General features: G+C 74.3%; 213 protein-coding genes, 1 tRNA gene and 2 riboswitches (1 of these 216 running past the window's edge). Of the genes, 109 read left to right on the top strand and 105 right to left on the bottom strand.

The window, feature by feature from the left end; all coding sequences use genetic code 11:
• Nucleotides 1-312: 312 nt before the first annotated feature.
• Nucleotides 313-942: an alpha-ketoglutarate-dependent dioxygenase AlkB gene (locus O2W18_RS18785; protein WP_269188959.1), complete on the bottom strand. Its 630-nt coding sequence runs from the start codon at nt 940-942 to the stop codon at nt 313-315.
• 101 nt (nt 943-1043) lie between these two features.
• Nucleotides 1044-3284, bottom strand: a complete 2241-nt coding sequence (locus O2W18_RS18780; protein WP_269188958.1) for a RecQ family ATP-dependent DNA helicase — start codon at nt 3282-3284, stop codon at nt 1044-1046.
• Nucleotides 3285-3364: 80 nt separating this feature from the next.
• On the opposite strand from O2W18_RS18780, the gene O2W18_RS18775 reads away from it, so the two are divergent.
• The 4 genes from O2W18_RS18775 (at nt 3365) to O2W18_RS18760 (ending at nt 6647) form a co-directional block, all read left to right on the top strand.
• On the top strand, nt 3365-4192 hold the full coding sequence (locus O2W18_RS18775; RefSeq protein WP_269188957.1) for a PHP domain-containing protein: 828 nt from the start codon (nt 3365-3367) through the stop codon (nt 4190-4192).
• A gap of 72 nt (nt 4193-4264) precedes the next feature.
• On the top strand, nt 4265-4513 hold the full coding sequence (locus O2W18_RS18770; RefSeq protein WP_269188956.1) for a hypothetical protein: 249 nt from the start codon (nt 4265-4267) through the stop codon (nt 4511-4513).
• Nucleotides 4514-4563: 50 nt separating this feature from the next.
• Entirely contained in the window at nt 4564-5532 is a 969-nt protein-coding gene (locus O2W18_RS18765) for a carbamate kinase (protein ID WP_269188955.1), read from the top strand.
• Nucleotides 5533-5543: 11 nt separating this feature from the next.
• Nucleotides 5544-6647: a ring-opening amidohydrolase gene (locus O2W18_RS18760; RefSeq protein WP_269188954.1), complete on the top strand. Its 1104-nt coding sequence runs from the start codon at nt 5544-5546 to the stop codon at nt 6645-6647.
• A gap of 62 nt (nt 6648-6709) precedes the next feature.
• Here O2W18_RS18760 and O2W18_RS18755 read toward each other — a convergent pair whose 3' ends face one another.
• On the bottom strand, nt 6710-7132 hold the full coding sequence (locus tag O2W18_RS18755) for an organic hydroperoxide resistance protein (RefSeq protein WP_269188953.1): 423 nt from the start codon (nt 7130-7132) through the stop codon (nt 6710-6712).
• A gap of 182 nt (nt 7133-7314) precedes the next feature.
• Here O2W18_RS18755 and O2W18_RS18750 point away from each other — a divergent pair, with 182 nt between their 5' ends.
• Nucleotides 7315-8406, top strand: a complete 1092-nt coding sequence (locus O2W18_RS18750; RefSeq protein ID WP_269188952.1) for a PP2C family protein-serine/threonine phosphatase — start codon at nt 7315-7317, stop codon at nt 8404-8406.
• Nucleotides 8407-8423: 17 nt separating this feature from the next.
• Here the strand turns inward: O2W18_RS18750 and O2W18_RS18745 are convergent, their stop codons facing one another.
• The 4 genes from O2W18_RS18745 to O2W18_RS18730 all read right to left on the bottom strand — a co-directional run bounded on the left by O2W18_RS18745 (nt 8424) and on the right by O2W18_RS18730 (nt 12349).
• Complete coding sequence (locus O2W18_RS18745; RefSeq protein ID WP_269188951.1) at nt 8424-9119, bottom strand: lysophospholipid acyltransferase family protein; 696 nt, start codon at nt 9117-9119, stop codon at nt 8424-8426.
• A complete protein-coding gene (locus O2W18_RS18740; protein ID WP_269188950.1) occupies nt 9116-9379 on the bottom strand; it encodes a hypothetical protein in 264 nt (87 codons plus the stop codon). The genes O2W18_RS18745 and O2W18_RS18740 overlap by 4 nt, the downstream gene beginning before the upstream one ends.
• Nucleotides 9380-9471: 92 nt before the next feature.
• On the bottom strand, nt 9472-10887 hold the full coding sequence (locus O2W18_RS18735) for a DUF1116 domain-containing protein (RefSeq protein WP_269188949.1): 1416 nt from the start codon (nt 10885-10887) through the stop codon (nt 9472-9474).
• Nucleotides 10880-12349 (bottom strand): FdrA family protein, encoded by a 1470-nt coding sequence (locus tag O2W18_RS18730; RefSeq protein WP_269188948.1) that lies wholly within the window; start codon nt 12347-12349, stop codon nt 10880-10882. The genes O2W18_RS18735 and O2W18_RS18730 overlap by 8 nt, the downstream gene beginning before the upstream one ends.
• A 155-nt stretch (nt 12350-12504) precedes the next feature.
• Between O2W18_RS18730 and O2W18_RS18725 the strand changes: the two genes are divergently transcribed.
• From O2W18_RS18725 to O2W18_RS18710, 4 genes are read left to right on the top strand one after another with little or no spacing between them, the layout of a single operon-like run.
• Nucleotides 12505-13380: an FAD binding domain-containing protein gene (locus O2W18_RS18725; protein WP_269188947.1), complete on the top strand. Its 876-nt coding sequence runs from the start codon at nt 12505-12507 to the stop codon at nt 13378-13380.
• Nucleotides 13377-13898 (top strand): (2Fe-2S)-binding protein, encoded by a 522-nt coding sequence (locus tag O2W18_RS18720; RefSeq protein ID WP_269188946.1) that lies wholly within the window; start codon nt 13377-13379, stop codon nt 13896-13898. The genes O2W18_RS18725 and O2W18_RS18720 overlap by 4 nt, the downstream gene beginning before the upstream one ends.
• 43 nt (nt 13899-13941) lie before the next feature.
• Nucleotides 13942-16359 (top strand): aerobic carbon-monoxide dehydrogenase large subunit, encoded by a 2418-nt coding sequence (gene cutA, locus O2W18_RS18715; protein WP_269188945.1) that lies wholly within the window; start codon nt 13942-13944, stop codon nt 16357-16359.
• The gene (locus O2W18_RS18710; protein ID WP_269188944.1) at nt 16356-17009 is read left to right on the top strand and encodes an SRPBCC family protein; all 654 of its coding nucleotides are present in this window, start codon (nt 16356-16358) and stop codon (nt 17007-17009) included. The genes cutA and O2W18_RS18710 overlap by 4 nt, the downstream gene beginning before the upstream one ends.
• On the opposite strand, the gene pdxR is transcribed toward O2W18_RS18710, so the two are convergent.
• A complete protein-coding gene (pdxR, locus tag O2W18_RS18705; RefSeq protein ID WP_269188943.1) occupies nt 16985-18412 on the bottom strand; it encodes a MocR-like pyridoxine biosynthesis transcription factor PdxR in 1428 nt (475 codons plus the stop codon). The two genes, O2W18_RS18710 and pdxR, sit on opposite strands and share 25 nt — an antisense overlap.
• Before the next feature lie 66 nt (nt 18413-18478).
• On the opposite strand from pdxR, the gene O2W18_RS18700 reads away from it, so the two are divergent.
• A complete protein-coding gene (locus tag O2W18_RS18700) occupies nt 18479-19372 on the top strand; it encodes a DMT family transporter (RefSeq protein WP_269188942.1) in 894 nt (297 codons plus the stop codon).
• Between the two features lie 122 nt (nt 19373-19494).
• Entirely contained in the window at nt 19495-20097 is a 603-nt protein-coding gene (locus O2W18_RS18695) for a hypothetical protein (RefSeq protein WP_269188941.1), read from the top strand.
• A gap of 143 nt (nt 20098-20240) precedes the next feature.
• Here O2W18_RS18695 and O2W18_RS18690 read toward each other — a convergent pair whose 3' ends face one another.
• Nucleotides 20241-21122, bottom strand: coding sequence for an alpha/beta fold hydrolase (locus O2W18_RS18690; protein WP_269188940.1), 882 nt, complete (start codon nt 21120-21122; stop codon nt 20241-20243).
• Between the two features lie 85 nt (nt 21123-21207).
• Here O2W18_RS18690 and O2W18_RS18685 point away from each other — a divergent pair, with 85 nt between their 5' ends.
• Nucleotides 21208-21747, top strand: a complete 540-nt coding sequence (locus O2W18_RS18685) for a CGNR zinc finger domain-containing protein (protein ID WP_269188939.1) — start codon at nt 21208-21210, stop codon at nt 21745-21747.
• 12 nt (nt 21748-21759) lie between these two features.
• Here the strand turns inward: O2W18_RS18685 and O2W18_RS18680 are convergent, their stop codons facing one another.
• A complete protein-coding gene (locus tag O2W18_RS18680) occupies nt 21760-22311 on the bottom strand; it encodes a TetR/AcrR family transcriptional regulator (RefSeq protein ID WP_269188938.1) in 552 nt (183 codons plus the stop codon).
• 85 nt (nt 22312-22396) lie between these two features.
• Here O2W18_RS18680 and O2W18_RS18675 point away from each other — a divergent pair, with 85 nt between their 5' ends.
• Nucleotides 22397-23428: an aldo/keto reductase gene (locus tag O2W18_RS18675; RefSeq protein WP_269188937.1), complete on the top strand. Its 1032-nt coding sequence runs from the start codon at nt 22397-22399 to the stop codon at nt 23426-23428.
• 46 nt (nt 23429-23474) lie between these two features.
• Here the strand turns inward: O2W18_RS18675 and O2W18_RS18670 are convergent, their stop codons facing one another.
• Nucleotides 23475-23882, bottom strand: coding sequence for a RidA family protein (locus O2W18_RS18670; RefSeq protein ID WP_269188936.1), 408 nt, complete (start codon nt 23880-23882; stop codon nt 23475-23477).
• A gap of 80 nt (nt 23883-23962) precedes the next feature.
• Here O2W18_RS18670 and O2W18_RS18665 point away from each other — a divergent pair, with 80 nt between their 5' ends.
• Nucleotides 23963-24601 (top strand): TetR/AcrR family transcriptional regulator, encoded by a 639-nt coding sequence (locus O2W18_RS18665; RefSeq protein ID WP_269188935.1) that lies wholly within the window; start codon nt 23963-23965, stop codon nt 24599-24601.
• 17 nt (nt 24602-24618) lie between these two features.
• On the opposite strand, the gene O2W18_RS18660 is transcribed toward O2W18_RS18665, so the two are convergent.
• From O2W18_RS18660 to O2W18_RS18650, 3 genes are all read right to left on the bottom strand, one after another.
• Nucleotides 24619-25083: a hypothetical protein gene (locus tag O2W18_RS18660; protein WP_269188934.1), complete on the bottom strand. Its 465-nt coding sequence runs from the start codon at nt 25081-25083 to the stop codon at nt 24619-24621.
• A gap of 156 nt (nt 25084-25239) precedes the next feature.
• Nucleotides 25240-26013: a hypothetical protein gene (locus O2W18_RS18655; protein ID WP_269188933.1), complete on the bottom strand. Its 774-nt coding sequence runs from the start codon at nt 26011-26013 to the stop codon at nt 25240-25242.
• 11 nt (nt 26014-26024) lie between these two features.
• Complete coding sequence (locus tag O2W18_RS18650; RefSeq protein WP_269188932.1) at nt 26025-26927, bottom strand: ABC transporter ATP-binding protein; 903 nt, start codon at nt 26925-26927, stop codon at nt 26025-26027.
• Between the two features lie 179 nt (nt 26928-27106).
• Between O2W18_RS18650 and O2W18_RS18645 the strand changes: the two genes are divergently transcribed.
• The 3 genes from O2W18_RS18645 to O2W18_RS18635 all read left to right on the top strand — a co-directional run bounded on the left by O2W18_RS18645 (nt 27107) and on the right by O2W18_RS18635 (nt 29331).
• Nucleotides 27107-28246: a sensor histidine kinase gene (locus O2W18_RS18645; RefSeq protein WP_269188931.1), complete on the top strand. Its 1140-nt coding sequence runs from the start codon at nt 27107-27109 to the stop codon at nt 28244-28246.
• Nucleotides 28243-28905, top strand: coding sequence for a response regulator transcription factor (locus tag O2W18_RS18640; RefSeq protein WP_269188930.1), 663 nt, complete (start codon nt 28243-28245; stop codon nt 28903-28905). The genes O2W18_RS18645 and O2W18_RS18640 overlap by 4 nt, the downstream gene beginning before the upstream one ends.
• 75 nt (nt 28906-28980) lie before the next feature.
• Nucleotides 28981-29331: a hypothetical protein gene (locus tag O2W18_RS18635; RefSeq protein ID WP_269188929.1), complete on the top strand. Its 351-nt coding sequence runs from the start codon at nt 28981-28983 to the stop codon at nt 29329-29331.
• Between the two features lie 51 nt (nt 29332-29382).
• Here O2W18_RS18635 and O2W18_RS18630 read toward each other — a convergent pair whose 3' ends face one another.
• The 19 genes from O2W18_RS18630 to O2W18_RS18540 all read right to left on the bottom strand — a co-directional run bounded on the left by O2W18_RS18630 (nt 29383) and on the right by O2W18_RS18540 (nt 49749).
• Nucleotides 29383-30150, bottom strand: coding sequence for a hypothetical protein (locus O2W18_RS18630; RefSeq protein ID WP_269188928.1), 768 nt, complete (start codon nt 30148-30150; stop codon nt 29383-29385).
• Between the two features lie 49 nt (nt 30151-30199).
• Nucleotides 30200-31318 (bottom strand): aminotransferase class V-fold PLP-dependent enzyme, encoded by a 1119-nt coding sequence (locus O2W18_RS18625; RefSeq protein WP_269188927.1) that lies wholly within the window; start codon nt 31316-31318, stop codon nt 30200-30202.
• A complete protein-coding gene (locus O2W18_RS18620; RefSeq protein WP_269169732.1) occupies nt 31315-32112 on the bottom strand; it encodes an amino acid ABC transporter ATP-binding protein in 798 nt (265 codons plus the stop codon). The genes O2W18_RS18625 and O2W18_RS18620 overlap by 4 nt, the downstream gene beginning before the upstream one ends.
• Nucleotides 32109-33065, bottom strand: coding sequence for an amino acid ABC transporter permease (locus O2W18_RS18615; protein ID WP_269188926.1), 957 nt, complete (start codon nt 33063-33065; stop codon nt 32109-32111). The genes O2W18_RS18620 and O2W18_RS18615 overlap by 4 nt, the downstream gene beginning before the upstream one ends.
• Entirely contained in the window at nt 33058-34008 is a 951-nt protein-coding gene (locus O2W18_RS18610; RefSeq protein ID WP_269188925.1) for an ABC transporter substrate-binding protein, read from the bottom strand. The genes O2W18_RS18615 and O2W18_RS18610 overlap by 8 nt, the downstream gene beginning before the upstream one ends.
• Nucleotides 34009-34037: 29 nt before the next feature.
• On the bottom strand, nt 34038-35117 hold the full coding sequence (locus tag O2W18_RS18605) for a LacI family DNA-binding transcriptional regulator (protein ID WP_269188924.1): 1080 nt from the start codon (nt 35115-35117) through the stop codon (nt 34038-34040).
• A gap of 199 nt (nt 35118-35316) precedes the next feature.
• Nucleotides 35317-35940, bottom strand: a complete 624-nt coding sequence (locus tag O2W18_RS18600; RefSeq protein WP_269188923.1) for a maleylpyruvate isomerase family mycothiol-dependent enzyme — start codon at nt 35938-35940, stop codon at nt 35317-35319.
• A 108-nt stretch (nt 35941-36048) separates the two neighbouring features.
• Entirely contained in the window at nt 36049-37131 is a 1083-nt protein-coding gene (locus O2W18_RS18595) for an alkene reductase (RefSeq protein WP_269188922.1), read from the bottom strand.
• A gap of 165 nt (nt 37132-37296) precedes the next feature.
• Nucleotides 37297-38487, bottom strand: coding sequence for an MFS transporter (locus tag O2W18_RS18590; protein ID WP_269188921.1), 1191 nt, complete (start codon nt 38485-38487; stop codon nt 37297-37299).
• A 136-nt stretch (nt 38488-38623) separates the two neighbouring features.
• Entirely contained in the window at nt 38624-39733 is a 1110-nt protein-coding gene (locus O2W18_RS18585; RefSeq protein WP_269188920.1) for an ABC transporter ATP-binding protein, read from the bottom strand.
• Nucleotides 39734-39834: 101 nt separating this feature from the next.
• The gene (locus O2W18_RS18580; RefSeq protein ID WP_269188919.1) at nt 39835-40926 is read right to left on the bottom strand and encodes a mandelate racemase/muconate lactonizing enzyme family protein; all 1092 of its coding nucleotides are present in this window, start codon (nt 40924-40926) and stop codon (nt 39835-39837) included.
• The gene (locus O2W18_RS18575) at nt 40923-41807 is read right to left on the bottom strand and encodes an NAD-dependent epimerase/dehydratase family protein (protein WP_269188918.1); all 885 of its coding nucleotides are present in this window, start codon (nt 41805-41807) and stop codon (nt 40923-40925) included. Before O2W18_RS18575 ends, O2W18_RS18580 begins: the two co-directional genes overlap by 4 nt.
• Nucleotides 41804-42655 carry a sugar phosphate isomerase/epimerase family protein gene (locus tag O2W18_RS18570; RefSeq protein WP_269188917.1) on the bottom strand — a complete coding sequence of 284 codons (852 nt, stop codon included), beginning with the start codon at nt 42653-42655 and terminating at the stop codon, nt 41804-41806. The genes O2W18_RS18575 and O2W18_RS18570 overlap by 4 nt, the downstream gene beginning before the upstream one ends.
• Nucleotides 42652-43812 (bottom strand): dihydrodipicolinate synthase family protein, encoded by a 1161-nt coding sequence (locus O2W18_RS18565; RefSeq protein ID WP_269188916.1) that lies wholly within the window; start codon nt 43810-43812, stop codon nt 42652-42654. The genes O2W18_RS18570 and O2W18_RS18565 overlap by 4 nt, the downstream gene beginning before the upstream one ends.
• A complete protein-coding gene (locus O2W18_RS18560; protein WP_269188915.1) occupies nt 43809-44990 on the bottom strand; it encodes a Gfo/Idh/MocA family protein in 1182 nt (393 codons plus the stop codon). Before O2W18_RS18560 ends, O2W18_RS18565 begins: the two co-directional genes overlap by 4 nt.
• Complete coding sequence (locus tag O2W18_RS18555) at nt 44987-46405, bottom strand: Gfo/Idh/MocA family oxidoreductase (RefSeq protein ID WP_269188914.1); 1419 nt, start codon at nt 46403-46405, stop codon at nt 44987-44989. The genes O2W18_RS18560 and O2W18_RS18555 overlap by 4 nt, the downstream gene beginning before the upstream one ends.
• Nucleotides 46406-46488: 83 nt before the next feature.
• The gene (locus tag O2W18_RS18550; protein ID WP_269188913.1) at nt 46489-47847 is read right to left on the bottom strand and encodes an ABC transporter substrate-binding protein; all 1359 of its coding nucleotides are present in this window, start codon (nt 47845-47847) and stop codon (nt 46489-46491) included.
• A gap of 56 nt (nt 47848-47903) precedes the next feature.
• Nucleotides 47904-48764 carry a carbohydrate ABC transporter permease gene (locus tag O2W18_RS18545; protein ID WP_269188912.1) on the bottom strand — a complete coding sequence of 287 codons (861 nt, stop codon included), beginning with the start codon at nt 48762-48764 and terminating at the stop codon, nt 47904-47906.
• A gap of 19 nt (nt 48765-48783) precedes the next feature.
• Complete coding sequence (locus O2W18_RS18540) at nt 48784-49749, bottom strand: carbohydrate ABC transporter permease (protein WP_269188911.1); 966 nt, start codon at nt 49747-49749, stop codon at nt 48784-48786.
• A 414-nt stretch (nt 49750-50163) separates the two neighbouring features.
• Here O2W18_RS18540 and O2W18_RS18535 point away from each other — a divergent pair, with 414 nt between their 5' ends.
• From O2W18_RS18535 to O2W18_RS18520, 4 genes are read left to right on the top strand one after another with little or no spacing between them, the layout of a single operon-like run.
• Nucleotides 50164-51345 (top strand): Gfo/Idh/MocA family protein, encoded by a 1182-nt coding sequence (locus O2W18_RS18535; protein WP_269188910.1) that lies wholly within the window; start codon nt 50164-50166, stop codon nt 51343-51345.
• A gap of 2 nt (nt 51346-51347) precedes the next feature.
• A complete protein-coding gene (locus O2W18_RS18530; protein WP_269188909.1) occupies nt 51348-52265 on the top strand; it encodes a PmoA family protein in 918 nt (305 codons plus the stop codon).
• Nucleotides 52262-53359 carry a LacI family DNA-binding transcriptional regulator gene (locus tag O2W18_RS18525; RefSeq protein ID WP_269188908.1) on the top strand — a complete coding sequence of 366 codons (1098 nt, stop codon included), beginning with the start codon at nt 52262-52264 and terminating at the stop codon, nt 53357-53359. Before O2W18_RS18530 ends, O2W18_RS18525 begins: the two co-directional genes overlap by 4 nt.
• Before the next feature lie 19 nt (nt 53360-53378).
• A complete protein-coding gene (locus tag O2W18_RS18520; protein WP_269188907.1) occupies nt 53379-54467 on the top strand; it encodes a M24 family metallopeptidase in 1089 nt (362 codons plus the stop codon).
• Nucleotides 54468-54509: 42 nt separating this feature from the next.
• On the opposite strand, the gene O2W18_RS18515 is transcribed toward O2W18_RS18520, so the two are convergent.
• Together O2W18_RS18515 and O2W18_RS18510 are read right to left on the bottom strand one after the other, a co-directional pair.
• Nucleotides 54510-55850: a pectate lyase family protein gene (locus O2W18_RS18515; protein WP_269188906.1), complete on the bottom strand. Its 1341-nt coding sequence runs from the start codon at nt 55848-55850 to the stop codon at nt 54510-54512.
• Between the two features lie 142 nt (nt 55851-55992).
• On the bottom strand, nt 55993-57303 hold the full coding sequence (locus tag O2W18_RS18510; RefSeq protein WP_269188905.1) for a methyl-accepting chemotaxis protein: 1311 nt from the start codon (nt 57301-57303) through the stop codon (nt 55993-55995).
• Nucleotides 57304-57383: 80 nt separating this feature from the next.
• On the opposite strand from O2W18_RS18510, the gene O2W18_RS18505 reads away from it, so the two are divergent.
• A complete protein-coding gene (locus O2W18_RS18505; RefSeq protein ID WP_269188904.1) occupies nt 57384-57836 on the top strand; it encodes a hypothetical protein in 453 nt (150 codons plus the stop codon).
• On the opposite strand, the gene O2W18_RS18500 is transcribed toward O2W18_RS18505, so the two are convergent.
• Nucleotides 57837-59243, bottom strand: coding sequence for a metallophosphoesterase (locus O2W18_RS18500; RefSeq protein WP_269188903.1), 1407 nt, complete (start codon nt 59241-59243; stop codon nt 57837-57839).
• A gap of 29 nt (nt 59244-59272) precedes the next feature.
• Complete coding sequence (locus tag O2W18_RS18495; protein ID WP_269188902.1) at nt 59273-61120, bottom strand: ABC transporter ATP-binding protein; 1848 nt, start codon at nt 61118-61120, stop codon at nt 59273-59275.
• 67 nt (nt 61121-61187) lie between these two features.
• Between O2W18_RS18495 and O2W18_RS18490 the strand changes: the two genes are divergently transcribed.
• Nucleotides 61188-61604, top strand: coding sequence for a MarR family winged helix-turn-helix transcriptional regulator (locus O2W18_RS18490; protein WP_269188901.1), 417 nt, complete (start codon nt 61188-61190; stop codon nt 61602-61604).
• A gap of 39 nt (nt 61605-61643) precedes the next feature.
• On the opposite strand, the gene O2W18_RS18485 is transcribed toward O2W18_RS18490, so the two are convergent.
• Entirely contained in the window at nt 61644-62516 is an 873-nt protein-coding gene (locus tag O2W18_RS18485; protein ID WP_269188900.1) for a metallophosphoesterase, read from the bottom strand.
• Complete coding sequence (locus O2W18_RS18480; protein ID WP_269188899.1) at nt 62516-64000, bottom strand: phosphatase PAP2 family protein; 1485 nt, start codon at nt 63998-64000, stop codon at nt 62516-62518. Before O2W18_RS18480 ends, O2W18_RS18485 begins: the two co-directional genes overlap by 1 nt.
• A 134-nt stretch (nt 64001-64134) precedes the next feature.
• On the opposite strand from O2W18_RS18480, the gene O2W18_RS18475 reads away from it, so the two are divergent.
• The 3 genes from O2W18_RS18475 to O2W18_RS18465 all read left to right on the top strand — a co-directional run bounded on the left by O2W18_RS18475 (nt 64135) and on the right by O2W18_RS18465 (nt 66675).
• On the top strand, nt 64135-64785 hold the full coding sequence (locus O2W18_RS18475; RefSeq protein ID WP_269188898.1) for a copper chaperone PCu(A)C: 651 nt from the start codon (nt 64135-64137) through the stop codon (nt 64783-64785).
• Nucleotides 64786-64892: 107 nt separating this feature from the next.
• The gene (locus O2W18_RS18470) at nt 64893-65504 is read left to right on the top strand and encodes a hypothetical protein (protein WP_269188897.1); all 612 of its coding nucleotides are present in this window, start codon (nt 64893-64895) and stop codon (nt 65502-65504) included.
• A gap of 160 nt (nt 65505-65664) precedes the next feature.
• Complete coding sequence (locus O2W18_RS18465) at nt 65665-66675, top strand: alpha/beta fold hydrolase (RefSeq protein WP_269188896.1); 1011 nt, start codon at nt 65665-65667, stop codon at nt 66673-66675.
• Between the two features lie 42 nt (nt 66676-66717).
• Here O2W18_RS18465 and O2W18_RS18460 read toward each other — a convergent pair whose 3' ends face one another.
• Nucleotides 66718-68292: a molybdopterin-dependent oxidoreductase gene (locus O2W18_RS18460; RefSeq protein WP_269188895.1), complete on the bottom strand. Its 1575-nt coding sequence runs from the start codon at nt 68290-68292 to the stop codon at nt 66718-66720.
• Between the two features lie 141 nt (nt 68293-68433).
• Here O2W18_RS18460 and O2W18_RS18455 point away from each other — a divergent pair, with 141 nt between their 5' ends.
• Nucleotides 68434-69270, top strand: a complete 837-nt coding sequence (locus tag O2W18_RS18455; protein WP_269188894.1) for a dienelactone hydrolase family protein — start codon at nt 68434-68436, stop codon at nt 69268-69270.
• Nucleotides 69271-69288: 18 nt separating this feature from the next.
• Here O2W18_RS18455 and O2W18_RS18450 read toward each other — a convergent pair whose 3' ends face one another.
• Both O2W18_RS18450 and O2W18_RS18445 read right to left on the bottom strand, forming a co-directional pair.
• Nucleotides 69289-69663 carry a VOC family protein gene (locus O2W18_RS18450; RefSeq protein ID WP_269188893.1) on the bottom strand — a complete coding sequence of 125 codons (375 nt, stop codon included), beginning with the start codon at nt 69661-69663 and terminating at the stop codon, nt 69289-69291.
• 105 nt (nt 69664-69768) lie between these two features.
• On the bottom strand, nt 69769-71046 hold the full coding sequence (locus O2W18_RS18445) for a right-handed parallel beta-helix repeat-containing protein (protein WP_269188892.1): 1278 nt from the start codon (nt 71044-71046) through the stop codon (nt 69769-69771).
• 334 nt (nt 71047-71380) lie between these two features.
• Here O2W18_RS18445 and O2W18_RS18440 point away from each other — a divergent pair, with 334 nt between their 5' ends.
• Both O2W18_RS18440 and O2W18_RS18435 read left to right on the top strand, forming a co-directional pair.
• Nucleotides 71381-72394 carry an ABC transporter ATP-binding protein gene (locus O2W18_RS18440; protein WP_269188891.1) on the top strand — a complete coding sequence of 338 codons (1014 nt, stop codon included), beginning with the start codon at nt 71381-71383 and terminating at the stop codon, nt 72392-72394.
• On the top strand, nt 72391-73347 hold the full coding sequence (locus O2W18_RS18435; RefSeq protein WP_269188890.1) for an ABC transporter permease subunit: 957 nt from the start codon (nt 72391-72393) through the stop codon (nt 73345-73347). Before O2W18_RS18440 ends, O2W18_RS18435 begins: the two co-directional genes overlap by 4 nt.
• Nucleotides 73348-73422: 75 nt before the next feature.
• Here the strand turns inward: O2W18_RS18435 and O2W18_RS18430 are convergent, their stop codons facing one another.
• The gene (locus tag O2W18_RS18430) at nt 73423-74064 is read right to left on the bottom strand and encodes a response regulator transcription factor (protein ID WP_269188889.1); all 642 of its coding nucleotides are present in this window, start codon (nt 74062-74064) and stop codon (nt 73423-73425) included.
• Nucleotides 74065-74372: 308 nt separating this feature from the next.
• Complete coding sequence (locus tag O2W18_RS18425) at nt 74373-75083, bottom strand: LuxR C-terminal-related transcriptional regulator (protein ID WP_269188888.1); 711 nt, start codon at nt 75081-75083, stop codon at nt 74373-74375.
• 377 nt (nt 75084-75460) lie between these two features.
• Between O2W18_RS18425 and O2W18_RS18420 the strand changes: the two genes are divergently transcribed.
• From O2W18_RS18420 to O2W18_RS18370, 11 genes are all read left to right on the top strand, one after another.
• Nucleotides 75461-75787 carry a TcmI family type II polyketide cyclase gene (locus O2W18_RS18420; RefSeq protein WP_269188887.1) on the top strand — a complete coding sequence of 109 codons (327 nt, stop codon included), beginning with the start codon at nt 75461-75463 and terminating at the stop codon, nt 75785-75787.
• Nucleotides 75788-75834: 47 nt separating this feature from the next.
• Nucleotides 75835-77550, top strand: coding sequence for an acetyl-CoA carboxylase carboxyltransferase subunit alpha/beta (accA, locus tag O2W18_RS18415; RefSeq protein WP_269188886.1), 1716 nt, complete (start codon nt 75835-75837; stop codon nt 77548-77550).
• Nucleotides 77547-78077 carry an acetyl-CoA carboxylase biotin carboxyl carrier protein gene (locus O2W18_RS18410; protein ID WP_269188885.1) on the top strand — a complete coding sequence of 177 codons (531 nt, stop codon included), beginning with the start codon at nt 77547-77549 and terminating at the stop codon, nt 78075-78077. Before accA ends, O2W18_RS18410 begins: the two co-directional genes overlap by 4 nt.
• Complete coding sequence (locus tag O2W18_RS18405) at nt 78074-79564, top strand: acetyl-CoA carboxylase biotin carboxylase subunit (RefSeq protein WP_269188884.1); 1491 nt, start codon at nt 78074-78076, stop codon at nt 79562-79564. The genes O2W18_RS18410 and O2W18_RS18405 overlap by 4 nt, the downstream gene beginning before the upstream one ends.
• Nucleotides 79561-79815, top strand: coding sequence for an acyl carrier protein (locus O2W18_RS18400; RefSeq protein ID WP_269188883.1), 255 nt, complete (start codon nt 79561-79563; stop codon nt 79813-79815). The genes O2W18_RS18405 and O2W18_RS18400 overlap by 4 nt, the downstream gene beginning before the upstream one ends.
• A 98-nt stretch (nt 79816-79913) precedes the next feature.
• Nucleotides 79914-80399 (top strand): SRPBCC family protein, encoded by a 486-nt coding sequence (locus O2W18_RS18395; protein WP_269188882.1) that lies wholly within the window; start codon nt 79914-79916, stop codon nt 80397-80399.
• Nucleotides 80396-81370, top strand: a complete 975-nt coding sequence (locus tag O2W18_RS18390) for an ACP S-malonyltransferase (protein ID WP_269188881.1) — start codon at nt 80396-80398, stop codon at nt 81368-81370. Before O2W18_RS18395 ends, O2W18_RS18390 begins: the two co-directional genes overlap by 4 nt.
• On the top strand, nt 81367-81798 hold the full coding sequence (locus O2W18_RS18385; protein ID WP_269188880.1) for a cupin domain-containing protein: 432 nt from the start codon (nt 81367-81369) through the stop codon (nt 81796-81798). Before O2W18_RS18390 ends, O2W18_RS18385 begins: the two co-directional genes overlap by 4 nt.
• Nucleotides 81798-83087 carry a beta-ketoacyl-[acyl-carrier-protein] synthase family protein gene (locus O2W18_RS18380; protein WP_269188879.1) on the top strand — a complete coding sequence of 430 codons (1290 nt, stop codon included), beginning with the start codon at nt 81798-81800 and terminating at the stop codon, nt 83085-83087. Before O2W18_RS18385 ends, O2W18_RS18380 begins: the two co-directional genes overlap by 1 nt.
• Nucleotides 83084-84325, top strand: a complete 1242-nt coding sequence (locus tag O2W18_RS18375; RefSeq protein WP_269188878.1) for a beta-ketoacyl synthase N-terminal-like domain-containing protein — start codon at nt 83084-83086, stop codon at nt 84323-84325. Before O2W18_RS18380 ends, O2W18_RS18375 begins: the two co-directional genes overlap by 4 nt.
• On the top strand, nt 84322-86754 hold the full coding sequence (locus O2W18_RS18370) for an FAD-dependent oxidoreductase (protein WP_269188877.1): 2433 nt from the start codon (nt 84322-84324) through the stop codon (nt 86752-86754). Before O2W18_RS18375 ends, O2W18_RS18370 begins: the two co-directional genes overlap by 4 nt.
• A 54-nt stretch (nt 86755-86808) precedes the next feature.
• Here O2W18_RS18370 and O2W18_RS18365 read toward each other — a convergent pair whose 3' ends face one another.
• A complete protein-coding gene (locus O2W18_RS18365) occupies nt 86809-87318 on the bottom strand; it encodes a hemerythrin domain-containing protein (RefSeq protein WP_269188876.1) in 510 nt (169 codons plus the stop codon).
• A gap of 123 nt (nt 87319-87441) precedes the next feature.
• Between O2W18_RS18365 and O2W18_RS18360 the strand changes: the two genes are divergently transcribed.
• The 4 genes from O2W18_RS18360 to O2W18_RS18345 all read left to right on the top strand — a co-directional run bounded on the left by O2W18_RS18360 (nt 87442) and on the right by O2W18_RS18345 (nt 92960).
• Complete coding sequence (locus O2W18_RS18360; RefSeq protein ID WP_269188875.1) at nt 87442-89505, top strand: hydantoinase/oxoprolinase family protein; 2064 nt, start codon at nt 87442-87444, stop codon at nt 89503-89505.
• Entirely contained in the window at nt 89502-91391 is a 1890-nt protein-coding gene (locus O2W18_RS18355; RefSeq protein ID WP_269188874.1) for a hydantoinase B/oxoprolinase family protein, read from the top strand. Before O2W18_RS18360 ends, O2W18_RS18355 begins: the two co-directional genes overlap by 4 nt.
• A 191-nt stretch (nt 91392-91582) precedes the next feature.
• Nucleotides 91583-92149 carry a hypothetical protein gene (locus O2W18_RS18350; RefSeq protein WP_269188873.1) on the top strand — a complete coding sequence of 189 codons (567 nt, stop codon included), beginning with the start codon at nt 91583-91585 and terminating at the stop codon, nt 92147-92149.
• 238 nt (nt 92150-92387) lie between these two features.
• Nucleotides 92388-92960: a hypothetical protein gene (locus O2W18_RS18345; protein WP_269188872.1), complete on the top strand. Its 573-nt coding sequence runs from the start codon at nt 92388-92390 to the stop codon at nt 92958-92960.
• Between the two features lie 43 nt (nt 92961-93003).
• Here the strand turns inward: O2W18_RS18345 and O2W18_RS18340 are convergent, their stop codons facing one another.
• Nucleotides 93004-93489 (bottom strand): J-domain-containing protein, encoded by a 486-nt coding sequence (locus O2W18_RS18340; protein WP_269188871.1) that lies wholly within the window; start codon nt 93487-93489, stop codon nt 93004-93006.
• Nucleotides 93490-93528: 39 nt separating this feature from the next.
• Between O2W18_RS18340 and O2W18_RS18335 the strand changes: the two genes are divergently transcribed.
• The 3 genes from O2W18_RS18335 (at nt 93529) to O2W18_RS18325 (ending at nt 94806) form a co-directional block, all read left to right on the top strand.
• Nucleotides 93529-94110: an NUDIX domain-containing protein gene (locus O2W18_RS18335; protein WP_269188870.1), complete on the top strand. Its 582-nt coding sequence runs from the start codon at nt 93529-93531 to the stop codon at nt 94108-94110.
• A 29-nt stretch (nt 94111-94139) separates the two neighbouring features.
• Entirely contained in the window at nt 94140-94535 is a 396-nt protein-coding gene (locus O2W18_RS18330; protein ID WP_269169792.1) for an STAS domain-containing protein, read from the top strand.
• 73 nt (nt 94536-94608) lie between these two features.
• The gene (locus O2W18_RS18325; protein WP_269188869.1) at nt 94609-94806 is read left to right on the top strand and encodes a hypothetical protein; all 198 of its coding nucleotides are present in this window, start codon (nt 94609-94611) and stop codon (nt 94804-94806) included.
• A 15-nt stretch (nt 94807-94821) separates the two neighbouring features.
• Here the strand turns inward: O2W18_RS18325 and O2W18_RS18320 are convergent, their stop codons facing one another.
• The 4 genes from O2W18_RS18320 to O2W18_RS18305 form a co-directional block, all read right to left on the bottom strand.
• Nucleotides 94822-95388 (bottom strand): MarR family winged helix-turn-helix transcriptional regulator, encoded by a 567-nt coding sequence (locus O2W18_RS18320; protein WP_269188868.1) that lies wholly within the window; start codon nt 95386-95388, stop codon nt 94822-94824.
• Nucleotides 95385-96233, bottom strand: coding sequence for an SDR family oxidoreductase (locus O2W18_RS18315; protein WP_269188867.1), 849 nt, complete (start codon nt 96231-96233; stop codon nt 95385-95387). Before O2W18_RS18315 ends, O2W18_RS18320 begins: the two co-directional genes overlap by 4 nt.
• A gap of 110 nt (nt 96234-96343) precedes the next feature.
• Nucleotides 96344-97354, bottom strand: a complete 1011-nt coding sequence (locus tag O2W18_RS18310) for a sensor histidine kinase (protein WP_269188866.1) — start codon at nt 97352-97354, stop codon at nt 96344-96346.
• A 173-nt stretch (nt 97355-97527) separates the two neighbouring features.
• Entirely contained in the window at nt 97528-98730 is a 1203-nt protein-coding gene (locus O2W18_RS18305; RefSeq protein WP_269188865.1) for a DUF6986 family protein, read from the bottom strand.
• Nucleotides 98731-98750: 20 nt separating this feature from the next.
• Between O2W18_RS18305 and uraD the strand changes: the two genes are divergently transcribed.
• The 4 genes from uraD to O2W18_RS18285 all read left to right on the top strand — a co-directional run bounded on the left by uraD (nt 98751) and on the right by O2W18_RS18285 (nt 101456).
• Nucleotides 98751-99254 (top strand): 2-oxo-4-hydroxy-4-carboxy-5-ureidoimidazoline decarboxylase, encoded by a 504-nt coding sequence (uraD, locus tag O2W18_RS18300; RefSeq protein ID WP_269188864.1) that lies wholly within the window; start codon nt 98751-98753, stop codon nt 99252-99254.
• Between the two features lie 73 nt (nt 99255-99327).
• Nucleotides 99328-99645, top strand: a complete 318-nt coding sequence (uraH, locus tag O2W18_RS18295) for a hydroxyisourate hydrolase (protein ID WP_269188863.1) — start codon at nt 99328-99330, stop codon at nt 99643-99645.
• A gap of 54 nt (nt 99646-99699) precedes the next feature.
• Complete coding sequence (gene pucL, locus O2W18_RS18290) at nt 99700-100605, top strand: factor-independent urate hydroxylase (RefSeq protein WP_269188862.1); 906 nt, start codon at nt 99700-99702, stop codon at nt 100603-100605.
• Nucleotides 100606-100721: 116 nt separating this feature from the next.
• Nucleotides 100722-101456: an ANTAR domain-containing protein gene (locus tag O2W18_RS18285; RefSeq protein ID WP_269188861.1), complete on the top strand. Its 735-nt coding sequence runs from the start codon at nt 100722-100724 to the stop codon at nt 101454-101456.
• 34 nt (nt 101457-101490) lie between these two features.
• Here O2W18_RS18285 and O2W18_RS18280 read toward each other — a convergent pair whose 3' ends face one another.
• Nucleotides 101491-103101, bottom strand: a complete 1611-nt coding sequence (locus O2W18_RS18280) for a methyl-accepting chemotaxis protein (protein WP_269188860.1) — start codon at nt 103099-103101, stop codon at nt 101491-101493.
• Nucleotides 103102-103292: 191 nt separating this feature from the next.
• Between O2W18_RS18280 and O2W18_RS18275 the strand changes: the two genes are divergently transcribed.
• Nucleotides 103293-103784 (top strand): phosphoribosyltransferase, encoded by a 492-nt coding sequence (locus tag O2W18_RS18275; RefSeq protein ID WP_269188859.1) that lies wholly within the window; start codon nt 103293-103295, stop codon nt 103782-103784.
• 13 nt (nt 103785-103797) lie between these two features.
• Here O2W18_RS18275 and O2W18_RS18270 read toward each other — a convergent pair whose 3' ends face one another.
• Nucleotides 103798-104919 carry a class I SAM-dependent methyltransferase gene (locus O2W18_RS18270; RefSeq protein WP_269188858.1) on the bottom strand — a complete coding sequence of 374 codons (1122 nt, stop codon included), beginning with the start codon at nt 104917-104919 and terminating at the stop codon, nt 103798-103800.
• 561 nt (nt 104920-105480) lie between these two features.
• Between O2W18_RS18270 and O2W18_RS21790 the strand changes: the two genes are divergently transcribed.
• A complete protein-coding gene (locus O2W18_RS21790) occupies nt 105481-105774 on the top strand; it encodes a hypothetical protein (RefSeq protein WP_442929150.1) in 294 nt (97 codons plus the stop codon).
• Nucleotides 105775-106030: 256 nt separating this feature from the next.
• On the opposite strand, the gene O2W18_RS18260 is transcribed toward O2W18_RS21790, so the two are convergent.
• The 4 genes from O2W18_RS18260 to msrA form a co-directional block, all read right to left on the bottom strand.
• Nucleotides 106031-106813, bottom strand: a complete 783-nt coding sequence (locus tag O2W18_RS18260) for a hypothetical protein (protein ID WP_269188856.1) — start codon at nt 106811-106813, stop codon at nt 106031-106033.
• Nucleotides 106810-107121: a PadR family transcriptional regulator gene (locus O2W18_RS18255; RefSeq protein WP_269188855.1), complete on the bottom strand. Its 312-nt coding sequence runs from the start codon at nt 107119-107121 to the stop codon at nt 106810-106812. Before O2W18_RS18255 ends, O2W18_RS18260 begins: the two co-directional genes overlap by 4 nt.
• 741 nt (nt 107122-107862) lie before the next feature.
• Entirely contained in the window at nt 107863-108777 is a 915-nt protein-coding gene (locus O2W18_RS18250; RefSeq protein ID WP_269188854.1) for a haloalkane dehalogenase, read from the bottom strand.
• Nucleotides 108778-108833: 56 nt separating this feature from the next.
• The gene (msrA, locus tag O2W18_RS18245) at nt 108834-109487 is read right to left on the bottom strand and encodes a peptide-methionine (S)-S-oxide reductase MsrA (RefSeq protein ID WP_269188853.1); all 654 of its coding nucleotides are present in this window, start codon (nt 109485-109487) and stop codon (nt 108834-108836) included.
• Between the two features lie 55 nt (nt 109488-109542).
• Between msrA and O2W18_RS18240 the strand changes: the two genes are divergently transcribed.
• The 6 genes from O2W18_RS18240 to O2W18_RS18215 all read left to right on the top strand — a co-directional run bounded on the left by O2W18_RS18240 (nt 109543) and on the right by O2W18_RS18215 (nt 113372).
• Nucleotides 109543-110325 (top strand): SDR family NAD(P)-dependent oxidoreductase, encoded by a 783-nt coding sequence (locus O2W18_RS18240; RefSeq protein WP_269188852.1) that lies wholly within the window; start codon nt 109543-109545, stop codon nt 110323-110325.
• Complete coding sequence (locus tag O2W18_RS18235; protein WP_269188851.1) at nt 110322-111344, top strand: NADP-dependent oxidoreductase; 1023 nt, start codon at nt 110322-110324, stop codon at nt 111342-111344. The genes O2W18_RS18240 and O2W18_RS18235 overlap by 4 nt, the downstream gene beginning before the upstream one ends.
• Nucleotides 111345-111475: 131 nt before the next feature.
• Entirely contained in the window at nt 111476-111676 is a 201-nt protein-coding gene (locus O2W18_RS18230) for a hypothetical protein (protein WP_269188850.1), read from the top strand.
• A gap of 25 nt (nt 111677-111701) precedes the next feature.
• Nucleotides 111702-112430 (top strand): alpha/beta hydrolase, encoded by a 729-nt coding sequence (locus O2W18_RS18225; RefSeq protein WP_269188849.1) that lies wholly within the window; start codon nt 111702-111704, stop codon nt 112428-112430.
• 114 nt (nt 112431-112544) lie between these two features.
• Nucleotides 112545-112922: a hypothetical protein gene (locus O2W18_RS18220; protein ID WP_269188848.1), complete on the top strand. Its 378-nt coding sequence runs from the start codon at nt 112545-112547 to the stop codon at nt 112920-112922.
• 159 nt (nt 112923-113081) lie between these two features.
• Nucleotides 113082-113372 (top strand): hypothetical protein, encoded by a 291-nt coding sequence (locus O2W18_RS18215; RefSeq protein WP_269188847.1) that lies wholly within the window; start codon nt 113082-113084, stop codon nt 113370-113372.
• 524 nt (nt 113373-113896) lie between these two features.
• On the opposite strand, the gene O2W18_RS18210 is transcribed toward O2W18_RS18215, so the two are convergent.
• The 3 genes from O2W18_RS18210 to O2W18_RS18200 form a co-directional block, all read right to left on the bottom strand.
• A complete protein-coding gene (locus O2W18_RS18210) occupies nt 113897-114289 on the bottom strand; it encodes a VOC family protein (RefSeq protein ID WP_269188846.1) in 393 nt (130 codons plus the stop codon).
• Nucleotides 114286-114582, bottom strand: coding sequence for an ArsR/SmtB family transcription factor (locus O2W18_RS18205; protein ID WP_269188845.1), 297 nt, complete (start codon nt 114580-114582; stop codon nt 114286-114288). Before O2W18_RS18205 ends, O2W18_RS18210 begins: the two co-directional genes overlap by 4 nt.
• A gap of 111 nt (nt 114583-114693) precedes the next feature.
• Entirely contained in the window at nt 114694-115452 is a 759-nt protein-coding gene (locus tag O2W18_RS18200) for a MerR family transcriptional regulator (RefSeq protein ID WP_269188963.1), read from the bottom strand.
• Between the two features lie 94 nt (nt 115453-115546).
• Between O2W18_RS18200 and O2W18_RS18195 the strand changes: the two genes are divergently transcribed.
• Nucleotides 115547-116020 carry a DUF6194 family protein gene (locus O2W18_RS18195; RefSeq protein ID WP_269188844.1) on the top strand — a complete coding sequence of 158 codons (474 nt, stop codon included), beginning with the start codon at nt 115547-115549 and terminating at the stop codon, nt 116018-116020.
• A gap of 11 nt (nt 116021-116031) precedes the next feature.
• Nucleotides 116032-116568, top strand: coding sequence for a putative immunity protein (locus O2W18_RS18190; RefSeq protein WP_269188843.1), 537 nt, complete (start codon nt 116032-116034; stop codon nt 116566-116568).
• A 3-nt stretch (nt 116569-116571) separates the two neighbouring features.
• Here the strand turns inward: O2W18_RS18190 and O2W18_RS18185 are convergent, their stop codons facing one another.
• The 4 genes from O2W18_RS18185 to O2W18_RS18170 all read right to left on the bottom strand — a co-directional run bounded on the left by O2W18_RS18185 (nt 116572) and on the right by O2W18_RS18170 (nt 118964).
• The gene (locus O2W18_RS18185; RefSeq protein ID WP_269188842.1) at nt 116572-116952 is read right to left on the bottom strand and encodes a PIN domain-containing protein; all 381 of its coding nucleotides are present in this window, start codon (nt 116950-116952) and stop codon (nt 116572-116574) included.
• Entirely contained in the window at nt 116949-117197 is a 249-nt protein-coding gene (locus O2W18_RS18180) for a type II toxin-antitoxin system Phd/YefM family antitoxin (protein WP_269188841.1), read from the bottom strand. The genes O2W18_RS18185 and O2W18_RS18180 overlap by 4 nt, the downstream gene beginning before the upstream one ends.
• Nucleotides 117198-117294: 97 nt before the next feature.
• A complete protein-coding gene (locus tag O2W18_RS18175; RefSeq protein ID WP_269188840.1) occupies nt 117295-118143 on the bottom strand; it encodes a hypothetical protein in 849 nt (282 codons plus the stop codon).
• Nucleotides 118144-118421: 278 nt separating this feature from the next.
• The gene (locus tag O2W18_RS18170; protein ID WP_269188839.1) at nt 118422-118964 is read right to left on the bottom strand and encodes an RNA polymerase sigma factor; all 543 of its coding nucleotides are present in this window, start codon (nt 118962-118964) and stop codon (nt 118422-118424) included.
• A 280-nt stretch (nt 118965-119244) separates the two neighbouring features.
• Here O2W18_RS18170 and O2W18_RS18165 point away from each other — a divergent pair, with 280 nt between their 5' ends.
• Nucleotides 119245-119667: a hypothetical protein gene (locus O2W18_RS18165; protein WP_269188838.1), complete on the top strand. Its 423-nt coding sequence runs from the start codon at nt 119245-119247 to the stop codon at nt 119665-119667.
• Nucleotides 119668-119686: 19 nt separating this feature from the next.
• Here the strand turns inward: O2W18_RS18165 and O2W18_RS18160 are convergent, their stop codons facing one another.
• Both O2W18_RS18160 and O2W18_RS18155 read right to left on the bottom strand, forming a co-directional pair.
• Entirely contained in the window at nt 119687-120709 is a 1023-nt protein-coding gene (locus tag O2W18_RS18160) for a 1-aminocyclopropane-1-carboxylate deaminase (protein ID WP_269188837.1), read from the bottom strand.
• Nucleotides 120693-121352, bottom strand: coding sequence for a GntR family transcriptional regulator (locus O2W18_RS18155; RefSeq protein ID WP_442929149.1), 660 nt, complete (start codon nt 121350-121352; stop codon nt 120693-120695). Before O2W18_RS18155 ends, O2W18_RS18160 begins: the two co-directional genes overlap by 17 nt.
• A 109-nt stretch (nt 121353-121461) precedes the next feature.
• Here O2W18_RS18155 and O2W18_RS18150 point away from each other — a divergent pair, with 109 nt between their 5' ends.
• The gene (locus tag O2W18_RS18150; protein WP_269188835.1) at nt 121462-121902 is read left to right on the top strand and encodes a rhodanese-like domain-containing protein; all 441 of its coding nucleotides are present in this window, start codon (nt 121462-121464) and stop codon (nt 121900-121902) included.
• A 3-nt stretch (nt 121903-121905) separates the two neighbouring features.
• Here the strand turns inward: O2W18_RS18150 and O2W18_RS18145 are convergent, their stop codons facing one another.
• A complete protein-coding gene (locus O2W18_RS18145) occupies nt 121906-122259 on the bottom strand; it encodes a winged helix-turn-helix transcriptional regulator (RefSeq protein ID WP_269188834.1) in 354 nt (117 codons plus the stop codon).
• A gap of 105 nt (nt 122260-122364) precedes the next feature.
• On the opposite strand from O2W18_RS18145, the gene O2W18_RS18140 reads away from it, so the two are divergent.
• Nucleotides 122365-123018: an FMN-dependent NADH-azoreductase gene (locus O2W18_RS18140; RefSeq protein ID WP_269188833.1), complete on the top strand. Its 654-nt coding sequence runs from the start codon at nt 122365-122367 to the stop codon at nt 123016-123018.
• Nucleotides 123019-123107: 89 nt separating this feature from the next.
• On the opposite strand, the gene O2W18_RS18135 is transcribed toward O2W18_RS18140, so the two are convergent.
• Genes O2W18_RS18135 through O2W18_RS18125 form a run of 3 tightly spaced genes read right to left on the bottom strand, consistent with a single transcriptional unit; the run spans nt 123108 to nt 125820 of the window.
• Nucleotides 123108-123833: a GntR family transcriptional regulator gene (locus O2W18_RS18135; RefSeq protein WP_269188832.1), complete on the bottom strand. Its 726-nt coding sequence runs from the start codon at nt 123831-123833 to the stop codon at nt 123108-123110.
• Complete coding sequence (gene nagB / locus O2W18_RS18130) at nt 123830-124627, bottom strand: glucosamine-6-phosphate deaminase (RefSeq protein ID WP_269188831.1); 798 nt, start codon at nt 124625-124627, stop codon at nt 123830-123832. The genes O2W18_RS18135 and nagB overlap by 4 nt, the downstream gene beginning before the upstream one ends.
• A 2-nt stretch (nt 124628-124629) precedes the next feature.
• The gene (locus O2W18_RS18125) at nt 124630-125820 is read right to left on the bottom strand and encodes an N-acetylglucosamine-6-phosphate deacetylase (protein WP_269188830.1); all 1191 of its coding nucleotides are present in this window, start codon (nt 125818-125820) and stop codon (nt 124630-124632) included.
• 144 nt (nt 125821-125964) lie between these two features.
• Between O2W18_RS18125 and O2W18_RS18120 the strand changes: the two genes are divergently transcribed.
• On the top strand, nt 125965-126474 hold the full coding sequence (locus tag O2W18_RS18120) for a PaaI family thioesterase (RefSeq protein WP_269188829.1): 510 nt from the start codon (nt 125965-125967) through the stop codon (nt 126472-126474).
• A 100-nt stretch (nt 126475-126574) separates the two neighbouring features.
• Here O2W18_RS18120 and O2W18_RS18115 read toward each other — a convergent pair whose 3' ends face one another.
• Nucleotides 126575-127087, bottom strand: a complete 513-nt coding sequence (locus tag O2W18_RS18115) for a VOC family protein (RefSeq protein WP_269188828.1) — start codon at nt 127085-127087, stop codon at nt 126575-126577.
• Nucleotides 127088-127199: 112 nt separating this feature from the next.
• Between O2W18_RS18115 and O2W18_RS18110 the strand changes: the two genes are divergently transcribed.
• Entirely contained in the window at nt 127200-127970 is a 771-nt protein-coding gene (locus O2W18_RS18110) for a Mut7-C RNAse domain-containing protein (RefSeq protein ID WP_269188827.1), read from the top strand.
• Here O2W18_RS18110 and O2W18_RS18105 read toward each other — a convergent pair.
• Nucleotides 127927-128526 (bottom strand): ATP-dependent Clp protease proteolytic subunit, encoded by a 600-nt coding sequence (locus tag O2W18_RS18105; protein WP_269188826.1) that lies wholly within the window; start codon nt 128524-128526, stop codon nt 127927-127929. The two genes, O2W18_RS18110 and O2W18_RS18105, sit on opposite strands and share 44 nt — an antisense overlap.
• Nucleotides 128527-128700: 174 nt before the next feature.
• Between O2W18_RS18105 and O2W18_RS18100 the strand changes: the two genes are divergently transcribed.
• From O2W18_RS18100 to O2W18_RS18085, 4 genes are all read left to right on the top strand, one after another.
• Nucleotides 128701-129309, top strand: coding sequence for a GNAT family N-acetyltransferase (locus O2W18_RS18100; RefSeq protein WP_269188825.1), 609 nt, complete (start codon nt 128701-128703; stop codon nt 129307-129309).
• 115 nt (nt 129310-129424) lie between these two features.
• Complete coding sequence (locus O2W18_RS18095) at nt 129425-130723, top strand: Nramp family divalent metal transporter (protein ID WP_269188824.1); 1299 nt, start codon at nt 129425-129427, stop codon at nt 130721-130723.
• Between the two features lie 62 nt (nt 130724-130785).
• Nucleotides 130786-131484, top strand: a complete 699-nt coding sequence (locus O2W18_RS18090) for a hypothetical protein (protein ID WP_269188823.1) — start codon at nt 130786-130788, stop codon at nt 131482-131484.
• Between the two features lie 81 nt (nt 131485-131565).
• Nucleotides 131566-132123 carry a dihydrofolate reductase family protein gene (locus O2W18_RS18085; RefSeq protein WP_269188822.1) on the top strand — a complete coding sequence of 186 codons (558 nt, stop codon included), beginning with the start codon at nt 131566-131568 and terminating at the stop codon, nt 132121-132123.
• A gap of 87 nt (nt 132124-132210) precedes the next feature.
• Here O2W18_RS18085 and O2W18_RS18080 read toward each other — a convergent pair whose 3' ends face one another.
• Complete coding sequence (locus O2W18_RS18080) at nt 132211-132687, bottom strand: hypothetical protein (protein ID WP_269188821.1); 477 nt, start codon at nt 132685-132687, stop codon at nt 132211-132213.
• Nucleotides 132688-132713: 26 nt separating this feature from the next.
• On the opposite strand from O2W18_RS18080, the gene O2W18_RS18075 reads away from it, so the two are divergent.
• Nucleotides 132714-133508, top strand: a complete 795-nt coding sequence (locus tag O2W18_RS18075; RefSeq protein WP_269188820.1) for an SDR family NAD(P)-dependent oxidoreductase — start codon at nt 132714-132716, stop codon at nt 133506-133508.
• A gap of 95 nt (nt 133509-133603) precedes the next feature.
• On the opposite strand, the gene fabG is transcribed toward O2W18_RS18075, so the two are convergent.
• Entirely contained in the window at nt 133604-134359 is a 756-nt protein-coding gene (gene fabG / locus O2W18_RS18070) for a 3-oxoacyl-ACP reductase FabG (RefSeq protein WP_269188819.1), read from the bottom strand.
• A gap of 108 nt (nt 134360-134467) precedes the next feature.
• A riboswitch (TPP riboswitch) is annotated at nt 134468-134570 on the top strand.
• Here fabG and O2W18_RS18065 point away from each other — a divergent pair.
• The 3 genes from O2W18_RS18065 (at nt 134569) to O2W18_RS18055 (ending at nt 137401) form a co-directional block, all read left to right on the top strand.
• Nucleotides 134569-135183 (top strand): ECF transporter S component, encoded by a 615-nt coding sequence (locus O2W18_RS18065; RefSeq protein ID WP_269188818.1) that lies wholly within the window; start codon nt 134569-134571, stop codon nt 135181-135183. (Overlaps the previous riboswitch by 2 nt.)
• Nucleotides 135183-136637: an ABC transporter ATP-binding protein gene (locus O2W18_RS18060; protein WP_269188817.1), complete on the top strand. Its 1455-nt coding sequence runs from the start codon at nt 135183-135185 to the stop codon at nt 136635-136637. The genes O2W18_RS18065 and O2W18_RS18060 overlap by 1 nt, the downstream gene beginning before the upstream one ends.
• The gene (locus O2W18_RS18055) at nt 136634-137401 is read left to right on the top strand and encodes an energy-coupling factor transporter transmembrane component T family protein (RefSeq protein ID WP_269188816.1); all 768 of its coding nucleotides are present in this window, start codon (nt 136634-136636) and stop codon (nt 137399-137401) included. The genes O2W18_RS18060 and O2W18_RS18055 overlap by 4 nt, the downstream gene beginning before the upstream one ends.
• Nucleotides 137402-137404: 3 nt before the next feature.
• Here O2W18_RS18055 and O2W18_RS18050 read toward each other — a convergent pair whose 3' ends face one another.
• Genes O2W18_RS18050 through O2W18_RS18035 form a run of 4 tightly spaced genes read right to left on the bottom strand, consistent with a single transcriptional unit; the run spans nt 137405 to nt 140885 of the window.
• Nucleotides 137405-138985: a DUF6297 family protein gene (locus O2W18_RS18050; RefSeq protein ID WP_269188815.1), complete on the bottom strand. Its 1581-nt coding sequence runs from the start codon at nt 138983-138985 to the stop codon at nt 137405-137407.
• Complete coding sequence (locus tag O2W18_RS18045; protein WP_269188814.1) at nt 138986-139663, bottom strand: ABC transporter ATP-binding protein; 678 nt, start codon at nt 139661-139663, stop codon at nt 138986-138988.
• Complete coding sequence (locus O2W18_RS18040) at nt 139663-140292, bottom strand: TenA family protein (protein ID WP_269188813.1); 630 nt, start codon at nt 140290-140292, stop codon at nt 139663-139665. The genes O2W18_RS18045 and O2W18_RS18040 overlap by 1 nt, the downstream gene beginning before the upstream one ends.
• Complete coding sequence (locus O2W18_RS18035; RefSeq protein ID WP_269188812.1) at nt 140289-140885, bottom strand: TenA family transcriptional regulator; 597 nt, start codon at nt 140883-140885, stop codon at nt 140289-140291. Before O2W18_RS18035 ends, O2W18_RS18040 begins: the two co-directional genes overlap by 4 nt.
• A 45-nt stretch (nt 140886-140930) precedes the next feature.
• Nucleotides 140931-141041, top strand: a riboswitch (TPP riboswitch).
• Here O2W18_RS18035 and O2W18_RS18030 point away from each other — a divergent pair.
• From O2W18_RS18030 to O2W18_RS18000, 7 genes are all read left to right on the top strand, one after another.
• On the top strand, nt 141032-142375 hold the full coding sequence (locus O2W18_RS18030) for a purine-cytosine permease family protein (RefSeq protein WP_269188811.1): 1344 nt from the start codon (nt 141032-141034) through the stop codon (nt 142373-142375). It overlaps the preceding riboswitch by 10 nt.
• A complete protein-coding gene (gene thiE / locus O2W18_RS18025; protein WP_269188810.1) occupies nt 142372-142998 on the top strand; it encodes a thiamine phosphate synthase in 627 nt (208 codons plus the stop codon). Before O2W18_RS18030 ends, thiE begins: the two co-directional genes overlap by 4 nt.
• Nucleotides 142995-144107: a glycine oxidase ThiO gene (gene thiO / locus O2W18_RS18020; RefSeq protein WP_269188809.1), complete on the top strand. Its 1113-nt coding sequence runs from the start codon at nt 142995-142997 to the stop codon at nt 144105-144107. The genes thiE and thiO overlap by 4 nt, the downstream gene beginning before the upstream one ends.
• Nucleotides 144104-144310, top strand: coding sequence for a sulfur carrier protein ThiS (gene thiS, locus O2W18_RS18015; RefSeq protein ID WP_269188808.1), 207 nt, complete (start codon nt 144104-144106; stop codon nt 144308-144310). Before thiO ends, thiS begins: the two co-directional genes overlap by 4 nt.
• 1 nt (nt 144311) lies before the next feature.
• Entirely contained in the window at nt 144312-145139 is an 828-nt protein-coding gene (locus tag O2W18_RS18010; protein WP_269188807.1) for a thiazole synthase, read from the top strand.
• The gene (locus O2W18_RS18005) at nt 145136-145714 is read left to right on the top strand and encodes a thiamine phosphate synthase (protein WP_269188806.1); all 579 of its coding nucleotides are present in this window, start codon (nt 145136-145138) and stop codon (nt 145712-145714) included. The genes O2W18_RS18010 and O2W18_RS18005 overlap by 4 nt, the downstream gene beginning before the upstream one ends.
• Before the next feature lie 142 nt (nt 145715-145856).
• A complete protein-coding gene (locus O2W18_RS18000) occupies nt 145857-146297 on the top strand; it encodes an ATP-binding protein (RefSeq protein ID WP_269188805.1) in 441 nt (146 codons plus the stop codon).
• 6 nt (nt 146298-146303) lie between these two features.
• On the opposite strand, the gene O2W18_RS17995 is transcribed toward O2W18_RS18000, so the two are convergent.
• A complete protein-coding gene (locus O2W18_RS17995) occupies nt 146304-148778 on the bottom strand; it encodes a SpoIIE family protein phosphatase (protein ID WP_269188804.1) in 2475 nt (824 codons plus the stop codon).
• A 173-nt stretch (nt 148779-148951) separates the two neighbouring features.
• Between O2W18_RS17995 and O2W18_RS17990 the strand changes: the two genes are divergently transcribed.
• Complete coding sequence (locus O2W18_RS17990; RefSeq protein ID WP_269188803.1) at nt 148952-150091, top strand: hypothetical protein; 1140 nt, start codon at nt 148952-148954, stop codon at nt 150089-150091.
• Nucleotides 150092-150115: 24 nt separating this feature from the next.
• Here O2W18_RS17990 and O2W18_RS17985 read toward each other — a convergent pair whose 3' ends face one another.
• Nucleotides 150116-151936: a gamma-glutamyltransferase family protein gene (locus O2W18_RS17985; protein ID WP_269188802.1), complete on the bottom strand. Its 1821-nt coding sequence runs from the start codon at nt 151934-151936 to the stop codon at nt 150116-150118.
• 1159 nt (nt 151937-153095) lie between these two features.
• Here O2W18_RS17985 and O2W18_RS17980 point away from each other — a divergent pair.
• A complete protein-coding gene (locus O2W18_RS17980; RefSeq protein WP_269188801.1) occupies nt 153096-154040 on the top strand; it encodes a nucleoside hydrolase in 945 nt (314 codons plus the stop codon).
• On the opposite strand, the gene O2W18_RS17975 is transcribed toward O2W18_RS17980, so the two are convergent.
• From O2W18_RS17975 to O2W18_RS17960, 4 genes are read right to left on the bottom strand one after another with little or no spacing between them, the layout of a single operon-like run.
• Nucleotides 154041-155021, bottom strand: a complete 981-nt coding sequence (locus tag O2W18_RS17975; RefSeq protein ID WP_269188800.1) for a glycine betaine ABC transporter substrate-binding protein — start codon at nt 155019-155021, stop codon at nt 154041-154043.
• Entirely contained in the window at nt 155021-155848 is an 828-nt protein-coding gene (locus tag O2W18_RS17970) for an ABC transporter permease (RefSeq protein ID WP_269188799.1), read from the bottom strand. The genes O2W18_RS17975 and O2W18_RS17970 overlap by 1 nt, the downstream gene beginning before the upstream one ends.
• Nucleotides 155845-157038, bottom strand: coding sequence for an ABC transporter ATP-binding protein (locus O2W18_RS17965; protein ID WP_269188798.1), 1194 nt, complete (start codon nt 157036-157038; stop codon nt 155845-155847). Before O2W18_RS17965 ends, O2W18_RS17970 begins: the two co-directional genes overlap by 4 nt.
• Complete coding sequence (locus O2W18_RS17960) at nt 157031-157672, bottom strand: ABC transporter permease (RefSeq protein WP_269157628.1); 642 nt, start codon at nt 157670-157672, stop codon at nt 157031-157033. Before O2W18_RS17960 ends, O2W18_RS17965 begins: the two co-directional genes overlap by 8 nt.
• A 433-nt stretch (nt 157673-158105) precedes the next feature.
• Here O2W18_RS17960 and O2W18_RS17955 point away from each other — a divergent pair, with 433 nt between their 5' ends.
• Both O2W18_RS17955 and O2W18_RS17950 read left to right on the top strand, forming a co-directional pair.
• Nucleotides 158106-158462, top strand: coding sequence for an STAS domain-containing protein (locus tag O2W18_RS17955; RefSeq protein ID WP_269188797.1), 357 nt, complete (start codon nt 158106-158108; stop codon nt 158460-158462).
• Between the two features lie 99 nt (nt 158463-158561).
• Nucleotides 158562-159044: an ATP-binding protein gene (locus O2W18_RS17950; protein ID WP_269188796.1), complete on the top strand. Its 483-nt coding sequence runs from the start codon at nt 158562-158564 to the stop codon at nt 159042-159044.
• 56 nt (nt 159045-159100) lie between these two features.
• On the opposite strand, the gene O2W18_RS17945 is transcribed toward O2W18_RS17950, so the two are convergent.
• Nucleotides 159101-159607 carry an ATP-binding protein gene (locus tag O2W18_RS17945; RefSeq protein WP_269188795.1) on the bottom strand — a complete coding sequence of 169 codons (507 nt, stop codon included), beginning with the start codon at nt 159605-159607 and terminating at the stop codon, nt 159101-159103.
• Nucleotides 159608-159643: 36 nt separating this feature from the next.
• Between O2W18_RS17945 and O2W18_RS17940 the strand changes: the two genes are divergently transcribed.
• Nucleotides 159644-159991: a PRC-barrel domain-containing protein gene (locus O2W18_RS17940; protein ID WP_269188794.1), complete on the top strand. Its 348-nt coding sequence runs from the start codon at nt 159644-159646 to the stop codon at nt 159989-159991.
• Nucleotides 159992-160023: 32 nt separating this feature from the next.
• On the opposite strand, the gene O2W18_RS17935 is transcribed toward O2W18_RS17940, so the two are convergent.
• Both O2W18_RS17935 and O2W18_RS17930 read right to left on the bottom strand, forming a co-directional pair.
• Nucleotides 160024-160722, bottom strand: coding sequence for an NYN domain-containing protein (locus tag O2W18_RS17935; protein WP_269169859.1), 699 nt, complete (start codon nt 160720-160722; stop codon nt 160024-160026).
• A gap of 178 nt (nt 160723-160900) precedes the next feature.
• Complete coding sequence (locus O2W18_RS17930; RefSeq protein WP_269188793.1) at nt 160901-161296, bottom strand: SRPBCC family protein; 396 nt, start codon at nt 161294-161296, stop codon at nt 160901-160903.
• Nucleotides 161297-161486: 190 nt separating this feature from the next.
• Here O2W18_RS17930 and O2W18_RS17925 point away from each other — a divergent pair, with 190 nt between their 5' ends.
• Nucleotides 161487-162026, top strand: a complete 540-nt coding sequence (locus tag O2W18_RS17925; protein ID WP_269188792.1) for a GNAT family N-acetyltransferase — start codon at nt 161487-161489, stop codon at nt 162024-162026.
• 7 nt (nt 162027-162033) lie between these two features.
• Here O2W18_RS17925 and O2W18_RS17920 read toward each other — a convergent pair whose 3' ends face one another.
• Nucleotides 162034-163317: a competence/damage-inducible protein A gene (locus tag O2W18_RS17920; protein WP_269188791.1), complete on the bottom strand. Its 1284-nt coding sequence runs from the start codon at nt 163315-163317 to the stop codon at nt 162034-162036.
• A gap of 148 nt (nt 163318-163465) precedes the next feature.
• Between O2W18_RS17920 and O2W18_RS17915 the strand changes: the two genes are divergently transcribed.
• Both O2W18_RS17915 and O2W18_RS17910 read left to right on the top strand, forming a co-directional pair.
• Nucleotides 163466-164305, top strand: a complete 840-nt coding sequence (locus tag O2W18_RS17915) for a hypothetical protein (RefSeq protein ID WP_269188790.1) — start codon at nt 163466-163468, stop codon at nt 164303-164305.
• Nucleotides 164302-164628: a hypothetical protein gene (locus tag O2W18_RS17910; protein ID WP_269188789.1), complete on the top strand. Its 327-nt coding sequence runs from the start codon at nt 164302-164304 to the stop codon at nt 164626-164628. The genes O2W18_RS17915 and O2W18_RS17910 overlap by 4 nt, the downstream gene beginning before the upstream one ends.
• Nucleotides 164629-164637: 9 nt before the next feature.
• On the opposite strand, the gene O2W18_RS17905 is transcribed toward O2W18_RS17910, so the two are convergent.
• The 3 genes from O2W18_RS17905 to O2W18_RS17895 form a co-directional block, all read right to left on the bottom strand.
• Nucleotides 164638-166518, bottom strand: a complete 1881-nt coding sequence (locus O2W18_RS17905; protein WP_331254086.1) for a SpoIIE family protein phosphatase — start codon at nt 166516-166518, stop codon at nt 164638-164640.
• A 91-nt stretch (nt 166519-166609) separates the two neighbouring features.
• Complete coding sequence (locus O2W18_RS17900) at nt 166610-168322, bottom strand: protein kinase domain-containing protein (protein WP_269188787.1); 1713 nt, start codon at nt 168320-168322, stop codon at nt 166610-166612.
• 148 nt (nt 168323-168470) lie between these two features.
• Complete coding sequence (locus O2W18_RS17895) at nt 168471-169574, bottom strand: glycerate kinase (protein WP_269188786.1); 1104 nt, start codon at nt 169572-169574, stop codon at nt 168471-168473.
• Between the two features lie 184 nt (nt 169575-169758).
• Between O2W18_RS17895 and O2W18_RS17890 the strand changes: the two genes are divergently transcribed.
• Nucleotides 169759-170172 carry a hypothetical protein gene (locus O2W18_RS17890; RefSeq protein WP_269188785.1) on the top strand — a complete coding sequence of 138 codons (414 nt, stop codon included), beginning with the start codon at nt 169759-169761 and terminating at the stop codon, nt 170170-170172.
• 420 nt (nt 170173-170592) lie between these two features.
• Nucleotides 170593-170991: a hypothetical protein gene (locus O2W18_RS17885; RefSeq protein ID WP_269188784.1), complete on the top strand. Its 399-nt coding sequence runs from the start codon at nt 170593-170595 to the stop codon at nt 170989-170991.
• Here the strand turns inward: O2W18_RS17885 and O2W18_RS17880 are convergent.
• The 3 genes from O2W18_RS17880 to O2W18_RS17870 all read right to left on the bottom strand — a co-directional run bounded on the left by O2W18_RS17880 (nt 170971) and on the right by O2W18_RS17870 (nt 175843).
• Nucleotides 170971-172518 carry a dynamin family protein gene (locus O2W18_RS17880; protein ID WP_269188783.1) on the bottom strand — a complete coding sequence of 516 codons (1548 nt, stop codon included), beginning with the start codon at nt 172516-172518 and terminating at the stop codon, nt 170971-170973. The genes O2W18_RS17885 and O2W18_RS17880 overlap by 21 nt on opposite strands.
• On the bottom strand, nt 172515-174350 hold the full coding sequence (locus tag O2W18_RS17875; protein ID WP_269188782.1) for a dynamin family protein: 1836 nt from the start codon (nt 174348-174350) through the stop codon (nt 172515-172517). Before O2W18_RS17875 ends, O2W18_RS17880 begins: the two co-directional genes overlap by 4 nt.
• A gap of 158 nt (nt 174351-174508) precedes the next feature.
• Complete coding sequence (locus tag O2W18_RS17870; protein ID WP_269188781.1) at nt 174509-175843, bottom strand: IniB N-terminal domain-containing protein; 1335 nt, start codon at nt 175841-175843, stop codon at nt 174509-174511.
• Between the two features lie 271 nt (nt 175844-176114).
• Between O2W18_RS17870 and O2W18_RS17865 the strand changes: the two genes are divergently transcribed.
• The 4 genes from O2W18_RS17865 to O2W18_RS17850 all read left to right on the top strand — a co-directional run bounded on the left by O2W18_RS17865 (nt 176115) and on the right by O2W18_RS17850 (nt 182513).
• On the top strand, nt 176115-178136 hold the full coding sequence (locus O2W18_RS17865; RefSeq protein ID WP_269188780.1) for an Hsp70 family protein: 2022 nt from the start codon (nt 176115-176117) through the stop codon (nt 178134-178136).
• Nucleotides 178137-178165: 29 nt separating this feature from the next.
• A complete protein-coding gene (locus O2W18_RS17860) occupies nt 178166-180742 on the top strand; it encodes a helix-turn-helix transcriptional regulator (protein WP_269188779.1) in 2577 nt (858 codons plus the stop codon).
• A 99-nt stretch (nt 180743-180841) separates the two neighbouring features.
• Nucleotides 180842-181702, top strand: a complete 861-nt coding sequence (locus O2W18_RS17855) for a 3-hydroxyacyl-CoA dehydrogenase family protein (protein ID WP_269188778.1) — start codon at nt 180842-180844, stop codon at nt 181700-181702.
• 10 nt (nt 181703-181712) lie between these two features.
• Nucleotides 181713-182513, top strand: a complete 801-nt coding sequence (locus O2W18_RS17850) for an enoyl-CoA hydratase-related protein (protein WP_269188777.1) — start codon at nt 181713-181715, stop codon at nt 182511-182513.
• 21 nt (nt 182514-182534) lie between these two features.
• Here the strand turns inward: O2W18_RS17850 and O2W18_RS17845 are convergent, their stop codons facing one another.
• Nucleotides 182535-182747, bottom strand: a complete 213-nt coding sequence (locus tag O2W18_RS17845) for a hypothetical protein (protein ID WP_269188776.1) — start codon at nt 182745-182747, stop codon at nt 182535-182537.
• 64 nt (nt 182748-182811) lie between these two features.
• On the opposite strand from O2W18_RS17845, the gene O2W18_RS17840 reads away from it, so the two are divergent.
• Entirely contained in the window at nt 182812-183231 is a 420-nt protein-coding gene (locus O2W18_RS17840) for a hypothetical protein (RefSeq protein ID WP_269188775.1), read from the top strand.
• A gap of 39 nt (nt 183232-183270) precedes the next feature.
• On the opposite strand, the gene O2W18_RS17835 is transcribed toward O2W18_RS17840, so the two are convergent.
• A complete protein-coding gene (locus O2W18_RS17835) occupies nt 183271-185064 on the bottom strand; it encodes an EAL domain-containing protein (protein WP_269188774.1) in 1794 nt (597 codons plus the stop codon).
• Nucleotides 185065-185157: 93 nt separating this feature from the next.
• On the opposite strand from O2W18_RS17835, the gene O2W18_RS17830 reads away from it, so the two are divergent.
• Nucleotides 185158-186276: a GAF domain-containing protein gene (locus O2W18_RS17830; RefSeq protein ID WP_269188773.1), complete on the top strand. Its 1119-nt coding sequence runs from the start codon at nt 185158-185160 to the stop codon at nt 186274-186276.
• Between the two features lie 17 nt (nt 186277-186293).
• Here O2W18_RS17830 and O2W18_RS17825 read toward each other — a convergent pair whose 3' ends face one another.
• Entirely contained in the window at nt 186294-187034 is a 741-nt protein-coding gene (locus O2W18_RS17825) for a GntR family transcriptional regulator (protein WP_269188772.1), read from the bottom strand.
• Between the two features lie 85 nt (nt 187035-187119).
• Here O2W18_RS17825 and O2W18_RS17820 point away from each other — a divergent pair, with 85 nt between their 5' ends.
• On the top strand, nt 187120-188148 hold the full coding sequence (locus O2W18_RS17820) for an ATP-dependent 6-phosphofructokinase (RefSeq protein ID WP_269157651.1): 1029 nt from the start codon (nt 187120-187122) through the stop codon (nt 188146-188148).
• On the opposite strand, the gene O2W18_RS17815 is transcribed toward O2W18_RS17820, so the two are convergent.
• Together O2W18_RS17815 and O2W18_RS17810 are read right to left on the bottom strand one after the other, a co-directional pair.
• Entirely contained in the window at nt 188145-189479 is a 1335-nt protein-coding gene (locus tag O2W18_RS17815) for a metallophosphoesterase (RefSeq protein WP_269188771.1), read from the bottom strand. The genes O2W18_RS17820 and O2W18_RS17815 overlap by 4 nt on opposite strands.
• Before the next feature lie 37 nt (nt 189480-189516).
• A complete protein-coding gene (locus O2W18_RS17810; RefSeq protein WP_269188770.1) occupies nt 189517-191088 on the bottom strand; it encodes a CYTH and CHAD domain-containing protein in 1572 nt (523 codons plus the stop codon).
• A 130-nt stretch (nt 191089-191218) separates the two neighbouring features.
• Here O2W18_RS17810 and O2W18_RS17805 point away from each other — a divergent pair, with 130 nt between their 5' ends.
• A complete protein-coding gene (locus O2W18_RS17805; RefSeq protein ID WP_269188769.1) occupies nt 191219-192193 on the top strand; it encodes an endonuclease/exonuclease/phosphatase family protein in 975 nt (324 codons plus the stop codon).
• Between the two features lie 167 nt (nt 192194-192360).
• On the opposite strand, the gene O2W18_RS17800 is transcribed toward O2W18_RS17805, so the two are convergent.
• From O2W18_RS17800 to O2W18_RS17790, 3 genes are read right to left on the bottom strand one after another with little or no spacing between them, the layout of a single operon-like run.
• On the bottom strand, nt 192361-192576 hold the full coding sequence (locus O2W18_RS17800) for an RNA-binding S4 domain-containing protein (protein ID WP_269157655.1): 216 nt from the start codon (nt 192574-192576) through the stop codon (nt 192361-192363).
• Nucleotides 192577-192595: 19 nt separating this feature from the next.
• Entirely contained in the window at nt 192596-193324 is a 729-nt protein-coding gene (locus O2W18_RS17795; RefSeq protein ID WP_269188768.1) for an MOSC domain-containing protein, read from the bottom strand.
• Nucleotides 193321-194256: an aldose epimerase family protein gene (locus O2W18_RS17790; RefSeq protein WP_269188767.1), complete on the bottom strand. Its 936-nt coding sequence runs from the start codon at nt 194254-194256 to the stop codon at nt 193321-193323. Before O2W18_RS17790 ends, O2W18_RS17795 begins: the two co-directional genes overlap by 4 nt.
• 162 nt (nt 194257-194418) lie before the next feature.
• On the opposite strand from O2W18_RS17790, the gene O2W18_RS17785 reads away from it, so the two are divergent.
• The gene (locus O2W18_RS17785; protein ID WP_269188766.1) at nt 194419-194934 is read left to right on the top strand and encodes a DUF1707 SHOCT-like domain-containing protein; all 516 of its coding nucleotides are present in this window, start codon (nt 194419-194421) and stop codon (nt 194932-194934) included.
• A gap of 430 nt (nt 194935-195364) precedes the next feature.
• Here O2W18_RS17785 and O2W18_RS17780 read toward each other — a convergent pair whose 3' ends face one another.
• From O2W18_RS17780 to O2W18_RS17770, 3 genes are read right to left on the bottom strand one after another with little or no spacing between them, the layout of a single operon-like run.
• On the bottom strand, nt 195365-196483 hold the full coding sequence (locus O2W18_RS17780; protein WP_269188765.1) for a copper resistance D family protein: 1119 nt from the start codon (nt 196481-196483) through the stop codon (nt 195365-195367).
• Nucleotides 196476-197174 carry a copper resistance CopC family protein gene (locus O2W18_RS17775; RefSeq protein ID WP_269188764.1) on the bottom strand — a complete coding sequence of 233 codons (699 nt, stop codon included), beginning with the start codon at nt 197172-197174 and terminating at the stop codon, nt 196476-196478. Before O2W18_RS17775 ends, O2W18_RS17780 begins: the two co-directional genes overlap by 8 nt.
• Nucleotides 197175-197220: 46 nt before the next feature.
• Nucleotides 197221-197616 carry an ArsR/SmtB family transcription factor gene (locus tag O2W18_RS17770; RefSeq protein ID WP_269188763.1) on the bottom strand — a complete coding sequence of 132 codons (396 nt, stop codon included), beginning with the start codon at nt 197614-197616 and terminating at the stop codon, nt 197221-197223.
• 95 nt (nt 197617-197711) lie between these two features.
• On the opposite strand from O2W18_RS17770, the gene O2W18_RS17765 reads away from it, so the two are divergent.
• On the top strand, nt 197712-198356 hold the full coding sequence (locus O2W18_RS17765) for a DsbA family protein (protein WP_269188762.1): 645 nt from the start codon (nt 197712-197714) through the stop codon (nt 198354-198356).
• Nucleotides 198349-198990, top strand: coding sequence for a vitamin K epoxide reductase family protein (locus O2W18_RS17760; protein ID WP_269188761.1), 642 nt, complete (start codon nt 198349-198351; stop codon nt 198988-198990). Before O2W18_RS17765 ends, O2W18_RS17760 begins: the two co-directional genes overlap by 8 nt.
• A gap of 157 nt (nt 198991-199147) precedes the next feature.
• On the opposite strand, the gene O2W18_RS17755 is transcribed toward O2W18_RS17760, so the two are convergent.
• Nucleotides 199148-199233 (bottom strand) — tRNA-Leu (locus tag O2W18_RS17755).
• A gap of 223 nt (nt 199234-199456) precedes the next feature.
• On the opposite strand from O2W18_RS17755, the gene O2W18_RS17750 reads away from it, so the two are divergent.
• From O2W18_RS17750 to pknB, 7 genes are all read left to right on the top strand, one after another.
• On the top strand, nt 199457-200254 hold the full coding sequence (locus O2W18_RS17750; RefSeq protein ID WP_269188760.1) for an FhaA domain-containing protein: 798 nt from the start codon (nt 199457-199459) through the stop codon (nt 200252-200254).
• Between the two features lie 34 nt (nt 200255-200288).
• Nucleotides 200289-200750 carry an FHA domain-containing protein FhaB/FipA gene (locus tag O2W18_RS17745; RefSeq protein ID WP_269157662.1) on the top strand — a complete coding sequence of 154 codons (462 nt, stop codon included), beginning with the start codon at nt 200289-200291 and terminating at the stop codon, nt 200748-200750.
• Nucleotides 200747-202162 (top strand): PP2C family protein-serine/threonine phosphatase, encoded by a 1416-nt coding sequence (locus O2W18_RS17740; protein WP_269188759.1) that lies wholly within the window; start codon nt 200747-200749, stop codon nt 202160-202162. The genes O2W18_RS17745 and O2W18_RS17740 overlap by 4 nt, the downstream gene beginning before the upstream one ends.
• The gene (locus O2W18_RS17735) at nt 202162-203589 is read left to right on the top strand and encodes an FtsW/RodA/SpoVE family cell cycle protein (protein ID WP_269188758.1); all 1428 of its coding nucleotides are present in this window, start codon (nt 202162-202164) and stop codon (nt 203587-203589) included. Before O2W18_RS17740 ends, O2W18_RS17735 begins: the two co-directional genes overlap by 1 nt.
• On the top strand, nt 203586-205031 hold the full coding sequence (locus O2W18_RS17730; protein ID WP_269188757.1) for a peptidoglycan D,D-transpeptidase FtsI family protein: 1446 nt from the start codon (nt 203586-203588) through the stop codon (nt 205029-205031). Before O2W18_RS17735 ends, O2W18_RS17730 begins: the two co-directional genes overlap by 4 nt.
• Nucleotides 205031-206743, top strand: a complete 1713-nt coding sequence (locus O2W18_RS17725; RefSeq protein ID WP_269188756.1) for a serine/threonine-protein kinase — start codon at nt 205031-205033, stop codon at nt 206741-206743. Before O2W18_RS17730 ends, O2W18_RS17725 begins: the two co-directional genes overlap by 1 nt.
• A gap of 136 nt (nt 206744-206879) precedes the next feature.
• Nucleotides 206880-208219: the 5' portion of a Stk1 family PASTA domain-containing Ser/Thr kinase gene (pknB, locus tag O2W18_RS17720; protein WP_269188755.1), read on the top strand. Its footprint extends 445 nt past the window's final position; 1340 of the gene's 1785 nt are visible here — the first part of the coding sequence; it begins with the start codon at nt 206880-206882; its stop codon lies off the right edge, out of view.

Here is a 208219-nt window from a genome sequence, read left to right as displayed (position 1 = left end):
CCGAAGACGCCGAAGGGGGATTTGTTACTTGGCACTGACTTTCGGCACGCTGTTGAGTTCTCAAGGAGCGGACGCGCACGTTCCCCGACCAATCTCTTGGCCGTTCTTCGTGGCGGTGATTTCCACTTTACACCAAGTTCCGCAGCGGGTGAACCTCGGGGGTTCTTCCGGCGGTTTCCCAGGCCCTGCGGCCCGGTCCGTTCTCGCTTGGTGCATGGAGAACGATACACGCCCTCAGAGGGGCTCTGCAGGGGGGTCCCCGGAGGGGTCCTGGAATGGCTCGGACGCGCTGCTGAGCAGGGAGAACGCGGCTCAGGCCACCCCGCGGGGGCGGAACTGGACGCTCACCCGGGGACCGACGGCCTTGGTCGTCTTCGGGATGCAGTGCTCCCAGGTGCGCTGACACGAACCGCCCATCACCACCAGGTCGCCGTGCCCGAGGGTGAAGCGCCGGCTCTCGCCGCCACCCACCGGCCTCAGCAGCAGGGGGCGGGGAGAACCGAACGAGACGATGGCGACCATCGTGTCCTCGGTGCGGCTGCGCCCGACGCGGTCGCCGTGCCAGGCGACGCTGTCGCGCCCGTCGCGGTACAGGCACATGCCTGCCGTCACGAACGGCTCGCCCAGCTCCGGCCGGTAGTACGCGTCGAGGGCGGCGCGGGCCTCCGTGAGCACAACGTGCGGCAGCGCCTCCCCCGCTCCGTACCAACGCAGCAGCCGGGGGACAGCCACCTCGCGGTCGTACATCTGCCGGCGGTCCTCCCGCCAGCCGATGTCGCCCAGCAGGACGTCGAGCACGCCGCCGGAGCCCTCGACCCAGCCGGGGAGGTGGTCGACCCAGGCGCCCCGGGTCAGCAGGTGCCGATCGATCCGCCCTGCGAGCGGGGTGAGTTCGGCCTCCTCGGCCACGTCCCAGATGGACGGCTGGTGCGCGAGCGACATGCAGAGAGGCTACCCCCGGTTTCGCACAGGTGTTCGAAAACCTGTGGACAACCTCGTCTCCTCCCCGACCTCGGTACAGGACAGAGGTCGGGGTCGCTCCCTCAGGCGCTCAGTGCCAGCACGAACGGCAGGACGGAACCGGCCCCCGCAAGCCGCAGCTCACGGCCGGCGACGGTCATGGTCCAGCGCGAGTCCGCCAGGTCGTCGACGAGGAGGATCGGGGCGTCGCCGAGCTCTGCCAGCCGGGCCCGGAGCTCCGGCCCGACCACGATGCGCTGCCAGACCCCGGCCAGCCGGAAGGCGCTGTTGCCGCCCGGCCCACCGGTGGGACCGCCGTGCGCCAGCTCGAGCGCCCCCAGGTAGGGCAGCCGCCCCAGCTGCGCCAGCCCCTGGGCCACTCCCGTGACCAGGGCTGGCCGCCGGCGGGACGGCATGGCGACCACGCCGGCGGGGCGCCGCGCCCAGTCCCAGGCGCCGAGGACCCGGGCACAGGCCTTCAGCAGTTCTGCGTCCGGCGGTGCGTCGTTGGGGAGGCCCGGGCGCATGACCCGGTGGCTCACCTCGTAGGCGGCGTCCGGGTCCTCCTCGATCGAGGGCGCCTCGAGGTCCTCGGCCAGCGTGGCCACGCCACCGACCCCGTCGTCCCCCAGGAGGGTGCGCAGGCGCTGACCCCACCCCAGGTCGGTCAGCCGGGCCACGGCCCGCCCGGTGGCGATCTGCTCACCGGGCGCGATCTTGCCCTTGACCTCGACCCCGAGCCGGTCGGCGCCGGTGGGCCACTGCGCCCGCGGCGGGAGCTCCACGCCGGGCCGGTCCAGCCGGGCGGAGGCCGCCTCGGCTGCGCCGGCCGGCACGTCGGTGGGGTACCAGGGGCCGGCACAGACGTCACAGCGCCCGCAGGGGCTGGCGGTCGGGTCGTCGAGGGCGGTCTGCAGGAAGGCCATCCGGCACTCGGCGGTGTCGACGGGCCGTGCGTAGGTGAGCATCGACCGCTGCTCGGCCTCCCGGGTCGCGGTGACCCGGGAGTACCGCTCGGCGTCGTAGACCCACGGGACGCCGGTGGAACGCCAGCCGCCCTGGACCCGCTCCACCGCACCGTCGACGGCGAGCACCTTGAGCAGCAGCTCGAGCCGGGAGCGGCGCACGTCGGCCACCGTCTCCAGCCTCGCCACCGACCAGGCCTTGCCGTCGGCCATCGCGGTGAGGACGGCGGCGGCATGGTCCTCCCGGGGCATGGAGGAGGTGGCGAACCACTGCCAGATCGCGATGTCCTCCGGTCCCGGGAGCAGCAGCACGTCGGCGTTGGCGACGGCGCGGCCGGCGCGACCCACCTGCTGGTAGTAGCTCACCGGCGACGACGGCGCGCCCAGGTGGACGACGAAGCCCAGGTCGGGCTTGTCGAACCCCATCCCCAGCGCCGAGGTGGCGACCAGGGCCTTCACCCGGTTCTCCCGCAGCGCCTCCTCGGCGTCCTTGCGGTCGGCGTCGTCCAGCCGCCCGGTGTAGGCGCGGACCTCGTGGCCGGCGTCGCGGAGCAGCGCCGCCGTCTCCTCGGCCGCGGCCACGGTGAGCGTGTAGACGATGCCGCTGCCCGGCAGGTCGCCGATGTGCGCCGACAGCCAGGCCAGCCGTGCGCGGTCGGTGTCCAGCCGCAGCACGCCCAGCCGCAGGGAGTCCCGGGCCAGCGGGCCGCGGACCGTGGTCACCTCGACGCCACCGGCGCCGAGCTGCTCGGCGACGTCGGCGACCACCCGCTCGTTGGCCGTGGCGGTCGTCGCGAGCACGGGGGTGCCGGCGGGGAGCTGACCGAGCAGGTCGCGGATGCGGCGGTAGTCGGGCCGGAAGTCGTGCCCCCAGTCGGAGACGCAGTGCGCTTCGTCCACCACCAGCAGGCCGCAGCGCTCGACCAGGCTGGGCAGCTGCTCGTCGCGGAAGCGCGGGTTGGTCAGCCGCTCCGGGGAAACCAGCAGGACGTCGACGTCGTCGGCGGCGAGCCGGGCGTTGATGTCGTCCCACTCGGTCACGTTGGAGCTGGAGATCTCCACGGCCTTGATGCCCGCGCGGGCGGCTGCGGCCACCTGGTCGCGCATCAGCGCGAGCAACGGGCTGACCAGCAGCGTGGGGCCGGCACCGCGGCGGCGCAGCAGGGCGGTGGAGACGAAGTACACCGCGGACTTCCCCCAGCCGGTGCGCTGCACGACCAGGGCACGCTGGTGCCGCTCGACGAGCGCGGTGACGGCGGCGTCCTGACCCTCGCGGAAGACCGCGTCGGCGCGGCCGGTGAGCTCGCGCAGGACGCCGAGCGCCTCATCGGCCAGATCGGTCTCGACAGCGGTGCTCATGCCCCGACCGTAGGCCGCGGCACCGACATCTCCGGACCTGGGAGTGCGGTGGCTGTGGACGGACGGTTGGATGGGCATCGATGCTGCCCCCGGACAACCACGTGCACTCCGAGTTCTCCTGGGACACCGGCCCACGAGCGTCGTTGCTGCGCGCCTGCGAGCGGGCCGTGGAGATCGGCCTCCCGGCCATCGCCTTCACCGAGCACCTGGACTTCACCGTCTGGGACGCCGCCGACCGGGCCACCGCACAGGGGCTCACCGACCGGCACCCGGCCAACCAGCTGCCGATCGACGTCGACCTCTACGCCGAGACGATCTGGGAGGCCCGGCAGCGCTTCCCGACGCTGCGGGTGTGGTCCGGCGTCGAGGCCGGCGAGCCGCACCTGTTCGGGGCCAGCGTGGCTGCGCACCTGGGTGCCTCCCCGGTCGACCGGGTCCTCGGTTCCCTGCACTCGCTGCCGGTCGACGGCCGGCTGATGGGCGTCAACCGGCTGCTGCACGCCCCGGGCATCGACGTCATCGCCACGATGCGCCGGTACCTCACCGAGATGGTGACGATGATCGAGAGCAGCGACGTCTTCCAGGTGCTGGCCCACTGCGACTACCCGCGGCGCTACTGGCCCGGCGGCCGGGAGCAGTACCCGCAGGCGGTGTTCGAGGAGGAGTACCGGGCGGTGTTCCGGGCGCTGGCGGCCGGTGGTCGGGCCCTCGAGGTGAACACCACCAGCCCGCTGTGGTCGGTGGAGCTGCTCCGCTGGTACCGCGAGGAGGGCGGTGACGCGGTCAGCTTCGGCAGCGACGGCCATCAACCGCACCTGGTCGGCCAGCGGTTCGACCTGGCGGTCGACGTCGTCGAGCAGGCCGGTTTCCGCCCCGGCCGGGACCGCTTCGACTTCTGGCGCCGCTGACTCCGTCAGCTCGACGACGGGATCCGAGAAAGGTGGGTCTCGATCCGGTGGTGGACTGCCGATGAGGGGGGCGTGACCGCTCCGGCAGCCCTCGAGGCCCCGACCGACGGGGACGACGCCGTCCTCTTCGGCCCGCAGACCGTCGTCCAGGAGGCGACTGCCGCCGGCCTGGCCGCCATCGCCCGGCTGCACGACGAGGCCATGGCGGCGATCGCCGCGCTGGCCGAGACCTGGGACCAGCCGGCCGACCCGGTCCGGGTGCTCCGCACCGCCGAGCGCCCGGCGGTCGTCCTCCGGCCCGGGAGCGCAGCCGCCGCCTGATCTGGGGGAAGTACTTCACCGCTAAGGCAGTTCCCCGCTAGGGTCACGCAATGGCCCTCCCCCGTCGTGTCGTCATCGCCCTGGGCGGCAACGCGATGACCGGCGCCGACGGCTCCGCCACTCCCCGCGCCCAGCGCGAGGCCATCGCCGCGGCCGCCCAGCACATCGCCGCCGTCGTCGCCACCGGGGCCGAGGTGGTCCTCACCCACGGCAACGGCCCCCAGGTCGGCAACCTGCTGGTCAAGAACGAGCTGGCGGCGCACGTGGTCCCACCGGTCCCGCTGGACTGGAACGTCGCTCAGACCCAGGCCACCATCGGGTTCACCCTCGCCGACGAGCTGGACGCCGCACTGGCCGCCCTCGGCTCGCCCCAGCGCACCGCGGCGCTGGTCACCCGCACCCTGGTCGACCCCGCTGACCCGGGCTTCGCGATCCCGTCCAAGCCGGTCGGCCGACACCTGCCCCGCGACGAGGCCCAGCGCTTCATCGACCTCGGGCAGAACTGGGAGGACCGCGGTGAGCGCGGCTGGCGGCGGGTGGTCGCCTCGCCCGAGCCGCTGTCGGTGGTCGACGTCCCGGCCATCTCGGCGCTCAGCGGGGCCGGGTTCGTGGTCGTCTGCGCCGGCGGGGGCGGCGTGCCCGTGGTGCCAGGCCCCGCGGACGGCGATGCCCTGATCGGCGTCGAGGCCGTCATCGACAAGGACCTCACCGCCGCACTGCTCGCCCGGGAGCTGCGCGCGGACACCCTGGTCATCGCCACCGACGTCCCGCACGTGATGGTCGACTTCGGCACCCCGTCGGCCCGCCCGCTGGCCCGGGTCACCGTCGCCGAGATGCGTGCCCACGCCGAGGCCGGCCAGTTCGCCCGCGGCAGCATGGGCCCCAAGGTCGAGGCCGCCCTCCGGTTCGTGACCGACTCCGGGGACGGCCGTCAGGGCGCTCGCGCCGTCATCACCGCACTGCCCCACATCTCCGACGCCGTCGCCCGTGACGACGTCGGCACCGTCGTCACCGCATAGAAGGAGAAGACATGCCCGCACCGATCGAGGTCCGCAAGGTCCCGCTGCACAACGTCAGCGACGCCTCCGAGCTCGCCAAGCTCATCGACGACGGCGTCATGGAGGCCGACCGGGTCATCGCCGTCATCGGCAAGACCGAGGGCAACGGCGGCGTGAACGACTACACCCGGATCATCGCCGACCGTGCGTTCCGCGAGGTGCTGATGGAGAAGGGCTCGCGGAGCAAGGAGGAGATCGGGGACATCCCGATCGTGTGGTCCGGCGGCACGGACGGCGTCATCAGCCCGCACGCCACGATCTTCGCCACGCTGCCCGAGGACTCGGTGGAGAAGACCGACGAGCCGCGGCTGACCGTGGGGTTCGCCATGAGCGAGGTGCTGCTGCCCGAGGACATCGGCCGGCTGACCATGGTGGAGAAGGTCGCCGAGGGCGTGCGCCGGGCGATGGCCGAGGCCGGCATCACCGACCCGGCCGACGTCCACTACGTGCAGACCAAGACGCCGCTGCTGACCATCGAGACGATCCGCGAGGCCAAGTCCCGCGGGCAGGAGACGTACTACGACGAGCCGCACGGCTCGATGGACCTCTCCAACGGCACGACGGCGCTGGGCATCGCGCTGGCGCTCGGCGAGATCGAGATGCCGGAGCAGAAGCAGGTCATGCGCGACTTCGACCTGTTCAGCGCGGTCGCGTCCTGCTCTTCGGGCGTCGAGCTGGACCGGGCGCAGATCATCGTCGTCGGGAACGCCCGCGGCCACGGCGGCGACTACCGGATCGGTCACTCGGTGATGACCGACGCCCTGGACCAGGACGGCATCTGGAACGCCATCCGGGACGCCGGCCTGGACCTGCCCGAGCGGCCGCACACCTCCGACCTGGACGGCAACCTGGTCAACGTCTTCCTCAAGTGCGAGGCCGACCCGACCGGTTACGTGCGGGGCCGGCGCAACGCGATGCTCGACGACTCCGACGTCTTCTGGCACCGGCAGATCAAGGCCACCGTCGGCGGTGTCGCCGCGTCGGTGACCGGCGACCCGGCGGTGTTCGTGTCGGTGGCCGCGGTGCACCAGGGCCCCTCCGGCGGCGGCCCGGTCGCCGCCATCGTCAAGGCCTGAGCCGACGGCGCCGGCCGGGTCGGGCCCCGGCCGGCGCCCTCAGCCGCGATCCTGGTGCCCCGTCAGGCGACCGTGGTCTCCAGCGTGACGGGGACGTTGCCGCGGGTGGCGTTGGAGTAGGGGCAGACCTCGTGCGCGGCCGCCACGAGCTGGTCCGCGGTGGCCTGGTCGACGCCGCCCAGCTCGACGTGCAGGGCGACCTCCAGCCCGAAGCCGCCGGCGTCGTTCGGCCCGATGCCGACCTCCGCGGTGACCCCGGCGTCACTGATCGGCGCCTTCTGCTTGCGGGCGACCATCTTCAGCGCGGACAGGAAGCACGCGGCGTAACCGGCGGCGAACAGCTGCTCGGGGTTGGTGGCGCCGCCCTCGCCACCCATCTCCTTCGGCGTGGCCAGGTCCAGGTCGATCAGACCGTCGGAGGAGCGGGTGTGGCCGTTGCGGCCGTCACCGGTGGCGGTGGCGACAGCGGTGTAGACGCTGGGCATGAGCGGTCCTCCAGGTAGTTGGGTGCACCATCCACTGTGCACCCGGCGGACCGGTGGTGCGCCTGCCCCGGGGCCGATCTCGCTCACACTCCTCGGGTGCACGAGCCTGACCAGTCGGTTCGCTACCTTGGTCGCTGCGCCGGGCCCGCGGGGGGAGACCGGATGAACGAGGAGCTGCCGCGGTGACCAGGTCCCAACGCCTGCAGCGGGCACTGCCCGCAGGGGTGCTGGCCGTCGTGACCGTCACCGACGTCGTCAGTGGGCCCGATCAGGTGATCCTCGGCCTGGTCGTCATGGCCCCGCTGCTGGCGGCGACGACGCTCAGCCGGCGGGGGACGGTCGGCTACGCCGTCCTGGCCCTCGTCCTGGCGGCGCTGCTGGGCGTCTACGACCAGCAGTACACCGCGAACACGATGCTCCCCCAGGTCGTCCGGCTGCTCGCGGTGGCGGGCGGCGGCGTCCTGGCGGTGGGCGCCTGCAGTCTCCGGCTGCGACGCGAGGCCCAGCTGGCCCGGCTGAGCGCGCAGGCCGCGACCACCGAAGCGGCGCTCCAGACGGCTGAGGCGCTGCAGCTCAACCTGCTCGGCCCGCCGCCGCGGGTGGCGGGCCTGGAGTCGGCCGTGCGCTACCTGCCGGCCAGCCGGCACACCCAGGTGGGGGGCGACTGGTACGACGCCTTCTCCCTCCCCGACGGGAGCACCATGCTGGTCATCGGGGACGTCGCCGGGCACGACGCCCCGGCGGCCGCCACCATGGCCCAGGTCCGGGCGATGCTGCAGGCGATCGCCCAACGCTCCCCGGGATCCCCGGCCGCGGTGCTGAGTGCGCTGGACGAGGTGCTCGCCGGGTTGGGGCTGACCACCCTGGTCACCGTGACCGCCGCCCGGATCGACGCGCGGGCGCAGGACGCGGTGGACGGGACGCGACTGCTCCGGTGGTCCAACGCCGGCCATCCACCACTGCTGCTGGCACGGGCCGACGGCGGGGTCGTGCTGCTCGACCGCACGCCGGAGAGCCTGCTGGGCATCGCCCCCGGCGCCCCACGGACCGACCACACGGTGCGGCTGTGCCCCGGCGACACGCTGCTCTTCTACACCGACGGGCTCATCGAGCGACGCGGTGCACCGCTCGACGACGGGTTGGCCTGGCTGGTCGGCGAGCTGAGCAGGACAGGTCGGGAGCCCCTCGACCGACTCTGCGACGACCTGCTGGGCCAGCTCGGTGGGCGGGTCGACGACGATGTCGCGCTGCTCGCCGTCCGCGTCCCCGGCTGAGCACGGGCATCGGCGGGTCAGGCCGCGCGGCCGCGCCCCTCGGCCTTGACGTCGGCGGCGTACCGGTCGACGTACTCGGCGCCGGAGAGCCGCTGCAGCTCGGCCATGACCCGGTCGGTGACCTCCCGCAGCGCCGCCCCGTCGTCGGCCGGCCCGGGGTGGTCGGAGAAGTCCAGCGGTTCGCCGATCCGGACCACCACCCGCCCGGGCCGGGGCAGCCGGGCACCCGGGGGCATGAGCGCCCGGCTGCCGATCACGGCGATGGGCACGACCGGGGCCCCGGTGGACAACGCCAGCCGGGCCACCCCCGTCTTGCCGCGGTGCAGCCGGCCGTCGGGTGACCGGGTGCCCTCCGGGTAGATGCCGAGCACCCCGCCGCCGGCGAGCACCTCCCGGCCGCGCCGCAGCGCCGCCTCGGCGGCCGTGGCCCCGCCGCGGTCCAGCGGGACCATGCCGATGCTCTCGAGCAGCAGGCGCATCGCCCGCCCGAGCAGCCCGGGGCGGGTGAAGTACTCGCTCTTGGCCAGGTAGGTCACCCGGCGGTGACTGAGCACCGGGGGGAAGAACTGGTCCAGCGTGGAGGGGTGGTTGCCGGCCAGGATGACCGGCCCGGTGGCCGGGAGGTGGTCGGCCCCCTCGACCTGCGGCCGGAACAGGCCCAGGACCAGCGGCCGGACGAGGAAGCGGACGACCGGGTAGGCGTCGACGCTCACCGCTCGTCCGGTGCCCGGCCGGCGTGGTCGACCAACTGCGCGGCGCTGTCCTGCCCGTGCATCCGGGCGCAGGAGGCGCAGCAGAAGAAGACGCCGTCGGCCTCGACCCCGTGGCCCACGACCTTCACGCCGCAGTGCTCGCACACCGGGGCCAGGGCGTGGATGGCGCACTCGAAGCTGTCGAAGGTGTGCACCGCCCCCGCGGCGTGCACCTCGAAGCTGAGCCGGTAGTCGTTCCCGCAGACCTCGCAGCTGGCCATGGCCCCACCCTCCGTCGGCGTCGCGGCCGGTACCGACCGCCGTCGGCGACTACCCGCTGACCCGGGGAGGTAACGAGCACCGCCCAGGCCCGTCAGGACGCTGCCCGGGACTCCTCGGCCAGCGCCGCCAGGGCCTGCTCGAAGCAGGCCTGGGGCGGCTGCACCAGCCCGGCGCCGACCTGGCCGGTTCCGGCGACCCGCCCGGCCATGCCGGTGTTGATCTGCGGCAGCCAGCCGGTGCGGGCGACCTGGAGGACGTCGATGCCGGTCGGGGAGCCGCGGAACCCCATGATCGGGATCTGCATCGCCGGGTTCTCGGCCAGCGTCAGCTGGTACATCCGCTCGGTGGTCGCCAGCGCGTCGGGGACGGTGCCACCGACGAACCGGACGATCGCCGGGGCCGCGGCCATGGAGAACCCGCCGACGCCGTAGGCCTCCATGATCGCGGAGTCGCCGATGTCGGGGTTGGCGTCCTCGGGGCCGTAGTCGCCGAGGTAGAGCCCGACGGGGGTGTTGGCCGGTGCGGTGAACCAGCGGTCACCGGTGCCGGCGGTCTGGATGCCGAAGTCGGTGCCGTTGCGGGACAGCACGGTGACCATCGTCGAGCCGGGGACGTCGCGGGCGGCGTCCATCGCCAGCTTCGCCGTCGGCATGCCGAGGTTCAGGTAGAAGTGCTCGTTGCCGCCGATGAAGCGCAGCACCTCGGCGATGTCCTGGGCCGGTGCGTCGACGCCGACGATGGACGGCGACAGCTCGCGCAGCGCCATCAGCGAGCCGGCGCGGTTGCGGTTGTGCCCCTCGTCGCCCATCTGCAGCATCTGGGCGAGGATCGCCTTGACGTCCAGCGGCTCCGGCCTGCTGCGGACGGCGCGCTGGAGCACCGGGCCGAGCACGTCGCGCATCCAGGCCAGCCGGGTGAGCACCTCGTCGTTGTAGGCGCCCATCCGCAGCACCTTGCCCAGGCCCTCGTTGAGGTTGCACCAGGCCTGCCCGCCGTTGGCCGGGTCCTCCAGGCACCACATCCACATCGACGGGCTGGTCACCCCGGCCATCGGCCCGACCGTGCGGTGGTGGTGGCAGGGGTCGAGGGTGATCTCCCCGGCGGCCAGGATGCGTTCGGCGTCGGCGACGTCGGCGGCCCAGCCCTCGAAGACACAGGCGCCGATGAGCGCGCCGCGCATCGGGCCGGAGGCGGTCTCCCAGGTCAGCGGCGGGCCGGAGTGCAGCAGCATCCGGTCGGGCAGGTCGAGCACCTCGCGGGCCGGCCGGACGTCGACCAGCAGCGAGCCCGCGGCGAGCACCCGCTCGACGGCGACCCGGTTGGCGGCCGCACGGCGCGGGTCCAGCGCGAGCTGGGTGAGGTCGTCGGGGCTGCCGAAGCCCGGCGGGCGCCAGTCGACGTCGGTGACGCTCGCGCCCTGCTGCCGGAGCGCGGTCGAGAAGACCTCGACGCCGGCGGCGACGATGGACGGCGGGGCGGACAGCAGTCCGCCGAGGGGCTCACTCATGGCCGTCTCCGATCAGGCTGAGGGCGTAGCGGGTGGCGGCGGCGTTGGAGGCGAAGACCGCGGCGCCGGCCTCGGCGAGGGCGTCGGCCTGCCGCGACCAGCACTGGGGGTCCGCCTCGGTACCGACGAGCGCCACCACCGTGGGGAGGCCGGCCGACTGCAGCGCGGGCACCAGGGTCGCGGCCGGGTCGGGGTCGGCGCCGTGGCCGAGGACGACGTCGAGCAGCAGGACGGCGGGCTCACCGCCGGCGGCGAGGCCGGCGATCGCCTCCAGCCGCAGCGTCGGGTCGATCATCGGGTGCGCGCGGCCCACGGTGAGCGCGTCGTCGCCGAAGTCGACGACCACGTGCCCGCGGGCGGCCAGGTCGGTGCCGAGATCGAGCTCCGGGCGCAGCGGCGTGTTGGAGCGGATGTCGCCCAGGGCCGGGGCGGCGATCAACATCGTCTCGTCGGCGAGGGTGCCCCCGGAGTAGAAGCCCTTGAGCACCGCGCCGGCGGGCACGGCATCTGCGGTGCCGGGCCGCGAGGGCCACTCGGGGACGGCGACGCCCAGGTCCCCGAGCAGCGCCTCCACCGCGGCGGTGAGGTCGGGCTGCTCCGGGCTGAGCGCGGCGGAACGGACCGGGACGTCCAGCTCCTGGGCCACCTCGGCCACCCGGGCGGCGACCGACGGGGCCGGGGGTTTGGAGACCAGCAGCACCCGCTCGGTGGCCGGGTCCGCGTCCAGCGCGGCCAGGGCATCGAGGGTGGCCAGCCCACCGACGGCCTCGGAGAGGTCGCGGCCGCCGACGCCCAGCACGTGGGAGACACCGACGCCGGCCGCGTCGAGCAGGCAGCTGACCTGCTGGGCGCCGGTGCCCGACGCCGCGACCAGGCCCACCGGGCCACGCCGGACGACGTTGGCGAAGCCGAGGGCGAGGCCGGAGACGATCGCCGTCCCGCAGTCCGGGCCCATCACGAGCACGCCGGCATCGTGGGCGGCCCGCTTGAGCGCGACCTCGTGCTCGACCGGCACCCCGTCGCTGAAGATCAGCACCGACCGGCCGGCGGCGATGGCGTCGGTGGCCTCGGCGACCGCGTACGGCCCGGGCACGCTGATGATCGCCAGCGCCGGGTCGTCCGCACCGTCCAGGCCGGCGCCGATCGTCCGGGCCGGGATGGTCTGCGCCTCGCCCCGGTCGGCGCGGGCGGTGAGCGCGGCGTCGACGGCGGCGACCGCGGCGGCCAGCTCGGCGTCGTCCGTGGCGGTCAGCGCGATCAGCAGCTGGTCGGGCTTCGCCCCGCCCTCGGGCGCCAGGCCCATGCCGGCGGCGAGCTCGAGGTTCAGCGGCGTGGCCATCGCGACGACGACGGTGTGCACGCCGGGGCGGTCACCGATCTCGCGGCTGACCTGCATGAGCCGGACCGAGTCGGCGTAGACGCCGCTGCGGAGGGAGACGTGCCGAACTGGACTGTCGCTCACCTGGCGGGACGCTACCGGAGAAAGTGTCTCAGCGGTGAGGTAGTTCTGCGGCCGAGTTCGGCCGGAAGTTTTAGCGCTGAGGTACTTCCGTCTCCCGGGACGGCGGTGACAGAGTGACGCCTTCCACACCCACGCCTGGAGGTGACCCGCAGCCGGTGAAACCCGCTCCGTTCGGCTATGCCGACCCGACCTCGGTCGACGAGGCGCTCGACGTCCTGACCGCGGAGGGCGAGGGTGCGAAGGTGCTCGCCGGCGGCCAGTCCCTGCTCCCACTGCTCTCGATGCGCCTGGCTGCGCCCACCACCCTGGTGGACATCAACCGGGTGCCCGGGCTCGCTCAGATCTCCGCCGGCCCCGATGGCGTGCGCGTGGGTGCGCTGGTCCGGCATGCCCAGCTGCTGGCCTCGGCCGAGGCGGCCGGTGTCCAGCCGCTGCTCGGCCGGGCGACCGCGAACGTCGCGCACCCGGCCATCCGCAACCGCGGGACGACGGTGGGCTCGATCGCGCACGCCGACCCCTCGGGCGAGATGACCGCGGTGCTGGCGCTGACGGACGGTTCCGTCACGGTCGCGACGCCGGAGGGGCGCGAGACGATCGGCTGGGGCGACTTCTTCCTCGGGCCGCTGGAGACCTCGGTGCACGGGCCGGCCGTCGTCCTGGACGCCTTCTTCCCGGCGCTGCCGGAGCGGTCGGGCACGGCGTTCGCCGAGATCGCGCGGCGGAAGGGCGACTACGCGGTCTGCGGGGCGGGCGTCCTCGTCACGCTGGACGCCGACCGGCGGGTCAGCTCGGCCCGGGCCGCCTACCTGTCGGTGGGTCTGGTGCCCGAGGTGCACGACCTGACCGACGCCGTCGTCGGCCAGCCGGTCGACTCCGCGGACTGGGCGGCCGCCGGCGAGCTGGCCCGTGGGCTGGTCGACCCGGACGGCGACCTGCACGCCAGCGCCGACTACCGGCGACTGCTGGTCGCCACCCTCACCGCCCGGACGCTGGCCGACGCCGGTGCCGAAGCAGCCAGGAGGACCGCGTGACCGAGGTGCAGACGGAACGGGCGATCTCCGTGGTCGTCAACGGTGTTCCACGTGAAGCGACGGTGCCGGTGCGCTGGCTGCTGTCGGATGCGCTGCGGCACGGGTTCGGGTTGACCGGCACGCACGTGGGCTGCGAGCACGGCGTCTGCGGAGCGTGCACGGTGCTCGTCGACGGGCAGCCGACCCGCTCCTGCCTGGTGCTCGCCGTCCAGGTCGACGGCCGCGAGGTGACCACCGTGGAGGGCCTGTCCCGGTCGGACCACCAGGGCGGGCAGGTGCTGCACCCGATCCAGGAGGCGTTCCGGGAGTGCCACGCGCTGCAGTGCGGGTTCTGCACGCCGGGCTTCCTGACCACGATCGCGGCCGGCCTGGACGCCCGGGACCCGTCGGTGGAGATCACCGAGGAGGAGGTCGACGAGATGGTCGGCGGCAACCTGTGCCGCTGCACCGGCTACGCCAACATCAAGAAGGCCTGCCGGCACGCCGCAGCGACCATGCGCGACGAGGCCGCCCGGTGACCACCAAGATGGCCATTTCGGTGGTCTGGGGGAGGACGGTCCGGTGACGACGAAGTTCTTCGGGGAGCCGGTGCGCCGGCGCGAGGACGCTCGGCTGATCATCGGCCAGGGCCGCTACCTCGACGACATCGGCTCCGGCGCCTACGAGGCGGCGTTCGTCCGCAGCCCGTACGCACACGCCCGGGTGCTGGACATCGACGTCAGCGCAGCCATGGAGGTCGAGGGCTTGCTGGCGATCTACACCTACGAGGACCTCACCGGCCCGCTGGCCGAGCCACTGCCGGTGCTGATCCCGCACCCGCAGCTCACCGCGCCGCGCACCGGGTACCCGCTGGTGAAGGACATCGCCCAGCACGTGGGCGAGCCGATCGTGATGGTCGTGGCCACCGACCGGTACATCGCCGAGGACGCCGCCGGGCTGATCGAGATCAGCTACGAGGAGCTGCCCGTGGTGGTCGGCGTCGACGCGGCCGAGGCCGCCGAGCACACCGTGCACGACGACGTCCCGGACAACGTCGCTGCCCGGCACCACCAGGAGACCGGCGACGTCGAGGCGGCGCTGGCCGCCTCCACGCACACGCTCTCCTTCACCCAGTACTTCGAGCGCAGCGCCTCCATGCCGATGGAGGGCAAGGGCGTGCACGCCCGCTGGGACGACGCCGACTCCTCGCTGCGGGTCTACTCCTCCACCCAGGCCTCGACCTCGGTGCGCGCGGCGATCGCGGCCAAGCTCGAGCTGTCGATGGAGAAGGTCGAGGTCATCGCACCCGACGTGGGCGGCGGCTTCGGTGTGAAGATCGTGCACCCGTGGCCGGAGGAGCTGCTCGTGCCGATGGCCGCGCGGCTGCTGGGCCACGAGGTGAAGTGGACCGAGGACCGGCGCGAGCACTTCATCTCCAGCGCGCACGAGCGGCAGCAGCGCCAGGAGATCCGCGTCGGGTACGACGACGACGGGCGGATCACGGCCCTCGACGTCCTCGTCTGGCACGACAACGGCGCGTACACGCCCTACGGGATCATCGTGCCGATCAACACGGCCACCCAGTTGTGCGGCCCGTACGACATCCCCGTCTACCGGGCCCGGGTGAACAGCGTCTACACGAACACGGTCATCGTCACGCCGTACCGCGGGGCCGGCCGGCCGCAGGGCACGTTCGCGATGGAACGCACGATGGACCGGATCGCCCAGGAGCGCGGCATCGACCGCGCGTTGGTGCGGGAGCGGAACCTGATCCAGCCCGACCAGTTCCCCTACGACTGGGGCCTGACGTTCCAGGACGGCCGGCCGCTGATCTACGACTCCGGCGACTACCCGGCGATGATGGCCAAGCTCAAGGTGCTGGTCGACTGGGACGGCTTCGCCGAGCGGCGGGCCGCGGCCGAGGCGCGCGGGAAGCTGCTGGGCATCGGGATGGCGCCCTACGTCGAGGGCACCGGGCCGGGGCCGTACGAGGGCGCGCACGTCCAGGTCCTGGGCAGCGGCAAGGTGCTGGTCTCGACCGGGCTGACCTCGCAGGGCCAGGGGCACGAGACGGTCTTCGCCCAGCTGGCAGCCGCGGAGCTCGGCGTCCCGCTGGAGGACGTCGAGGTCACCACCGGCGACACCCGGCGCTTCGGGTACGCCGTCGGCACGTTCGCCTCCCGCGCCGCGGTGGTCAGCGGCAACGCCGTCGCGCTGGCGGCCCGCGGGGTGAAGGAGAAGGCGCTGCGGATCGCCGCCGAGGTGCTGGAGGCCGACCCGGCCGACCTGGAGATCGACGAGGGCCTGGTCCAGGTGAAGGGGACGCCGGGCGCCTCCATCCCGCTGCGCACGGTCGCCGTCCTGTCCAACCCGCTGCGGTACGCGTTCGACGAGGCGGCGCGGCAGGCGACCCAGTTCGCCGGGCCGGGCGACGATTCCAAGCCGCCGGTGGCGGTCGGGGACGCACCGGGGCTGGAGCACACCGACTACTACTCCCCGCTGCGGTCGACCTTCGCCTCCGGCGCGCACGCCGTGGTCGTCGAGATCGACCCGGAGACGTGGGAGATCGCCATCGAGCAGTACGCGGTGGTGCACGACTGCGGCACGATCATCAACCCGATGATCGTCGAGGGGCAGGTGCACGGCGGTGTCGCGCAGGGCGTGGGCGGGGCGCTGTACGAGCGGATGGCCTACGACCGCGACGGTCAGCTGACCAACGCCTCGTTCATGGACTTCCTGATGCCGTACGCCTCCGAGGTGCCCGACGTGGACATCGACCACCAGTCGACGCCGTCGCCGCTGAACGAGCTGGGGATCAAGGGCGCCGGCGAGGCCGGTGTCATCCCCGGTTCGGCGGCGATCGCCTCGGCGATCGAGGACGCGGTGGGACGGCGGATCGCGGCGATGCCGATCTCCCCCACCGAGCTGTACGACCTGGTGCGCTCGGACGCCGAGCGCGTGACCAACTCTTCCCCCCACGACTCTGGAGCGATGGCGTGAACCTCGACGGCAGTGCGGTCCTCTCGGCGGCACCGGAGCAGGTCTGGGCGGTGATCACCGACCCGGCGGTGCTGGCGCGGACGATCCCGGGCTGCGAGTCGCTGAAGCAGGTCGGCGAGGACAGCTACACGATGATCGTCTCGGCGGGCGTGGGCGCGATCCGCGGGAAGTACGCGGGCGAGGTACGACTGTCGGACCTGACCTTCCCGTCCTCCTACGTCATGCACGCATCCGGCTCTGGTGGGCCGGGTTCCGTGCGGGCCACCGTGCAGATCAAGCTCGTTCCCTCCGGTGACGGCACGGAGCTGACCTACTCGGCGGACGCCGTGGTCGGTGGCGCGGTCGCGGGTGTGGGGCAGCGGATGATCACCGGCGTGGCGAAGAAGATGGCCGGGCAGTTCTTCGCCGCGATCGACAAGGAGCTGGTGGAGCCGAACGTGGTGGCCGAGGTCATCCCGATCGCCGCGGACGTTCCCGCGGGAACGCCTGCCGACGCCGCTCCGGCTCCGGTCGGCTACGCCACGGCCCCGGCTGCTGCGGGGGGCTGGGTGCCGGCCGAGGCGAAGCCCCTGCTGGTCGGCGCCGCCGGCGGCGGGCTGCTCACCCTGCTCGGGATCTGGATCGGCTACCTCCTCGGCCGCCGCGGCTGAGCGTCGGCCAGCCGCTCGATCGCGGTGCGGAGGCGGTCGGGGGCGTTGGCGGCGTAGCCGAGGACGAGGCCCGGGTCGCCGGGGGTCGTGCGGTGCCAGGACAGCGGGTGGACGACGACCCCGGCGTCCCGGGCGGAAGCGGCCAGCTCGACGTCGTCGGCGTCCGAGCCGGGGAACGTGATCAGCACGTGCAGCCCGGCCGCCACCCCGGAGACGACCGCTCCCGGCAGGTGCTGGGCCAACGCGGTCACCAGCGCGTCCCGCCGCGCCCGCTGCCGCCCGCGCACCAGCCGCAGGTGCCGGTCGTGCTCCCCTGACCGCAGCAGCTCCGCGAGCACCAGCTGCGGCAGCGCCGGGCTGCCCAGGTCGCTGGCGTGCTTGGCCGCCACCAGGTCGGCGTCCAGGGACGACGGCGCGACCAGCCAGCCCAGCCGCATCCCCGGCGCCAGCGTCTTCGAGGTGCTGCCGGTGTGCGCCACGTGCTCCGGCGCCGACGGCTGCAGCGCCGGCACCGGCGCCCGGTCGTACCGGTGCTCGGCGTCGTAGTCGTCCTCGATCACCAGGCCGCCGCCGTCCCGTGCCCAGCCGAGCAGCTCGCGGCGCCGCGCCGGGGACAGCACCACCCCGGTCGGGAACTGGTGCGCCGGCGTGACCATCACCGCCGCCACGTCCGGCATCCCCGCGACCACCAGCCCGGCGGCGTCCACCGGCACCCCGACCGGCCGCAGCCCCCAGTGCGCGAACTCCTCCCGCGCGCCCCGCGACCCCGGGTCCTCCACGCCGATCGTGTCCCCGCCCCGCGACCGCAACGTCTGGGCCAGCAGCGCCAGCGCCTGGGCCACCCCGGACACCACCAGCAGCTGCTCCGGCGCGACGCGCAGCCCGCGGGTGCGCCCGAGCCAGCCGGCGAGCTCCGACCGCAGCCGCGCGCTCCCCCGCGGGTCGCCGTAGCCCAGGTCCGCTGCCGACGCCGCCCGCAGCACCGCCCGCTCCGCCCGCAGCCAGGCCGCCCGCGGGAACGCCGCCAGGTCGGGCACGCCCGGTGACAGGTCGATCTCCCCCTCGGCCGCCGGTCGGTTCGTCGGCAGCGGCAGCCGCACCGGCCCGGCCGGCGTCGTGACCGCGGGGCGCGCGGGTGCCGCGACCGACCGCGGCAGGACGACGGTCCCCGACCCGGTGCGGGCCGCCACCAGTCCTTCGTCCACCAGCCGCTGGTACACCTCGACCACCACCCCGCGGGCGATGCCCAGGTCACCGGCGAGCGTCCGGGTGGCCGGCAGCCGGTCCCCCGCCGCCAGCCGGCCGTCCAGCACCGCGGCCCGCACGGCCGCGGTCAGCCAGTCGGTGAGCCCGCGCGCCGGCGCAGCCGCCGGGTCGAGCTGGAGGAAGTCGGCTCCGCGCATTGGTCCACTCCCGATGACGGCGATTGGCCCTCCACGGTGGACCAGGACCTCAGCAGCATGGCAGCCATGACGACCAGCGTGGCAGCGCCCCAGCAGCAGTCGGCCACGTCCGCCGTCCTCACCGGGACGACGGCGATGGGCTTCGTCGGCGGCAGCGTGGCGGTCTCCGCCGTCCTCTCCGACGCGCCGCTGTTCACCGCCCAGTCGCTCCGGTACGCCGCCGCCTGCCTGGTCCTGCTCGGCTTCGCCCGGCTGGCCGGGCGGTCGGTGCACCGGCCACGCGGCGCGGAGTGGGCGTGGTTGCTGGGCGTCGTCGGCGCCGGGATGGTGCTGTTCAACGTCGCTCTGGTGCGCGGGTCCGAGCACGCCGAACCGGCCGTGCTGGGGGTGGCCGTGGCCAGCGTGCCGATCGCGCTCGCCCTGGCCGGGCCGCTGATGGCCGGACGCCGACCGGAGGCCCGGGTGCTGCTGGCGGCCGCGGTCGTCACCGTCGGCGCCGGCCTGGTGCAGGGAGTGGGGCACAGCGACGCCACCGGGCTGGCCTGGGCGGTCGTCGTTCTGGCCTGCGAGGCCGGGTTCACGCTGCTCGCCGTGCCGCTGCTGACCCAGCACGGCGCATGGGGCGTCTCGGTGCACACCACCTGGGTCGCGGCCGTGGTCTTCGGCGTCCTCGGGCTGGCCGCCGAGGGGCCGGGGGCCCTCGCGGAGCTGACCGGCGGTGAGCTCGCCGCGGTCGGCTACCTGGCCGTCGGGACGACCGCGGTCGCCTTCGTCCTCTGGTACTCCGCCGTCGGCCGGCTGGGCACCGCGCGGGCCGGCCTGCTCACCGGCGTCGCCCCGGTCGCCGCCGCCGGGGCCGGCGTCGCGATGGGCGGGGCCGTGCCCGGGCCCCTGGTGTGGCTGGGCATCGCGGTGGTCGGCGCCGGGCTGACGGTGGGCCTCACCTCCCGAGCGCGCTGACCGCGCGGCGTGCGGGGCAGCTCGACAGGCGTGGCCCATGGAGACCACAGGGTGCGCACAGCCGCCCGGCCGACGCTGACGGCATCGGTCGGATCGCCTGACCGGAGTCGGAGGAGACCATCGTGCACACCAAGCTGATCACCCTCACCACCGCCGGGCTGCTCGCCGTGGGTGGTGCCGCCGTCGCCGTCCCTGCCCTGGCCGGCACGGACTCCACCGACCCCGCCGACACGGGCTCCTCGCGGGTCGACCGGATCACCGAGGCGCTGGCCGGGCTGGTCTCGGACGGCTCCCTCACCCAGGAGCAGGTCGACGAGGTGGCCGCCACCCTCGACGCCGCCGACCTCGGTGGTGGGCACGGCGGATGGCACGGCGGATGGCACGGTGGGTGGCAGGGCAACCCCGGCGACGGTCGTGGCCTGGAGGCCGCGGCGACCGCCCTGGGCATGTCAGAGGAGGACCTGCGCACGGCCCTGCAGGCCGACGGCGCCACGCTCGCCTCGGTGGCGGAGGAGCAGGGCGTGGCCGTGGAGGTTCTGGTCGACGCCCTGGTCGCGGCCGCGCAGGAGCGCGTCACCCAGGCCGTCACCGACGGCGACCTGACCCAGGAGCAGGCCGACGAGCGCCTGGCCGACCTGGAGTCGTCGATCACCGAGCGGGTGGACAGCACCTGGGGCGACCGGTGGCAGCGCTGGACCAACTCCGGGGACGACGCCACGAACTGAACCCACCCGCAGCAGTCCTCGACGGTCAGAGCTGCGCGACCATCTGCCCGAGGGTCCGGGGCGCGACGCGGAGCACCGCCGGCATCGACTGGTATCCGATGTGACCCTGCAGACCTGGCCTGCGGTCCACTCGTGACCATCCATCAGGGCGCCGCAGCTCCGGCGAGCCGTCGGCCGAGGAAGTCCCGGATCAGCTCGGCGACCTGGTCACCGGCACTCTCGAGCAGGAAGTGCCCGCCGTCCAGCAGGTGGATCTCGGCATCGACAGCGTCGTGAGCGAAGCTGCGCGCACCCTCCGGGCCGAAGATCTCGTCGTTCTCACCCCAGACGGCGAGCACCGGCACGCGACTGTCGCGCAGGTACTGGTGCAGCGCCGGGTACAGCGGTGGGTTCGTGCTGTAGTCGCTGAACAGCGCCAGCTGGGCGAGGTCGTTGCCGGGGCGCGAGACCAGCGCATGGTCGTGGTGCCAGGTGTCCGGGCTGACCACGGTCGTGTCCGCGACCCCGTGCAGGTACTGCCAGCGGATCGCGTCGAGGCTCAGCGCGCCCCGGATCGCCGCCTCGGTGTCCGCACCCGGGTTCCGCGCGTAGTCCCAGACCGGGGCCCAGAAGTCCTCGACGAAGCCGGCGTCGTAGCCGTTTCCGTTCTGCGTGACGATCGCGGTGATCGCCTCCGGGTCGCGCAGCGCCAGCCGCCAGCCGACCGGGGCGCCGTAGTCCTGGACGTAGACCGCGTACCGCGTCGCGCCCAGCTCCCGCAGCAGCCCGGCCGTCAGGTCGGTCAGCGCATCGAAGGTGTAGTCGAACTCCGTCACCGGCGGGGCGTCGGACAGGCCGAAGCCGAGCATGTCCGGGGCGAGCACCCGGTACCGGTCGGCCAGCTGCGGGATCAGCTCGCGGAACATGAACGAGCTGGTCGGGTACCCGTGCAGCAGGACCACGACAGGGGCGTCGGCCGGTCCGGCCTCCCGGTAGAACAGCTGCCGGCCGTCGACGGTGGCGAAGCGGTGGTGGACGTGTGTCATGGCGACTAACCCTTCTAGATTGGTTTGCTGGTTACAGACGCTGGCACGGCAGCGTGTAACCTGTCAAATGAATCAAGGAGGTTAGATGCAGCTGGTCGACGACCCACCCGCCGACGAGGCGTTCCTGCTCGAGCTGTTGAACACGACGCCGATCGTCGACCGTGCCCAGCGGGATCTGCTCGACGGCGAACCCGGCAGAGCCTGGCTGCGAGAACGGGGCGGCGATGGATCGGCCGCCGAACAGGGCGCGACCCGCGCCGCCCGCGACGCGCTCCAAGCGGTCGCTCGCGGGGACGAGGGTGCGCAGTCGCTGGCACCACTGCTGTCCGACGTGCGCCTGGCAGCCTCGATCGAGGACGAGGCCATCAGGTGGAGCCTCACCGACGTGCCGCCGGCCCGCGCCCTGGCCGTCCGGGCGCTGCTCGCCTGGGATGCCGCGCGTCGCACCAGCCCCGGGCGGCTGCGACCGTGCGCCAACGACGAGTGCGCGCTGTTCCTCATCGACCACAGCAAGCCCAACCGGGCTCGCTGGTGCTCCATGGCCACGTGTGGCAACCGGATGAAGGCCCGTCGGCACCACGAGCGCACCCGCGCCGAGACATCCGCCGCCGAGTCCGGAGGCTGACGGCCGAGCTGGTCAGCGCCGCGAGCCGGTGACCCGCAGGCCGTCGAGCGCGGCGACCAGGATCGGCCGCGAGTAGTCGGGGTCGCCGTGGATCGCGCTGACGGCGATCACCATGTCGAGCACCTGCTCCAGCGTCAGATCGCCGCGGACCTCGCCGGCCTCCTGCGCGGCAGCGAGCAGCGGCCGGCCGGCGGCCAGCACCCGTTCCCGGCTCCGGTCGAGCACCGGGCCGGGGCCGTCGGCCTGCGCCAGCAGCTCGGCGGCGAGTTCGTGCTTGCTGGCGAAGAAGCCCACGAAGTGGTCGACCCACGAGAGGAACCGGCCGCTGGGCGACCCGTCGACCGAGGCCGCGGCCGCACAGACGGCGTCCACCTGGTCGGTGTAGAGCGCCTCCAGCAGGTCCCGCCGTCCGGGGAAGTTGCGGTACAGCGTGGCCATCCCGACGCCGGCGCGGCGGGCGACCTCGGCCATCGACAGCGGAGCGCCCGGCTCGGCGAACCCCGCCCGCGCTGCGGCGAGGATCCGCTCCCGGTTCCGCTCGGCGTCGGCACGTCTGACCGGCATGGCTTCCTAACTGGAGAGGGTGTCCGCTACGGTGAACGGACAGGCTGTCCACTTCGGGCAGATCGTAACCAGCGAGGAGCACCCCGTGGAACAGCGACCCCTGGGACGGACCGGCGTGTCCGTCAGCCAGCTCTGCCTCGGCGCCATGATGTTCGGCGTCGTCGGCAACCCCGACCCCGACGAGGGCGTGCGGATCGTCCACCGCGCCCTCGACGCCGGCATCACCTTCATCGACACCGCCGACGTCTACTCGAACGGGGAGTCCGAGGAGGTCGTCGGCAAGGCCCTGACCGGCGGCCGGCGCGACGGCGTCGTCCTGGCCACCAAGGTCGGCCTGCCGTTCGGCCAGGACCCCAACCAGCGCGGCATGTCCCGGCGCTGGATCACCGAGGCCGTGGAGAACTCGCTGCGCCGCCTGGGCACCGACTGGATCGACCTCTACCAGGTGCACCGCCTCGACCCGGCCACCGACGTCGACGAGGCACTGGGCGCGCTGTCCGACCTGGTGCACGCCGGCAAGATCCGCGCCTTCGGCGCCTCGACCGTGCCGGCGTCGGAGATCGTCGAGGCCCAGTGGACGGCCGAGCGCAGGGGCCGCGAGCGGTTCCGTACCGAGCAGCCGCCGTACTCGGTGCTCACCCGCGCCGTCGAGGTCGACGTCCTGCCGACCGCCCAGCGGTACGGGATGGGCGTGCTCACCTACAGCCCGCTGGCCGGCGGCTGGCTGTCCGGCAAGTACCGGAAGGGCCAGGAGGTCAGCGGGCCGGGGTCGGTCGGCCGCGCCCAGCGGTTCCCCGGCGTCTTCGACGCGGCGAACCCGGCCAACGCCGCGAAGCTCGACGCGGCCGACGCCCTGGGCGCGCTCGCGGACGAGGCCGGGCTGACGATGGTGCAACTGGCCATCGCGTTCGTCGTCCGGCACCCGGCGGTCACCGCGGCGATCGTCGGCCCACGCACGATGGACCACCTGGAGTCCTACCTGGCCGCCGACGGCGTGCAGCTGTCCGACGACGTCCTCGACCGGATCGACGCGATCGTGCCGCCCGGCCACACGGTCAACGTGGGCGACAACATGTGGGCGACGCCCGCCCTGAGCGCGGCCGCCCGCCGTCGCTGATCCAGCAGCGGTCGGGCCGGCGGCACGGCCGGCCCGACCGCCCCGCTCAGTCCAGGACGGCGGTGGCCTGGACCTCGACCAGGAAGTCGGGGTCGAAGAGCACCGAGACGCCGATCAGCGAGGCCGGCGCGGCCGGGGTGACACCCAGCTCCGCCGATGCCCGGGCCACCCCATCGAGGAAGGCGGGCATCTTGTCCAGCGTCCAGTCGACGACGAAGACGGTCATGGTGGCGACGTCGGCGAAGGACGCACCCACCTCGGCCAGGGCGGTGCCGACGTTCCGATAGGCCTGGGCGACCTGGGCGGCGAAGTCACCCACGCCCACCTTCTCGCCCGCGGCGTCGACGGCCACCTGCCCGGCGACGAAAACCTGCCGCGACCCGGTCGCCACCGAGACCTGGTGGTAGACGTCGGGCGCCGGAAGACCGGCCGGGTTGACCAGGGTGATCGCCATGCTGACTCCTCGTCCGAGCGGCCCGGCGGATCCGGGCTCACGCTGAACATAGCAGCGTTATGGCATGTACTGTCCAGCTCGTGGCCCGCCCGAAGGACCCGGCGGTCCGCACCCTGCTCATCGAGCGGGCAGCCGCGATGCTGCGGGCGCGCGAGCCGATCACCCTGCGCTCGCTGGTCGCCGGCACCGGGGTGTCGACGATGGCCGTCTACACGCACTTCGACGGCATGGACGGGCTCTGGCAGGCCCTGCGTCAGGAGGGCTTCACCCGGCTGGGCGCCCGGTTCACCACCGTCCCGGAGTCCGCCGACCCGGTGCGCGACCTGACCGCCCTGTGCGCGGCCTACCTCGACCACGCCCTCACCCACCCCGACCTCTACCGGGTGATGTTCGACGCCAGCGTCGACCTGGAGGACCTGCCGGCCGCCGACGCGACGCTGGAGCACCTGGTCCAGGCCGCCCGCCGGTGCCGGGACGCCGGGCGGTTCCGCGCCGACGTCGTCCCGCTGGACCTGGCGATCCAGAGCTGGACCGTCGGCCACGGGCTGGCGTCGCTCGTGGCCACCGGTCCGCTGCCGCCGGAGACGCTCGACCACGGCCCGTTCCTGCTCCACGCGCTGTTCACCGCCTGCGGCGACGACCCCGACGGCTGCCGCGCCTCGGTCGAGCAGGGCTGGCACCGCCCGGCCGCCGACGACGAGCGGTCCCGCCCGGCCTGACGTCAGCGGGGGCCGGCCTACCTGGCCGGGTCCAGGAAACGGTCGAAGACCCAGCCGGTGCCCTGCGCCTGCACGTACTTGTCCACCACGTCCACGAAGGCCTCCTTCGCCGACCACTGCCACGGCCGGTACAACCCGAGCGCGGTGTTCAGCGCGACGTCTCCCACGTAGACCAGGCCGAAGACGGTGTTGACGGCCTTCTGCCCACGGAGGCCCCGGGCCGCGGCGATGCCGTAGGCCGAGCCCCACATCGTGCCGAGCGCGACGTGGGTGACCCAGTTCAGCCGCCGCAGGCCGGAGGGTGAACTCGCCTGCGCCGGGGTCACCTTCTCCGCGAAACGGGCCGGCGCGACGCTCTCGCCGCGCTGGGTGAGGGGCATCTCGACGCACTTCTGGAAGGCCGTCATGACGACGGTCCCGCCGATGCCCGCAAGGACGCCGCGCAGGACCATGTCCCGGGTCGTCGTCTGCTTCTTCCGCATGGTCGGGCGCGTACCCGGTGGGGTCGCCCCGACACGGCCGACCCCCGATGTGCGGACCTGTGGGGAGGAACCCGTGACGAACCGGTTCCGGCGGCGGGGACGCGGCGACGGCCGGGAGCCGGCGAACCGGTTCCCGGCCGTCGCCGGTGGACTGCCTCACTGCACCGGGCGCCGCCTGCTGAACACCCAACCCGCGACCAGCGCGGCGACCACCCAGCCGCCCAGCGTCAGCAGCGAGGCCACCTCGGCGTCGCCGCGGGCGAGCCGGAGCACCGCCTGCTGCGGGTCGACGGCGTCGGCGACCTGCGTGTCCCAGGCCCGGATGATCTGCACCAGGCCGAGGATGGTCAGGTAGAGGCCGGTCAGCGCGGCCGGGGTGTTCGCGGTCGCGGCGCCGACCCCCACCCCGATCAGCGCGAACGCCGCCCCGGCGCCCACCGCGGTCAGCGCGGCCTGGACGGCGCCGTCCCAGGACACGCTCGGGTCGGCCAGCACGGCCAGGATCAGCCACGACGCCCCCATCGAGACGGCGGTCAAGGCCGCGCCGAGCAGCGCCGTCGCGGCGGTCTTCGCCGCGAGCACCCGTCCGCGCTGCGGCACCAGCAGGTAGGTGGTCTGTGCGGTCCGGTGCGTCCACTCACCGGCGGTGCTCAGCACCCCCATGGCGAGCAGCAGCAGGCCGGTCATGATGCCCACCACGGCGAACGGGCCGGCCACGGAGGGGAAGGCATCGTCGCTGGCCTCCAGCAGGCCCATCCCGGCCGGCCCGGCCAGCGCGGCGGCGAGGGCGAGCATCCGGCCGGAGCGGGTGGTCAGGGTCTTGCGCACCTCGAGGCCGACGAGCGTCGGCAGTGAGGCGCGGGTCGGACGGACGTCGGGCCGTACCGGAGCAGCAGTGTCGAGAGTCGTGGTGTTCGAGCTCGTGGTCATGTCGGGGCTCCTCAGTGCTCAGCGGGGGTGGGGGCAGCTCCGGAGTCGTCCGTGAGCTGGAAGAACAGGTCCTCGAGGCCGCGCTGCGCGGGATGCAGGTCGATCAGTGCGACCCCGGCCTCGGCGGCGATGGCGCCGATGGTGGCGGGCTCGGCACCGTCCACGACCAGCACGCCGTCGGCCTGGCGTTCCACGTGGAACTCCCGGGCCTGCAGCGCGTCGGCCAGCCCGCGGGGGTCGACCGACCGCACTGCGGTGCCGCTGGCGCCCAGCAACGAGCCGACCGGCCCGTCGGCCACGATCCGCCCGCCACCGATCACCAGCAGCCGGTCGACGGTGTGCTCGACCTCGCCGAGCAGGTGCGAGGAGAGCAGCACCGTGCCGCCGTTCGCCGCGTAGCCGCGCAGCAGTGCCCGCAACCAGCGGATGCCCTCCGGGTCCAGGCCGTTGGCCGGCTCGTCGAACACCAGCACCGGCGGGACGGTGAGCAGCGCGCCGGCCATGCCGAGCCGCTGCCGCATCCCCAGCGAGTAGCCGCCCACCGGCCTGCGGGCGGCGTCGGCGAGGCCGACGAGCTCCAGCACCTCGTCGACCCGGTGGGAGTCGACGCCGACGGCGATGGCGTGCAGCCCGAGGTGCGCCCGGCCGGTGCGGCCGGGGTGCACGGCCGAGGCGTCGAGCAGGGTGCCGACGACGGCGCCCGGGTTGGGCAGGTCGGCGTAGGGCCGGCCGTCGATCGTCGCCGTGCCCGCGGTCGCCGGGATCAGCCCGGTCATCATCCGCATCGTGGTGGTCTTGCCGGCCCCGTTCGGGCCGAGGAAGCCGGTCACGGTGCCGGGCTCGAGGGTGAAGCTGACGTCGTCGACGACGGTGCGTGCGCCGTAGCGCTTGGTCAGTCCGTTGACCGAGATCATGGGTGCCTCCGGGGTTCGGTGTGGTGTCCCCAATCTGCGGTGGACCCACTGGTCAGCGCGTCGGCCGGAGGCCGCGGCCTTGCGCACCGGACGGTGCGACCCGGTCATCCGGAAGAGGACGTCGGCAGTCGACCCGCGGGCGACCCGCAGCGCGCCGGACAGGACCTACGCTCCGACCCATGGGGGTCCGCGAGCGCATCTGGCCGGGACTCACCGCCCGCGGCATCGCGCTGGAGGCCGGCCTCGCCGGGCTGGGCGTGGTGATGATCGTCAGCGGGTTCGGCACCCTCGCGCCTCCGTCGCTGGACCTCGGCGCCGTCGCCGTGGCCACCGCGCTGATGGCCCTCGGGTTGTTCCTCTTCCGCCGCACCCAGCCCGCGGTCCCCTTCGCGGTGTGCGCCGTGTCGGCCGCGCTCGGCTTCTCCCCCACCGGGCCCTGGCTGCTGGCCAGCTACGCCGTCGGCCGCTACAGCGACTCGTGGTGGGTCCGGGGTGGGGTGGGGATGGGTGGGGCCGTGGCGATCGCCGTCGCCGCGGACCCGGTCACGTTCGGGGGCTGGACGGTCGTCGCCGCCGCCACCGGGGCGATCGTCGCCCTCCCCGCCGCCCTGGGGATCTGGCAGCGCACCCGCGAGCAGCTGCTGGGGGTGCTGCGCGAGCGCGCCGAGCGGGCCGAGGCCGAGCGCGAGCTGCTCGCCCGCGACGCCGTCCTCTCCGAGCGGACCCGGATCGCCCGGGAGATGCACGACGCCGTCGGGCACCGGGTGAGCCTGATGGTGCTGCAGGCCGGCGCGATCGAGCTGGCCGCGCGCGACGCCGACCGAGTCGAGCAGCTGGCCGGGCAGGTGCAGACCGCCGGACGACGCGCACTGGTCGAGCTCCGTCAGATGGTCGGCGTGCTCCGCGCCGGGGACGTCGACGACCAGGCGCCGCTGGGCCCGCAGCCAGGCCTGGAGGACCTGCCCCGGCTGGTCGACCAGGCGCGCGAGGCGGGCATGGACGTCGCCCTGACCGGCGCCGCCGACGGCCCCGTCGACTCCGCGGTGGGCCGGGCCGCCTACCGGATCGCGCAGGAGGCGCTGACCAACGCCGGCAAGCACGCCCCCGGCGCCCGGGTGCACGTCACCGCCGAGCGCCGCCCCGAGGAGCTGCACCTGCGGGTGGTCAACGGCGCACCGACCCGCCCTCCACAGCCGGTGCCCGGTGACGGGTACGGCCTGGTGGGGTTGGGTGAGCGGGTGCGCACCCTCGGCGGCCGGCTCACGGCCGAGCCCCGGTTGGACGGCGGCTTCGTGGTCGAGGCGGTGCTGCCGGCATGACCGACGTCCGGGTGCTGCTCGTGGACGACGAGGAGCTGGTGCGCTTCGGCCTGCGCACGGTGCTGGAGTCCTCCGGCGGCTTCGAGGTCGTCGGGGAGGCGGGGGACGGCGCCGCCGGGGTGCGGGCGGCGCGGGAGCTGCGGCCCGACGTCGTGCTGATCGACGTCCGGATGCCGGTGCTGGACGGGCTCGCGGCGACCGAGCAGATCCTGGCCCTGCCCCAGCCGCCGCAGGTCGCCGTGCTCACCACCTTCCACCAGGACGAGTACGTCCACGCCGCGCTCGCCGCCGGTGCGGCCGGCTTCCTGCTCAAGGACACCCCGCCCCGGGAGATCGCTGCCGCGGTGCGGGCGGTCGCCGACGGGACGGCGACGCTGTCCCCGGCGGTCACCACGACGCTGATCGACTCCTACGTCCGCCGCCGGTCCGCACCCCGGCGGGCCGAGGCGCTGCGGCGGGTCGAGACGTTGACGGACCGGGAGCGGGAGGTGCTGGCGCTGCTGGGCCGCGGCGGCTCGAACGCCGAGGTGGCCGGGCGGCTGTTCGTCAGCGAGGCGACGGTGAAGACCTACGTGTCCCGGTTGCTCACCAAGCTGGACCTGGCCAACCGCACCCAGGCGGCGATCCTCGCCCACGAGGCCGGGCTGCTGGAGGACTGACCCGTCCGCCGGAACTCGCCAGAACGCCGTGACGAACCGGTTCCGGCGCGGGCCGTGGCTGCCGATGAGGTGGACATGAGCATCCACGCTGCTGCCGAGCACACCGCCACCACGGACGTGCAGGCCATCGAGGAGATCGCCACCGCCGTCCTGGCGTCCATCGCGCGCATCCACGCCGATGGCCTGGCCGCGGTCGCCACCATCGCGGAGAACCCCGCATCGGTCCGGATGCCGCTGCCCGAGGCAGCCCCGGTGGCCGAGCCGGTCCGCGCCGTGGAGCCCCAGGCAACCGAGACCCCGGCGGCCGAGCCCGAGCCCGAGCCCGAGCCCGTCCAGGTCATCCGGGCGGCGCCGCCGCTCCCGCCCCGAGGTCGGCACCTGGCCGAGGCCCTCACCGACCAGCTCCCCGCCCAGCACGCCGCCTGATCCGCACAGCGCTGTGCGCTGACCACAGGACCGTCCCGGCCGGCCTCACAGTCAGCCGACGGTGACGTCGCCCGCCGGCACCTCGACGTGGTAGCCGAGGTCGGTCAGCGCGGCGGCCTGGTCGGCGGGCAGCGCCAACCCCTCCACGAAGCCCTCGGGGTTCGGCACGACCTCGCCGGTGAAGGACACCCGGTCGCCCGGGCTGACGTCCACCGGGGACTCACCCGCCGCGGTCAGCTGCACCCAGATGCGGACCTCCTCGGTGCCGATCCAGAAGCCCTCGTCGTTGGGGACGGCGAACACCGGGACCTCGGTGGCCACCGCGGGCTCGTCGGGCAGCTCGGCCAGCGCCGCCTGGGGATCGGCCTCGGCCAGCAACCGCGGGATCGCCACGTCACCGGCGACGAAGGCCCCCGGCGCGACGGCGCCCACGGGACCGGCCCCCGCCGGCTCCTCCTCCTCGGCGAAGTCGGCCTCGTCCTGGGTGACCCCCGGGTTCTCCGCGAGGGCCTCGGCCTCCTCGTTGTAGATCTCGACTGCGGTGACGCCGTCCTCCCCCTCCGCACCGCACCCGGTGAGGACCAGGGCGAGCGCGGCCGCACCGGTGACCGGCACCGAGACGAGTCGGCTGCGCCGACCCGGACGGGCGGCGGACGAGCGGAACGGGGTGGAGGTGCGCATGACGATCTCCTCACCGGGCCGCGACGGGCCCAGGACGTCGTGTCGGCTGGTGGCGGTCGTCGCTGCGGTGTGCGCGGCCGGCAACACGGTGGGTGCCCACCGGATCGGCTCCCGCACGACGCCGGCGGGGACCGTCACCGGATCGAGACCTGGCAGACCCGGGTGCCCCCGCCGCCCGGACCCACGGTCAGGCCTGGGCGGCAGCCGCACCCAGGGAGACCAGGGCCTCGTCCACCCGGTCCAGCGCGGCCGGCGTCGTCGTCGCGTGCACGCTCAGCCGCACCCGCTCGCCGTGCCGGGTGCAGGTGACCCCGGCCCGGCCCAGCGCCGCGTGCAGCTCCGCACCGTCCACACCCGGCACCCGGAACGCCACGATCCCGGCCCGCTCCGCCGGCTCGCGAGACGACGTCACCACCACGCCTCGCCGGTCCAGCAGCTCCAGCAGCTCCTCGACCCGTGCCGCGATCCGGCCGGCGACGGCGCCCACCCCGGCGGACTCCAGCAGCTCCAGCCCCGCGGCCAGGCACGCCTGCGCCACCGGGCTGGTGTTCGTGGTGCTGAACCGGGCCGCGCCCGGGGCCAGCGGGTGCTCGGCGCCGTCGTAGTCGGTGGCGTCCTGCACCCCGGTCCAGCCCGCCAGCAGCGGGTCCAGTCGCTCCAGCGCCCGGTCCGACACCGCGACCACCCCGGTGCTCCAGCCGCTGCGCAGCCACTTCTGCCCACCGGCGACCAGCACATCGGCCGCCGTCCAGTCGACGTCGACCGCGCCGAGGCCCTGGATCGCGTCCACGACCAGCAGCCGCTCCCCCAGCACCTCGCGCAGCCCGGGCAGGTCGGCCCGGAAGCCGGTGGCGAAGTCGACCGCGCTGACCACCAGCGCCGCCGCGTCCGGGGCGGCTCGGACGACGTCCGGCGTCACCGGCCCGGCCGGCAGCGGGACGACGTCCAGCCGGCCGGCCGACTCCGCCCGCCACCAGGGGTAGAGGTTGGCCGGGAACTCCGCCGGGCTGACCAGCACCGGCCCGTGCAGCGCGAACGCCGCCTGGAACAACCCGGCCGAGGTGCTCGGCGAGTAGGCGAGGTTGCCCGGCGGGAAGCCGAGCAGCCGGGACGCCGCGGCCAGCGCCCGGCCCTCGGCGCCCATCAGCTCGTCGACGGTGCCCAGCCCCGCGGCCGACACCGCGGACATCGCCGCGGCGCCGGCCTCGACCACCGGCCGGGAGGGCGGGCCGACCCGGGCGAAGTCCAGGTAGCCCTCCTCCTCGGCGAAGGCGGACAGGTAGGCCGAGAGACGAGCAGGGTTCACGCGGTCACCCGGGCCAGGAACGCACGGGTGCGCTCGTGCTGCGGCGCGCCGATCACCTGCTCCGGCGGCCCCTCCTCGACCACGACCCCGCCGGCCATGAAGACGACGTGGTCGGCGACCTCGCGGGCGAAGGAGATCTCGTGGGTCACGACGATCATCGTCATCCCCTCCCGCGCCAGCTCGGTCATCACCGCCAGGACCTCCCCGACCAGCTCGGGGTCCAGCGCGCTCGTCGGCTCGTCGAACAGCAGGAGCTTGGGCCGCATCGCCAGCGCCCGGGCGATCGCCACGCGCTGCTGCTGCCCGCCCGAGAGCCGGTCGGGGTAGGTGTCGACCTTGTCGCCGAGCCCCACCCGCTCCAGCAGCTCCCGGGCGTAGGCCTCCGCCTCCCGCCGCGGGACGCCGCGCACCTGCACCGGACCCTCGGTCACGTTGGCCAGCACGGTCCGGTGCGGGAAGAGGTTGAACCGCTGGAACACCATGCCGATCTCCGCGCGCTGCCGGGCGACGTCCTTCTCCCGCAGCTCGTGCAGCCGGTCGCCGTCGTGCCGGAAGCCGATCGGCACGCCGTCCACCCAGATCTCGCCGCCGTCGGCGGCCTCGAGGTGGTTCACGCAGCGCAGCAGCGTGCTCTTGCCCGCCCCCGAGGCCCCGAGCAGGACGACGACCTGCCCGCGCCGCACCGTGAGGTCGACGCCGCGGAGCACCTCCAGCGAGCCGTAGTGCTTGCGCAGCCCGCGGGCCCGCACGAGCACCTCGCCCTGCGCCACCCCCTCGCCCACTGCGGCGCTCACCGGGAGCTCCGCATGAACGGCGGGGTGCGCAGCGAGCCGCCGACCTTGGCCCACACCGACCCGCGGGTGCCCGTGGGCCGGATCGAGGCGTTGTAGTGCCGTTCCAGGTAGTACTGCCCGACGTTGGCCACGCTCACCACCACCATGTACCAGACGGCCACGGCCAGCAGCGTCTCCATGACCGCGAGGCTGCGGCTGGAGAGCGCGTTGGCGGCGTGGATGAGCTCGGTGAAGCCGATGACCGAGGCGATCGACGTCCCCTTGAGCATGTTGATGAAGTCGTTGCCGGTCGGCGGGATGATCACCCGCATCGCCTGCGGCAGCACGACCCGGCTCAGCACCTTCGCCGGCGACATCCCGATCGACTTGGCCGCCTCGGTCTGCCCCCGGTCGACGCTGGTCAGCCCGGCCCGGACGATCTCGGCCATGTAGGCGCTCTCGTTGAGCCCGAGCCCCAGGAGCGCGGCCAGGAAGCCGGTCATGATCACGTTCGCCGGCTGGTCGAGCAGGTAGGCGTCGGTGAACGGGATCGGGATGGAGAAGGTCGGGAAGACCAGCGCGATGTTGTACCAGAGCAGGATCTGCAGCAGCACCGGCAGACCGCGGAACACCCAGATGTAGGCCCAGGAGACCCAGCGCAGCACCGGGTTGGCCGAGGTGCGCATCAGCGCCACGATCGTGCCGAGGACGATCGCCCCGGCCTGGGCGACCACCGCCAGCACGATGGTGTCGACCAGGCCCTCCAGGATCACGTCCTGGGTGAGCAGCGCCGGGATGCTGTCGTAGTCGATGTCGCCCCGCGAGATCGCCTGGAACAGCAGCCCCAGCACCGCGAGGACGGCCAGCCCGGCGACCACGCGCCCCCAGTGCCGGATCCGCACCTGGGGCAGCAGCTCGCCGTCCCCCGGTGCGTCGACCGGCCTGGTCAGCGCCGCGCCGGCGCGGTCAGCCACCGTTGACGGTCGCCTGGTCGACCGCGCCGGAGGTGACGTCCCACGCCTCGAGGATCTCGTCGTAGGTGCCGTCGTCGATCAGCGACTGCAGCGCCTGCTGGATGGCGTCGCGCAGCGCGGCGTCGTCCTTGTTGAGCCCGATGCCGTACGGACCGCCGTTGATCGGGTCCTGGTCGACGGTCTCGAAGTACTCGCCGTCGCCGGCGGTCTGGGAGATGTAGACGGCGGTCGGCAGGTCGTTGAGGATCGCGTCGACCCGGCCGGTGCGCAGCTGGGTCTGGTTCTGCGAGTCGCTCGGGGTGGCGGTGACCTCCAGCGGCTCCTCGCCGTTCGCCTCGCACTCGGCGGACTGCTCGGCGGCGAAGTCCTCCTGCGTCGTCCCCTGGACGACGGCGATCGCCTGGCCACACAGGTCGGCGCTGGCCTCGATGCCGGCCGGGTTGCCCTTCTGCACCATGATCGTGATGCCGGACTCGAAGTAGTCGACGAAGTCGATCGACCCCTGCCGCTCGGCGGTGTCGTTCATCCCGGCGATCGTGGCGTCGACCCGGCCGGTCTGCAGGCCGGTGATCAGGGAGTCGAAGGCCATGTCGGAGTACTCGACGTCCAGGCCCAGCTTGTTGCCGATCGCAGTGATGATGTCGACCTCGAAGCCGACCGGGGTCGACCCGTCCTCGGCGTAGAAGTTGTTCGGCGGCGACTGCACGTTCGACCCGATGGACAGCGAGGCCAGGTCCGCCGGCAGGCCCGCGGCCAGGGCGGCGTCCTCGCTGACGCCGCCGACGATGTCGCTGGTGTCGGGCACCGCGGAGTCGGTGGAGCCCTCGGCGGCCGGCTCGGCGGCCGCGGACTCGTCGTCGCTCCCGCCGCAGCCGGCCAGCAGCAGGGCGGTGGTGAGCGCGACCGGGACGGCGGCGCGGACGGAGAGGCGGGTGCGGGACATGGGCTGCTCCTGGAGGTCGGGACGGGCGGTCATCGGTCGTTCCTGACGGGTGGTGCGGACGCGCCGTCCGGCGGCGGACTGGACCGCCGGACGACGAGACGGGTGGGGACGACGACCGAGCGGGGTGGCAGGGTCGGCGTGGTGAGCCGCTCGAACAGCAGGTCGACCGCGGCCGAGCCGATGCCGGCGGCGTCCTGGGCGACCGTGGTGAGCGGCGGGTCGAGGAGGTCGGCGAGGTCGAGCTCGTCGAAGCCGACGTGCGCCGGGCGCGGGCCGGTGCGCGCGTGCAGGTGGTGCAGCAGGGCGACGCTGGCCCGGTTGTTGCCGGTCACCACGGCGGTGACCCCGGCCCCGGCCCACCCGGACACCGCGGCGGCGATGCGCTCGGGGGTCAGCACGCCGAGCGACACCAGGCCCTCGGTGCGGAGGCCACGCTCGGCGCAGGCGGCGAGGTAGCCGTCGCGGCGCTGGCGGGAGGTCCAGAACCGTTCGTCGTCGCCGAGGTAGGCGATCGACCGGTGTCCCCGCTCGGCCAGGTGGTGCACGGCCTGGGCGATGCCGCCGGCGTTGTCCGACAGCACCTCGTCGGTGCCGTGGTCGGCGCTGGGCCGGTCGAGCAGCACCGCCGGGACGTCGGGCGGCAGGTTCGCGGTGAGCACCTCGTCGCCGACCAGGTTCGGGGCGATGAGCAGGCCGTCGACCCGGCGCGCCGCGAAGGCCTGCACCAGCCGGCCGGCGCGGTCGGCGTCGCCGTCGGCGGAGCCGGTGAGCAGCAGGTACCCGTGCTCGCGGGCGCGGCGCTCCACCCCCGCGGTGAGCGCGGCGTAGAACGGGCCGGCGAGGTCCTCCAGGACCAGGCCGATGCTGGCGGTGCTGGTGCCGCGGCGCAGGTGGCTGGCGCCGTCGTGCCGGCGGAAGCCCAGCTCGGCGATGGCCCGCTGCACCCGCTCGATCGTCTCGGGACGGACGCCGGGCTCGGCGTTCACCACCCGGCTGACGGTCTTCTGCGAGGTGCCGGCAGCGCGGGCGACGTCGACCATCGTGGGCAGTCGGCCGAGCGCCCGGCCGACGCCCGGACCTGCGGCGACGTCCGATGACAACGTAGTCATCGACTCGTCGGGCGCTCCCGATGACAACGTAGTCATGCGGAGGATCGTCGGGGTGACGACGACCACATGTCAAGGGGCTGAACGCCCCGCAACCGTTCCGTGACCACGCCTGGCCGCCCGGCCTGCCGTTGCGCGCTGGTCATCGGTCCGCCGCACACGAGGCGACGATCAGCGCACGACGGCACCACTCGGGCGAGGGTCAGACCCGGGGCAGAGCTCGGCCGTCGGGGAGCGTGCGGCCGCTCAGCAGGGCGACCAGGTGGCCGCTGTCCGCACGGACGACCTCGCCGTCCCCCCAGCTCCAGGCGGTGTCCGCCGCCTCCAGACGGAGGCCGGTCAGGTCGATCCCGAAGTACGCGCCGTCCGCTGCGGTGAGCTGGTCGAGGACGGCGAGCACGCCCTCGGCCGGGGCGACCGGCGGCCGGCCGAGGGCGACGGTCACGTCGAGGGAGTGGATGACGGCGTGGCTGAGCGCACCGGCCGCGCCACCACCCGGCGGCTGCCAGCCGTGCAGGACCGGCGAACGCAGCGCGGCCACGAGCTCGGCGTCCGGCAGGGACGCGTCCCGGGCCGCCACGGTGTCCGAGAGCCGGGTGAAGTCCCCGCCGGCCGCCGCCAGCTCGGCACCGAACTGCTCGGCGGACAGCCGCGCCGGCATCGTCACGTGCGCCACCACGTGCCGGACCTGCCAGCCTGCGCAGAGCGACGGGGCACCCCACGTGCCGGCCGACCCGGTCGCCAGCAGGTCGGCGAGGCCGTCGTACGTCCCTCCCACCCAGGACCGGAGGGCTGTTGCGTCCACGTCGTGCACGTTCTCTGCCATCTCGGCGCCTTCCCCGGGCCACGGACGCCGGGTCACCGGCGCGTCAGGAGGAAGACCCCCGCCGGCGCCAGGACTCATCGCCCATGGCGCCGACGGGAGGGCCCGGGCTCAGCTCTGGCTGAGCTGCAGGGCCGGGTAGTCGGTGTAGCCCTCGGCGCCGGCGGCGTAGAACGTCGCCGGGTTCGGCGCGTTCTCCGGGTGCTCGCCGGCCCAGCGCGCGACCAGGTCGGGGTTGGCGATGACGGCGCGGCCGACCGCCACGGCGTCGGCGTGTGCCGCCTCGATCAGCTGCACCGCCTCCGCCCGGGTGGTCACGGTGCCGAAGCCGCTGTTGGCGACGAGCGGACCGTCGAAGCGGCGGCGGAGCTCCTGGACGAGCTCGCCGGCCGGCTCGGCGTGCAGCACCGACAGGTAGGCCAGGCCCAGCGGTCGGATCGCGTCCAGCAGCGCGCCGTAGGTGGCCCGGACGTCGTCCGGGTCGGTCTCCAGCACGTCCTGGATGTTGTGCGCGGGCGAGATCCGCAGCCCGACCCGGCCCGCACCGATGGCCTCGGCGACCGCGGTGACGACCTCGACCACGAACCGTGCGCGGTTCTCCGGGGAGCCGCCGTACACGTCGTCCCGCTGGTTGGACGCGGGCGACAGGAACTCGTGCAGCAGGTAGCCGTTGGCGCCGTGGACCTCCACGCCGTCCAGCCCGGCGGCGATGGCGCGCTTCGACGCGGCGACGATGTCGGCCAGCGTGGCGCGCGCCTCCTCGGTGGTCAGCGCGTGCGGCACCGGGTAGGCCGCCTTGCCCTTCGGGGTGTACGCCTCACCCTGGATCGCGATGGCCGACGGCGCGGCGATCCGGTCGGTGCCGGTGATGTCGGTGTGCGAGACCCGGCCACCGTGCATCACCTGCATGACGATCCGCCCGCCCCGGGCGTGCACCTCGTCGGCGACCCGCCGCCAGCCGGCCTCCTGCTCGTCGTCGGTGATCCCGGGCTGGCCGGGGTAGGCGCGCGACTCGGCGTTGGGGTAGGTGCCCTCGGTGATGATCAGGCCGACAGAGGCCCGCTGGGCGTAGTGCTCGACCACCAGGTCTCCGGGGACGCCGGCGGCACCGGACCGCATGCGGGTCAGCGGCGCCATGACGACGCGGTTGGCGAGCTCGAGGTCGCCGAGCGTGATGGGGGAGAACAAGTCCATGCCGGGACAAGGCCGAGTTGCGCGCCACCCATTCCGCTCCCGCCCCGACTGCGGCAGGGGTCACGCCGCGCCTGGGCCGTCGAGTGACAGGTGAGCGGGCTTCCCCGGGCACGGAAGCCCGCTCAGCTGTCACTGGGCGAAGACGCCTTCCCTCCGCCGGGAGCGTCAGTCGCTGTGCCGGGCGCCGACCACGGCCACCGCGAGCAGGCCGCCGAGCAGCCAGAACGCCGCGGAGACCCCTGCCGTCCCGGCGAGCAGTCCCGCCGCCGCCGGCGTGCCGACGAGCCCGACCCGATTGCCCACCAGCCGCAGCGCCAGCGCGGTGCCGCGTGCGTCGTCCGGCACGGCACGGATGATCAACGTCATCAGCAGCGGCTGGCCCACGCCGAGCAGGAACCCGATCAACGCCAACAGCGCGCCGAGCACCCAGACGTTGCCGGTGGCCGGGAGGAAGGCCACGGCGATCCCCGAACCGACGGTGCTCAGCACGACGAGCCGGGCCCGGCCGACCCGGACCAGCATCCGCTGCACCAGCACCCGGGAGGCCACGGTCGCGCCGGCCCGCACGCTGAGCAGCACCCCGACCACCGCCGGGGAGATGCCCCGGTTCTCCCCCAGCAGCGGCAGGTAGGCGGTCAGCAGGTCGACCGCCGCGGCCAGCACCAGGCTGGCGAAGATCCCGGAGCGCACCGGCGGCCGGCCGAGCAACCGGAAGGCCGACGTCCGACCGGTCGGCCGGGCCGCGGCCGCCGGGAAGCGCCGTCCGGCCGCCAGCCACCAGGACGCCGGCAGGGCGAGGGCGCACAGTGCGGCGGAGAGGACGAGTGCCCGGGCCGTGCCGGTCGACAGCTCCCCCGGTGCAGTGGCCAGCACGGCACCGGCGAGCGCCGGCCCGACCAGCTGACCGGCGGAGACGACCGCGGTGAACAGCCCGAACCCGGAGTCCAGCCGGTCTCCGGGCAGCCGGGCGACGACGTTCTCCCCGCCGACGATGCAGCCGAGGTTGCCCAGCCCGAGCACCACGTTGCCCAGCGCCAGCGCCAGCAGCGAGCCGCTGGTCGCCAGCAGCACGCAGCCGACCACCAGCAGCGCCACCCCGCCGACCAGGATCGGTTCCGGCCGCCAGCGGTCGGCGGCCCGGCCCAGCGGCAGCGCCACCACCATCGGCAGCAGCGCGAACGCCGCGGTCAGCAGGCCGATCTCGGTGGCCCCGGCGCCCAGGTCGATCGCCCGGTAGGCGGAGACCGGCCGGGCGACCGCGATCCCCGCCTGGATCAGGGCCATCACGCCCAGCAGCTGGAACAGCCAGCGCGGCGACCGCCCGGGAGCGGACGCCGCAGGGCTCGACGTCGACACCCCTGGACTCCCCGTCTACACCGGCGGCCCCGTCCGGGTGCCCGCCCTGGGCATCGCCGGCCCTGTGCCGGACTCCCCGCCGACCTCCGTCGGCCCCTGCCCCGGGCCCGCCCTCAGTGCGAGGACGGGCCCTCCCTCAGGCGGACAGCCGACGGCCCGTGCTGGTGGAGAAGACGTGCTCCTCGCCGGGGCGGATGCTGAACCACACCTCGCCGCCCTTGGCCGGCGGCCGCCGGGCGTCGACCCGGGCCACGATCTGCGCGGTCTCGCCACCGTGCAGGTGCTCGGCCAGCTCGGCGTCGGCGATGGAGGCGTAGACGAAGGCGTCGGAGCCCAGCTCCTCGACCAGGTCGACCTGGGCCCGGAAGCCCTGACCGGGCTCGGCCAGCTCCATGGCCTCGGGCCGGAACCCGAGCGTGACGGACCGGTCCGAACCCGCCGCGGTCAGCGTCTCCCGCGGGAGCGCGACCATCACGTCGCCGAGCCGGGCACCGCCCTCGACCAGCGGCACCTCGGCCAGGTTCATCGCCGGGGAGCCGATGAACCCGGCCACGAAGACGTTGGCCGGGCGGTCGTACATCTCCCGCGGGCTGGCGACCTGCTGGAGGATCCCGTCCTTCAGCACCGCGACCCGGTCCCCCATGGTCATCGCCTCGACCTGGTCGTGGGTGACGTAGACGGTGGTGATGCCCAGCCGGCGCTGCAGCGAGGCGATCTGGGTGCGGGTCTGCACCCGCAGCTTCGCGTCCAGGTTGGACAGCGGCTCGTCCATCAGGAACACCTGCGGCTTGCGCACGATCGCCCGGCCCATCGCCACCCGCTGGCGCTGGCCACCGGAGAGCGCCTTCGGCTTGCGGTCCAGGTAGGGCTCCAGGTCCAGCAGCCGGGCCGCGTCCTCCACCCGGGCGCGGCGCTCCTCCTTGCCCATCCCGGCGATCTTCAGCGCGAAGCCCATGTTGTCCGCGACGCTCATGTGCGGGTAGAGCGCGTAGTTCTGGAACACCATCGCGATGTCCCGGTCCTTGGGGGCCACGTCGGTGACGTCGGTCTCCCCGATCCGGATCGCGCCGCCGTCCACCTCCTCCAGGCCGGCCAGCATCCGCAACGAGGTGGACTTGCCACACCCGGAGGGGCCGACGAGCACCAGGAACTCGCCGTCCTCGATCTGCAGCTCGAGCTGGTCGACCGCCGGCTTGTCGCTGCCGGGGTAGAGCCGGGTCGCCTTGTCGTAGGTGACCGATGCCATGGGGAGCTCCCTTGCTCATCCGCTGTCGCGCCTGTGACTGCCGTCACCGTACGGCAAGCGCTTTCCGAGATCAATGGTGTGTGGTGCACGCCGGTGGCGGCTCAGCCGTCCAGCGACTCCATCCGGTCGGTGGCGAAGACCAGCCCGTGGCCGGGTGCCGTCGCCGCCCGGAGGACGCCGTCGGCGATGGTCACCCCGCTGGGCTCGGCCAGCGCGCCCAGCGCCGCGAACGAGGCGTCCTCGACGTCCTCGACCATGGTGGTCAGCGGCAGGCACATCGCCAGCTGACCGGAGAGGTCCGGCAACAGGTGCGGGGCCACCGGCACGCTCGCCGCCGCAGCCAGCTGGGCGATCCGCAGGAACGGGGTGATCCCGCCGACCCGCACCACGTTGGGCTGGACGACGTCGGCGGCCCCGGAGGCCAGCAGCGCGCGGTACTGGAACGCCGTGTAGACGTTCTCCCCCACCGCGATCGGCACCCCCAGCCCGGCGTCGTGCAGCCGGCCCAGCGCCGGCAGGTCGTCGGCGACCAGCGGCTCCTCCACCCAGTACAGGTCGAAGGCGGACATCGCGCGGACCGCCCGCAACGCCGTGGGCAGGTCCCAGCGCTGGTTGGCGTCGACCATCAGCCGGCGGTGCGGCCCGAGCACCGCCCGGACGGCGGCCACCCGCTCGACGTCCTCCGCCAGGTCGGGCCGGCCGACCTTGATCTTCACCGCCGTGCACCCGTCGGCGACCCAGCGTTCGGTCTGAACCACCAGCTCCTCGAGGGAGTAGTGGAAGTTGACCCCGCTGCCGTAGACGGCGACCTGGTCGCGGCGGCGGCCCAGGTGGTCGACCAGGCTCTGCCCGGCCGCCTTCGCCGACAGGTCCCACAGCGCGGTGTCGACGGCGGCGATCGCCATCGTGGTCAGCCCGCCGCCACCGGCCTCGTGCAGGTGCCACCACAGCCGGTCCCAGACGACGCCCGGCTCCACCGGCCCGCCGACGACCACCGGTGCCACGTCGTGGTCGACCAGCGCCTGCAGCGCCCGGGCCCCGATCGACGGCGTCCAGCTGAAGCCGGTGCCGGTGCGCCCGTCGCTGGTCTCCAGCTCGGTGACCAGCAGGTGCAGCGCCGGCACGTCGGCGCCCCACGGCCGGGCCAGCGGCAACCGGAACAGCCGGCTGGACAGCCGGGCGACGGTGCTCACCGCAGCTCCGTCCGCCAGCTGCGGGACGCCGTCCAGCCCAGCAGCTCCTCGGCCTTCGCGGTGCTGAAGGCCGGCGCCGTCCCGGTGAGCCCGGCGGCCAGCTCCGGGGCGATCCCGGAGAACTCCGGGAGCAGCTCGGCCAGCGGTGCCTCGGCAAGCGCGTCCTGCGCGCCGACGAAGAACACCTCGCCGTTGGGGATGCCCTCGGCCTTGCCCAGCAGGGTGTCCAGGAAGTCCGCGCAGTCCCGGGCGTCGACGTAGTTGAACAGCGAGACGGCGCCGTGCCGGGGGTCGGCGATCCGCTCGCGCACCGTGTGCCCCTGCTGGGTCGGCTCGCCGGCCCACTCCTCGGGCGCGATGACGAAGCACGGCCGGAAGGCCGCCAGCCGCACCCGGTCGCCGTGCTGGGCGGCGAACATCCGCATCGTCTGCTCGGCGGCCAGCTTGGACAGCCCGTAGGCGTTCCACGGCCGCGGCGGATGGGCCTCGTCCAGCGGCAGGTACTGCGGCGCCCAGCCGGGCGGGCTGCCGTAGCCCATCACCGTGGGGCTGCTCGCGGTCACCACCGTGCCGACGCCGAGGTCGACCGCCGCCTGCAGCACGTTGTAGGCCAGCGCGGTGTTGGTGGCGTGGATGACCGACTCGGGCCGGCTGAACGGGACCGCGATCGCCGCCAGGTGGACGACGGCGTCCGGGCGGTACCGGGCCATCACCCCGTAGGCCTGGCCGAGGTCGGTCAGGTCGGCCGGGAACGTGGCCGCGGCCTTCTCCAGCGGTGCGGCGGTGACGTCGACCGAGACCACCTCGTGCCCCGCGTCGGCCAGCCCGTCGACGACGCTGCGCCCCAGCCGGCCGGCACCGCCGGTGACGAGCACCCTCATGCGGGCACCACATCGGGGACGACGACGTCCAGGTAGCGGCGCTTCACCGTCTCCACCACCTCGGCCTTGGGCTGGGCCCAGACGTCGGCGTTGAAGATCTCCACCTCGACGTCCCCGGTCCAGCCCGCAGCCTCGACCGCGGCGACGAACGGCGGGAAGTCGATCACCCCGTCACCCATGTAGCCGCGGGCCATCAGCGCGTCGGCCGGGATCGGCATCAGGAAGTCGCAGACCTGGAAGGAGGCGATCCGGTCACCGGCCCGGGCGATCGAGCGCCAGACCTCCGGGTCCCACCACAGGTGGAAGGTGTCGATGACCACGCCCACCTGCGCCGACGGGAAGGGTGCGGCCAGGTCGAGGGCCTGGCCGAGGGTGGAGAGCACGGCCCGGTCGGCGCAGTACATCGGGTGCAGCGCCTCCAGGGAGAGCCGCACCCCGCGCTCGCCGGCGTAGGGCGCCAGCTCGGCCAACACCTCGGCCACCCGTTCCCGGGCGCCGGCCAGGTCGCGGGAGCCGGCGGGCAGGCCGCCGACGACCATGACCAGCGACTCGGCGCCCAGCGTGGCGGTCTCGTCGATCGCCCGCCGGTTGTCCTCGAGGGCCGCGGCCCGGGCGACCGGGTCGGTCGCGGTGAGGAACCCGCCGCGGCAGTGCGAGGTGACCCGCAGCCCGGCGTCCCGGATCAGCTTCGCCGACCGCTCCAGCCCGAACTCGGCGACCGGCTCGCGCCAGGTGCCGAGCGCGGACAACCCGGCCGCGGCCACCCCGCCGACGAAGTCGGGCATCGACCAGCCCTCGACCGTCTTGTGGTTGATCGACAGCCGGTGCAGCCGAGGGTCGGTGCTCACTGCGCCACCCCCACCGTCTGCAGGTACGTGCGCATCCGGCCCGCGGCCAGCTCCGGGTCGGGCAGCAGCCCGGCCGCGTCGGCCAGCCGGAAGACCTCGGCCAGGTGCACCGGGCTGCGCGAGCTCTCCAGCCCGCCCACCATCCGGAACCCCGGCTGGTGGCCCGCCAACCAGGCCAGGAAGACGATCCCGGTCTTGTAGTAGTAGGTGGGCGCGCCGAACAGGTGCCGGGACAGCGCCACGGTCGGCTCGAGCAGCCGGTCGTAGGTGGCCAGGTCACCACGGTCCAGCGCCTGCAGGGCGGTGGAGGCGGCCGGGGCGATCGCGTCGAAGATGCCCAGCAGGGCGTGCGAGTACGACTCGCCGTCCCCGCGCACCAGCGTCGGGTAGTTGAAGTCGTCGCCGGTGTACAGCCGGACGCCGTCGGGCAGCCGGCGGCGCATGTCCACCTCGTGCGCCTCGTCGAGCATCGAGACCTTGATGCCGTCGACCTTGGCGCTGTGGTCGGCGATCACCTGCAGCACCGTGTCGGTGGCCTCGGTCAGCTGCGCCGAGCCCCAGTAGCCGGCCAGCGCGGGGTCGAACATGGGCCCGAGCCAGTGCAGGACCACCGGCCGGGACACCTGCTCGAGCAGCCGGGCGTAGACCTTGGCGTAGTCCTCGGCGCTGCGGGCCACCCGGGCGAGCTGCCGGCTGGCCATGATGATCACGTTGGCGCCCGCCTCCTCGACCACCTCGATCTGCTCGAGGTAGGCGGCGAGCACCTCCTCGGTGCTGGCCAGCTCGGCCGGTGCCTGGTCGGTGCCCGCACCGCAGGCGAGCAGCCCGCCGCAGGCCCGCGCCTCGGCGGCCGAGCGGCGGATCAGCTCGGCGGTGGTGCTCCAGGGCATGCCCATGCCGCGCTGCGCTGTGTCCATCGCGTCGGCGACGCCCAGGCCGTAGGACCACAGGTGCCGGCGGAAGGCGAGGGTCGCCTCCCAGTCGACGTCCACCGGTGCGCCCGGGGTGTTGTCCCCGAACGGGTCGGCCACCACGTGCGCCGCGGCGTAGGCGGTGCGGCTGGTCAGCGGGCCGTCCGGCCGGGTGAAGGCGCCGGGCTCGCCGAGCTGGTGCTCCGCGACCGTCCCGTCGGCGCGCGGCAGGCGGATCGCCGTCACACCGTCACCTCGGGGATCTCGATCCGGCGGCCCTCGGCCGAGGACTGCAGGCCCAGCTCGGCCACCTGCACGCCGCGGGCACCGGCGAGGAAGTCGTAGGCGTGCGGCGCGTCCTCGAGCACGTGGCGGAGGAACTGCTCCCACTGCGCCCGGAAGCCGTTGTCCAGGTCGGCGTTGTCCGGCACGACCTGCCACTGGTCCCGGAACCGCTCGGTGACCGGGAGGTCCGGGTTCCAGACCGGCTTCGGGGTGGTGGCCCGGTGCTGGATCTTGCACTCGCGCAGGCCGGCGACGGCGCTGCCCTCGGTGCCGTCGACCTGGAACTCGACCAGCTCGTCGCGGTAGACCCGCACCGCCCACGAGGAGTTGATCTGCGCGATCACGCCGCCGGGCAGCTCGAAGATGCCGTAGGCGGCGTCGTCGGCGGTGGCCGGGTAGGGCTGGCCGTGCTCGTCGATCCGGGTGGGGATGTGGGTGACCGCCTTGGCGGTGACCGCCTCCGGCCGGCCGAAGAGGTTCTCCAGCACGTAGGACCAGTGGCAGAACATGTCGACGACGATGCCGCCGCCGTCCTCCTTGCGGTAGTTCCAGCTGGGCCGCTGGGCCTCCTGCCAATCACCCTCGAAGACCCAGTAGCCGAACTCGCCGCGCACCGACAGGATCTGGCCGAAGAAGCCGCCGTCGATCAGCCGCTTCAGCTTCACCAGGCCCGGCAGGTAGAGCTTGTCGTGGACGACGCCGTTTTTGACCCCGGCCTCGGCGGCCAGCCGGGCCAGCTCCAGGGCGCCCTCGAGCGACTCGGCGGTCGGCTTCTCGGTGTAGATGTGCTTGCCGGCGGCGATCGCGGCCTTGATCGACTTCTCCCGCGCCTGGGTCACCTGGGCATCGAAGTAGATCGGTGCGGAGTCGTCCCGCAGCGCCTCGTCGAGGTCCGTCGTCCACCGCTCGATGCCGTGCTGGGCGGCGAGCTCGGCCAGCTTGCGCTCGTTGCGGCCGACCAGGATCGGTTCAGGGACGACCCGGCGGCCGTCGGCGAGCTGCAGCCCACCGGCGTCCCGGATCGCGAGGATGGACCGGACCAGGTGCTGGCGGTAGCCCATCCGGCCGGTGACGCCGTTCATGATGATGCCGATCGAGCTGGACACGGTGCTGGCCTCCGAAGCGGGTGAGGGGGTCATCGGGTGCTCCCGGCGGGAGCGGCTGCGGCCTCGGGCCGCAGCGGGATGCCGAAGTCGGCGAGGTGCACGACCTGGCCGGTGGTCAAGGACTGGTTGGCGGCCGCGCCGACGAGCACGCTGCGGACGCCGTCGAGCCAGCCGGCCGCCTGGCCGAGCGGGTCGGGGCGGGTGCCGGGGCGGAACAGGTCGTCCAGCAGCAGGGCGTCGCCCCCGCCGTGCGCTCCGGGCCCCTCGGGGACCTCGATCCGCTGGGCGGCCTCCCAGCGGCGCTGCAGCACCAGCTCGGTGCCCTCCGTCCGGACGCCGGCGGCCGCCTGGACCTCCTCGGGCGTGGCGCTGGGGTCGACGGCGACTCCGAACCCGCCGATGACGTCGTCCGCGGCGACCACTGCCGCGCGCTCGACCACCGAGAGCTCGATCCGGCCCTCGGTGCCGTTGATGCTGACCCGGTAGCCCTCCCAGGGGCCGTGGGCGTTGAGCGAGTAGCTGAGCATCGGGCCGTCGGCGTAGCGCACCAGCAGCGCCATGTTGTCCTCGATGGTGATGCCCGGGGAGAACACGTCCTGGTCGCGGATGTAGCCGTCCTCGGCCTCGGCCTCCAGGTACAGCTGGCGCAGCCGGTCGTTGCCGGCCAGGTCGAGGGCGAAGGGATCGCGCCCGGCGTCCGGGGCGCCGTGACTGCGCGCCGGGCGATCGCCCAGGCCGCGCTCCTGCGCGTTGGCGTCGCCGTAGAAACGCAGGTCGCCGAGGGCGAAGACGGTCTCCGGCACCGCGTCGACCCACCAGTTGACCAGGTCGAAGTGGTGGGTGGCCTTGTGCACGAAGAGGCCGCCGGACAGCGCCTTCTCCCGGTGCCAGCGGCGGAAGTAGTCCGCGCCGTGGACGGAGTCCAGGACCCACTCGAAGTGCACCGAGGTGACCGCGCCGATGGCTCCCTCGGCGACGAGCCTGCGGACGGCGGCGTTCCGCGGGGAGTAGCGGTAGTTGAAGGTGACGACGAGATCGCGCCCACTGTCGGCGACGGCGTCGGCGATCGCGCGACAGCCCGCGGCGTCGGTGGTGAGCGGCTTCTCGGTGATCACGTCGTGCCCGGCGCGCAGGGCCCGGGAGATGTGCTCGGCGTGCGTGTGGTCGACGCTGGCGACGATGACGGTGTCCGGTCGCTCGCGGCCCAGCATCGTGTCGAGCTCCTCCGGCGCGTACACCGGGAGCGGTGCCGCGCCGGGGTGCGCGGCGGCGTACTGGCGCTGGTAGTAGGCCATCCGCGTGCGGTTGGGGTCGCAGAGGGCGACCAGCCGGCCGACGTCGGCGTGGGTGCCCAGCAGCGCGGCGACGTACATCTCGGCGCGGTGGCCGGTGCCGACGATCGCGTAGCGACGCGGCGCCGGGGTCCCGGACGGGTCGGTGGTGGTCACGTCTCCCTCTCGGCTGTGCAGCAGGTGGTCCGGGGACCGGGGGCCAGGGGGCGGCCGATGGCCGGCCGCCCCCTGGCCGGGGGTCACGCGATGGCCGACTCGACCTCGGTGATGAACTGCTCGGCGGCGTCCTCCACCGAGATCTGGTCGAACAGGATCTGCTCGGTGTAGCGCTGCAGGATGGCCTGCACCTCACCGGCGCCCTGCGGGGGCAGCGCCGGCGGCTCCTGCAGGTCCGGGGTGATCTCCTCGACGAAGGCCACCGCGGCCTGGCCGGGAGCGTCCAGGGTCGGGGCGATCTGGTCGCGCAGCTCGGTGTTCACCGGGAGGCCGCGGTCGGCCTTGATGATGTTGACCGCGTCCTCGGAGTTGATCAGCCAGTCCAGGAGCATGGCTGCCTCCTGGGGGCTCTCGCAGTCGCTGCTGATCGCCCAGAACATCGCCGGCTTCAGGTACATGCCGGTCTCACCGTCCCCCTCCGTGGTGGGGAACTTGCGGAACTCCAGCTCGGTGCCGGCCCCGGCGGTCAGCGCCGGCAGCTCGTTGGTCCACCAGAAGCCGGAGGCCCCGGCACCGGTGGCGACCAGCGCCTGGTCGACCCCGCCGTTGAACACCTCGACGGTGGTGGACGGCGGCGGCTCGGCACCGGTGGTCGAGGCCTCCTTCTCGATGGCCCACCAGTCGGCCAGGGTCTCGGCGGTGAAGCCGATCTCGCCGTTCTCGTCGAACAGCGCCTCACCCTGCTCGCGGGCGTAGACCTCGAAGTTGGTGTCGCCACCGTTGAGGCCCATCGCCTGCATGCCGTACACCTGGCCGCCGGTGGCCTCGGTGACCTGGGCGGCGGTGTCGACCATCTCGTCCCAGGTCCACGACTCGCCGTCCGGCACCGGCACCCCTGCGGCGGCGTAGGCCGCGGGGTCGATGACGACGGAGAAGGCGTTCACCCCGGTGGGGATCGCGTAGGTGGCGTCCTCGACCGCACCGGTCTCGGCGACGTTCTGGTCGAGGTTGCTCGTGTCGATCGTGCCGTCCTCGATGTACGGCGTGAGGTCGAGCAGCGCGCCACGGTCGGCGTACTCCCGGACGTACCGGGTGTCCTGCTGCATGAGGCAGGGCGCGTCGCCGCCGGCGGTGCTGGTGGCCAGCCGGTCCCAGTAGTCGGCGAACCCGGTGAAGTCGCCCTCGATCGTGACGCCCTCGTTCTGCGACTCGTAGAGGTCGATCAGCTCCTGGGTGGCGGCGTGTCGGGTGTCGCTGCCCCACCACGACATCCGCATGGTGACCGGCCCGTCGTCGCGCGTCGTGCCACCGTCGGCGGCTGCGCCGCCTCCGTCGTCGCCACCGCAGGCCGCGGTGGTCAGCAGCAGCCCGAGGACGCCGCCGGTGACGCCGATGCGGGTGGGCCAGGGCGTACGCGCCCCATTGCTCCGGTTCGTGTGCACGTTCCTTACCTCCTTGTAAGTGCTGCGTGAGCTGTCGGGTGAGCTGTCGGGTGTCGTCACTTGAGCCCCGTGGTGGCGATGCCTCGGACGAGGTAGCGCTGGCCCGCGAGGAAGAAGCCGAAGACCGGCGCCAGGGCGACGATCGACATGGCGAAGACCGGACCCCACGGCGTCTGGCTCGTCGCGTCGACGAACGTCCGCAGGGCGACCGGGACGGTGTACATCTCCGGGTCGGTCAGGAAGATCAGCTGGCTGAAGAAGTCGTTCCAGGTCCAGATGAAGGTGAAGATGGCCGTGGTGGCCAGGGCCGGCACCGACAGCGGGATCACGATCCGCCAGAAGATGGCGAAGTGCCCGCAGCCGTCGATCCGGGCGGCCTCGTCCAGTTCCAGCGGGATGCCCCGGATGAACTGCACCATCAGGAAGATGAAGAAGCCGTCGGTGGCCAGCAGCTTCGGCACGATCAACGGCCAGTACGTGTTGATCCAGTCGAGCTCGGCGAACAGGATGTACTGCGGCACGATCACCACGTGGATCGGCAGCATCATCGTCCCGAGCATCACCGCGAACCAGAACTTCTTGAACCGGAAGTCCAGCCGTGCGAACGCATAGGCCGCCGCGGAACAGGCCAGCAGGTTGCCGATGATCGAGCCGACGACGATGACCAGCGAGTTCCAGATGTAGTGGCCGAAGTCCCGGGGCAGCGCCGTCCAGCCCTCGGGGTAGTTCTCCGTGGTGACCCGCTCGGGGATCAGGCCGGTCTGGCTGAAGATGTCCTCGGTGAACTTGAACGAGCTGGAGAGCATCCACAGCAGCGGGTAGAGCATGAGCAGCGCACCGAGGATGAGCACGGTGTGCGCCAGCCAGCGTGGCCGCTGCTTCTTCTTGCGGTCGGGCAGCTTCTCCGTGGCAGCCACAGGGGGGGCCACGGTCAGGTCAGTCGCCATAGAACACCCAGTACTTCGCTGCGATGAAGTTGATCGCGGTCAGCCCACCGACGATGAGCAGCAGGAACCAGGCCAGCGCCGAGGCGTAGCCCATGTCGAAGTTGCCGAAGCCGCGCTGGTAGAGGTAGAGCGTGTAGAAGAGCGTCGAGTCCGCCGGGCCACCCGTGCCGCCGCTGACGATGAACGCCTGCGTGAACGTCTGGAACGCGTTGATGGTCTGCAGCACGAGGTTGAAGAAGATGATCGGCGAGAGCAGCGGCAGCGTGACCTGCACGAACTGCCGGACCTTCCCCGCGCCGTCCAGGGACGCCGCCTCGTAGTACATCGTCGGGATCTGCCGGAGCCCGGCCAGGAAGATGACCATCGGGGCGCCGAACGTCCAGACGTTCAGGATGATCAGCGTGCCGAGGGCGTAGTCGGGGTCGGACACCCAGCCGGGCGGGTTCTCGAAGCCGACGAACCGCAGGACGCCGTTGAGCAGCCCGTCCGAGCCGAAGATCTGCCGCCACAGGATGGCGATCGCGACGCTGCCGCCGATCAGCGAGGGCAGGTAGTAGACCGACCGGTAGAGCGCCAGGCCGCGCAGGCCGCGATCCAGGATCATCGCCAGGAACAGTGCGAACGCCAGCTGCAGCGGCACCGAGACGACGACGTAGATGAACGTGACCTTCAGCGACTGGTAGAACCGCGGGTCGTCGAACATCCGCTGGAAGTTGTCCAGCCCGATCCACTCCGGCGCGCCGATGAGGCTGTAGTCGGTGAAGGACAGGTAGGCGGAGGCGGCGATGGGACCGGCGGTGATGAAGAGCAGGCCGGCGAACCACGGGGCCAGGAACAGGTACGGCGCGAGCCGGCCGGACCTCCGTCTCCGTGCACGGGAGGCAGCACGGCTCGCGCCCCCGGGAGCCTCGCCGTGCGAGCGTTCGCGCGGCGGGACGTCGAGCGTTGACGACACGGGCTCTCACCTCTCTGTGCAGCTCGTCGGACCTCGTCGTCCGGTGCGTCTGGTGTGCAGTGGGTCACACGTTCGGTAAGCGCTTTCTAGACCCTCGTCCGGGACCCTGTCAACGCTCGGCGAGGGAGCCCTGACCACCCGGCTGCAGCTGTGCGCTGCCTCACAAGTGGGTAAGCGCTTTCTACTCGGGGCCACTCCGTGATGTCAACGAGTCGACTTCGACCGGCCGGTCACGAAAGCGCAACGATGCCTCGCACGCGGCTCTGACCTGGCTCTGGGCCCTTGTCGCCGAGGTCGGCGGTCGGCGGGACCGGGCGCGCCCCTCGGCAAGCCCTTTCCCGAACACGCCGGTCTGGTTACGCTCGGCCCCCGTCGGCGACCGCGCCGACGCCTGGCTCGATCAAGGGGGATCACGTGCCAGAACTGTCCGAGCTCCCCGGCCGGGTGGTGCTCGTCGGCGCCCACGGCCACGGTCGCTGGCACCTGCAGAACCTCCGCCGGCTGGCCGCCGCCGGCGATGCCCAGCTGGTCGGGATCTGCGACCCGCGGCCGCTGGACGACGAGCTGCGCGCACTGGCCGGCGACGTCCCGGTCGCCGCCTCGCTGGACGAGCTGCTCACCGCGACGAGTCCCGACGTGACCATCATCTGCACGCCGATCCACACCCACACCGACCTGGCCCTCACCGCCGCCCGGGCGGGCAGCGCGGTGCTGCTGGAGAAGCCGCCCACCCCGACGCTGGCCGAGTTCGAGCGGCTGGTCGAGGGGGTCGAGGCGACCGGCGCGGCCTGCCAGATCGGCTTCCAGAGCCTCGGCTCCGCGGCGATCGGCCGGGTGCGCGCCCTGGTCGATGCGGGCGCCATCGGCACGGTCCGCGGTGTCGGCGGTGCCTGCGCCTGGGTCCGGGACGCGTCCTACTACGGCCGCGCGAGCTGGGCCGGGCGGCGCAGCGTCGACGGGGTGCCGGTCGTCGACGGCGCCCTGACCAACCCCTTCGCCCACGCGGTGGCCACCGCCCTGGCGTTGACCGGGGCCACGCACGCCGGCTCGCTGGAGTCGGTCGAGGTGGAGCTCTACCGGGCCAACCCGATCGAGGCCGACGACACCTCCTGCCTGCGGATCCGCACCGCTGACGGGCAGGTGGTGGTCATCGCCGCCACGCTGGCCGCGGAGCACCCCCGGGACCCGGTGCTCGTCGTGCACGGCAGCGCCGGGCGGATCACGCTGTCCTACAAGACCGGCGAGGTGCGGTTGCAGGGCGACGGCGTCGACGAGACGACGACGCACACCGGTACCGACCTGCTCGAGGACCTGCTGGCCCACCTGCGCGACCGCAGCCGGCCGCTGCTCGTCCCGCCCGCAGCGACGCGCTCCTTCATGGAGGTCGTGGAAGCGGTGCGCTGCGCCCCGGACCCGGCGGAGATCCCGGCCGGGCACCGGCGGGCCGAGGGGGAGGGCGCCACCGCCCACCAGGTCGTACCCGGCGTCGACGCGCTGGTCGACCGGGCCGCCGAGGAGCTGCGGCTGTTCTCCGAGCTCGGCGCCCCCTGGGCCCGCTCACCGGCAGTGCGGCAGCCGGCCGCCGTGGGCAGCTGACCATGGCCCTCAAGACCCTGCACCAGGGCCACGTCCCGGACGAGCCGTCGCCGGCCGGTAGCGCGCTGGCCACGCTCACCGTGGCCGGCACCGTCGTCGCCACCTGCTGGGACGGCGCCGGGCTGCCCGGCGTGCTCGCCCCCCGGCCGTTCCTGCACCCGGTCACCACCCTGAGCGGGGTCCCGGTCACCGACGCCCAGCCCGACGACCACCGCTGGCACCTCGGCGTCTCGGTCACCCTGCAGGACGTCGGCGGGGCGAACATCTGGGGCGGCCGCACCTACCTGCGGGACCAGGGGTACACCTGGCGGGCCGACCACGGGCGCCAGGTGCACACCGGCTGGGCGGCACAGGCACCCGACGGCTTCCGGGAGACCCTCGACTGGCAGGGGCCGGACGGGCGCACGCTGCTCACCGAGGAACGCACCGTGCGGGCGGCCCGGGCCGCCCTCCCCGGCGCCTGGAGCCTCCAGCTCACCACCACCCTGCACAACGCCACCGACGCCCCGCTGGAGCTGGGCAGCCCCGCCACCAACGGGCGCAGCGGCGCCGGCTACGGCGGGCTGTTCTGGCGGTTCCCCCCGGTGACCGGGGCCCGGGTGTGGAGCCCGGACGCCGAGGGCGAGGACGCCGTGCACGGCTCCAGCGCGGCCTGGGTGGCCCTCGCCGCCACCGGCCCGGCGCCGTTCACCGTGGCGCTGGCCGGCGCCGACGAGGCCACCCGGGCCGATCCCTGGTTCGTCCGTGTCGACGACTACCCCGGGCTCGGCTCCCAGCTGGCCGCCGAGCACCCGGTGCGACTGGCCGCCCGGGAGGCGACGACCCGCAGCTTCCGGGCCCTGGTGGTCGACGGGACGCCGGACACCAGCGCCATCGGGGATGCGCTCGCGGGCGGACCGGGCCAGGGTGGACCGCGATGACCGCTGCTCGGGAGAGCCCGACCGGCCGCCGGGCCACGCCGGCCGGTGGCGACGGCCCCACCGCCGTCCGCCGGAGCGGCCCCGTGCTGCTCGCCGAGGTCGCTGCGCACGCCGGCGTCTCGCTGGCCACCGCCTCCCGGGTGCTCAGCGGCAGCCGCTCGGTCGGGGAACCCCACCGCGGGCGGGTGCTGGCCGCTGCCCAGGAGCTGCGGTACACGCCCAACGCGCAGGCCCAGGCGGTCGCCCGCGGAGCCAGCAACGTGGTGGGGCTGATCATCCACGACGTCCTGGACCCCTACTTCTCCAGCATCGCCGGTGGGGTGATGCGGCAGGTGGAGGAGCGCGAGCTCGTGGTCTTCCTGGCCAGCACGCACAGCGACGTCGACCGCGAGCTGGAGTTCGTCCAGACCATGCGCTCCCACCGGGTGCGGGCGCTGATCATCTGCGGCAGCCGCACCACCGACCGGGTGCACAACGAGCGCCTCGCCCACGAGCTGGAGGGGTACGCGGCGGCCGGCGGCCAGGCCGCGGTGATCAGCCAGGACCGGCTGGGCACGCACGCCGTGGTGCCGCAGAACCGCTCCGGAGCCCGCGCCCTGGCGCGGGAGCTGTGCCGGCTGGGCCACCGCCGCTTCGCGGTGCTCGCCGGCCCCCGAGGGCTGCTGACCTCCCGCGACCGCCTGATCGGCTTCCGGGAGGGGCTGACCGCCGAGGGCGTCGACGTCGCCGACCTGCAGGTGCTGCACGGTGAGTTCACCCGGGAGGGCGGGGAGAGCCTGGCCGCCGAGCTGATCGCCGCGGGACCGTTGCCGACCTGCGTCTTCGCGGTCAACGACGTGATGGCGCTCGGCGCGCTGGCCGCCTTCCGGTCCGCCGGCGTGCGGGTGCCCGAGGACGTCTCGCTGGCCGGCTTCGACGACATCGCCCCGCTGCGCGACGTCGTCCCCTCACTCACCTCGGTGCACCTCCCGCTGGAGGAGATGGGCGCCCGGGCGGCCCAGCTGGCGCTGGACACCGAGCCCCAGACCACGAGCCAGGCCGTCAAGGTCCGCGCCGAGGTGGTGCTGCGGGACAGCACCCGCCGGCTGCCCTGATCACCCACCGGAGGACACCGTGCACGACCTGAACCGACCGTCGGCCGCCGATCGGGCGGTCAAGCGCGAACGCGTGCTCGACCTGCTGCGCCGGACCGGGCACGAGCGGCTGGTGCTCACCTCGGTGGGCTCGCTGTCCTGGTACCTGGACGGTGCCCGGCCGGCCGTCAAGCTGTCCGCCGAGGACGGGGTGATCGCCGTCGTGGTCGACGCCGCCGGGGACACCGCGTTCGTGCCGAACAACGAGGCCGAGCGGCTCGCCGCCGAGGAGCTGCCCGCCGACGTCCGGGTGCAGGTGACCAACTGGTGGGCACCGCTGCTCGGGCCCGACCTGGCTCCGGGCACCCCGGGGGTGCTGACCGAGGCCGACCCGGTCGCCGCGGAGGGGCTGCGAGCTGCCCGGGCGAGCCTGCTCCCGGTCGAGACCGAGCGGTACCGCCGGCTCGGCCGGGACGCCGCCGAGGCGCTGACCGCGACCGCACTGTCGCTGGCGCCCCGGACGACCGAGCGCGAGGCGGCGGCCCGGCTCGGCGGTGAGCTGATCGCCCGCGGGGCCGAGCCGTTCGTCGTCCTGGTCGCCGGGGAGGCGCGGCTGCCCTTCCGGCACGCGCTGCCCACCGACGGGGTGCTCGGCCGGCGGGTGATGCTCGTCGTGTGCGCGCGGCGGCACGGGCTGATCGCGAACGCGACGCGGTGGGTCGCCCTGGCGCCGCCGTCCGCCGCCGAGGCCGATGCGGACGCGCGGATCCGTGCGGTGGAGACGGCGTTCCTGGCCGCCTCCACCCCCGGGCGCCCGCTCGGCGAGGTCTTCGCCGCCGGCGCGAGCGCCTACGCCGACCAGGGCTTCCCGGCCGACGAGTGGACCCGGCACCACCAGGGCGGCCCGACCGGCTACTGGGGGCGCGACCCGGTCGCCACCCCGGACAGCGCGGTGCGGCTGGTGGCCGGGCAGGCCCTGGCCTGGAACCCGTCTGCCCCCGGGGTGAAGATCGAGGACACCCTGCTGCTGGGCGAGGGCGGCCTGGAGGTGCTCACCACCGACGGCCTGTGGCCGACCACCCGCGACGAACTGGGGCTGCAGCGACCGGAGGTCCTGGTCCGCTGCTGAAGGTCGCCCTCCCCGCCGGACCGGCGGGGAGGGCGACCGGGCTCAGCGGAGGCGGCCGGAGCCGGCCTTGACCCGCACCAGCGCGGGCACCGCGGGGGTCGGGTCGATCCGCTCCACGAACGTGGGCGTCCAACTCACCGTCGTCGGGACGTCGGGGTCGTTGGCGGCGTTGTAGGCCTCGACCAGGCTGGTCCGGCGCGGCCAGGAGCGGCCGCTGCTGACCAGCGTCCCCGACTCGTCCACGCCCGTGCCGTCGAGCGCATCACCGCGCCAGTCCTCGACGAAGGACGCCGGGTCGACCCCGGGGGCCAGCTGGACGAAGTTGTTGTCGGCGACGATCTCGGCCTCCACGCCGACACCCCAGCTGTACTGGTAGGTCTCCGGGTCCGAGACGACGTACCAGTTGTTGTAGACGTGCACGTCGCCGTAGCGCACCCGGGGCGCCCGCTGGCCGATGTCCTCCCACAGGTTGTGGTGGAAGGTGACCCGCAGCCGGCCGCGGTCGGCGACCCGGCTGTTGGAGGAGCCGACGAGGTTGGTCTTGTCGTGGTCGCGGAACTCGTTCCAGGAGACGGTGACCAGGTCCGTGGAGTTGGTGATGTCCAGCAGGCCGTCGTGCACCTCGAACTTCTGCCCGTACACGACGGGCAGGGCCTCCGGCGGGTTCTGCCCGTCGTCGAAGGTGTTGTGGTCGACCCAGACGTGGGTGGACTCGGCGAGCCACAGGTTGTCGTAGGCGGCGTTCCAGGCACCGGCGTCACCGTCGGTCGGGTCCCAGGCGGTGAAGCAGTCGTAGGTGTCGGACAGCCGGAGGTTGCGGACGATGACGTTGTCCGAGCCGCGCACGGTGAGCGCGGCACCGACGATGCCGGCGTCCCGGCCGACGCCGACGATGGTGACGTTGGAGCCGACGTACTGGCGCACCTGGGCCTCCTGCACGTCCGCAGAAGCCGCCCGGGCGTCCTCCAGCGGGCCGGTGGGCTCGGCCTCGGTACCCCACACCTCGGGCGCATAGGCCGCGATGTAGTCGGCCATGTCGAAGCCCTCGACCTCGTAGGCCGCGCAGTCCACGGCGCCGTCGGCGGTGCGCAGCTGGGCGTCCAGGACGCCGTGGACGTGGACGACCCGCGGCGTGGTGTCCCCCCGCGCCGCGTCGCCACCGAGGGCGGCGCGGAACTCCTCCCACGTACGGACGTGGAACACGTTCTCCGGGGCGGCGGTGGACCCGCCGGTGGTGCCGCCCTCGGCGGCGGCCCAGCCGTCCTGCGGGCCGAGCACCTGCCGGCCGATGTCCTTGCCGTGCGCGGAGGCAGCAGTCGGGGCGAGCGTGACGGCCAGGGCTCCGGCCGCGGTGACGATCAGCGTGCGACGCAGTGCGCGCATGTCACTCCAAGATCTCGAAGGCTGCGGGAAAGCGGTTTCCCTCGTGAGGCGCGTCACGTTAACGGCGCCCTCGAGACGGTGTCAAGACGTCCGAGACGACTCGCCAGTACTCGAGCTGGTCACCTCGGCGTGTCCGGCCGGGTCACATCCCGGAGACGAGGCCCCGCAGGTCCGCGGCCATCCGGGCGGCCTCCCGGGACGCCCCGCTGATCGCCTCCTGCGCCTGCGCCGACGAGGCGTTCTGCTCCTCGACCGCAGCCGCGATCGTCGTCTGGGCGTCGACGACCCCCCGGATGACCTCCTGCACCCCGTTCAGCGCAGCACCGGCTGCGGCGACGTCGCCGCGGACGGCGTCGACCACCCGCCGGATCCGCTCGGTGGCCTGGGCGGTCTCCGTGGCGAGGTCCTTGACCTCCCCGGCGACGACGGCGAAGCCCTTGCCCGACTCACCGGCGCGCGCCGACTCGATGGTGGCGTTGAGGGCCAGCAGGTTCGTCTGGTCGGCGATGCTGGAGATGCTGCCGGCGATCTGGTCGATCTCGGCCATGGTGCCGGCCAGGCGCTCGACCGTGGCGGCGCTGTCCCGGGACTGGAGGCTGGCCTGGTTGGCCGTCGATGTCGCCTGGCACGCCGCCGCGGCGATCTCGCCGATCGCCTCCCGCAGCCCCACCATGACCTCGGTGGCCACGCCGACGTTCGCGTCGAGCCGTTGCCCGGCGCCGAGCAGCCCGGCCAGCTGCTCCTGCTGGGCGGCCGCGCGGTCGGCGCGCTCCCGGAGCCGGTCCGCCGCCTCCTCCGCCACCCGGGCCCGCTCCTCGGCCAGTTCCTCCTGGGCCGCCACCTGGGCGGCCAGCTGCTCCTCGGCCAGCTGCTGCTGGGCCTGCCGGGCCCGCTCGGCCTGCTCGGTGAACTTCCAGCCGTAGGCCAGGAACGTCGCCTCGGCCAGCAGGAACACCGCGTGCAGCAGGGCGAAGAGCACCGGGTCGGCCTGGGCCTCGGCGGTGGAGAAGACCGACATGGGCATGGCCAGGCTCATCACCGCGTGGTGCACCGCGACGAAGACGACGGCGAGCAGGAACGGCACCCACGCCTGGTACAGGGCGACCAGGGCGAGGACGACGTAGAACCAGATGTGCAGGTCGGTGAGGCCGCCGCCGACGTGCACGAGGACGTCGGCGCCGACCATGAGGCCGACGGCGACCGCACTGGACCGGGCGACCTGGCCGCCCAGCACGTGACCCAGCACCAGCAGCACGGCGAGCACGGCCAGCTGCCCCCACAACAGCCACCCGCCGACGCCCCGGACCAGCCCGATGCCGGCCAGCACGGGGAGGTGCGCGGCGAGCACCAGGGAGATCACCCGGTGGCGGGCCGCAAAGCTCGCCTCGTCCAACCGGACACCGCGCGGCAGGAACGGGACACGCGCGGGGGCGCCGGTCGACGTCGTCGTCATGCTCAGACATCGGCATCGATGGTGCGCGATCAAGTCGACCGCTGCGAGTTGGGTCGGGCACAACGGGGCAGGGTCTGCCGATGACCTCCCGCGAGCAGACCGACCGTCGTCCCCATCGGCTGCGCGAGGTGGTCGCGACCCGCCGTGGCTACGTGCTCGCCTGGTGGGGGTTCACCGCGACCTTCGCGCTCCTGCGGCTGATCACCTGGCTGATCCGCGAGGACGTCACGCTGCTGGGCGACGTCGCCGTCGGCGGCACGCACCTGCACCACTACCTGTGGGGCATCCTGCTGCTCGCCCTCGTCGGCGGGGCTGCACTGGGCGACCGCTCCCCCAGGGTCCGGGCCGCCCTGGGCCTGTTCTTCGGCATCGGGCTGGCGCTGGTGGTCGACGAGGCGGCGCTGCTGATCCAGCTGGAGGACGTCTACTGGGACACCTTCGGCTGGGTCAGCGTGGGGCTCGCACTGCTGGTCATCGGCGTCGCGGGGAGCGTCCTGGCGATGACGGAGGCGCCGCGCGAGCCGGGGCGCTGATCAGCCGGCCGACACCACGAACGGCACCTCCACGACCTCGTCGCCCGGCGACAGCGCCGTCATCGGTTGCAGCCGTCCGTCCTCGGCGATGCCGCTGAACGGCGTCACGACCAGCCGGCCGCCGTCGATCTCGGCGAGCAGGACGTGGGACTGCGCCGCCCAGGCGACGGTGCCGGCCCCGGCGAAGTCCGTGGGCGGGTCGTCGCGCAGCTGGCCGCCGGCGCCGGAGAGGAAGTAGTCGATGCCGTCGACCCGGGACAGCTGGAAGTTGTGCTCGTGCCCGGCGAAGGCGGCCCGGACACCGGCCCGGCGGAACCGCGGGACCAGCTCGCGCACCATCGAGTCGGTGTTCGGATGGTGCGGCCCCGCGCAGTAGGTGGGGTGGTGGGAGAACGGGAGCCGCCAGGTCGGCCCACCGTGGTCGTCGGCGGGCAGCGCCCGGTCCAACCAGGCCTGGTGCCGCGGGTTCTGGAAGAAGTGCTCGGTGGGCAGCGGATCGGCCAGCGAGGTGTCGATGCACACGAACTCCACGTCGGCGCCGTACCGGAACCGGTAGAACATGCCCGGGTCGATCGACGCCCGCTCACCGGCCGACTCGGGCGTGAAGCGCAGGTCGGTGTGGAAGTTGTCGCGGACCTGCTCGCGGTCGTCGCTGGACTCGCTGTCGCTGGTGTCGTGGTTGCCGACCGTCGGGTACACCGGCACCCGGGCCAGCAGGTACCGGTATGGCTGGTAGAAGCTGGAGAACCAGTCGGCGTCTGCGACGCCGGTGCCGGTGCTCACCCGGCCGCTCTCGCCCTGGTAGACGTTGTCGCCGGTCGAGAGCACCAGCCGGATCCCGCGGTCGTCGGCCAGCCGATCGAGCACCGCGGCGACCCGCCGTTGCCGGCGTCCCTCCTCGGAGTCCACCACGACCCCGACGCCGTAGTCGCCCAGGACGGCGAAGGACAGCGGAGCCCGGACGTCGGGTGCCGGGTGCGTGCGGAAGGTCAGGTCGTAGCCCCGCCCGGCCGGCCGCAGGTCGAGCCCGCCGCGGGACACCGGCCCCCAGTCCCACCGCTCGCCGTCGGCCCAGGGCCGGCCGTCGACGGTGATCCGGTAGCGGTAGCGGGTGTCCGGGCGCAGACCACCGACCCACGCGTGGTTCCGCTCCCCGGTGACCGCCCGGCCGACCGTCCCACCGGCGTCGTCGAGCACCTCCACGACCGCCTCGCCGTAGGGGCGGGAGCGGGCCCCGATGCTGCCGGTCCGGCCCTCGTCCACCGCGTCCAGCTGCTCGTCGTCGACCAGCTGCCAGCGGGAGCCGGCGTCCGGGCGCCGGAACCAGAAGCCGCCCCAGGCGATCAGGGCACGATCGGGGCCGACGTCGACGAGGTGGACGTAGGGCTCGAAGTGCGTCTCGGTCATCGCCGCCCCCTACCCGATGGCCGGCGGGTTCAGGCGACGAGGACCGCGTCCCGCTCGGCGGCGCCGGCGAGCTCGGCGTAGCGGCCGCCCAGCGCCAGCAGCTCCTCGTGAGTGCCCTGCTCCACCACCCGGCCGTGCGCGAGCACCGCGATCAGGTCGGCGTCCCGCACGGTGGAGAGCCGGTGCGCGATCGTGATCGTCGTCCGGCCCCGACTCGCCTCGTCCAGGGCCGCCTGGACGGCGCGCTCGGTGGTGTTGTCCAGCGCGCTGGTCGCCTCGTCGAGCACCAGGACACGCGGGTCGCGCAGCAGCGTGCGGGCGATCGCCAGCCGCTGCTTCTCCCCGCCGGAGAACCGGTGGCCGCGGGCGCCGACGACCGTCTCGTAGCCGGCCGGCAGCGCGGCGATGACCTCGTGCACCTGCGCCCGGCGGGCGGCCTCCACCATCTCGGCCTCCGTGGCGTCGGGCTTGGCGTGCCGCAGGTTCTCCGCGATCGTGCCGTGCAGCAGGTAGGTCTCCTGGGCCACGACGCCGACCACCTGGGCCAGGTCGGCCAGGGCCACGTCCCGGACGTCGACGCCGTCGATCGTGACCCGGCCGGACGTCGGGTCGTTCAGCCGGGGGACCAGCGAGGCGAGCGTGCTCTTGCCCGACCCGGTCTCCCCCACCAGCGCCAGGGTCGCCCCGGCGGGCACGGTCAGGTCGACGTCGTGCAGCGCGTCCCGGGCGCCGTCGGGGTAGCGGAACCCGACGTGGTGGAAGCGCACCTCGCCAAGGACCGCGCGCGGGTCGAGCGGCACCGGGTGGACCGGGTCGTCGATGTCGACCGGCAGGTCCAGGTACTCGAAGACCCGGCTGAACAGCGCCATCGAGGCGGTGAGCGAGACGCCGATGTCCAGCAGGCCCATCAGCGGGCGGAACAGCGCCCCCTGCAGGGCGGTGAACGCGACCAGCGTGCCGATGGTCATCCCGCCCGACGTCGCCGGCAGCCCGGCGATCAGGTAGATCAGCGCCGGGATGCCGGCGAACACGATGCTCATCGTGGCCATCCGCCAGCGGCCGGCGAGCTGGGAGCGCACCTCGAGCCCGACCAGGACGTCGGACGTGCCGGTGAACCGCCGGGACTGGGCCGGGCCCGCGCCGAGGGTCTTGCCCAGCAGCACGCCGCTGACGCTGAGCCCCTCCTCCACCTGGGAGTGCAGGTCGGCCAGGGAACGCTGGCGCTGGGCGGTGATCTCCCGGCGCATCCGGGCCACCCGCCGGGTCAGCCAGACGGCCGGCGGCAGCACGACCAGGGAGAGCAGCGACAGCCGCCAGCTCAGCACGGCCATGGCCACCACGGTGCCGATCACGGTGGTGGCGTTGGCGGCGAAGGAGGTGGCGGTGGTGGTGACCACCGACTGCATCCCACCGATGTCGTTGGTGAGCCGGGACTGCACCTCGCCGCCCTTGGTGCGGGTGAAGAAGCCGAGCGACTGCCGCTGCAGGTGCGTGAAGACCGCCGTCCGGAGCCCGTGCATGACGTGCTGGCCGACGGTGGTGGACAGCCAGGTCTGCAGCACGCCGAGGACGGCGGTCACCGCGGCGACGGCCACCATCCCGGCGACCGCCCAGCCCAGCAGCGGCACGTCCTGCTCCGGGATCGCCTCGTCGATGACCAACCGGATGAGGAACGGCGTGGCCAGCGCGATGGCGGAACTGGCCACGATGAGCGCGACCACGACCGCCAACTGCCGGCGGTGCGGCCGGAAGAGCCGGGCCACCCGGCTCCAGCTCACGGGAGCGCGGTCCAGCTGCGCGCGGTCGGCCGGGTCGGGCCGGCCGCCGGAGCGCCCGCCTCCCCGACCGGGGTTCATGGTGTCGTCGATGGCGAGCACCCCTCTCTACTTTCCTGAGGTTACCTCACCGTGTGGCAACCTCAGAGGTGTCGCTACTGTTCCCGCCATGGGGAACGGCGGCACGGCGACGCTCGGCGACCTGCTCATGCGGGTCGCCCGCACGCTGCGCCGCCGGTTCATCGCCACGCTCGCCCCCTGGGACCTCTCCCCGCACCAGGCCCGGGCGCTCCGGGTGGTCTGCTCGCGCGACGGCGTCCGCCTCTCCGAGCTGGCCGAGGCGCTCCGGATCGCCCCGCGGTCGGCGACCGAGGTGGCCGACGGGCTGCAGGAGCGCGGCCTGGTCGAGCGCGCCGCCGACCCCGTGGACCGGCGGGCGGTGCGGCTGACCCCGACCGAGGCCGGCCGCCGGGTGCAGCGCGAGGTGGACGACGCCCGGGCCGCGGACTCCCACGAGCTGTTCGCCCGGCTGTCGGCCGCCGACCGCGCCGAGCTCGAACGGATCCTGCGCCAGCTCACCGACTGACCGCCGAGTTCACCGGAGGACCCTCGACGGGCCGGTGACTCAGTCCGGCGGGGCCAGCTCGAAGAACACGACCTGCGGCGGGGCGTTGATCCGCATCGGCACCACGCTGAAGCCGAGGCCGCAGGTGACGAACAGCGCGTTGCCCTCGGCGCCGTAGCCGACCGGCGCCCACCCGTCGGCGACGACCTCCTCCTCCTCGGTCAGCCCGAGCCAGCTCCGGTCCGGCAGGCCGGGCAGGGCGATCTGCCCGCAGTGGGTGTGCCCGGCCACGGTGAGCGGCGCGCTGCCCGGCGGCATCTCCGGGAAGGCCGTCGGGTTGTGCATCAGGACCACCCGCGGCGCGTCCGCCGGGAGCCCGCTCAGCGCCTGGTCGACGTCGACCAGACCGGGGCGGGCGGGCCCGACGCCGACGACGTGGAGCGGGTCGTCCCCGGTGCCGGGCACCGGCTCCGACTCGTTGAGCAGCACCGGGACGCCGGCGCCCTCGAGCGCGGCGGTCAGCTCCTCCACGGCGTCGCTCGCGTAGTCGTGGTTGCCCAGCACGGCGTAGGTGGGGATGCCGGAGTCCAGCAGCGGGCTCAGCAGGTCCATCGCCGCCTCCACCTCCGGTTCGACGTCCGGGCCGGCGTGGTAGACGAAGTCCCCGCCCAGCAGGACCAGGTCGGGCTCGTCCTCCAGCACCCGCTCGACGGCGCGCTCGACCATCCCGGTGTTGGCCCACCACATGCCGATCTGCATGTCGGCGAGGAGGGCGACCTCCAGCCCGGCCGACTCCGCGGGCAGCCGGGGGAGCTCGACCGCGTACCGGTCCTCGTCGAGGACCAACCGCGGCTCGATGAGGACGCCGTAGCCGAGGAGCAGGACCAGGGCCGCGAGCAGGGCCAGCCCGCCACGGACGAACCAGCGCCGCATCACCGGCTCGCCATGCCCGCGCCCGTGGCGGGGTGCCGGATTCCCCGACCGGACCCGAGCTGGAGGGCCCAGGCACATGCCAGGACCCACGCGGTGCCCAGCAGCAGACCGGCGAGGACGTCGGTCGGGAAGTGGGCGGCGACGTAGATCCGGGTGATGCCGATCGCCGGTGCGAGCAGCACCGGCACCGCCAGCACGGCCCACCGCCAGCGGCTGACCCCGTAGCCGATCACCAGCGCGGCCAGGCCGCCGTAGAGGGCGACGGCCATCCCCGAGTGACCCGAGGGCCAGCTGGCGCCCGCCGGCAGACCCTCGGTCAGGTCGACGACGTCGGGCCGCACCCGGCCGACCGCCAGGCCGACCACGAAGTAGATGACCACCTCGCCGACGATCGTGACCAGGACGAAGACGACGGGGCGCCAGCTGCCCACCCAGGCCAGCGACAGGACCGCCAGGGTGAGCCCGACAGCGATGGCCGCCCGGGTGCCGGACAGCATCCCCACCGCATCGGCCACCGTGGTGAGCGTCTCGGTGCGCTGCTCGACGAACCAGGTGGTGACGCTCTGGTCGAACCGGCCGAGAGCGGTGCCCCTCAGCACGCGGGTGACCAGCAGCCCCAGCCCGACGAGCACGGCGAACACCGCCGCCGCCGCACCGACCAGCTGCAGGACCGTCGTCCGTCCGGCCGGGAGCACCGACTGGTGCGTGGGGGCCGGGCGGGGGGCCTCCGCGGGGTCGACCTCCAGCGGGTCCAGCGGCTCGTCGCTGTACTCGTGCCGGTCGTGCTGCCACCCGCGGAAGGCTGCCGTGGTGATCGCCAACCAGGCTGCGCCCAGCGCCCAGCCGGCCAGCACGTCGGAGACGAAGTGCACGCCGAGGGCCAGCCGGGTGAAGCCGATCACGAACACCAGCAGCGCGAACCCGGCGATGAGCCACGGCCGGACCCGACGACTCACCACCGGCAGCAGCACCAGCAGCAGGACCCCCCAGGTCACCACGGCCGTCATCGCGTGGCCGCTGGGGAAGCTGGCGTTGCTCGGGGTGTCGACCACGGGGTTCAGCACCACCGGGCGGGCCCGGTCGGCCACGTACTTGGTGAGCAGGATGAGGACGGGCAGGCCGATCCCGGTGACCGCGACGAACGCGGCCAGCCGCCGGTGCCGGCGGATGAGCAGGAACAGCGTCGCCAGCACCGTCACCAGCACCGAGGCACCGGTGCCCCCGAGGTCGGTCACGCCGCGCAGGACGCTCACCGTCACGGACGAGCCGCTGACCACCTCGTTCAGGTCGGCCGCCACCTCACCGTCGAGGGAGGCCAGCGGGGACCAGCTCTGCTGGACCAGCAGCCACAGCGCCAGGAAGGGCACGGCGCCGACGAGCAGGGCCACCAGCCCCAGGACCGCGCGGCCGCTGAACCGGCCGGCTGCCTGTGGCGGTTCCTGGTCGGGCGGTGACTGGGTCGAGGTGGGGAGGGGCCGACTCATGGGAGTCCCGCTACCCAGCTCCGCCCGGAACACCGGTCATCGTTGCGACACCGTGACCTGCGGCGGATGCCTACCCCGCGGGCCGCCGGGTACGGGCCGTCAGATCCCTGCTCGCCGAGAGAACGGACCCGCTCATGACCTCGTACCTCCCCCGGCACCGGCGGTGGCCGGGCGTCGCGCTCGCCGTCGCCGCACCGCTGCTCCTCGTCACCGGCTGCGGCGACACGGAGGGCTCCCCGAGCGAACAGGACGACGAGGGTGAGGTCGTCGACGACCAGGGCGAGATCGTCGGCGGGCCGGACTCCCCGGTGGTCCCCGTCAACGAGGACGTCGAGGTCGTCGGCATCGAGCTCGCCTACCCGGTGGACGGTCTGTACGAGGTGGGCGAGGAGGTGCCCCTCTACGCCGCCCTGACGAACACCGGCACCGAACCGGTCACCCTGGTGAACGTCACCGGCCCCGACTTCGAGGAAGCGATCAGCACCGGCGGGAGCGCCGAGGAGAGCGACGCCCTCGAGATCGTGGTCGCCCAGAACGACAACACCTACATCGGCGCCGAGGGCTCCCCCTCGATCGTCCTGGTGGGCCTGCAGACCGAGCTGCGCTCGTCGCAGTCGATCCCGGTCACCTTCGTGTTCGAGGAGGGCGGCGAGGTCACCGTGGAGGTGCCGGTGTCCGCGGACGACAGCGAACCGTTCGAGGGCTTCAGCTTCCCCGACCCGGACGAGGACCCGACCGACGACACCGGCTTCCTCGACCCGGCGGAGGAACCCACCGACGAGTGACCGGCCGGATTGCGATCCGGTCACGTTCCGTCGACGGATGCGCCGCACCGTGCGCTCTGGGCACCCAGTGAGGGCACACCCGTCAGCGATCTGGAGGACACGTACCGATGACCGATCCACGCGACAGCGGCGCCACCGTGGCCGCAGCGAAGAAGCGGCCGATCTGGCCGTGGCTCCTACTGGCCGCACTGATCGCCGCCCTTGCCCTCTGGTGGCTGATCGCCGAGTTCACCGGTGACGACGACGACCTGGACGTCGGCGCCGACACGGGCGCCGTGGTCGAGGAGACGACCACCGAGACCGAGACGGAGGTGACCGGGACCGAGACCGAGACACCGGCGGCGACGCCCGACATCGGTCTGGGCACCGTGCTCATCGGCGACCTCGACGCCCTGGCTCCGGACGTCGACCTGAGCGCCAGCGTCGGGGAGCCCGTCGAGGCGAACACCGTCGAGGTGCAGGCAGTCGTCGCCGACGAGGCGTTCTTCGTCGGCCCGGAGGCCGGCCAGACGATCATGGTCCGGCTCCAGCCCTTCGGTGGCGCCGGCGACGAGGAGTCCCCGTTCGAGGTGCAGGAGGGTGACACCGTGAGCTTCAGCGGGACCCTCGAGGAGATCGACGAGGAGTTCCTCTCCAGCCTGCAGCTGTACATGCCTGCTGACGAGCTGGAGACCGGCGACTACTACGTCCAGGCGTCGGAGATCACCCCCGCGGAGTGATCCCACGCTGGACCCGCGACGGCGTCCCCGGCCCGCTGCTCCTGCGGGCCGGGGACGCCGTCGTCTGCTGGCCGCCCCCGGCGACCGGCGCACCGCGCCCATGGAGGAGGACCCCCGTGCAGACCGCCGTGAACGCCCTGGACCCAGCGCAGGTCGCCGCATGAGCGCCCGCGGACACCGGGTGGCCGCCACGGCGCTGGCCACGGCCGGCCTCGTCGCCGGGGTCGCCGCACGCCAGGCGGGTGCCCGCCGGCTGGCCCGCCGGACGACCGGGTCGTCCCCGTCCGTCCGCACCGACGACGGGGTCCGACTGCACGTGGAGATCGCCGACGAGGTCGACGCGCCGACGGTGGTGCTCGTCCACGGCATCGGCGTCTCCGCGGAGATGTTCGACTCCCAGTGGCCCGCGCTGCGCAGCCGCGCCCGCGTCGTCCGCTACGACCAGCGCGGGCACGGTTCCAGCGGCTGGGCGGGCGGGCGCGGGGCGACCGTCGAAGAGCTGGGTCACGACCTGGGTCAGGTCGTCGACCAGTTGGGCGGCGCCGGGCCGGTCGTGGTCGTCGGCCATTCGATGGGCGGCATGGCCGTGCTCGCGCTGGCCGATCAGCGGCCCGAGCTGTTCGGTACCCGGATCACCGGCGCGGCCCTGCTGAGCACCCGCGCCGCCCCGCTCACCGGCGTGGAGCGGTCCAGCACCCCGGTGACCGCGCGAGCGCGCACCCGTCTGTCCACCGGCGGTGCCTGGCTGGCGTGGCTGGCAGCTCCGCTGGTGGGTTCGGTCCGTCCGTTCCGGTCCCGCCTCGGCCGACGCGCCCTCCGCAGGCAGCTCTTCGCCGGCGATCCCCCCGAGTGGGCGGTGCGTCAGTCCTCCCGGATGTGGCAGGAGACCCCGATGGGGGTGCTGTCGGCCTACCTGCGGAGCCTGGCGACGTACGACGAGAGAGCGGCGATCGCCGTGCTGCGCTCCGTGCCGGTCCTGGTCCTGGCCGGCACGGAGGACCGCACGATCCCCACCCACTCCGCGCCACGGATGGCCGAGCACATCGGCGATCAGGCCCAGCTGGTCCTGGTGGACGGCGCCGGTCACATGGTGAACACCACCCACGCGGACACCGTGAACGTGGCACTCGGCGCCCTGCTCGACCGGGTGCAGGCGCCCACCACGGCCTGATCCCGCTGCGCCGCCTGATCCCGCTGGGCCGAGTCGAGCCGGTCAGGCCTCGACGACGACCTCGATGACCGGGTACCCGGAGGCGCCGTCCGGGGCCACCGGGGTGCGCTCGTCGGTCTGCACCTCGCCGAGCCCGTCGGTGGCCCGGGCGGCGATCACGTGGACGCCCGGGGTCGCCTGCCAGGGCAGGTACCACTGCCGCCAGCAGTCGACGTCGAGGCGCTCGGCCAGCGTCGCGGACTGCCACGGACCGTCGTCGATGCGCACCTCCACGGCCTCGATGCCGCGGGTGGGCGCCCAGGCCACCCCGGCGATCGGGCGCTCCCCGGCGGTGATGGTCCGCCCCGGACCGGGCACGTCGATCCGGGTCGACGTCTTGATCGGCCCCTCCTTGGCCCAGCCGCGGGGGATCCAGTAGCCGTCGACGTCCCAGTCGGTCAGCTCGATCGCGGACAGCCACTTGGTCGCCGAGACGTAGCCGTACAGGCCGGGGACCACCAGACGCGCCGGGAAGCCGTGCTCGGCGGGCAGCGGCTCGCCGTTCATCCCGACCGCCACCATCGCCTCGGTGACGTCGAGGGCGGTGAGGGTGGGGAACCCGGCGGTGAACCCGTCGACCGACCGGCCGATCAGCTGCGTGGCCCCCTCCTGCAGCCCGGCGCGCTCGAGCAGCCGGAACAGCGGGACCCCCTGCCAGCGTGCATTGCCGACCAGGTCGCCGCCGACCTCGTTGGAGACGCAGGACAACGTGATGTCGGCCTCGATCTGCGGCATCGACATCAGCTCGTCGTAGGTGAGGGTGAACGGGTTGTCCACCATCCCCCGGATCTCCAGCTGCCACTCCGCCGGGTCGATGGTGGGCACCCGGAGGGCGGTGTCGATCCGGTAGAACTCCTCGTTGGGGACGAACAGCGGTGTGAGGCCGGGGATCTCCAGGTCAGCGCCCGCCGGCACCGGCCCGGCCGGCCGGACCGGCACGGGCAGCCGGATGGCGGCCCGCAGCTCGGTCAGCCGTTCGCGCCCCATGAGCAGCCGGCTGCCGACGCCGCCGATCACCGCCACCGCGACTGCGCCGCCGGCCAGCAGGAGGAAGTTGCGGCGGTCCGCCGTCCTGGACCCGTCCGACGCCGGCCCGTACGCGCGCGCCGCAGCCAGCAGGAAGTGCAGCATCGCGACCCCGACCGCCGCGCCCAGCACGCCGGCCAGCACGGTCAGAGTGGGCGAGGCGTCCGGCGCGGCGAGGCCCGCGGCGACGCCGAGGGCGGTGATCAGCACGAACGCGACCGCGCCCGCCACGAACGAGCGCCGCGCCAACAGCCCGGTGCCGGCGCCCAGCAGCGCAGCGACCAGCCCGATCGAGGCCAGCAGCACCGGCTTGTCGTTGGTGCCCAGCGCAGCGATCGCGGCCCGCTCCAGCCAGCCGGGCACGCTGTCGATGACGGCGTCCCCCACCGAGATGACCAGCGACGGCACCCCGTCGACGGCACCGGCGGCCAGCTCGACCACCCCGATCCCGGCCGCAGCCGCCAGCAACCCGGACAGCGCCGCCCGGCCGGTCGGTGCCTGCCGCGCCTCGTCGTCGTCCCGCGGTCGTTCCACCAGCTGTGGCTCACCCATGGACCCAGCTTCACCCGCCCCGATAGGTCGTACACGTCCAACCCCGGAACCGACGCAGGATCGTCACGGACGGGTGAGCCGGATCGACCGGACACGGCCGGAGGACTCGACCTATCGGCCTGCGTGCCCCACGATCAGCCGATGACAGAGTCGTCATCCGCCGTCCTGGCCGGCTGGGCTCCCGAGCCCTTCACCAACGCCGGCATCACCCACACCCTGTACACGTGCGGCTCCGGGCCGGGCGTGGTGCTGCTGCCCGAGGTACCGGGCCTGACGCCGGAGGTGCTGGGCCTGGCCGACCACCTGGTCCGCGCCGGGTTCACCGTCACCGTCGTGGACCTGTTCGGTGACCCGGGCCGGCCGATGAGCCCCGGGTACGCGGTACGCAGCTTCGCCGGGGCCTGCATCAGCCGGGAGTTCCGCGCCTTCGCCAAGCGGGCCGACCGGCCGGTGGCCGAGTACGTCCGCGCCGTGGCCCGCCGGGTGCACGACCGGGTGGGCGGGCCGGGCGTCGGGGTCATCGGCATGTGCTTCAGCGGGGGCTTCGCGCTGGCCTCCGCCGCCGAGCCGGCCGTGCTCGCGCCGGTCGCCAGCCAGCCGTCGACGCCGCTCCCGCTGACCCCCGGCCGCCGGCGCGACCTGGGCATGTCCGACCGCGAACGCGAGGCCGTCCAGGCGCGGGTCACGACCGAGGGCCTGTGCCTGATGGGCCTGCGGTTCAGCGAGGACGCCGCCTCCCCCAGCGACCGCTTCCGGGCCCTGCGCGCAGCGTTCGGCGACGGCTGGCTGCCGGTGTCGCTGAACAACCGCCCGGGCAACGACGCGGGCATCGGCCAGCGCGCGCACCAGGTCCTGACCAGCGCGGACGTCGAGACCCCGGGCCACCCCACCCACGAGGCGCGCGAGCAGGTCGTGGCGTTCCTGCGGGACCGGCTGGCCACCCAGCCGGCCGGCCGGGTCGGCGCCGGGACGAGCTGACCGCACGGCCCGGCCGGGTCACTCCGGGAGGTACAGGCAGAACGGGTGGCCGGCCGGGTCGAGCAGCACCCGTACGTGGGCCTGGGGCTGGGAGGCAGCGGTGGTCGCGCCCAGCGACCGGGCGAACAGCACCGCGGCGTCCAGGTCGTCCACGGCGATGTCCAGGTGCGCCTGCATCCGCGGGTCATCGGGGCCGGCCGGCCAGACCGGGGGCACGTGGTCTGCCTCCAGCTGGAACGACAGACCCGGCCCGCCGGGGAGCAGCGTGGCCCACTCGGGGTCGTCGGCGCCGATCGGCCAGCCGAGCAGCGTCGCGTAGAAGCGCGCCAGCCCGCGCGGGTCCGGGGTGTCGAGCACGGTGGCGGTCAGCGTCATCCGCGGTCGGTCGGGCACGGCAGCCTCCTCGGGGGTCGATCGGCCCAGCTCACCACGGGCTCGGTCCGCCAGCACGGGCACGAGGCCCCCTCCCGTCCGGGAGGGGGCCTCGCACGGTGCCCGTCAGCGGGCGCAGATGCTCGCCGGGTCGCTCACCCGGCACTTGTTGTTCCGGAAGGTGATGCCCGGGCCGGCCTCCTGCAGCAGCGTGCCCGGGATCGGCCGGGTCACCCAGACGTCGAACGGCTCGTTGTCCAGGATCAGGTTCGCCTTGACCTCGATGTTCTCGACCAGCCCCGGTCCGGCGACGCCGGGCGGCAGGGTGCCCGGCGGCGGGGCGAAGCTGACCAGCGTCAGCCCACCGGCCGGGTAGTTGGTCGGCTCCTGGCCGGGCGGGATGATCGGGCGGTTGCCCTTGATCAGGTTGGCGATGACCCGCACCGAGTCCGCGTTGGTGATCGACATCCCGACCCCGGAGACCAGCTGCTCGCCGCCGCGCCCGGCGATGCAGTACCGGTTGTTGGCGATCGAGGCGTTGGCCTGGATCGTGAAGTCACCGCCCTGGACCTGCCGGGTGTTGTCCGGGACCTCGGTGACCGCGTCGTCGAAGAAGAGCACGCCGACGCAGTTGCCGGTCACCTTGTTGGCGGTGATCCGGCCGCCGCGTGACTCGCGGACGAAGATGCCGAGGTTGAATCCCTCGACGTAGTTGGCGGTGACCCGGGCGTTCGCACCGTCGGAGTCGCCGATCCCGATCCCGGCGGTGCCGGAGTACCAGGGCGCGCCCCGGTCGACGCCCTTCTCGACGTTGCCGATGATGGTGATGTCGGTGCTCGCCGCGGCCAGCACGCCGTACCGCTCGTGGCCGACGCCGGAGGTGGCCTTGACCTCGAAGCCGTGGGCCTGCCAGCCGACGACCCCGCTGGCCGGGTGGTTGCGGGTACCGAGCTTGGCGACACTGACCGGGCTGTCCGGGTTCAGGAAGAAGATCCCGGAGACGTCGTCGGCGAGCGTGCTGGGGTCGCCCTCGGCGTCCGTGCGCTCGTGGGCCTCCCAGCAGGCGTTGGGCTCGACCTCGGGCAGCGGTGCGCCCTGTCCCCACTCCGGCCAGGTGATCACCGTGGCGTTCGGGCCGGCCCCGACGATCTTCAGGCCCTTGCCCTCGACGCAGACCGCTTCCTGGTAGGTGCCGGCCGCGATCTTGATGGTGTCGCCGGAGGACGCCCGGTCGACCGCCGCCTGGATCGACTCGCCCGGGTGCACCACCAGGGTGCTGGGGCCACCCGCGGCGGCGGTGCCCGCCGGCAGGGCTCCGAGGGTCAGTGCGGCAGCCAGGACGATCGTCCGGCCGCGGGTCTGCCAGCTGCTCCGGTCGGCCCTGGTTGTGCTGGTGCTTCTCATGCTCGCCCTCCTGGAAGGAACCGCGCTGGTGAGCCGCGCCGGTGCGGCGCCCACTCCGACGTCCCGGTCCCGCATCGGTCCCGAGGCGAGGACAACCCTGGGTCACTCGCCGCACCGCGCCCAGACGCCGCGGGTCGACAACTCCCCCGCACCCGAGGTGGCAGACCCCGACCAGCGGAGGAACCGACCCCGACCCGGGTCGTGTCCAGGACCCACCCCGAGTCGTACGTCTTGGTTGCCTCGCGCACCCCAGGTCTGCCGCCCGCCGAGGGATTTGTGGATGGTCCCCGGGTCGCCGTCGACAGCGGGCGGGCGCTGGGAGCACAGTCCCGCCATGCCCCCAGCGCAGGCCGTCGGTGCGCGGCCACTCGTGCAGCCCCGCCCCAGCGACGAGGTGGTGGTGATCGCCGGCCTCACGAAGCGCTACGGGTCGCGCACCGTCGTCGACGACCTCTCCCTCACCGTGCGCCGCGGGGAGGTGTACGGCTTCCTCGGCCCCAACGGGGCGGGCAAGACGACCACCCTGCGCGCCCTCCTCGGCCTGGTGCGCCCGACCAGCGGGACGGCCTCGGTGCTGGGCCGCCCGGCCGGGGCGGCGTCGTCGGGCGTCGGCGCACTGATCGAGGGCCCCGGCTTCTACCCGTACCTCTCCGGCCGGGAGAACCTCCGGGTGCTGGCCCGGTACGCCGGAGCGCCCGCGGGCCGGGTCGACACGGTGCTGGACACGGTCGACCTGACCGACCGAGCCCGCGACCGCTACAGCACCTACTCGCTGGGCATGAAGCAGCGACTGGGCGTCGCCTCGGCGCTGCTCAAGGACCCGGAGCTCGTCGTCCTGGACGAACCGACAAACGGGCTGGACCCCGCGGGCATCTCCGACATGCGGGCCCTGCTCCGCCGGCTCTCCGCCGACGGCCACACCGTGCTGTTGTCCAGCCATCTCCTCGGGGAGGTCGAGCAGGTCTGCGACCGGGTGGCGGTGATCTCCTCCGGCCGGCTGGTCGTCGAGAGCAGCGTCGGTGAGCTGCTGGGGCTCCACCGGCTGGTGATCGAGGCCGAGCCGCTGGGCGAGGCGGCCGCGATCACCACCCGGCTGCTCGGCTCGGAGCGGGTGTCCGTCGTCGGCGGGGCCGTGCACGCCCAGGCCGGGCCGGAGGACGCCGCCCGGATCAACCGGGCGCTGGTGCTGGCCGACGTCGAGGTGTCCGGGCTCCGCCAGGAGGCGCAGACCCTCGAGGCGGTGTTCCTGCAGATGACCGGTTCGGAGCTCGCCGCCGCCGGCCCCGATCCGGACGGTCCTCCGGCGCAGCGGACCGGGCGGCTGTCCCGGAGAGGAGCGGCACGGTGAGCACGACGACGGAGACCGGCGGTCCCGGCAGCGGGACGCCGGAGACGGAGCGGCCCGCGAGCGCGACGGCCGGGCCCGGGCGACCCGCAGAGCAGGCCGACCGGACGGCGGGGTCGCTCGGGGCCATGATCACAGCCGAGCTGACCAAGCTGCTGCGGCGACCGGCGACCTGGGTGCTGCTCGGGCTGTGGCCTGCGCTGCAACTGGTGTTCAGCACGGTCATCCCCTACGTCAGCTACCAGCGCGGCGCCTCGTTCGAGGGCCTGCCGCCGGAGGCGGTGCTGGCGAGCATGCTGCCGGACCAGCTGGTGCTGAACTCGCTCTCCGGGCTGCCGCTGTTCGGCGGGGCGCTCCTGCTGACCCTCGGCGCCCTGCTGGCCGGGAGCGAGTACGGCTGGGGCACCCTGAAGACCCTGCTCGGTCAGGGCCCCCGCCGGCTCCAGGTGCTGGCGGCCCAGCTCCTGGCGCTGCTCGTCGTGCTGGCCGGGACGGTGCTGGTGAGCTTCGCGCTCACCGCGCTGGCGAGCGGGGCGATCGCCGCCGGCGAATCCGCGGCCGCCGACTGGCCGACGGCCGGACGGCTCCTCCGAGGGCTCGGCGGCGGACTGCTGATCGCGGCCACCTGGGGCGCGCTGGGCCTGCTGCTCGGGCACGCGCTGCGCAGCACCGCCCTCCCGATCGCACTCGGGCTGGTCTGGGTGCTGGCCGTGGAGAACCTGATCGTGAACGTCGCCGCACCGCTGCTGGGGGCGTTCGACACCGCCCAGGCCGCGTTGCCCGGGGTCAACGCGGGTTCGCTGGTCGCCGCGCTCGCCGGACCGGGTGCGACCCTCCGCACACCCGGGGTGGCAGCGATCGTCGACGGCACCCAGGCCGCGGGAGTGCTGGCCGGGTTCCTCGTGCTGTTCACGGCGCTGACCGCCCTGCTGCTGACTCGGCGCGACGTCGTCTGAGCGCAGGACCGTCCCGCTGCAGGCCTGCCCTCTTCGCCCCAGGGGTCCGCGGGGCGCGGAGGGCAGGTCCCGTGCTCAGGCGGCCGGGGCGTGGTCCCGGTTGACCAGGATGGCCAGCTGCGTCCGGGTCCGGACGTCGAGCCGGCGCATCACCGCCGTCAGGTGGCTCTTCACCGTCGCCGAGCTGAGGAACAGCCGCCCGGCGATCTCCTCGTTGCTGAGCCCCTGCGCCACGAGCTCGGCCACCTCCCGCTGACGCTCGGTCAGCCGGTCGAGCGCCCGGGCCACCGCGGTGGGCCGCGGCACCTCCCCGGTCAGGTGGCGCACGAGCTGACTGGTCACGGCGGCGTCGAGGGCGGGCTCCTGGCGGGCGAGCGCGCGCACCGCCTCGACCAGCCGCTGCGCAGCTGCGCGACGCGGCAGGAAGCCGCGGACCCCGCACTGCAGGACGTCCATCAGGCTGGTCCGGCTGCCGCCGTTCGCCTCGGCGAGCACGAGCACGCCGACCCCGCGCTGGCACAGCTCGCGGAGCACCGGCAGCGCGGCGCTGCCGACCAGGCTCTGCCGGACGACGACGACCCGGCTACCCGGGCCGTCGGCGGCCGCCAGCACCTCCGCCAGGTCAGCGGTCTCGGCGACGACCGCGATGTCGGGCTGGGCCTCGAAGACCGCCCGGAGCCCGAGGCGGAAGACCTCCTGGTCCTCGCAGAGCAGCACCCGCACCAGGGGCCGCGGCGGCCGCTGCGCACACGGCCTGAGGTCGGACCGGGGCGGTGCGGGAGCCGGCCCGACCGCCACGTCGTGCAGCAGGGCCCGGGCGCTCGGTGGACCAGCTGCCCGCAGGCGTGCATCGACGTGCGCCGGATCGGTCCCCGGGTCGGCAAGACTCATGCGGGCTCCCCTGATGCTGCCGCGACGAGCGCCCCTGACCTCCCCGACGGGTCGGCTGGAGCTGCGGTGACAGAACGGTAACGGACAATCGAGTGTCGGTGTCGGTTTTCGTCCACGGAACTCACAGCCTGCGCTCAGGCCTGCAGGTCGCCGGCCGTGCGGTGGAAGTGGATCGCCAGCTGGGTGCGGTCCCGCAGCCCCAGCCGCCGCAGCGCCACCGTGATGTGCCCCTTGACGGTCGCCCGGCTGACGTCGAGCCGCTCGGCGATCTCCGCGTTCGTCAGCCCCTCGGCGACCAGCCGGGAGACGGCCAGCTGCCGCGCGGTCAGCGCCCCGGTGGACGACACCCGTGAACCGTCGGCGTGCCGCGGGGCGTCGTCGAGCCGGTGCAGCAGCTCTCCCGTGGCGGCCGCGTCGAGCACCACCTCACCCTGGGCGACCGCCCGCACCCCGTCGACCAGGCGCTGTGGGCTGACCGTGGTGTGCACGTAGCCGCACGCACCGGCCTGCAGCGCGTCGACCAGGTCACCGCCCGCGCCGGGCTCTCCGAGGAGGATCACCCGCACCCCCAGGTCGCTCAACGAGCGCACGAGCTCGGCCACGACCGGTCCCCACGCCCCCAGGCCGACCACGGTGACGTCGGGCCGGAGCCGGGCGGCGAGGAGCAGCGCGTCGGCCGCCGACCCCGCGTCTGCCACCACGCGCAGGTCCGTCGCCCGGAGCAGCACCGCACGCAGCCCGTGCCGCAGCACCTCGTGGTCGTCGCAGATCAGAACCCGGAAGGGGACGCCGTCGCTCCCGGACAGCACCTCCGGGGCCGTGCCTGCGAACGGTTCGCCGGTCATCCCTGTCAACTCCGCTCGTGACGGGCGCGGGGCGACCGCCTGGATACCACCGGTCTCGGAAGTTAGGGGATGACGCAAGGTGCACGCCACCGCGTTGGGCGCGTCCGGGCCGAATGCCCCGCCGGTTCATACCCGGGTCGTGGTCCCTGCGCTCCGGGGCGCGGTCCGTGACTGCTCCGGGCGGTGGGGGGACCGACGGCGGGCGGGCCACCCCGTGCACCCGGCGGGCGCCCGCTGCCCTCCCTCCGGACGAGACGGGAGCCCCCTCCCCACCTCCGGGCGCGCCCCCGGAACCGCCCGTCCGGCCGATGCCCGAGCACCCGCCGCCGCCCTAGCGTTCGCCTCGTTCGTCCGGTCCCGACGCCGTAGGAGCAACCGTGCACGAGACGATGATCATCGCGAAGATGGACCCGGCCGACGCCGATGACGTGGCCGCCGTCTTCGGGCGCTACGACGCGACGTCGATGCCGCACGAGATCGGGGTGCGACACCGGTCGCTCTTCCAGTTCCACGGGATCTACGTGCACCTGGTCGGCTTCGACCGCCCCCCGGCGGAGGCCATGCAGGTCGCCCAGTCACTGCCGGCCTTCCGGGCCGTGAGCGATGACCTGAAGCCCTACATCGAGGCGTACAGCCCCACCTGGCGCTCACCGCAGGACGCGATGGCCCGCCGCTTCTACCACTGGACGTCCTCGCCCGAGTGAGGCGAGCGGCAGCACACGGTTGAGAGGCCGACATGACACGTTCCTCGATGACCACACCCGGGGTGACCGCACCCCGGGTACCGGCGGACTGGACCTCCTGCCCCGCCTGCGGGTGGCTGCTGTACCGGAAGCGACTCGAGCGCGAGCTGCACGTCTGCCCGGAGTGCGACGCGCACCTCCGGCTCGGCGCCCGGGCCCGCATCGACCAGCTCGTCGACCCCGGCAGCTTCACCGAGACGGTCTTCCCACAGCGCGACGGGGACCCGCTGGACTTCACCGACCTGCGCCCCTACCCCGACCGGCTGCGGGACGCCGCGCACCGCTCCGGGGAGTCCGAGGCGGTCGTCGTGGGGGTGGCCACGATCGGTGGCACCGCCGTGACCCTGGCCGTCATGGACTTCGGCTTCCTCGGCGGCAGCATGGGCGTGGAGGTCGGGCGCCGGGTGAGCGGCGCCGCCGCACTGGCGCTCGAGCGCGGCCTGCCGCTGCTGGCCGTGTGCGCCAGCGGTGGGGCCCGGATGCAGGAGGGCGTCTTCTCCCTCTTCCAGATGGCCCGGGTCAGCGAGGCGTTCGGCCGGCTCCGCGAGGCGGGGTCGTTCTCCGTCTGCGTGCTCACCGACCCCACCTACGGGGGCGTGTCCGCGTCGTTCGCCACCCTCGCCTCGGTCCTCGTCGGTGAGCGCGGCGCGCACGTGGGCTTCGCCGGCCCGCGGGTCGTGCAGGAGACGATCCGGGCGGAGCTCCCCAGCGACTTCCAGACCGCGGAGTTCCTGCTGGCCCACGGCCTGGTCGACCGGGTGGAGAGCCGGGCCGAGCTGCGCCCGCTGCTGGCCCGGCTGCTGGCCCTGCACGCGCCGGACCGGCCACGGGGGGCGGCCGAGGAGGAGCCGGACACCACCTCCGCCGACGACACACCGCCGCTGGACAGCGACCCGTGGGAGGTCGTCCAGCGGGCCAGGGTCGTCGAGCGACCGACGACCCTGGACTACCTGCACACGGCCTTCGACGACTTCGTCGAGCTGCACGGCGACCGCGCCTTCGGCGACGACCCGGCCCTGGTCGGCGGGGTGGCCTCGATCGGCGGGCACTCCGTCGTCGTCCTCGGGCACGAGAAGGGGCACTCGGTCCGCGAACGGGTGGCCCACGAGTTCGGGATGCCGCACCCGGCGGGCTACCGCAAGGCGCTGCGGCTGCTCGGGCACGCGGAGGCGCACTCGCTGCCCGTCGTCACGCTGGTCGACACCCCGGGCGCCCATCCGGGCCCGGAGGCGGAGGAGCACGGCCAGTCCCACGCCATCGCCGAGATCATCATGCGCAGCAGCCGGCTGCGCGTGCCGGTGGTCTCGGTGGTGACCGGGGAGGGCGGCAGCGGCGGCGCACTGGCGCTGTGCACCTCCGACCGGTTGCTGGTGCTGGAGAACGCCTACCTGTCGGTGATCAGCCCCGAGGGCTGCGCCGCCATCCTGTGGCGGACGGCCACCGCCGCACCGACCGCCGCCCGGGCCATGCGGTTGGGTGCGGCGCACCTGTACCGCTCCGGCATCGCCACCTCCGTGGTCGCCGAGCCGCCGGGCGGGGCGCACACCGACCCCGCAGCGGCGGCGCGGCTGCTCCGCGCCGCGATCCGCCGGGAGCTGGACGAGCTCACCGGCCAGGACGTCGAGACCCTGCTCGCGGCCCGGTCGCGGCGGTTCTCCCGGATCGACGTCGACGACGACCGACCGGTGCGGGCCCTCCAGCCCGTCCTGCCGGTGGAGCGGTGACCGTGCGCCCCGGGGAGCTCGCCCAGCGAGCCGAGGTGCCCGGCCCGCCGGCCGGGGAGGACGACGCGGTCCGCTCGCTGCGCGAGGACGTGCTGCAGCTCGCCCGGACCCTGCCCGGGGGGCTGCGCCGGCTCACCGTGCGCAGCGGGGACAGCTCGATCGAGGTCGAGTGGGCCGCCGAGGACCACGCGGCGTCCGACCACCCCGGCGTCACCGGGCCGCGCAGCCTCACGCTCGCGACCGACCCCTCCACCGAGCCGGAGGTCCCGGCCGACCTCACCGCCGTCCACGCACCGCTGGTCGGCACGTTCTACGCGGCCCCCGCGCCGGACGCCGGACCGTTCGTGCAGGTCGGGGACGAGGTGGAGGCCGGGCAGACGCTCGGGATCGTCGAGGCGATGAAGCTGATGAACCCGATCGTGGCCGAGGAGCCGGGCGTGGTCGCCCAGGTCGTCGTCGGGGACGCCGAGTCGGTGGAGTACGGGCAGGTGCTGATGTACCTGCGCTGCGACGGGGCCTCCCGGTGATCAGCCGGCTGCTCATCGCCAACCGCGGTGAGATCGCCGTCCGGATCGCCCGCGCCTGCCGGGAGCTCGGCATCGAGGTGGTCGCCGCCTGCTCCACCCCCGACCGGGGGTCCGCAGTGGCGGAGATGGCCGACGAGTCCGTCCACATCGGTCCCGCCGCGCCACGGCACAGCTACCTGCACGTGCCCAACCTGATCGAGGCGGCGCTGCGCACCGGTGCGGACGCCGTGCACCCCGGGTACGGCTTCCTCTCCGAGGACCCCGACTTCGCCGAGATCTGCGAGAAGGAGGGGCTCACCTTCGTCGGCCCGCCGCCGGAGGTCATGCAGCAGATGGGCAACAAGGCCACGGCCCGGCGGCTGATGACCGACGCCGGCCTGCCGCTGCTGCCCGGCGTCGTCGAACCCGTCCGGACGGCGGACGAGGGGCGCGCCATCGCCGACGCGATCGGCTACCCGGTGATCATCAAGGCCGTCGCCGGCGGAGGGGGCCGCGGGATGACCGTGGTGACCGACCCGGCGGACTTCGCCGAGGCGTTCAGCAGCACCCGGGCGGTCGCCCGGGCGGTCTTCCGCGACGCCACCGTCTACGTGGAGCGCTACCTGACCCGGGCCCGGCACGTGGAGGTCCAGGTCCTCTGCGACGCGCACGGCTCGGGTGTCTCGCTCGGCGAGCGGGACTGCTCGCTCCAGCGGCGGCACCAGAAGCTGCTGGAGGAGGGGCCGGCCGGTCACCTCTCCCCCGGGCAGCGGGAGGAGCTGGGTGCCCTGGCCGTGCAGGGCGCCCTCTCGGTCGGCTTCACCGGGGCCGGCACCGTCGAGTTCCTCGTCGACGCGGCGGGCGCTTACTTCATGGAGATGAACGCCCGGATCCAGGTCGAGCACCCGGTCACCGAGATGCTCACCGGCGTCGACCTGGTCCGCGAGCAGCTGCTGGTCGCCGGCGGGCGGCGGCTCCAGCTACGGCAGGAGGACGTCGTCCCGCGCGGCGCCGCGATCGAGTGCCGGATCAACGCCGAGGACCCCACCCGCGGCTTCGCCCCGGCACCCGGGCACCTCGACGTCCTGCGCCCGCCGGGCGGGCCGTGGACGCGGTTCGACACCGGCTACCGCCAGGGCGACGACGTCAGCCCGCACTACGACTCGCTGCTGGGCAAGCTCGTCGTCTGGGCGCCCGACCGCGACCAGGCGATCCGGCGGATGGACCGGGCGCTGGCCGAGCTGCGGGTCGAGGGGCCCGGCCTGCGCACCACCGTCGACCTGCACCGGGCCCTGCTGCGCCACCCCGACGTGTGCGCCGACCGCCACGACATCGAGTTCCTCGACCGCGCCCTGCCCGACCTGCTCGTGCAGGCAGCCGCCCTCGGCGAGAACTCGACCGCCGGGCTCCCCGTCCCGCACGGGCCCCTGCAACTCGTCCCGGCCCCCGAGCCGCACCGGCCGGAGGCTCCCGCCCATGCACCGTCTCAGGAAGGAACACCGCCATGAGCAACGCACCGTTCACCCTCGACGACCTGATGGACCTGCTGTCGGAGAAGGCCGGTCTCCCGCCGGAGTCGCGCACCACCGACCCCGAAGCCCACTTCGCCGACATCGGGCTGGACTCGCTGGCCTTCCTGTCCATGCAGACCGAGCTGCACGACCGCTTCGGCACCGAGATGCCCGACGACGACGCGGAGCGCTACACGCTCGGCGACATCGTCGAGACCGTCTGCGCGGCCCAGTCCCAGCCGGCCTGACGAAGGACCCCGTCCTCCTCCCCCTCGCAAGCTCGGCGCGAGCCTCTGGACGGGGCCGAACCACACCGTCACATCCCCTCGACCACCGGAGGACCCAGATGAGCACTCCCGAGAACACCGTCGGCCACACCGACAACTCGATCTTCATCGACGCCGACATCGACCACGTGTGGCGGATGACCAACGACCTGCCGTCCTGGCCGGACCTGTTCACCGAGTACGCCGAGGTGGAGGTGCTCGCGCACACCGGCTCGACGTTCCGGTTCCGGCTCAAGATGCACCCCGACGAGAGCGGCCGGGTCTGGAGCTGGGTCTCCGAGCGGACCCTCGACGAGGCCCGACACGAGGTGGTGGCCCACCGGGTCGAGCCCGGCCCCTTCGAGTTCATGGACATCCGGTGGAGCTACACCCCGGAGGGCACCGGCACCCGGATGCAGTGGGTACAGGACTTCCGGATGCGCCCGGAGGCTCCCGTGGACACCGCGGGCATGACCGAGCGGATCGACGCCAACAGCAAGATCCAGATGGCCGTCATCCGGGACAAGGTGGAGGCGGCCGCCCGGCATCCGGAGCCTGTCCGGTGACCGGGCCCCGCACCGGGGCGGCCGTCGTCCTCCCGGGCGAGTGGACCACCGCACCCGGTGCCCTGGAGGCGTGGCTGCCCGACCCGGCCGCCCGGGACGTCGTGGCCGAGGCCTCCGACGTCCTGGGCCGGGACGTCGTCGCGTGGTGGGGCGACCCGCTGAACCTCCACGACCCGGCGGTGGCCCACCTGGCCTCCCTCGTGGTCGGGGTGGCGGGCGCCCGCAGCCTGGCGCACGCCGGCCTCCAGCCCGTCGCCGTCGCCGGGCACGGCGTCGGCGAGTACGCGGCGCTGGTGGCCGCCGGCGCCCTGCGCCTGGACCAGGTGGTCGACCTCGTCGACTGCCGGGCCGAGATGCTGGCGCACTCACCGCGCCCGTCCTCCGCCGGGATGGCCGCCGTCGTGGGGCCGGGGGCCGGCGAGGTGGCCCGCGCGGTGATCGCGGACCTGGGGGACACCTCGGGCCTGGCGATCGCCGCGTACGACGGCCCGGCCCAGGTGGTCCTCTCCGGCTGGTGCCCGGAGCTGGCCCATGCCCGGGACGCCGTCCTCGCCACCGGTCTGGACCTGGTCCGGCTGCCGGGGCGGGCCGCCGGCCACAGCCCGCTGATGCAGTCGATCGCCGCCCGCCTGACCGACTGGTTCGACGAGCTGGACTGGTCCGTCCCGGACGTGCCCGTCCTGTCCAACGTCGACGCCCGGCCCTCCCGCGACCCGGAGCACCTGGCCGGCTGCCTGCGCCGGCACCTGACGTCACCGGTCCAGTGGGAGGCCACCGGGCACGCCCTGGTGGAGCAGGCGGGGGCGACCTGGGTCGTCGAGGTCGGCGCCGTCCCGACCCTGGGCCCGCTGATCCGCCAGGTCCACCCCGACCTCCCGGCCCGCCTGGCCACCGGACCGGGCCTGCCCGACCCGCCCGCCCGTCCAGCACACGCGCTCACCGGCGCTGCGCCCAGCAGAGGAGAGAGATGACCACCATCCAGCACCCCACGGCGAAGGTGCGCTGCGGGCCCACCGTGTCCCGGTCGGACGCCGTCCCCAACCGCCGCCGCGGAGGTGACATCCGGGTGTTGCTCTCGCCGACCAGCGTGGGTGCCACCGCCGGGTTCATGGGCACGCTCACCCTGGAGCCGGGCGAGGTGGTGACCGAGCACTGGCACCCGTACTCGGAGGAGTTCCTCTACTGCGTCTCCGGCGACGTGCTGGTCACGCTGGACGGGGAGGAGCGCCGGCTGGGCGGGGAGTCGGCGGTGCACATCCCGATCGGGGTGCGGCACCGGATCGTCAACGACGGCGTCGAGCCGGCGTTCTTCGTCTTCCTGGCCGGCCCGCTGGCCCCGCGCCCGGAGCTCGGGCACGTCGACACCGAGCCCTCGCCGGGCTCCATGGGCGTGCGGTGATGACCACCGGCCGCCGGGTCGTCATCACCGGGATCGGCGTCGTCGCACCCGGTTCGATGGGCCGGGAGGGCTTCTGGGACATGATCACGGCCGGCCGGACGGCGACCCGGCGGATCACCTTCTTCGACCCCAGCCGGTTCCGGTCCCAGGTCGCCGCCGAGGTCGACTTCGACGGGCGCCAGCAGGGGCTGACGGCGCACGAGGTGTTCCGGAACGACCGCTTCGTGCAGATGGCCATGGTCGCCGCCGACGAGGCCGTCGCCGACAGCGGGCTGGCGTTGGGCAGCGGCACCCTGGAGGCCCCCGACCCGGACCGGGTGGGTGTCGTCCTCGGGAGCGCCGTCGGGGCCACCATGCGGCTGGAGAACGAGTACGTGGCGGTCAGCGACGCCGGCACGCACTGGCTGGTGGACCCGCAGTACGCCTCCCGGTTCCTGCACCACGCGCTGGTGCCCAGCTGCGGGGCCACCGAGCTCGCCGTGCGCTTCGGTGCCCACGGGCCGGCGACCGTGGTCTCCACCGGCTGCACCTCGGGCATCGACGCCGTGGGTTACGGCAGCCAGCTGATCGAGGACGGCGACGCCGACGTCGTCCTCGCCGGGGCCAGCGACGCCCCCATCTCCCCGATCTCCATGGCCTGCTTCGACACGATCCGGGCGACCACCGGCAACAACGACGACCCGGCGCACGCCGCCCGGCCGTTCGACGCCCGCCGCGACGGCTTCGTGATGGGCGAGGGCTCCGCGGTGCTGGTGCTGGAGGAGCTCGAGCACGCCCGCCGGCGGGGGGCGGACGTCTACTGCGAGGTCAGCGGCTACGCCAACCGCTGCAACGCCCACCACATGACCGGGCTGCGCCCGGACGGGGTGGAGATGGCCGAGGCCATCCGGCTGGCGCTGGACCAGGGCCGGATCGACGCCGACGAGGTGGGCTACGTCAACGCACACGGCTCGGGGACCAAGCAGAACGACCGGCACGAGACGGCCGCGGTGAAGCTGAGCCTCGGCCCGACCGCCCGACGGGTCTCGATGAGCTCGATCAAGTCGATGATCGGCCACTCGCTGGGCGCGATCGGCTCGATCGAGATCGCCGCCACCGCGCTCGCGGTGCAGCGCGGGGTGGTGCCACCGACGGCGAACTACGCGGTGCCCGACCCCGAGTGCGACCTGGACTACGTGCCCAACACCGCCCGGGAGCAGAAGGTCGACGTCGCGCTGTCGGTGGGCAGCGGGTTCGGCGGCTTCCAGTCCGCGATCGTGCTCGCCCACCCCACGAGGAGGACACCATGACGGAACTGGTGGTGACCGGGATCGGCGTGGTCGCGCCGACCGGGGTGGGCGTGGAGGCGCACTGGTCCTCCCTGGTGCGGGGGGAGCCGGCGATCCGGCCGATCGTCGGCTTCGACCCCGCGCAGTACGGCGTATCGCTGGCCGGACAGGTGACCGGCTTCGTCCCCGCCGACCACGTCGACCCCCGGCTGATGGTGCAGACCGACCGGTGGACGTGGATGTCGCTGGCGGCGGCCACTCTCGCCGCGCAGGACGCCGGGTACTCCGCGCCGGAGGACGCCTACGCGACCTCGGTGTTCCTGGCCGCGGGCTCCGGCGGCAACGAGTTCAGCCAGCACGAGATCCAGGGGTTGTGGGCCAAGGGGCCCAAGTCGGTCGGCGCCTACCAGTCGATCGCCTGGTTCTACGCGGCCAGCACCGGCCAGATCTCCATCCGGGACGGCTACAAGGGGCCCTCCGGGGTCGTGGTGAGCGAGGGCGCGGGCGGGCTGGACAGCATCGGCTGGGCCCGCCGGGTGGTGCGCCGGGGCACCCCCGCGGTGCTGGTCGGGGGCACCGAGGCCGGGGTGACCCCGTACGCCCTGCTCTGCCAGGCGACCAGCGGGCGGCTCTCCACGGCGCCGGCTCCCGAGGACGCCTACAAGCCGTTCGACCGGCGCGCCTCGGGCCACGTCATCGGCGAGGGCGGCGCGATCCTGCTGGTCGAGGAGCCCGGCGCCGCCCGGGCCCGCGGGGTGGAGCGGGTGTGGGGTGAGGTGGCCGGCCACGGCGCTACGCACGACGCCCACCACCACGCCGATGCCGCTCCCGACGCCCGGCAGTACGCCCGGGCTGTCCAGCTCTCCCTCGCCGACGCCGGGATCACCCCCGACGACGTGGACCTGGTCCTCGCCGACGGGGCCGGCGTGCCGGAGCTGGACGCCCTCGAGCTCGAGGCGCTGCAGCGGGTGTTCGGTGGGCGCACCGACCCGGTGCCGGTGACCGCGCCGTCGTCCTGGACGGGGCGGCTGATGGCCGGCGGCTCGGCGCTCAACGTGGCCACCGGGCTGCTGGCCATGCGGGACGGGATCGTGCCCGGCACCGCGTACCTGGACGATCCCGTCGACGCCCCCGGCCTCGACCTCGTCCAGCACAGCCGCGCCCAGCAGGTCGAGACGGTCGTCGTCCTCGCCCGCGGGTTCGGCGGCTTCAACAGCAGCCTGGTGCTGCGCCGGCCCACCGAGGAGAGGACGTCATGACCACGCTGGAGGACGCCGCCCCGGCCACCGCCGCCGAGCCGGGGGGCGCGGTCCGCACGCTGCTGCGGATGCGGGTCCGGGAGGGCTGCGAGGAGCGGTTCGAGGAGGCGTGGCGCACCGCCGCCGTCCAGATCGCCGGGGAACCGGGCAACGTCCGGCAGGAGCTGATGCGCGACGCCGACGACGCCCGCACCTTCCTGATCGTCGGCGAGTGGGCCGACCGGGCGGCCGCGGACGCGTTCGGCCGGTCCGCCGCCCGGGAGGCGCTGACCGCGTCGCTGCGCGACCTGCGGGAGGACGCCGACCGCAGCACCTACGAGATCCGCTACGGCATCGCCGGGGGCGAGCAGGCCTCGCACGTCCGGGTGGACATCAGCACCCGGGTGGCCCCGGGCGAGGAGGAGGCGTTCGAGCGGGCCTACGCCGTCGTCACCGACCGGCTGCGCGGGACACCGGGCCTGATCCGCGAGGAGCTGCTCCGGGAACCGGGCTCGGACATCTTCCACATCTTCGCCGAGTGGGAGTCCGACCAGGACTTCCGCAACTGGGTGGACGACCCCTCGCACGCCGACCAGAGCGGGCCGCTGATCCGCTGGCTGTCGGTCTTCTTCGAGCGGAAGCTCTACGAGATCCGCTTCCGCCCGCAGGAGGCCGGGGTCCGCGGCGTCCGGGCCACCCGTCCCGCGCCGGCCCCTGCGGCGCCGGAGACCACCAGCGTGCCGGTGCCCCGGACCGAGCCGGCGGTCGCGGCCGCTCCCCCGCCGGAGGACGTCCCGACCCGGACCGCGTGCGAGGTGCTGGTGGTCGGCGCGGGCCCGACCGGGCTGACCGCGGCGATCGAGCTGGCCCGGCGGGGCATCGCCGTCCGGGTCGTGGACAAGCGCAGCGAGCCCGCCGCCCAGGCGGACAAGGCCATCGGCGTGCACTGCCGGACGATGGAGATCTGGGAGGACCAGGGCATCGTCACCGAGGCGATGGACGCCGGCAGCTGGCTGCACGGGCAGACCGTGTTCGTCAACGGGAAGCAGACCCACCAGGTCGACTGGTCCGGGCTGGAGGAGCTGCCCTACGCCCACCTCGGGCTGCCGCAGTACGAGACCGAACGGATCCTCGGGGACCGGCTGACGTCCCTCGGCGTCCGGGTCGACCGGGGGGTCCAGCTCGCCGGCTTCACCCAGGACGACGACGGCGTCACCGCCGAGCTCGTCGACGCGGCGGGCACCCGGTCCAGCACCCGCGCGCAGTACCTGATCGGCGCCGACGGGTCCGGGAGCGCCGTCCGGGAGCAGCTCGGGCTCACCTTCGACGGCGGCCTGTCGATGTTCCCGCAGCTGTTCATGCTCGGGGACGTCGACGTCGACTGGGAGATGCCGCCGGGGCACCTGGTGCGCTGGGTGCGGATCGAGGAGGACGGCGACTTCACCGGGATGCTGGTCTGCGTGCCGCTCAAGGGCCGCAACCGGTACCGGGTGGCGACGCTGGCGCCGCAGCGGCTGCAGAAGACGATCGGCAGCGGGGTGGTGCCCCCCGGGTTCTGGAAGGAGTACGACCCGCCGGGGCTGGCCGACATCCAGGCCGCGATCGACGACCTCGGCCCGGCCGGGACGACGGCGAGCAACCTGCGTTGGTCGTCGATCTTCCGGGTCAAGCACGGCATCGTCGACCGGTACCGCACCGGCCGGGTCTTCGTCGCCGGGGACGCCGCCCACCTGCACCCGCCGGCCGGAGGCCAGGGCATGAACACCGGGATCCAGGACGCCTGGAACCTGGCCTGGAAGGTGGCCCTCGCCGTCCGCGGGCAGGCCTCCGCCGGCCTGCTGGACAGCTACGAGGCCGAGCGCCGGCCCGCCGGGAAGGCCATCGTCGACCGCGCCGTGGCCATCGCGTTCACCGACGAGATGGACATGGACGACGAGCGGGCGCAGTTCCTGCTCGAGATGCAGATGACGATGAACTACGCCGACAGCCCGCTGGTCGGGGAGGTCACCGGCCCGGCCGGGTTCACCGGCGGTCCGCTGCCCGGGCACCGGGCACCCGACGTGCTGGGGCTCCGCCGGTTCGGCGTCGCCCACGACGTGCGCCTGTTCGACCTGACCCGGGGCACGCACGCCACCCTGCTGTTGACCGCCGGGGACGGGACCGGTGACGAGGAACTGCACGCCCTGGAGGAGCTGGCCGCCTCGGTCCGGCAGGCCACCGGGGGCCAGGTGCGCCCCTACCTGGTCGCCGGCCCGGACGTCGCCGTCCCACCGCTGGTCGACCTGCCGGTCCTGCGCGACGCGCGCGGTGCGTTCGCCGCCGCCTACGGCACGGGCGGCCCGGGGACGGCGGCCTACCTGGTGCGGCCCGACGGGCACGTCGGCTTCCGGACCCGGCCGGTGAGCGAGCAGGCCCTGCGCGAGCACCTGGCGGGGGTGTTCACCGGCTGAGGTCCATGGCCCCGCACGGCGCGCGCCGTGTGGGGCCCCCGCCTCCGACACCGGTCAGCTGTTCGCGGCGATGTACTCCTCCGGGTCCTTGTCCCGGATCGGGATGCCGGCGGCGTGCGTGGCCTCGTAGGTCAGGAACTGCACGGCGATGTCGTGCCGGACCTGCAGGTCGGCATGGTGCCGGAAGTCGAGCAGGTCCTCCCGCTCCTCCTCGGCCATGTGGTCGTCGTTGGCCTTGCGGGCCTCCCACACCGCCGTCCACCACTCGTCGGTGCCGACCTGGTGGTCCTGGGTCTTCCGGACGGCGTCCCGGATCTCGTTGTGGTCGGAGACCGCGTCCTCGACCTCGTCGTGCACGCCGCCGTCCGGGTTCCCCTTCCCCAGCTTGAGCACCTGCGGGTAGAAGTACTTCTCCTCGCCCTCGGCGTGCACCTCGAGGAAGGCGGCCAGCCGGTCCCACATGGCGCCCAGCGCGTCGTTGTCGCCGCGGGGCATCTCGTCGAGCAGCGCGAACATGCGCCGCTGCTGGTGGTGCTGCTCCAGGATGATCTCGGTGATGTCCATGAGGGGTCGTTGCCCCGGGCGACCGGTCGGGATGCGCCGTCCGCCGGTCGAACTGGCGAGTGCGACGACGTTCACCGGTCGGCGTCTTCCGGTCGAGGTATCTCAGCACTAAGGTTTCTCGACATGAGCTCTCGCCGGGTCCGCATCGGGATCGACACGGGTGGCACCTTCACCGACGTGGTCGCCGTCGACGAGGAGACCGGGGAGGTCGCCACCACCAAGACGCCGTCCACCCCGAGCGACCCGGCCGACGGCTTCCTCGCCGGCGTGCAGAAGGTGCTCGGCCAGCTGGGCCTGGACGGGTCGTCGGTGACCGCGGTCAGCCACGGGACGACGGTCGCCACCAACCAGCTGCTCGAGGGCAAGCTGGACCGGATCGGCTTCATCACCACCGAGGGCTACGGATCGGTGCTGGAGATCGCCCGGCAGTCCGTCCCCGACGGCTACGGCAACAGCTACTTCTGGGTCAAGCCGCCGCGGATCGTGCCGGCCGACCTGGTCCGCACGGTGCGCGGCCGGCTCGACGTCAGCGGCGCCGAGGTCCGGCCCTTCTCGCCCGAGGACGCCGTCGACGCCGCCCGGTTCTTCCGCGACGCCGGGATCACCACGATCGGCGTCTGCTTCCTGCACTCCTACGCGAACGACGCCCACGAGCGGGCCATGCTCGACGTGCTCCACGTGGAACATCCGGGCGCCGTGGTCTCGATCAGCTCCCAGGTGCTGCGCGAGTACCGCGAGTACGAGCGCTCGGTGACCACGCTCGTCGACGCCGCGGTGAAGCCGAAGGTCGGCGCCTACGTCACCAACATCCGCCGCCGCCTCGACGAGATCGCCCCCGCCGTCCCCTTCTACGTGATGAAGAGCAACGGCGGCGTGCTCAGCGCGGCCGAGGTGGTGCACCAGCCGATCACCACGATGCTCTCCGGCCCCGCCGCGGGCGCCCTGGGCGCCGCGCTGATCGCCGGCACCGCCGGGTTCGACCGGGTGCTCACCTGCGACGGCGGCGGCACCTCCACCGACGTCACCGTGGTCATCGACGGCGAGCCGACGCTGACCACCGAGGGCTCGGTCGGCGACTACCCGTCGAAGATCCCGATGATCGACGTCGTCACCGTCGGCGCCGGCGGCGGCTCGATCGCCTGGCTGTCACCGGAGGGCACGCTCAAGGTGGGGCCGAAGTCGGCCGGCGCCGACCCGGGGCCGATCTGCTACGACAACGGCGGCGAGCAGCCCACCGTCACGGATGCGCACGTCGTCCTCGGCCGGATCCCCCCGCACCTGCTGGGCGGGGAGATCCCGCTGTCGGTCGACGCGGCCCGGGCCGGGCTGGAGCAGCTGGCCGGGAAGCTCGGCCTGTCGGTCGAGGCGCTGGCCAGCGGGATCCTGGAGATCTCGGCGTGGAACCAGGCCAACGCGCTGCGCCAGGTCACCGTCGCCCGCGGCCTCGACGTCCGCGACTTCACCCTCACCACCTTCGGCGGCTCCGGCTCGCTGCTGGCCTGCCGGCTGATGGACGTGCTGGGGCTGCCGCGCACGCTGGTGCCGCCGAACCCGGGCAACGTCAGTGCCTTCGGGCTGCTGACCGTCGACGTCCGCAACGACTACGTGCAGACGATGGTCGCCCGGCACGCCGACGTCTCCCCCGCCACCCTGGCCACCGCCTTCGCCGACCTGGAGGGCCAGGCCGAGGTCGCCCTGGACGGCGAGGGCTTCCCGCGGGCCGAGCAGCGGATGCAGCGCACCGCCGACCTGCGTTACGTCGGCCAGGCGTTCGAGGTGCGGGTCCCGGTCGGTGCTGGCGACCTGGACCAGGCGGCGATCGACGCGGTGGCCACCGCCTTCCACGCGGCGCACCGCCAGCTCTACGGCTACGACTTCGCGACCGACCCGCGGCAGGCAGTGGAGTGGGTGAACCTGCGGGTGAGCGGGATCGGCCCGATCCGCCGGCCGGAGATCGTCGAGCCGGCACCGTCGGGCCGGGACGCCCGCCGCGGGACCCGGCCGGTGTTCTTCGACGAGTGGGTCGAGGCGCCGCTCTTCTGGCGACCCGACCTCTCCCCCGGCGACGTCGTCGCCGGCCCGGCGATCGTCGAGGAGTTCGGCTCCACCGTCCCGGTGCACCCGGGCTTCTCCGCCACCGTCGACCGCTTCGGCAACCTGCTGCTCACGAAGGAGACCGCCCGATGAGCACCGATCAGGGCCAAAGTCGCGACTTTGGCCCCTCCGCGGCCGACCCGGTGCTGGTGGAGATCGTCGCCGGCACGCTGGCCGCGATCGAGCGGGAGGTGGAGACGTCGATCGGGCGGACCTCCCGCTCCCCGATGATCCGCGACGCGCACGACTTCCGGGCCGGCATCCACGACCGGCAGCTGCGCAAGCTCACCGGCCGCTCGTACTCCGCGCTGGTGCAGCCGGTGGTCCGCGACCACCCGATCGACACGATGAACCCCGGCGACGTCTACTTCCACAACGACGTCTACCTGTCCGAGGGCGGGATCGGCCACCTGCCCGACCTGTGCGTCACGGTGCCGGTCTTCGCCGACGTCGACGGGGCACCCACCGTGGTCGCCTTCATCCAGGCGTTCGGCCACCACGACGACATCGGCGGGGCGGTGCCCGGCTCCATGCCGTCGGCGGCCACCAGCGTGTTCGAGGAGGGCCTGATGGTCCCCCCGATCAAGCTGTGGGACCGCGGCGTCCGCAACGACGCCGCGCTGACGATCATGACCCGCAACTCGCGGATGCCCGACTCGCTCGCCGCCGACCTGGACGCCGAGTGCTCGGCCTGCCTGGCCGGGGCCCGCCGACTGGGCGAGCTGTTCGACCGGTACGGCGTCGCCGCGGTGGAGGCCTGCTTCGAGTCGATCCTGAGCAGCTCGACCGAGGTGTACCGGCGGGAGATCCTCTCCCAGATCCCCGACGGCTCCTACGTCTGGGAGGACTACGCCGAGCACGACGGCGTCGACGCCCCCCAGCTGCACCGGCAGCGGATCACGCTCACCATGGACTCCACCAAGGACGTCCCGCTGGTCATCGACTTCACCGGCACCGGCCCGCAGGCCAAGGGGCCGATCAACCACTGCGGCGACTACGCCGACGGCAACTTCCTGAAGAAGTGGCTGGCGCCGATCCTGCGCAACCTGGCCGAGTCGCCGGAGCGGATGGCGCAGCTGGACGTCAACGAGGGCGTCGTGCCGCTGATCGAGATGCGCTTCCCGGAGAAGGGCACGCTGCTCACCCCGATCTTCCCGGCGCCCACCAACGCCCGGACGTTCGTGATCCTGCGGCTGCTCGGCGTGCTGGCCGGGGTGCTGGCCAAGGCGACCGGCGGCCGGATGCCCGCCGACCAGGAGACGATCCGCTACACCGGCGTCTACGGCACCGACGCGAGCGGCGAGCCCTACCTGATGCGCGAGGTGCTCGGCGGTGGCTCCGGCGGGCGGTACTACGCCGACGGCGAGGACACCATCCACGTCGTCCCGGACTCCCGGAACCTGCCCACGGAGTTCACCGAGTCCCGGTTCCCGCTGCGGATCGAGCGGCTCGCCCTGGCGAAGGACTCCGGCGGACCGGGCCGGTACCGCGGTGGCTGCGGCTACGAGAAGGACATCCGGGTGCTCCGCGACGCGCACTTCATGTCGATCGCCGACCGCTCGATCCTGTCCTGCTGGGGCGTCAAGGGCGGCAAGGCAGGGCGACCGTTCTCGATCACCGTGGACCCGGGCGGGCCGGACGAGCACGAGGTCGACGCGCTGGCCGACGCCGAGCCGCTCAAGGCCGGCACCGTCGTCCGGGTGCGGACGACGGGCGGCGGCGGCTGGGGCGACCCGCTGGACCGGCCGGTCGAGGAGGTGCTGCGGGACATCGCCTGGCACAAGGTCAGCGTCGCCGGCGCCCGGGACGACTACGGCGTGGTGGTCCGGGACGACGGCACGGCCGACGAGACGGCGACCTCCCGGCTACGCGAGGAGCTCCGGGCGGCCCGCCCGGAGGTGCAGCCGTTCTTCGACCGCGGCCCCGGCTACGCCCTGCTCTCCGGTGGCGAGTCCTACAACGAGTTCGACCTCCTCTGACCGGACCCGTCACGATCGGGTCACGCCCGCCCGGGGGGAGGAACATGCCGGGCGGGCGGTACGTACCGGTCCGTCACGAGTCGGCATCAGGTGTCCGCCTTCGGGCGTGACGCGGCCGGCTGAGGCAATCGCTGTGGTGTCCGAACTCTGCGGCGGGCCGTCCCGGGCCTGCCCCGACGAGAGGAACCACCGTGCAGCACACCCGCCCCATCACCAAGCTCTTCCTCGCCGGCAGCCTCGTCGTGGCCCCGTTCACGTTGGCTGCCTGCGGTGATGACACCGCCGGCCCCGAGGAGGGCGTGAGCGCCGGGGACATCCAGGAGGACGAGGGGGTCGACGCCGACGCCGGCCTCGAGGCCGATGCCGACACCGGCCTCGACGCCGGCGCCGAGGCCGGGCTCGGCTACGACGGCCTCTACGACTCCGCGTTCTACGAGGAGCGGAACCAGTACGTCGGCCAGGAGGTGACCGTGTCGGCGACCGTGAACGAGGTGTTCGGCCCGAACTCCTTCTCCATCGCCGGCACCGAGGAGACCTCCGTGGAGCCCCTGCTCATCGTGGGTGCGGACTCGGCCAACGCCCTGGAGGAGGGCCAGGTCGTCCAGGTCACCGGCACCGTGCAGAGCGGGTTCACCGAGACCGGCGTCGAGGACGAGCTGGGGATCGACCTGGCCGACGACGCGTTCGCCGACTTCGAGGACCAGCAGTACATCGTCGCGGACAGCGTCGACACCTCCGTGCCGACCGAGACCGAGTGACACCACCGTGACCCCGTGCGGGCTCGTGCGGTGCCCCGGAGGGCGCCGTACGAGCCGCGCCGGCACGGCCACCGGCGAGCACGGCTGACGGGAAGCGGGCCGGACCGCGCTGCGCGCCCCGCCACGTGTTGGCGTCGAGTTCTCGCCGGCGGGCATGCTCCGGCCGGCTGTGGCAATGACTGTGGTGTCCGGAACCTGCGGCGGGCATCCCACGCCCGGCTCGACGAGAGGAACCACCGTGCAGCAGCACACCCGTCCCATCGCGAAGCTCTTCCTCGCCGGCATCCTGGCCGTTGCGCCCTTCAGCCTGGCGGCCTGTGGCAACGAAGGTGCCGGCGACGACACCGCCGCCGGCGACGACGCATCCGGCGCGGATGACGTCTGGAGCGCCGGCGACCTGCTGGAGGAGCAGGAGCAGGAGGGGGTCGAGGCCGACGCCGGGGCCGACGGGGACGCCGGCTACAACGGCAGCTACGACTCCGGGTTCTACGAGCAGTCGAGTGCCCTCGTCGGCGAGGAGGTGACCGTGTCGGCGACCGTGGACGAGGTGGTCGACCCGAACTCCTTCTCCATCACCGGCGTCGAGGACACCTCCGCCGAGCCGCTGCTCGTCGTGGGCTCGGACATCGCGGGCGTCCTCGAGGACGGGCAGGTGCTCCTCGTCACCGGGACCGTGCAGAGCGGGTTCGACGAGGTCGCGGTCGAGGAGGAGCTGGGCCTCGACCTGACCGACGACGCCTACACGGACTTCGCGGGCCGGGAGTACATCGTCGCCGACAGCGTCGACATCCAGGGGCCGGCCGAGGAGTGAGCGACCCACCGTGACGGGCGCGAACGAGGACTGGACCGGCCGGTCAGCCGGCCCGCCGCCCGAGCCACCGCCGGCGCCGGTGTGACGGCACCGGCTCCGAGATCGCAGGCCCGGGGACGACGACCGGGCGGCTGAGCCGCCACTCGGCGACCATCACCTCGACGTCCGGCATCCCGACCGCGATCCACGGCCCGTCGACCGGCTGCCGGTAGTACCGGTCGACCCGGGCGACGTGCGCCTCGACCACCGCGCGGGCCAGCTCCTCGGTGGGCTGCCGGGCGACCCGGGCAGGCAGCTCCTCGCGCTCCTTCCGCAGCGCCAGCCCGGTGGGCATGATCGCGGCGACGTCGGCCTCCTCCCGCCGGGCCCACTCCAGCGCCCACTCGTAGGTGGTCTTCTCCCGGTCCCGCCGGGGCAGCGGCTTCCCGGCACCGGCCAGCCCCTCGAGGTCCCCCCGCTCGCGGGCCTGGGCGATCTGGTGCTCGACCCAGCTCTCGAACGACATGCCCTCCGGCTTGCGTTCCGTCATCGGCGTCCTCCTCCACGCTCCTCTGCCAGTGTGGGACGCATGCGGACGACGAGCACGCGCGAGGTCTACCGGAACCCCTGGCTCCGGCTGCGCGAGGACGCCATCGAGCTGGACGACGGATCGCCGAGCGTCTACTCCGTCGTCGAGCGGCCCCACTTCGGCCTCGTGATCGCCGCCGAGCGGGACGGCTTCTGGTTGGTCGAGCAGTTCCGCCACCCGCTGGGGCGGCGGTCCTGGGAGTTCCCGCAGGGCACCTGGTCCGGGGGTGCCCAGCCTGCCGGCGTCGACGGGTCGGCGGAGGCGCTGGCGCGGACGGAGCTGGCCGAGGAGACGGGGCTGCGCGCCGCCACCGTCCGGCACCTCGGGCACCTGGACCTGGCGCCGGGGCGCACCACCCAGGAGTTCGACGTCTGGCTGGCCGAGGACCTGACGCCCGGCCCCACCGCGCGGGAGGCGACCGAGGCCGACATGCACTCGGCGTTCGTCACCGAGGCGGAGTTCCGGGCCATGGTGCGCGATGGCCGGTTCTCCGACGGCCCCTCGCTGGCCGCCTACGGCCTGCTCCTGCTCGGCCGCGCCACGGGGGTCGCCACAGCGCACGTGGCGGATCCCGAGGAGTGAACTCCAGCCCGGCCGGGAACCGAGGAGCCATGGACGAACCTGCCCCCAACGTCGAGGTCACGGTCACCACGCACGATGCGGAGTCCGCCGAGATCACGGTCATCGGCGAGCTGACCGAGCACGCGCGCCGGCCCCTGGTCCGTGCGATGACCGACCTGATGCTGGCCGACGCGACGCTCAAGCAGGTCCGGGTCGACCTGTGCGAGGTGACCTTCATGAACTCCGCCGGGATGGCGACGCTGGTGCAGCTGGAGCGGATGGCCCAGCCACGGGGCATCGACACCCCGCTGGTCGTGCACACCGCCGCCGTCGCCCGCCCGCTGCAGCTCAGCGGCCTCTGGCGGCGCTTCACCATCATCGACCGCCGCGAGGGCCACCCGGAGGACGTGCACGAGGCCACCCCGCGCAGCCCCGAGCACAGCTGAGCCCCGGCGCGTTTCCGGCAGGCGTGACCGGGCACAGCCTCCGGGTCACCAGCACCGTCGAGCAGGAGGTCACATGTCCCGGTCCGCCCGTCCCCGTCCGGTGGGTCGCACCGTCGCCGCGTTCGCCATCGCCGCCGCCGCCCTGACGACGACTGCCTGCGGAGACGACGTCGTCGACGACGGCGTCGAGCAGAACGTGGAGGAGGGGGTCACCGACGTCGAGGACGGCGTCGGCGACCTCGAGGAGGAGATCGAGGACACCGAGGGCTGACCGACCGGCGACCGGTCAGCTGGGGTCGGGGCTGCCCCCGGGGACGCGGCCCAGCGTGATGAGCCAGCGGCGGAGCAGGCCGGCCAGCTGGGTGCGCTCCTCGGGCGACAGGGCGGCCAGCATCCCGTGCTCGGTGTCCAGGTGGTCCGGCAGCGCCGCGTCCAGCGCCGTCCGCCCCGCGTCGGTCAGCGTGACCACGACGGCCCGCCCGTCGGCCTCGCTGCGCCCGCGGGTGATCAGGCCCTTCTCTTCCAGGCGGTCCAACCGCTGGGTGATGGCCCCGGAGGTGACCAGCGCGGTGCGCATCAACGCGGTGGGCGTCAGCTGGTAGGGCTCCCCCGCCCGGCGCAGGGCCGCGAGGACGTCGAAGGACGGCGCATCGAGCCCGTGCCGGGCGAAGGTGGCCCGCTGGGCCAGGAAGACCTCCCGCTGCAGCTGGCTGATCCGGCCGATGACGCCCATCGGCGAGCAGTCCAGGTCCGGCCGCTGCTGCGCCCACTGCGCCAGGATCACGTCCATCGCGTCCCCGGTGCCGGTGTCCCCGTCGCGCGTGGGCCTCGACCCGTCGAGCAGGTCGCTCACGGGGTCGGATCCCCGGGCCGCGGCAGGTCGGCGAGGTGCTCGGCGAACGTGCGCGGCGGGCGGCCGAGCAGGTCGGTGAGCACCCGCGGGCTGCCGACGAAGCCGTGCGCCCGGTAGTGGTCGAACATCGTGCGCCGGCAGCGGGCGGCGTAGCCGGTGGGCACCTCGCCACCGGGGATGACGTCGTCGGCGACGACCTCCTCACCGAGCCACTCGCCGATCAGCTCGGCCATCCGCGGTGCGGTGAGCGCCTCCGGGCCGGCCGCCTCGAACGTGCCGCCGTCCAGGCCGTCCTCGGTCAGCAGCACGGCCGCGGCCTCGGCCACGTCCCGGACGTCGACGAGGGACTGCGCCGTGCGCAGGCCCCACAGGCTGCGGAGCACGCCGCTGGTGCGCGCCGCCTCCAGCTCCGGGTGCAGGTTCTCGGCGTAGGAGGAGGGCTGCAGCACCCGCCAGGACGACAACCCGCTGGCGTCCAGTGCCTCTTCGGCCAGGTCCTTGCCGGCGTGGTGGGGCATCGCCCGCAGCTGCGGGCGCATCACCGAGTGGTAGACCATCCGCGGCAGCCCCGCCCGGCGGGCCTCGGCGAACAGGGCCGAGGCCCCCTCGGCCTCGTCCGGGTCGAAGTTCGGCCAGATCAGGTACGTGGCGTCCGCGCCCTGGAACACCGAGGACCAGGCCATCGGCGAGGTCAGCTCGGCGACGACGACCTCGGCGCCGAGCTCGTCCAGCGCGGGCCGGGGACCGCGGCGGGAGACCACGGCGCGCACGGACTCCCCTCGGGCGCGCAGGGCACGCACGACCGCCGTCCCCGTCAGCCCGCCGGCCGCAGTCACCACGATCACACCGGGCATCTTAGTTCTGAAGGACCTCGGCGGGCAGTTCCCATGCCCGGAGAGGGGAGATCAGGTTCCCGGCGCGGTGACGAGCGGAGTCCGGCCGTCGCCGTGCCGGCTCAGCGCAACGCTGAGCTCAGCCGGACCGTCAGGCCGGCCGGCTCGGGCAGCAGGTCGACGTGGTCCCACAGCTTGCGGGCCAGCCACAGGCCCATGCCGCCCTGGGAGAGGTCGTCGCCGTGCGCCGGCTGGAACCCGGCGAGCGGGCCGGTGAACCCGGTGCCGCAGTCGCTGATGGTGCAGACCACCCGGTCGGTCGAGGCCCACACCCGGGCCGCCACCGGTGGGGTGCCGTGCCGGAAGGCGTTGGCCGCGATCTCGCTGACCGCCAGGTGCAGGTCGGTGCACTGGTCCGGATCCGGCACGCAGGTGGCGAGCACCGCGGCCAGCTGGTGCCGCAGGGTGCCCAGCGACCGGGCACCGTCGGCGGCGAACAGCGGCGGGCCGCCCTCCATCGGCTCGCGCGGCAGCGGCAGCGCGGCCAGGTACTGCGCCGGCGGCAGGTAGCCGGCGCTCGCCACCGGGACGCCGTCGACGAGCAGGTGCGGATGGGTCTGCCCGGCGCTGGCCACGACGTCGACGGGCAGCTGCCGCTGGTCGTAGACGCAGAGCGCGTCCAGCGGGGACCCGGCGAGCAGCTCGTTGACCGCGGACTCGTAGCGCTGCCCCTCCCGCCAGGCGCGGGGTGCCGGTCCGAACTCCGGTGTGCCCAGGACCCGGAGCACCCCCGACGGCGACGCGGCGGCCCGGTCGAGCAGCCGACGGGTGGCGATGACGGCGTCCGGCGCGCGGGCACCGCGCATCGAGACGCGGGGGTCGCTGAGCAGCCGGGTCTCGGGAACCCCGACCGCCGAGCGCAGCAGCTCGGCCGTGTCCTCCGCGCAGGACAGCACCGTCACGTCGCCGGCGGCGAGGCCGGCCTCCAGCCAGGGGACGGCGCCGGCGAGCAACGCGTCGTCGGAGCCGAAGACCAGGGCCGTGTGGCCGCGCGCCCCCGCGGACCGGGAACTCGGCACCTCGTCCAGGGCGCGCTGCACCGGCAGCGCGGGACGAGCTCCGAGAACGGACACGACACCTCTCGACCGACGGTGGACCCTGGGAACTGCTGGCATTCTCAATCACCCACCCCTGGTCTCGGCAACCGCCCCCGGGAACAGCACTCCCCCGATCGAGTGAACCGCCGCACAGTGGCACGGAACGCGATGACCGAGGAGCGGTGAGTCACGGCGTGCCGGATGCTGGATCAGCGGCGGCGCCCGGCCAGGGTGTCCAGCGCCGCCCGGTCCAGCCCGGTGGCCGACTCCACCTCGGCGACGTCCAGCGCCCCGCAGTCCAGGCCACGGAGCACCACGGTGGCCAGGGCGCGGGCCGTGGCCGGCTCGTCGAGCACCCCGCCCTCGACCCGGCTGACGTAGCCGGCGAGCCGCGCCGCGGCAGCCGGCAGGGCTGCCCGGAAGAACGCGTAGGTGGCGAGGTAGCGGGTGACCAGCTGTGCCGGGTGCAGGTCCCAGCCCTGGTAGAAGCCGCGCTCCAGTGCCCGGCGGACCAGCCCGGCGTGCAGCTGCCAGGCCTCGTGCACCCGGGCGGTGGTGCCGATGGGCAGCACGTTGGTCGAGCCGTCGACCGCGTGCGCCCCGGTGCCCGCCACGGCCACCTGCATGGCCTGCTTGGCGACGTCGGCCGCCGGGTGGTCGGAGGACTGGTGGGCCGCTGCGATGCCGAGGGCGGCGCTGTAGTCGTAGGTGCCGTAGTGCAGGCCGACCACCCGGCCGGCGCCGGCGTGCAGCATCCGGGCCAGCGTCGTCGTCCCGTCGGCACCCAGCACCGCCTGCGGGGTCTCCACCTGCAGCTCCAGGTCCAGCGCCAGCCCGCTGGCCTGCTCCAGGGCGTCCAGCAACGGCAGGAAGGCGGCGACCTGCTCGACCGCGGTCACCTTGGGCAAGGTCACGATCGCCCGCTCCCGGCCGGCCCCGGCGAGGCCGGTGAGGAACAGGTCCAGGGAGCGCACCCCGCGGCGCCGGGTGGGCTCCTCCAGCGACTTGGCCCGGACCCCGAGGAAGGGCGGCAGCCCGGTCTCGGCGGCCAGCACGGCGGCGGCGGCGGTGACGTCGCCGTCCTCGGCGTCCGGGGGGCCGCGGTAGCCGTCCTCGGCGTCGACCCGCAGGTCCTCGACCGGTTCGGTGGCCAGCTTGGCCCGCACCCGGGGCAGCACCTGCTCGACCAGGTCGGCGTCCAGGCCGAGGTCGGGGAGGCCGTGCTCGTCCAGGGCCGCCAGCGCCGCGGCACCCCAGGAGGGGACCAACCCGGGGACGACGGCGTCGGCGGGCACGTAGCAGGTGTGCACCGGCTGCCGGGCCGACGACTCCCCCGGGTAGGCGGCCAGCCGGGCGGCGTCCACGGGCGCCAGCCGCCGGTCGAGCTCGTCGTACAGCTCTGCGGGGATCATGGGCTGGCATCCTGTCAGCCGTGCCCGACTCCCCGCTGGACAGATTCAACGCCGAACCGGCGGCGCGGGCCGAGGAGCTGCTGCGGTCCTGCAACGCAGCGCCGTCCTTCGCCCCGACCGTCACCGCCGGCCGCCCCTACGACTCCACCGAGGCGCTGGTCTCCCGCGCCGAGGAGGTCAGCCGCACGCTGCCCTGGGCCGAGGTGAGCACCGCACTGGCGGCGCACGCCCGGATCGGCGACCGGATGCAGGGCCCCTCGGCGGAGGCGCGCACGTCACGGGAGGAGCAGAGCGGGATGACCACCGCCGCGGACTCGGTCCGGACCGCGATGGTCGACGGCAACCGCGACTACGAGGAGCGGTTCGGCCACGTCTTCCTGATCCGTGCGTCCGGCCGGTCCGCCGAGGAGATGCTCGCCGAGCTGCACCGCCGGCTCGGCAACGACCCGGAGACCGAGCGCGCCGAGACCACCGAGCAGCTGGCCCAGATCACGGGCCTGCGGGTCGCGGGGCTGCTCCAGTGAGCGAGCCTGCGAGCTCACCGATGTGCACAGCAGCGCCGCGAATGCGGCTGACGAGCGCCGGCGAGGAGGCGACATGAGCGTCTCGACCCACGTGCTGGACGCCGTGGCCGGCCGGCCGGCGGCGGGGATGACGGTGCAGCTGCTGGACGACGCCGGCCAGGTCGCCGCCGGAGTCACCGACGCCGACGGCCGCTGCCGGCTCACCGAGGAGCCCACCGCCGCCGGCCCGCACCGGATCGTCTTCGGCACCGGCGAGTGGGCCGCCGGGCTGGGCCGGGAGACGTTCTGGCCCGAGGTGGTGCTGACCTTCACCGTCGCCGAGCCGGCCGACCACCACCACGTGCCCCTGCTGCTCTCCCCGTTCGCCTACTCCACCTACCGAGGGTCCTGAGCCGTCGGTTCCACGTGCAACATCCCGGCAACGCAGATCAGGGAGAGTGCGCGCATGGCGATCGTCCTCGGGCCCAACCAGTACGGGAAGGCGGAGGTGCGGGTCGTCGCGGTCGACCGCTCCACCGCCCGGCACTCCCTCGTCGACCTCAACGTCAGCTCGGCGCTGCGCGGTGACTTCGCGGCGGCGCACACCGCCGGCGACAACGCGCACGTGCTGACCACCGACGCGCAGAAGAACACCGTCTTCGCCTTCGCCCGCGACGGCATCGGCTCCCCGGAGGAGTTCGGCCTGCGACTGGCCCGGCACCTCGCCGGCTCCTACGAATGGGTCACCGGGGCCCGAGTGGCGATCGAGTCCTACGGGTGGGACCGGATCGCGGTCGGCGGGACGCCGCACGACCACGCGTTCTCCCGCACCGGGGGCGACGTCCGGACGGCGGTGGTCACCGCGGATGGCGAGGACCTGCACGTGCTCGCCGGGCTCAGCGACCTCGTCGTCCTCAAGACCACCGGCTCGGAGTTCTGGGGCTTCCCCCGGGACCGTCACACCACCCTGCCGGAGACCACCGACCGGATCCTGGCGACCGCGGTGACCGCCCGGTGGCGGTACACCGGGCTGGACGTGGACTGGAACGCCACCCACGCCGCCGTCCGGACGACGCTGCTGGAGACCTTCGCCGCCACCCACTCCCTCGCGCTGCAGCAGTCGCTCTACGCGATGGGCGAGGCGGTGCTCGAGCAGCACCGGGACGTGGCCGAGGTACGGATGTCGATGCCGAACAAGCACCACTTCCTGCAGGACCTCTCCGCGTTCGGGCTGGCCAACGACCTGGACGGCCCCGGCGCGGTGGTCTACCACGCCGACGACCGGCCCTACGGGCTGATCGAGGGGGCGGTGCTGCGGGACGACGTCCCGGCCGCGCCGGCCGCCTGGCTGGGGACGCCCGGCTTCTGCTGAGCGATCGGGAGGTGTGCCGCCCCCGTCCCCGGGGGTAACAGCCCCCAGCGACACCGCGGAACACGGTCCAGCCCCGGCCCTCTCCACCGTGGTCGTTCGCTCCCGGAGAGGGAGGCATGGACCTCACGCAGGAGTTCGCTGCCCGCGTCACCGCCGCCGAGCAGGACCTGCCCGGGCCCGAGCTGTTGCCCGAGCGGTTGGCCCGTGCCTGCGCCGAGCTGCTGCCGGTCGCCGGCGCCGGGCTCAGCGTCTACTTCTCCGCCGACCGGCGGCTGCCGCTGGGCGGCAGCGACCCGACGGCCGGGATCGCGGAGCGCCTGCAGTTCACCGTCGGGGAGGGGCCCTGCCTGTCCGCGCACAGCCTCGGCAGCCCGGTGTTCGCCGACGAGGAGGAGCTGCGCACCCGATGGCCGGTCTTCCACGACCAGCTCGTCACGCGCACCCCCTTCCGCGGCGTCATCTCCCTGCCGCTGCAGGGCGGGCTGCAGGGGATCGGTGCGCTCGACCTGTTCGTGACACCGCCCGGCTCCGTCCGTGACATGTCCCTGTTCGACACGATCACGGTCACCACCGCGCTCAGCGCCACCTTCGCCGCCGCGATGGACCAGGAGCCCCGCACCGAGTCCGGCCCCGCCTGGCTGGACGCACCGGCCGCCGGCCGCCGCGCGCTGGTCTGGCAGGCCGTCGGGTTCGTGAGCGTCGGGCTGGAACTGGACAGCACCGACGCGCTGAGCCTGCTGCGCGCGCACGCCTACGGCTCCGACCGGGACCTGGACGAGGTGGCCCAGGCGGTGCTGGAGGAGCAGCTGAGCATGGCCGAGCTGTCGGAGGCGGCCGGGACCGGGAACTAGGCCGGGGTGGCCGGCGCACCGGCCACCCCGGCGGTCACCGCTGGAACGTGTCGACCGACTGCTGCAGGCCCTCCGACATCCGGACCAGGTCACCGGTGGCCGACTGCATCTCGGCGACGCCGGCATGGGTCTCCTGGGCGGCCCGGGCGACCTCGGCGACCGTCTCGGCGATCGACCGCCCGCTCTGCGCGGCCTCACCGATGGCCCGGCTCATCTCGTTCGTCGTGGCGGTCTGCTCCTCCACGGCCGAGGCGATCGTCGTCTGGTAGTCGTTGATCTGGGCGATGACCGAGGTGACCCCGCCGATGGCACCGACGGCACTCTGGGTGTCGGCCTGGATCGCCTCCACCCGGCGGGCGATGTCCTCGGTCGCCTTCGCCGTCTCCTGTGCGAGTTCCTTGACCTCGTTGGCCACCACCGCGAAGCCCTTGCCCGCCTCACCGGCACGTGCGGCCTCGATCGTGGCGTTCAACGCCAGCAGGTTGGTCTGCTCGGCGATCGAGGTGATCACCTTGACCACGTTGCCGATCTCGACCGAGGACTCACCCAGCCGGGCCACCGTCTGGTTCGCGCTCTCCGCCGCGTTCACCGCGCTGCCGGCGACCCGCGCGGCCTCCGCGGCGTTGTGCGCGATCTCCCGGATGGAGGCACCCATCTCCTCCGCCCCCGTGGCGACGGCGTCGATCGAGCAGCTGACGTCCTTCGCCGCCGCGGTCACGGCGTCCGCCTGCCCGGTGGACCGCCCGGCCGCGCCGGCGATCGTCGCCCCCGTGGCCGACAGCGACCTGGCCGCCCCGTCCAGCAGGCGGGAGGCCTCGGCCACCTCGTCGACCACGTCGGACACCCGGTCGAGGGTGGTGTTCAGCGCACCGGCGAGCTGGTCCAGCTCGTTGCGCCCGGCACCGACGTCCAGCCGCTCCTGCAGCTCCCCGGCCGCGAGGACGTCGGTCATCCGGCGCAGCGGTCGGGTGACGCTGCGCGACACCAGCAGGGAGATGAGGGCGATCACCAGGACGACCGGGGCCGCCCACAGCAGCATGGTGACCAGGACGTCGACGAAGGCGCCGTTCAGGTCGGCGACGTAGATCCCCGAACCGACGACCCAGCCCCAGGGCTCGTAGCCCGCGACGAAGGAGATCTTCGCCTGCGGCTCCTCCTCACCGGGCTTGGGCCACATGTACTCGACGAAGCCACTGCCGTCGCGCTCGACGACCTGCACCATCTCCACGAACAGCGCCTTGCCGGTCGGGTCGGTGTTGGCGCTGAGGTCGGTACCGTCCATCTCCGGCTTGATCGGGTGCATGACCATCGTCGGGTTCATGTCGTTGATCCAGAAGTACTCCTGCCCCGAGTACCGCAGCCCGCTGAGGGCGCTCCTGGCCTGGGCCTGGGCCTGCTCCTGGGTCAGCGCACCAGCGGCCTCCTGCGCGCCGTAGAAGGCCACGACGCCGAGCACCGCCTCGACCGCGGACTGGGCCTTGTTGCGCTGCTCTGCCTCGATGGTCTGGCGCACCTGGAGGGCACCGATCACGGCGATGGTGCCCATCCCGACCACGGCCGCCAGCACCAGCGCCAGGAGCCGGGTGCTGATCCGGATCCGGCGCAGCCCCCCGCCGGTGAGGACGTCCCGCAGTCGTGTGCCCATGCCGTGCTCCCGTCGTCGACGGCGCAGTTGCCGTACCTCCGTTGTCGACCGAGACCGGACGGTTTCCAGTCGAGATCGGTTAGCACATCCGAACCGCAACACACCGGCGACCAGCCGTGCACGTTCGTCTTGTGCATCACACGTTCATCGGCTCATCGGCCGATGCGCCCAGGGCCTGCCAAGATGCGGGCGTGAGCGACGAGCGGGAGACCCTGACCTACGAGGACTTCGGCCGGGCGGCCCGGGAGCTGGCCCAGCAGGTCGCCGACAGCGGGTTCGAACCGGACCTGATCCTGTCCATCGCCCGCGGCGGGCTCTTCCTCGGCGGCGCACTCGGCTACGCGCTGGACGTGAAGAACCTCTTCGTGATGAACGTCGAGTTCTACACCGGCGTCGACGAGCGGCTGGAGCTGCCGGTGGTGCTGCCGCCGACGCTCGACGTCGTCGACCTGACCGGCACGAAGGTGCTGATCGCCGACGACGTCGCCGACACCGGCAAGACCCTGGAACTGGTCAAGGAGTTCTGCGCCGGCCACGTCACCGAGGTGCGCACCGCCGTGGTCTACGAGAAGCCGCGGTCACTGGTGCGGTGCGACTACACCTGGAAGCACACCGACGCCTGGATCGACTTCCCGTGGTCGACCCTCCCGCCGGTCGTCTCCCGCGGCGGCAGCGGCCACTGAAGGAGGAACCGGCCTAACGGCGGGTGGACGCCGTGACGGTGAACGTGGGGTCGCGGGTCACCTGGCGGGTGGGGCCGACGATCCGGCGGAGCGCGTCGCGGTGCGGCAGGTGGCTGTTGTAGACGCACCACAGCTCGCCGCCCGGCCGCAGCACCCGGGCCGCGGCGTCGAACAGCCGTTCCGCGGCGGCGGCGTGCACGGCGACGCCGAGGTGGAACGGCGGGTTGCAGACGACGAGGTCGACGCTGCCGTCCGGGACGCTGCCGGCGGCGTCGTCCCGGGTGACGGTGACCCGGCCGGTCAGCCCGTTGGCGGCCACCGTCGCGGCGGCCGAGGCGCAGGCCGCCGCCGACTGGTCGGACGCGACGACCGACAGCCCGGGCCGCGCCATGGCCAGCCCGACGGCCAGCACCCCGGTGCCGCTGCCGAGGTCCAGTGCCGTCGCGGCGTCCGGCACCGCACCGGGGAGCGACCGGAGCAGCGCCCGGGTGCCCCGGTCGACCTTCGCACCGGCGAAGGCCGCGCCGTGGGCGCACACGGTCAGGCCGAGGTCGGCGTGCTCCCGGCAGACGGGGAAGGACGACGGGCGCGGCTGCGGCCCCCGGGCGACCAGCAGCCGGGACTTCTGCCGGCCCCGGGTCGCGTGCACGTCGCTGAAGCTCTCGCCCAGGACGTCGTTCATCGCGTGGGTCATGTGCTTGACCCGCCCGCCGACCAGGAGGGTGACGTCGGGGTCGGCGTCGGCGGCGACCACCTCGGCCAGCTCGCGGAGCGCGTCCAGCCCCTTGGGCGCCTGTGCCAGCACCACCCGGGCCCCGCGCACCAGCTCGGCGCCCAGCGGCAGTGACCGGTAGGTGCCGGCGTGCCCGGTGCGCTCGGCGTTGCCGGCCAGGGCCAGCTCGCCGACCAGCAGGTCCTGGTGCACCCGGACGCCGGTCGCGCCGTGCAGCGCCACCGCGCCCAGGGTGAGGGCGCCGTGCGAGTCGTCGATCACGACCACGCCGTCCGGGTGCTGCCGGATCAGCTCGGCCGCCTCGTCGAGCAGCAGGCGGTCGGTCGCGTCGACGGCGACCAGTTCAGGCGCGTCGACGTCGGGCTCGCGGCGGAGCTGGGCGAACAGTTCGTCGGGGACCACGCGTCCACTGTGCCGGGCCGCCCGGCCGGGCCCGACACCGCCCCGTACGCCTGATCGGGTGATCTTGTTCGGGAAAGGCGCTCCGGTTGCCGATCTGCGTACTGCCGACAGTGGCTCCACGGGCAGCGGGAGACCAGCCCTGGGCGATCCCGTGCCCGACACCGCGCGCCTGCCCGGCGCCAGTGGTTCGGCGACCGCCCGATGCGGATGGGCATCGGCTCGGTGCAGCACGGGACCGAGGGGCTGGCCGTCGTTGACCAGACCCGGAGCGCCGGGCTGACCAGCAGGGACGAGTTCGGGCGTGATGTCGAGCAGCCAGCCCTGCTCGGCTGTGGGGTCAGCGCTGAAGAGGTCGACGAGCCCGTGGGGTGTGCCGGCACCGAAGATGAGGTCGATCGTCTCGCGTGCGGCGACGGCTTCCTCCTCGGCGCGGACGAACATGACCTCCTCGTAGGCGCCGAGGGCGGTCTCGATGTCGTCGCGGTGCGCGGCGATCGCCTGGCTGAGCTCGGCGCCGTCGAGCATGGCGACGTTCGCGCCCTCGCCTCCGGGGAGGGTCACGTGGGCGGCATCGCCGATCAGGGTCACGCCGGGGATCCGCTCCCACCGGTGGCGGTCAGGCAGCTGATGGATGCTGCGCAGGACCGGGGCGGAGTCGGCATCGGCGATGAGGGAGACGAGGGCGGGTGCCCAGTCGTCGAACTCGGCGGCGATGACCGCCTTCGTGGTGTCGGCGTCGGCGAAGTCGATGCCGGCGAACCACTCCAGCGAGCGGTCGAGGACGACGTAGGTGTGGATGCGGTTGCCCGCCTCGCGATGGGCGAGGAACCCGTTGACGGACTGCCCGGAACCTGACCGTCTTCGGGACGGTAAGCGCTGGCGCCCCTGCGGGTGCGGTTCACGATTGCCTCACCCGATGCGCCAGGAGAGCCGGCTCGATCTTCGAGAGCCCGCGGGTGATGGAAAGGTGCTTCGCGCGTGTCGCCCTGGCTGGTGGCACGCGTCGTGCGCGACTCAGCGACGGCAGGCGATCAGATCGAGACCAGTCCGACAACTGGCGGCGGAACGCTGTCGCCTCAACGCGGCACGTCGTCGGACTGGTTCACGTGCTTCAGCCGAAGACCCAGGAGAGGATCCCCACCGCAAGGTAGTAGGTGGGGATCATCAGGGCCGGCAGCAAGGCGATCCAGCCCGAGCGCTGGGCTGCCACGTTCGCTCGCGGCTCAGGGGCGAGGGGGGAGGTGACGAGATCGTCGGCGGAGTCACGAGTCAGCTCGCGGTACTCGAGCCAGGACAGGGCGAGCACCACCATGAAGAGGCCGATCGCGATCACTGCCGGTGATACCGGAACAACGGTCGCTGACGAAGTTCCACTGGCTGCTGCGACTCCGACACCAGCCGCGGCGACCACGGCGAAGAGGGCGAAGAGGGCGGTGCCCACCACCCAAGGGCGCGCCATCAGCGGGCGCAGCACTCGAGGTAGGCACAGCAGCGCGGCCGCGACCACGGCGAGACAGCCGAGCTGCACCAGGTTGTAGGTCAGTGGCTCACCACTGACCCAGTTTCGGATCGCAGCGGTGCCGACGAGCATGGCCAGCACCTGACCGGCGCCGAGAGCGGCGATGGTCCACACCCCGGACACGCGCTCGGGAGAGCTCTCCGCATCGATCTCCCGGGCGTATTCGGTGGGATCACCGAACGCTGCCGATGGGGATTCACCGGTCTCCGTGCAGTGGCCCTCCACCTCGCCCAGGCGCTCCCCGATCACCGGACCGGGGACGTCTCGCAGCCGCAGCTCGAGCACGAACGCACCGCACCACTCCTTGTGGGCCCGGACGAACGGACGCTCCCAAACCTCCTGCGGTGCGGCCTGCACGCCGGGGGACTCGCTCATGCTGAACTCCTTGAGGAGTGGGTGGAGTGGACGAAGGCGTCGCCGCCCGCGGCAAGGTGGACGCCGACCCGGGCCGAGAACGCCTCCCACCGGGTGAGGCCGTGCTCCAGCTCGGCGCGGCCGGCGTCGGTGAGGGTGAAGTACTTGCGCCCCGGACCGGTGTCACCGGTCCGCCAGTCGACGATGACCAGCTCGTTCTTCTCGAGCCGGGCCAGCAGCGGGTAGAGCGTGCCGCCCTTGATGTCGCCGAAGCCCGCGTCGGCCAGCCGACCGGCGATGGCATAGCCGTAGGTGGGCCCATCAGCCATGACTCGCAAGACGCACAGCTCGAGGACCCCGCGGAGCCACTCGCTGGGCTGCGGTCCGGTCGGCACACCTTGATAGTGCCTCTACTTAGAGCGCCTGTCTAGTAGCTGCTGACCGAACTTCCCGGCGCGTCTTGGGCCGGGACCGTCCGCCCGTCCGAACGAAGTCCGAGCTCGCCACGCCGCCCAAGAGCTCGAACGCCCGTTAGCGGACTGACCGGTACATCAGCGTTCTCGGCATGCAGAGCCGCCAGTAGCCCAAGGTGAGCGCTGCGTCCTGCCGCAGCCGACCGGCCGGCTACTGGCCGTTCTGCCGAGAGCAACCAGCGGAAACGGCCATCCTGCTCTGCGTGACCAGAAACGGGTTCCGAGACTGCAGCTCACAACCACCCGTTTCTCGGCCTCCTTGGGCACCCCTTGACTCGTCCGACGTTCGTGCAGGTCGACCGACGAGTCAACCGGCCCAGAAGCCGTGCCCGAAATCAACGGCCCGAATCGAAGGACCAGCGACGTTGATGGGCCGCTTCGGCTGCCCGCCGTCCCCACCAGTCCAGTCGCTCATTCCCCCGTGCGCCAGGCGTCCGCGGTCCCCTGGTCGTAGGACTGGGTGAAGCCGAACATCCAGGCGATCGGATCTCGACGAGTTGCCAGGCCTCGAACTGGCGGATGCCTGGTACGTCGAACTGCTGCGCGGTCAGCTCGACAGCGACGGTTCCCCGAGGTCCGTCCAGTCTTCGACTGGCGCTACCGGGGCGTGGCCGCGACCAGGTCGACGACCACCTGGGCCAGCTGTGGGCCGACGTCCTCCTGGAGGAAGTGCCCGCCCCCGGCCAGCGTGGTGTGCGGCATGCCCTGCGCGCCGGGCACCAGCTTCTGGAACACCGCGTCGCCGCCGCCGGTGATCGGGTCGCTGTCGGAGAACGCCGTCAGGAACGGCTTCTCCCAGGTGCGCAGCACACCCCAGGCGGCCCGGTTGGCCGCGGCCGCTGGGTCGTCGGGGCTCGTGGGCACCAGCGACGGGAACACCCGGGCGCCGGCCTTGTAGCGGCTGTCGGGGAACGGGGCGTCGTAGGCCGCCACCACCTCGGGCGCCATCTCCGTCGCCGTGCCGTTGGAGATGATCCGGCCCACCTGCATGTCCGTCATGCCGGCCGCCGCACGCTGCCAGGCCAGGAACGCCTCGCTCATCGGGTGGTCGCCGGTGGGCAGGCCGGTGTTGGCGACGACGACCCGGGCGAACCGGTCGGGGTGCTCGGCCACCAGGCGCAGCCCGAGCAGACCGCCCCAGTCCTGGCAGACGAGGGTCAGATCGGTGAGCCGCAGCTCCTCCAGCAGCGCCTGCCGCAGCCAGCCCACGTGCCGGGCGTACGTGTAGTCGGTCAGCTCGGTGGGCTTGTCGGAGCGGCCGAAGCCGACCAGGTCGGGGACGACGACGCGCAGCCCGGCCGCCGTCAGCACCGGGATCATCCGGCGGTAGAGGAACGACCAGGACGGCTCGCCGTGCAGCAGCAGCACCGTCTCGCCGTCGTCCGGGCCCTCGACGAGGACGGCGACCTGCAGCCGGCCGCCGTCCCCGTCGTCCACCTCGACGTACCGGGGCTCGTAGGCGAACTCCGGCAGGTCGGTGAACCGGTCCTCGGGTGTGCGCAGCGCGTCCATCACAGGCCTCCTCGACTGGCGGGACTCCGCCCGACGCTATCGAGGAGGCCCGGCGGCTAGACGCCGGGGAGGCCGACCGGGCAGCTGACGCCGGTGGAGTTCACCGGGCAGTAGCCGCCCGGCACCTTGTAGAGGTATTGCTGGTGGAGGCTCTCGGCGTAGAAGAAGTCACCGAGGGGGGCGATCTCGGTGGTGATCTCGCCGTAGCCGGCCGCCGTCAGGCGCTCCTGGAACACATCGCGGCTGACCGTGGCGGCCGCCTCCTGCTCCGGGCCCTGTGTGTAGACGGCCGAGCGGTACTGGGTGCCGATGTCGTTGCCCTGGCGCATGCCCTGGGTCGGGTCGTGCTCCTCCCAGAACTCCTTCAGCAGCCGGTCGTAGGAGATGACCGCCGGGTCGAAGACGACCAGCACGGCCTCGGTGTGCCCGGTGCGCGCCGAGCACACCTCCTCGTACGTGGGGTTCGGGGTGTACCCGCCGGCGTAGCCCGCGGCGGTCGAGTACACGCCCGGGGTCTCCCAGAACACCTTCTCGACTCCCCAGAAGCAGCCTGCGCCGAAGACGGCGGTCTGCAGGCCCGCGGGGAAGGGCGGCTGGATGCGGTTGCCGTTGACCGCGTGCACCTCGGGGACGCCGGGCAGCGGCTCGGAACGGCCGGTCAGGGCGTCCGCAGCGGTGACCGGCTGGGTCTTGGTGCGGGAGAAGAACATGTTGCGATCGTAGGTCCGCCCTGCGGGCTCGGTCGGGGTCAGCGAAGGTGGCCCGGTGCAGACGACACAGCAGACCGGAGATCAGTTGACGGGCCGGGTGGCCCTGGTGACCGGCGCGGCCAGCGGCCTGGGCCGCGCGGTCGCGGTCGCCCTGGCCGAGGCGGGGGCCACGGTCGCGCTCGGCGACGTCGACACCGACGGAGCGGAGAAGACCCGCGCCACGATCGGCCGGGACGCCGAGGTGGTCGCGCTCGACGTCACCGACGACGACGCCCGCCGCCGGGTGGTCGCCGACCTGTTCGCCCGGCACGGTGACGCCTTCGACCTGCTGGTCAACGTCGCGGGCATCGACCGCCCCGGCTACATCACCGACATCGACCTGGCCGACTACCGGATGGTGCAGGCGGTGAACTGCGAGGGCCCGGTCTTCCTGACCAGCGAGTTCCTCAAGACCGTCCAGCACCGCCCGGCCGACACCCTCGCCGACGTGGTGCACGTGACGTCGCTGTCCGCGGTGACCTCCGGCAGCGGCGCGATCGCCTACAACAGCTCCAAGGCCGCCTTCCGCAGCGCGACCCGGTGCATCCAGCGGGAGCTGCGGGAGAAGGGCACGGTCAGCGCGGACGGCACCGAGGTGCCCTTCCCGGCGCGGGTGCACAGCATCGTGCCGGCCGCGATGGACACCCCGATGATGGAGCGTTGGGGAATCCCGGCGCACCGGATGATGCCGCCGTCCGACGTGGCCCGGATGGTGCTCACCATGGTCACCATGCCCGACACCAGCTTCGTCCCCGAGGCGTTCGTGATCCCCCGCAACGAGCCGGACTTCCCCCGATGAGCGTCTCCGCGCGTGAGTGGCAGCTGCTCCGGCGCCCGCACGGCGAGCCCGCGGCCGAGGACTTCCGGCTGGTGACCGTCGACCGGCCCGACCCCGCGCCCGGTGAGGTCGTGGTGCAGACCATCGCGATGTCGGTCGACCCGTACATGCGCGGCCGGATGAGCGCCGCCAAGTCCTACGCCGCCAGCTGGGAGCTCGGCGAGACGATGCAGGGCGGGGCGGTCGGGCAGGTGGTCGCCTCACGGTCCGACGCCGTCCCCGAGGGCGCGCTGGTGCTGCACGGCCAGGGCTGGCGGGACGTCGCCGTCCTCCCGGCCACGCACGTCTCCGTCGTCGAGCCGCTCCCCGGCCTGCCGCTCTCGCTGTACCTGGGCGTGCTCGGTATGCCGGGTCTCACCGCCTGGGCGGGGCTGTTCCGGCTGGCCGACTTCCGCGAGGGGGACGCCGTCTTCGTCTCCGGCGCCGCTGGGGCGGTCGGCAGCCTGGTCGGCCAGTTCGCCCGGCTGCGCGGCGCATCGCAGGTGGTGGGCAGCACCGGGACGCCGGAGAAGGTGCGCTGGCTGCGCGAGGAGCTGGGCTTCTCCGCGGCGTTCGACTACCACGACGGCGCGGTCGCCGAGCTGCTCGGTGCCGCTGCGCCCGAGGGGATCGACGTGTTCTTCGACAACGTGGGCGGGGAGCACCTGGAGGCGGCGATCGGCGCCTTCAACACCTACGGGCGGGCCGCGCTGTGCGGGGCGATCTCCGGCTACAACGCTGTTGCTGCGCCTCCCGGGCCGCGGAACCTGGGGCTGATCGTCGGCAAGCGGCTGTCGCTCCGCGGGTTCATCGTCGGCGACCACGCCGACCTGCGGCCGGAGTTCATCGGTGCAGTGTCGGGGTGGCTGCGGGACGGCTCGGTCGTGGCCCGGGAGACGGTGGTCGACGGGCTGGACTCCGCCGTCGACGCGTTCCGGGCGCTGCTCAGCGGGGGGAACACCGGGAAGATGGTCGTCCGGCTGGCGCCCGACCCGTTCTGAGTCGGCTTCCATGATCACCTCGGGCCCATGGCTGTCTCCGGCCCACCGAGGCAGCCCTCAGGCCGTGGTGATCATGCGGAGGCTCGCGGCCGATCGGTTGACGGAGGCCGGATCCGGGCAGAGTGCTGATCATGTGGCTCTTCCTCACCCGCCGTCTCCGCATGTGGGTCATCCTCACCGTCATCGCTCCGCTGGCCACCAAGGTGCTGCGCAACCTGGGCCAGACCCTGGAGAAGCGCAGGGGCCCCTCGGCGATCAGCAACGGGCTGCTCAAGGCCGGTGACCTCGGCGAGAAGGCGCGTGTGAAGCTGGGCGGCAAGCGGCGCCGCTGACCGCAGCCACCACCCCGAGGACGACGTGACCGAATCCCCCAGCCCCGACGCCGACCGCCCCGACCCTCGCTCCCCCGAGCTGGAACAGCGGCGGGCGGTCGGGGAGACCCGGGGCATCGCCCTCTTCTGTCACGGCGGAACCCCCGCCAGCATCGAGCCGCCGAAGACCCGGGCGCTCTCATTGGTCCGGATGCGGGCCTTCGAGCAGTACGTGCACGCCACCACCGCCGACCAGGGCATCGCCACCGCGCTGCTGCGCTACCGGGTCGCCGGCTGGAACGGGGAGGCCGCCGACGCCTACCAGGACGTCCGCTGGGCGATCGCGCAGCTGCGCGAGGAGCACGGCACCGACGTCCCGATCGTGCTGGTCGGGCACTCGATGGGCGGCCGGGCCGCGCTCCGGGCGGGCGGGGAGCCCTCGGTGACCGCGGTCTGCGCCCTGGCCCCGTGGACCCCACCCGGCGAGCCGGTGATGCACCTGGGTGGTCAGACCGTGGTGATCCTGCACGGGCGCGGCGACCGCTGGGTGCCCCCGCGGCTGTCCGCGGAGTTCGCCGTCCGGGCCCGCCGGGCGAAGGCCCGGGTCGCCCGGTTCACCATCGTAGGCGGGCACGGCATGGTCCGGCGGTCCCAGCGCTGGCACCGCTTCGCCCGGGACGTCGTCCTGGCCGGGACCGGGCTGGCGCCCATGCCGGAGGCGATCGCCGAGGCCCTGGCCCAGCCCAGCCCCGAGGGCCTCGCCGTCCCGCTCTGACGCTGGAACGGGCCTCGAGGTCCGCCACCTGTCCCAACCCGAAGAACTGACGCGAGGCACCTCGTGGTGCTCACTGGCCTGTCGTCGGCCGAGTGGCTGAGCCACGATGCACAGATGCCAGCAACTGCCCGGGAATCGACCGGTGACGCTGTCCAGGCGCCTCCCGACCGAACTCGACTGCTGATCCCACTGGGGCTGTCCGCCTTCTTCCTCGCGCTCCAGGCGGCCCTGACCGACTACAGCCACATGGACTCGGGAGCGGCCGGTCGGTTCTGGCTCGCCGTCGGCTGTCTGCTGCTGGTGGCCGTCTACCGGGCGCGCAGTCGGGTGGCTCGCGGGGTGATCGTCGTGAGCGCGTTCGTCGGCGTGGTCATCTACGGCCTGGTCACACTGACCGACTCCTACGCCGTTCTCGTGGCGCTCAGCTTCCTCGGCCAGGCACTGCCCTTGCTGACGAAGCCGGTGCGCCAGCACGTCCGGCGCCACGACTGACCAACTGGGTCTCCACGGACAGGAGGTGGACTTGCCGGCGCCCCACCGAGAGCCGGGGCCGAGAGCCTCGACAGGCGGATCCTGTACGTCAGCCAGCCGCTCGCACGCCGATCGGTGTCACTGAGGAGGATCCCCAGAGATCCCGGGCATGCTGGAGTCATGGACGTCCCGTCCCTGCTCGCCTTGGCTCCGTTGCCCATCGGTGCGGTCGTCGTCGTCATCGCGCTCGCCGCAGGCATCTTCGAGACCCCCCGGCGGCGGGGCGTCCTCCCCTTTGCGCTGTCCGGTGCGGCACTGCTGGTGATCTGGATGGTGCTCGGCTACCGCAGCGGGGTACGCGCCGACGAGACCGGCACCTCCGGCAGTGTCTTCTCAGATGCAGGATGGCTGGTCGCAGCAGTGGCGAGCAGCATCTGCTCGCTGGCATTGCAGCTACGTCCTCGACGGTAGTTCCGGACGTGCCACCTGCCGACCAGCTGAGATGACGCCAGAGAACAGCCAGCCGCCCTACGTCGCGGACCATTGTCGGCAGGTCAGTCTGAGTGGAACGTGCGCGATTCTCCATCCGACCTCCGGTGGTGCCACGTCAGGGCGAACGACAACGCATCATCCGGTGCGTGGAGGGCTGCTGGGTGAGGGACTGGCAAGCTGCGGCGCATGGGTGGCCGACGTCTCTTCCGGCGGCGGCAGGGATCCCTGCCCCTTGCAGCTGTGGGCCTGATCCTGTTGACCAGCGGTTGCTCCGGGGCCACGACGAGCACCGCCATACCGCCTGGACCAACTGAGCCGTACCTCCACGCGCCCGACGCCCAGTCGTCGGAAGCAGTGCCGGTACCCGCCGCTGGCGAGGTGGGCGGTGCCACTCCCTGGCTCACGACGACGACCGCACCGTTGCCCTCGTCGCCTCAGCCCGCGCCGGGGGTTCACGATCGGCTCAGTCGTCCAGGTCCCGCCGCGCCACCGAGTCCTGACCTCTAGGACTTCATGGTGGCGAGCTGGATCAGGTTGCCGCAGGTGTCGTCGAGGACGGCGGTGACCACCGGCCCGAAGTCGGTGGGCTCCTGGGTGAACTCCACGCCCAGCGCCTTGAGCCGCTCGACCTCGGCGTACACGTCGTCGACGGCGAACTGGGTGAACGGGATGCCATCGGCGACCAGGGCCTCTTTGAAGGGGCCGGCCGCAGGGTGGCCGGTCGGCTCCAACAACAGCTCGACACCGTCAGGATCGGCTGGGGAGACCACGGTGAGCCAGCGGTGCTCACCGACGGGCACATCGGTCTTCGCGATGAAGCCCAGCTTGTCGGTGTAGAAGGCGAGCGCTGTGGCCTGGTCGTCGACGAACACGCTGGTGATGTTGATCCGGATCACGGCTCGGGGTCCTCTCGGTGGATGGGCCACCGCTCGACGATCGAGCGCAGCGGGCTCGTGTCGATGTGGTGGAACTTGTATCGGCCCTGCCGCCGGGTGTGCACCAGCCCGGCCTGTTCGAGTACCGCAAGGTGCTGCGAGATGGCCTGACGCGACGAGGTCAGGCCGTGCTTCATGGTCAATCGGCCGCAGATCTCGAACAGCGTCTGACCGTCCCGGTCGATCAGCTCGTCCAAGATCGTGCGTCGTGTGGCGTCACCCATGGCCCTGAAGAGGTCCGAGTCGGCGTCCACAGGCACAGGTATAGGGAAGTGCTCACTTGCCTGTCAAGGGCTGTCGGCACGGGTCATCGCTCGTCGTCTCAGGATCGAGTGCTGGAACCAGGACGCGACCCCGCCGAACCATCACTCCGTTCGCCCCGAAGGATGTCGGCGGCCTGGTGCACCGGGTAGGTGATCTGCAGCCCGGACACGGTGCGCGCCGGGCGGTGGCCAGGCGACCTTCGACAGGCATGCTGTGCCCTTCAGCAGGGCTGTGGACCTGTTCGTCAGCGTGGACTCCCGGTCGCCCAGGGCTGCCGTGACCCGGGCGGATCGCCCAGCGCGCCGCAATTCGGGCAGCAGGCGGCGGATCGCGGGGATGCGGTATCCGGCGGCCCGCAGCTGCTGGACGACGCGGGCATCGCGCACGTGTTCGGGGCTGTACCGCCTCGCCGCACGTGCCCCCTGGCGGTCGGCGGTGAGCAGGCCTTCGACCTCCCAGTGCCGCAGCGCCGAGGGGCGCATCCCCAGCGCTTCGGCCAGCTCGGTGATCCCCATCGCGTCGGCGGGCCGCGTCGGCAGGACCGGTTCCGCGGCGAGGTGGTCGAGCGCGCGACGGGTCTGCTCCAGCAGCGAGCGCTCGTGGTGCAGCTGCGCGTGGGCGGCATCCAGCAGCGCCAGCGCCGTCGCCACCTCTCCCCGGAGGTAGGCCCGCAGGACCGCCTTGGCGGCCACCGGTCCCATCCCCACGGCGAACGCGCGGTAGGCGCGGCCGGCGTCCAGGTGCTGCTCCGTGTAGCGCCGGTAGCCGCTGTCGGTGCGGTCAGCGACCGGGAGCACTCCCTGCGCTTCCAGGTCACGCACCAGCTGCACCGAGCAGCCCAGAGCACGCGCGACGTCCACCGGCCGCAGAACGGCCCGTTGGAGGGTTTGGCCCTGCCGCTCGCTCACTGGTGCAGCAAAGTCTCCACTAAGACTTCACTGCAACCCTGGAGCAATGACCGAAGACGACGTCATCACCCATGTCACCGCACTGGAGGGGGTGGTGGTCTGGAGAGCATCTCCGGGCGACGGATCACCCGAGATCGCCTGGGGCGACTCCTTCGTCTACTACTCCCCCGACGGCACGGTTCCCGCGGCCACCCAGCCCTTCGCCACCATCGTGACCAAGGACTACCCCGACGACGTCAGCAGCCAGCTGCACCGCCCCGGGACCTACCGCGTCAACATCCACGCCGGCACGGACGCCGCCGCCCGGGCCCTCGCCCAGCAGCAGGACACCGAGCACACCGGTGCGCAACCGGGCGGGAGCGAACTCGCCGCTGCCGACGCGCTGCGTCCCCACCCGACCTACGGCCGCGCGGGCTGGCTGGCCGTCATCAACCCCGGCGAGCGCACCACGGCCCTCACGCGCGCACTGCTGACGGCCGCGTGGGAGAGCGCGCGGTCCCGGTACCAGCGGTCGAGCTGAGCGAGGACCACGTGCCCAGCCCCCAGACGCTCAGTGAAACCGACCGGCGACTCCTCGCCGGCTGGGCCGCCGACTGCGCCGAACACGTCCTGCCGCTGTTCGAGGCCGACGCACCCGATGACGACCGCATGCGCGACGCCATCGTCCGCACCCGGGCCTTCGGCCGGGGCGAACTCGACACCGCAGGAGAGATCCGCCGACGCTTCCTCGCCGGTCGAGCAGCCGGCGCGGTCACCTCACCCGCCGCTGCTGCGGCGGCCCGAGCCGGGGCGCAGGCGGCCGCCGTCGCCCACATGGGCGCGCATGCCCTCGGCGCAGCCGCGTACGCCGCCAAGGCCGCCGGGCTCGCGGCACCTGAGCAACCCGAGGCCGTGCTCCACGAAGTGCACTGGCAGCTGCACCGCCTGACGGCACCGACCCGGACGGCCCTGCGACAACTGCCGCCGCTGGGCGAGGACTCGGCCGGCCCTCTCGGCTCGGGACTCCTCGCCACCGGCATCCTGGCAGACGTCATCCGGCGCATCCAAGCCGACACCGCGGCGCGATGAACGTCAGATTGTGACGACCTCGACGAGTTCGTCCGCCCCCTGCAGATCGGCCGCGTTGCGGGTGTAGAGCCGTGCGCCGTGGGCGTGCGCGGTCGCGGCGATCAGCAGGTCCATCGCCCGGGCACGCGGTCGACGCCCTGCCGCGACCACCGCTGCGGCCAGCTGCCCGTAGCTGGCCGCGACGGACTCGTCGACGGGCAGGGCGTCGAACCGCCCCTGCAGGACGGACAGGCGGCGCAGCCGCTCGGCCCGCACCGCCGGGTCGGCGGCGATGAGCACACCGAAGTGCAGCTCGGCCAGCGTCACGGAGCTGACGGCCAGTTCACCGGCCAATGGGCCGACGTCCCGGGCGATGACGACGCTGGTGTCCAGGACAGCCCTCACCGCGGCACCCACGGGTCGCTGACCTCCCCGTCGACGAGCTCACGGTCTTGCTGCCACGTCGGGTCGGCGGGTCCGGAGAACAGCTCCTCGACGTCGGCCCACGAACGCCAGGTGCGTGCGTTGGCGGGAATGAGACGAACACTGGGACGGCCGGCGACAGTGACGGTGACCTCTTCCCCAGCCTCGACCCGTCGAATGAGGTCGGAGGCCTGCTGGCGGAGCTCACGGATCCCGACAGTGGCCATGACCGGCAAGGTAGCACTTGTGCTACTCGGATGCCGAGATGCACGAAGGCTCCGCGCCGGGCTCTGGCGTCCTCTCGGGACGGCCCGGCCGCCACCGTCAGGGCGTGTAGGTCACCTGGTCGGCGATCTGCACCACTTGCTCGGAGGTGAGGCCTTCCGGCGCCTCCACCACGAAGGTCCTCCCCCCGGGCAGCAGCGCCTGGAGCACCCAGCCGTGCTCGCCGCCGCCCCCATGGTCGGTGCGGGCGAGCTGAGCAGGCTGCCCCTGAACGGTGACGTCTTCGACCGTCCCGTCCCGCCTGCTGCCTACGCTCGGCAGTTGCTCGTCGATGGAAATCACCTCGTCGGCGGACAGCAGTTGGACGGTCAGGCCCAGGGACGGGTCGGTGTCATCGGCCAGGCGCACGATCCGACCGTTGTCCTTGAAGAAGTCGAGGCTGTACCCGGCCGGAGCCAGGTGCAGTTGCACCGGCATGCCCAGGGGGTCGTCGACCAGGTCTGCGGCGATCCCCGTCAGCAGGTCTCGCTGGGCGTACCGGCCCTGCGCCTGGATCGTCACCCACTGTCCCGGCCGGCGTTCCCAGGTAAGACCAGCGATCGCTTCGTCCTGGGTGGGAGCGACGATCACCGCGGGTGAGCCGTTGATGGTGATGTCCTCGGCCACCGACCCGGGGAAGCTGACCGGGCCGTCGGGGGATCCGGACTCGGTTCCCACGCTGATGTTCACGAAGTCGAGGGGGCTCTCGGTGCTCGTGTAGGTCATCGAGGTCCCGCCGGCAGAGTCGGCGCCCAAGGTAGGAGCCGCGGTCCCCGGCGGCGGCGTAGGCAAGGTCAGCGACTGGGTCGGCAGGTCGAAGTCGACCAGCCTGATGCTGTCTGTCTGCGCGACCTGGTTCGGGAGTAGAGCGGCATTGTCGGGTTCGGCGACCAGCAGTGCCGCCGTCACGGCAGCCGCGGTAGCAAGTACCGCTGTACCGGTTCGTAGGACGCCTCGGCGGCCCGGGCGCCGGCGGCCCACCGCGGTGGCGCCGCGGCGTCCGCGGGCGTCCTCCACGAGCTGCCGGGCCGCTAGCACCGACGCAGGCTCCGGCTGGGCGCTCGGGGCGGTCGCGGTTCTGGAGGCGGCCGCGATCTCCTCGAGCAAGGCGGCTCGAGCAGTGCGGAGTGCGGTGGCCGTGAGCGGGGTGGCCGCGGGGCCAGCGTCGCGGAGCAGGGTGATCTCGTTCATCGGATCTCCTCAGCGGGAAGGGCGTCGGCCAGGACGGCGCGGGTCTGACGGCGGGCGCGATGCAGCCGCGAGCGGACTGTGCCGATCGGCACGTCCAGAACGGCGGCGATCTCCTCGTAGCTCAACTGCTCCCAGGCAAACAGCAGAAGGACGTCGCGGTCAGCGGCCTTGAGACCGGCCAGCGCAGCTGCGATCGGACCGCGCAGCGCCTGGGCGGCCAGCCGGTCGGAGAGATCGTCGTCGTCGGCCGGCAGCGAAGGCGCAGGCAGAGCGGTGCGGCCGAGCGCCCGCAAGCGACGTTGTTCGGTCCGCTGCTGGCCGTGGACCAGGTGGGTGGCGATGCCCAGCAGCCAGGGGCGGACCTCGACGTGCTCGGCGCGGTAGGCAGCGCGGCGGCGGAACGCAACGAGAAACGTCTCGCTCAGCAGATCGTCGGCCACGTCGCCCACCCGTCGGCTCAGGTAGCGGTGCACCGCCGGGGCGTGGCGGTCGAAGAGCATCGCGAACTGCCCCGGGTCGGTGACCGACCCCACGATCACGTGCTCGTCGCTGAGCGGCTGCCCGGGCGCCCGGAGGATGGAGGACGCTCCTCCCGGAGGATGGTCACTCATGAGTGCCGCCTCGCGAGCACATTGCGGGAAGGCCCCTCGCGTTCGATGGGATGTGTGGTGGTCACACCCGTACATGTCCGCAGACCCGAATCGGGTTCGCGGCGGGAGTGGCCGTGCTCAGCAGCGGTCACTCCGCTGCTGCTGCGCCACAGCCGTCAGGCCCTCGTCGGGAGGGGCGGAGGGGGCTGCTCCGATGTCATCCAGGGCGATGTCCCGGTACCGGTTGATCGGCGCGCCCATCGTCGAGTCGACGTTGTTGGGCACACTTGCCGGAGCGACGGCCCAGCTCCTCCTGCCCGGCGCGTCCGTCGACAATCTCGTCAATGGCGTCGTGCCCGGCTTCGCGCTGGGGCTCGTGGCGGGAGTGTTGCTCGCCGGAGTGACTCATCACGTCGACGGCAAGCGCTCTGACCTCAGGGGGCACGCTGCGCCGTCGTTCCCCCTGGTGGCCGGTGCCTGCGTGCTCTCCTTCTTCGCCATGGCGGCGGCGACCTCGAACCCGCAGATCTCATGGCCGGGGCGCATCGTCTTCTGCGCTGAAGTGGCCACAGCGTCTGGCTGGGTCACGTACCGAGCTCTGCGGTCTCAGGAGCATCAGGCGCGCAGCGTGCGAAGTCGGCGCCCCCGGTGACCTCGCCAGCTCAGCGGCGTCAGGAGAAGAGGGCGCTGTAGCCGTTCAGCGCGGGCTGGCCGCCGAGGTGGGCGTAGAGGACGGTGGACGACCGGTCGATCTCGCCCCGGCCGACCAGGTCGATCGTCGCGGCCATCGACTTCCCCTCGTACACCGGGTCGGTGACCATGCCCTCGGTGCGGGCGGCCAGCTCCATCGCCCGGATGGTCGTCGCATCGGGGATGCCGTAGATGCCGGCGTGGTAGCGCTCGTCGAGCTCCACGTCGTCCAGGGTGAGCTCGCGCTGCAGCCCGATCGCCGACGCCGTCCGCTGTGCGATCCGCAGCACCTGGTCCCGGGTCTCCGCCGGCTTGGCCGAGGCGTCCACCCCGAGCACCCGGCGCGGCCGGGCGCCCTGCTCCTCCAGCTGCGCGAAGCCGGCGACCATGCCGGCCTGCGTCGAGCCGGTCACCGAGCAGACGACGACGGTGTCGAAGAAGACCCCGAGCTCCGCCTCCTGGGCGGCCACCTCGTGCGCCCAGTTGGCGAAGCCCAGCCCACCGAGCGGGTGGTCCGACGCCCCGGCCGGGATCGGGTAGGGCTTGCCGCCGGCGTCGGTGATCTCCCGGAGCGCGGTCTCCCAGCTCTCCTTGAACCCGATGCCGAACCCGGCCTTGACCAGCCGGACGTCAGCGCCGGCCAGCCGGGAGATGAGGATGTTGCCGACCTTGTCGTAGACGGCGTCCGGCCAGTCGACCCAGCTCTCCTGCACCAGCACGCACTTCAGCCCGAGGTGCGCGGCGACCGCGGCGACCTGGCGGGTGTGGTTGCTCTGCACGCCGCCGATCGACACCAGCGTGTCGCAGCCCTGGGCCAGCGCGTCGGCGACCAGGTACTCCAGCTTGCGGGTCTTGTTGCCACCGAAGGCGATGCCGGAGTTCACGTCCTCCCGCTTCGCCCACACCGCCGCGCCGCCCAGGTGCGCGGTCAGCCGGTCGAGCCGGTGCACCGGCGAGGGGCCGAAGAGCAGGGAGTGGCGGGGGAAGTCAGCAAGGCTGGCCATCGGTGGTCTCCTCCAGTTGGGACAGCAGCGCCGTCCAGATCTCGGTGGTGGTCGCGACGGCGGTGTCGGCGTCGGCTGCCGCGCAGGCGGCGATCAGGCGGTCGTGCAGGGCGACCGAGCCCTCGCCGTGGGCGGCGAACCGCTGCCGCTCCAGCCGGCGGATGGCCGGGGTGAAGCGGCCGACGGTGGCGGTGAGCGCGGCGTTCCCACAGCGGGCCAGCAGGACGTCGTGCAGCTCGTCGTCGGCCTCCATCGCGGCGTCGACGTCGCCGGACCGCAGCGCGGCGGCGAACCGCTCGTTGGCCGCCCGCATCGCGGCGACGTCCGCGGCGGTGACCCGGCCGACGGCCTCGCGCACCGCCAGCTCGTGCATCGCCCGGACGACGACGGCGGCGTCGCGCACCTGCTCGAGCACCAGCGGCGTCACGCGGGTGTGGCTCTGCGGCTTGGCCTCCACCAGCCCCTCGTCGGTCAGCCGGGCGAGTGCGGCGCGCACCGGGGCCACCGAGAGACCGAGCCGGCTGGCGAGCACCGCGTCCTTCACCACCGTCCCGGGCGGGAGGTCGCCCGCCACGATCGCGTCGCGGATCCGGGTCAGCGCCTGGTCGCGCAGCAGTACCCGCGGGACGGGGTCGAGGGCCACGATTGACATCTGACATGTCAGGGGCCTGGGATGTCAAGGGCCGGATCGCTGCGGCCGCCGGCAGGGTGGGCGCTGTTCGGCCCGGAGCACGGCCGCCACCATCGACGGCATGGCCTGGACGACCGACCCAGCCGATGCCGCCGCCCACTTCGCCCGGCGGCTGGCCGTGGAGACCGACGTCTCCGACGTCCACGCCGCACTGGAGTCCGGCCGGCCCGGCTTCGTGCTGGTCGACACCCGCAGCGCGGAGTCCTGGGCGCAGGGGCACGTGCCCGGCGCCGTCCACCTGCCCGGACGGGAGATCGCCGGGCGGGCGGCGGCCGAGCTCGACCCCGGCGTCCCGGTGGTGGCGTACTGCTGGGGGCCGGGCTGCAACGGTGCCACCCGCGCGGCGCTGACCCTGGCCCAGCTGGGCTACCGGGTGCGGGAGATGATCGGCGGATTCGAGTACTGGGCCCGGGAGGGCCTGCCGGTGGAGACCGCGACCGGGATCACCCGCCCGGCGGTCGACCCGCTCACCGCCCCAGCAGGGGTCAGCTGCGGCTGCTGAGCCTCAGTGCCGGCCCGCACACGACTGCGCGGGGAGGCTCTCGCGGGCCCAGGTGGTCAGCTGCTCGAGCACCGGCGTCAGGGACCGGCCCGCGTCGGTCAGCTGGTAGCTCACCGCCACCGGCGGCCCGTCGTCGACGGTGCGCTGGATCAGCCCCGCCGCGGCCAGCTCGGTCAACCGGTCGGAGAGCACGGAGTCGCTGATCCCGCCCACGGCCCGACGGAGCCCGGTGAACGTCGCCGGCCCGCCGGCGAGCACGCCGATGATCAGCCCGTTCCACCGCTTGCCGAGGAAGCCGAACGCGCGTGCCAGCGCGTCGTCGCACGCCTCCGGCGTGTGCACCAGGTCCTCGGCCACCCGGTCATCGTAGGACCGCCACCTCTCGTGCCCCTGCGGTCGAAGTGCTAGCTTTCCCGAAGTGCTAGCAATCAGCTAGCTACTAGCTCTGAGGGAGTACTTGCCATGTCGCTGTTCCGTCTGGACGCCAGCATCCGGGTCGAGGGGTCGGCCAGCCGCGAGATCGCCGACATCGTGGAGCGCGAGTGGCGGGCCGGGAACCCCGACGCCCCGGTCACCCGCCGGCACATCGGCACCGAGCCGCTGCCGGCCGACGCGTGGGGTGCAGCCGTCGCCGGCTCCTACCTCCCGGCCGAGCAACGGACGCCGGAGCAGACCGGCGCGCTGGCCCTCGCGACGACGCTGACCGACGAGCTCGTCGACGCGGAGGCCCTGCTCTTCGCCGTCCCGCTGTACAACTTCGGCGTCTCCCAGCACGTCAAGACCTGGGTCGACCTGGTGATCACCGACCCGCGGATGGGCCCGCGGGCCGAGCCACCGCTGGCCGGCAAGCCCGCCGTGCTGGCGGTGGTGCGCGGCGGCAACTACAGCGCGGGCACCCCCCGCGAGGGCTGGGACCACGCCACCTCCTGGCTGCGGCGCATCCTGGCCGACGTCTGGCAGCTGGACCTCCGGGTGGTCGAGCGGGACTTCACCCTGGTCGGGGTCAACCCGGCGCTGGACTCCTTCACCGAGCTGGCCGCCGAGCTCAAGGCCACCGCCGAGCGGGAGGCCGCCGAGCACGGCCGGCTGCTCAGCAGCACCCGCGTCGCCGCCTGAGGCATGACGTCCGCACCCGGCTCAGCGCAGCGCCGGGGGCGGGTCGTCGGAGAGCTCGTCCACCGCGAGGGTGCAGTGCCCCGGGTCGCTCATCCCTGCCCCGGCCCGACGGTCATCGCCACCTCGTACCGGTCACCGCGGTAGGTCGACAGCGCGTGCTCGACCGGCCGGCCCGCGCTGTAGGAGACCCGGTCGAACACCAGCACCGGGCGGGACGGCGGCACCCCCAGCAGGACGGCGCACTCACGGTCGGCCTCCGCCGCCCGCACCGTCTGCTCGGCCCGCTCGATCACACAGCCGTACCGCTCGGCGAACAGCGTGTAGAGCGAGCCGGTGAGGTCGACCTCGTCCAGGTCGGGCGCGACGGCGACCGGGTACCAGCCGTCGTCGACCGACATCGGCTGGTCGTCGGCCAGCCGCAGCCGGCGCACGTGCCAGGCCCGCTCCCCCGCGGCCAGCTCCAGCGCAGCCCGGGTCATCTGCGGCGGCACGGCGCGGGCGATCGCCAGGACGACGGTGCTCGGCCGCAGCCCGAGCCGGCGCATGTCGGAGTGGAAGGAGGCCAGGTGCAGCCGGGACCGCGCGGGCCGCTCGGCCACGAAGGTGCCCTTGCCGCGCACCCGCACCAGCACCCCCTCGCTGACCAGCTGGCCGATCGCCTCGCGCACGGTGATCCGGCTGACCCCGTGCTCGACGCACAGCTGGCGCTCCCCGGGCAACGGGGTGCCCGCCGGGAGCCGGGTGGCCAGCTCGGTCAGCCGGCCGCGCAGCTGCTCGTGCTTGGGCACCACCCCGTCGACGATCAGCGCAGTCACCACCTCTGGTCGGTCAGCTTGTGGCCGAGCACGTAGCGGTAGTAGTCGGCCCGGGCCAGCTGGGCACCGGCCGCCTCGTCGACGACGAGGGTGACGTGCCGGTGCAGCTGGAGCACCGACGCCGGGCAGGACGCCGTCAGCGGCCCCTCCACCGCGGCGGCGATCGCGGCCGCCTTCGCCTCCCCGGTCGCCACCAGCACCAGGTGCTCGGCGCCCAGGATCGTGCCCAGCCCCTGGGTGATCACATGCCGGGGCACCGCGGCGACGTCGTCGCCGAAGAACCGCGCGTTGTCGGACCGGGTCTGCTCGGTGAGCGTCTTGACCCGGGTGCGGCTGGCCAGCGACGAGCCGGGCTCGTTGAACCCCAGGTGCCCGTTGGCGCCGATGCCCAGCACCTGCACCGCCACCGGCCCGGCGGCCAGCAGCTGCGCCTCGTAGTCCAGGGCGGCCTGCAGCGGGTCGGTGGCCGCGCCGTCCGGGCCGTGCACCACCGCCGGGTCCAACCCGAGCTCGTCGGTCAGCTCCCGGCGGATCACCTCGCGGTAGCTCTCCGGGTGGCCGGCGGGCAGACCCACGTACTCGTCGAGCAGGAACGCCTGCACGCCGTCGAAGGACAGCCCCTCCTCCTGGTGCCGGCGCAGCAGCTCACGGTAGGCGAGCAACGGCGAGGACCCGGTGGCCAGGCCGAGCACCACCGGCCCGCCCCGCTCCAGTGCGGCCAGCACCGACCCGGCGACCGCGTCGGCGACGACTCGCCCGCAGTCCTCGGGGCTGGGCAGCAGGACGACCTCCACGGTCAGCTCTCCTCTCGGTGCACCCACACGCCGGCCCGCAGGACGGCGGTGGGGTTCAGGTACAGGTCGGTGACGAGCACGTCGGCCCGTCGGCCCGGGACCAGCTCGCCCACATCCTCGCGGCCCAGCAACCGGGCCGGGGTGGCGGTCGCCGAACGGACGGCATCGGCGAGTGGAACTCCAGCTGCCACCGTCGACCGGACGACGTCCACCAGCCGGGCGGTGCCGCCGGCGATCGCCCCCGTTCCCCCGGCGAGCCGGGCGACGCCGTCGCGCACCTCGACCGGCAGCGAGCCGAGGCGGTAGCTGCCGTCCGCCATCCCGGCGGCGGCCATCGCGTCGGTGACCAGCGCGATCGCCCCCGGACCGACCAGGGCGAAGACCGTCGCCACCGTCTCCGGTGCCAGGTGCACGCCGTCGCCGATCAGCTCGACGACGAGCTCGCCGCGCGCGGCGGCGGCGAGGCAGGCGGCGACCGGGCCCGGCGCCCGGGACAGCAGCGGCGGCATGCCGTTGAACAGGTGGGTGGCCGACAGCGGGCCGCCAGGGGCAGCCGACCGGATCGCGGCGGTGACCTCGGCGGCGGCGGCGTCGGTGTGCCCGAAGCTGGGCAGCGCCCCGTGCGCGCGCAGCAGGTCGACCAGTTCGGCCCGGTGCGCGGTCTCCGGCGCCAGGGTCATCGAGACGACCGTCCCCCGCCCGAGGGTCAGCAGCTCGGCCAGCAGCGCCGGGTCCCCCGGGACGAGTGCAGCCGGGTCCTGGGCGCCGCAGCGGGCGGCGGAGAGGAACGGTCCCTCCAGGTGCACCCCGGCCAGCTCGCCGGCCTCGACCAGCGGGGCGAGCACGGTCAGCCGCTCGCGCAGCACCGCCGCCGGGGCCGAGACCAGGCTGGCCACCAGCGTCGTCGTCCCGTGGACCCGGTGGTGGGCGGCCGCGGCGCGTGCCCCGGCGACGTCCGCGTCGGGGAAGCCGTGCCCGGCGGCCCCGTGGCAGTGCAGGTCGACCAGCCCGGGCAGCAGCAGCGTCCCCGGCGCAGGGGCGGGCAGCGCACCGGTCCAGTCCCGGGCCGGGCCGGCGAACGCGACCCGGTCTCCGGCGACGGCGAGCACCGCGTCGTCCACGACCGAGCCGCCGGTGACCAGCCGGCCCCGCAGCACGGGGCCACCCGGCTCTGCTCCGCTCAGGATCGCCACGCTCCACGGCTCAGGCCCGACCAGGCGCCTGCGATGCACCCGGCACTGGTAATGACCAGTACTGGCAGGATCGTCCGCGCTCCGGGACGGTGTCAACTCCCCCACGCCGGACCGGTCGTCGAGGGCCCGCGCTAGCGTCCGGCCGTGACCGATCGGATGAGGACCTTCGCCTGGGGCGACCCGATGGAGACCGCGACGGCCGCCCGCACCGCCGCCGGGCTGGACGTGCTGCGCGCCGTGGTGGCCGGGGAGCTCCCCGGGCCGCCGATCGCCGACACGCTCGGGTTCGACCTGATCGAGGTGGAGCCGGGCCGCGTCGTCTTCGCGTTCGAGCCGGCCGAGTACCACTACAACCCGATCGGCTCGGTGCACGGCGGCGTCTACGCCACGCTGCTCGACTCGGCCACCGGCTGCGCCGTCCACTCGATGCTGCCGGCCGGCGTGGGCTACACCAGCCTGGACCTGACGGTGAAGTTCCTCCGCGCGATCACCCTGGACACCGGCCGGGTGACCTGCGTCGGCACGGTGACCCACCTGGGCGGCCGGACGGCGCTGGCCGAGGCCCGCTTGCTCGACGCGGACGAGCGGCTGCTCGGCACCGCGAGCAGCAGCATCCTGGTCATCCGCCCGCAGCCCGGGACCCAGGTCGGCTGAGGCCCCGCCGTCCTCGACTGCGCAGTTGCGGTCGCCCCGCGCGGCGTGTCGGCCCGTGTCGGCGACCGCAACTGCGCACTCGGCGCGCGCCCGGGCGTAGTCAGACCGGGACGCTGACGCCCACGCCGCCCTTCGTCTGCGCGCCGTAGCGGGCGATCTCGGCGTCCAGGTCGAGTGGGCGGGTGGTCGCGCCCAGCGCCTGGACGTCCGGGGTGATTAGGTCGGCCGGCAGCAGCCAGGAGACCTCGAACTCGATGCCGTCGGGGTCCCGGGCGTACAGCGCCTTCGTGGTGGCGTGGTCGGATGCCCCGGCCAGCGCCCCGGCGTCGGCCAGCGCACTGCGGATCCGGGCCAGCTCGGCGAGGGTGTCGACCTCCCAGGCCAGGTGGTACAGCCCCACCGTGCTGCGCCCGGCGCCGGAGGGGCCGGCCTGCTCCCCGACCGCGAACAGGCCCAGATCGTGGTCGTTCGTCGACCCCTCGGCCTGCAGGAACACCGCCCGACCGGGCATCTCGGTCGTCACCCGGAAGCCGAGGACGTCGCGGTAGAAGGCGGTGCTGCGGTCGACGTCCCGGACGAAGAGGACGGCGTGGTTCAGGCGCTGGACGGGCACGGTGCACTCCTGGGATCGGTCGAGGCACCCAGTCTGCGCCGCATTACTTGATTGTTCAAGCAAACCGCCCCGGCGGTGTGACTCGTCCGGAGCAGGGGGTAGAGCCCCGGACGTGACCGGGCCAGCGATGCGGCGCGACGTCGTCGTCCGGCTGGACCCGGAGCTGCGGTGGCTGCTCGCGCCGCGGTCCCGGTCCGCCGGCGAGCGACGGCTGCCCTTCGACCCCGATGCGACCGTCGGGCACCTGGTGCAGGCGGCCGGTGTCCCGCTGACCGAGGTCGGCCCGGTGGTGGTCGACGGAGTGGAGGCGACGTCCGCCGCCCGGCCCGGGCCCGGCGCCGTCCTGGAGGTGCGGCCGGTCGGCCGGCCCCAGCCGGTCCCTACCGGGGGTTTCCTGCTGGACGTCGGGCTCGGCGGGCTGACCCGGCGGCTCCGACTGCTCGGCCTGGACGCCGCCTGGCGCAACGACGCCGACGACCCCGAGCTGGTGGCGCAGGCGGCGGCCGAGGACCGCGTGCTGCTGACCCAGGACCGGGGGCTGCTCATGCGCCGGGCGCTGCCGCGCGGGGCCCTGGTGCGCGGCAGCGGCACCGCCGACCAGCTCGCCGACGTCCTTCAACGGTTCGCCGTCGTCCTGGCGCCGCTGACCCGGTGCACCACGTGCAACGGCGAGCTGCGGCCGGCGCCCAAGGCGGAGGTGGCCGACCTGCTGGAGCCGGGCACCCGCCGCACCGTCGAGGAGTTCCCCCGGTGCACCCGGTGCGGGCAGGTCTACTGGCGTGGCGCGCACGCGGCCCGGATGGACGAGCTCGTCGCCGGTGCGGTGCCCACAGCCCCGGTCACCCCGGCAGGGCCGACGCGTCGCGGAGCACACGGTCGATGAGGCCGTAGTCCCGCGCCTGGACCGCGGTGAACCAGCGGTCCCGGTCGGAGTCCCGCTCGACCTGGTCGACGTCCTGGCCGGTGTGGTGCGCCTGCAGCTCGTTCAGCTGCCGCTTGAGCCGCCCGAGCATCTCGGCCTGGATCCCGATGTCGGCCGCGGTGCCGCCCAGCCCGGCCGAGGGCTGGTGCATCATCACCCGCGCGTGCGGCAGGGCGTACCGCTTGCCCGCGGCCCCGGCGGTGAGCAGGAACTGCCCCATCGACGCGACCATGCCCATCCCGTAGGTGGCCACGTCGCAGTCGACGAACTGCATGGTGTCGTAGACGGCCATTCCTCCGGAGACCGAACCGCCCGGGGAGTTGATGTAGAGGTGGATGTCCCGGTGCGGGTCCTCGGCGGACAACAACAGCATCTGTGCGGCGATCTGATTGGCGATCACGTCGTCGACCTCCTGCCCGAGGAAGACGATCCGCTCCCTCAGCAGCCGGTCGTACACGGCGTCTCCCAAGGTCGACGCGGTGCTGGTCGCTGCTGCTCGGAGCTGTTCGCTGGTCATCGGTGGTTCTCCTGCCGGCCGTCGGAATGGACGAGGACCACTCAAGTGCCCGACAGTCGGACAAGTCGACACAGAATGGCTCTTTGCGCAGTCGGCACAATTCTTGCGCTCTCCGCGAATGGCGGTTGACAGCTCGCCCGGCGGCGGCGGTCCTGCCCGTGGTCTGATCCTCGGGTGAGCGAACCCCCCGTCGTGCGGAAGGCCACCCGCGCCGACGTCCCCCGGCTGGCCGCCACGCTGGCCGTCGCCTACCCCGACTACCGCTGGACCTCCTGGGCGCTGCCCGAGGACGGCCGCACCCAGCGGCTGTCCCGCTGGGCGGAGCTGTGGGGCGCGCTGGTGCCGGTGCTGGGCGGGACGGCCTGGGTGACGGACGACGTGAGCGCGGCCGCCGCCTGGGTCGCCCCCGATGCCGGGGAGCACGCCGCCGACCTGCAGGCGGTCATCGACCGCGACCTGCCGCGGGTGTTCGGTGCCCGCCAGCCGGTCGTGCTGGCCAGCGAACGGCTCGGCGCGCTCGGCCGCCCGGACGAGCCGCACTGGTGGCTGCACGCCGTCGGCACCCGGCCCGCCGCCCGGCACCAGGGGCTGGGTGCGGCGGTGCTGCAGCCGGTGCTCGAGCGCTGCGACGCCGACGGGGTGCCGGCCGCGGCGACGGTCTACACCTCGACCGTCGTCCGGTGGCTGCAGCGGTCGGGCTTCGCCGTCACGCACTCGACCCGGACGGCCGTCGACCACGAACTGCCGATCTGGACCATGGTCCGCCAGCCCACGCGCACCTGAGACGACGCAGGTGAGCCTGACCTGACCCCTGGGGGCCACAGGTCGGCCCCGGTGGCCCGCGGGGGTCGGGCAGGACAGGGACGACCGTTCCTGCCGCCGCCCCCGCGAGGTCACCGTGTACCTGTCGAAGACCGAGGCCGCCGTCCTCACCAGCACGCTGCCGCGCACCCTGCCGCGGTCCACCCCACCCGCGCCGACGGCGAAGCGGCGGCTGTGGCCGATGCTCGGGCCGGCGTTCGTCGCGGCCGTCGCCTACGTCGACCCCGGGAACTTCGCGACCAACTTCTCCGGCGGCGCCTCGTTCGGCTACACCCTGCTGTGGGTGATCGTCGCGGCCAACCTGATGGCGATGCTCATCCAGACCCTCACCGCCAAGCTGGGGCTGGCGACCGGTCGGGACCTGGCCACCTGCTGCCGCGAACGGTTCCCCCGGCCGGTCACCTGGGGACTGTGGGCACAGGCCGAGGCGGTCGCGATCGCCACCGACCTGGCCGAGATCGTCGGCGGGGCGGTCGCGCTGAACCTGCTGTTCGGGGTGCCGCTGTGGATGGGCGGGATCATCACCGCGATCGTCGCGTTCATCCTGCTGGCCGCGCAGTCGCGGGGGTTCCGGCCGTTCGAGCGGGTGATCACCGGGCTGCTGCTGGTGATCGGTGGTGGCTTCGTCTACACGCTGGTGGGTGCCGGGGTCGACCCGGGCGGCGTCGCCTCCGGCATGGTGCCCAGCTTCGCCGGCACCGACAGCCTGCTGCTGGCCACCGGCATCCTCGGCGCGACGGTGATGCCGCACGTCATCTACGTGCACTCCGCGTTGACGCCGGGCCGGTACGGCGACACCGTCACCGCGGGGAGGTCGCACTCCGGACGGCGCGGGCTGCTGCGTGCCCAGCGGATCGACGTCTTCATCGCCATGGGCCTGGCCGGGCTGGTCAACGCCGCGATGCTGGTGATCGCCGCCCAGCTGTTCACCGCCGGCGACGGCATCGAGTCGCTGGAGAGCGTGCACGCCGGCCTCGGCGACCAGCTCGGCAGCGGTGCGGCCCTGGCCTTCGCCATCGCCCTGCTCGCTGCCGGGTTCGCCAGCTCCTCGGTCGGCACCCATGCCGGGCAGGTGGTGATGGCCGGGTTCCTGCGCAAGCACATCCCGGTGCTGACCCGCCGGCTGATCACCCTCGCCCCGGCGCTGCTGGTGCTGGGCGTGGGCGGTGACCCGACGACGGCGCTGGTCTGGTCGCAGGTGGTGCTCTGCTTCGGCATCCCGTTCGCCCTGGTGCCGCTGCTGTGGCTCACCTCCCGCGAGGACCTGATGGGCGGCTGGGTCAACCGGCGGGTCACCACGCTGACCGGGTCGGTCGTCGCCGCACTGATCATCGCGCTGAACGCCTACCTGCTGGTGAGCACCTTCCTCGGCTGACCAGGGACTTCCTGGGGCGCGCAGGGCTTCCTGAGCCGCGCGAAGCCCGTCAGGATCACGGGATGGACGCGCGGGAGCCGGTCGACTGGGCACCGGGCATGTCGGTACTGGCCGACACCAGCCCGGCGGCGTGGGTCGAGGCCGCGCTGACGCCGACGGCCGGGTCGGCAACGGTCGCCGCGCTCGTCCCGCCGGTCTTCCCGTCCTACGCCCGGGTGCTGCCGCCCACCTACGAGCGGGAGCCCCCGCATCGACGGCACCGGTGGTCGGAGATCGCCGCCGCCACCGGGGTCCCGCTGACCTCCGGGATCCGGTTCGCCGACTTGGTGGCCGGTTCTCGCCGCTGGGGCAAGCCCTCCGACGGCGGCCTGGACGCGCGGGAGACCGCGACCCTCGCCCGTGTGCTCGCCGATCTCACCGGCACGCCGGAGGAGGCGTTCTTCTGCCTCTGGGAGGGGTTCGGCCTGCCGGAGACCGAGGCCTGGACCGACCGGCCGATGCGCGTGGAGATCCCGCACCGGGCGTACCACCTGCTCACCGGCCCGGTCGCGGCCGCGCCGGTGCTGCCGACGCCCGTGGAGTGGCGGTGCGCGAGCCTGTGGTGGCCGGCGGACCGGGCCTGGCTGGTCGCCACCGAGATCGACGGCTACCTCACCTACGTCGGCGGCAGCCGCACGGCGATCGCCGCCGTCCTCACCGCTCCGGACCTCGATGCCGTGGCCGTGGACCCTTACACCCCGCTGGACCCCAGCTACGGCTGAGCACCGCCCCACCGATGAGGAACGGTGCCGGATGCCGTCTCAGGTACGACACCGCCGGCCCCCGACAAAGGAGCACTGCACATGGGCGCGATCAAGGTCCACGAGTTCACCACCGTCGACGGGGTCGTCGACACCCCGATGTGGACGATGGACTACGGCTTCCCCGACGACCTGGCCGCCTCCATCGGCGCGCTCACCGGTTCCTCGACCGGGATCCTGCTCGGCCGGAGGACCTTCGAGATGTTCGCCCCGGCCTGGTCCACCCGGACCGTCGAGGACGACGAGGGCGCCCCGTTCTTCAACGACACCCGCAAGCACGTCGTGAGCTCCACGCTGACCGACGCCGAGTCGGTCTGGCGGAACTCGACCGTGGTCGGCGGCTACTCGCCCGACCGGATCCGGGCGCTCAAGGACGACGCGGACGGCGACCTGTACGTCAGCGGCAGCGCCACGCTGGTGCGGGCGATGCTCGCCGACGGGCTGGTCGACGAGCTGCACCTCTACGTCTACCCGCTGGCCGTGGGCACCGGGATCCGGCTGTTCCCGGAGGGGACGTCCCAGCCGCTGTCCCTGCTCAGCGCGGAGACCCTGTCCAACGGCGTCGCCCACCTGGCCTACGGCCCAACCGCCGCCCGCTGACGAGGGCTCTTGCGCTGTTCTCCGCCCTCTTCCGCCACTGCACCGGCGCGAGAACAGGTGGAACAGCGCAGGAGCACGCGGAACAGCTCAGGCCGGTGGGGCCTCGCCGACCTCGGCGAACAGCGGGACGGCGCTGAGGCCGGTCACCGCCTGCTCGGCACCACCGGCGGGGTCGGCGACCGCGGGCGGCACGAGCACCTCGACCCCGTCACCCTCGGGCCGGGCCGTGGCGGAGGCGAGGACGCCCGGGTGGTCCCGGAGCAGCCGCTCCGCCTCCGCCCGCAGGTCACCGGGGCAGAACTCGGTCTGCTGCACCGTGACCTCGCAGCCGGGGTCGGCCAGCACGGCCTGCATCGGCGCCGGGAGCTCGCCGTGCCAGCGGACGGTCAGCCGCTTGCGGTCCAGGCTGATCCCGGGCGTGCCGAAGTCCGGAGAGTCGCCGGCCGCCGCGCTCAGCCGCTCCAGCAGGCCGTAGATCGCGGCCGGGCCACCCGGGTAGGCCACGAACTCGCCGTGCCCCAGCCGTGGTGCCGGCCCGGCGGACGACTTCTTGCGTGCTGCCATGCCCGCCATCATCCAGGCTGGGCCGCATGGAGATCTCCGGTGCACGCATCTGGGTCACCGGCGCCTCGACCGGCATCGGTGCGGCGCTGGCGACGGAGCTGGCCGACCGAGGGGCCCGGGTGGCGATCAGCGCCCGCAACGCCGAGCAGCTCGCGGAGGTGGCCGGGAGCCGGATGGTCGTCGTCCCGGTGGACGTCACCGACCGGGCGGCCACCGTGGCCGCAGGCGAGCGGGTCCGGGACGCGCTGGGTGGGCTGGACGTCGCCGTCCTCAACGCCGGCACCTGGTCGTCGTTCCACGTGGAACCGTGGGACTCGCAGCTGTTCGCCGACCACCTGCAGGTCAACGTGATGGGCGCGGTGCACACCATGGAGGCCGTCGTCCCGCAGATGCTGGCCGCCGGTCGCGGCCGGGTCGTCGGGGTCGCCTCGGTCGCCGGCTACCGCGGCCTGCCGGACTCGGAGGCCTACAACGCGGGCAAGGCGGCGTTGATCAACCTGCTGGAGGGCCTGCGCGGCTCGCTGGCCCCGCGCGGCGTCGTCGTCCAGCTCGTCAACCCGGGGTTCGTGACCACCCGGCTGACCGACCGCAACCTCTTCCCGATGCCGTTCAAGGTCGAGGCCGACGTGGCCGCCCGCACCATCGCCGACGGCATCGCCCGGGACAAGGCCGAGGTGGTCTTCCCGGTGCCGATGATGGTCGCGATGAAGCTGGCCCGGCTGCTGCCGGTCCGGCTGTGGACCCGGCTCACCGCCGAACTCGCCCGCCGCGGTGTGACCACGAGGCCCGGCGACGAGCCGCCGCCGTCCGTTCAGCAGTGATCAGGTGACCTGACCACTGACCGTCCCCCCGCACCGACGCTGGTGCAGGGGGACATCCGGTGATCAGGGCACCTGATCAGTGCTGAGGGCCCGGGTCAGTCGCGGGGGCCGCCGGCGACGTAGATGACCTGACCGGACACGAAGCCCGCACCCTCGCTGCACAGGAACGACGCGGTGTGCGCGATGTCCTCGGGCTGGCCGACCCGGGCCACCGGGATCTGCTTGGCGGCCATCTCCTTGAACTGCTCGAACGGCACGCCCACCCGCTCGGCGGTCTGCGCGGTCATCTCCGTCTCGATGAAGCCGGGGGCGATCGCGTTCGCGGTCACGTTGTACCGGCCGAGCTCGATGGCGAGCGTCTTGGTGAAGCCCTGCATGCCCGCCTTGGCCGCGGAGTAGTTGACCTGGCCGCGGTTGCCCAGCGCCGAGACGCTGGAGAGGTTCACGATCCGGCCGAACTCGGCCTCGACCATGTGCGTCTGCGCGGCCTTGCTCATCAGGAAGGCGCCCCGCAGGTGCACGCCCATGACGGCGTCCCAGTCGGCGACGCTCATCTTGAACAGCAGGTTGTCCCGGGTGATGCCGGCGTTGTTGACCAGCACCGTCGGGGCACCCAACTCGGCGGCGATCCGCTCCACCGCAGCGTTGACCGACTCCTCCTCGGCGACGTTCGCACCGACCGCGAGCGCCTCGCCCCCGGCCTTCTGGATCTCCTCGACCGTGCCCGCGCACGCGGCCTCGTCCAGGTCCAGGACGGCGACGGCCATCCCGTCCTGGGCGAACCGCCGTGCGATGGCCGCGCCGATCCCGCGCGCCGCTCCTGTGATGATCGCCGTCCGCTGCTGTGCCACTGCGTCTCCTCGTCGAGTCCGTCGATGGGCCGCCGGCCCACCGTGCTGCCGTCCTGCCTATCACCAGGCCACCGCGGCCGCGCACCCGCCCGGGATACGCTCGCCGCTCACACACGACAGGGGAGCGCCTCGGCGCTGAGAGTGCGGGCAACCGCAGACCCTCGAACCTGATCCGGGTCATGCCGGCGCAGGGAGTCTGGAGGAGCACCATGGCCGAACCGGCCGTCCGTCCGTCCGACGCTGCCCAGGGCGCGCCGCGCCGCAGCTGGCGCACCGTCGACATCGTCGTCACCGCCGTGCTGGGGGTCGCCTTCGGCGTCGTCTTCTGGGCCTGGGGGCTGCTCTGGGCCGCCACCGGCCCGGCCTTCGGCGCCTTCCCGCCCGGCCAGGCCGTCATGTACGGGGTGTGGCTGCTGCCCGCCGTCCTCGCCCCGCTGGTCATCCGCAAGCCCGGTGCCGCCCTGTTCGCCGAGCTGATCGCCGGGATCGTCTCCGCGTTGCTGGGCTCGGCCTGGGGTTCGCTGGTGATCGTCTACGGCCTGCTGCAGGGCCTGGCCGGGGAGCTGGGCTTCGCCGCCTTCGGCTGGCGCCGGTACAGCTGGCCGCAGGCGTTGCTGGCCGCCGCGCTCGCCGGGGGCACGGCCGCCGGGCTCGACCTCGTCAACTACTACCCGGACTGGACCGCCGGCTGGATGACGACGTACACGGCGCTCATCGTGGTCAGCACCGTGGTGATCGCCGGGCTCGGCGGGTTCGCGCTGACCCGGGCGCTGGCCGCCAGCGGCGTGCTGTCGTCGTTCGCCTCCGGCCGGACCCGGGTCTGATGGAGGGCCCCGTCCCCGGGACGGGGCCGTTCCAGCACGGAGGGGCCGGTCCGGCCGCCGTCCGGCTCGCCGGCTTCGGGTTCCGGCACGCCAGCCGGCGGGCCTGGGCGGTGCAGGACGTCGACCTGCGGATCGAGCCCGGCGAGCGGGTGCTGCTCACCGGCGCGTCCGGGTCGGGCAAGTCGACGCTGCTGCGCGCGCTGGGCGGCCTGCTCGAGCCGGAGTCCGGTGACGCCGCCGGCGAGCTGACCGTGGACGGGGCTGCGCCCGACCGGCGGCGCCAGCGGGTCGGGGTGGTGTTCCAGGACCCGGACGCACAGCTGGTGATGACCCGGGCCGGGGACGACGTCGCCTTCGGCCTGGAGAACACCGGGACGCCGCCGGAGCTGATCTGGCCCGCCGTCGACACCGCCCTGGACGCAGTCGGGTTCGACCTCGGCCGGGACCACGCCACCGCGGCGCTGTCCGGCGGGCAGAAGCAGCGCCTGGTGCTGGCCGGCGCACTGGCACCGCGTCCGGGCCTGCTGCTGCTCGACGAGCCCACCGCCCAGCTCGACCCGGACGGCGCAGCGCTGGTGCGGGCCGCCGTCGCCCGCGCGGTGGCCGACCGCTCGGCGACGCTGGTCGTCGTCGACCACGACGTCGAGGCCTGGCTGCCGCTGGTCGACCGGGTGGTGGAGCTGCTGCCCCACGGCGGCACGGTGGAGCACCCGCCCGGGTGGCGGCCGGCGCCGCTGCGCATGCCCGTGCGGTGGGTGCACCCGCCCGGCGAGGTGCTGTTGGCCGGCGAGGCGGCCGGCTTCACCCATCGCGGCAGCGCCCGGCCCGCGCTCGCGCCCATCGACGTCGCGCTGCGGGCCGGCCGCACGCTGGCCGTCACCGGGCCCAACGGCACCGGGAAGTCCACCCTGGGGCTGCTGCTCGCCGGGCTGCGGGCGCCGACCACCGGCCGGGTCGCCGCCGCCCCCACGGTGACCGCCGGGCTGCGCCGTCCGGACCGGCCACCGCACCGCTGGCCGGCCGCGGAGCTGGCGACCCGGATCGGCACCGTCTTCCAGCAGCCCGAGCACCAGTTCCTCACCGGCCGGGTGCGCGACGAGCTCTCGCTGGGGCCGTTGCGGTCGGGAGCGGGCGCCGCGCAGGCCCGGGCCACGGCCGAGGAGCTGCTGGAGCGGCTGGGTCTGAGCGCTCTCGCCGACGCCAACCCGTTCACCCTCTCCGGCGGCCAGCAGCGCCGGCTGTCGGTGGCCACCGCGCTGGCCACCTCCCCGCGGGTGCTGGTCCTCGACGAGCCGACCTTCGGGCAGGACCGGGAGACCTGGGCCGAGCTGGTGGCGCTGCTGGCCGAGCAGCAGGACGGTGACCGGGCGCTGTGCCTGGTCACCCACGACGCCGCCGTGGTCACCGCGCTCGCCGACGACGTGTGCACGCTCGGCGTCCCGGTGCCGGTGTGAGCGCCCCGCTCTCCCTCGGCCCGGCCCGGCCGGTGCCGCTGTCCGCGGTCAACCCGGTGGCCCAGCTGTCGGCCGTCCTCGTCGTCACCTGCGTGCTGCTGGTCAGCGGTGACCCGGTGACGCCGGGCGTGCTGCTCGCCGCCGAGCTCGCGCTGCTGCCGGCCGCGGGGCTGAGCCGGCCCGGCGACGTGCTGCGGCGCACCTGGCCGCTGCTGCTCAGCGCGCTCGGCGTGGCCTGGGTGAACGTCGCCTTCGGCTCGCTGGACGGCGGGGAGGCCTGGCTCAGCGGGGGGACCTGGGCGCTGCGGGTGGTGGCCCTCGCGCTGCCCGGCATCCTGCTGGTCGCCTCCACCGACCCGGTGCGGCTGGCCGACGCGCTGACCCTGCACTGGCGGGTGTCGACCCGGTTCGCCTACGGCTCGCTCGCCGCGCTGCGGCTGGTGCCGCTGCTGGCCGCGGAGTGGGAGACGATCCGGCTGGCCCGCCGCGCCCGCGGGGTGGACGGCGGCCGGAACCCGGTGGCGCACGTGCGGCTGCTGGCGAGCACCGCCTTCGCCCTGCTGGTGGGGGCGATCCGGCGGGGCAGCCGGCTGGCCACCGCCATGGACGCCCGGGGCTTCGACTCCGGCGTGACCCGGACGAACGCCCGCGGGTCCCGGCTGCAGCCGCTGGACCGGTGGTTCGTCGTCGGGGCGGTCGCCCTCTGCGCGGCGGCTGTCACCGCGAGCGTGCTCAGCGGGGCCTGGTCGCCGGTCTTCTCCTGAGGGTCAGTCCGGGGGCCGGGCCGTCGCGACGGCGAGCGCACCCAACGCCAGCGACCAGAGCAGCCCGGCGCCGACCAGCCACCAGGGCACCGTGCCGAGCAGCAGTGCCAGGGCGACCGGCGCGGTGCCCAGCAGCCCGACGTCCGGCCCACGCACGAGCGTGCTGCTCACCCCGACCGGCACCGCGCCCATCGGGGAGGCGAGCACCGGCCCCGACCAGTCCAGGTCGGGGCGGTAGCCGGCGCGCACGGCCGCGCCCGCCCAGGCCGGCGCGGTGACCACGCCCAGCGCCAGCCAGGCCGCCGGTGCGCCGGTGCCCTGCCCGATGAGCAGCGCCGAGACCCCACAGACTCCCGCGAGCACCGCGGCCGGCACGACGGCCCGGGCCCAGACGACCGCCGGGCCGCCCAGCGGCAGCCCACGGTCGGCGGCCGGTGCTGCGGACGCCCGCCGGCTCGGCTCACCGAGGGACGTCGCCGCGAGCCCCCAGCCCAGGACGACGGTCACCGCCACCAGCGCGGGCAGCCCGGCCAGCCCTTCGGTGCGGGCAGCCAGCACCGGCAGCGCAGCGCCGACCGCCAGCTGACCCCACCGCCACGGTGACCGGGCCAGCACCGCCAGGTCACCCGCGACGACCGCCTGCCAGGGGTGCCGTACCCAGCGCCAGGCCAGCGGCCGCCGCGGCCGCCGCGGCCGGCGCACCGTCGTCCCGAGCGCCCGGCCGAGCTCCCGGGTGTCCAGCGAGAAGACCGACGCGGTCGCGTACTGCGCGGTCTCCCCCGATGCGCGCAGCGCACCGGCGGGCAGGTCCGCCAGCCGCCGGTCGGCCAGGGCCAGGCAGAGGACGGCGATCCCCAGCAGCGCCGCGAGCAGGCCGTACGCCACCGGCGCGGGCAGCGACCACGCCCGCCCCGCGGCGTCCGGCAGCACCACGTCCAGCCCGGCGACCACGGACCCGGCGATGGCGGGACCGACCACGGCCACCGCGGTCACCGCGCCGGCGACCGCGGGCACCCAGCGGCCCCCGCCACCGGCCTGCCGGACGACGAGCACCGCGACGGCGACCACCGCCAGCAGCGCACCGGCCGCCAGCCCGGCGAGGACGCCGGCCGGTGTCCGGGTCCAGGCCAGCACCACCGGGACGCCGACGGTCAGCGCCGCCGCCACGGCGAGGCCGACCGACCTGCGCAGCTCGCCACGCAGCAACCCGCGGCGCCCTGCGGGCAGCGGCAGCCACCACACCACGGCCGCCGGCGTGGCGCTGACCGGCCCCAGCCGGGCGAACAGCGCGGTCAGGCCCGCGGCGAGGGAGAGGGCGACGACCGCGGCGGTCAGCGCGCCGGGGAGCACCGCCGCATCCGCGGCCGGCCGGGCGGCGATCTGCTCCCGGAGGCTGGACACCGTGCCCCCGCAGAGCGCCACGAAGACCCCCGCAGAGGTGAGCGCGGAGAGCGTGTCCCCGACCCGGGTCAGCCAGCTGGTGTCGGCCCGGGCTGCCGTCGCCCGGTGGGTGAAGCGACGGACGGCAGTGCCGCTCCACTCGTCCGCCGGCCGCGCCGACAGCCGGGTCCCCGTGGCCGTCACTCAGCCGTCCTGCAGCGCCGCGACGGCGTCCTCGGGCGCGATCACCGGGCACGCGTCCTCCCCGACCACCAGAGCCAGGTCGGCGAGCGTGCCGATGAACGCCGGGTCGTGGCTGGCGAACAGCACCGCGCCACCGGCGTCCACCAGCGCCGCGAGCCGGTCGGCCAGCGCCCGGCGCATCGCGGTGTCCAGCCGGCGTTCCGGCTCGTCGAGCACCAGCAGGTCGGCCGGGCGGACCAGCGCCCCGGCCAGCGCCAGCCGCCGGCGCTGCCCGGAGGAGAGCGCCGAGGGCAGCGCGCCGGCCCGGTCGGTCAGCCCGAAGGCGGCCAGCTCCGCCTCGACGACCTGCTCGGCGTCGGCGACCCCGTGGGCGCGGGCGGTCAGCAGCAGGTGCTCCGCGCCGGTCAGCGACGGGAAGAACGCGTCGTCGTCCAGCACCCCGGCGACGCAGCGGCGGAAGCCGGCGTCCCGTTCGTCGACCGGGTCGCCGGCGAAGCGCACCGTCCCGGCCAGCGGCGGCAGCAGCCCGACCATCGTCTGCAGCACGGTGGACTTGCCCGCGCCGTTGGGGCCGACCAGCGCGACCGCCGTCCCGGGTGCGACCGACACCGTCACCGGCGCGCACACCGGCGCGTCGCCGTAGCCGACCGACAGCTCCTCGGCGGCCAGCAGGACCATCAGCCGGGCCCCGCACCACCGCGCCAGGCGGCGTCGAAGAAGCCGACCTCCAGCTCCATGGCCCGGCGGTAGGCGCGGCGCACCGCGGGGGTGTCGGCAGCGGTCCCGTCCAGCAGCCGTTCCAGCGTGCCGGTCAGCTCCTCCAGGCCCGGGTCGGCGTAGGTGGTGACCCACTCGGCGTAGGTGCTCGCCGACCGGCCGGCCAGCGACTGCCCGAGGTGGGCGTACAGCCGCATGCACGGCGTCATCGCCGCGCAGGTCAGCCCGGCCCCGCCCAGGGACGCCGTGGCGAGCAGGAACTCGGTGTAGGCCAGCGTGGCGGGCAGCGGCTCGACCGCGGCCAGGTCGATGCCCCAGCGGGCCGCGTACCCCTCGTGCAGCCGCAGCTCCTCGCGGACCCCGGCGAGCAGGTCGGCGAAGACGTCCAATCCGGCCCGGTCGGGGCTGTGCGCGGCGCCGAGGGCGTAGGCGCGGGCGAAGGACTCCAGGAAGAACGCGTCCTGGGCCACGTAGCCGGCGAACAGCTCCGTCGGCAGGCTCCCGTCGGCGATGCCCTGCACGAACGGGTGCGCCAGCGCGACGGCGGCGAGGTCGGCGTTGGCCGCCCAGAGGTCGGCGGACAGGCTCATGCCACCCGCTCCAGGGCCATGTCCCAGAAGGCGATCTCCGCGGCGACGACCTCGGCGAAGACGTCGTCCTGACCACCGCCCACCGCATCGGCCGCCGTCTCCAGGCCGGCGACGTAGCCGGCGAAGCCCGGCACGGTCCAGTGCTCGACGAACTCCCGGTAGGCCGGCGCGCCGGGCAGCGCGGTGGTCCAGGCGTCCAGGTACGTGCGCTCGATGGTCCACAGCGCGGTCAGCGCGACCGGCACCTCGGCGGCGTCCAGCCGGTCCAGCAGCTCCGCGTAGGCCGCGGTGGCCGGCAGCGCGGGCGCGGAGAGGTCCAGGCCGCGGGCGGCCGCCTGCTCCTCGAACCAGGCCAGCTCCTCGGCCAGCGCGACCAGGCCGCCGGCGAGCACCGCCTGGGCGGGCCGCGGCGCGCGGGCGAGCAGCCGGGCCTGGAAGCGCAGCAGGTCGGTGACGAAGCGGGCGTCCTGGACCAGCCAGGTGTCGAAGGCGCCGGCGGGCAGGGACCCGTCGCGCACCGCGGTCAGGAACCGGTGCGCGGTGGCCGCGCGCCAGATCTCGGGATGACGTCGAAGCAGCTCGGCGACCGGCACGGCGCGGACTCTACGAGAGTGGTTAGGGTGGCCACGTCATGGCGTCGAGCCATGTGCGGGAGCTCGGATGACCGGGCTGAGAGGGCGGCTGACACGCCGCCGACCGCTGGAACCTGACCGGGTAATGCCGGCGTAGGGAGCCCGTGATGAGCACATCTGGAACCGTTGGCACGACCACGTCCGGTGCGGACGCACCGCTCACCCTCACCGAGCCGGCGGCCCGCACCCTGGGCTTCCGGGAGTCCGCGGGCCTGTGGGGCAACCTGGGCATCAGCCTGCTGCTGCCGGTGGCCGCCGTCTACGTCGTCCTGCCCGGACGGCCGCTGTCGGTCACGATCGGCGCGATCGTCGTCGGCGCGGTGATCGGGGCCTCCCTGCTGGGGCTGGCCGCCGCAGCGGGCGCCCGCGAGGGGGTGCCGGCGATGGTGCTGCTGCGCGGCCTCCTCGGCCGGCGGGCCTCCTACCTGCCCACCGCGCTGAACCTCGTGCAGTGCATCGGCTGGGCCACCTTCGAGATCGTGATCATCGCCGAGGCGGCGTCCCGGGTGCTGGACGCGCCCCGCTGGCCGTTCGTGCTGGTCGCCGGGGTGTTGGCCACCGCGATGGCGCTGCGCCCCCTCGGCGTGGTCAAGGTGCTGTCCCGGTACGCGGTGTGGGCGGCGCTGGCCGCGATCGTCTACCTCTTCGTCGAGGTGCTGTCCGAGCCGCGAGCAGCACTGGACGACGGCGGCGCCGCGTCGTTCTGGACGGCGACCGACATCGTGATCGCCCTGCCGATCTCCTGGTTCCCGCTCGCCGCCGACTACACCCGGCACGTGCGCAGCGGCCGGGTCGCCGGCACCAGCACCGCCCTGGGCTACGGCCTGGCCACCATCGCGATGTTCACCCTCGGCGTCCTGGCGCTGGCGGCCTACGGAAGCGCCGGGCTGGACGTCATCGACGCGTTGCTCGCCGTGCAGCTGGGCGCCCTGGCCGTGCTGGTGCTCGTCGTGGTCGAGCTCGACGAGGCGTTCGCCAACGTCTACTCCACCGCCGTGTCGGCGCAGAACGTGGTGGCCCGGCTGGACCGCCGGCTGCTCGCCCTGTGCGTCGGCACCATCGCCACACTGCTCGCGCTGAGCTTCGACATCGTCGCCTACGAGCCGTTCCTCTTCCTGATCGGCGCGGTCTTCGTGCCGCTGATCGGCGTCTTCCTGGTCGCCTACGCGCTGAGCGCCCCCGGCCGCTGGGACACCTCGGACACCGCACCGGCCCGGCTGGCCTACCTGCTGCCCTGGCTCGCCGGGTTCGTCGCCTACCAGCTGACCCTGCCGACCTTCTTCTCCGGCGTCGGCGCCGGCTGGACCGCCTGGTGGACCGCCCGCCAGACCGACCTGGGCATCGACCCGGCCAACGGCTGGTCGGCCTCGCTGATCAGCCTGGCCGTCGCCGCGTCCCTCACCGCGGTGATCGCACTGCTCGGCGCCCGCCGCGAGCGGCAGCGGGCATGACCCGCCGGCTGGGCCGGCTGCACGTGCTCACCGACGCCGACGGCGGGCCGGGCGCGCTGGCCGTGGTCGCCGCCGCGGTGGCCGCCGGGGCGCCGGTGGTGCAGGTGCGGGCGAAGGGCTGCAGCGACCGGGTGCTGCACGACTTCGCCCACGCGGTGGTGGAGCTCTGCCGGCCCGCCGGCACCACCGTCCTGGTCAACGACCGGGTCGACGTGGCCCTGGCGGTCGGCGCCGACGGGACGCACCTGGGCGCCGGTGACCTCCCGCTCGCCGCCGCCCGGCGGGTCGCCGGCCCGGGGCACCTCCTCGGCGGCACGGCCCGCGACCCGCAGCAGGCCCGGCAGCTGGTGGCCGAGGGCGCGGACTACCTGGGGGTCGGCCCGGCCTTCGCCACCACCACCAAGACCGGGCTCCCCGCCCCGATCGGGGTCGCCGGGGTCGGTGCCGTGGCGACCGCGGTGCCGGTCCCGGTCATCGCCATCGGCGGGGTCACCGCCGCGCGGGTCGTGGAGCTGCTGGCCGCCGGCGCCACCGGGGTCGCGGTGGTCGGCGCCGTCACCGCCGCCCCCGACCCCGGTGCCGCGACGGCGGAACTGCTGCGGGCGCTGGAGGAACCCCGGTGATCGACGTGGCGGTGGCCGGAGGTGGGCTGATCGGGCTGTCGGTGGCCTGGCGGGCGGCGCAGCGCGGGCTGTCGGTCACCGTCGTCGACGACGCCCCGGGCACCGGCGCCTCGGCCGCCGCCGCCGGGATGCTGGCACCGGTCACCGAGGCGGCCTACGGCGAGCAGGCACTGCTCCGGCTGTGCCTGGCCTCCCTGCAGCGCTACCCGGCGTTCGCCGCCGAGGTCGAGGCGGCCAGCGGCCTGCCGGTCGGGCTGCGCACCGCCGGCACCCTGGTCGTCGGCTTCGACGCCGACGACGTGCGGGCGCTCGACGCGCTGCTCGGCTACCAGCAGGAGCTGGGCCTGGCCGTCGAGCGGCTGACCCCGCGGGAGACGCGCCGCCGGGAACCCGCGCTGACCCCGCGGCTGCGCGGTGGGCTCGCCGTCGAGGGCGACCACTCGGTCGACGGCCGGGCCCTGCACCGGGCGCTGACCGCGGCCGCCGAGGCGGCAGGGGTCCGGTTCGTCCGGGACCGGGTGGCCGGCGTGCAGGTCGCCGGCGGGCGGGCCACCGGGCTGCAGCTGACCGACGGCTCGGCACTGGCCGCCGGCACCGTCGTCCTCGCCCTGGGCGCGCACAGCGACACCCTGCCCGGGGTGCCGCCGCTGCCCGTCCGACCGGTGAAGGGGCAGATCCTGCGGATGGCCGGTGCGGCCGGGCTGCTGACCGGCACCGTGCGGGCCCTCGTCCGTGGCCGGCAGGTCTACCTGGTGCCCTACGGTGAGGACGGACTCATCGTCGGGGCGACGACCGAGGACCGCGGCTTCGACGCCACGGTCACCGCCGGCGGGGTGCACGACCTGCTGCACGACGCGATCGAGGTCGTGCCCGGGGTGACCGAGCTGGAGCTGGTCGAGACCCTCGCCCGCTGGCGGCCCGGCACCGCCGACAACGCCCCGCTGCTGGGGGCCAGCGGGCTGCCCGGGCTGGTGCTCGCCACCGGCCACCACCGAAACGGCGTCCTGCTCACCCCGGTCACCGGCGACCTCGTCGCCGAGCTGCTGGACACCGGCGAGCTGCCTGAGCTGGCCGCCCCGTTCACCGTCGAGAGGTTCCCGCACCGATGACCATCTCGCTGACCGTCAACGGCAGCCCGGTCGAGCTGGCCGACGGCACGACCGTCGCCGCGCTCGTCGAGCAGCGCACCAGCGGGCACGACCGGGTCGCGGTCGCGCGCAACGGCGACGTCGTCCCGCGCAGCAGCTGGGCGACGACCGAGCTCTCCCCCGGCGACCGCCTCGAGGTGCTCGCCCCCACCGCAGGAGGCTGAGATGCAGCAGGACCGCGAACTGACCGAGGAACTGGCTCCCGCACTCGAGCAGGAGGAGGCCACCGATCCCTTCACCCTGGGCGGGGAGACGTTCACCTCCCGGCTGATCCTGGGCACCGGCGGCCTGCCCAGCCTGGACGTGCTGGAGCGGGTGGTCCGCGCCTCGGGCACCCAGCTGGTGACCGTGGCGCTGCGCCGGGTCGAGGCGGCGGCGGGCAGCACGATGCTGGAGGTGCTCGACCGCTGCGGGGTGCGGCTGCTGCCCAACACGGCGGGCTGCCAGACCGCGCGGGAGGCGGTGCTGACCGCGAAGCTGTCCCGGGAGGCCTTCGGGACCGACTGGGTCAAGCTGGAGGTCATCGGCGACGACCGGACGCTGCTGCCCGACGCCGTCGAGCTGATGGACGCCGCCGAGCAGCTCGTCGCCGACGGTTTCACCGTGCTCGCCTACACCACCGACGACCCGGTGCTGGGCCGGCGACTGGCCGACGTCGGCTGCGCCGCGGTCATGCCGCTGGGCGCACCGATCGGCAGCGGGCTGGGCATCCGCAACCCGTACAACATCGCCCTGCTGCGGCAGGAGGTGAGCGTGCCGGTGGTGCTGGACGCCGGCATCGGCACCGCCTCGGACGCCGCGCTGGCGATGGAGCTGGGCTGCGACGCAGTGCTGCTGGCCTCGGCGGTGACCCGGGCGCGGGAGCCGGTGCAGATGGCGCTGGCGATGCGGCAGGCCGTCGAGGGCGGCCGGCTGGCCCGCGGGGCCGGCCGGATCCCGCGCCGCTGGCTGGCCGAGGCCTCCACGTCGATGCAGGGGCTGCCCGAGCTGTGAGCCTGCCCCGGTTGCTCGTGCTCACCGACCGCACGCAGTGCCGGGACAGCCTGACCGCCACCGTGGCCACCGCCGTCGACGCCGGCGCCCGGGCGGTGGTGCTGCGGGAGAAGGACCTCCCGTTCGCCGAGCGGGCGCGCCTCGCCACCGAGCTGCAGGCCCTGCTGGCCCCGGTGGCCGGCGTCCTGGTGTGGGCGGGCGCCGCCGGCAGCGGAGGACGGGCCGCCGTCCACCTGTCGGCGGCCGACCCCCTGCCGACGCCGCGCCCCGGCTGGCTCGGGCGCTCGTGCCACACCGCCGCCGAACTGGCCCGGGCCCGGTCCGAGGGCTGCGACCACGCCTTCCTCTCCCCGGTGTTCCTGACCGCCTCCAAGCCCGGCCACGGCCCGGCGCTGGGGCTGACCCGCCTGGCGGAGCTGGTCCCGCACGGGCCGCCGGTCTACGCGCTGGGCGGCATCGGCCCCGACGACGTCGCCGGCTGCCTCGCCGCCGGCGCCTGGGGCGTGGCGGTGATGGGCGGGGTGATGCGCGACCCGTCGTCCGTGCGGGATCATCTGGCCGCACTCACCGGCTGAGGGCGACGCGCCGGTCGACTGGCGCGACCCACCCCCGACCGGTGAGGTGGGCATCACATCAGGTTCATGATTAGACCTGCCCCTGCCGAGACAAGACAGGGGTTCGCCGTGCAGACAGGCGACCAGACAGCGAGGAGATCGGGTGACGGGCGAGCGCACCAGCCTTGCGTGGCCGTCGTCCCCTCCACCGCCCGCCGAGGACGGCTGGCACTGGGCGCTGAGCAGCGTGGCGGAGCTCCCACGGGTGCGCGCCCAGCTGCGCCGCGGGCTGGCCGCGGAGTCCCGGGGTGACCGCGAGGCGACCGAGCTCGACGAGGCCGTCGTCCTCGCCTTCGACGAGATGGCCTCGAACGCCCTCCGGCACGGGGGTGGCGGCGTGCGGGCCCGGGTCCAGCGGACGCCGCACGCCTGGTTGATCGAGGTGCGCGACTCCGCGGCCCAACGCCCCCCGCAGCCGGCGGTCGGGCGCGACCCGAGCCAGGGCGGGCTCGGCCTCTACCTGATCGCCGAGATGGCCGACGCGCACGGCTGGCACGTCACCGAGGGCCAGAAGAGCGTCTGGGCGCTGCTCCCCCGCCGCTGAGCCGGCTCAGCTCCCGGGCGGCAGCACCTCCGGCCCGGCCTCGACCGGTCGCGGCCGGTCGTCCCGGTGCAGCCGGACGGCGACCAGCGCGACGTCGTCCTCGGACCCCTGCGGGCGCAGCCGGACGACGATCTGGTCCAGCAGCTCCTCCAGCGGCAGCTCCCCCAGCTCGGTGAGCAGGCCGACCAGCCGGGAGACCCCGTCGTCCAGGGGCAGGTCGGGGCCCTCGACCAGGCCGTCGGTGTACAGCAGCACGGTGGAGCCCTGCGCCAGCACGGTCACCTGCTCCCGCCGGGAGGTGGTCGGGTCGACCCCGAGCATGAGGTCCGCCCGCTCCGTGGCCAGCACCTCCACCCGCCGGTCGGGGGTGAGCACCAGCAGTGGCGGGTGACCGGCGCTGGACCAGCGGAGCCGGGTCTCCCCGCGGTCCCGGTCGACCTGCTCCCGCTCCAGCCGAGCCACGGCCGCGGTGGCCAGCGCGCCCACCTGCAGCCCCTCCATCGCGCGGTCGAGGTCCGTGAGCACCCCGGCCGGCCCGCCACCGCCGCTGTAGGCGATGCCGCGCAGCAGGCTGCGCAGCTGGCCCATCGCCGCGGCGGCGACCGTGTCGTGGCCGACGACGTCCCCGATGGCCACCACCGTCGCCCCGCCGGGCTGGAGGAAGGCGTCGTACCAGTCGCCACCCACCTGGGCGGCCTGGACGGCGGGGACGTACCGCACGGCGATCTCGCAGTGATCAGCCTCCGGGGGGTCGGTGAGCAGGCTGCGCTGCAGCTCCTCGGCCATCCGTCGCTGCTGCTCCTGCAGCGCCGCACCGTCCAACGCGACCGCCACCCGGTCGGCGACCTCCCGCAGCAGCTCGCGCTCCCGGGCGTCCATCGGGGCCCGGTCCCGGTCGCGGTAGAGGGTCATCGCCCCGAGCACCTGTCCGCGGGCGACCAGCGCGAGCGCCACCGCGGTCCCCGGGTCCAGTGCCCAGTAGGCCTCCCGGACCTCGCCCGCCGGCAGCCCGTTCCCCACGGCGTCCGCCATGTCCGGGACGACGGTGATCTCGCCGGTCGCCAGGGCGTCGACGATCGGGGCGGTGCTGGTGAGCGCCGCCAGCCGGAGCCGGGCGTACGTGGCCGCGACCGGTCGTGCGGCCGGGTCCCGGTGCCAGCTGGCCACGTCGTGCAGCCGGCCGTCCTCCTCGACCAGGCTGACGATCGCCCAGTCGGCCAGGTCGGGGACGACGGCCTGCACCAGTTCCTGCAGGGCACCGTGCGCCCCCCGGCGGTCCACGAGCGCGGCGGAGAGGACGTCCGACACCCGGGCGACCAGCGCCAGGCGCTCGGCGTCCCGGCGGGTGGCCTCCTCGGCGCGGTGACGCTCGGTGACGTCGAGGAAGTACACCGACAGCCCCTCGTCACTGGGCCAGGCCCGCACCTCGTACCAGCTGTCCAGCGGCGGCGGGTACCACGCCTGGAACAGCGCCGGCTCGCCGCTGTCCATCGCGTGCCGGTAGTGCCGCTCGAAGTCACTGCCCGCCGCGGCCGGGAAGAGCGCCCAGAGATCGCCGCCCAGCAGCTCCGCCCGGCCGTTGCCCAGCAGCCGCTCGGCCTCGGCGTTGACGTAGGTGAAGGACCAGTCCCGGCCGAGGGAGAAGAAGGCCGCCGGCATCGACTCCAGCACCCGGGAGACCTGCGCCTCCGCCCGTCGCTGCTCGGTGGAGTCGTGCGCGACCCCGACGATCCGGACCGCCGTCCCCGCGTCGTCCAGGACGGCGCGGCCGCGGGCACGCACCCAGCGGACCTCACCACCGGGCCGCTGGACGCGGTGCTCCTGGTCGAAGCCGTCCCCGGTCGCCAGCGCGGTGTTGATGGTCGCGACGACGCCCTCCCGGTCTTGCGGGTGCAGCCGCTCGATCAGGGCGTCGAGCGTGCCGGGGAAGTCCGCGCGGTCCCAGCCGTAGAGGGCGAGCAGCCGGTCGTCCCAGATCAGCCGGTCGGCGACGGCGTCCCAGTCGAAGCTGCCGAGCTCGGCCGCGTCGATCGCCAGCGCCCACCGCCACCCGGAGGCCTCCGACTCCGCGCTGACCCCGGCCAGCCGGAGCTCGCTCGAGGCGCACTCGGCGAGCAGCTCCAGCACGGCGACGTCCCGGTCGGTCCAGTCCCGTGGCGCAGCCCCGAAGACGCAGAGGGCGGCTGCCAGGCCATCCAGCGGCACCCCGAGGTAGGCCCCGACCGCACCGGAGGCGGCCGGCGACCGGCCGGCGACCCGGGGGTCGTGCGCCGCGTCCCGGACGACGAGGGGCTCCCCCGCCTGCACGGTCACGGCGCACAGCGAATCCGCCAGCGGCAGCGCGGCACCCGCCGGGCCGGCAGCCGGACCGCTGACGACGGCCGCCGTCTGCACCGCGCCGACCAACGAGAGCTGGGCGACGTCCGGCCCGAGCAAGCGGACGGCCAGATCGGTCAGCCGCTGCAGCAGGGGACCGGCCACCGGCGCCACGGGATCGGGGTGGTGCACCGACATCGCCTACCCGCCCCCGCTCCGTACGCCCGCCGGCGGGAGTCTCCACCGCTGCGTACCGGAACTGATCATGCCTCGTGGCACCGGCGCGGTGCACAGGGCCATCCCGGGCGCCGCCGCTGCCCACGGGGGACGATGACCGGATGGACGGAACCGCCCGCCCCCGGCAGCAGGTCGGCCGTCCACGCTCGTTGCACCCACGTTCCTGGGCCGGTGCCCTCCACCGCAGCTGGGCCCGGCACCCGCAGATCGGCCTGGCCCTGCGGGCCGCGATCGCGGCGACGATCGCCTGGGCGCTCGCCCGCCTGCTGCCGGGCCCGGCGCAGGAGTACCCCTACTACGCGCCGTTCGGCGCGGTGATCGCCATCTCCACCACCCTGGCCGGCTCGGCCCGGTCGGCCGCGCAGTCGGTCTCCGCGATCGCGATCGGGGCGGCGGTGGCACTGGCCGCCGACGCGCTGCCCGTCCCGGTCGTGGCCCGCGTCGCCATCGTGGTGACCATCGGGGTGCTGCTCGCCGGCTGGCAGCGGCTGGGCGGCTCCGGCAGCTGGGTGCCGACCTCGGCGCTCTTCGTGCTGATCATCGGTGGCGGCGACCCGCTGGACTACGTGGTGGGCTACGCCGGGCTCACGTTCTTCGGTGCGCTGATCGGCACGGCCGTCCTGGCGCTCTTCCCGCCGCTGCCGCTGGCGCCGTCGCAGACCGAGCTCGGCCGGCTGCGCGACCTGCTGGCCACCCAGCTGGAGGACCTCGCCGAGGGCCTGCAGCAGGAACACCCGCCCACCGAGGACGAGTGGCGCGAGCGGATCCACACCATCGACCCGGTGCTGGCGCAGACCCGCGCGGCGGTCCAGCAGACCGACGAGGCCCGCCGGGGCAACCTCCGGGCCCGGCGGCACCAGCAGGACGCCGATCGGCAGTACGCCCAGGCCCGGGCGCTGGAACGCCTGACGCTGATGGTGGAGGACCTCACCCAGCTGATCGCGGAGACCGAGACCGCCGACCTGTCCCACGTGGCGCTCGGCCCGGCGCTGCGGCCGCCCGCAGCCTCGGCGCTGGTCGGGCTGGCCGAGGTCCTGCACTCGGTGGACGGCCCGACCGCCGAGCCCGACGTGACCCGCGCCGCCTACGACGAACTGCATGCCCTCGAGGACCAGTTGCGGCGCGCTCGACGGCACACCGACGACGACCTGTTCGCCGCCAGCAGCATCGCCTTGGCGATCCGGCGCTGCCTGGCCGCGGTGGTGCCCGAGGAGCTGGCCGAGGAGGACGCGCCGGACTGAGCAGCGCCGCCGCCCGCCGAGGGCTCAGCGACCGACGGCGTAGCCCTGCATGCCCCGCGGGTTCGCTCCGGCCCGCAGCACGCCGGTCTCCGGGTCGACCGACACCGCCGACAGCCGGCCCAGCGACCAGGGGTCGGACACCGTGACCGCGTGCCCGCGACGGCGCAGCTCGGCGATGGTGTCGTCCCCGAGCCGGGACTCCACCACGAGCTCGCCCGGTGACATCTCGCGCGGGTAGAACGACGACGGGAAGCTGGTGGTGTGCCAGGCCGGCGCGTCGATGGCCGCCTGGAGGTCCAGCCCGCCGAGCACGTGGGCCAGCCAGAAGCACAGCTGCCACTGCTCCTGCTGGTCACCGCCGGGGGTGCCGAAGGCCAGGGTCGGCACGCCGCCGCGCAGCGCCAGCGACGGGGTGAGCGTGGTGCGCGGCCGCTTGCGCGGCTGCAACGAGTTGGGGAGCCCGGGCTCCAGCCAGAACATCTGCGCCCGGGTGCCCAGTGCGAAGCCCAGCGAGGGGATGACCGGCGAGCTCTGCAGCCAGCCGCCGGAGGGGGTGGCCGAGACGAGGTTGCCCCAGCGGTCGACGACGTCGACGTGGCAGGTGTCGCCCCGGGTCGTCCCCCGCGTGTCGACGGTGGGCTCCCCGACCCCGGCGATCGTGCCGCGGTCGACCCGCACGCCGGCGGCGGCGTCGGTGACGAACGCGGGGAGCCGGGGCGGGCGCCCCCCTGGCGAGCCGGGCCGCAGCTCGGTGCTGGCCCGGTCGCTGATCAGCGCCCGCCGCTGGTCGGTGTAACTGGTGGAGAGCAGGTCGTCCACGGGGGCCTCGGCGGTGTCCCCGTACCAGGCCTCCCGGTCGGCCATCGCCAGCTTCACCGCCTCCGCGCTGACGTGGACCAGGTCGGCATCGGCGGTGCCCGATGCGTACCCGGCCCCGGCTCCTGCCGCCGGGTGGCCGTCCAGCATCGCGAGCGCCTGGAGCAGCGCCGGGCCCTGGGACCACGGCCCGGCCTTCGCGAGCGTCCACCCCTGCCAGTCGAGGGTGACCGGCGGCTCGTACCTCGGGGCCCAGCTGGCCAGGTCCTCACCGGTGAGGAGACCGCGGTGGGCACGACCGGAGTCGTCCATCACCGGGGACCGGGAGAACTCGTCGATCGCCTCGGCGACGAACCCCGTGTACCAGGACGCCAGTGCCGCGTCGATCTGCGCCTCTCGGGAGGGTCCGCGCGCTGCGTCGAGCAGTCGGCGGTAGGTCGAGGCGAGGACCGGGTTGCGGAACAGGCGGCCGGCGGTGGGGGGTGCGCCGTCGGGGGCGAGCCAGGTGGCGGCCGAGGTCGGCCAGTGGGTGCGGAAGTGCTCGGAGACCGAGGCGACGGTCGCGGCGACCCGGGGGTGGACCGGGTGGCCGTGCTCGGCGTACTCGATGGCGAAGCGGAGGACGGCGTCCAGCGGCAGGGTGCCGTGGTCGCGCAGGAGGGTCAGCCAGGCGCCGAGGGCGCCGGGCACGGTGGCCGCGAGGAGACCGGTGCCTGGGATCAGGTCGAGACCGAGGTCCCCGAAGGCGTCGATCGTGGCGCCGGCGGGGGCGACCCCCTGACCGGACAGCACCACGGGGACCCCCGCACCGGAGGCTGCCCGCGGGCTCCGGGCGAAGAGGATCGGGACCTCGCCCCCCGGGCCGTTGAGGTGCGGCTCGACCACCTGCAGGGTGAAGCCCGCAGCGACCGCGGCATCGAACGCGTTCCCACCGGCCTCGAGGGTCGCCATGCCCGCGGCGCTGGCGAGCCAGTGCGTCGAGGCGACCATCCCGAAGGTGCCGGCGAGCTCCGGCCGCGTGGTGAACACCCAGCCACCCTAGAGAGGGGTGGCCGGTTCGCGCTGGGTCGCGGCGGCTCCGTGGCCCCGTTGCGGGGCTGCGGCGGTGCGGTGGGGGTGCTGGGCAGCTCCCGCATCGGCTGGGCGTCGTCGTCCTCCGGCGCACGGTGCCGCAGGTCGACGTCGACGGGCCGCAGGTCGACCGGCTGCCGGGGCGTGGGCACGACCACCCGGGACGGCCGGGGCTCGGCCGCGGGGAGCGCTGCCAGGGTCAGCTGGTGCACCGGGGGCAGGGCCGGACGCCCCCAGCTGAGCGAGGCACCGTTCGGGCCGCTGCCCCAGCCCGCCGCCCGCCGGCGCACGCCCCGCAGCCGGCTGAGCAGCTGCCGCACCGGGGCGGTCAACCGCGGCGCCGGCGCAGCCAGCCGCACGGGCGTGGTGAGCAGGTCGACGGAGAAGTCGGTGGCGAACTCGATCGCGGCCTCGAGCTGGTGGTCCACGGCCGGCGGCAGGGACGGGACGGGGTCCGGCCGCACCGCCGGGGCGACCGGGGACGCGGGCGCCGCACGCCGCACGGACGGGGCCGGCCCGTCGGTCAGCCGGTAGACCGGCAGCGGGGTCGGGCGCCAGGCCAGGTGCGCACCGTCCTCGCCGGCGCCCCAGCCGGCGGCGCGGCGGGCGAGCTGGCGACGCCGGGAGCGGGCCGGACGCACCGGGACGTCGTCGTCCGCCAGCGGGCTGGGGCGCATGCCGAGCACGCCGCACGCCAGGCCGACCGCCAGGCCGAACGCCAGGTCGGTGGTGTTGGGCGCCGGGGTGTCGGTGCCGAACAGCCCGAGCCGCCCGGTGTCCCGGGGGGCGGGCAGGGCGGTCGACCGGACCGGTGCCAGCTGGATCGCCATTGCTGCCCTCCCGGGGAAGTAGTCGCCGCGGCCGGGGAAGGGGCCGCGGGCAAGGAAGAAGTTACGGACGACGGAGCCCCCGGACCCCCGTTCCAGACACCCCCTCGCGACCGCGTGACCCAACCGTTGCCGGACCCCTCCGCAGCGGTCGATGACCCGTCTCCGGACCCGGGCACTAGTCGACAACCCCGGGCGAAAGACCAGCTCAGTGGCGGCATCACCGGTCGATGACCTCGGGCGCCGAACCGGCGCACCGGCGTGTCGGGCCGGTCTGGTGGGATGGGCGGATGCGCACCCCCCTGGTGATCGACACCGACCCGGGCATCGACGACGCACTGGCCGTGCTGCTCGCGCTGGCCAGTCCCGAGGTCGACCTGCAGCTGGTGACGACGGTGCACGGCAACGTCGGCCTGGCCGAGACGACCGAGAACGCGCTGCGGGTGCTGCACCTGGCGGGACGGTCGGACGTGCCGGTGGCCGCCGGTGCCCGCACCTCGCTGGTCTTCCCCCAGCCGCAGCGGGCGGGGCACGTGCACGGGGAGGCGGGCCTGGGCGGCGTCGTGCTGCCGCCGTCCCCGGCCGCGGTCGACCCCCGGCCGGCGGTGGTGGCGCTGGCCGAGCTGCTGCTGGCCAGCGAGCAGCCGGTGACCGTGGCCGCGATCGGCCCGCTGACCAACATCGCGCTGCTGATCGGCGTGTACCCCGAGGCGGCGGCGCGGATCGGCCGGCTGGTGGTGATGGGCGGCTCGGCGACCCGCGGCGGCAACGTGACCGCGGCCGCGGAGTTCAACGTGTGGGCCGACCCGGAGGCCGCCGCCGCGGTGTTCGGTGCCGGCCTGCCGACCGTGCTGGTCGGCCTGGACGTCACGCTGCCCACGGTGCTCACCGCCCCGGACATCGCCCGGTTCGCCGCGGCCGGCCCGGTGGGTGACCGCGCGGCGGCGGTCCTGCAGCAGTACGTCGACCACGCCCGCAGCAGCTACGGGATCGAGGGGGTGGTGGTGCACGACGCCCTGGCGCTGACCGAGGCGATCGTGCCGGGCACGCTGACCACCGTGCGCCGGGACGTCGTGGTGGACACCGGGCACGGCGCCGGGCGGGGGCAGACCCTGGTGGACCGCCGGGCGACGTCGTCCTCGGGCACCGCGGTGGCGGTGGCCGAGGACGTGGACAGCGAGGCGGCGGTGGAGTTCCTGGTCAGCCGATTGTGCGGGCTGGCCGAGCGGACCTGATCAGGCCGGCTCGACGAGCCCCTCGGAGACCATCCACTCCAGCGCGACGTCCCCGGGCTGCTCGCCGGCCACGTCGACCCGGGCGTTCAGCTCCTGGAGCACGTCGTTGGTCAGCAGCGGGGTGATCTGCCCGAACAGGTCGGCCAGCTCGGGGTGCTCCTCGAAGGTCTCGGTGAGCAGCACCGGCGAGATGTTGTAGTTGGGGAAGAACCCCCGGTCGTCCTCGAGCACCGTGAGGTCCAGCGCCGTGATCCGGCCGTCGGTGGTGAACACCTCGCCGAAGTTGCACGCGCCCTGGTCGGTGGCCTCGTAGACCGCGCCGGTGTCCAGCGTGCTGACGTTGTCCCGCGGAACGCCCTGCGGGTCGCCGAGCTCCAGGCCGTAGGTCTCCAGCATCGGGACGAACCCGTCGTTGCGGCTGGCGAACTCGCTCTCCACGCAGAAGGTGCGCTCCTCCACGGGCAGCTCGGCGATCTCCGACAGCGTGCTGATCCCGCCGAGGTCGTCGACCGCCTCGCTGCGGACGGCGAAGGCGTAGGTGTTGTTCGCCTCCGCGGGCGGCAGCCAGGTCAGGCCGTTGGCCAGCTCGGCGTCCCGGACGGCCTCGTACTGCTCCAGCGGGTCCGCGATCGGGGCGGTCTCGCCGAGGTAGGAGAGCCACGCGGTGCCGGTGTACTCCCACTCCATGTCGATCTCGCCGTTGACCATGCCCTGGCGCGCCGGCACCGAGCCGGGGATGTTGGTCCGGTCGACCACGTCGAACCCGGCGGTCTGCAGCGCGATCACGGCGATCTTGCCGAGGATCAGCTGCTCGGTGAAGTTCTTCGACCCCACCACGATCTCCTCGCCCGCGGCGCCCTCGATCGGCTGGATCTCGGCCGGCGCGGAAGCCGGGGTGTACTGCGTCGCGGCCTGCAGGCCGCACCCGCTGAGCAGGGTGGCCGCCGCGAGGGAGAGAGCGGTGGCTGCGCGGGTCCGCATCAGAGTCCCTTCGGTCGGGCGACGTGCTCGACGACGCGGCCGAGCCAGTCGATGGCCAGCGCCAGCAGGGCGACGAGGACGGCCCCGCTGAACAGCAGGCTGTCCAGCGAGAGGTTGATCCCGGTGGTGATCAGCTGGCCCAGGCCGCCGCCGCTGATGAAGGTCGCCAGCGTGGCGGTGCCGACGAGCAGCACCAGGGCGGTGCGGACGCCGGCCAGGATGACCGGCACGGCCAACGGCAGCTCCACCCGCAGCAGGACGGCGAGGGCGCTCATGCCCATCCCGCGACCGGCCTCGACCAGCCGGGCGTCGACACCCTGCAGCCCCACCATGGTGTTCCGCAGCACCGGCAGCACGGTGTAGAGCACCAGGGCCACGACCGCGGACCGGAAGCCGAACCCCAACCAGGTGGCCAGCAGCACGAACAGCCCGATCGCCGGGGCGGCCTGGCCGGTGTTCGCCACGCCGAGCACCAGCGGCGTGGCCCGGCGGAACGGCCCACGGGTGAGCAGGACGCCCAGCGGGATGCCGATCAGCAGCACGATCGCGGCGGCGAGCAGGGTGAGCTGCAGGTGCTCGACGATGCTGCGGCCCAGCACGCTCCACCCGAGCTGGCGCTGCTCGGTGTCGGCGAGCTCGGCGGTCGACCGCCAGACGACGAAGGCCAGCACGCCGGCCAGCACCAGGACCGGCTGCACCAGCAGACCGCGCCAGGCCCCGCGGGCCTCGTCCGACCGGCCGGCGACCGGCGTCTGGGTCTGGGCCAGCGCGTCGTCGACCTCGGTCTCGGGGTACGCCTCGGTGGCGGCGGGGCGGGGCGCCGTCATCCCTGCACCTCGTCGCGGGTGCGCTGGATCGCGGCCATCACCGTCTCCACCACCATGACGCCGGCGACGTCGTCCCGGCCGGTCACGACGACGCCGCCCTGGCTGGCGGCGAGCATGGTGTCGAGCGCGTCGTTGAGGGTGGAGCGCAGGCCGACCACCGGGAGCTTCTCGTCCACGGTGTCGGGCACGGTGGCCACCCGGGACAGCTCCGCCAGCGTCGGCCAGCTGATCGGCCGGCCGCGGCGGTCGGTGACCACGACGTACTTCTCCCCGGCGGCCGAGGCGCGGCGGACGACCTCGGCGGCGTCCTCCCCCACCCGGGCCACCTGCGGGTGGAGCAGCTCGACGTCTCCGACCCGGGTGAGGGTCAGCTGCTTCAGCGTGGCACCGGCACCGACGAAGTCGGCGACGTACTCCTCCGCCGGGTCGGCGAGGATCGCCTCCGGGGTGTCGTACTGCACCACGCGGGCACCGACGTCGAAGACCACGATCCGGTCACCGAGCTTGACCGCCTCGTCGAAGTCGTGGGTGACGAAGACGATCGTCTTGCCCAGCTCCTCCTGGATGCGGATCAGCTCGTCCTGCAGCCGCTGCCGGGTGATCGGGTCGACCGCCCCGAACGGCTCGTCCATCAGCAGCACCGGCGGGTCGGCAGCCAGCGCCCGGGCGACCCCGACGCGTTGCTGCTGACCACCGGAGAGCTCCCGGGGGTACCGGTCGCGGTACACCTCGGGGTCCAGGCCGACCAGCTCGAGCAGCTCGTCGACCCGGGCGACGATCCGCTTCCGGTCCCACTTCAGCATCCCGGGGACCAGGCCGATGTTGGTGGCCACGGTCATGTGCGGGAAGAGGCCGCCGGCCTGGATGACGTACCCGATCCGGCGGCGCAGCTGGTCGGCGTCCTGGCCGGTGACGTCCTCGTCGCCCAGGAATATCTTGCCGCTGGTCGGCTCGACCAGGCGGTTCAGCATCTTCAGCAGCGTCGTCTTCCCGCAGCCGGAGGGCCCGACGAACATGACCATCTGACCGGCGGGGATGTCCAGGTCGACGGCGTCGACGGCCGGCTTCCCCTGTCCGGGGTAGCTCTTGGTGACGCCCTCGAGCCGGATGGAGACGCCGCTGACCCGGCGCTCGGCGCCGGCGGGCTGCTCGACGGTGTCGCCGGTGGTCTCGGCGATGGTGTCAGACACGGATGCCCCTCGAGGTGGTGAGGCGACCGACCAGCACCAGCACCACGTCGAGGACGAGGGCCAGCAGGACGATCGCGATGGTCCCGACGAGCGTGGCGTTCAGTGCGTTCGCACCGCCCAGCCGGGAGAGTCCGGAGAAGATGAAGCTGCCCAGGCCGGGGCCGAGCACGTAGGCGGCGATCGCGGCGATGCCCATGACCATCTGGGTGGAGACCCGGATGCCGGCCAGGATCACCGGCCACGCGAGCGGCAGCTCGATCCGCAGCAGCGTGCTCAGCCGGCTCATGCCGATGCCGCGGGCCGACTCCACCAGCGAGCGGTCGACGCCGGCCAGGCCGACGACGGCGTTGCGCAGGATGGGCAGGGCCGCGTAGAAGGTCACCGCCAGCACCGCCGGGGTGATCCCGAACCCGAACGGCGCGAGCAGGATGCCCAGCAGCGCGAAGGACGGGATGGTCAGTCCGATCGCGGAGAGCCCGTTGGCCAGCCCGGTGAGCCGCGGGCTGCGGTAGGCCAGCACGGCCAGCCCGATCGCGATCACGGTGGCCAGCAGCACGCACTGCACGACCAGGCTCACGTGCTGGAAGGCCTGGAAGGCGATCAGCCCGCGCCGGTCGACGAGGTACTCCCACATCGGCCCGCCCCCTCTCCGCGCCCGGACCACAGCCGGCCGGGCGTTCGTCGTCCTCGTGGTGCCGCACACGGTCCGGCGAGGACACGGGCGACCTGGTGGGCGAGCGCCCCCGGCGCGCACGGCGCAGCAGCGAGGGGCTCCACCGCCGAGCCCGAACGGTACCGAGCACGGCGGCCTCATCTCGGCCGTGTGACACGGTGACACACCCGTCACAGGGCTGGCGACCCCAGGCGCATGACGAAGTGATGACGGTCCCCGCCGCGGAGGCCGGGCAGGACTGTCCTGCCCCGATCCGGGTATGGGGGCCAGCCGGGCTCCTCCGCGAGCACGTCCGTGGAGGAGACGATCGGGGACGGACGCGACGCACGTGTCCTGGTCTGGAGGAGGACCCATCAGCACGGTCAGGTCGGCAGCCGACGAGGCCCCGTTCCAGGTGCGGCTCGCCGACGGCCCGGAGCCGGGGCAGCTCGTCGCCTCGGTGTCCGGTGAACTGGACGCCGCCAGCAACCCGCTCCTGCAGCAGACCCTGCTCACCGCACTGCGTCAGGCGGAGCGGCTGCTGACCATCGACCTGTCGGAGGTCACCTTCTTCGGGTCGGCCGGCGTCACCGCACTGGTCTGGGTCAGCCAGCACCCCGAGGCGGCCGGCAAGCACGTCGGGGTCATCGCCACCAACCGGATCGTCACCGGTCCGCTGGAGCTGACCGGCCTGCTCCAGCGGCTGGACGTCCACGGCATGCCCGGGGTCTCGGCCGGCCCCCAGGGCGACCCCGGGCAGGCGCGGCGCTGACCACGCCGAGCCGGGACGTGACCCCCCGTGCTGCACCAGGCCCCCGCGTCCGCCACCATGGTCACCGGCGGAGACACCGGCCGGCGGGAGGCCCGAAGAGTGAGTGCACTGGTCTGGCCCTCGGCCGACGTGCCCCACGAGGACGGCGACGTCTGGCGGTGGGAGCTCCCGACGGTGCACGACGCGTCCCGGGTCCGGATGGACCTGCGGGCCCGGCTCGCCCACCCGTCGCTGGCCGCCCGGTCCACCGAGGACGCCCGTGAGGGCCTCCTGCTGGTCTTCGAGGAGCTCAGCTCGAACGCACTGCGGCACGGCGGCGGTGCGGTGGTGGCGCTGATCGTCGCCGTACCGGCCGGCTGGCTGATCGTGCTCACCGACGGTTCGCCCGACTCCCCGCCACGCCCCGCGGTCGACCGCGACCCCGCGTACGGCGGGATGGGGCTGCCCATGGTGGCCCAGCTGTCGGTCGACTACGGCTGGTGCAGCGACGCCGATCGCAAGCACGTCTGGGCCCGGTTGCCCTCCGGGCTCACCACCGCGTCGGTCCCCCGGCCGCGCTCCTCCTCCGGCCCGGGTCTCTGACCGCACTCCTCCCCGCCCGCGACGAACCCGGCCCACGCCCCGCTGGACCGCCGGGGTCAACCGCGGACGCGCGTCACCTCGCCGAACCCCTCCGCGCTGCTCGGCGGGACGAGCCGCGCGGCCGCGCTGTACAGCCCGACCAGCGGCACCCGCGCCCGGCCCTGGCGGGCCTCGTTGCGGGCCCGGCAGGTCTCCAGCGGGACGTCCAGGAACACCGCCCTGGCCGGGACGCCCGCCGCTGCCGCCAGCGCGACCAGCGGTGCCCGCTCGGCCGGCGAGGGCGAGGTGTTGTCGACGACGACGCTGGCACCCTCGGCGAGGAGGGCGGCCACCACCCGCTGTTGCCGGGCCTCACGACGGCGGGCGTTCGGCCAGTGGTCCTTGCTGACCACCGCGTGCGTGCCGGCCAGGTGCTCGGCCACCCAGGTGGACTTGCCCGACCCCTGCAGCCCGACCATCACCACGAGCTCCTGGCCGGCCACGCCGTCCCCGGTACCCGAGACCGGCCGGTGCACGTCCGGGCGCGGTGCGGCGGACGGTTGCGGGGCGGTGACCGCGGGCATGGAGGGGCAACTGTCCCGAGAACTGAGGAGGACCCCGTGTTCCCGGCCGAGAACATCCGTGACTGGCGCACCCTGAACGTCGTCGACCCGGACGGGAGCAAGATCGGCACGTTGGAGTCGGTGTACGTGGACACCACCACCGACCAGCCCTTCTTCGCTGCGGTCATCACCGGCTTCATCGGCCGGCGCCAGCTGACCTTCGTGCCGCTGACCGGCGCGACCGTGTCCCCCGACCACATCACGGTCACCGTGTCCAAGGACGTCACCAAGAACGCGCCGTCCATCGACACCGACGGCGAGCTCACCGTCGAGCAGGAGCCCGACGTCTTCGCGCACTACTCGCTGCCCTACACCGGTGGCGTGCGCCGGCTGGCTCGCCGGTAGCGGAAGGGCCCCGCGCCCCGGGCACGGGACCGTCAGGACCGGCGGGCGGCGAAGAGGCCGGCGGCGTCCCGCAGGCTCTTGGTCGGGCGCAGCCAGGCGCCGTCCGTCGGCAGGGCGTCCAGCCGCACGCGGTCCAGCGGCTCGACGAACGCCCCGGGGACGTCCTCGATGTCGACGAACTGCAGCAGCTCCGAGCTGATCGCGTAGCCGGCGACCTCGCTGAACGCGACGACGACCACCTCGGTGCCGGCGCGGGCCAGGTCCTCGAGCGGCTCGGCGAAGTTCCGGCCGTCACCGGAGAAGACGACCAGCCGGCGCAGCCGGTGGCTGTGCGCCCGCACGCTGATGTGGTCGAGCATCGACTGGTCGATGTCGTCGTCGGGCTGGAGCTTCGGCCGGGCGAAGACGGCGTAGCCGAAGCTGCGCAGCGCCTCCACCCAGCGCTGCAGCGAGGTGGCGTGCTGCGGCGGCACGTTGGCGAAGACGCAGGCCTCCACCTCCGGCGGCTGCACGGCGCCGAACTCCTCGGCCCCCTCGACGAACCAGGCGGCGATCGCGTCGAACCGCGGCCGGGACGCCGCGGTGGGGCGCGCGCCGATCACGTTCGCCAAGGTCATGTCGATGTTCGGCGCGTCCCACACCAGGAGGTCCAGCGACGGGCGCGGCCCCTCGGACGAGAACTCGTCGTGCCCGTCCACCGATCCGGTCGCGTCGTCGAGGATCTCGGTCATCGCCTCAGTCTGCCGGTCGGGGTCCGGCTGCGGGTCCGGTGGTCGTGGAACGGCGCTGGGCGTGCCGCCCGGCGCGGTCGCCCGTCGCCGACGGCGGCCGGTCACCGGGCCTCTCCGTCGACGGGACGACGGCATCGCGACCAGCTCACCCCGGCACCGTACGAGACGCCCCCCGCGCTCAGGTCGTGATGGTCACCAGCCGCTTGATCGCCAGCAGGGCCAGCGGGGCGTAGCCGAGCACCAGGGGCGCGAAGCCGCTGATCCGCAGGCCGGTCGTCGTCCCGCCGTCCGGGGCGGGGCTCACCCAGTGCGCCAGCCGCAGCCGGGTCGGGCCGACGGTGACCTGCCAGCTCCACCACCGCGTCGCGTCGGAGACACCGTCCACGACGAACGGGACGGAGGTGCGCAGCGGGTCGTACACCCGGCCGGTGACGCCCGGGGCGATCCGGGGAGCGGTGGCCTCCACCCGGCTGATCTGCGGGGACCACTCCGGCCAGCGGGCCGGGTGCACGAAGCGGTCCCACACCTCGTCGGGCTCGATCTGTCCGGTGGCGTGCACGGTCAGTGTGGTCACCGGGGACGGGTGCCCGCCCAGCTGCCGACTGACACCCGGGCGGGCTGATGGCCGGGGTCCGCCCCCGAGAGTGACCCAGGCCAGTCCATCCGCGCCGGACCATGATGCGCCCCACCCGCCGACCCCGCAGGTCCGGTTCCACGTGGAACCCCGCGGACGACCGACCCAGGCCGGGCGCGAGGATCGCGGCGTGCCCGGATCCCCTCCCTCACCGGTCCTCCGCCCGATGACGGCGGGCGACTGGCCCGCCGTCCGCGCGATCCACGCCGCCGGCATCGCCACCGGCCTCGCCACCTTCGAGACCGAGCCACCGAGCTGGGCGGCCTTCGACGCCTCGCGCCTGCCCGGTCACCGGCACGTGGCCACGGACCTCGCCGGCACGGTCCTCGGCTGGGTGGCGTGCACCCGCGAGTCGCCGCGGGCGGCCTACGCCGGCGTCGTCGACCACTCGGTCTACGTCGCACCCGAGGCGGCCGGCCAGGGCGTCGGGCGGCTGTTGCTGGAGGCGTTGGTCGACTCCACCGAGGCCGACGGCATCTGGACGATCCGCGCGGCGGTCTTCCCGGCCAACACGGCCAGCCTCGCGCTGCACGAGCGGCTCGGGTTCCGGGTGGTCGGTCGCCGCGAACGGATCGGTCGCCGGGTCGTCGACGGGCGGGCGAGCTGGCACGACGTGCTGTTCCTCGAGCGCCGCAGCCGCGTGGTCGGCTGGACGCACGACCCGGCCTGAGCGCCCGTCAGGCCGGCGGGCCGCCGAGCAGCAGCTGGCGCAGCAGGTGCAGGGCGAGCGTCGTCGTCCGCTGCCGCACCGCCTCCCGCGACCCGAGGAGGGTCAGCGAGCGGGCGAACGCGCCGTCCGGGCCGGCGACGGAGAGGTGCACCGTGCCGACCGGCTTCTCCATGGTGCCGCCACCCGGGCCGGCGATGCCGGTGACGCCGACCCCCACGTCGGCGCCGAACCGGCTCCTGGCGCCGGCGGCGAGCGCGGCGGCGACCTCCTGGCTGACCGCCCCGGCACTGGCCAGCGTGCCGGCCGGCACGTCGAGCAGCTGGGTCTTGGCGTTGTCGGCGTAGGCCGCCACGCCACCGAGCACCCGGGCCGAGGAGCCCGGCGGCGCGGTGAGCCGCGCGGTGAGCAGACCCCCGGTGCACGACTCGCCGATGCCGACCGTCCACCCGCGCTCGTCCAGCGCGGCGGCGACCAGTTCGTCCACCGTCGGCCCGTCGCTGAAGAGCGTGTCGCCGAAGTCGGCGGTGAGCGCCTGCACCAGCCGCCGGTACGCCGCCTCGGCGTCCGGGGCGTACCGGGTCACGATCTCCAGCTCACCGTCCCGCAGGCAGGTGGTGATCTCCAGGCCGGTCACCTGGTCCTCGACCCGGCGCAGGGTGGCCGCCAGCTCGGACTCCGGCGTGCCCCACAGCCGCAGCGTCGACTGGTGCAGCTCGGTGGCCCCGGCCAGCGCCCGGCGCACCGGTTCGGCCGCCAGCGCCGCCGGCCACATCCCCTGCAGCTCCGACGGCGGCCCGGGCAGCACCAGCACCGGGGGCCCGGCCCGACCGCCGGCCACCGGGACGACGAGGCCCGGGGCCGTGCCGACCGGCTCCAGCACCGTGGCCCCCGCCGGGACCTGCGCCTGCTTGGCGACCCCGGCCGCGGTCGCCGCCGGGTCCATCCGCCAGCCGCGGCGGGCACTGAGCCGGGCGACCACGTCGGCGATCCGCTGCTCCAGGGCCGGGTCGACCGTCGAGGGCCGGCCCTGGAAGTCACCGACCAGGGCCGCGGTCAGGTCGTCGGCCGTGGGACCCAGCCCGCCGGTGGTGATCACCAGGTCGGTGCCCGCATCGGCCAGGAAGGCCAGGGCGGTCCGCAGGTCCTCGGGCCGGTCCCCGACGACGACCACGGCGACGACGTCGACACCCCGGACGCGCAGCGCCTCGGCCAGCCACGGCCCGTTCCGATCGGCCACCCGGCCGGTGAGCACCTCGGTGCCGGTGACGAGGATGCCCGCGCGCGCTGCCACGGGACCGACCCTAGGCGGGCGACCGGACCACGGCGCGGGGGCAGGATCCGGGCGGCCCTCCGCGGCTACGGTGACCAGCGCGCTGGTCGCCGTCCTGCCGGACGGGACCGGGCCGCCAGCGCCTCGGCGCACCCCACGAGGAGGACACGTGAGCCAGCCGCACCCACCGATCCCCGAACCGCAGCCGCAGCCGGGCTCGGCGCCGACCGGTGCGACCCGGGACCCCGGCGACGAGCAGGCCGGGGACCAGCACGCCACCACCGAGCACCCGGCCACCGAGCCCCCGGTCACCGACCCGACCGAGGACCCCCGCACCCAGTCGATCCTGCTGCCGCCCAGCCAGCGCCAGACGGTGGAGCCGGAGCAGCCGGACGCCGGGGAGCACGGCAGCCACCCCCCGTACCAGCCCTCCTACGACCCGCCGACCGGCACCCACCGGACCGGTCCGGTCGACGTCGTCCCCGGCTTCACGCCCACCCCGCCGCCGGTCCCGGGGCCGGCCACCACCCCGGGCACCGCGCCCGGCGTCCCCTCCGCGGGCCAGCAGGGTGGCGGCTCCTCGTCGTCCTCGGTCCGCTCCCGGCTCGCCGCGGTCCGCTCGCCGGGCCGCCCCGGCACCGAGCTGGTGGCCCTCGCACTCGGCGTCCTCGGGATCGCGCTGGTCCAGCTGGGGCTGGCCCTCGACTTCGGCAACCAGTCGCTGTGGGACGTCGTGCCGACCTGGTCCACCTTCGCCACCGTCGCCACCCTGGTCGCACTCGCGCCCTCGGTCGCCGCCCTGGCCGGCCGTGGCGCATCCGCCCGGACGGCGTGGCGGGTCGGTGTCGGCGGCCTGGTCGCGCTCGCCGCCTTCTGGGTGCTGGTCGCCCTCCCGCTGGCCGTCAGCGACCGTGGCTTCTGGCTCACCGCCGCCCTGGCCGCCACGGGCGCCGCGGTGGCCCTGCTGCGCGGAGCGCACGTGGCCCTGGCCCCGGGCCGCACCGAGTGACCGCGGGCCGCGGCTGGTTCCTCGGCGCCGCGGCGCTCGCCCTCGCCTCGCTCGGGCTGCCGTGGGCCGGGCAGCTGTCCGGCGCCGGGCACCCGGCGCGGGTCGCCGTCCTCGCCGCCCTGGCCCTGGCCGTGGTGGGGCTGCGCCGCGGGGAGGACCGGTGGCTCACCGCAGCGCTCGCCGCCGCCGGGGTCGGGCTGCTGATCGGGGGGCTCGACGCGTCGTCCGGCCGGATGGCGCTGGCCGGGGCGGCGGTGTGCCTGGTGCTCGGCTGCCGGGCCGCCGGACACCGCCTCGTCCCGGCCCGGGGCACGGCGGGCTGAGCGCCGGCGCTACCCGCGCACCCGCACCGCCAGCACCGCGACGTCGTCCTCCACCGCCCCCTCGAGCGCCCCGAGCAGCCGGTCGCACAGCTCCTCCAGCGGGAGGTGCGCCCACCGGGCGAGCTCCTCGGCCAGCCAGTCGATGCCGTCGTCCAGCACCGCGCCCCGTCGTTCCACGAGCCCGTCGGTGTAGAGCACGACCGTCGACCCGGGCACGAGCAGCTGAGCGTGGTCGCAGCGCCGGAAGGACGGGTCGACGCCCAGCAGCAGGTCCGGCGCGCGCTCCAGCACGGTCACCGTGCCGTCGGGGTCGATCAGCAGCGGTGGCGGGTGCCCGGCGTTGCTCCAGCGCAGCAGCCGGCCGCCGGCCCCGGCCTCCTCGACCGTGGCCAGGACGCCGGTGGCGAGGGCGGTCACCTGGAGGTCCTCCAGCGCCCGGTCCAGCGCGCCGAGCACCGCCCCCGGGGAGTCCCGGCGGCTGTGGGCGACCCCCCGCAGCACGTTGCGGACCTGGGCCATCGCCGCCGCAGCGTGGCGGTCGTGCCCGGTGACGTCACCGATCACCAGCGCGAGCCGGCCGTCGCCCAGCAGGAAGGCGTCGTACCAGTCCCCGCCGACCTGGGCCAGCGACGCGGCCGGCAGGTACCGGACGGCGACCTGCAGGTGCTCGGTCTCCGGTGGCTCGGTGAGCAGGCTGCGCTGCAGGGCCTCCGCCATGCCCTCGACGACGGCGTGCTGGGCACGTTCGTCGGCCCGGGCGCGGATCCGTTCCAGCGCCTGCGCCGACTGACCGGCCAGCGCGAGCAGCAGCTGGATGTCGCCCTGGTCCAGGGTCGCCGGGCGCGTCCAGCCGACGCTCAGCGACCCGATCCGGCGGGAGCCGCTCTCCAGTGGCACCGCCGCCCAGGCCTGGACCCCGGTCTCCGCGGCCAGCCGGGCCAGCTGGGGGGAGAACCGGTCGGTGGCCGCGCGGTCGGGCAACAGCACCCGTTCCCCGGTGCGGGCTGCGACGCAGCTGGGGTAGGGGCCGTCCAGGGACAGCACCGTGTCCGGCCCGACGCCGACCGGGGCGATCCCGTCGGTGAGCACCAACCGCAGGTTGTGCTCCCCGTCGCAGACCCCGATCGCGCCGCCGTGGGCGCCCAGCGCCACCAGGCCGCGCTCGTTGACCACCCGGGCCAGGTCGTCGAGCGTCTCGGCCCGGCCCAGGGCCAGGGCGACGCCGGAGAGGGCAGCCAGCCGGCGCGCCGCGTCGGCCTCGGCCTGCCGGGCGGCGCGCAGTTCGGCGCCCCGGGCGAACAGGTCGCTCTCCACCTCCAGCACCCGGCGGTGCCAGCGCCGCCCCCGGCCGCTGGGGTGGTCGGACATCGCCTGCTGACGCACGTAGTCGGTGATGTCCTCCGCTCGCTGGAGCAGGTGCCGGCAGCGCCCGGCGTCGTCCAGCACCGGGACGCTGATCAGGCTCCAGAAGTGCTTGGCGAAGCCGCCGGACCCGTCCGGGATGTCGAACTCCTGGACCGGCAGGGTGTGCGGCCGGCAGGTGTCCCGGGCGCGCTCGAGGGACGCGCGGATGCGGCTGGCGCCGTCCGTGGCGGTCGCGTCGGGGTTGCCGGGGAACGCCTCGAAGACCGGCCGCCCGATCAGCTCGTCGCGGGTCCGCCCGGTGGTGGCCAGGTAGGCCGGGTTGGCGTCGGCGATGACCAGCTCGGGCGTGAGCACCAGGTAGGGGGTGGGCATCGCGGCGAACAGCGCTGCGTGGTCGGGCGCTGCCGGCTCGTCGGGCAGTGCTGGGTGGTTCGGCCGTGCCGACTGACCGCCGCCCGCGCCGGCGCCGCCGGCTGGCCCCTCGGTGCCGGTCGGGTGGTCTGGCCCGTTCGCGCGCGCGCCCACGACCCCTCACGCCCCCCACGGCCACCGCCTCGACGGACCGGGCCTGTGATCGGGAACATACCGGCGTGGGACCCGCTGGGGGCTTCCTGGCTCAGCCCCTTGCGGGGTTGCCGTTCCCGTTGCTGTTCCCGTTCGCGTTCCCCGGGCCGTTGCCGTTGCCGGCGGGGAGGGTGGGCGTCCCGGTGCCGGAGGAGCCGGGCGTGTCGTCGGCGTCGTCCTCGCCCTCGGCGTCCTCGTCGGTGCCGTCGTCCTCGTCGGTGGTGTCGTCCTCCCCGGTGCCGTCGTCCCCGGTCGACTCCTCCGGGTCGGCCGAGTCGGTGGGCTCGGCCTCTGTCGACTCCTCCTCGTCGCTCTCACCCGTCGGCGACCCACTGGGCGTCGGGGTGACGGCCGGGGTCGGGGACGGCGTGGGTGTGGGGGTCGGGGCGGGGACCGGCTGCTGGACCACGGCGTCGACCGGCCGTTCCCGGGTCGGCCGGACCGGCGCCGGGGTGTCACTGGGGGCGACCGCGTAGCTGACCAACACCGACTCGCCCGCCCGGAGCTCGGTCGCCAGCGGCGCCACGTCGACGACCGTGCCCGGCTCGGCGGAGTCGGTCTCCGTGGGCTGGACCTCGACGACCAGGTCGAGGACCTCCAGCTGGGCGCGGACGGCGTCGACCGGGCGGCCCAGGTAGTCCTCGGCGTCCAGGACCACGGTCGCCGGTGAGGCCACGACCTCCCCCGGGACCTCCACCGCTGCGGCGATCGGGGTGGTCCCGGTCGGGGCGAGGGCCTGCAGCACGACGGCGGCCAGGCCCGCCCCGACCAGCAGCGCGACGAGTGGGACCAGCAGTCGGCCGAGGCCGGACCGTGGCGCGGGACGGCGGGTGGCGGGCTCGCCGGCCGAGGACGCACCGGCCAGCGCGGCGGCGTCCGGCAGCAGCCAGAAGCTCTGGGTGTCGGTGCGCTGCACCGCGGGCAGCTCGCGCCCGGCGAGCACCTCGTCGATCGCCGCGACGACGGCCGCACCGTCGGGGTAGCGCTGGGCAGGGTCCTTGACGACAGCGCACTCCACCAGCCGCCGCACGCCCTGCGGGAGCTCCGCCGGGAGCGGGTCCGGCTGGTCGCGGAGGTGGCGCAGCGCGATGGTCACCGAGTTGTCGCCGTCGAAGGCGCGCCGGCCCGTCAGGCACTCGTAGCCGACCATGCCGAGGGCGTAGACGTCGCTGGCCGGAGTGGCGTGCGCGCCCGCGGCCTGCTCCGGGGAGAGGTAGGAGGCCGTGCCGACCACCTGGCCGGTCTGGGTGAGCGGGACGCTCCCCGCCGACCAGGCGATGCCGAAGTCGGTGATCTTGATCGTGCCGTCCCAGCGGACCAGCACGTTGCCCGGCTTGACGTCCCGGTGGACCACCCCGGCTGCGTGTGCGGCGGCCAGCGCGGAGGCGGTCTGCCGGAGCACGTCGAGCGTGCGGTCCGGCGTCAGGCTCCCCTCCCGGGCCAGCACGGTCGACAGCGACTGGCCCTCGACCAGCTCCATGACCAGGTAGGCCAGGTGCTCGCCCGACCCGTCGACCGCCGGCTCCTCGCCGTAGTCGTAGACCGCGGCGATGTTCGGGTGGCTCAGCGCAGCCGCGTGGTGGGCCTCGGCCCGGAAGCGGGCGAGGAACAGCTCGTCGCCGGTGTACTCACTGCGCAGCACCTTGACCGCGACGGCCCGGCCCAGCAGCTCGTCGTGCGCGCGCCATACCTGGCCCATGCCACCGGAGGCCAGCAGGGTCCCCAACTCGTAGCGGTTCCCGAGGCTCTTCCTCGCGGGCTCCACCACCGTGCGCCGTCCCCTCGTCCTGCCTCGTCATCGGATGCGCCCCCAGCCGGCCGGCGCTGGCGACTGGACACACCGACGGCCTGGATGCCCCGCCCTGGCGTTCGTAAACCCGCCCACGGCCGGATTCTCGGCCACCGCCGTAACGTCAGGTCGAGACGGACTGTTCCCGCGCCAGCTGCTCCCCCGCCGTCGCCAGCCAGTGCGCGGGCTCGGCCATGGCGGCCGCGACGGAGCCGGCCAGTTCGGTGAGCGAGAGCGCACGGGACACCGGCAGCCCCTCTGCTGCCACGACGCGGCCGGCGACCACCGCGACCGGCACCTCCGCGCCCTCCGCCCGGTCGACCAGGTCGCCGACCACCTTGCCGCGCAGCGACTGGGCGTCGAACTGCCCCTCCCCGGTCACCACCAGCGCCGCGCCCCGCAGGGCCTCGTCCAGGCCGGCGGCGGCGGCCACCGCCTGCGCACCGCTGACGAACTCCGCCCCCCAGCAGACCGCGAAGCCGTACGCGGTGCCGCCGGCCGCGCCGGCCCCCGGCGCCTCCCGGTCACCACCGAGCAGGTCGGCCAGCCGGGCCAGGCCCGCGTCCAGCTCGGTCACCTGCCCGGGGTCCGCGCCCTTCTGCGGCCCGAACTGGCCGGCGGCGCCCAGCGGCCCCAGCAGCGGCGCGGTGACGTCGACCAGGCACTGCACGCCGCCGACCGGCGGCGGGGTCAGCTCGGTCAGGTCGACCCGGGCCAGCCGGCACAGGGCGCCACCACCCGGGGGCAGCTCGGCACCATCGGCGTCCAGGAACCGCGCGCCGAGGGCGGTCAGCGCACCGGTGCCGCCGTCGGTGGTGGCCGAACCCCCCAGGGTCAGCATCACCCGGTGCACGGCCGGGTCGACGACGACGGCGGCCAGCAGCTGCCCCAGCCCCCGGGTCGTCGCACCGAGCGGGTCGGGCCGGTCCAGCAGCGGCAGCCCGGCAGCCCGGGCCATCTCCACCACCGCCGTCCCGTCCGGGAGGAGCAGCCAGGCCGCGTCCACCGCACGCCCGTCCGGCCCGGTCACCGGCGCGCTGCGCCAGCAGCCGGCGGGCAGGTCGTGCCCGAGCGCCTCGAGGGTGCCCTCGCCGCCGTCGGCGAGCGGGACGGTGAGCAGCTCGTCCTGCGGCCGTACCCGGCGCCAGCCCTCGGCCAGCGCCTCCGCGGCCGCCGCCGCGCCGAGCGTGCCCTTGAACGAGTCGGGGGCGATCACCACCCGGGTCACCCTCGGTCACCGTCGTCGTCGCAGCACATGACGGGCAGCCTCGCCGCTGCCGGGGGCGGGCGGCAAGCCGGGTGGGTCAGGTGGCCGAGAAAAGTGCCGCCAGCCGGTGCCGATCGGCCTGGGAGCTGCCGAGGAGGACCGCGACGGCCGCTCGCGCAAGCCCACGACCAGGAGTACAGGTCCGATGATCGGTGCCACGTCCACGTCCGCCACCCCGGCCCGAGCCCTGCGGCCGGTCACGATGCGCGCCGCCGCCCCGGCGCGCTGGCGGCGGAACGCACTCGCCGCGCTCACCGCCGAGGACCGCGCGCTGCTCGCCGAGGCGACCGGCGTCCAGCTGACCGCGGACGGCGAGCGGGCCGACGGTCGCTCACTCGTGCCGGCGCTGGCCACCGCCGTCGCCCGGGACCGCCTGACCGGGCAGCTGCCGGCCGGCCGGCCGATCACCCGCGCCTACCTGGAGCAGACGTGGGCGGCGCTGCCCCTGGGCCCCGCGTCGGCGGGGACGATCCGGGACATCACCGCGCTCCTGGACGTGCTGGCCCGGCACGGCGTGCAGCACCCCGAGGCGCAGCAGCCCCTCGCCCTGCCGGCCTGAGCGCACCCGGTCTGAGCCACCGGCTCGGCAACCGACGGTCCGGCCCCACCGGTCGTCGGCGCCCCGTTGCCCAGGACCACCCGGTCACCCAGCGCACTCCTACGCTCACTCGATGGTGATCGCACCCGGCTTGCCCACCCGGCACGCCCGGCCGGCCACGCCTGCTGCCGACCCCGGGTGCGACGCTCGCGACCCGACTGCAGCCGACGACGGTCGGCCGGGCGAGGAGGGTCCATGACAGAGGCGGACACCGGCGGGACCCGATCGGCGGCCCGGCCGCCGGGGACCAGCGGGCGGCGCCCGCCGCCCCGGCCTCCACTGACCAGTGACCTCCGGCCACCCAGCCCCCACGTGGTGCCACCGGCACCCTGGACGGTCCGGGCCGCGGCGTGGTGCTGGGTCGCTGCAGCCCTCGCCGGCGTGATCGGACTCATCGCGGCTGCCCTCGACCTGGCCGGGCTGCGGCAGCGGTTGCTCGACTCGGCGGCAGCAGCCGACCCCGCCACGGACCAGGAACTGCTCCGGGAGGGGGTGGACACCACGGTGCTGGCGGTGGTGGGCCCGCTGGCCGTGCTCACCGTCCTCGGACTCGCCGCTCTGCTCCTCTACCTGCGCCGTCGGTCGATCTGGTCACGGGTGCTCCTGGTCCTCGGCCTGCTCACCGTCGCGGCCGACGTGCTGGCGCACGACCTGCTCGCCGGTGGACCCGACGTCGACCGTTCCGCGGTGCTCGTCCAGGCCGGGCTGGTCACGGTGGGCCTGGCGCTGCTGTTCCTCCCCCGACCCTCGCGGGACTGGTCACGGGAGCCGCGCGGCTGAGTCGAGGTCGGAGCCCGGCTCGTCGTCCACGGGACCACCGAGCTGGGTCAGCAGCGCCTCCACCTCCCGGACCAGGACGTCGGCAGCGTCGACCGTGGCCCGCCGAGCCAGCGGATCGGTCACCAGGGCCTGCCACCGTGCCACCGCTGTCCCGGCGGCGACCCGCAGCTGGGCGGCGGTCGAGTCCGGCGGCAGGCCCAGTCGGGCCGCGGCGCTCGACCCGTGGGCACCGAGCAGTCGTTCGGCCTCCTGCCGGACGTCCGGGGCGAACGGGCTGTCCGACGCCCGTGTCCGCGCGAGGAGATCCAGCTCGAGCAGCTCCAGCGATGCGACCCGCACCCGTTCCAGCGACCGCCACAGCAGTCGGCTGCCGCTGACGGGCAGGCCCCGGAGCAGCCGCTCGAACAGGCGCAGCGCGGTGGCCGCCTTGAGCTGGTCGCCGCGCTCCGTGAACTGGACGGCCAGCAGCCGCTGCAGCTCGGCCAGGCCGCTCCGCACGACCAGCTGATCGGCGAGCGTCGGGCCGTCGGTCACCCCGGTGCGCAGGAGCGCCACGGCCATGCGGACGCCGAAGAGCCCGAACCGTTCCAGCAGTCCGCTGCGCACCTCCGCGGAGAGGTCGACCGGCACCTCCGGACGGCGGAACCGGTCTGCGGTGAGCAGCATCGTCTCCACGTCCGAACGGTCCGCCCGGGCCAAGGACCGGAACGCCACGAAGTCACCGTGCCGCATCGTCCGACCCCCCAGGGCCATCAGCCCAGCGACCGGCAACACGGTGGCGCTCAGTGCCCGCACCGCGGGCAGGTCCGCCGTCCGCCGGGCCAGCTGGCCGGCCGCGATCAGCGCGTCCAGTTGGCCGCCGCCGGCGTCGTCGGCACGGGACAGCACCGACAGCGTCGTCGTCGGCAGGCCGCCGCAGGCCTGCTGCACCGTGGCGAGGAAGGCCAGGTCGGCGGGTTGGAACTGGCGGGTCAGGAAGAGGACCGCGTCAGCTCCGGACACCTGGTCACCGGCGTCCAGGAACGCCTCCGTGCGGGCGCTGTTCTCCACCGACAGGGACGAGATCCCCGGGGTGTCGATGAGCGTCGCCGTCCCCAGGCCGGCCGCCGGCCAGTCCACCACCAGCCGCTCCACCTGCTCGACGGCTGCGTCGGCCAGCTCGAGCCGCAGCTCGCCGCGGTACCGGCGGACCGGCAGGGGACGGCGACGACCGTCGGTGCCGTGCATGACCACCCGGGGCACCGGCCCCCGCTGGTACCAGGTCACCACCCGGGTGCACTCGCCCGCGTCGGTCGGGGCGATCCGCTCACCCACCAACGCGTTGAGCAGCGTGGACTTCCCGGCCTTGACCCGGCCCGCCAGCGCCACCCGCAACGGCTCGTCGAGTCGTTCCCGCGAGGCGCGCAACCGGGAGACCGCGGCCGGCACGTCCTGGTAGACCTCCAGCGCCTCGTCCAGCAGGTGCCGGACGTCCTCGGCCAGCCCCCGACCGGGCGCGGGCCGGACCGGGACCGGGACCGGGGTCATGCCGCCGTCACCCGGTCCCGGGCCAGCCGGTCGACCTCCGCGGAGAGCCGGTCGACCTCCGCCAGCCGGCCCTGCAGCTCCCGGATCCGGGCGGCCCGGTCGGCGGTGGCCGTCTTGGCCACGCGCTGCGCCGTGCGGTGCGTCTCCGCCAGCGTGCGGGACATCTCCTCGACCGTGTCCGTGATCAGGTCACGCAGGGTGCGCTGCACGTACCGGAGCCGGTCCTTGAGCTGCTTGCCCACGTGGAACACGACCTCGTCGAGGTGCCGCCGCACCGCTGCCTTGGCCTCGGCCTCGCGACGTTGCCGTCGCACCACCTTGTCGTCGCGATAGGCCTTGCTGCCGATGACCAGCCCGACCCCCAGCGAGATCGGGTTGATCAGCGCCATCCCCGCCAGGCTGGTGACCAGCCCGGTCATCAGCACCCCGCTGTAGGAACCGCGCATCCCGATCAGCACCCGCTGCGACACCTTGAGCTCGCCACGGTCGATGTCGGTCAGCTCCACCAGTGCCCCCAGCGCCTCACCGCCGTCCCCCAGGTCCAGCTCGGGCAGGGTGCCGCCGCCGTCGCGGGTGAACTGCTCCACCACCTGGGCCGCCAGCCACTCCGACCGCTGGGTCGCCCAGACGAAGCTGTCGGCCACCGCGACGGCGACCCGGCGGTCCAGCCAGTCCGCGACGTCGTCCCACAACGGACCAGGGTCGTGCGCGTCGATCGCGTCGTCCGCCTCCCGGGTGACCACCCGTGCCCGGTCCCGCAGGTCGTAGTCGATGTCGGCCATCAGGTCGGTCACCCCGTCGCCCAGCACCTGCTGCCATCGCGAGGAGCGGCGGCGCAGGTCCTCCACCGCTGCCCGGGCGCCCTCCAGCTCGGCGACGATCTGCTCCCCCCGTGCCGGGTCCTGCAGCCCGGCCAGCTCGCTGCGCAGCCCCAGGGCCAGCTGGCCGGCGACCGACCGGAGGTCGTGCGCCAGCGAGCGGCGGGCCAGGGCCTCGGCCCGGTCCACCACCTCGCGGCGCAGGTGGGCGGCGAGCGCGCCGACGCCGGACTCCTCGTGCAGCTCGCGGTCGCGCCGCTGGACCGCGAGCACCTCGAGCACCGAGGACACGGGCAGCACCGGCGCGGCCACGTCCGCATCCGCCAGGTGCCCCCGGTCCAGCTCGGCGATCCGCCGCCACTCCGGGCAGGCGTCGGTCTTGGTGAGGACGCAGACCACGGTCGGGCACAGCGCAGCTGCCTGCCGCAGGAAGGTCATCTCCGGCGCGGTGAACTCCTGCGACGCGTCGGTGACCAGCAGGACCGCATCGGCGCTGGGCAGCAGCTCGAGCGTGGCCAGGTCCGACCCGGTGCCCACCCCACCGACGCCCGCGGTGTCCACCAGCTCCAGCCCCCCGCTGAGCAGCCGCCGAGGCAGCTCGACCTCGGCCCGCACCAACGACCGGCCGCGCTCAGCGACCGCGTCGGCACCGGCCTCCGCTGCGCTCTCGGACAGCTCGGACACCGGCACCGGCACCCGTTCGAGCGGCGCATCGGCTTGATCGGCGCCGTCAGGACGGTCGGCGTACACCAGCGCCGCCCCGGCCGTGGCCCCCTCCCGGACGACGGTCGGCACCCGGGTCGGCGTCCCCGGGCCGACGGCACAGACCGGCGCCCCCACCAGGGCGTTGACCAACGTGCTCTTGCCCTGGCCCGGTTCCCCCACCACGAGGACCCGCACCGTGGGGCTCTGCGTGCGCCGCTTGGCCGCCGCCAGTCGGCGCTCGAGGTCTGGTCGTTCGCAGAGGACCGTCACGGCCAGCAGCCCGTCCAGCAGCTCGATCGGTGTCGCCACGCCCCACCCCCGGTCCTGCGGCCACGCTGCCGCACGTGCACCGTCCCACCCCGGACGGTCGGCCGCCCGACCGCGCCGCTCGCTGTCTCCAGAGAGCGCGGGGCCGGGCAGCCTCCCGTCCGTCCCGGCGGCGGGTGCGCCGCCGCCGGGACCCCAGCTCATGCCACGTCAGGTTCGGTGACGGCCAGCGAGTCGTCCACCGCCACCGCGTTCTCGGAGAAGTTGTCGCTGAAGCTGTCGTCGACGGAGTTGTCCACGGACTCGTCCAGGTCCCCGCCGGCGCTGCCGTCGCCGATCACGACGTCGTCGACCTCGACGTCCACGTCCGTGGAGTTGTCCGAGTTGTCGTTGAACGAGTCGTCGACGGCCACGTCGGTGGAGTTGTCGTTCAGCGAGTCGTTCACCGAGTTGTCGTTGAGCGAGTCGTTGACCGAGTTGTCGTTGTTCGAGTCGTTGACCGAGTTGTCGGAGTTGTCGTTCAGCGAGTCGTTCACCGAGTTGTCGGAGTTGTCGGAGTTGTCGTTGTTCGAGTCGTTCACCGAGTTGTCGGAGTTGTCGTTGAACGAGTCGTCGACGTCCACGTCGGTGGAGTTGTCGGTGGCGTTCCCGACCGAGTTGGAGTCACCGACGACGTTGCCGTCACCGACCACGACGTCGTCGGTGACGAGGGAGACGTCCGTGTCGACGTCGTCGCCGTGCTGGATGTCCCCGCCGGCCAGGTTGTTGCCGTTCAGCGAGTCGGTGACGTCGACGTCGACGGCGTTGTCGCTGTTGTCCGAGTTGTCGTTGTTCGAGTCGTTCACCGAGTTGTCGACCGTGTTGCCCTCGCCGACGGCGTTGCCGTTGCCCTCCACGGTGTTGCCGGAGTTCTCGACGTCCACGTCGGTGTTGTGGGAGTCCTCGGTGTTGTAGGAGCCGTCGGTGTTGAGCGAGTCGTCGAGGACGACGCTGGTGTTCGTGCTGTTGTCGGTGCTGTTGTCCAGCGCCACGTCCAGGTCGTCACCGGCCACCATGCTGCCGCCGGTGGCGACCACGATGTCCTCGCCGAACACCTGGTAGACGTCCTCGCCGGCCCAGACGCTGTGCGATGCGTCGATGGTCGTGGTCGACGTGTAGGTGTAGTTGCTCTGGATGTACTTGATGTGCTCGACCGCGGGGGCACCCTCTGCGACCGGCCTGTGGTCACCGCCGTGGTGCTCCGGCTTGTGGTCGTCGTCGCACGATCCGGAGTCCGGCTGCGGTGCGGGGTGGGGAGCGGTGGGCGCGGGCTGGTGACCGGACGGCGCGGCGTGGGCGATGCCGACCGCACCGACACCCACCGGCGCGAAGTCCGCGAGCATCGGCATCACCGCGTCCACGTCGGCGACGGACACGTCGTCCAGCCCCGCCGAGGCGAGGGCCCCCTCGGGGTCGGCCTCGAACTGCTGGGCTGCAGCCGGGTCGCGCAGCAGGTCGATGATGAAGTCGAGCAGCGAACTCGCGAGAGTGGTCATGGCGTCCTCCTGGGGCCCGCGCCGAACGCCGTCGTCCGGCTGCTGTGGCCAGTGAAGGGCCCGGGACCCTCATCGCTCATCGGGTGCCAGCCCCCCATCGCGCGCCCCCCGATGGGGGTTGGTCGGTGACTCAGCGTTGGGGGATCCGGGGAGTCGCCACCTGGATCCGTCATCTCCCGCATCAGCCGCCTCAGCTGTTTCGCCGACCGTCGCTGAGGGTTACGTTCTGCCCGGCAGGGCAGCGTTGCCGTTGTCGCGAACGGGGGGCTCCATGGTGCCGGTCGGTCAGACGCTCGGGATCGACATCGGCGACGAGACCGTGGTCGCCGCGATCTCCACCCCCGACGGCGAGGACCGCTGGGTCCGGCTCGTCCGGCCTGCTGGGACCGTCGCCGTCCCGGGCCTCGTGGGCCCGGTCGACGAGCCCCCGGCTCACCTCCCGGTCGGGTCCGCCCTCCGCCGGGTGGGCGCATCGGCACCGATGTACGTCGACGGCCGGCTCGTCTCCCCCGCCGCCGCCGTCGCAGCGCTGGCTCTGCAGGTGGTCGAGCACGCGACCCGCGCGGAGGGCTCGGCCCCCGCCCGCACGGTGCTGACCGTCCCGCCCAGCTGGGGCGAGCACCGGCGCGACCTGCTGACTGCTGCCCTGGGGGCCGCCGGACTCCACGACTGCAGCCTGGAGTCCTCCTCCGTCGCGGTCCTCCGGCACCACCTGGGCACGGACGGGGTGCCCACCGGTGTGCCCGTCGTCGTCGTCGACGTCGGCGCCAGCACAGCCGACATCGCCGTGCTCCGGACGGCGACGGACCACCGGATCGAGACCGTTGCCGTGCCGCCTCCCCCGGTCGCCTGGGGCGGGCGCGACCTCGACGACGCGGTGGTGCAGCTGGTCCTCGACTGTCTGGCGACCGAGGACGCGGCTGGGCAGCAGGGGCCCGACCCGACAGCGGCCGAGCTCAGGGCCGCCTGCGTGCTGGCCAAGGAGTCGCTGTCCACCGACCCCGTCGCCTGTGTCGAGCTCCCCGGGCCGGGTGGTCCCGTCTCGTTCCGGCTGGTCCGGGAGGACCTGGACGAGGTGGTCGCGGAGCAGGTGCAGGTCCTCGTCGATGCGGTGCGCCGGGCGGTGGCCGATGCGGACCTGGACGTGGCCGACGTCGGTGCGGTGCTGCTGGCCGGGGGGACCGCCGCGGTGCCCCTCCTGTCCGAGACGCTCTCCGGCGACCTGGGACGACCGGTGGTGGTCGGCAGCGACCCCTCCTCCAGCGCCGCCCTCGGGGCCGCCGAGCTGGCCAGGGACCTCGCGGCGGCCGACCAGGAGACTCGTGGTGGTGTCGGCGACCCACCCGGCGCACCGACCACGGCCGTGGCCGAGCCGCTCGCGCGGCCGACACGGCAGCGGGCCGTGCGAGCCGCCACGGGCCCGTCCTCCCGGGGGCGGAGACCGGTGGCCGATCGGCCGCCCGTGCGGTCGGGCGCCCGGCAGCCGGCACTGGACGGCCGACGGCACGTGGCCCGCGTCGGTGTGGTGCTGGCCTCCTTCGCGGCCATCGTGCTGGCGGTGGCCGCCACGGTCTCGGCCGGCTGGACCGCCGGGGGCAGGACCGATGCCGCTGCCCGCACCCCGGACGCGGGGCAGACAGCAGTCCAGCAGCGGACCGACGGTCCGCAGGTCGATCCCCGACCACCGGGCCGCAGCCAGACCGCAGGGACCCGGCTCTCCCCGGCCGGTGCCGGCGGGCGAGCCGGCCAGCCGGGCGACCGCGATCCGGGGAGCCCAGACCGGACGTCGCCCGGTGACCGCAGCCCGAGAGCCACGGACGCCCAGTCGTCCCCGGCCGCCGGTACCGCGACCGGGGGTGCGTCCACGACCGGTCCGCAGGACGGCCTCGTCCCGGTCACCGGGCCGGCCGCCACTCCCGACAGTCCCTCGACCGCCGCGAACACGCCGGACCAGCCGGACGCGGCTCCGTCCGCAGTGCCGCCGACCAGCAGCCCGCCCTCCAGCACCCCGCCCTCCAGCACCCCACCCTCCCCCTCGGACCCAGCGCCCACCACCACGAGCGGGACGCCCCCGCCCTCCCCGACGGACCCGCCCCCCACGACGCCCAGCGAGCCGCCCCTCCCCTCACCGACGGACCCACCCCCCACGACCCCGAGCGAGCCGCCCCCGCCCTCCCCGACGGACCCGCCGCCCACGACCCCGCCGGCCACGGATGGGGCACCGGCGGACCAGGCGCCCCCGCCGGCCGACGAGCCCGCCGGGGCAGCCGACGCGGCACCGGGTCAGGGATGACGGTCGCGTTGGCCTCCCCCGCTCGTCAGGTGACGCACCGGGTCCGGACGATGCGCGCGGTGGCCGGTCGGGTGCTGCCGCCCGGGGGCGGCCGACCGCTCCCCTCCGTTGCCGTGCAGGGGCCCGGTGGCACCGGGAAGACGGTGCTCCTGGCCGAGCTCGCGGCCGCGTACCGAGCCGCCGGGGTGCCGGTGGTCGACGCACACAGCGCACCGCCGGTGACCGCGGTACCCGCGAGCGGCAGCGTCGCCAGCGGCGACGTCACCAGCGAGGTGGCCGTCGTCGTCGACGACGGCCATCGACTGAGCCCGGGGACCTGCCGGCGCCTGCGGGACCTCGTGGTCTCGGGTCGGACGCCGGTCACCCTCGCCTACCGGCCCTGGCCACACGGACCGGAGCTGACCTCGCTGCTCGACGCGATGGGCCCGGACCGGCACCTGGTCGTGCTGGGCCATCTGGACGCCGACGAGGTCCAGGAGTGGGCGGCGGCGGAGCTGGGCCCGGCAGCCACCCCGGGAGTGGTCGCCTTCGTCGCCCACCAGACGGGTGGCCTGCCCAGCCTCGTGGCCCAGCTGCTCCGGTCGCTGACCCCGGGCCGCCCGGACGGGGGGCCGACGGTGCCGGCGGACGTGCTCGACGGCGTCCGCGCCAACCTGGTGGCCCTGGACGAGTCGGACCGGGCCCTGCTGCACGCGCTCGCCGTCGGCACCCCACTGGACAGCGAGGTGCTCGGGGACGTGCTCGAGCTGCCGTCCCGGGAGTGTGCCGACCTCGTGACCCGGGCACGTGGCGGCGGGCTGTTGCTCCCCGGCGGGGACGTCGTCCCGCTGGTCCACCGGGTCCTGCTCGACCTGACCCCCGCCGACATCACCCGGCAGATCCGCCGCCGGTTGCTCGGCGCCCTGCTGGACCGGGGAGAGGACGCCCTGCCCGTCGCCCGGGGCCTCGCCGCGGACGGTGTGCGCGACCCACGCGCGGCGGAGGTCCTGGCGGCACAGGGCACCAGCGCGCTGAGGGCCGACCCGGAGCTGGCCGTCCAGCTGCTCGCGGACGCGGCGGCCACCGGTGCACCGGTCACCGGGCTGGCCGCCCGCCGCGCCACCGCGGCCGCGCTGGTGGGTGACCTCGACGGGGCGCTGCAGTGGGCCGACCGCGCGCTCCACGACGAGTCCCTCCCGGACCGTGCCCGGGCGGCGGCCGTGTCCGCGGCGGTGCTCGCCCGCCGGGGGATGCTCACCCGCAGCGCGGAGCTGTGCCGGCTCGCCGGCCCGGAGCACGCCGGGTCGACGGCGCTCGCGCTCCTCGCCCTGGGGGACGCCACCGCCGCGGCCGCCCACCTGGGTGCCGAGGAGGGGCCGACCAGCCACCGCGGCGCCACCATGGTCGCCGGCGCCGAGCACCTCATGGCCGAGGGCGTGCTGCAGTCCGTGCGGCCGGCTGCCTCCGCCAGCGACGTCTCCGAGGCCCTGTCCACCCTCACCCGCGCGGCGACGCTGCTCGAGCCGGTCGGCCGAGGCGTCCTGCTGCTGGACACCCCCGCGGCGCTGGCAGCGCTCCTCGCCCTGCACAGCGGGGAGCTGACGGCGGCCGAGTCGGTCCTCGACCGCGCCCTGGGGGCCGACGTCGGCGGCCCACCGTGCCGGCCGCGGCACCTGCTGCTGCAGGCCTGGACGGCGATGCTGCGCGGGGCCGAGGCCAGCGCGCGGGCGCTGGCGGCGCGGGCCCGGGCCGAGGCCGGCGCCGCACTCGAGCCACGGGATGAGCTCTTCCTGCGTGCCCTGCTGGTCGGACTGGCCCGGCGCGCCAGCGACGCCCCGGCGCTCAGCACCGCCTGGGAACGAGCGCGCCAGGCGGTCCTGCGCCATCCGGTCGACCTGTTCACGCTCCTCCCGCTGGGTGAGCTCGTGGTCGCCGGCGCCCGGTTGGCCGATGCCGATCGGCTGGCCCCCCACCTGGCACAGGCGCAGGCGCTGCTCGCCCGGCTGGGCCAGCCGCCCGTCTGGTCGGCACCGCTGCACTGGAGCGCGGCACAGGCCGCGATCCTCACCGACGACCCCGCGGCGCTGGAACCGCACGCCACTGCCCTGGTGGCTGCCGCCCGCACGAGCCCTTATGCGGCGACCGTCGCCACCGCCGGGCGCTGCTGGGTGCGGCTGCTCGCCGGTCAGGTCGACGCCCCCGGGGTGGTCGCCGCGGCGACCGGGCTGGCCGGGGTGGGGCTGGCCTGGGACGGCTCCCGGCTGGCCGGGCAGGCCGCGGCCCGCGCCGTCGACGCCCGAGACCGGACCGACCTGTTGCACTGTGCCCGGGACCTCGCGACCGGGGAGGCCCCCGGTGCGGCACCCGCCGGCCGGCGGACGGGCGACGCCGCCCCACCCTCCCGGGCCATCGCCGGGCCCTCGGCGCAGCCGGCGCTCAGCCAGCGGGAACGGGACGTCGCCGAGCTGGTCGTGGCCGGGCAGACGTACCGGGAGATCGGGGGACGACTGTTCATCTCCCCGAAGACGGTGGAGCACCACGTGTCCCGGATGCGGCAGCGCCTGGGCGCGACCACCCGGTCGGACCTGTTGACCCGGCTGCGCGCCGAGTTGGCCCAGCACTCCTGAACCGCCCGCCCGGCGGGTGTGCATGATGGGCGCGCGGTCCGCGACCTCCACGCCGGCAACGGGGCCCGGCGGTTCGGGACCACCGAGGAGACGGTGTCGATGAGCCAGGTCCCGGACCAGGTCGGGGTGATCGGCGGCGGCCGGATGGGGGCCGGGATCGCCCAGGCGTTCCTGGCCGCCGGCGCGCGGGTCGAGGTGGTCGAGGCCGGGGACGAGGCAGCCGAGGCCGCCCGCGGCCGGGTGTCGGCCGGGCTCGAGGAGGCCGCCCGGCGCGGCAAGCTCACCGGCGAGGTCGCCGAGGCCCTCGGCCGGCTCACCCTGGTCGACTCCCCCACCGCGCTGACCCCCGACGCCGGCCTGGTCGTGGAGGCGGTGCCCGAGCGGACGGACCTCAAGGTCGCCGTGCTGGTCGCCGCGGAGGCCGTGCTGGGGCCCGACGCCGTCCTGGCGACGAACACCTCCTCCCTCTCGGTCACCGAGCTGGCCGCCGCGCTGCAGCGGCCGGCGCGCTTCCTGGGCCTGCACTTCTTCAACCCGGTGCCGGCCTCGAAGCTGGTCGAGGTGGTCGTCGCCCCGGAGACCGACGCGGACGTCGTGGTGGCCGCCCGGGACTGGGTGCGCGCCCTGGGCAAGGCCGACGTGGTGGTCCGCGACTCCCCCGGCTTCGCGTCGTCCCGGCTGGGCGTGCTGCTCGGGCTGGAGGCGATCCGGATGCTGGAGGAGGGCGTAGCCGACGCCGCAGCGATCGACGCCGCGATGGAGCTGGGCTACCGGCACCCGATGGGCCCGCTGCGCTCGACCGACCTCGTCGGCCTGGACGTGCGGCTGGCGATCGCCGAGTACCTGGCCAGCACCCTGGGCGAGCGCTTCACCCCACCACAGCTGCTGCGTGACAAGGTGGCCGCCGGCGAGCTCGGCCGCAAGACCGGCCGCGGCTTCCACGACTACACAGAGGACTGAGAGGACGACGATGTCCACACCCGGCTCCGAGCCCACCGTCACCCGTTCCGACGCCGACGGCGTCGCCACCCTGACCCTGCAGCGGCCGGCGCTGTCCCACCGGCTGCGGACCGAGCTGCTCGCCCACGTGCAGGACGTGGCCGCCGACGAGTCGGTGCGCGCGGTGCTGCTCACCGGCAGCGGCCGGGCCTTCTGCGTCGGCCAGGACCTCGCCGAGCACGTCGAGGAACTGCGCTCCGAGCGCCCGGACGCGCAGCCCTCGCTGTCGGTGGTCGAGGCCGAGTACAACCCGCTGGTGCTGGCGCTGGCCGGCCTGCGGGTGCCCCTCGTGGTGGGGGTCAACGGCGCCTGTGCCGGCGCGGGGCTGGGGATCGCGCTCGCCGGTGACCTGCGGGTCGCGGCCGCCGGCGCGAAGTTCACCACCGCGTTCGCCGGCATCGGGCTCTCCAGCGACTCGGCGCTGGCCTCCCGGCTGGTGCACTGCGTCGGCGGATCACGCGCCACCGAGCTGCTGCTGCTGCCCGAGCCGTTCCTCGCCGAGACCGCCGCCGAGTGGGGGCTGGTGCACCGCGTCGTCCCGGCCGCGGACGTGCTCGCCGAGGCGACCGCGCTCGCCACCCGGCTCGCCGCCGGGCCGACGCGGGCCTACCGGGCGATCAAGACGGTGCTGGCGACGGCGGCCACCGACAGCCTGGCGGACACCCTGGCGCTGGAGGCGAGCCTGCAGACCGGCCTGGGGGCGACCGCCGACCACCGGGAGGCCGTCGATGCGTTCCTGGGCAAGCGACCGGCGGTCTTCACCGGCCGCTGACCGGTTCCACGTGGAACTCTGCTAGCTGGCGGCGCAGGCGGGGCAGACGTCGGTGCCACGCACCGGCCAGCGCTCCTCGGTGCTGACCCGGGCCAGGGTGCCGCAGACGGTCAGCTCGCAGGCGCCGTCCAGGTCGGCCAGGGCCCGGTGCACCTCCACGGCGTGCCACAGCGCGGCGGTCGGCCCGTGCGCACGGCTGCGGGCGGCGGCGAACATGAGCGTCTGCGTGGTCACCTCTCGGTCGTCGGCAGCACCGGCCCGCCGGTGGAGGGGCTCCGTCGCCGGCTCACCCCATCGGATGACCGCGCCCGCTGCGGACGTGTGGCGCCGGCCGTGGCACCGTGCAGCGACGTCCCACCGCCTGGCGGGCACGGGCCCGCGGGGGCACGTGGTCGGGGCCGGTGACGCCGTCACCGCCGCGGGGTTCGAGGTCACCGTGCACGGGGAGTGGCACGCCATCGTCCACCACGGCGACGCACTCACCGTGCCCGAGGTGGCCGTCCCGACCCTGCTGCTGCCCGCGCACGCGCCCTGGTCCACGACCGCCGAGCTGATCGACTACCTGCGCGAGGTGCGCGCCGAGCGGGCACTCGCCGTGCACGACGGCCTGCTCAACGACACCGGCCTGGGTCTGGTCGCGGGCCTGCTCGGTGAGCGCGGCCCCGGCCAGCCGGTGCCCTACACCCGCCTGGCCCCCGGGGAGTCCGTCGCGGCGTGAGGTGCCTCGGGGGGCACCGGCACGGTGACCCGCGGGTCCTCACTCGGCGATCCGCGCCGCGTGGCTCCGCACCCGGTCCCGCTCGGTGAGGAGCGCGCGCTCGGTCTCCACCTGGTCGGTGACGTCCGCCTGGATGCCGATGTACTGGACGACGTCGCCGGACTCGTCGGTCACCGGGGTGAGCGTGCACTGGTTCCACCAGGTGCTGCCGTCGGCCCGCCGGTTGAGCAGCACCTCCCGGCACTCGGCACCGGCCGCGATCGCCGCACGGATGCGGCCCACCGCGGCGGCGTCGGTGTCCGGGTGCTGCAGGAAGCGGCAGTTGCGGCCCAGCAGCTCGGCGGCGGGCTGCCCGGCCAGCCGCTCGAACGCCGGGTTGACGTAGACCAGCGGCTGGTCGGGGAGCCGCAGGTCGACGACGGTGACGCCGGTGCCGACCGCGGCCAGCGCCCGGTGCAGGAGCGCCTCCCCCGGGTCGCCGGCCGGTCGGCCGGCCAGCGGCGGGACCACGCCGGCGGGCACCCCGCCGTCCGCCGCCGACGTGCGCTGCGCGGTGCTCGGCGCGACCCGGGACAGCAGCGCCTGGGCGGCCCGGACGACGGTGTCGCGCTCGTAGGTGAGCGCGAAGACGAAGCGGCGCTCCGGGTCCGGCCCGTCGTCCCCGAGGTCGCGGGCCAGCAGGGCGGCGCTGAAGTGCGGGCTGAGCACCACGATGTCCCACTCGCCGCGCACCGGGTCAGCGGGCGCCAGGTCCGCGCCGCGGAGGCCGGGCATCGGCTCCGCCGGCAGGTCCTCACCGAGGACGGCGACGAACCCGACCCGCTCGACCAGGTCCCGGTAGCGGAGCCGGGTGGCCGGCGTGAGGTGCCGCGCCTCCTGGAACGTCGCGACGACCACGCAGGTCTCCCCCAGGCGCATGGCCTGCCGCTCCAGCTGCTTGCTGAGCTCGATCAGCAGCGCCTTGGGCGCCTCCCGGACCGGTGCGCGCGCCGGCAGGCAGGCGAACGGGGAGACCAGCTCGCCCCGCGGGTCGGTGGGCTGGACGACGGGCAGCCGGAGCGTGCCGGGTCGCGCCCCGGGGGCGACCCCGGGCCCCGGGCGCCCGAACAGCCAGCCCTGCCCGAGGGTCGCGCCCAGTGCCCGGGCCATGGTCAGGTGCGTGCCGTTCTCGATGCCCTCGGCCAGCACGAGCGCCCCGGTCGACTCGGCGTAGGCGTTCACCGCGTTCATGATCTCGGCGATCGCCGGGCCCGGGCGCTCCTGCACCAGGCGCAGGTCGAGCTTGACGACGTCGGGGCGCAGCAGCGGCATGAAGGCCAGCGAGAGGGAGTCGGCGCCGACGTCGTCCAGGGCGATCGCCCAGCCGAACTCGCGCACCCGGGCGATGGTGCGCAGCAGTTCGGCAGGGCGGGCGGCCAGCGCACGCTCGGTGATCTCCAGGACCACCCGCAGGTCCGCGGGCACCGGCTCGCCGGCGTCGAAGAGCGCGGCCACCGGGGTGTCGTCCAGCACCTCGGGCTCGACGTTGACGAAGACGGTCGAGGGGGCCAGCAGCCCGTGCGTCACCGCGCCGCGCAGGGCGGCGGCCCGGCAGGCCTGGTCGAGCTCGCTGAGGCAGCCCTCGGCGCGCGCGGCGGCGAACAGTGCGTCCGGTGCCCACCACGGCCCCTCCGGGCCACGGGCGAGCGCCTCGTAGGCGACCACCCGACCGCTGTCCAGCTCGACGATCGGCTGGAAGACGCTGGTCACCGCCCGGTCCGCGATCACCGCCCGGACACCGTTCGTCCGCTGCTCCCGGAACTGCTCCACGTCGTCCCCCTCGGAGCCGGGCACCGACCCCTGGAGTCTGACAGCATCGTCGTGCTCCCGAGGGGTGAGCACCCCGGTGGGCGTCGCCGGGCAGGCCGCAGACGAACAGGGGGCACGGTGACCGCTGCGTACGAACTGCCGACCTGGTCCGTCCTGCCGGCCCGTGCCGACGCCGCCTTCGACCGGCTCGCCCGATCGGTCGCCGAGGAGCTGCGCGCCCCCCGGGCACTGGTCGTCCTGGTCTCCAAGGCCGGGCAGGTCTTCCCCGGGGCCTTCGGGCTGCCCGAGCCGTGGGCCAGCCGCCGCTCGATGCCGTTGAGCCACTCGATCAGCAAGTGGGTGGCCACCAGCGGCAGCCCGCTGGCGTTGCGCGACGCCCGGGAGCACCCCGAGTTCGCCACCGGCCCCTCGGTCCAGGAGCTCGACGCCGTCGCCTACGCCGGTACGCCGTTGTGGGGTGTGCACGGGCAGCCCGTCGGCGTGCTGTGCGCCATCGACACCCGCCCCCGGGACTGGACCGGCGACGAGCTCGCCACGCTGCACCGGATGGCCGACGAGAGCTCACGGCAGCTCCGGTTCCGGGCGATCGAGCTGGCCGAGCAGGAGGCGCACGCGGTCGCCGTCCGGGACGACAGCGCCGCGCAGAGCGCCGCGGAGGCGGCGCGGGCCGCGTTCGTGCTGGCCGAGGCGGACGCCGACCGCGCCCGTGTGGTCGCCCGGCTCAGCACCGCCCTGCTGTCGGCGGAGACGCTCCCCGACCTGCTGCACACGGTGGACCGGCTGGTCCGGTCCCCGCTGGGCGCCACCACCGTGCTGCTCGGCGTGGCCGAGGTCGGGTTCCCGGAACTGCAGGTCTGGTCGGCGACGGCCGGCTCGCGGAGCGGTCCCGTCGCGCGCCTCGGGGTGGACGACGCCCACCCGCTGGCGGCGGCGATGCGCGAACGGCAGCTCGTGGCGGTCCCCACCCCGGGGGAGGTCCGAGCCCTGCCGGGGCTGCGGGAGCTGCCCGGTGCGGGTCCGGTCCTCGCCGTCCACCTGCCGCTCGGTCAGCACCACTCCGATGCCGCACTGCTGGTCAGCTGGCGGCAGCCCCGGCAGCTGGACGCGCCGGTGCGGGCCGTCGTCACCGACCTGGCCCGGCCGGTCGGCCACGCCCTGGACCGGGTGCTGTTGCGCGAGCAGCGACTGCGGCTGGCGGAGCTGCCGCTCGGGCCGTCCGGGCCCGACCGACGCTGATCCTGGGCCCGCCGGGCTCAGCGACCGCCGACGGAGACCTCGAACTCGACCTGGCTGACGTCGGGGCGCAGCCGGCTGAACGAGTGCACCAGCGGGTGACCCGACGTGTCCCGGACGGTGGTGCGCACGACGAGCAGCGGGGAGCCGGCGGTCACCTGCAGCACGTCGGCCTCGTCGGCGGCCGCCGTCCCGACGTCGACGACGAGCCGGGCGTGCGCCAGGTCGGCGGAGTACTCCCGGCGCAGGAACTCGTAGAGCGAGCCGTGGCTGAAGTCCTCGGTGGCCGCCTTGGGGTAGCGGGCGGCGGGCAGGAAGCTGCGGACGACGTGGTTGGGCAGCCCGTCGACGCTGCGCAGCCGGACCAGTTCGACGACGTCGTCGGCGGTGGCCACCGCCAGCTCGACGGCGATCGGCGGGGCGGCCGGGACGACCCGCTGGGTCAGCACCGAGGTGCCCACCTGGGCGCCCTGCTCGGTCATCACCGAGTGGAAGCCGGCGATCCGGTGCACGAAGCTCTCGCGGTACTCGTGCCGGATCCCCGGCCGGCTGACGAACGTGCCCCGGCCCTGCTCGCGGATCAGGTGCCCGTCGGCGACCAGCCCGTCGACCGCCCGGCGCAGCGTGATCCGGCTGACGCCGTACTCGGCGCACAGCACCGGCTCGGGAGGGAGGAGGGTGTGCTCAGGCAGCGCGGAGGCGCGTCGCCGCAACGCCTCGCGCACGGCGAGGTACTTGGGCCCCGCCTCCGAACTCGCCACGCCCAGAAAGGTACTGCACCATGAGACGTCTATACGTCATGACGTACGGTTCACCCGCCCGACCCCCTCGTCCGGAGGAGAGCACGTGCGCATCGGAGTCCTGACCGGCGGCGGAGACTGCCCCGGTCTCAACGCCGTCCTACGAGCGGTGGTCCGCACCGCGGAGAAGCAGTACGGCAGCGACGTCGTGGGCTTCCGCAACGGCTGGCGCGGCCTGCTCGACGACGACGCGATGCCGCTGGACCGGCCCATGGTCCACAACCTGCTGACCCGCGGCGGCACGATCCTCGGCTCGGCCCGGGTGGCGCCGGAGAAGCTGCACGCCGGGCTGGGCCGGATGCGCGAGGTGCTCGACGCCCACGGGGTCGACGTGCTGGTGCCCATCGGCGGCGAGGGCACGCTCACCGCCGCGGCGTGGCTCTCCTCGGAGGGCGTGCCGGTGGTCGGCGTCCCGAAGACGATCGACAACGACATCGACGGCACCGACCTCACCTTCGGCTTCGACACCGCGGTCAGCATCGCCACCGAGATGATCGACCGGCTGCACACGACCGCCGAGTCCCACCAGCGCGTGCTGCTGGTCGAGGTGATGGGCCGGCACGCCGGCTGGATCGCGCTGAACTCCGGGATGGCCGCGGGCGCGCACCTGGTGATCACCCCCGAGCAGCCCTTCGACATCGAGGAGGTCTGCGAGATGGTCACCGCCCGGTTCGAGCGGGGCCACCGGCACGTCATCGGGGTGATCAGCGAGGGGGCCACGCCCAAGCCCGGCACGATGCCGCTGCGCGACGGCGGGCTCGACGAGTTCGGCCACCGGCGGTTCACCGGGGTCGCCCAGCAGCTGGGCGAGGAGCTGGAACGGCGCACCGGCAAGGAGGTGCGGACGACGGTGCTCGGCCACGTGCAGCGCGGCGGCACCCCGACCTCGTTCGACCGGGTGCTGGCCACCCGTTTCGGGCTGCACGCCACGATCGCCGCCCACGAGGGGCACGTCGGGCAGATGGTCGCGTTGCAGGGCACCGAGATCGGGCTGGTCCCGCTGGCCGACGCCGTGGCGCGGCTGAAGACCGTGCCCCCGTCCCGGCTGGGCGAGACCACCGCCTTCACCGGCTAGCGGCGCGGCGGGGTCGGCTCGCCGGGCTGCAGCTCGATCACCGTGACCTCCGGGCGGGCGCCCACCCGCATCGGCGGCCCCCAGTAGCCGGCCCCCGACGTGACGTACAGCTGGGTGTCCCCCTGCTGCGACCAGCCCTCGACCACCGGCTGGTCCAACAGGACGGCGTAGTCGAAGGGCCACAGCTGACCGCCGTGGGTGTGCCCGGACAGCTGCAGGTCCACCCCCGCGGCCCGCGCCTGCTCCACCTGCACCGGCTGGTGCGCCATCAGGACCACGGGGACGGCGTCGTCCCGGCCGTCCAGGGCGGCGTCCAGGTCGGCACCGTGCCCGGGCAGCCCGGAGGCGGCTGCCGTCCGGTCGTCGATGCCGGCGAGGTCCAGCGTGGCGCCGCCGCGGCCGATCGAGACCCGCTCGTTGCGGAGCACGTCGACCCCGAGCGTGGACAGGTGCCGCAGCCACTCCCCGGTGTCGACGAAGTACTCGTGGTTGCCGGTCACGAAGTACACGCCCTGGTCGCTGACCAGGTCGGCCAGCGGGGCTGCGTCCTCGCGCAGCTCGCTCACCTCGCCGTCGACCAGGTCACCGACGATCGCCACCACGTCGGGGCGCTGGGCGTTGACGGTCTCCACGAGCCGCTCGAAGCGCCGCCCGCCGTAGGTGGTGGACAGGTGCCCGTCGGAGAAGGTGACGATCCGCAGCCCGGCCAGCGCCGGGTCCAGCCGCGGGATCCGGATCGGCACCCGGCGGACGACCGGGGTCGTGTTGGCCAGGACGACGCCGGTGCCCGCCGTCCCGATCGCGACCGCACCCGCCCCGACGGCCAGCGTGCGGGCCAGGAACAGCCGGCGGGAGGGATCGACGACACCGCGGTCCGCGCGGACCGCACCGCCCTCCGGTGCCGGGCCCGGAGCGGGAGGAGCCACGTCGGTCCGGCGTGCCCCGTCCGGCACCAGCACCGTGCTCGGTTCGGACTCGACGTCACCCGGCTCCCGCACGGACACGGGATCCGGCCGGCGACGATGCTGCACCAGCCGGGCGACCAGGCGGATCGGCTCGGTCGCCAGCGTGGCGAGGAACAGGTAGAACGCCAGGCCCAGCCAGGTGAAGCCGACCCAGTCGAGCACCGAGCCACCGACCGGCAGCCGGCCGCGCAGCAGCACGACCAGCACCGGCAGCACGGCGAGCACCACCAGGAGCACCGTGAGCCGGCGCCGGACGGGCCCCGGCCGGGTGGTGCTGCGCACCAGCCGCCACCAGAGGTAGCCGTGCAGCAGGGACACGGCGAGCAGCACGGTCAGGCCGAAGCCGAGCAGGCCGATCAGGGACACCGGCGCGCTCCTGGAGGTCGAGGTGGTGCCCCCGACGCTACGTCGACCGGCTCTTCAGCACCGAGCGCAACTCCGGCCAGCGCAGCCAGAACTCCCGCTCCGCCTGCTCGCACCGCGCCTCCTCCAGGGCGTGCAGGCGGCCCCAGGTGAAGGTGTTCTCCCCGGCCGCGAACGCCGCCCGGCCGAGCTGCAGGCACAGCGGGCGGGTGATGAAGGTGTCCTGGCGGTCGCCGAGCACCTCCTGGACGCCCTTCAGCGCCGACACCAGCTCGACCACCGGTGCGCCCAGCACCGGCACCGCCGCCTCGGCGGTGTACCGCAGCCGCTTGGCGGCCTTGCGCACCTCGTGCAGGGCCTCGGCGTCGTCGCTGTCCTGGGCCGCCTCGACGCTGCGCCGCAACCGGCGGCCGGTGCGCGCGACGACCTCGCGGAGCACCTCCTCCGCCGGCCGGGCGGCGGCCTCGGTGAGCGGTGGCCCCTCGACCAGGGCATCGAGGTCGTCGCGCAGCTGCAGGTAGGCGGGCGCGTTCAGCGCCTTGCGCGCCTGCGCGTCACCGGCTTGCTCGTCCCGGACCGCCTCCTGCTGCAGCCGGGCGACCACCGGGCCCAGGACCAGCTCGGGCGGCTCGGCGTCGACCAGGTCGCGCAGGTGGGCGACCGCCACCTCGCCGTCCCGGCTGGGGGACAGCGCCGACCCGACCTGGGCGAGCTCCTCGCGCAGCGGGTCCGTCTGCGTGCGGTCGAGCACCGGACGGAAGGCGGCCAGCGTGCTGCGCAGCCGGCGGCAGGCCACGCGTACCTGGTGGACGCCGTCGGGCTGCCCGGTGCGGACCATCAGGTCGGCGTCCTGGAGGGCCCGGACCTGCGCGGCCAGCGCGGCGCGGACGACCTCGCCGGCCGGCGTGCCCGGCGCGTGCCGCTGCTTCTTCTTCTTGCCCTTCTTGGTCTTCCCGGCCCGTGCCGGGGCCGGGGGCGCTGCGGCGTCGGCGTCGGCCAGCCGGTGGGCGAGCACGCGGGTCAGCTTGGCCGGGGACGAGGCCGGCTGGGCCCCCGCGGCCAGGAGGAGCCCGGCGACGTCGGCGAGCAGTTGCTCGTCGCCGTCGACCAGCTCCACCTCCACCTCCCGCCACGTGGTGACGACGGCGGCCTCGCCGGGAGCGGCCGGCAGCGCGGTGCCGGTGACGTGGTCGTCGGCGACCTCGGCGAGAACCCGCCCGTCATCGGCGACGAGCTCGCTGACCACCCGGCGGGTGCGGAGGGACGCCACCTGGGCCGCGGGGGCGCGGCGGACGATGCCCAGCACCGGCTCCAGCACCGCCTTGGGCGGCGTCTTGGTCGCCCGGCCGAGGGGCGAGTGCAGTTCCCGGCGAGCGCCGGCGGCGGCCGGGAGCTTCACGTGCCAGCCGGCGTCCGGGCCGCCGGTGCGGCGCCGCATCGTCACCCGCGCGCGGGCCAGCCGGAGGTCAGCGGTGTCGTAGTAGGCGGCCTCCAGCGCGTGCTCGACCGGCGCCCGGACCTCGACCACGCCGGGTGCACCGCCGAGGTCGGGCAGCTCGAACGCCTCGTCGACGTCGAACTTCCGCTCGATCTCCACATGCTCGACCGCCACCAGCGCCACTCCTCCTCCGCCGGGGCCACCCTCTGCTGGGCACCCCGCTGTGAGCCCACCGTCCTACCCCACGCAGGTGGACGGCGCACCCGCTGATGATCATCCCACCGCGGTCGGCACCATGGACGCCGTGTCCCGCCGACCCTGCACCCGCCGCCGCTGGACCGCCACTGCGTTCGCCGTCCCGTGGGCCGCGGCGGCCGCGCTCCGGTCCACCGGCACCGAGCGGGGCTTCCCGCTGGTGCCCGCGCTGGCCTTCACGCCGTACATCGCGGCCACCAGCGTGCTCCCGCTGGCCGCGGCGGTGGTGTCCCGGTCGCGCGGTGCCGCCGTGCTGGCGGCTGCCTCGGCGGCGGTGCTGACGGCCGCCGTGCGCCGCCCGACCGCGCCCGCCAGCCCTGTGCCGCCGCCGCGGGGGCCGCGGCTGCGCGTCGTCTCGGCCAACATGCTGCACGGCCGGGCCGACCCGGACGCCCTGGTGGCCCTCGCGGCCGACCGGGACGCCGACGTGCTGGCGCTGATGGAGGTCACCCCCGAGGCGGTGTCCGCTCTGCTGGCTGCCGGGGTCGCCGACCTGCTGCCCGCCGGTCACGTGGTGCCCGCCGGGGAGGGCCAGCCCGCCGGCGCCGGCGGGGCGCTGTGGACCCGGCTGGAGATCCGGGGGCGCACGGTGGTGCCGGGGCGGTTCGGGCAGCCGGCGGCCCTGCTGACCGTGCCCGGTGCGCCCGACGTGGAGCTGACCGCGGTGCACACCCACCCGCCGACCAACTCACCCGCCCAGGTGGCCAGCTGGGTCGAGGACCTCCGACTGCTGCCCGACCCGGAGCCGGGCGTGCTGCGGGTGCTGGCCGGCGACTTCAACGCCACGCCGGACCACGCCGCCTTCCGGCGCTTGCTGGGCCGGGGCTGGGTGGACGCTGCAGCGGCGACCGGCCACGCCCGGCGGGCCACCTGGTGGCCGATGCGGGTGCCGCACCCGCGGCTCACCCTGGACCACGTCCTGGTCGACCCGCGGATCGCGGTGGAGGGCCTGGAGGTGGTGCACGTGCCGGGGACGGACCACCGGGCACTCGTCGCCGACCTGCGGCTCCCGGCGGCCGGCTGAGCGACGGGAGTCCCGGGCGGCGGGTTCCGCGGCACCGCCGCCCGGGCAGTGCATCTCATGCCCGCAGCCCGGAGGCGTGCACGCGAGTTGTGTGACATCTGCGTTAACTCGTCCCGGTGCCCGCGCGGGGTGACGCCACGCGCACGGTCACGTACGGGATCGGCGCGTCAGCCGATGCGCACGTCGTCCTGCCCGGCCACCGAGACGACGTCCCCGCGGTGCAGCTGGCGGCCGCGGCGTTCCTCCGGCTCGCCGTTGACCTGGACCTCCCCGGCGAGCAGCACGTCCTTCACCTGGGCGCCGGTGGGGACGGCGTCGACCAGCTTCAGCAGCTGACCCAGCCGGATGGTGTCCTCGCCGGAGCGGAGTTCGATGGTGCGCACGACCCTGATCCTCCCCGCCTCACGCCGGGGCCAGCACATCGCCCACCGAGACCTCGCCGGGGCGGGCCACCAGCGCCCCGACCGCGAGGGCACCCCCGCGGTCGCGGTGGATCGTCTTCAGCACGGCGGTGTCCCGTCCGATGCCGCCGGACTGCGGCCGGGTGGTCATCACGCAGCGGGGCACCCGGCGGACGACGTCCAGCTCGGCGGCGCCCACCCGGACCCGCCGACCCACCAGCGCGTCCTCCCCGTCCCCGGCCAGCACCAGGTTGGCCCGGAAGCGGCGACGGTCCCAGCCGCCCAGGGTGCCGGCGGACACCAGCGTCACCCGGGCGTCGGCGTTGTCGTGGAAGGCGCCGTCGGCCCCGGAGAACGGGTTCCACCGGCCGGTGTCCTCGTCGTCGACGTCGGCCGGGTTCTCGTACCGCCGGGCACCGGCCACCGCCGCCGCTGGGCGCAGGCCGACCCGGCGCCCGGCCCAGTCGGAGAGGACGTCGTCCTCGGCGGTCACCGTGCCGTCGGGCAGCACCACCTCGGCGCCGCCGTCGACGCGCAGCCGGCCGGCCGCGAACAGCAGCTCGGGCACCCGGCGGGCGGTCAGCCCGAACCCCGTGGTGAGGTCGAACAGCGCCCAGCCGCGGTCACCGGCGAGGCCCTCCGGGCCGATCTCCACCCCGGCCAGCCGCTCGCCCTGCAGCGACTTCACCGGGAACCGCCAGACCTCGGTGACCCGGAGGCCACCGCTCACGCCGGGGTCCAGCCCACGGTCCAGGTGCCCGACCAGGTCTCCCCCGGCGCGAGGACGAGCACGTCCACTCCGTCGGCCAGCGCGTTCGCCGGGCAGGTCATCGGCTCCACGGCCACGCTGCGCCGCCGCTGATCTGCGGGCAGGGTGTCGCCGGTGTAGACCTGCAGCCAGGTCCAGGCCGGGTCGACGGCCACCTCGAGCGCACCGGCGGGCCCACGGAGCCGGGTCCGCGCCCAGCCGTCGTCGTCCCGGACCAGGTCGGTCACAGCGGTGTCGATCGCCTGGTCACCGATCCGACCGACCGCGCCGTCGTAGGGCCGCCGCTCCCCGGTGGGCAGGCCGCCCTCGAGCACCAGGGCGGTGCGGGCCGGCACGGTCAGCTCGGCCGCGGCCACGTCACCCGGGGCCGGCGCCCCGACCGAGAAGTAGGGGTGCATGCCCGCCCCGAACGGCGCGTCCTCGTCCCCGGCGTTGCGCACCCGCACGGTCACGGTGAGCCGGTCGGCCGTGAGGGTGTGATCGACCGCGGCGGCCAGCCGGAAGGGGTACCCGGTGCGCGGCTCGATCGTCGTCCCGACCGTGACGGCGTCCGCCCGCTGGGCCAGCACCTGCCAGGGCTGGGCGGTGACCAGCCCGTGCACCGCGTTCGGGGTGGACGGGCTGACCACGTCGAGCTGGAGCTCGCGGCCGCGCCAGGACCAGCGCCCGCCGCGGAGCCGGTTGGGCCAGGGCAGCAGGACACCACCACGTCGGCCGGCCGGGACGGTGCCCGACGCGTAGCCGTCCAGCACGTGCCAGTCGCCGACCACCAGCTCGCGCAGGGCGCCGCCGCGCAGGTCCACGGACAGCCGGGCGGGACCGGCGGCCACCTCGACGTCCCGCGGTTCGGTGGCCGGCCAGGGGCGGTCGGTGGGCGAGGGGTCGAGCGACATGCGTTCCTCCCGGGAGTCGGTTCCCGGACAGCTCACCACAGCCGCGGTGCCCCCGGTTCCACGTGGAACCACCGGCACCGGTTCGAGTCGTGACAGACGTCAGTGGCCTCGGCAGGCCGCGCGGCGACAGACTGGACGGGCACCGACCACGAGGAGCCCCCGATGCCCGAGCCCCACCTGCGTGCCGCCGATGCCGACCGGGCCGCGGTCGCCGAGGTCCTCGGCCACCACATGTCCGCCGGCCGGCTCACCGTCGCGGAGTACGACGACCGGCTGGCCCGGGCCTACGCGGCCCGCACCTACGGCGAGCTCGCCGAGCTGACCACGGACCTGCCCGCCGCCGAGCCGGCCGGGAGCCGGACCGCCGAGACCCCGGCCGTCGCCGGTCCACCGGCCGGTCCGGCCGGCGGCGGCCCCTGGGCGGTCCACGGCTGGTACGGGAGCTTCGGCTCCTGGGCCGGCGGGTCGAGCATGCGGGCGGCGTGGGCGAGCTGGCTGAGCACCGCGGTCATCGTGCTGGGCATCTGGCTGATCACGTCGATGGCCTCCGACGACTCGATCCACTTCTGGCCGATGTGGGTGATCGGGCCGTGGGGGCTCGTCCTGCTCGCCCAGACGATCGGCGGACATCGCGGCGGAGACCGGGAGCGGCAGCTCCCGCACGGCGCCAGGGACTGAGCTGCGCCGCCGAGCTGTACGGCTCCACTGCCACCCGGTGGCCCGCCGGGGGCACCGCGGGCAGACGGAGCCGTCTCCCTGGGTGTGGGCCGGGGGGTCGGTGGGGCGACGGCCAGCGGATGCGCGCAGCAGCCGTCCGTGTACTCGCCCGAGCCGGCCAGGCCGTCCGGGACGCCCTCGCCGGCCACACTGCCCGGTGCACCGACCGTGCGCTGGGCCCGCGGCTGCTGCGGCGTCCCGGGAGTCGGCGGCTGACCGGCGATGCGGAGCCGGCCGCGCGGACGCCGTCGGCGATGACCAGCACGTCGGCCAGCTCGGCGGTGACGACGACCGTGCCCAGCCCGAGGACGCCGAAGGCGGCCAGCGGGATGAGGACGACCAGGATCGCGCCCGACAGCAGCAGGCTCGCCACACCGCTGGGCGAGCTGCCTCACTCACGCTCGAACACACCAACGGTGCCGGGCGGCGGGGTCGGGAGCACACCGCTCGCTCCCTCCACAGCCCGCTCGGCGGGCTGGGGCACCGGCGGCGGAGCGGTCCGGGAGAGGCCGACCCCGACCCCGATCGTCGCGGCGAGGAGCAGCACCTCGACGGCGGCCAGCCGGAAGAACGCCCCTGGCCGACCGGCGCCGAGCGCCGACAGGGTGCGACGTCGGTGCCACCAGCCGATCGTGACGACGGCCAGGAGCGCGGCGGTCTTCACCAGCAGCACGATCCCGTAACTGGTGTTGACCAACTGACCGGGCGCCGACAGGCGGGTGAACGAGGTGACGACGCCGCTGCCGGCCACGAGCAGGGCCAGCGGTGCGGCCAGGCGGCTGAACCGGCCGACGGCCGCGGTGCGCGTCGGCCCGGTGAGCCTGGCGGCCAGCAGCAGTGCCAGCAGCCCCCCGGCCCAGCCGACCACGCCGAGGACGTGCAGAGCGAGACCGGCGACGGCGAGGTCGTGGTCGGCCTCGTCCGCGGAGTGGCTGGTGAACGCCGGGGGCACCGTCGCGGCCAACGCGATGACGAGGAGCACCCGGGCCCCGGTCGGAGTCAGCACGGTGCGCGCGCTGGACGCGACCACCGCAGCCAGGGCTGCGACGACCAGCAGCACCCGCCCCTGCTCGATGTCGACGACGAAGCTGTAGACGGCCCGCAGGGAGACCACCTCGACGCCGGTGCCGAGGAAGTCGGCCAGCAGCAGGGGCAACGACACCAGCGCGGCCAGCGCCCACACGGCCGCGCTCCAGGTGGTCATGCGCAGCCAGCGGTAGCCGGCCGTGCTGATCGTCGGTCCGCCGGGCACGAGGACCGCGGCGCCGAGCAGGCAGCCGACGGTCACGACCGCGGCCGCGTCGTTGAGCAGTTGCAGCGCGGGCACCAGCCAGGTCACCTCGGCGCTGGGGACGGGGATCCCCGGCAGCGGCACGGGGTCGATCGCGCCGGCCGCCCACAGCGTCAGCGCGCAGGTGACGGCGGCGACCAGCCCGGCACCCACGACCAGCAGTGAGCGTCGCCCGGTCGCCGTCTGCCTCTCCGGGGTGCCGGCTCGGGGCTCACCCACCGTCGGCCCTGCGTCGCCGCACGAGCGCCACCGAACCGGCAGCGAGGACCGCCGCGGCGACCAGCGTCAGCCACCACCAGCCTCCGCCCTGCTCGTCCGTCGTCGGTGCTCCGGCGGCCGTCTCGGTACGAGGAGCCGCAGTGCCCGGTGCGGTGGATCCGGCCGGCCCGGTGCCCGGAGCCGCCCCGGTGCCGCTGCTGGCGCCGGCTCCAGCGCGGGCGACGGTGAACGTGAACTGCCCGGAGACCGGGTGGCTGTCGTCGCCGACCACGCGGTAGGCGACGACGTGGGGCCCGTCGGCGTCGATGCTCACCGGCTGGGTGACACCTGGACCGTCGAAGGTCGCAGCCCCGGTCGTCACCGGCGCGCCGTCCGGCCCGGTCACCGCCACCTGGCTGAACTGCGGTCGCACCTCCTCGGTGAAGGTCAGCGCGATCGCCTCGGGCGCCTGGTCCAGCACCTCCCCGTCGGCCGGGGTGGAGCTCTGCAGGCCGGTGTGGGCCGCCGCTGGACCACCGTCCGCGAGCAGGAGGCCGGTCACGGCCGCGGTGACGACCAGGGCCCGCAGGTACCAGCGCGCCACCGGTCCGCTCAGGCCCGCGCTGTCGGACGAGCGGAGCAGTACGAGTTGGGGTGGCACGGGGATCTCCGGGCGGGCGGGCGCTGCGGGAGTCGAGCGCGGTGTGGTCATCGGGCGTCCCGGGGCGGCTCCGCGCGGCGTGCGTGGAGCCGGACGGTCACGCCGGCTCCGGCATCTCGAGGGACGCCGGAGCGACTGTGGTCTGCGACGTCGCGGTGCCGGTGAGGGCGGCCAGCAGGCGGCGACCGGAGTCGGTGAGCCGGTACATGACGAGCTTGCCGTTGCGGCGGGAGGTCGCCAGGGCGGCCGAGCGCAGGACCCGGACGTGGTGGCTCACCAGGTTCTGGGACAGCTCGGTGATCCAGGCGAGGTCGCAGACGCAGAGCTCCTCACCGAGCCGCAGCGCCGCCGCGATGCGCAGTCGCGTGGGATCGCCCAGCGCCTTCGCCTGGGCGGCCTGGGCAGCGGCCCGCTCGCCGTCGGCCAGCTGGGCCCGGACGGCCTCGGCGTGCGGCACGTCCAGGCACAGCAGGTCGCACGCGTCGCTGCTCATCGCGCCACTCCAGGTCCTCGGGGTCTCGAGTAAACACCTCAACAGGCGTTGGTACGTTGCCACCACATCGCCGGACGAGGCAAGCGGGAGCCCGCGTGAGCACCAACCTGAAGATCATCGCGGCCCTCGTGGCCGGTTTCGGCCTGGTGATCGCCGTCTTCCTCGCCTTCGGCCGGTCGGGATCCGAGCCCTCCGCCGACGGCGGCGCCCTGCCCGTGGTGCGCGAGGACAGCCACCGGCTGGGCGAACCCGGCGAGGGCGGGGTGACGCTGGTGGAGTTCTTGGACTTCGAGTGCGAAGCCTGCGCCGCGGCGTATCCGTTCGTCGAGCAACTGCGCGAGGACCACGCCGGCCAGGTCACCTTCGTGGCCCGCTACATGCCGCTGCCCGGCCACCCCAACGCCGAGAACGCCGCCGTCGCCGTCGAGGCCGCTGCGCAGCAGGGCGCCTTCGAGGCGATGTACCAGCGGATGTACGAGACCCAGCCGCAGTGGAGTCACCAGCAGGAGTCGCAGGCCGCCGTGTTCCGCGGCTTCGCCGAGGGACTGGGCCTGGACATGGCCACCTACGACGCGGCCGTGGCGGACCCGGCGACCCTGGAGCGTGTGCTCAGCGACCGTGACGACGGCCTGGCGCTGGGCGTGCAGGGCACGCCGACGTTCTTCCTCGACGGCGAACTGGTCGAGGTGGAGACCGCCGAGGAGTTCGTCGAGCTCATCGAGGCCGCGCTCGATGGCTGAGCGCCAGGTCCTCGCCGCCCCGCGTCAGGCCGCCGCCGAGCCGGCTCCGGCCGGCCGTGGCCTGGCGGTGTGGCTGCTGGTGGGCGGCTCGGTCGGCCTGCTCGCCGCGTTCGTCCTGGCGGTGGAGAAGTACGCCGTGCTGGCGAACCCGGACCACGTGCCCTCCTGCAGCATCAACCCGGTGCTCAGTTGCGGCTCGATCATGGCCAGCCGGCAGGCGGAGGCGTTCGGCTTCCCCAACCCGCTGCTCGGCATCGCCGGCTTCGCCGTCGTGGCCGCCACCGGCGCGGCGCTGCTGGCCGGCGCCCGGTTGGCCGGCTGGTTCTGGGCCGGGTTGCAGGTCGGGGTCACCGCTGCGGTGCTGTTCGTGCACTGGTTGGTCTTCGCCAGCCTCTACCGCATCGGGGCGCTGTGCCCGTACTGCACGGTCGTCTGGGCGGTCACCATCCCGCTGTTCACCGCGGTCACGTTGCGCAACTCCACGGCGTGGGCTCCGCACCTGCCGGCCGGCGTCAACGCGGCCGTGGCCGCGCTGCGGGCTCGGCACAGCGTGCTGCTCACCGCATGGTTCCTGGTCATCGCCGCCGCGATCACGCAGCGCTTCTGGCTGTACTGGACCACCCTCGTCGGCTGACCCCGACCCGCCGCGTCCTGCTGATCCGACGCCGGACCGCGGCGCCGCATCAGCGGCCACGGACGAAGAAGACCGGCAGCCCCGCCCTGGGGCGGCACTACCGGTCTCTGTCTCGAGCGCGATCTCTGTCTCGAGCGCCTGGGGAGTTCCCAGGTACTGGTGGGCAAGGGGGGACTTGAACCCCCACGTCCTCTCGGACACACGGACCTGAACCGTGCGCGTCTGCCATTCCGCCACTTGCCCTGGCGAGGAAGGACAGTAGCAGCCCCCTGGAGGTGGCCCTCACCTGCCCCCGTTCGGCACGGCGCGGCCCCACAGCGGGCGGTGCGCTGGTAGAACGGTGTGCCGACGCGGCACGGACGACATCGTCCGGGGCGTCCTGCGCTGCGCGACGTCCCGGCGACCCTCCCCCGGTTACGATCAGCGCTCAGGCAGTGGGAGGTCGACCGAGCGCAAGGGAGCGACTGTGGGTGTGCTGCAGCGCTTCGAGCGACGCCTCGAGGGCATGGTCGGGCTGGCCTTCGCCCGGGTGTTCAAGGGGAAGGTCCACCCCGCCGAGATCGCCCACGCCCTGCAACGCGAGGCCGACGAGCAACGCTCGGTGCTGAGCGGTGACCGGGTCCTCGCCCCGAACGTCTACGTCGTGATGCTGGGCCCCACCGACCACGAGAACCTCGTCGAGTGGTCCGAGCAGCTGGCCGCCGAGCTCGCCGACATGGTCGCCGAGCACATCGAGCGCGAGGGCTACCAGACCTTCGGCGACATCGAGGTCCGGCTGGAGCTCGACGAGGAGCTGCGCACCGGGGTCTTCGAGGTCGCCTCGCACGTCACCGGCGGCGCCCCGAGCCGCTCCGCCGCCGCCCCGCCGCCACCGTCGCCCGGCCTGCCCCCGCTCCCGCGGCTCCCCGGCGCCGCCATGGGGGCCACCGACACCGGCGCCCAGCCGCCCTCGGTCGTGGGCCGGGCCGGCCAGCGGGTCAGTCACGTCCTGGTCGTCGACGGCCCCGGCACCAAGCACGTGCTCGAGCAGGGCAGCAACGTGCTCGGCCGCGGCACCGAGGCCGACGTCCGGTTGCCCGACACCGGGGTGAGCCGCAAGCACGCCGACGTCCAGCTGGCCGGCAGCGCGGTCGTCGTCGAAGACCTGGGCTCCACCAACGGCACCCTGGTCAACGGCCGCCGGGTCAGCCGGCAGGAGCTCGCCGACGGCGACGTCCTCCGCATCGGCCACTCGGTGCTGGTGTACCGGCAGGACGGCGCGTGAGGCGGCTGAGCGCGGGCCCTGGCGGGGCCGAGCAGTGACCGCGGAGATCGTGCTGCAGGCCTTCCGCTTCGGCTTCCTGCTCCTGCTCTGGCTGTTCGTCTTCGCCGCCTTCCGGGTGGTCCGCGCCGACCTGTTCGGCGGCCGGGCCGGCCGGGTGGCCTCGGTGCCGCCCCGCGCCGCGGCCGCCCGCAAGCGCGGTGGCCGCGGTCCCCGCCACCTCGTCGTCACCGCCGGCCCGCTGTCGGGCACCCGGATCACCTTGGGGGAACAAGCCATCCTGATCGGCCGCGCCGATGACTCGACGCTGGTGCTCACCGACGACTTCGCCTCCTCCCGGCACGCGCGGCTGACCAACCGCGGCGGCCAGTGGTACGTCGAGGACCTCGGTTCCACCAACGGCACCTACCTCGACCAGCAGCGCGTGCAGGGTCCGCTGCTGGTCGCCCCCGGCCAGCCGATCCGGATCGGGCAGACCGTCCTGGAGCTGCGTTCATGAGCTTGGTCCTCCGCTATGCGGCGCGTTCCGATCGCGGCCTGATCCGCGGCACCAACCAGGACTCCGTCTACGCGGGGCCCCGGTTGCTGGCCGTCGCGGACGGCATGGGCGGGCACGCGGCGGGCGACGTCGCCAGCAAGGTCGTCATCGCCGCGCTCGAGCACCTCGACGAGGACGCCCCCTCCGGCGACCTGCTCCAGGCGCTGCGGCACGCGGTCTTCGAGGGCAGCGAGCACCTGCGCGAGGTCATCCGGGAGTCCCCGCAGCTCGAGGGCATGGGGACGACGCTCACCGCCGTCCTGTTCGCCGGTGGCCGGCTGGGGCTGTGCCACGTCGGCGACTCCCGCGCCTACCTGATGCGCGACGGCGAGCTCCACCAGATCACCCACGACGACACCTTCGTGCAGACGCTGATCGACGACGGCCGGATCACCGAGGAGGAGGCCAACAGCCACCCGCAGCGCTCCCTGCTGCTGCGCGCCCTCAACGGCCAGGACGTCGAGCCGGACCTGTCGATGCGCGAGGCCCGCGCCGGCGACCGCTACATGCTCTGCTCCGACGGCCTGTCCGGCGTGGTCAGCCACGAGACCCTCGCCGCCGCGATGCGCGAGCCGGACGCGCAGGCGACCGCCGACCGGCTGATCGAGCTCGCCCTGCGCAGCGGGGGCCCGGACAACATCACCTGCATCGTCGCCGATGTCGTGGAGGACGACGGCCGCGGCGTGCTGGTCGAGCCGGTCGTCGACGGCGCCGCCGGCGACCACGTGGGCCAGCGGGAGGTCGACCCCCGGTCGGCCGCCGGTCGCGCCGCGCTCGCCGACCCGCAGGCGGCTGGGCAGGCCACCGCGCTGACCACCAGCTCCCCACCGCCGCGCCGTCGCCGGCCGTTGCGCACCGCCCTGTTCGCCCTCGCCGCCGTCGTGGTGCTGGGCGCCGCGACGATCGGCGCGTACCTGTTCGTGATGGCCCACTGGTTCGTCGGGGTCGCCGAGACCGCCGAGGGTGACCGGGTCGGGGTCTTCCGCGGGCTCAACGCCTCCGTCGTCGGGCTGGACCTCTACCGCCTGGACGAGGCGACGGCGCTGGCCGCCACCGACCTCACCCCGGCCGCCCGCAACCGGGTGGTCGACGGGATCCCCGCCGATGACCCGGACGACGCCGAGCGGATCCTCTCCAACCTCCGCGGCCAGCAGCTGCCGCTGTGCCGCACGACGCCCGCGGTGACCGCCAGCACCCCGTCCGCCACCCCGACGCCGGCGGCGGAGCCCACCCCCGCCACCGTCCCGGGCCAGCCGGACGCCGCCGCAGCCACGACGACCGTCCCCGGCACCGCCGAGCCGACGCGCTCAGCCGCCGCCCCCGGGCTGACGCGTTCCGGTGAGCCCGGAGTGGACTGCCGGGAGGTCGACTAGTGGCTGCGCCGGTCAACGGCCCCGGCACCGACCCACGCGCTGCCCTCGCCCCCGGCACGGCCGTCCCCACCCGGCGGGGCACCGAACTGCTCCTGCTCGGCTTCGCGGTGCTCATCACGCTGGCCGCGCACCTGATCATCGACATCACCGTCACCGGGTCCCCGGGCACCGAGCTGGTCACCTTCGGCGTCTGGTTCTCCGCTCTGTGGGCCATCGCCCACGTCGTCGTCCGGCGGTTCGCGCCCTACGCCGACCCGCTGCTGCTCCCCTGCGTCGCGGTGCTGTCCGGGCTGGGCCTGTCGATGATCCACCGGCTGGACATCGCCGGTGAACAGGTCGGCGGCACCGGCGCCGCCAGCGTGGACGCCCCGGTCCAGCTGGTGTGGGCCACGGTCGGGCTGGTGCTCTTCGTCGCCGTCCTGGTCATCGTGCGCGACCACCGGGCGCTCTCCCGCTTCGCCTACACCCTCGCCCTCATCGGGCTGGTCCTGCTGGCGCTCCCCGCGGTGCTGCCGAACTCCGAGATCAACGGCGCCAAGCTGTGGATCCGGTTCGGTGGCTTCTCCATCCAGCCCGGCGAGTTCGCCAAGATCTGCCTGATCGTGTTCTTCGCCGCCTACCTGGTCGACAAGCGCGACGTCCTGGCACTGGCCAGCCGCCGGGTGCTGCGCCTGGAGCTGCCGCGTGGCCGCGACCTCGGGCCGGTGCTGCTGGCCTGGGTCGCCTCGATCCTGGTGCTGGTCTTCGAGCGCGACCTGGGCAGTTCGCTGCTGCTGTTCGGCATCTTCGTGGTGATGCTCTACGTGGCCACCGAACGGGCCAGCTGGCTGGTCATCGGCCTGCTGCTGTTCGCCGGCGGGGCGTTCGTCGCCTACCAGCTCTTCGGTCACGTCCGCGTGCGGGTCGACACCTGGCTGGACCCGTTCGCCTACGCCGACACCGGCGGCTACCAGGTGGTCCAGTCGTTGTTCAGCCTGGGGACCGGCGGTCTGTTCGGCGCCGGGCTCGGTGGCGGGCGGCCGGACCAGGTGCCGGTGGCCAAGAGCGACTTCATCGCCGCCGCCATCGGTGAGGAGCTCGGACTCTTCGGCCTGGTCGCGATGATCGTGATCTACCTGGTGCTGGTCGAGCGCGGGCTGCGCACCTCCCTGGTGGTCCGGGACGGCTTCGGCAAGCTGCTGGCCGCCGGGCTGGCCTTCTCCCTCGCCTGGCAGGTGTTCGTCGTCCTGGGCGGGGTCACCGGTCTGCTCCCGCTGACCGGGCTGACCACGCCGTTCCTCGCCTACGGCGGGTCCTCGCTGGTCGCCAACTTCGGCCTGGTCGCGCTGCTCGTGCGGATCAGCGACGCCGCCCGCCGACCGGCCGGCGCCGCCGTGGCCACGCCGCCGAAGCTGACCGATGCACCGACCGAGGTGGTGCAACCGTGAACGCCCCGCTGCGCAAGGTCGCGATCAGCGTGCTGGTGCTGTTCACGCTGCTGATCGTCAACGTGAACGTGATCCAGGTCTTCCGCGCCGACGAGCTGCGGGCCGACCCGCGCAACACCCGGGTGCTCGTCGAGCAGTACGACGAGCAGCGCGGCTCGATCATCGTCGACGGGAACGAGATCGCGTTGTCCGAGGCGACCGACGGCCCGCTCACCTACCTGCGTCGCTACCCGCAGGGCCCCCTCTACGCACCGGTGACCGGCTACAACTCGCTCATCTTCGGCAACCGGGGGCTCGAGGAGGCCGTCGACGAGGTGCTCTCCGGCGACGACGCGCGGCTGGCGCTCAGTTTCCGCCGGCTCACCGAGTTGTTCACCGGGCAGGACCTCTCGGGTGGCAGCGTGGAGCTCACGCTGGACCCGGCGGTCCAGGCGGCAGCGATGTCGGCCCTGGAGGGGCGGACCGGCGCCGTCGTCGCCCTGGACCCGCAGACCGGTGCCGTCCTGGGGCTGGCCAGCACCCCGACCTACGACCCGAACCTGCTCTCCAGCCACGACCCCAGCGCCATCCGGACGTACGCCGAGGAGCTGGAGGCCCAGGAGACCGACCCGCGGACCAACGTGGCCATCTCCGAGCGCTACCCGGCCGGGTCGATCTTCAAGGTGGTCGTCGCCGCCGCGGCGCTGGCCAGCGGCGACTACACGTCGGAGACGGTGATCCCGGCGCCGCAGGACTACATCCTGCCGGGGACCTCCACCGACCTGCAGAACTTCGGCGACCAGCCCTGCAGCCCGACCGGTGAGCAGCCGTTGATCGAGGCGCTCACGATCTCCTGCAACACCGCCTTCGCCCAGCTCGGCATCGACCTGGGCGAGGACTCCGTCCGGGAGATGGCCGAGGCGCTCGGCATCGACGGCACGGGCTTCGAGATCCCGCTGCCGGTGGAAGACAGCACGATCGGCGACATCGAGAGCGACGCCGCGCTGGGCCAGACCTCGATCGGCCAGCGCGACGTCGCCCTGACCCCGATGCAGGCCGCCATGATCGCCGCCGCGGTGGCCAACGACGGCGTGCTGATGAACCCGTACCTGGTCGAGTCGGTCCAGGCCCCCGACCTGACGGTCATCGACCAGACCGAGCCCGAGACGTTCTCCGAGCCCTTCTCCGCCGACGTCGCCGAGCAGCTGACCCAGATGATGACCAACGTCGTCGACGAGGGCACCGGCCGGCGCGCGCAGATCAGCGGCATCGAGGTGGCCGGCAAGACCGGCACGGCGGAGAACGCCGGCCCCGACCACAACTGGTTCATCGGCTTCGCCCCCGCCGAGGACCCGAGCATCGCCGTGGCGGTCTTCATCCGCAACGGCGGCGGCACCGGCGGGGACATCTCCGCACCGATCGCGCGCGAGGTCATCGAGGCACACCTGCAGGGCGGCGGCTGATGGCGGTCCGCGTGGGCAGCATGCTGGCCGGCCGCTACGAGATCACCGCCCCGATCGCCACCGGCGGGATGGGGGAGGTCTGGCAGGCCCGCGACCGCACGCTCGGCCGGATCATCGCGGTCAAGGTGCTGCGCAGCGAGTACACCGGCGACTCGAGCTTCCTCATCCGGTTCCGCAACGAGGCACGGCACACCGCCGCCCTCTCGCACCCGAACATCGCCTCGGTCTACGACTACGGCGAGACCACCGAGGACGGCCAGCGCCTGGCCTACCTGGTCATGGAGTTCGTCGAGGGCAAGCCACTGGTGACCGTCCTTGCCGAGCGTGGGCGGCTCACCGCCGAGCAGACCCTCGACGTCCTCGGGCAGGCCGGTGACGGCCTCTCCGCCGCACACGCGGCCGGGATGGTGCACCGGGACATCAAGCCCGGGAACCTGCTCGTGCGCCCGGACGGCGTAGTGAAGCTGACCGACTTCGGCATCGCCTACGCCCGCGACGCCGCCCCCCTCACCCGCACCGGCATGGTGGTCGGCACCGCGCAGTACCTCTCCCCCGAGCAGGCCCAGGGGCACGTGGTGACCGCTGCCTCCGACGTCTACTCCCTCGGCGTGCTCGGGTACGAGTGCATCGCCGGGGTGCGCCCGTTCGACGGCGAGTCGCAGGTCGCGATCGCGCTGGCGCAGATCAACCGTCCCCCGCCCCCGATGCCCGCAGACGTGCCGTGGCAGGTCCGGGCCCTGATCGACCGGTGCCTGGCCAAGGACCCCGCAGCCCGCTTCCCCGACGGGGCGGCGTTCGCCGACGCGGTGCGACGGGTGGCGGCCGGCGGCACCGTGCCGGCCGCCACCGCCATGACCCAGGTGGTCGGGGACGACGGCACGGCGACCACGATGCTCCCGGCGACCGGCCCCGGCACCGCCCTCGGCCCCACGACCGCGCCCCGGACCATGCCCCCGCTGCACGGCCCCCCGGTCGACGGTGACGGAGCGAGCACCTGGACCGGCGGGGAGGCCGACCCGCAGGACGTCCGGCGCACCCGGCTGCTGTGGGCGGCCGCCGCACTGGCCCTCGTGGGGCTGGTCGCGGCTGGGCTGTTCCTGATCCAGTTGGGGTCCGACGAGCCGGACGGCTCAGCCGCGTCACCGGGCACCAGCTCCGTCTCGACCTCCGCGTCGCCGACCAGCAACCCCTCCGGGACCTTCGCGTTCGACGTGACCGACTACGTCGGTGACGACGCCGACACCGTCGTCGACGAGCTCGAGGAGCTGGGTTTCGAGGTGCGGCAGCGGGAGGCGACCGCCACCGAGCTGGCGGCGGCCGACGTGGCCCTGGCGGCGAACGCCGTCGTGACCGCCAACCCGGCGCGCGCGACACTGACGCCCGGGGCGACGGTCACGCTGGCCGTGGCCGCCGAGGCCTACGACCCCGAGGCCGACCAGGACGGCGACGGGGGCGACGCACCGGCGCCGGCGGCACCCACCCCCGACAGCGAGGACGACGAGGACGACGGGCTCACCACCCCGACGACCGCCACGGTCACCGCCACGGTCACCCGGAGCAGCCAGCCGACCACGAGCAACACGAGCACGTCGGCTGCCCCGACGTCGACGTCCCCGACCTCCTCGGCCCCTCCGACGTCGACGTCCCCGACCTCCTCGGCCGCCCAGGAGGACGGCGCGTTGGGGCAGACCAACACCGCGGACCTCCCATGACACACGCGTCCCCCGGCGCTCGCGTCGCGCCTGCCGCGACCCGGCCAGCGATTAGGCTCCGCGACGGCGCACCGCTCCCCGGTCCTGCCGTCCCGGAGCTGCGACCGCCGCACCGCACCACCCGAGAGGACCACCGATGACCACCCCCCAGGTGCTCGGCGAGCGCTACGAGATCGGCGGGGTGCTCGGCCGCGGCGGCATGGCGGAGGTGCACCGGGGACGGGACCTCCGGCTGGGGCGCGAGGTCGCGGTCAAGGTGCTGCGTCAGGACCTCGCCCGGGACCCGTCGTCCCAGGTCCGGTTCCGCCGCGAGGCCCAGGCCAGCGCGTCGCTGAACCACCCGGCGATCGTCGCGGTCTATGACACCGGGGAGGACCGCACCGCGACCGGCGCGACCCCCTACATCGTCATGGAGTACGTCGAGGGCGACACCCTGCGCGACGTGCTGCGCCGTGAGCGGCGCCTGTCCCCCGAGCGGGCCATGTCCCTGACCGCCGACATCTGCGCGGCCCTGGACTTCAGCCATCGCAACGGCATCGTGCACCGGGACGTGAAGCCCGGCAACGTCATGATCACGCCGCAGGGCACGGTCAAGGTGATGGACTTCGGCATCGCCCGCGCGGTCTCCGACTCCGCCGCGACGATGACCTCCACCGCCGCCGTGATCGGCACCGCCCAGTACCTGTCCCCCGAGCAGGCCCGTGGTGAGGGCGTCGACGCCCGTTCCGACGTCTACTCCGCCGGGTGCCTGCTCTACGAGCTGGTCACCGGCACCCCGCCCTTCACCGGCGACTCCCCTGTCGCCGTCGCGTACCAGCACGTGCGGGAGGACCCGCGGACGCCCTCGTCGATCAACCCGGAGATCACCCCGGAACTCGACGCGATCCTGCTCAAGGCGATGAGCAAGAACCCGGCCAACCGCTACCAGTCGGCCGCCGACATGCGTGCGGACCTGCTGCGCGCCGTGGCCGGCCAGCGGGTCGAGGCGACGCCGGTGATGAGCGACGCCGAGAAGACCACGATCATCGGGGTGACCCCCGGCGGGTACGGCAACGACGAGTGGGACGACGGACAGACCGACGACAAGCGCCGGCGCAACCGGATCATCGCCCTGGTCATCGCCGTGGTGCTGCTGGTCGCCGGCGGCGTCGGCCTGGCGCTGGCGCTCACCGCCGGGTCCGACGAGCCCGACACCCCGGTCGTCGAGCAGGTGGCGATCCCCGACCTGGTCGGTGACCCGCAGGCCGATGCGGAAGCCGAGATCCTGGCCGAGGGCCTCCTGATCGGCCCGATCACCCGCGAGCCCAGCACAGAGGCCCAGGAGGGCACCGTGCTCAGCTCGGACCCGGCAGCAGGGACCGAGGTGGACCCGGAGACGCGGGTGGCCCTGGTCGTCGGCGGTGGCCCGAACACCATCGCCGTGCCCAACGTGCTCGGCGACCAGCAGGACGAGGCGATCGAACGGCTGGAGGGGGC

This window comes from Modestobacter sp. VKM Ac-2983, assembly GCF_026967885.1.
In the GTDB taxonomy this organism is placed as follows: Bacteria; Actinomycetota; Actinomycetes; order Mycobacteriales; family Geodermatophilaceae; genus Modestobacter.
This window is presented reverse-complemented; position numbering and strand designations above follow the sequence as displayed.

Excerpts from the sequence above, each read along its gene's own strand:
- O2W18_RS18785 (WP_269188959.1), bottom strand. The coding sequence starts at position 942 with ATGTCGCTCGCGCACCAGCCGTCCATCTGGGACGTGGCCGAGGAGGCC.
- O2W18_RS18780 (WP_269188958.1), bottom strand. The coding sequence starts at position 3,284 with ATGAGCACCGCTGTCGAGACCGATCTGGCCGATGAGGCGCTCGGCGTC.
- O2W18_RS18775 (WP_269188957.1), top strand. The coding sequence starts at position 3,365 with ATGCTGCCCCCGGACAACCACGTGCACTCCGAGTTCTCCTGGGACACC.
- O2W18_RS18765 (WP_269188955.1), top strand. The coding sequence starts at position 4,564 with ATGGCCCTCCCCCGTCGTGTCGTCATCGCCCTGGGCGGCAACGCGATG.
- O2W18_RS18760 (WP_269188954.1), top strand. The coding sequence starts at position 5,544 with ATGCCCGCACCGATCGAGGTCCGCAAGGTCCCGCTGCACAACGTCAGC.
- O2W18_RS18755 (WP_269188953.1), bottom strand. The coding sequence starts at position 7,132 with ATGCCCAGCGTCTACACCGCTGTCGCCACCGCCACCGGTGACGGCCGC.
- O2W18_RS18740 (WP_269188950.1), bottom strand. The coding sequence starts at position 9,379 with ATGGCCAGCTGCGAGGTCTGCGGGAACGACTACCGGCTCAGCTTCGAG.
- O2W18_RS18735 (WP_269188949.1), bottom strand. The coding sequence starts at position 10,887 with ATGAGTGAGCCCCTCGGCGGACTGCTGTCCGCCCCGCCGTCCATCGTC.
- pdxR (WP_269188943.1), bottom strand. The coding sequence starts at position 18,412 with ATGCGCGGAGCCGACTTCCTCCAGCTCGACCCGGCGGCTGCGCCGGCG.
- O2W18_RS18700 (WP_269188942.1), top strand. The coding sequence starts at position 18,479 with ATGACGACCAGCGTGGCAGCGCCCCAGCAGCAGTCGGCCACGTCCGCC.
- O2W18_RS18690 (WP_269188940.1), bottom strand. The coding sequence starts at position 21,122 with ATGACACACGTCCACCACCGCTTCGCCACCGTCGACGGCCGGCAGCTG.
- O2W18_RS18685 (WP_269188939.1), top strand. The coding sequence starts at position 21,208 with ATGCAGCTGGTCGACGACCCACCCGCCGACGAGGCGTTCCTGCTCGAG.
- O2W18_RS18680 (WP_269188938.1), bottom strand. The coding sequence starts at position 22,311 with ATGCCGGTCAGACGTGCCGACGCCGAGCGGAACCGGGAGCGGATCCTC.
- O2W18_RS18670 (WP_269188936.1), bottom strand. The coding sequence starts at position 23,882 with ATGGCGATCACCCTGGTCAACCCGGCCGGTCTTCCGGCGCCCGACGTC.
- O2W18_RS18660 (WP_269188934.1), bottom strand. The coding sequence starts at position 25,083 with ATGCGGAAGAAGCAGACGACGACCCGGGACATGGTCCTGCGCGGCGTC.
- O2W18_RS18655 (WP_269188933.1), bottom strand. The coding sequence starts at position 26,013 with ATGACCACGAGCTCGAACACCACGACTCTCGACACTGCTGCTCCGGTA.
- O2W18_RS18650 (WP_269188932.1), bottom strand. The coding sequence starts at position 26,927 with ATGATCTCGGTCAACGGACTGACCAAGCGCTACGGCGCACGCACCGTC.
- O2W18_RS18645 (WP_269188931.1), top strand. The coding sequence starts at position 27,107 with ATGGGGGTCCGCGAGCGCATCTGGCCGGGACTCACCGCCCGCGGCATC.
- O2W18_RS18640 (WP_269188930.1), top strand. The coding sequence starts at position 28,243 with ATGACCGACGTCCGGGTGCTGCTCGTGGACGACGAGGAGCTGGTGCGC.
- O2W18_RS18635 (WP_269188929.1), top strand. The coding sequence starts at position 28,981 with ATGAGCATCCACGCTGCTGCCGAGCACACCGCCACCACGGACGTGCAG.
- O2W18_RS18610 (WP_269188925.1), bottom strand. The coding sequence starts at position 34,008 with ATGTCCCGCACCCGCCTCTCCGTCCGCGCCGCCGTCCCGGTCGCGCTC.
- O2W18_RS18605 (WP_269188924.1), bottom strand. The coding sequence starts at position 35,117 with ATGACTACGTTGTCATCGGACGTCGCCGCAGGTCCGGGCGTCGGCCGG.
- O2W18_RS18600 (WP_269188923.1), bottom strand. The coding sequence starts at position 35,940 with ATGGCAGAGAACGTGCACGACGTGGACGCAACAGCCCTCCGGTCCTGG.
- O2W18_RS18595 (WP_269188922.1), bottom strand. The coding sequence starts at position 37,131 with ATGGACTTGTTCTCCCCCATCACGCTCGGCGACCTCGAGCTCGCCAAC.
- O2W18_RS18585 (WP_269188920.1), bottom strand. The coding sequence starts at position 39,733 with ATGGCATCGGTCACCTACGACAAGGCGACCCGGCTCTACCCCGGCAGC.
- O2W18_RS18575 (WP_269188918.1), bottom strand. The coding sequence starts at position 41,807 with ATGAGGGTGCTCGTCACCGGCGGTGCCGGCCGGCTGGGGCGCAGCGTC.
- O2W18_RS18560 (WP_269188915.1), bottom strand. The coding sequence starts at position 44,990 with ATGACCCCCTCACCCGCTTCGGAGGCCAGCACCGTGTCCAGCTCGATC.
- O2W18_RS18530 (WP_269188909.1), top strand. The coding sequence starts at position 51,348 with ATGGCCCTCAAGACCCTGCACCAGGGCCACGTCCCGGACGAGCCGTCG.
- O2W18_RS18525 (WP_269188908.1), top strand. The coding sequence starts at position 52,262 with ATGACCGCTGCTCGGGAGAGCCCGACCGGCCGCCGGGCCACGCCGGCC.
- O2W18_RS18515 (WP_269188906.1), bottom strand. The coding sequence starts at position 55,850 with ATGCGCGCACTGCGTCGCACGCTGATCGTCACCGCGGCCGGAGCCCTG.
- O2W18_RS18510 (WP_269188905.1), bottom strand. The coding sequence starts at position 57,303 with ATGACGACGACGTCGACCGGCGCCCCCGCGCGTGTCCCGTTCCTGCCG.
- O2W18_RS18505 (WP_269188904.1), top strand. The coding sequence starts at position 57,384 with ATGACCTCCCGCGAGCAGACCGACCGTCGTCCCCATCGGCTGCGCGAG.
- O2W18_RS18500 (WP_269188903.1), bottom strand. The coding sequence starts at position 59,243 with ATGACCGAGACGCACTTCGAGCCCTACGTCCACCTCGTCGACGTCGGC.
- O2W18_RS18490 (WP_269188901.1), top strand. The coding sequence starts at position 61,188 with ATGGGGAACGGCGGCACGGCGACGCTCGGCGACCTGCTCATGCGGGTC.
- O2W18_RS18485 (WP_269188900.1), bottom strand. The coding sequence starts at position 62,516 with ATGCGGCGCTGGTTCGTCCGTGGCGGGCTGGCCCTGCTCGCGGCCCTG.
- O2W18_RS18480 (WP_269188899.1), bottom strand. The coding sequence starts at position 64,000 with ATGAGTCGGCCCCTCCCCACCTCGACCCAGTCACCGCCCGACCAGGAA.
- O2W18_RS18475 (WP_269188898.1), top strand. The coding sequence starts at position 64,135 with ATGACCTCGTACCTCCCCCGGCACCGGCGGTGGCCGGGCGTCGCGCTC.
- O2W18_RS18470 (WP_269188897.1), top strand. The coding sequence starts at position 64,893 with ATGACCGATCCACGCGACAGCGGCGCCACCGTGGCCGCAGCGAAGAAG.
- O2W18_RS18465 (WP_269188896.1), top strand. The coding sequence starts at position 65,665 with ATGAGCGCCCGCGGACACCGGGTGGCCGCCACGGCGCTGGCCACGGCC.
- O2W18_RS18460 (WP_269188895.1), bottom strand. The coding sequence starts at position 68,292 with ATGGGTGAGCCACAGCTGGTGGAACGACCGCGGGACGACGACGAGGCG.
- O2W18_RS18455 (WP_269188894.1), top strand. The coding sequence starts at position 68,434 with ATGACAGAGTCGTCATCCGCCGTCCTGGCCGGCTGGGCTCCCGAGCCC.
- O2W18_RS18445 (WP_269188892.1), bottom strand. The coding sequence starts at position 71,046 with ATGAGAAGCACCAGCACAACCAGGGCCGACCGGAGCAGCTGGCAGACC.
- O2W18_RS18440 (WP_269188891.1), top strand. The coding sequence starts at position 71,381 with ATGCCCCCAGCGCAGGCCGTCGGTGCGCGGCCACTCGTGCAGCCCCGC.
- O2W18_RS18425 (WP_269188888.1), bottom strand. The coding sequence starts at position 75,083 with ATGACCGGCGAACCGTTCGCAGGCACGGCCCCGGAGGTGCTGTCCGGG.
- accA (WP_269188886.1), top strand. The coding sequence starts at position 75,835 with ATGACCACACCCGGGGTGACCGCACCCCGGGTACCGGCGGACTGGACC.
- O2W18_RS18400 (WP_269188883.1), top strand. The coding sequence starts at position 79,561 with ATGAGCAACGCACCGTTCACCCTCGACGACCTGATGGACCTGCTGTCG.
- O2W18_RS18395 (WP_269188882.1), top strand. The coding sequence starts at position 79,914 with ATGAGCACTCCCGAGAACACCGTCGGCCACACCGACAACTCGATCTTC.
- O2W18_RS18385 (WP_269188880.1), top strand. The coding sequence starts at position 81,367 with ATGACCACCATCCAGCACCCCACGGCGAAGGTGCGCTGCGGGCCCACC.
- O2W18_RS18380 (WP_269188879.1), top strand. The coding sequence starts at position 81,798 with ATGACCACCGGCCGCCGGGTCGTCATCACCGGGATCGGCGTCGTCGCA.
- O2W18_RS18375 (WP_269188878.1), top strand. The coding sequence starts at position 83,084 with ATGACGGAACTGGTGGTGACCGGGATCGGCGTGGTCGCGCCGACCGGG.
- O2W18_RS18370 (WP_269188877.1), top strand. The coding sequence starts at position 84,322 with ATGACCACGCTGGAGGACGCCGCCCCGGCCACCGCCGCCGAGCCGGGG.
- O2W18_RS18365 (WP_269188876.1), bottom strand. The coding sequence starts at position 87,318 with ATGGACATCACCGAGATCATCCTGGAGCAGCACCACCAGCAGCGGCGC.
- O2W18_RS18360 (WP_269188875.1), top strand. The coding sequence starts at position 87,442 with ATGAGCTCTCGCCGGGTCCGCATCGGGATCGACACGGGTGGCACCTTC.
- O2W18_RS18355 (WP_269188874.1), top strand. The coding sequence starts at position 89,502 with ATGAGCACCGATCAGGGCCAAAGTCGCGACTTTGGCCCCTCCGCGGCC.
- O2W18_RS18340 (WP_269188871.1), bottom strand. The coding sequence starts at position 93,489 with ATGACGGAACGCAAGCCGGAGGGCATGTCGTTCGAGAGCTGGGTCGAG.
- O2W18_RS18335 (WP_269188870.1), top strand. The coding sequence starts at position 93,529 with ATGCGGACGACGAGCACGCGCGAGGTCTACCGGAACCCCTGGCTCCGG.
- O2W18_RS18330 (WP_269169792.1), top strand. The coding sequence starts at position 94,140 with ATGGACGAACCTGCCCCCAACGTCGAGGTCACGGTCACCACGCACGAT.
- O2W18_RS18325 (WP_269188869.1), top strand. The coding sequence starts at position 94,609 with ATGTCCCGGTCCGCCCGTCCCCGTCCGGTGGGTCGCACCGTCGCCGCG.
- O2W18_RS18305 (WP_269188865.1), bottom strand. The coding sequence starts at position 98,730 with ATGATCCCCGCAGAGCTGTACGACGAGCTCGACCGGCGGCTGGCGCCC.
- uraH (WP_269188863.1), top strand. The coding sequence starts at position 99,328 with ATGAGCGTCTCGACCCACGTGCTGGACGCCGTGGCCGGCCGGCCGGCG.
- pucL (WP_269188862.1), top strand. The coding sequence starts at position 99,700 with ATGGCGATCGTCCTCGGGCCCAACCAGTACGGGAAGGCGGAGGTGCGG.
- O2W18_RS18285 (WP_269188861.1), top strand. The coding sequence starts at position 100,722 with ATGGACCTCACGCAGGAGTTCGCTGCCCGCGTCACCGCCGCCGAGCAG.
- O2W18_RS18280 (WP_269188860.1), bottom strand. The coding sequence starts at position 103,101 with ATGGGCACACGACTGCGGGACGTCCTCACCGGCGGGGGGCTGCGCCGG.
- O2W18_RS18260 (WP_269188856.1), bottom strand. The coding sequence starts at position 106,813 with ATGAGCGAGTCCCCCGGCGTGCAGGCCGCACCGCAGGAGGTTTGGGAG.
- O2W18_RS18255 (WP_269188855.1), bottom strand. The coding sequence starts at position 107,121 with ATGGCTGATGGGCCCACCTACGGCTATGCCATCGCCGGTCGGCTGGCC.
- O2W18_RS18250 (WP_269188854.1), bottom strand. The coding sequence starts at position 108,777 with ATGGACGCGCTGCGCACACCCGAGGACCGGTTCACCGACCTGCCGGAG.
- msrA (WP_269188853.1), bottom strand. The coding sequence starts at position 109,487 with ATGTTCTTCTCCCGCACCAAGACCCAGCCGGTCACCGCTGCGGACGCC.
- O2W18_RS18235 (WP_269188851.1), top strand. The coding sequence starts at position 110,322 with ATGAGCGTCTCCGCGCGTGAGTGGCAGCTGCTCCGGCGCCCGCACGGC.
- O2W18_RS18230 (WP_269188850.1), top strand. The coding sequence starts at position 111,476 with ATGTGGCTCTTCCTCACCCGCCGTCTCCGCATGTGGGTCATCCTCACC.
- O2W18_RS18220 (WP_269188848.1), top strand. The coding sequence starts at position 112,545 with ATGCCAGCAACTGCCCGGGAATCGACCGGTGACGCTGTCCAGGCGCCT.
- O2W18_RS18215 (WP_269188847.1), top strand. The coding sequence starts at position 113,082 with ATGGACGTCCCGTCCCTGCTCGCCTTGGCTCCGTTGCCCATCGGTGCG.
- O2W18_RS18195 (WP_269188844.1), top strand. The coding sequence starts at position 115,547 with ATGACCGAAGACGACGTCATCACCCATGTCACCGCACTGGAGGGGGTG.
- O2W18_RS18180 (WP_269188841.1), bottom strand. The coding sequence starts at position 117,197 with ATGGCCACTGTCGGGATCCGTGAGCTCCGCCAGCAGGCCTCCGACCTC.
- O2W18_RS18165 (WP_269188838.1), top strand. The coding sequence starts at position 119,245 with ATGTCCCGGTACCGGTTGATCGGCGCGCCCATCGTCGAGTCGACGTTG.
- O2W18_RS18160 (WP_269188837.1), bottom strand. The coding sequence starts at position 120,709 with ATGGCCAGCCTTGCTGACTTCCCCCGCCACTCCCTGCTCTTCGGCCCC.
- O2W18_RS18150 (WP_269188835.1), top strand. The coding sequence starts at position 121,462 with ATGGCCTGGACGACCGACCCAGCCGATGCCGCCGCCCACTTCGCCCGG.
- O2W18_RS18140 (WP_269188833.1), top strand. The coding sequence starts at position 122,365 with ATGTCGCTGTTCCGTCTGGACGCCAGCATCCGGGTCGAGGGGTCGGCC.
- O2W18_RS18105 (WP_269188826.1), bottom strand. The coding sequence starts at position 128,526 with ATGACCAGCGAACAGCTCCGAGCAGCAGCGACCAGCACCGCGTCGACC.
- O2W18_RS18090 (WP_269188823.1), top strand. The coding sequence starts at position 130,786 with ATGGACGCGCGGGAGCCGGTCGACTGGGCACCGGGCATGTCGGTACTG.
- O2W18_RS18085 (WP_269188822.1), top strand. The coding sequence starts at position 131,566 with ATGGGCGCGATCAAGGTCCACGAGTTCACCACCGTCGACGGGGTCGTC.
- O2W18_RS18080 (WP_269188821.1), bottom strand. The coding sequence starts at position 132,687 with ATGGCAGCACGCAAGAAGTCGTCCGCCGGGCCGGCACCACGGCTGGGG.
- O2W18_RS18075 (WP_269188820.1), top strand. The coding sequence starts at position 132,714 with ATGGAGATCTCCGGTGCACGCATCTGGGTCACCGGCGCCTCGACCGGC.
- O2W18_RS18065 (WP_269188818.1), top strand. The coding sequence starts at position 134,569 with ATGGCCGAACCGGCCGTCCGTCCGTCCGACGCTGCCCAGGGCGCGCCG.
- O2W18_RS18060 (WP_269188817.1), top strand. The coding sequence starts at position 135,183 with ATGGAGGGCCCCGTCCCCGGGACGGGGCCGTTCCAGCACGGAGGGGCC.
- O2W18_RS18045 (WP_269188814.1), bottom strand. The coding sequence starts at position 139,663 with ATGGTCCTGCTGGCCGCCGAGGAGCTGTCGGTCGGCTACGGCGACGCG.
- O2W18_RS18040 (WP_269188813.1), bottom strand. The coding sequence starts at position 140,292 with ATGAGCCTGTCCGCCGACCTCTGGGCGGCCAACGCCGACCTCGCCGCC.
- O2W18_RS18030 (WP_269188811.1), top strand. The coding sequence starts at position 141,032 with ATGAGCACATCTGGAACCGTTGGCACGACCACGTCCGGTGCGGACGCA.
- thiE (WP_269188810.1), top strand. The coding sequence starts at position 142,372 with ATGACCCGCCGGCTGGGCCGGCTGCACGTGCTCACCGACGCCGACGGC.
- thiS (WP_269188808.1), top strand. The coding sequence starts at position 144,104 with ATGACCATCTCGCTGACCGTCAACGGCAGCCCGGTCGAGCTGGCCGAC.
- O2W18_RS18010 (WP_269188807.1), top strand. The coding sequence starts at position 144,312 with ATGCAGCAGGACCGCGAACTGACCGAGGAACTGGCTCCCGCACTCGAG.
- O2W18_RS17990 (WP_269188803.1), top strand. The coding sequence starts at position 148,952 with ATGGACGGAACCGCCCGCCCCCGGCAGCAGGTCGGCCGTCCACGCTCG.
- O2W18_RS17980 (WP_269188801.1), top strand. The coding sequence starts at position 153,096 with ATGCGCACCCCCCTGGTGATCGACACCGACCCGGGCATCGACGACGCA.
- O2W18_RS17975 (WP_269188800.1), bottom strand. The coding sequence starts at position 155,021 with ATGCGGACCCGCGCAGCCACCGCTCTCTCCCTCGCGGCGGCCACCCTG.
- O2W18_RS17970 (WP_269188799.1), bottom strand. The coding sequence starts at position 155,848 with ATGACGGCGCCCCGCCCCGCCGCCACCGAGGCGTACCCCGAGACCGAG.
- O2W18_RS17960 (WP_269157628.1), bottom strand. The coding sequence starts at position 157,672 with ATGTGGGAGTACCTCGTCGACCGGCGCGGGCTGATCGCCTTCCAGGCC.
- O2W18_RS17945 (WP_269188795.1), bottom strand. The coding sequence starts at position 159,607 with ATGCCCGCGGTCACCGCCCCGCAACCGTCCGCCGCACCGCGCCCGGAC.
- O2W18_RS17935 (WP_269169859.1), bottom strand. The coding sequence starts at position 160,722 with ATGACCGAGATCCTCGACGACGCGACCGGATCGGTGGACGGGCACGAC.
- O2W18_RS17890 (WP_269188785.1), top strand. The coding sequence starts at position 169,759 with ATGATCGGTGCCACGTCCACGTCCGCCACCCCGGCCCGAGCCCTGCGG.
- O2W18_RS17880 (WP_269188783.1), bottom strand. The coding sequence starts at position 172,518 with ATGACCCCGGTCCCGGTCCCGGTCCGGCCCGCGCCCGGTCGGGGGCTG.
- O2W18_RS17870 (WP_269188781.1), bottom strand. The coding sequence starts at position 175,843 with ATGACCACTCTCGCGAGTTCGCTGCTCGACTTCATCATCGACCTGCTG.
- O2W18_RS17865 (WP_269188780.1), top strand. The coding sequence starts at position 176,115 with ATGGTGCCGGTCGGTCAGACGCTCGGGATCGACATCGGCGACGAGACC.
- O2W18_RS17855 (WP_269188778.1), top strand. The coding sequence starts at position 180,842 with ATGAGCCAGGTCCCGGACCAGGTCGGGGTGATCGGCGGCGGCCGGATG.
- O2W18_RS17850 (WP_269188777.1), top strand. The coding sequence starts at position 181,713 with ATGTCCACACCCGGCTCCGAGCCCACCGTCACCCGTTCCGACGCCGAC.
- O2W18_RS17840 (WP_269188775.1), top strand. The coding sequence starts at position 182,812 with ATGACCGCGCCCGCTGCGGACGTGTGGCGCCGGCCGTGGCACCGTGCA.
- O2W18_RS17790 (WP_269188767.1), bottom strand. The coding sequence starts at position 194,256 with ATGTCGCTCGACCCCTCGCCCACCGACCGCCCCTGGCCGGCCACCGAA.
- O2W18_RS17785 (WP_269188766.1), top strand. The coding sequence starts at position 194,419 with ATGCCCGAGCCCCACCTGCGTGCCGCCGATGCCGACCGGGCCGCGGTC.
- O2W18_RS17775 (WP_269188764.1), bottom strand. The coding sequence starts at position 197,174 with ATGACCACACCGCGCTCGACTCCCGCAGCGCCCGCCCGCCCGGAGATC.
- O2W18_RS17770 (WP_269188763.1), bottom strand. The coding sequence starts at position 197,616 with ATGAGCAGCGACGCGTGCGACCTGCTGTGCCTGGACGTGCCGCACGCC.
- O2W18_RS17760 (WP_269188761.1), top strand. The coding sequence starts at position 198,349 with ATGGCTGAGCGCCAGGTCCTCGCCGCCCCGCGTCAGGCCGCCGCCGAG.
- O2W18_RS17740 (WP_269188759.1), top strand. The coding sequence starts at position 200,747 with ATGAGCTTGGTCCTCCGCTATGCGGCGCGTTCCGATCGCGGCCTGATC.
- O2W18_RS17725 (WP_269188756.1), top strand. The coding sequence starts at position 205,031 with ATGGCGGTCCGCGTGGGCAGCATGCTGGCCGGCCGCTACGAGATCACC.